202 protein-coding genes, 6 tRNA genes and 1 pseudogene (2 of these 209 running past the window's edge) are annotated in these 230686 nt (G+C 55.4%); 55 read left to right on the forward strand and 154 right to left on the reverse strand.

Annotation, left to right across the window (positions count from 1 at the left end; all coding sequences use genetic code 11):
- The 8 genes in view from QLQ17_RS10880 to QLQ17_RS10915 are tightly spaced (at most 42 nt apart) and all read right to left on the reverse strand, a layout consistent with a single transcriptional unit that may run on beyond the window.
- On the reverse strand, window positions 1-1039 hold the 5' portion of the coding sequence (locus QLQ17_RS10880) for a tetratricopeptide repeat protein (protein ID WP_283209603.1). Its footprint begins 1004 nt before the window's first position; the window shows 1039 of its 2043 coding nt (coding positions 1-1039); its start codon is at window positions 1037-1039; the stop codon falls past the left edge of the window.
- A gap of 8 nt (window positions 1040-1047) precedes the next feature.
- Window positions 1048-1584 (reverse strand): AraC family transcriptional regulator, encoded by a 537-nt coding sequence (locus QLQ17_RS10885; protein ID WP_283209604.1) that lies wholly within the window; start codon window positions 1582-1584, stop codon window positions 1048-1050.
- Window positions 1585-1603: 19 nt separating this feature from the next.
- Window positions 1604-2770 (reverse strand): DUF3570 domain-containing protein, encoded by a 1167-nt coding sequence (locus tag QLQ17_RS10890; protein ID WP_283209605.1) that lies wholly within the window; start codon window positions 2768-2770, stop codon window positions 1604-1606.
- On the reverse strand, window positions 2757-2999 hold the full coding sequence (locus QLQ17_RS10895) for a DUF4266 domain-containing protein (protein ID WP_283209606.1): 243 nt from the start codon (window positions 2997-2999) through the stop codon (window positions 2757-2759). The genes QLQ17_RS10890 and QLQ17_RS10895 overlap by 14 nt, the downstream gene beginning before the upstream one ends.
- Window positions 3000-3026: 27 nt before the next feature.
- Window positions 3027-3512 carry a TlpA family protein disulfide reductase gene (locus tag QLQ17_RS10900; RefSeq protein ID WP_283210155.1) on the reverse strand — a complete coding sequence of 162 codons (486 nt, stop codon included), beginning with the start codon at window positions 3510-3512 and terminating at the stop codon, window positions 3027-3029.
- A gap of 42 nt (window positions 3513-3554) precedes the next feature.
- Entirely contained in the window at window positions 3555-4202 is a 648-nt protein-coding gene (locus QLQ17_RS10905) for an outer membrane beta-barrel domain-containing protein (RefSeq protein WP_283209607.1), read from the reverse strand.
- A complete protein-coding gene (locus QLQ17_RS10910; RefSeq protein ID WP_283209608.1) occupies window positions 4172-4927 on the reverse strand; it encodes an SH3 domain-containing protein in 756 nt (251 codons plus the stop codon). Before QLQ17_RS10910 ends, QLQ17_RS10905 begins: the two co-directional genes overlap by 31 nt.
- 21 nt (window positions 4928-4948) lie before the next feature.
- Window positions 4949-7681: an HzsA-related protein gene (locus QLQ17_RS10915; RefSeq protein ID WP_283209609.1), complete on the reverse strand. Its 2733-nt coding sequence runs from the start codon at window positions 7679-7681 to the stop codon at window positions 4949-4951.
- A 161-nt stretch (window positions 7682-7842) separates the two neighbouring features.
- Here QLQ17_RS10915 and QLQ17_RS10920 point away from each other — a divergent pair, with 161 nt between their 5' ends.
- The 3 genes from QLQ17_RS10920 to QLQ17_RS10930 are packed head-to-tail and all read left to right on the forward strand — an operon-like array spanning window position 7843 to window position 13207.
- The gene (locus QLQ17_RS10920) at window positions 7843-9096 is read left to right on the forward strand and encodes a hypothetical protein (protein WP_283209610.1); all 1254 of its coding nucleotides are present in this window, start codon (window positions 7843-7845) and stop codon (window positions 9094-9096) included.
- A gap of 7 nt (window positions 9097-9103) precedes the next feature.
- Window positions 9104-11635 (forward strand): LamG domain-containing protein, encoded by a 2532-nt coding sequence (locus tag QLQ17_RS10925; RefSeq protein WP_283209611.1) that lies wholly within the window; start codon window positions 9104-9106, stop codon window positions 11633-11635.
- A 12-nt stretch (window positions 11636-11647) separates the two neighbouring features.
- Window positions 11648-13207 carry a general secretion pathway protein GspF gene (locus tag QLQ17_RS10930; RefSeq protein WP_283209612.1) on the forward strand — a complete coding sequence of 520 codons (1560 nt, stop codon included), beginning with the start codon at window positions 11648-11650 and terminating at the stop codon, window positions 13205-13207.
- 16 nt (window positions 13208-13223) lie between these two features.
- On the opposite strand, the gene QLQ17_RS10935 is transcribed toward QLQ17_RS10930, so the two are convergent.
- The 8 genes from QLQ17_RS10935 to QLQ17_RS10970 all read right to left on the reverse strand — a co-directional run bounded on the left by QLQ17_RS10935 (window position 13224) and on the right by QLQ17_RS10970 (window position 22596).
- On the reverse strand, window positions 13224-14204 hold the full coding sequence (locus QLQ17_RS10935; RefSeq protein ID WP_283209613.1) for an FAD:protein FMN transferase: 981 nt from the start codon (window positions 14202-14204) through the stop codon (window positions 13224-13226).
- 75 nt (window positions 14205-14279) lie between these two features.
- Complete coding sequence (locus QLQ17_RS10940) at window positions 14280-16286, reverse strand: methyl-accepting chemotaxis protein (protein WP_283209614.1); 2007 nt, start codon at window positions 16284-16286, stop codon at window positions 14280-14282.
- Between the two features lie 172 nt (window positions 16287-16458).
- Entirely contained in the window at window positions 16459-18207 is a 1749-nt protein-coding gene (locus QLQ17_RS10945) for an ABC transporter substrate-binding protein (RefSeq protein WP_283209615.1), read from the reverse strand.
- 224 nt (window positions 18208-18431) lie between these two features.
- Window positions 18432-18707 (reverse strand): DUF2160 domain-containing protein, encoded by a 276-nt coding sequence (locus QLQ17_RS10950; protein WP_283209616.1) that lies wholly within the window; start codon window positions 18705-18707, stop codon window positions 18432-18434.
- Between the two features lie 11 nt (window positions 18708-18718).
- Entirely contained in the window at window positions 18719-19525 is an 807-nt protein-coding gene (locus tag QLQ17_RS10955; protein WP_283209617.1) for a carbohydrate ABC transporter permease, read from the reverse strand.
- 10 nt (window positions 19526-19535) lie between these two features.
- The gene (locus QLQ17_RS10960; protein ID WP_283209618.1) at window positions 19536-20402 is read right to left on the reverse strand and encodes a carbohydrate ABC transporter permease; all 867 of its coding nucleotides are present in this window, start codon (window positions 20400-20402) and stop codon (window positions 19536-19538) included.
- Window positions 20399-21502, reverse strand: coding sequence for an ABC transporter ATP-binding protein (locus QLQ17_RS10965; RefSeq protein ID WP_283209619.1), 1104 nt, complete (start codon window positions 21500-21502; stop codon window positions 20399-20401). The genes QLQ17_RS10960 and QLQ17_RS10965 overlap by 4 nt, the downstream gene beginning before the upstream one ends.
- Window positions 21502-22596 (reverse strand): ABC transporter ATP-binding protein, encoded by a 1095-nt coding sequence (locus QLQ17_RS10970; protein WP_283209620.1) that lies wholly within the window; start codon window positions 22594-22596, stop codon window positions 21502-21504. Before QLQ17_RS10970 ends, QLQ17_RS10965 begins: the two co-directional genes overlap by 1 nt.
- Before the next feature lie 308 nt (window positions 22597-22904).
- Between QLQ17_RS10970 and QLQ17_RS10975 the strand changes: the two genes are divergently transcribed.
- The gene (locus tag QLQ17_RS10975; RefSeq protein WP_283209621.1) at window positions 22905-24803 is read left to right on the forward strand and encodes a sigma-54-dependent Fis family transcriptional regulator; all 1899 of its coding nucleotides are present in this window, start codon (window positions 22905-22907) and stop codon (window positions 24801-24803) included.
- Here QLQ17_RS10975 and glpK read toward each other — a convergent pair.
- The gene (gene glpK / locus QLQ17_RS10980; RefSeq protein WP_283209622.1) at window positions 24800-26272 is read right to left on the reverse strand and encodes a glycerol kinase GlpK; all 1473 of its coding nucleotides are present in this window, start codon (window positions 26270-26272) and stop codon (window positions 24800-24802) included. The genes QLQ17_RS10975 and glpK overlap by 4 nt on opposite strands.
- Before the next feature lie 205 nt (window positions 26273-26477).
- Between glpK and QLQ17_RS10985 the strand changes: the two genes are divergently transcribed.
- A complete protein-coding gene (locus QLQ17_RS10985) occupies window positions 26478-27236 on the forward strand; it encodes a DeoR/GlpR family transcriptional regulator (RefSeq protein ID WP_283209623.1) in 759 nt (252 codons plus the stop codon).
- Between the two features lie 195 nt (window positions 27237-27431).
- Window positions 27432-28961 (forward strand): glycerol-3-phosphate dehydrogenase, encoded by a 1530-nt coding sequence (gene glpD / locus QLQ17_RS10990; RefSeq protein WP_283209624.1) that lies wholly within the window; start codon window positions 27432-27434, stop codon window positions 28959-28961.
- On the opposite strand, the gene QLQ17_RS10995 is transcribed toward glpD, so the two are convergent.
- Window positions 28946-29539 (reverse strand): uracil-DNA glycosylase family protein, encoded by a 594-nt coding sequence (locus QLQ17_RS10995; protein WP_283209625.1) that lies wholly within the window; start codon window positions 29537-29539, stop codon window positions 28946-28948. The genes glpD and QLQ17_RS10995 overlap by 16 nt on opposite strands.
- A 121-nt stretch (window positions 29540-29660) precedes the next feature.
- Here QLQ17_RS10995 and QLQ17_RS11000 point away from each other — a divergent pair, with 121 nt between their 5' ends.
- Complete coding sequence (locus QLQ17_RS11000; protein WP_283209626.1) at window positions 29661-30395, forward strand: nitroreductase family protein; 735 nt, start codon at window positions 29661-29663, stop codon at window positions 30393-30395.
- Window positions 30396-30422: 27 nt separating this feature from the next.
- Here the strand turns inward: QLQ17_RS11000 and edd are convergent, their stop codons facing one another.
- Window positions 30423-32243, reverse strand: coding sequence for a phosphogluconate dehydratase (edd, locus tag QLQ17_RS11005; protein WP_283209627.1), 1821 nt, complete (start codon window positions 32241-32243; stop codon window positions 30423-30425).
- A gap of 179 nt (window positions 32244-32422) precedes the next feature.
- On the opposite strand from edd, the gene pyk reads away from it, so the two are divergent.
- Complete coding sequence (pyk, locus tag QLQ17_RS11010; RefSeq protein ID WP_283209628.1) at window positions 32423-33871, forward strand: pyruvate kinase; 1449 nt, start codon at window positions 32423-32425, stop codon at window positions 33869-33871.
- A 21-nt stretch (window positions 33872-33892) separates the two neighbouring features.
- On the opposite strand, the gene QLQ17_RS11015 is transcribed toward pyk, so the two are convergent.
- From QLQ17_RS11015 to zwf, 3 genes are read right to left on the reverse strand one after another with little or no spacing between them, the layout of a single operon-like run.
- Window positions 33893-34546, reverse strand: coding sequence for a bifunctional 4-hydroxy-2-oxoglutarate aldolase/2-dehydro-3-deoxy-phosphogluconate aldolase (locus tag QLQ17_RS11015; RefSeq protein ID WP_283209629.1), 654 nt, complete (start codon window positions 34544-34546; stop codon window positions 33893-33895).
- Window positions 34547-34556: 10 nt separating this feature from the next.
- On the reverse strand, window positions 34557-35276 hold the full coding sequence (gene pgl / locus QLQ17_RS11020) for a 6-phosphogluconolactonase (protein ID WP_283209630.1): 720 nt from the start codon (window positions 35274-35276) through the stop codon (window positions 34557-34559).
- The gene (gene zwf / locus QLQ17_RS11025; RefSeq protein ID WP_283209631.1) at window positions 35263-36738 is read right to left on the reverse strand and encodes a glucose-6-phosphate dehydrogenase; all 1476 of its coding nucleotides are present in this window, start codon (window positions 36736-36738) and stop codon (window positions 35263-35265) included. Before zwf ends, pgl begins: the two co-directional genes overlap by 14 nt.
- A 214-nt stretch (window positions 36739-36952) precedes the next feature.
- On the opposite strand from zwf, the gene QLQ17_RS11030 reads away from it, so the two are divergent.
- Window positions 36953-37822, forward strand: coding sequence for a MurR/RpiR family transcriptional regulator (locus QLQ17_RS11030; RefSeq protein WP_283209632.1), 870 nt, complete (start codon window positions 36953-36955; stop codon window positions 37820-37822).
- 60 nt (window positions 37823-37882) lie between these two features.
- On the opposite strand, the gene QLQ17_RS11035 is transcribed toward QLQ17_RS11030, so the two are convergent.
- The 10 genes from QLQ17_RS11035 to QLQ17_RS11080 all read right to left on the reverse strand — a co-directional run bounded on the left by QLQ17_RS11035 (window position 37883) and on the right by QLQ17_RS11080 (window position 47229).
- Complete coding sequence (locus QLQ17_RS11035; protein ID WP_283209633.1) at window positions 37883-39733, reverse strand: SurA N-terminal domain-containing protein; 1851 nt, start codon at window positions 39731-39733, stop codon at window positions 37883-37885.
- 170 nt (window positions 39734-39903) lie between these two features.
- On the reverse strand, window positions 39904-40176 hold the full coding sequence (gene hbs / locus QLQ17_RS11040; RefSeq protein ID WP_283209634.1) for a non-specific DNA-binding protein Hbs: 273 nt from the start codon (window positions 40174-40176) through the stop codon (window positions 39904-39906).
- Window positions 40177-40413: 237 nt separating this feature from the next.
- Window positions 40414-42831, reverse strand: coding sequence for an endopeptidase La (gene lon / locus QLQ17_RS11045; RefSeq protein WP_283209635.1), 2418 nt, complete (start codon window positions 42829-42831; stop codon window positions 40414-40416).
- A 153-nt stretch (window positions 42832-42984) separates the two neighbouring features.
- Window positions 42985-44268, reverse strand: a complete 1284-nt coding sequence (gene clpX / locus QLQ17_RS11050; RefSeq protein ID WP_283209636.1) for an ATP-dependent Clp protease ATP-binding subunit ClpX — start codon at window positions 44266-44268, stop codon at window positions 42985-42987.
- A gap of 78 nt (window positions 44269-44346) precedes the next feature.
- Complete coding sequence (gene clpP, locus QLQ17_RS11055) at window positions 44347-44982, reverse strand: ATP-dependent Clp endopeptidase proteolytic subunit ClpP (RefSeq protein ID WP_283209637.1); 636 nt, start codon at window positions 44980-44982, stop codon at window positions 44347-44349.
- A 168-nt stretch (window positions 44983-45150) separates the two neighbouring features.
- Window positions 45151-46458, reverse strand: coding sequence for a trigger factor (tig, locus tag QLQ17_RS11060; RefSeq protein ID WP_283209638.1), 1308 nt, complete (start codon window positions 46456-46458; stop codon window positions 45151-45153).
- 209 nt (window positions 46459-46667) lie between these two features.
- A tRNA-Leu gene (locus QLQ17_RS11065) sits at window positions 46668-46752 on the reverse strand.
- Between the two features lie 87 nt (window positions 46753-46839).
- Window positions 46840-46915 (reverse strand) — tRNA-His (locus tag QLQ17_RS11070).
- Window positions 46916-47025: 110 nt separating this feature from the next.
- A tRNA-Arg gene (locus QLQ17_RS11075) sits at window positions 47026-47102 on the reverse strand.
- A gap of 50 nt (window positions 47103-47152) precedes the next feature.
- Window positions 47153-47229, reverse strand: a tRNA-Pro gene (locus QLQ17_RS11080).
- Window positions 47230-47417: 188 nt separating this feature from the next.
- Here QLQ17_RS11080 and folD point away from each other — a divergent pair.
- Window positions 47418-48275: a bifunctional methylenetetrahydrofolate dehydrogenase/methenyltetrahydrofolate cyclohydrolase FolD gene (gene folD, locus QLQ17_RS11085; RefSeq protein WP_283209639.1), complete on the forward strand. Its 858-nt coding sequence runs from the start codon at window positions 47418-47420 to the stop codon at window positions 48273-48275.
- Between the two features lie 33 nt (window positions 48276-48308).
- On the opposite strand, the gene QLQ17_RS11090 is transcribed toward folD, so the two are convergent.
- From QLQ17_RS11090 to QLQ17_RS11105, 4 genes are all read right to left on the reverse strand, one after another.
- Complete coding sequence (locus tag QLQ17_RS11090; protein ID WP_283209640.1) at window positions 48309-48710, reverse strand: hypothetical protein; 402 nt, start codon at window positions 48708-48710, stop codon at window positions 48309-48311.
- Between the two features lie 179 nt (window positions 48711-48889).
- Window positions 48890-51070 carry a malate synthase G gene (locus QLQ17_RS11095; protein WP_283209641.1) on the reverse strand — a complete coding sequence of 727 codons (2181 nt, stop codon included), beginning with the start codon at window positions 51068-51070 and terminating at the stop codon, window positions 48890-48892.
- Window positions 51071-51221: 151 nt separating this feature from the next.
- Complete coding sequence (gene cysS / locus QLQ17_RS11100; protein WP_283209642.1) at window positions 51222-52604, reverse strand: cysteine--tRNA ligase; 1383 nt, start codon at window positions 52602-52604, stop codon at window positions 51222-51224.
- Entirely contained in the window at window positions 52601-54283 is a 1683-nt protein-coding gene (locus tag QLQ17_RS11105) for a glutamine--tRNA ligase/YqeY domain fusion protein (RefSeq protein ID WP_283209643.1), read from the reverse strand. The genes cysS and QLQ17_RS11105 overlap by 4 nt, the downstream gene beginning before the upstream one ends.
- Window positions 54284-54418: 135 nt before the next feature.
- On the opposite strand from QLQ17_RS11105, the gene QLQ17_RS11110 reads away from it, so the two are divergent.
- Together QLQ17_RS11110 and QLQ17_RS11115 are read left to right on the forward strand one after the other, a co-directional pair.
- Window positions 54419-54928: a peptidylprolyl isomerase gene (locus QLQ17_RS11110; RefSeq protein WP_283209644.1), complete on the forward strand. Its 510-nt coding sequence runs from the start codon at window positions 54419-54421 to the stop codon at window positions 54926-54928.
- Entirely contained in the window at window positions 54925-55650 is a 726-nt protein-coding gene (locus QLQ17_RS11115; RefSeq protein WP_283209645.1) for a UDP-2,3-diacylglucosamine diphosphatase, read from the forward strand. Before QLQ17_RS11110 ends, QLQ17_RS11115 begins: the two co-directional genes overlap by 4 nt.
- 161 nt (window positions 55651-55811) lie before the next feature.
- On the opposite strand, the gene QLQ17_RS11120 is transcribed toward QLQ17_RS11115, so the two are convergent.
- The 9 genes and pseudogenes from QLQ17_RS11120 to QLQ17_RS17170 all read right to left on the reverse strand — a co-directional run.
- A complete protein-coding gene (locus tag QLQ17_RS11120; RefSeq protein ID WP_283210156.1) occupies window positions 55812-56522 on the reverse strand; it encodes an amino acid ABC transporter ATP-binding protein in 711 nt (236 codons plus the stop codon).
- A gap of 98 nt (window positions 56523-56620) precedes the next feature.
- Window positions 56621-57706 (reverse strand): amino acid ABC transporter permease, encoded by a 1086-nt coding sequence (locus tag QLQ17_RS11125; protein ID WP_283209646.1) that lies wholly within the window; start codon window positions 57704-57706, stop codon window positions 56621-56623.
- The gene (locus QLQ17_RS11130; RefSeq protein ID WP_283209647.1) at window positions 57706-58893 is read right to left on the reverse strand and encodes an amino acid ABC transporter permease; all 1188 of its coding nucleotides are present in this window, start codon (window positions 58891-58893) and stop codon (window positions 57706-57708) included. Before QLQ17_RS11130 ends, QLQ17_RS11125 begins: the two co-directional genes overlap by 1 nt.
- Before the next feature lie 91 nt (window positions 58894-58984).
- Window positions 58985-59974, reverse strand: a complete 990-nt coding sequence (locus QLQ17_RS11135; RefSeq protein ID WP_502867384.1) for an amino acid ABC transporter substrate-binding protein — start codon at window positions 59972-59974, stop codon at window positions 58985-58987.
- A 292-nt stretch (window positions 59975-60266) separates the two neighbouring features.
- A complete protein-coding gene (locus tag QLQ17_RS11140) occupies window positions 60267-61091 on the reverse strand; it encodes a hypothetical protein (RefSeq protein ID WP_283209649.1) in 825 nt (274 codons plus the stop codon).
- The gene (locus tag QLQ17_RS11145) at window positions 61078-62181 is read right to left on the reverse strand and encodes a hypothetical protein (RefSeq protein WP_283209650.1); all 1104 of its coding nucleotides are present in this window, start codon (window positions 62179-62181) and stop codon (window positions 61078-61080) included. The genes QLQ17_RS11140 and QLQ17_RS11145 overlap by 14 nt, the downstream gene beginning before the upstream one ends.
- Window positions 62182-62276: 95 nt before the next feature.
- The gene (locus QLQ17_RS11150; RefSeq protein WP_283209651.1) at window positions 62277-62603 is read right to left on the reverse strand and encodes a DMT family transporter; all 327 of its coding nucleotides are present in this window, start codon (window positions 62601-62603) and stop codon (window positions 62277-62279) included.
- A gap of 84 nt (window positions 62604-62687) precedes the next feature.
- Window positions 62688-63458, reverse strand: a complete 771-nt coding sequence (locus tag QLQ17_RS11155; RefSeq protein WP_283209652.1) for a ferredoxin--NADP reductase — start codon at window positions 63456-63458, stop codon at window positions 62688-62690.
- Between the two features lie 208 nt (window positions 63459-63666).
- A pseudogene (locus QLQ17_RS17170) lies at window positions 63667-63750 on the reverse strand (PEP-CTERM sorting domain-containing protein); the annotation flags it as partial.
- An 814-nt stretch (window positions 63751-64564) separates the two neighbouring features.
- Between QLQ17_RS17170 and QLQ17_RS11165 the strand changes: the two are divergent.
- Window positions 64565-65494: a LysR family transcriptional regulator gene (locus tag QLQ17_RS11165; protein WP_283209654.1), complete on the forward strand. Its 930-nt coding sequence runs from the start codon at window positions 64565-64567 to the stop codon at window positions 65492-65494.
- Here the strand turns inward: QLQ17_RS11165 and QLQ17_RS11170 are convergent.
- Entirely contained in the window at window positions 65470-66078 is a 609-nt protein-coding gene (locus QLQ17_RS11170; protein WP_283209655.1) for a MiaE family protein, read from the reverse strand. The genes QLQ17_RS11165 and QLQ17_RS11170 overlap by 25 nt on opposite strands.
- A 195-nt stretch (window positions 66079-66273) precedes the next feature.
- On the opposite strand from QLQ17_RS11170, the gene QLQ17_RS11175 reads away from it, so the two are divergent.
- Window positions 66274-68868: a bifunctional aconitate hydratase 2/2-methylisocitrate dehydratase gene (locus QLQ17_RS11175; protein ID WP_283210157.1), complete on the forward strand. Its 2595-nt coding sequence runs from the start codon at window positions 66274-66276 to the stop codon at window positions 68866-68868.
- A gap of 460 nt (window positions 68869-69328) precedes the next feature.
- On the opposite strand, the gene putP is transcribed toward QLQ17_RS11175, so the two are convergent.
- From putP to QLQ17_RS11240, 13 genes are all read right to left on the reverse strand, one after another.
- Window positions 69329-70819 carry a sodium/proline symporter PutP gene (gene putP / locus QLQ17_RS11180; RefSeq protein WP_283209656.1) on the reverse strand — a complete coding sequence of 497 codons (1491 nt, stop codon included), beginning with the start codon at window positions 70817-70819 and terminating at the stop codon, window positions 69329-69331.
- Between the two features lie 183 nt (window positions 70820-71002).
- Window positions 71003-73837, reverse strand: coding sequence for a bifunctional proline dehydrogenase/L-glutamate gamma-semialdehyde dehydrogenase PutA (gene putA, locus QLQ17_RS11185; RefSeq protein ID WP_283209657.1), 2835 nt, complete (start codon window positions 73835-73837; stop codon window positions 71003-71005).
- A gap of 132 nt (window positions 73838-73969) precedes the next feature.
- The gene (locus QLQ17_RS11190) at window positions 73970-74740 is read right to left on the reverse strand and encodes a helix-turn-helix transcriptional regulator (RefSeq protein ID WP_283209658.1); all 771 of its coding nucleotides are present in this window, start codon (window positions 74738-74740) and stop codon (window positions 73970-73972) included.
- A 91-nt stretch (window positions 74741-74831) separates the two neighbouring features.
- Window positions 74832-75461, reverse strand: coding sequence for a dTMP kinase (tmk, locus tag QLQ17_RS11195; RefSeq protein WP_283209659.1), 630 nt, complete (start codon window positions 75459-75461; stop codon window positions 74832-74834).
- Window positions 75458-76528: an endolytic transglycosylase MltG gene (gene mltG, locus QLQ17_RS11200; RefSeq protein WP_283209660.1), complete on the reverse strand. Its 1071-nt coding sequence runs from the start codon at window positions 76526-76528 to the stop codon at window positions 75458-75460. Before mltG ends, tmk begins: the two co-directional genes overlap by 4 nt.
- A gap of 5 nt (window positions 76529-76533) precedes the next feature.
- Complete coding sequence (locus QLQ17_RS11205; protein ID WP_349306798.1) at window positions 76534-77382, reverse strand: aminotransferase class IV; 849 nt, start codon at window positions 77380-77382, stop codon at window positions 76534-76536.
- Window positions 77370-78617 carry a beta-ketoacyl-ACP synthase II gene (fabF, locus tag QLQ17_RS11210; RefSeq protein WP_283209661.1) on the reverse strand — a complete coding sequence of 416 codons (1248 nt, stop codon included), beginning with the start codon at window positions 78615-78617 and terminating at the stop codon, window positions 77370-77372. The genes QLQ17_RS11205 and fabF overlap by 13 nt, the downstream gene beginning before the upstream one ends.
- A gap of 110 nt (window positions 78618-78727) precedes the next feature.
- Window positions 78728-78961 carry an acyl carrier protein gene (acpP, locus tag QLQ17_RS11215; protein WP_004581833.1) on the reverse strand — a complete coding sequence of 78 codons (234 nt, stop codon included), beginning with the start codon at window positions 78959-78961 and terminating at the stop codon, window positions 78728-78730.
- 134 nt (window positions 78962-79095) lie between these two features.
- Window positions 79096-79833 carry a 3-oxoacyl-ACP reductase FabG gene (gene fabG, locus QLQ17_RS11220; protein WP_283209662.1) on the reverse strand — a complete coding sequence of 246 codons (738 nt, stop codon included), beginning with the start codon at window positions 79831-79833 and terminating at the stop codon, window positions 79096-79098.
- Between the two features lie 17 nt (window positions 79834-79850).
- On the reverse strand, window positions 79851-80783 hold the full coding sequence (fabD, locus tag QLQ17_RS11225) for an ACP S-malonyltransferase (protein ID WP_283209663.1): 933 nt from the start codon (window positions 80781-80783) through the stop codon (window positions 79851-79853).
- A 154-nt stretch (window positions 80784-80937) separates the two neighbouring features.
- Window positions 80938-81975 (reverse strand): phosphate acyltransferase PlsX, encoded by a 1038-nt coding sequence (plsX, locus tag QLQ17_RS11230; protein WP_283209664.1) that lies wholly within the window; start codon window positions 81973-81975, stop codon window positions 80938-80940.
- A gap of 24 nt (window positions 81976-81999) precedes the next feature.
- Window positions 82000-82179, reverse strand: a complete 180-nt coding sequence (rpmF, locus tag QLQ17_RS11235; protein WP_283209665.1) for a 50S ribosomal protein L32 — start codon at window positions 82177-82179, stop codon at window positions 82000-82002.
- 66 nt (window positions 82180-82245) lie between these two features.
- On the reverse strand, window positions 82246-82797 hold the full coding sequence (locus QLQ17_RS11240; protein ID WP_283209666.1) for a YceD family protein: 552 nt from the start codon (window positions 82795-82797) through the stop codon (window positions 82246-82248).
- 178 nt (window positions 82798-82975) lie between these two features.
- On the opposite strand from QLQ17_RS11240, the gene QLQ17_RS11245 reads away from it, so the two are divergent.
- On the forward strand, window positions 82976-83596 hold the full coding sequence (locus QLQ17_RS11245; protein WP_283209667.1) for a Maf family protein: 621 nt from the start codon (window positions 82976-82978) through the stop codon (window positions 83594-83596).
- Here QLQ17_RS11245 and QLQ17_RS11250 read toward each other — a convergent pair.
- The 3 genes from QLQ17_RS11250 to rluC are packed head-to-tail and all read right to left on the reverse strand — an operon-like array spanning window position 83593 to window position 86384.
- Window positions 83593-84630 (reverse strand): S49 family peptidase, encoded by a 1038-nt coding sequence (locus QLQ17_RS11250; protein WP_283209668.1) that lies wholly within the window; start codon window positions 84628-84630, stop codon window positions 83593-83595. The genes QLQ17_RS11245 and QLQ17_RS11250 overlap by 4 nt on opposite strands.
- Before the next feature lie 23 nt (window positions 84631-84653).
- The gene (locus QLQ17_RS11255; RefSeq protein ID WP_283209669.1) at window positions 84654-85301 is read right to left on the reverse strand and encodes an HAD family hydrolase; all 648 of its coding nucleotides are present in this window, start codon (window positions 85299-85301) and stop codon (window positions 84654-84656) included.
- Window positions 85302-85343: 42 nt separating this feature from the next.
- On the reverse strand, window positions 85344-86384 hold the full coding sequence (gene rluC, locus QLQ17_RS11260; protein WP_283209670.1) for a 23S rRNA pseudouridine(955/2504/2580) synthase RluC: 1041 nt from the start codon (window positions 86382-86384) through the stop codon (window positions 85344-85346).
- Window positions 86385-87028: 644 nt separating this feature from the next.
- Between rluC and rne the strand changes: the two genes are divergently transcribed.
- Both rne and QLQ17_RS11270 read left to right on the forward strand, forming a co-directional pair.
- Window positions 87029-90214, forward strand: a complete 3186-nt coding sequence (rne, locus tag QLQ17_RS11265; protein ID WP_283209671.1) for a ribonuclease E — start codon at window positions 87029-87031, stop codon at window positions 90212-90214.
- A gap of 3 nt (window positions 90215-90217) precedes the next feature.
- Complete coding sequence (locus tag QLQ17_RS11270) at window positions 90218-90757, forward strand: YecA/YgfB family protein (protein ID WP_283209672.1); 540 nt, start codon at window positions 90218-90220, stop codon at window positions 90755-90757.
- Here QLQ17_RS11270 and QLQ17_RS11275 read toward each other — a convergent pair.
- On the reverse strand, window positions 90754-91632 hold the full coding sequence (locus tag QLQ17_RS11275) for a PHP domain-containing protein (protein WP_283209673.1): 879 nt from the start codon (window positions 91630-91632) through the stop codon (window positions 90754-90756). The genes QLQ17_RS11270 and QLQ17_RS11275 overlap by 4 nt on opposite strands.
- An 82-nt stretch (window positions 91633-91714) precedes the next feature.
- Here QLQ17_RS11275 and QLQ17_RS11280 point away from each other — a divergent pair, with 82 nt between their 5' ends.
- The 3 genes from QLQ17_RS11280 to QLQ17_RS11290 all read left to right on the forward strand — a co-directional run bounded on the left by QLQ17_RS11280 (window position 91715) and on the right by QLQ17_RS11290 (window position 93309).
- Complete coding sequence (locus tag QLQ17_RS11280) at window positions 91715-92014, forward strand: YciI family protein (protein WP_283209674.1); 300 nt, start codon at window positions 91715-91717, stop codon at window positions 92012-92014.
- Window positions 92015-92085: 71 nt separating this feature from the next.
- Window positions 92086-92802 carry a TIGR04211 family SH3 domain-containing protein gene (locus tag QLQ17_RS11285; protein ID WP_283209675.1) on the forward strand — a complete coding sequence of 239 codons (717 nt, stop codon included), beginning with the start codon at window positions 92086-92088 and terminating at the stop codon, window positions 92800-92802.
- Between the two features lie 204 nt (window positions 92803-93006).
- On the forward strand, window positions 93007-93309 hold the full coding sequence (locus tag QLQ17_RS11290) for a PilZ domain-containing protein (RefSeq protein ID WP_283209676.1): 303 nt from the start codon (window positions 93007-93009) through the stop codon (window positions 93307-93309).
- 16 nt (window positions 93310-93325) lie between these two features.
- On the opposite strand, the gene rraA is transcribed toward QLQ17_RS11290, so the two are convergent.
- Together rraA and ppsA are read right to left on the reverse strand one after the other, a co-directional pair.
- Window positions 93326-93808, reverse strand: coding sequence for a ribonuclease E activity regulator RraA (gene rraA / locus QLQ17_RS11295; protein ID WP_283209677.1), 483 nt, complete (start codon window positions 93806-93808; stop codon window positions 93326-93328).
- A 36-nt stretch (window positions 93809-93844) separates the two neighbouring features.
- Entirely contained in the window at window positions 93845-96217 is a 2373-nt protein-coding gene (ppsA, locus tag QLQ17_RS11300; RefSeq protein WP_283209678.1) for a phosphoenolpyruvate synthase, read from the reverse strand.
- A 114-nt stretch (window positions 96218-96331) separates the two neighbouring features.
- Between ppsA and ppsR the strand changes: the two genes are divergently transcribed.
- Window positions 96332-97147, forward strand: a complete 816-nt coding sequence (ppsR, locus tag QLQ17_RS11305; RefSeq protein WP_283209679.1) for a posphoenolpyruvate synthetase regulatory kinase/phosphorylase PpsR — start codon at window positions 96332-96334, stop codon at window positions 97145-97147.
- Between the two features lie 28 nt (window positions 97148-97175).
- On the opposite strand, the gene QLQ17_RS11310 is transcribed toward ppsR, so the two are convergent.
- Window positions 97176-100118: an insulinase family protein gene (locus tag QLQ17_RS11310; RefSeq protein ID WP_283209680.1), complete on the reverse strand. Its 2943-nt coding sequence runs from the start codon at window positions 100116-100118 to the stop codon at window positions 97176-97178.
- 99 nt (window positions 100119-100217) lie between these two features.
- On the opposite strand from QLQ17_RS11310, the gene QLQ17_RS11315 reads away from it, so the two are divergent.
- From QLQ17_RS11315 to QLQ17_RS11330, 4 genes are all read left to right on the forward strand, one after another.
- The gene (locus QLQ17_RS11315) at window positions 100218-100700 is read left to right on the forward strand and encodes a hypothetical protein (RefSeq protein ID WP_283209681.1); all 483 of its coding nucleotides are present in this window, start codon (window positions 100218-100220) and stop codon (window positions 100698-100700) included.
- 142 nt (window positions 100701-100842) lie between these two features.
- Window positions 100843-102240, forward strand: a complete 1398-nt coding sequence (locus QLQ17_RS11320) for an MORN repeat-containing protein (RefSeq protein ID WP_283209682.1) — start codon at window positions 100843-100845, stop codon at window positions 102238-102240.
- A gap of 56 nt (window positions 102241-102296) precedes the next feature.
- Window positions 102297-103397 carry a response regulator gene (locus QLQ17_RS11325; protein ID WP_283209683.1) on the forward strand — a complete coding sequence of 367 codons (1101 nt, stop codon included), beginning with the start codon at window positions 102297-102299 and terminating at the stop codon, window positions 103395-103397.
- 224 nt (window positions 103398-103621) lie between these two features.
- Window positions 103622-106231: an EAL domain-containing protein gene (locus QLQ17_RS11330; protein ID WP_283209684.1), complete on the forward strand. Its 2610-nt coding sequence runs from the start codon at window positions 103622-103624 to the stop codon at window positions 106229-106231.
- On the opposite strand, the gene QLQ17_RS11335 is transcribed toward QLQ17_RS11330, so the two are convergent.
- Entirely contained in the window at window positions 106186-106821 is a 636-nt protein-coding gene (locus tag QLQ17_RS11335) for a nucleotidyltransferase family protein (protein ID WP_283209685.1), read from the reverse strand. The genes QLQ17_RS11330 and QLQ17_RS11335 overlap by 46 nt on opposite strands.
- A gap of 121 nt (window positions 106822-106942) precedes the next feature.
- Between QLQ17_RS11335 and QLQ17_RS11340 the strand changes: the two genes are divergently transcribed.
- Window positions 106943-107794 carry a 6-pyruvoyl trahydropterin synthase family protein gene (locus QLQ17_RS11340; RefSeq protein ID WP_283209686.1) on the forward strand — a complete coding sequence of 284 codons (852 nt, stop codon included), beginning with the start codon at window positions 106943-106945 and terminating at the stop codon, window positions 107792-107794.
- 88 nt (window positions 107795-107882) lie between these two features.
- Here QLQ17_RS11340 and QLQ17_RS11345 read toward each other — a convergent pair.
- From QLQ17_RS11345 to gltX, 3 genes are all read right to left on the reverse strand, one after another.
- A tRNA-Glu gene (locus tag QLQ17_RS11345) sits at window positions 107883-107958 on the reverse strand.
- A 7-nt stretch (window positions 107959-107965) separates the two neighbouring features.
- Window positions 107966-108041: transfer RNA gene (locus tag QLQ17_RS11350), tRNA-Ala, on the reverse strand.
- 65 nt (window positions 108042-108106) lie between these two features.
- Window positions 108107-109591, reverse strand: a complete 1485-nt coding sequence (gltX, locus tag QLQ17_RS11355; RefSeq protein ID WP_283209687.1) for a glutamate--tRNA ligase — start codon at window positions 109589-109591, stop codon at window positions 108107-108109.
- A 165-nt stretch (window positions 109592-109756) separates the two neighbouring features.
- Between gltX and QLQ17_RS11360 the strand changes: the two genes are divergently transcribed.
- The gene (locus QLQ17_RS11360; protein ID WP_283209688.1) at window positions 109757-110662 is read left to right on the forward strand and encodes a zinc ABC transporter substrate-binding protein; all 906 of its coding nucleotides are present in this window, start codon (window positions 109757-109759) and stop codon (window positions 110660-110662) included.
- Between the two features lie 4 nt (window positions 110663-110666).
- Here the strand turns inward: QLQ17_RS11360 and QLQ17_RS11365 are convergent, their stop codons facing one another.
- The 4 genes from QLQ17_RS11365 to QLQ17_RS11380 all read right to left on the reverse strand — a co-directional run bounded on the left by QLQ17_RS11365 (window position 110667) and on the right by QLQ17_RS11380 (window position 116096).
- On the reverse strand, window positions 110667-111584 hold the full coding sequence (locus QLQ17_RS11365; RefSeq protein ID WP_283209689.1) for an AEC family transporter: 918 nt from the start codon (window positions 111582-111584) through the stop codon (window positions 110667-110669).
- Between the two features lie 4 nt (window positions 111585-111588).
- Window positions 111589-112356 (reverse strand): SDR family oxidoreductase, encoded by a 768-nt coding sequence (locus tag QLQ17_RS11370; RefSeq protein ID WP_283209690.1) that lies wholly within the window; start codon window positions 112354-112356, stop codon window positions 111589-111591.
- 12 nt (window positions 112357-112368) lie between these two features.
- Window positions 112369-114999 (reverse strand): EAL domain-containing protein, encoded by a 2631-nt coding sequence (locus QLQ17_RS11375; protein ID WP_283209691.1) that lies wholly within the window; start codon window positions 114997-114999, stop codon window positions 112369-112371.
- 176 nt (window positions 115000-115175) lie between these two features.
- Window positions 115176-116096 (reverse strand): ROK family protein, encoded by a 921-nt coding sequence (locus tag QLQ17_RS11380; protein WP_283209692.1) that lies wholly within the window; start codon window positions 116094-116096, stop codon window positions 115176-115178.
- A 107-nt stretch (window positions 116097-116203) separates the two neighbouring features.
- Between QLQ17_RS11380 and dusA the strand changes: the two genes are divergently transcribed.
- The 5 genes from dusA to QLQ17_RS11405 all read left to right on the forward strand — a co-directional run bounded on the left by dusA (window position 116204) and on the right by QLQ17_RS11405 (window position 120728).
- Complete coding sequence (gene dusA, locus QLQ17_RS11385) at window positions 116204-117238, forward strand: tRNA dihydrouridine(20/20a) synthase DusA (protein ID WP_283209693.1); 1035 nt, start codon at window positions 116204-116206, stop codon at window positions 117236-117238.
- A 127-nt stretch (window positions 117239-117365) separates the two neighbouring features.
- Window positions 117366-118331 (forward strand): transaldolase, encoded by a 966-nt coding sequence (gene tal, locus QLQ17_RS11390; protein ID WP_283209694.1) that lies wholly within the window; start codon window positions 117366-117368, stop codon window positions 118329-118331.
- A gap of 33 nt (window positions 118332-118364) precedes the next feature.
- Window positions 118365-118811 carry a tellurite resistance TerB family protein gene (locus tag QLQ17_RS11395; protein WP_283209695.1) on the forward strand — a complete coding sequence of 149 codons (447 nt, stop codon included), beginning with the start codon at window positions 118365-118367 and terminating at the stop codon, window positions 118809-118811.
- A 16-nt stretch (window positions 118812-118827) separates the two neighbouring features.
- The gene (locus QLQ17_RS11400; protein WP_283209696.1) at window positions 118828-119955 is read left to right on the forward strand and encodes a 3-deoxy-7-phosphoheptulonate synthase; all 1128 of its coding nucleotides are present in this window, start codon (window positions 118828-118830) and stop codon (window positions 119953-119955) included.
- Window positions 119952-120728, forward strand: coding sequence for a glycerophosphodiester phosphodiesterase (locus QLQ17_RS11405; protein ID WP_283209697.1), 777 nt, complete (start codon window positions 119952-119954; stop codon window positions 120726-120728). The genes QLQ17_RS11400 and QLQ17_RS11405 overlap by 4 nt, the downstream gene beginning before the upstream one ends.
- Here the strand turns inward: QLQ17_RS11405 and sthA are convergent, their stop codons facing one another.
- The 10 genes from sthA to QLQ17_RS11455 form a co-directional block, all read right to left on the reverse strand.
- Window positions 120729-122120 (reverse strand): Si-specific NAD(P)(+) transhydrogenase, encoded by a 1392-nt coding sequence (gene sthA / locus QLQ17_RS11410; protein ID WP_283209698.1) that lies wholly within the window; start codon window positions 122118-122120, stop codon window positions 120729-120731. It lies immediately after the preceding gene.
- 41 nt (window positions 122121-122161) lie between these two features.
- Window positions 122162-122410, reverse strand: a complete 249-nt coding sequence (gene nqrM, locus QLQ17_RS11415; protein WP_283209699.1) for a (Na+)-NQR maturation NqrM — start codon at window positions 122408-122410, stop codon at window positions 122162-122164.
- A 45-nt stretch (window positions 122411-122455) separates the two neighbouring features.
- On the reverse strand, window positions 122456-123493 hold the full coding sequence (locus QLQ17_RS11420) for an FAD:protein FMN transferase (protein WP_502867372.1): 1038 nt from the start codon (window positions 123491-123493) through the stop codon (window positions 122456-122458).
- Between the two features lie 21 nt (window positions 123494-123514).
- Complete coding sequence (nqrF, locus tag QLQ17_RS11425; protein WP_283209701.1) at window positions 123515-124741, reverse strand: NADH:ubiquinone reductase (Na(+)-transporting) subunit F; 1227 nt, start codon at window positions 124739-124741, stop codon at window positions 123515-123517.
- Between the two features lie 38 nt (window positions 124742-124779).
- Window positions 124780-125388, reverse strand: coding sequence for an NADH:ubiquinone reductase (Na(+)-transporting) subunit E (nqrE, locus tag QLQ17_RS11430; protein WP_283209702.1), 609 nt, complete (start codon window positions 125386-125388; stop codon window positions 124780-124782).
- The gene (locus QLQ17_RS11435; RefSeq protein ID WP_283209703.1) at window positions 125388-126053 is read right to left on the reverse strand and encodes an NADH:ubiquinone reductase (Na(+)-transporting) subunit D; all 666 of its coding nucleotides are present in this window, start codon (window positions 126051-126053) and stop codon (window positions 125388-125390) included. The genes nqrE and QLQ17_RS11435 overlap by 1 nt, the downstream gene beginning before the upstream one ends.
- A gap of 2 nt (window positions 126054-126055) precedes the next feature.
- The gene (locus QLQ17_RS11440) at window positions 126056-126859 is read right to left on the reverse strand and encodes a Na(+)-translocating NADH-quinone reductase subunit C (RefSeq protein WP_283209704.1); all 804 of its coding nucleotides are present in this window, start codon (window positions 126857-126859) and stop codon (window positions 126056-126058) included.
- Window positions 126852-128057, reverse strand: a complete 1206-nt coding sequence (locus QLQ17_RS11445; protein WP_283209705.1) for an NADH:ubiquinone reductase (Na(+)-transporting) subunit B — start codon at window positions 128055-128057, stop codon at window positions 126852-126854. The genes QLQ17_RS11440 and QLQ17_RS11445 overlap by 8 nt, the downstream gene beginning before the upstream one ends.
- 3 nt (window positions 128058-128060) lie before the next feature.
- A complete protein-coding gene (locus tag QLQ17_RS11450; RefSeq protein WP_283209706.1) occupies window positions 128061-129407 on the reverse strand; it encodes a Na(+)-translocating NADH-quinone reductase subunit A in 1347 nt (448 codons plus the stop codon).
- 329 nt (window positions 129408-129736) lie between these two features.
- Window positions 129737-131206 (reverse strand): glyceraldehyde-3-phosphate dehydrogenase, encoded by a 1470-nt coding sequence (locus tag QLQ17_RS11455; RefSeq protein WP_283209707.1) that lies wholly within the window; start codon window positions 131204-131206, stop codon window positions 129737-129739.
- A 201-nt stretch (window positions 131207-131407) separates the two neighbouring features.
- Here QLQ17_RS11455 and mfd point away from each other — a divergent pair, with 201 nt between their 5' ends.
- Both mfd and QLQ17_RS11465 read left to right on the forward strand, forming a co-directional pair.
- A complete protein-coding gene (mfd, locus tag QLQ17_RS11460; protein WP_283209708.1) occupies window positions 131408-134917 on the forward strand; it encodes a transcription-repair coupling factor in 3510 nt (1169 codons plus the stop codon).
- A gap of 121 nt (window positions 134918-135038) precedes the next feature.
- Complete coding sequence (locus tag QLQ17_RS11465) at window positions 135039-136013, forward strand: CsiV family protein (RefSeq protein WP_283209709.1); 975 nt, start codon at window positions 135039-135041, stop codon at window positions 136011-136013.
- Here QLQ17_RS11465 and QLQ17_RS11470 read toward each other — a convergent pair.
- The 5 genes from QLQ17_RS11470 to QLQ17_RS11490 are packed head-to-tail and all read right to left on the reverse strand — an operon-like array spanning window position 135979 to window position 140181.
- Complete coding sequence (locus tag QLQ17_RS11470) at window positions 135979-136752, reverse strand: S-methyl-5'-thioinosine phosphorylase (protein ID WP_283209710.1); 774 nt, start codon at window positions 136750-136752, stop codon at window positions 135979-135981. The two genes, QLQ17_RS11465 and QLQ17_RS11470, sit on opposite strands and share 35 nt — an antisense overlap.
- On the reverse strand, window positions 136742-137983 hold the full coding sequence (locus QLQ17_RS11475; protein ID WP_283209711.1) for a mechanosensitive ion channel family protein: 1242 nt from the start codon (window positions 137981-137983) through the stop codon (window positions 136742-136744). Before QLQ17_RS11475 ends, QLQ17_RS11470 begins: the two co-directional genes overlap by 11 nt.
- Window positions 137984-138003: 20 nt before the next feature.
- Window positions 138004-138510 carry a L,D-transpeptidase gene (locus QLQ17_RS11480; RefSeq protein ID WP_283209712.1) on the reverse strand — a complete coding sequence of 169 codons (507 nt, stop codon included), beginning with the start codon at window positions 138508-138510 and terminating at the stop codon, window positions 138004-138006.
- Window positions 138511-138568: 58 nt separating this feature from the next.
- Window positions 138569-139246 carry a TetR/AcrR family transcriptional regulator gene (locus QLQ17_RS11485; RefSeq protein WP_283209713.1) on the reverse strand — a complete coding sequence of 226 codons (678 nt, stop codon included), beginning with the start codon at window positions 139244-139246 and terminating at the stop codon, window positions 138569-138571.
- Window positions 139247-139305: 59 nt separating this feature from the next.
- Window positions 139306-140181 carry an MFS transporter gene (locus QLQ17_RS11490; RefSeq protein ID WP_283209714.1) on the reverse strand — a complete coding sequence of 292 codons (876 nt, stop codon included), beginning with the start codon at window positions 140179-140181 and terminating at the stop codon, window positions 139306-139308.
- Window positions 140182-140352: 171 nt separating this feature from the next.
- Here QLQ17_RS11490 and QLQ17_RS11495 point away from each other — a divergent pair, with 171 nt between their 5' ends.
- Window positions 140353-140967, forward strand: a complete 615-nt coding sequence (locus QLQ17_RS11495) for a riboflavin synthase subunit alpha (protein WP_283209715.1) — start codon at window positions 140353-140355, stop codon at window positions 140965-140967.
- Here the strand turns inward: QLQ17_RS11495 and QLQ17_RS11500 are convergent.
- Window positions 140946-142088: a class I SAM-dependent methyltransferase gene (locus QLQ17_RS11500; protein WP_283209716.1), complete on the reverse strand. Its 1143-nt coding sequence runs from the start codon at window positions 142086-142088 to the stop codon at window positions 140946-140948. The genes QLQ17_RS11495 and QLQ17_RS11500 overlap by 22 nt on opposite strands.
- Before the next feature lie 123 nt (window positions 142089-142211).
- Here QLQ17_RS11500 and QLQ17_RS11505 point away from each other — a divergent pair, with 123 nt between their 5' ends.
- On the forward strand, window positions 142212-142622 hold the full coding sequence (locus QLQ17_RS11505; protein ID WP_283209717.1) for a hypothetical protein: 411 nt from the start codon (window positions 142212-142214) through the stop codon (window positions 142620-142622).
- 82 nt (window positions 142623-142704) lie between these two features.
- On the opposite strand, the gene QLQ17_RS11510 is transcribed toward QLQ17_RS11505, so the two are convergent.
- The 4 genes from QLQ17_RS11510 to QLQ17_RS11525 all read right to left on the reverse strand — a co-directional run bounded on the left by QLQ17_RS11510 (window position 142705) and on the right by QLQ17_RS11525 (window position 149818).
- On the reverse strand, window positions 142705-143751 hold the full coding sequence (locus QLQ17_RS11510) for a class I SAM-dependent methyltransferase (RefSeq protein ID WP_283209718.1): 1047 nt from the start codon (window positions 143749-143751) through the stop codon (window positions 142705-142707).
- Window positions 143752-143890: 139 nt separating this feature from the next.
- Complete coding sequence (locus tag QLQ17_RS11515) at window positions 143891-144064, reverse strand: hypothetical protein (protein ID WP_283209719.1); 174 nt, start codon at window positions 144062-144064, stop codon at window positions 143891-143893.
- A 127-nt stretch (window positions 144065-144191) separates the two neighbouring features.
- Entirely contained in the window at window positions 144192-144866 is a 675-nt protein-coding gene (gene can / locus QLQ17_RS11520; protein ID WP_283209720.1) for a carbonate dehydratase, read from the reverse strand.
- A 65-nt stretch (window positions 144867-144931) separates the two neighbouring features.
- The gene (locus tag QLQ17_RS11525) at window positions 144932-149818 is read right to left on the reverse strand and encodes an NAD-glutamate dehydrogenase (protein WP_283209721.1); all 4887 of its coding nucleotides are present in this window, start codon (window positions 149816-149818) and stop codon (window positions 144932-144934) included.
- A gap of 144 nt (window positions 149819-149962) precedes the next feature.
- Here QLQ17_RS11525 and QLQ17_RS11530 point away from each other — a divergent pair, with 144 nt between their 5' ends.
- The 6 genes from QLQ17_RS11530 to QLQ17_RS11555 are packed head-to-tail and all read left to right on the forward strand — an operon-like array spanning window position 149963 to window position 156950.
- The gene (locus QLQ17_RS11530) at window positions 149963-150925 is read left to right on the forward strand and encodes an AAA family ATPase (protein WP_283209722.1); all 963 of its coding nucleotides are present in this window, start codon (window positions 149963-149965) and stop codon (window positions 150923-150925) included.
- Between the two features lie 11 nt (window positions 150926-150936).
- Complete coding sequence (locus QLQ17_RS11535) at window positions 150937-151881, forward strand: DUF58 domain-containing protein (RefSeq protein WP_283209723.1); 945 nt, start codon at window positions 150937-150939, stop codon at window positions 151879-151881.
- Between the two features lie 21 nt (window positions 151882-151902).
- Complete coding sequence (locus QLQ17_RS11540) at window positions 151903-152370, forward strand: DUF4381 domain-containing protein (RefSeq protein WP_283209724.1); 468 nt, start codon at window positions 151903-151905, stop codon at window positions 152368-152370.
- Window positions 152364-153401, forward strand: coding sequence for a vWA domain-containing protein (locus QLQ17_RS11545; protein ID WP_283209725.1), 1038 nt, complete (start codon window positions 152364-152366; stop codon window positions 153399-153401). The genes QLQ17_RS11540 and QLQ17_RS11545 overlap by 7 nt, the downstream gene beginning before the upstream one ends.
- Window positions 153394-155199 (forward strand): VWA domain-containing protein, encoded by a 1806-nt coding sequence (locus QLQ17_RS11550; protein ID WP_283209726.1) that lies wholly within the window; start codon window positions 153394-153396, stop codon window positions 155197-155199. Before QLQ17_RS11545 ends, QLQ17_RS11550 begins: the two co-directional genes overlap by 8 nt.
- The gene (locus tag QLQ17_RS11555; RefSeq protein WP_283209727.1) at window positions 155193-156950 is read left to right on the forward strand and encodes a BatD family protein; all 1758 of its coding nucleotides are present in this window, start codon (window positions 155193-155195) and stop codon (window positions 156948-156950) included. Before QLQ17_RS11550 ends, QLQ17_RS11555 begins: the two co-directional genes overlap by 7 nt.
- Window positions 156951-156956: 6 nt before the next feature.
- On the opposite strand, the gene ccmI is transcribed toward QLQ17_RS11555, so the two are convergent.
- Genes ccmI through ccmA form a run of 9 tightly spaced genes read right to left on the reverse strand, consistent with a single transcriptional unit; the run spans window position 156957 to window position 164163 of the window.
- Window positions 156957-158246: a c-type cytochrome biogenesis protein CcmI gene (gene ccmI, locus QLQ17_RS11560; protein WP_283209728.1), complete on the reverse strand. Its 1290-nt coding sequence runs from the start codon at window positions 158244-158246 to the stop codon at window positions 156957-156959.
- Window positions 158247-158279: 33 nt separating this feature from the next.
- The gene (locus QLQ17_RS11565) at window positions 158280-158765 is read right to left on the reverse strand and encodes a cytochrome c-type biogenesis protein (RefSeq protein ID WP_283209729.1); all 486 of its coding nucleotides are present in this window, start codon (window positions 158763-158765) and stop codon (window positions 158280-158282) included.
- Window positions 158762-159301: a DsbE family thiol:disulfide interchange protein gene (locus QLQ17_RS11570; protein WP_283209730.1), complete on the reverse strand. Its 540-nt coding sequence runs from the start codon at window positions 159299-159301 to the stop codon at window positions 158762-158764. Before QLQ17_RS11570 ends, QLQ17_RS11565 begins: the two co-directional genes overlap by 4 nt.
- A complete protein-coding gene (locus tag QLQ17_RS11575) occupies window positions 159298-161301 on the reverse strand; it encodes a heme lyase CcmF/NrfE family subunit (RefSeq protein WP_283209731.1) in 2004 nt (667 codons plus the stop codon). Before QLQ17_RS11575 ends, QLQ17_RS11570 begins: the two co-directional genes overlap by 4 nt.
- A gap of 32 nt (window positions 161302-161333) precedes the next feature.
- Window positions 161334-161810, reverse strand: coding sequence for a cytochrome c maturation protein CcmE (gene ccmE / locus QLQ17_RS11580; RefSeq protein WP_283209732.1), 477 nt, complete (start codon window positions 161808-161810; stop codon window positions 161334-161336).
- Between the two features lie 43 nt (window positions 161811-161853).
- A complete protein-coding gene (ccmD, locus tag QLQ17_RS11585) occupies window positions 161854-162081 on the reverse strand; it encodes a heme exporter protein CcmD (protein ID WP_283209733.1) in 228 nt (75 codons plus the stop codon).
- Complete coding sequence (locus tag QLQ17_RS11590) at window positions 162081-162827, reverse strand: heme ABC transporter permease (protein WP_283209734.1); 747 nt, start codon at window positions 162825-162827, stop codon at window positions 162081-162083. The genes ccmD and QLQ17_RS11590 overlap by 1 nt, the downstream gene beginning before the upstream one ends.
- A 30-nt stretch (window positions 162828-162857) precedes the next feature.
- Window positions 162858-163541: a heme exporter protein CcmB gene (gene ccmB, locus QLQ17_RS11595; protein WP_283209735.1), complete on the reverse strand. Its 684-nt coding sequence runs from the start codon at window positions 163539-163541 to the stop codon at window positions 162858-162860.
- On the reverse strand, window positions 163531-164163 hold the full coding sequence (ccmA, locus tag QLQ17_RS11600; protein ID WP_283209736.1) for a cytochrome c biogenesis heme-transporting ATPase CcmA: 633 nt from the start codon (window positions 164161-164163) through the stop codon (window positions 163531-163533). Before ccmA ends, ccmB begins: the two co-directional genes overlap by 11 nt.
- A gap of 109 nt (window positions 164164-164272) precedes the next feature.
- Here ccmA and fliK point away from each other — a divergent pair, with 109 nt between their 5' ends.
- Together fliK and QLQ17_RS11610 are read left to right on the forward strand one after the other, a co-directional pair.
- Window positions 164273-165733, forward strand: coding sequence for a flagellar hook-length control protein FliK (gene fliK, locus QLQ17_RS11605; protein ID WP_283209737.1), 1461 nt, complete (start codon window positions 164273-164275; stop codon window positions 165731-165733).
- Window positions 165730-166047: an EscU/YscU/HrcU family type III secretion system export apparatus switch protein gene (locus tag QLQ17_RS11610; RefSeq protein WP_283209738.1), complete on the forward strand. Its 318-nt coding sequence runs from the start codon at window positions 165730-165732 to the stop codon at window positions 166045-166047. Before fliK ends, QLQ17_RS11610 begins: the two co-directional genes overlap by 4 nt.
- Here the strand turns inward: QLQ17_RS11610 and QLQ17_RS11615 are convergent.
- The 16 genes from QLQ17_RS11615 to flhA form a co-directional block, all read right to left on the reverse strand.
- Window positions 166033-167145 (reverse strand): ATP-binding protein, encoded by a 1113-nt coding sequence (locus QLQ17_RS11615; RefSeq protein ID WP_283209739.1) that lies wholly within the window; start codon window positions 167143-167145, stop codon window positions 166033-166035. The genes QLQ17_RS11610 and QLQ17_RS11615 overlap by 15 nt on opposite strands.
- Window positions 167142-169427 (reverse strand): ATPase, T2SS/T4P/T4SS family, encoded by a 2286-nt coding sequence (locus tag QLQ17_RS11620; RefSeq protein ID WP_283209740.1) that lies wholly within the window; start codon window positions 169425-169427, stop codon window positions 167142-167144. The genes QLQ17_RS11615 and QLQ17_RS11620 overlap by 4 nt, the downstream gene beginning before the upstream one ends.
- Before the next feature lie 25 nt (window positions 169428-169452).
- Window positions 169453-169845, reverse strand: coding sequence for a DUF2802 domain-containing protein (locus QLQ17_RS11625; RefSeq protein WP_283209741.1), 393 nt, complete (start codon window positions 169843-169845; stop codon window positions 169453-169455).
- Window positions 169846-169924: 79 nt separating this feature from the next.
- Complete coding sequence (locus tag QLQ17_RS11630; protein ID WP_283209742.1) at window positions 169925-170413, reverse strand: chemotaxis protein CheW; 489 nt, start codon at window positions 170411-170413, stop codon at window positions 169925-169927.
- Window positions 170414-170541: 128 nt separating this feature from the next.
- A complete protein-coding gene (locus QLQ17_RS11635; protein ID WP_283209743.1) occupies window positions 170542-171327 on the reverse strand; it encodes a chemotaxis protein CheW in 786 nt (261 codons plus the stop codon).
- A complete protein-coding gene (locus QLQ17_RS11640; RefSeq protein ID WP_283209744.1) occupies window positions 171320-172117 on the reverse strand; it encodes a ParA family protein in 798 nt (265 codons plus the stop codon). Before QLQ17_RS11640 ends, QLQ17_RS11635 begins: the two co-directional genes overlap by 8 nt.
- A gap of 177 nt (window positions 172118-172294) precedes the next feature.
- On the reverse strand, window positions 172295-173077 hold the full coding sequence (motD, locus tag QLQ17_RS11645; RefSeq protein ID WP_283210159.1) for a flagellar motor protein MotD: 783 nt from the start codon (window positions 173075-173077) through the stop codon (window positions 172295-172297).
- Window positions 173077-173817 carry a flagellar motor protein gene (locus QLQ17_RS11650; protein WP_283209745.1) on the reverse strand — a complete coding sequence of 247 codons (741 nt, stop codon included), beginning with the start codon at window positions 173815-173817 and terminating at the stop codon, window positions 173077-173079. Before QLQ17_RS11650 ends, motD begins: the two co-directional genes overlap by 1 nt.
- Window positions 173817-174959, reverse strand: coding sequence for a protein-glutamate methylesterase/protein-glutamine glutaminase (locus QLQ17_RS11655; protein ID WP_283209746.1), 1143 nt, complete (start codon window positions 174957-174959; stop codon window positions 173817-173819). Before QLQ17_RS11655 ends, QLQ17_RS11650 begins: the two co-directional genes overlap by 1 nt.
- Window positions 174960-174997: 38 nt before the next feature.
- Window positions 174998-177271, reverse strand: a complete 2274-nt coding sequence (locus QLQ17_RS11660; protein ID WP_283209747.1) for a chemotaxis protein CheA — start codon at window positions 177269-177271, stop codon at window positions 174998-175000.
- A gap of 16 nt (window positions 177272-177287) precedes the next feature.
- On the reverse strand, window positions 177288-178076 hold the full coding sequence (locus QLQ17_RS11665) for a protein phosphatase CheZ (RefSeq protein ID WP_283209748.1): 789 nt from the start codon (window positions 178074-178076) through the stop codon (window positions 177288-177290).
- 20 nt (window positions 178077-178096) lie between these two features.
- Window positions 178097-178480: a chemotaxis response regulator CheY gene (cheY, locus tag QLQ17_RS11670; protein WP_283209749.1), complete on the reverse strand. Its 384-nt coding sequence runs from the start codon at window positions 178478-178480 to the stop codon at window positions 178097-178099.
- Between the two features lie 86 nt (window positions 178481-178566).
- Entirely contained in the window at window positions 178567-179298 is a 732-nt protein-coding gene (locus QLQ17_RS11675) for an RNA polymerase sigma factor FliA (protein WP_283209750.1), read from the reverse strand.
- 30 nt (window positions 179299-179328) lie between these two features.
- Complete coding sequence (locus tag QLQ17_RS11680; protein WP_283209751.1) at window positions 179329-180141, reverse strand: MinD/ParA family protein; 813 nt, start codon at window positions 180139-180141, stop codon at window positions 179329-179331.
- Window positions 180142-180202: 61 nt separating this feature from the next.
- Window positions 180203-181492 carry a flagellar biosynthesis GTPase FlhF gene (gene flhF / locus QLQ17_RS11685; RefSeq protein ID WP_283209752.1) on the reverse strand — a complete coding sequence of 430 codons (1290 nt, stop codon included), beginning with the start codon at window positions 181490-181492 and terminating at the stop codon, window positions 180203-180205.
- Window positions 181493-181551: 59 nt separating this feature from the next.
- Window positions 181552-183720: a flagellar biosynthesis protein FlhA gene (gene flhA / locus QLQ17_RS11690; RefSeq protein ID WP_283209753.1), complete on the reverse strand. Its 2169-nt coding sequence runs from the start codon at window positions 183718-183720 to the stop codon at window positions 181552-181554.
- A 206-nt stretch (window positions 183721-183926) separates the two neighbouring features.
- Between flhA and upp the strand changes: the two genes are divergently transcribed.
- From upp to QLQ17_RS11705, 3 genes are read left to right on the forward strand one after another with little or no spacing between them, the layout of a single operon-like run.
- Complete coding sequence (upp, locus tag QLQ17_RS11695; RefSeq protein ID WP_283209754.1) at window positions 183927-184565, forward strand: uracil phosphoribosyltransferase; 639 nt, start codon at window positions 183927-183929, stop codon at window positions 184563-184565.
- A gap of 2 nt (window positions 184566-184567) precedes the next feature.
- Window positions 184568-185821 (forward strand): uracil-xanthine permease family protein, encoded by a 1254-nt coding sequence (locus QLQ17_RS11700; RefSeq protein WP_283209755.1) that lies wholly within the window; start codon window positions 184568-184570, stop codon window positions 185819-185821.
- Window positions 185802-186656, forward strand: a complete 855-nt coding sequence (locus QLQ17_RS11705; protein ID WP_283209756.1) for a class I SAM-dependent methyltransferase — start codon at window positions 185802-185804, stop codon at window positions 186654-186656. Before QLQ17_RS11700 ends, QLQ17_RS11705 begins: the two co-directional genes overlap by 20 nt.
- A 121-nt stretch (window positions 186657-186777) precedes the next feature.
- Here QLQ17_RS11705 and flhB read toward each other — a convergent pair whose 3' ends face one another.
- The 23 genes from flhB to QLQ17_RS11820 form a co-directional block, all read right to left on the reverse strand.
- A complete protein-coding gene (gene flhB, locus QLQ17_RS11710; RefSeq protein ID WP_283209757.1) occupies window positions 186778-187914 on the reverse strand; it encodes a flagellar biosynthesis protein FlhB in 1137 nt (378 codons plus the stop codon).
- A gap of 9 nt (window positions 187915-187923) precedes the next feature.
- Window positions 187924-188706 carry a flagellar biosynthetic protein FliR gene (gene fliR, locus QLQ17_RS11715; protein WP_283209758.1) on the reverse strand — a complete coding sequence of 261 codons (783 nt, stop codon included), beginning with the start codon at window positions 188704-188706 and terminating at the stop codon, window positions 187924-187926.
- Between the two features lie 6 nt (window positions 188707-188712).
- On the reverse strand, window positions 188713-188982 hold the full coding sequence (fliQ, locus tag QLQ17_RS11720; protein ID WP_283209759.1) for a flagellar biosynthesis protein FliQ: 270 nt from the start codon (window positions 188980-188982) through the stop codon (window positions 188713-188715).
- Between the two features lie 12 nt (window positions 188983-188994).
- The gene (gene fliP / locus QLQ17_RS11725; protein WP_283209760.1) at window positions 188995-189759 is read right to left on the reverse strand and encodes a flagellar type III secretion system pore protein FliP; all 765 of its coding nucleotides are present in this window, start codon (window positions 189757-189759) and stop codon (window positions 188995-188997) included.
- Between the two features lies 1 nt (window position 189760).
- Complete coding sequence (fliO, locus tag QLQ17_RS11730) at window positions 189761-190171, reverse strand: flagellar biosynthetic protein FliO (RefSeq protein WP_283209761.1); 411 nt, start codon at window positions 190169-190171, stop codon at window positions 189761-189763.
- Window position 190172: 1 nt separating this feature from the next.
- Entirely contained in the window at window positions 190173-190703 is a 531-nt protein-coding gene (fliN, locus tag QLQ17_RS11735) for a flagellar motor switch protein FliN (protein ID WP_283209762.1), read from the reverse strand.
- Window positions 190696-191694 carry a flagellar motor switch protein FliM gene (fliM, locus tag QLQ17_RS11740; protein ID WP_283209763.1) on the reverse strand — a complete coding sequence of 333 codons (999 nt, stop codon included), beginning with the start codon at window positions 191692-191694 and terminating at the stop codon, window positions 190696-190698. Before fliM ends, fliN begins: the two co-directional genes overlap by 8 nt.
- Window positions 191695-191706: 12 nt before the next feature.
- Complete coding sequence (locus tag QLQ17_RS11745) at window positions 191707-192216, reverse strand: flagellar basal body-associated FliL family protein (RefSeq protein WP_283209764.1); 510 nt, start codon at window positions 192214-192216, stop codon at window positions 191707-191709.
- A gap of 169 nt (window positions 192217-192385) precedes the next feature.
- Window positions 192386-193714, reverse strand: a complete 1329-nt coding sequence (locus tag QLQ17_RS11750) for a flagellar hook-length control protein FliK (RefSeq protein ID WP_283209765.1) — start codon at window positions 193712-193714, stop codon at window positions 192386-192388.
- A 104-nt stretch (window positions 193715-193818) separates the two neighbouring features.
- A complete protein-coding gene (locus QLQ17_RS11755) occupies window positions 193819-194163 on the reverse strand; it encodes an Hpt domain-containing protein (RefSeq protein ID WP_283209766.1) in 345 nt (114 codons plus the stop codon).
- Window positions 194164-194193: 30 nt separating this feature from the next.
- On the reverse strand, window positions 194194-195930 hold the full coding sequence (locus tag QLQ17_RS11760; protein WP_283209767.1) for a SpoIIE family protein phosphatase: 1737 nt from the start codon (window positions 195928-195930) through the stop codon (window positions 194194-194196).
- The gene (locus tag QLQ17_RS11765) at window positions 195927-196232 is read right to left on the reverse strand and encodes an STAS domain-containing protein (RefSeq protein ID WP_283209768.1); all 306 of its coding nucleotides are present in this window, start codon (window positions 196230-196232) and stop codon (window positions 195927-195929) included. The genes QLQ17_RS11760 and QLQ17_RS11765 overlap by 4 nt, the downstream gene beginning before the upstream one ends.
- A gap of 109 nt (window positions 196233-196341) precedes the next feature.
- The gene (gene fliJ / locus QLQ17_RS11770; RefSeq protein WP_283209769.1) at window positions 196342-196785 is read right to left on the reverse strand and encodes a flagellar export protein FliJ; all 444 of its coding nucleotides are present in this window, start codon (window positions 196783-196785) and stop codon (window positions 196342-196344) included.
- Window positions 196785-198164: a flagellar protein export ATPase FliI gene (fliI, locus tag QLQ17_RS11775; RefSeq protein ID WP_283209770.1), complete on the reverse strand. Its 1380-nt coding sequence runs from the start codon at window positions 198162-198164 to the stop codon at window positions 196785-196787. The genes fliJ and fliI overlap by 1 nt, the downstream gene beginning before the upstream one ends.
- Entirely contained in the window at window positions 198148-199053 is a 906-nt protein-coding gene (locus QLQ17_RS11780) for a flagellar assembly protein FliH (RefSeq protein WP_283209771.1), read from the reverse strand. The genes fliI and QLQ17_RS11780 overlap by 17 nt, the downstream gene beginning before the upstream one ends.
- A 10-nt stretch (window positions 199054-199063) precedes the next feature.
- A complete protein-coding gene (gene fliG, locus QLQ17_RS11785; RefSeq protein WP_283209772.1) occupies window positions 199064-200101 on the reverse strand; it encodes a flagellar motor switch protein FliG in 1038 nt (345 codons plus the stop codon).
- The gene (fliF, locus tag QLQ17_RS11790; protein WP_283209773.1) at window positions 200094-201800 is read right to left on the reverse strand and encodes a flagellar basal-body MS-ring/collar protein FliF; all 1707 of its coding nucleotides are present in this window, start codon (window positions 201798-201800) and stop codon (window positions 200094-200096) included. The genes fliG and fliF overlap by 8 nt, the downstream gene beginning before the upstream one ends.
- Window positions 201801-201815: 15 nt before the next feature.
- Window positions 201816-202184, reverse strand: coding sequence for a flagellar hook-basal body complex protein FliE (gene fliE / locus QLQ17_RS11795; RefSeq protein ID WP_283209774.1), 369 nt, complete (start codon window positions 202182-202184; stop codon window positions 201816-201818).
- A gap of 209 nt (window positions 202185-202393) precedes the next feature.
- Entirely contained in the window at window positions 202394-203851 is a 1458-nt protein-coding gene (locus tag QLQ17_RS11800; protein ID WP_283209775.1) for a sigma-54-dependent transcriptional regulator, read from the reverse strand.
- Between the two features lie 26 nt (window positions 203852-203877).
- A complete protein-coding gene (locus QLQ17_RS11805) occupies window positions 203878-205161 on the reverse strand; it encodes a sensor histidine kinase (protein ID WP_283209776.1) in 1284 nt (427 codons plus the stop codon).
- A gap of 218 nt (window positions 205162-205379) precedes the next feature.
- On the reverse strand, window positions 205380-206825 hold the full coding sequence (locus QLQ17_RS11810) for a sigma-54 dependent transcriptional regulator (RefSeq protein ID WP_283209777.1): 1446 nt from the start codon (window positions 206823-206825) through the stop codon (window positions 205380-205382).
- Between the two features lie 125 nt (window positions 206826-206950).
- The gene (locus QLQ17_RS11815) at window positions 206951-207274 is read right to left on the reverse strand and encodes an SOS cell division inhibitor (RefSeq protein WP_283209778.1); all 324 of its coding nucleotides are present in this window, start codon (window positions 207272-207274) and stop codon (window positions 206951-206953) included.
- Between the two features lie 56 nt (window positions 207275-207330).
- On the reverse strand, window positions 207331-208689 hold the full coding sequence (locus tag QLQ17_RS11820; protein WP_283209779.1) for a DUF1329 domain-containing protein: 1359 nt from the start codon (window positions 208687-208689) through the stop codon (window positions 207331-207333).
- Between the two features lie 289 nt (window positions 208690-208978).
- On the opposite strand from QLQ17_RS11820, the gene QLQ17_RS11825 reads away from it, so the two are divergent.
- Both QLQ17_RS11825 and QLQ17_RS11830 read left to right on the forward strand, forming a co-directional pair.
- Window positions 208979-209413: a DUF6586 family protein gene (locus QLQ17_RS11825; protein WP_283209780.1), complete on the forward strand. Its 435-nt coding sequence runs from the start codon at window positions 208979-208981 to the stop codon at window positions 209411-209413.
- A 44-nt stretch (window positions 209414-209457) separates the two neighbouring features.
- Complete coding sequence (locus QLQ17_RS11830; protein ID WP_349306799.1) at window positions 209458-209718, forward strand: hypothetical protein; 261 nt, start codon at window positions 209458-209460, stop codon at window positions 209716-209718.
- Between the two features lie 19 nt (window positions 209719-209737).
- Here QLQ17_RS11830 and QLQ17_RS11835 read toward each other — a convergent pair whose 3' ends face one another.
- Together QLQ17_RS11835 and lexA are read right to left on the reverse strand one after the other, a co-directional pair.
- A complete protein-coding gene (locus tag QLQ17_RS11835; RefSeq protein ID WP_502867385.1) occupies window positions 209738-210151 on the reverse strand; it encodes a cell division inhibitor SulA in 414 nt (137 codons plus the stop codon).
- 123 nt (window positions 210152-210274) lie between these two features.
- Window positions 210275-210886 carry a transcriptional repressor LexA gene (lexA, locus tag QLQ17_RS11840; protein WP_283209783.1) on the reverse strand — a complete coding sequence of 204 codons (612 nt, stop codon included), beginning with the start codon at window positions 210884-210886 and terminating at the stop codon, window positions 210275-210277.
- A gap of 147 nt (window positions 210887-211033) precedes the next feature.
- Between lexA and QLQ17_RS11845 the strand changes: the two genes are divergently transcribed.
- Complete coding sequence (locus tag QLQ17_RS11845) at window positions 211034-212035, forward strand: amidoligase family protein (RefSeq protein ID WP_502867374.1); 1002 nt, start codon at window positions 211034-211036, stop codon at window positions 212033-212035.
- Window positions 212028-212777 (forward strand): gamma-glutamyl-gamma-aminobutyrate hydrolase family protein, encoded by a 750-nt coding sequence (locus QLQ17_RS11850; RefSeq protein WP_283209785.1) that lies wholly within the window; start codon window positions 212028-212030, stop codon window positions 212775-212777. Before QLQ17_RS11845 ends, QLQ17_RS11850 begins: the two co-directional genes overlap by 8 nt.
- 10 nt (window positions 212778-212787) lie before the next feature.
- Here the strand turns inward: QLQ17_RS11850 and QLQ17_RS11855 are convergent, their stop codons facing one another.
- The gene (locus QLQ17_RS11855; protein ID WP_283209786.1) at window positions 212788-216504 is read right to left on the reverse strand and encodes a translocation/assembly module TamB domain-containing protein; all 3717 of its coding nucleotides are present in this window, start codon (window positions 216502-216504) and stop codon (window positions 212788-212790) included.
- 38 nt (window positions 216505-216542) lie between these two features.
- Entirely contained in the window at window positions 216543-218195 is a 1653-nt protein-coding gene (locus tag QLQ17_RS11860) for an autotransporter assembly complex protein TamA (RefSeq protein ID WP_502867375.1), read from the reverse strand.
- Between the two features lie 245 nt (window positions 218196-218440).
- On the opposite strand from QLQ17_RS11860, the gene QLQ17_RS11865 reads away from it, so the two are divergent.
- Complete coding sequence (locus QLQ17_RS11865; RefSeq protein WP_283209788.1) at window positions 218441-219448, forward strand: hypothetical protein; 1008 nt, start codon at window positions 218441-218443, stop codon at window positions 219446-219448.
- A 32-nt stretch (window positions 219449-219480) separates the two neighbouring features.
- Window positions 219481-220959 (forward strand): amidase, encoded by a 1479-nt coding sequence (locus QLQ17_RS11870; RefSeq protein WP_283209789.1) that lies wholly within the window; start codon window positions 219481-219483, stop codon window positions 220957-220959.
- Here the strand turns inward: QLQ17_RS11870 and QLQ17_RS11875 are convergent.
- The 6 genes from QLQ17_RS11875 to QLQ17_RS11900 are packed head-to-tail and all read right to left on the reverse strand — an operon-like array spanning window position 220953 to window position 227982.
- Window positions 220953-221342: a RidA family protein gene (locus QLQ17_RS11875; protein WP_283209790.1), complete on the reverse strand. Its 390-nt coding sequence runs from the start codon at window positions 221340-221342 to the stop codon at window positions 220953-220955. The two genes, QLQ17_RS11870 and QLQ17_RS11875, sit on opposite strands and share 7 nt — an antisense overlap.
- Before the next feature lie 13 nt (window positions 221343-221355).
- Window positions 221356-222123, reverse strand: a complete 768-nt coding sequence (locus QLQ17_RS11880; protein WP_283209791.1) for a DUF3726 domain-containing protein — start codon at window positions 222121-222123, stop codon at window positions 221356-221358.
- The gene (locus QLQ17_RS11885) at window positions 222120-223850 is read right to left on the reverse strand and encodes a hypothetical protein (RefSeq protein ID WP_283209792.1); all 1731 of its coding nucleotides are present in this window, start codon (window positions 223848-223850) and stop codon (window positions 222120-222122) included. Before QLQ17_RS11885 ends, QLQ17_RS11880 begins: the two co-directional genes overlap by 4 nt.
- Window positions 223851-223853: 3 nt before the next feature.
- On the reverse strand, window positions 223854-225476 hold the full coding sequence (locus QLQ17_RS11890; RefSeq protein WP_283209793.1) for a BCCT family transporter: 1623 nt from the start codon (window positions 225474-225476) through the stop codon (window positions 223854-223856).
- Between the two features lie 51 nt (window positions 225477-225527).
- Window positions 225528-226529, reverse strand: a complete 1002-nt coding sequence (locus QLQ17_RS11895; RefSeq protein ID WP_283209794.1) for a membrane dipeptidase — start codon at window positions 226527-226529, stop codon at window positions 225528-225530.
- Between the two features lie 10 nt (window positions 226530-226539).
- The gene (locus QLQ17_RS11900) at window positions 226540-227982 is read right to left on the reverse strand and encodes an aldehyde dehydrogenase family protein (RefSeq protein ID WP_283209795.1); all 1443 of its coding nucleotides are present in this window, start codon (window positions 227980-227982) and stop codon (window positions 226540-226542) included.
- A 120-nt stretch (window positions 227983-228102) separates the two neighbouring features.
- On the opposite strand from QLQ17_RS11900, the gene QLQ17_RS11905 reads away from it, so the two are divergent.
- Window positions 228103-228993 (forward strand): LysR family transcriptional regulator, encoded by an 891-nt coding sequence (locus QLQ17_RS11905; protein ID WP_283209796.1) that lies wholly within the window; start codon window positions 228103-228105, stop codon window positions 228991-228993.
- 144 nt (window positions 228994-229137) lie between these two features.
- Window positions 229138-229395 carry a hypothetical protein gene (locus QLQ17_RS11910; protein ID WP_283209797.1) on the forward strand — a complete coding sequence of 86 codons (258 nt, stop codon included), beginning with the start codon at window positions 229138-229140 and terminating at the stop codon, window positions 229393-229395.
- A gap of 3 nt (window positions 229396-229398) precedes the next feature.
- Here QLQ17_RS11910 and QLQ17_RS11915 read toward each other — a convergent pair whose 3' ends face one another.
- Window positions 229399-230271, reverse strand: a complete 873-nt coding sequence (locus QLQ17_RS11915; RefSeq protein ID WP_283209798.1) for a hypothetical protein — start codon at window positions 230269-230271, stop codon at window positions 229399-229401.
- Between the two features lie 67 nt (window positions 230272-230338).
- Window positions 230339-230686, reverse strand: partial view of a hypothetical protein gene (locus QLQ17_RS11920; RefSeq protein ID WP_283209799.1) — the final stretch only. 549 nt of this gene lie beyond the right edge of the window; the window shows 348 of its 897 coding nt (coding positions 550-897); the start codon falls outside the window, past its right edge; its stop codon occupies window positions 230339-230341.

Raw genomic sequence — 230686 nt, forward strand, 5'->3', positions numbered from 1 at the left:
GATCCAGCTGCACGTAATGTTCGGCAGCCCGCCGGTACGCAGCCAGGGCCTGTTTGTTGCGCCCCATCTGTTCGATGGTAAACGCCCGTGCATAAGGCACCTGTTGGAGCCAGGGTGTAAACAACGGGCGTTTCTGCAAGGCATCCAAAGCCTGCAAGGCAAGGCCATGTTGCTCCTGTCGGGACGCGGAGACGGCATAATTGAACAGGGCCTGGTCAGACAACATGCCATCCAGCGGAATCTCGTCCAGAACCCTCATGGCGCGCTCGAAATCCCCTTTCCCCATGTGCAACCGGCCAAGAGACAAACGGGCCTGTTGCTCCAGTGCAAGCATTTCGGCCTGGACATCTGAGGGCTGATCTTGATCCGGAGACGTGTCGGCAATCAGGGCCTCCAGTTCATCCATGGCAGCCGGTTGGTCACCGGCGGTAAGACTCTGGACGGATCGGTTATATCGCAGATAGAAACGCCATGGGCTGGAAACGGGTAACTCGTCCAATAAGTCATCCAGTTGCTGCCGGGATTCAGGGCTCTGCGATTGACCCAGCAACCACTGACCTTTCAGGTATAGCCACTCGTGGTATAGCTCGGGGTCAGACTCTTCGAGCAATTCGCCGTCTACCCGGGACAGTGCGTCGGTGGACGCATCGCGGTCTTTTTCCAGCCAGAATACCTTACCGAGGTAGAACCATGCCTGATTACGGGCCTCGTCTGACACATCCGACGTATCCAGCAACGCCTGGAACTGCCGCTGTGCTTCGCGGGTCATGCCGTAGGCGAGCATCAAGCCGCCCTCAACGAGTAGAGGATGATCGCCATGGCCAGCGATACCGCCCTCACGGTTGACCACATTCAAACGCGTCAGTGCCTGAAAAAAGTTGCCCTGATGATACTCGTAAAGCGCCATACCATAGCCGGTATCACTGGCACGCGGCGTTGCCTCGTCGGCCTGAGCAGCGCTCATCGCACAGGCCATCGCAACAATCGCTGTCTGGCGAAAGAGAAGGCGCATTTGATGAATCAGGAACAGTTCAGCCACAGCTCGCGCTACTCCCACTCAACAATGGCGACTTCCGGCTGGTAATCCGAGGAACGATCGCGAATCCGGATTTCCAACGCTGCGGTACCGGTGCCTTTTTCGAATTCCAGCGTGGCCGCCTGCTTGTAGGCTCGATTGTCGGGGCCAATACCCTCTACAAACACGGTGACCTGGTGGCTGCCGGTCTTCAGATTGCCCATATAGAGCCTCTGCATACCGCCACGCTGCAGCGCTTTCACCTGGCGTTCGGTATAAAGATGGGACGCCACAGTGTCGTCATCCAGCTTCAGCTTTACCGCATCGAGCTTCAGAAATTCACCCGTGTCCAGGCTCAGGAACACGGCAAACTGTGTACTGGCCGGAAAGAGTAGATCCTCCTCCAGGATGAACAGGTCCCGGTTCAGTCGTATCACCTGTTTTTTCAACTCTTCCACGCTCAGTGCAACGGAGCCTTCATCACCATCGTTGGAATCTTGCGCAAACACGGTTGAAGAGCCCAGTAACAAAAGGGCGCTCAATATCAGGGAAAATCGATGGGTCATCATAGTCCGTTGTCCCAACCAGTCAGTATTCAAGGATCAGCGATGCCCGGGTCACAAAAGCATCGAAGGCGTAAAGTGGTTCTTCACCAGGAGCGAAATTGCCCGGCGCGGTGACATCCCGAAAGTTGTCGTATTCGAAATCCAGCCAGTCCACCAACAGGCTTGCCTGCAGGCGATCGATGCCCGGCAGTGAGGTCTGCTTCCACTCGTAAACCACACCACCGCCCAGCGTAATGCCGGAGAAAGAACTCATTTCCTTATCGCGGGCGAGATGGGTCTGGGAGTTTTCAAAGGCGTACAGATCGCTGTAAAAATCCGCCTGATCCTGATCGTAGAAACGGGCCTTACCTTCCAGACTCCAGCGGGGATTCAGCGCGTGAACGTAGGCCAGCTCGTAGGTGTGCGAATCGATGCCCCAGGTGTCACTGAAAAAACGGTATTCAGCACGAACCGATGCCCGATACGGTAAATAATAGAGTGCGCGAACGGCCAGGGAGTAGCTGGTGCGGGTTTCCGGATACCGCTCTGGCTGGTACAGAAAATTGTTGGAATTGTTCGGGTCAATGTATCGGTTTTGCCGATAAGGATTCTGCAAAAACCCCTCGTCTGTGACCACCTCCAGATCGAAACCGACCAGGCTGTTAGTGGTCAGTACCTGGCTCAGCCCCAGTTGATAGTTCCGACGATCAGCCTCTGCCTCAAAGGTTTCGTTTCCCCGCTCTCTGACTTCATCCCAGCCATTGGCATAGCCTAAAGTGAGCGTGGACATACCACCGAAGAACTCCTGGCTGACGGAAAAATACACGGTATTGGCTTCGTAATCGTTTTCGGTGCTCTGGGTAAAACCCAGGCTGAGAATGGATTTCTCATAGAGATAGTCGATACCGGCGGTGTACTCGGTGCGTTCTTCTTCGTATTCACTGGCCGTTGCCAATACATCGACCGACGCGGCAGATACCTGATCCACATAGTACTGGCCGGATACCGATACCTGCGGGCCGACACTTTTGCGGACCAGCACGGAAGGGCCATCAATGACCATGCCCCCGCCTTCATATCGGTGGTACAGCATGTCCACCTTATCGACGGGCAAAGTCGCCGCCAGCAGACTGGTGCTCAGCAACCAGCCGGAAAGGACCGCGATCCCGAAACGAATCAGGCCGGAGGCCAGTCGCTCAGTTACAACCACACCCACCTCCGGAACCGCCTTCCGACCCGCGGGACGATTCCCGCGCCTGATAGACGTGATGCATATAAGAATCCGCCTTGCCATGACGGCTCAGGCTCATCACCGGGTCTGCCAGCTTGTCCCGCTCATAGGGTTTCACCCAGGGTTTGATGTCACTGCAGCCGGAAGTAACCGATAGCACAAGCGCAATACCCAATGCCGGCAGCAGCTTTTTCAGAGCGTTCATCATCGCCGTTCTCCTGAACCGTTGCCGGGATTATTCGCGCACCAGCTGACGGATCTGTTTTTCATATTCGTCTTCATAGCCGGGCTTATAACCGTGATGAAGGAAGCGAGCATTACCGTTGCGATCAATCATCACCGTGGTAGGCATGGCCTGAACGTTGTACTGCTCGCTGACCTGGCTCTCAGGGTCGTACAGAATCGGGTAAGACACGGGCACCTTGTCCAGAAAGCGGTGGGCTTCCTCGCGGTTTTCATCCACGTTGACGGCCAGCACGGTAAAGCCGAGGTCTTTGTATTGCTCGTAGATGTCGTCCATCAGCGGCATTTCCTGACGACAGGGGCCACACCAGGAGGCCCAGAAGTTCAGCATGACCACCTGGCCGCGAAAATCTTCCAGCCGCAGGTTCTCTCCCTGCCTGCTCTTGAGGGTGAAATCCGGCGCCGGTTCATTCATTTCCTTGGCGTGAATCCACGCCGTGCCGAACACCAGGCTGAGGGACAGTACCAATCGAAGCATCACGTTATTCATGGAAAACTCCTGTTGCTCACTCACAAACGATCAGAAAAAGACAGATAGGCCGGTGCTCACTTCCGTGTTCATGGAGGTTTTTTCCTCCCCCAGCACATCGATACGATAAAGGTGCTCACGCACCACAAACTGGACAGCAAGGCTGTCGGTCAACAGCACCTGGTAGCCAACGCCTGCGTTGGCCGTAAAACGGGTGTCGCCTCCAAACTCAGTGGCGCCCGCACCGCCCACCAGATAAAAGTTCGTGTTGAATGCATAGTCTTCCGTCAGGAAGGCTTCGCCGGGCAGCAGATTGAAACCAATGTTGACGTTGTAATAACGGTAATCGCGGTCGTCGTCGGACAACACCTGAACATTGCCCGCCAGCTTCTCGAAGCTGGTTTCGCCGCCTTCGGCAAAACCCACGTTGGCCTCGAAAAACACTCTCTCACTCAGGTGATAGGTCAGCTTTCCACCCCACAAAAACGAAGACTCGAAATCTTCGATATTCAATATGCCGACAAACGCCCCGATTTCGAAATTTTCGGTGTCGATCAGGGCCTCGTCCACTTTCTGCGGCTGTACATCAGGCTCGATCAGCGGGCGCTCGTCCTCCTGAGCGGCTGTAAGGCCACTGAACATGACAAGGCTTGCCAGCGACAGGCGCGTCAAAAAAATATGCTTAGTCCGATTTTCCATTCCAATGCTTCTTCGTTGGTGGCCCGGCTGGTGAAGATCTTGTAGTCCTTCACCTCAGCCCGAATAAAGTAGTTATCCGTCACGTAAGCGCGCACGCCCAGCCCGGCATGCCCAATGCTGTTATCCCGATCCTCCGGCACAGCCAGGGTAGATTTAGGTTCAATAAAAATATGCCCTGCGCCAAGTGTCATGAAAGGCGATAGTTGCCAATCCGGAAAAGGCTGGTGAACGATATTGACGTTGTACATCTGAATCTCGGAGGCGCTGCCCAGAATTTGCGTGGCCCAGAGTTCCGCAGAGAGGTTCTCAGTCATCTGGTAACCGCCATAGATGGCGGTCGATGCCGCCTCCTCAAATTGGCCCATCAGCAACCCCATTTCCCAGCGACGGCTGCCAAAATCATCAAACCGGGGTTCATTCAGAACCACCTTCTCACCGGTGGCATCCACCGTTTCAAGCACATCCTCTACATGAACCCAACCTTCACGGCCTTTTTCATCATTGACTTTCAGCCAGGCGGTTTTGCGTTTCAACAGAGTCAACCACTCCCCTTTTTCACTGGCGTGGAAGACCGGGTATCCGGACGCCGGCCCGGTGCGCCACTCGATGAACGGCTTGACCACTTTCACTCTGGGCTGAGGCTGCTCGTCCGAGCCCCACAGCCAGTCAGCTGAGGCGCCAAGAGAGAAACAGAGAATCATCAGACAGAGAGCGAATCGAAGCATGGGTCGTTTCAAAAGGTCCAATCAGTCCGCCGGAGCATCAAAGGGATTGTTGTAATACTGACCGCCGATGTCGAGCCATTCAGACAACAACCTCAGTTCTGCCGAGCTCAGGTAACCGGCATGGGCGCCACCATCACGAAAGACATCGAAAAAGTCACTGCTGGCGCGGGCGCCGTTGGTCGACACATAGGGGCTACCAGGGAATGGAACCGGCACCTCCGTGGTTAACGGATCGCCGGTATTGGGATCCAGTTCCGGATCGCCATTCTCATCGAGCACGATTTCCGTGACGGTCCGGTCAACCACCATGCCGCCCTCAAGAACTTGCTCGTTGTCCTGGAAAAACAGCTCTCGGTAAGCTTTGAAGTGTTCCGGCTCATCACTTGAAGGTCCGTCCGAGAGATCCAGCTGGGCCGCCGGCACCTGCGGCATATCAACGGCGTCGACCTCATTGTGGCAGTCAGTGCAGGTGTCTGCCCCCCGATCCACGCCCCAGAGCGGATGAATGTGCTGCTCGTAGTTGATCACGATGCGACAGTCGTTCGTCCACTCAGCTCCGGGAGTCACATCCTCATCACACGACGGCAAAATGGGCTTTGATGTTGCCAAATCGGCGTATGAAAGAGTAATTGGCTGGCCCTGCTCAGCATCAGAAGCCGGATCGGTCCACTGGTCTTCGTAGATGAGATCAGGTGTGGGTCGCCGAGTCGTTCTCTCTGGCGCAGGATTGAAGGCCCAGGTTCGCGCCATGGTATCGCCCATCTCCTGGGATTCGAGGCCCGGCTGAGTGTTCGGAAAAAGGAACTGGGGTGATGGCGCGCCGCTGTAGACAGGATCCGGTGACGCATCCGGCCTGCCGTGCGAAATGTCACTGCTGGGATTGTGACACCCATTACAGGCGATCTTTTCTCCTGGACGGACCGTCAGCCAATTCTGATGACGGGGCCCTACGCGCTGCCCCTCGGCATCGAGAACGCTGATGGCAAAGGCCACGTTCGCCGGCACCGCTACTCTGACCGATCCATCCGGTTCGATGGGAACATACCCAAGGATTTCCCGCATGGACTGGGCGGCACTGCGACCGAAGGCGGTGTTGTCGAAGTCACGAACCGTCTCGTCAGGGATGGATACAGGCTTTTCAAGGCGCAAAAAACGGTACGGGAGGTTGTCAGGCGAGACCACTTCCGGGTCTGCCATTTGTGAAATGCCCTCAGACGACGTATCAACACCGTCAACGTCATAAACACTGTTGATTTCAAGGACGCCGTATCCGTCGTCCGCCAGAAGATCGTTACCAGCCTCTTGCAACCCTGGCTGGAATGCCTGGATAAAATCGGGCAGCGGGCGTTCACGAATCAACACCGCCTCATCAAACTGCTGCCCTTCCGACGCTCGCTCAATCGGTCGCTGAGTCTGGTTTCCTGCGTCCAGAAGCCACAGACCATAGACCGGTTCGGCCGCTTCATAGTTGCCGGAAGCAATCCGCTCACTCGTGCAGTTGACGATTGTACCGTCGCCACCCATCAACCGCAGCCGACAGGGGCTCCAGCTCACCAGATAGCGGTTGCTATCATCAAGCAAGGGCGAGATCGCACCGTAGTTACCGCTGAGGGAAATGCCATCCCCAATGCTGAGACCACTCACGAGTGGCGACTGCCCCGAACCGGCCGAACCGTCGACGGCAAGATTGGCTTCCACAAACCCGGCGATGTCAACGGTGGTTGGAATGGCGCCAAAGTTGTCGCTTTCGAGAGCCCGCAGGGCCGTCAGAATTCGTCCGCTATCGGTGAGCCGGGGGCGCAGATACTCCACGTCCGTATTGCCGCTCACGGAATCATGGGAATGCCGACCATAGATGTAGGTCAATTCAGTGCCGTCCGGGTTAACCCTGTAAAGGTTGAAACCGTTGTTACTTGTCTGCCCGGCATTATCCCAACGGCTGAAAAGAATGGTGCCGTCGTCCTGAACGAGCGGATCCAGATCGTGACTCTGATTGAAGGTAATCTGGTCGATATTCTGTGTCTCCGGATCCAGAACATGCAGAACAAAGGCTGGCACCTCGCGCTCTTCATCCAACCCGGAGAACTGGGGTTTGCCCAGATTTTCATCCAGCAGAATACCTTTTGACAGCGTTTGTCGGGTAGACGCAAAAACGATGCGGCCGTCTGGAAGGTAGGCAGGGGCAATATCCTGACCTGCCTCGGCCGTCACGTCGGAATCAATCAACCGGGTCAGGCGGCTTTCAGTCAGGTCGTATTCCCACAGGTTCCATTTTGGCTGATCTTCCTCGTCTGCGCCGTCAATCTCGGGCGCCCGCATCGCGAAGAGCACGCGGGTACCGTCAAAGGAAACGTTCAGATCCTTGACGTCATAAAGAGCAGTTGCGCCAAACGCGCTGGAAGAAATATCAATGGCTGTCGCGTTGGGAGAAGCGCGGTCTTTCAGAAACAGGCGGGCGCCGGGTCGGAAGGCTGCCGGTTCGGCCAGATTGTCGCCAATCAGCATGCCGTTGTCTTCATCAAACAGTAGCGGCCTTTTGACAAACACCACAGGATTCTCAACGGCCACCGGATCAGTAGCGTCACTGCCACTGGTGGCCAGGCAACCGGCAAGCAAGCCGAAGATACCCAATACTGACACGAGTCGAATCATCGCAAATCGATTCTGTAAATAAACGCGACAGGAAAGCCTGATGTTTTCGTTATCTGAAGCCACCGACAGCAACCCCTTCAATTGGTCGTGAAATCCTTTCATTAACCTAATGCCAGTGATCACCTGCGCTCCAAAGCTTTTAGGTAACGCAATGTAATAACGTGGTGTGTTGCTCAAAAGCGATGCGCACGGCTCGCTTAATGTATAGACAACTGTAAAATCGAGTTAATGCGCGAAAGCCTACTACATCGAGGAAATCGATCATGACAGCCTTCCACACGACCAGGCAACTGGTTTTAAGGACTTTAGCCGCTTCGTTTTTAATCGCGACGCTGTGTGTTCAGGCCTTGGACGTGCACGCGGGTGCGAGAGAGCAGGCAAAACGGATTCATGATCGGATTGCCGGCGTGCCGCCCAGTGCGGAGGTTTTGAATGATATGGAAAGCCTGATTGTCGGCGGCGATGCTGTGGGCGCAGCGCAACTTGCGCTTGACGATCCTGCTTTTTATGACGTAACCCTGAAAAACTTCGTCGCTCCCTGGACCAACGAGGCCATGTCGCCGTTCGTGCCGCTGAACGACTACACTGCCACAGTGATTGGTATTGTCAGGGACGGTCGTGACTTTCGCGAGATTTTAACCGGCGACATTGTGTACGTTGGCGACTCGTCGCTCGGGTTGTCACCCTACAATGTCAGCAACAACGATCATTACGAAGAACTCGAAGCCAGGGTCAACGGGTCTGATGTGAGCCTGAGCAACCCGGACCATCTCGTCGAAACCCAGCAGTCACTGGTTAATGGCGGAGAGCTGCCCTCGACTGCCACCGCCGGCGTCATGACAACCCGCGCTGCGGCACAGGCGTTTTTCAGCGCCGGCACCAACCGCGCCATGTTCCGCTTCACCCTGCTTAATCACATGTGTAACGACCTGGAGCAAGTGGCCGATGTGTCCCTGCCACCAGACCGTATTCGCCAGGACGTCTCTCGCAGCCCCGGCGGCGACAGCCGGGTGTTCCTGAATAACTGCGTGGGTTGCCACACCGGCATGGACCCCATGGCACAGGCCTTCGCCTACTACGACTATGAATACGACGGCAATATCGAAACCGGTCGCCTGATCTACAACGCCGCTGGCGAGACCAACGACACCAGTCAGGTTTCCAACACCCGGGTCATGCCGAAATACCACATCAATGGCACCACCTTCGAGCAAGGCTACCTGACACCGGACGACAGCTGGGATAACTACTGGCGCTCGGGCGCCAATCGCCGCCTGGGCTGGGACAGTGGTCTGCCGGGCTCTGGTAACGGTGCCAAAAGTCTGGGGCGGGAATTCGCTAATTCAGACGCATTTGCACAGTGCCAGGTCAAAAAGGTATTTCGGAACGTCTGCCTTCGTGAACCCGGAGACAGCGACGACAGAGCCGCCGTTAGCAATATTGTCACTGTCTTCAAGAATGGCTACGACCTGAAAGACGTGTTCGCCGAAACCGCTGCGTACTGCAAAGGAGCGTAAGAGGGCTATGAAAATGACACATTTTTTCGGATTCCGAACCTCGCACGCGTTCCTGGCCCTGATGGCCTCTGTCCTGCTACTGGCAGGCTGCGGTGGCGAATCGACAGAACAGCTGCCCAATACCTCCGGTAACGACACCACCGTGAGTTACAGCGGCCCTGCGCCGGAAACCAACGACGTGCTGAACTTCAAGCGCAGCGTCTGGGACAACCTCGCAACGCAAGACAAATGTGGTGCCTGCCATAACGACGGCGGTCAATCACCGCAGTTCGTCCACGAAAACAACATCAATACCGCCTATAGCGAGGCCAATACCATTGTAAATCTGGCCGACCCGTCCCAATCCGAGATGGTGACCAAGGTGGCCGGTGGACATAACTGCTGGCTGTCGAGCACCACCGCCTGCGCGGACATTCTGACCACCTACCTTGTTAACTGGGCCGGTGGTTCCGAAGGCTCTGCAAAAACCGTGGAATTGCGCGCTCCCGACATCAGGGATGTTGGTGATACTCTGGCTTTCCCTGAGGACTCAAGCGACTTCGCTGCCACCATCTACCCGACCCTGACAACCTATTGCAGCGAGTGTCACAGCAGCAACGGGCAGACGCCCTACATCGCCAGTGCGGATGTCGACCTGGCGTACGAGCAGGCCAAGAGCCGGATAGACCTGAACGATCTACCCGGAGATGGGGAACCACTGATAATGCCGGACGACGCTTCCTCGCGACTGGTCCAGCGCCTGTGGGACGACAACCACAACTGCTGGGGCGACAGCTGCCCTGACTCCGCGACGACCATGCTCGAAAACATTCAGGAGTTTATCGCCAGACTCGGCCAACCAGAACCCGTCTCCGGCGAACTGGTAACCAGCAAAGCGCTGAATCTCGAGAATGACGGACTGCTTGCCAACTCAGGGGGCCGCTTCGAAGACAACGTTATTGCACTTTACGAATTCAAGACGGGCGAAGGTCAGACCGCTTTCGATACCAGCGGTGTCTCCCCCGCCCTCGACATGACCCTGACTGGCAACGTGGCCTGGGTCGGCGGCTGGGGCGTGGAATTCGGCCCGGAGACCGATGACGGCGAAGGCGGCATGGTTCGGGCTGGCAAAGCCCAGGGCTCCACTGACGATAGCCGGAAGCTGCATACCCTGCTGACCGCATCCGGCGAGTACAGCCTGGAAGCTTGGGTGGTACCCGGCAATGTGGTGCAGGAAGACGCGCGAATTGTCACCTACTCCGGTAGCTCAACCGCCAGGAATCTCACCCTCGGCCAGAACCAGCAGCTTTACGAAGTCCTTCACCGTAGTACCACCAGCGACGAGAACACTGCGTTTGCCACCGAGAATAACCCGATGTTACTGCAGGCTACTTTGCAGCACGTTGTGGTCAATTACTCACCCGACACCGGCCGCCAGATATTCGTCAACGGTCAGCCCACCGGGGACGTTGACCCGGACGCGCCCGGCCTGCTGACCGACTGGGAAGATAACTTCGCTCTCGTATTCGGCAATGAAACTGACGGCAATTCTCCCTGGGAGGGTACCCTGCGCATGGTGGCGATCCACAACCGGGCCCTGACGCCTGAGCAGGTACAGGCCAACTACGATGTCGGCGTCGGCCAGAAGTTCTTCCTGCTGTTCAGCGTGTCACATCTGATCGACGGCATGGATCAGAGCTTCATCGTGTTCGAGGTGAGCCAGTTCGACAGTTTTGGCTACCTGTTCTCCAATCCGTTCTACATTGATCTGGACGAAGAGGCTTCGCCTTCCAATGTGCCACTTAAGGGCATGAGAATCGGCATCAACGGCCGGGAGCCGGTAGTCGGCCAGGCGTTTGCCAATCTGGACGTCAGCCTCGGCTCGGATTACGAAGCGGGCAGCGGCCAGCAACTCTCGGAACTGGGCACCGTGATCGGCCTGGAGCAAGGGCCGGGCATTGACGAGTTCTTCCTGACCTTTGAGCAGTTGGGCGGTAATGAGGACGTGCGCACCGAAGGCAACCTGCCCGCACAGCCGGCGCCGGAAGACCTCGACCCCGTGTCGGTGATTGGCCTTAAGACCTTCGAAGAAATCAACGCGTCCATGTCAAAAATGACTGGCATCCCGGTGACCGACCAGGGTGTGTCTGAGACCTACAACACCGTCAGGCAGCAGTTGCCAACCGTTCCCGATATCAATGGCTTCCTGGCCTCCCACCAAATGGGCATCACTCAACTGGCGTTTCAGTATTGCGATGCGCTGGTGGAAAACCCGACGGCCAGAACGGCATTCTTCTCACCGGCTGTCGACTTTGACGCCGAGGTTGCGACTGCATTCAACGACACCAATCGACCGAATGTGATCACGCCTCTCATTGAGAAGCTGGTGGGCGACAATATTGACGATCAGCCAACGACTGCTTCGGTCGAGGGCGAACTTGATCAATTGATCGATACGCTAACCCTCTGTCCGGACGGATGCGACTCGAGCAGAACAAAGACCGTCATCAAGGCCAGCTGCGCCGCCGTGTTGGGCAGCGCCGTGACACTGATTCAGTAAAGGAAGATAACCATGTTGATCAAACTCCCACGCAAACGCGCTGTGTCACTTGAACAACCGCTTCTGCACCTGGATCACGGCAAACCCAAAACACGGCGTGAATTCATCTCCCAGGGTTTTATGGCGGGTACGGCTGCCGTGTCTGGCGCCTCCTTATTCAGCCTGCTGGCAGCGCCAAGGCGGGCAAATGCTTTTAGCCAGCAGCTGAAAGACGATTGCGGTATCCGCACCACCAGTTCTGGCAAAGTGCCGTTTATCTGCTTTGACCTCGCGGGCGGAGCCAACATTGCGGGCTCGAACGTGTTGATGGGCAAGTCGGGCGGCCAGGAGGATTTCCTGAGCACGGCTGGCTACAACAAGCTCGGCTTGCCCGGCGATATGCTGCCGGGTCAGGGCTTTATCAACGAAGAGTTCGGCCTGAAGTTCCACTCCGACAGCGGCTTTCTGCGCGGCCTGCTGGACACGGTGTCAGTTGGGGCGCGCGCCAACATTGACGGCTCCATAATTGCGGCGCGATCCGAAAACGACACCGGCAACAACCCGCATAACCCGATGTACGGCATTCTGAAAGCGGGCGCCGACGGCGAGCTGTTATCGCTGGTGGGGTCCCAGAGTTCAGAAAGCGGTGGCAACTCCATGGCGCCAATGAGCCTGATTAATCCCCAGGCTCGCCCCACCAAGGTAGACCGGCCCTCAGACGTAACGGGCCTGGTCGACGTGGGCGATCTTACCGCTATCCTGAGCCAGGCCGACGCAGTAGAAGTCATGAAATCCATGCGGGAAATCAGTGTCAGCAAAATGGCCAACGCCAGCCCCGGTTTTGGTGCGGAGGCAAACGATGACATCCGTCAGCGCGTCGATTGTGGCTACGTGAAAAGCGCTGACCTGGCGGAACGTTTTGGCAATCCCGAGGACCTGGACCCGTCCAGAGATGACCACATTGTGGGCGATAGCGGAATCTTCTCGACCGCAGAATTCACCGCCGGCAGCCGCGAGGGGCGGGAATTCCGCAAGACTGCGTCTGTCATGAAACTGGTTCAGAACGGCTACGCCGGCGCCGGGACGGTAACGCTGGGCGGCTACGACTACCACACCGGCGAACGAGCCACTGGCGAAAGCCGGGATTACCTTGCCGGACGGTGCATGGGCGCTTGCCTCGAGTACGCTCATCGTCTGTCGATTAGCGGAACGCCTACGCCGCTGATGCTATATGTCTTCAGCGACGGTTCCGTGTCCAGTAACGGACGGATTGATGACACCGAGGGCGGTCGTGGCAAAGGCGAATGGACCGGTGACAATCAGCAAACTGCGGCCTCGTTTTACTTGGTGTACAACCCCAGTGGCAGACCGGTTGTTCGTAACCGTCAGATTGGCTGGATGCGGGCCGACGCCTCGGTTGAAACCGCTTCCAGCCCGGCAGCCAACAACGTCAACCAGTTGGTGCAGACGGTGGTTCTCAACTACATGGCACTCAATAACGAGATTGGGGAATTCGGCAACCTGTTCCCGGGTCACGGGCTCGGCAATGCCGACAGCCTTGATCGGCTGATCGGCATAGAACCGCTCGCTTGACGAGGGTTTCGCAAGCTCAGGGCTGCTCCGGCGGCATCAACCCGTCGGAATAATGCACTTGACGCTGTTCATCAATGATGACGGCGTCGATACCGTCCAGCTGATTGATCAGCGCCAGGCCTTTGATCGATCCCAATACGAAAACGGCGGTCGAGAGGCCATCGGTCGTAAGTGCATCGTTGCCAAGGATCGTCACGCTCTGCACGCCCTTGACGGGTTTACCCGTTGCCGGTGACAGAATGTGATGTACCCGTTCTCCAGCCTCATCGAAGAAAAACCGTTCATAGTCACCAGACGTTGATACGGCCACGTCAGACAACGGCATTACCAGTGCGTTCCGGTTTTCAGACCGGGGATCGCGAATGCCTACGATCCAGGGCTTGCCTCGCTTATCCCCCAGCAAGCGCAGGTCACCGCCAGCACTAAGCCGGGCATGGCGAATGCCAAAGGATTCCAATATCTCGATGCCCTGGTCCACCGCATAGCCCTTGGCAATACCACCCAGGTCCAGACGCACACCTTGCTGCAGAAACCGAACGGTCCTTGCCTCTGGATCCAGCACGATGGAACGGTAATTCACGGATGGCAGACCGGCCTCAAGCTGCTCGTCACTGGGCTGCTGCTTCTCGCGAAAATCATAGAAGTAGCCCACCGAACCAAAACTGATATCGAACGCCCCATCACTGAGTTCAGACACTCTTACTGCCTGTTCGAGAACTTTGAACAGGCCTGAACTGACTTCCACTGGGCCCTCAGCCGCCTGCCGGTTTACCCTGGACAGTTCGGAGTCCTCCCGGTAGCGACTCATCTGATGGTCAATGCGATTAAACATGGCCAGCACGGCGTCGCCAGCCCTGTCCCCAACGTCTGGGCTATCGGACCAGTATTCCATCTGAATATCGGTCGTCATTGCAGTGCCACTGACCCTCACCCACTCCGCCGAAAGGTGGCAGGCAAATGCCAGCAAAAAAGACATTAATCCCAGACGAGCGAGCATCAGCAAACCCTTTCAAAGTGTCTCGACAGGGGCTGATACTACAGGAACCCATCAGTGTTCAGGAATGCTGATTGATCAAACTCTGAACCTACCGATCAAGGATTCTATATCAGCCATGGAGCGTTTGAGCTGATCACTGGTGTCGACCAGCTGCTCGATCTCTTTGAGGTTGGCTGACGAGGATCCGCTGATTTCGGTCACGTTTTTGGAAACTGACTGACTGACATCTTCCTGTTCGTCCATGCCCGTGCGCACATGCTCGGCGCTGTCACGAATCTGGTCGACTGCTTCGCGGATGGTTTCGACGCCTTTGGAAGCATCCGTGATCAGCGATTTCACCGATTCCAGGCGATGGAAACTGTCCTCCATGGAACTTACGGCATCTGATGCCTCGCCCTGCAGCCCTGTTACCAATCCCCGTATGGTGTCGGTGCTTTTGGTGGTTTTTTGCGCCAGCTCTCGAACTTCATCAGCTACAACCGCAAACCCGCGTCCAGCCTCGCCTGCCCTTGCTGATTCGATAGCGGCATTCAGTGCCAACAGATTGGTTTGATTGGCAATCTCATCAATGGATTCCGTAATCCTGCCAATATCATGGGAGGCACTTTCAAGCTGTTTCAGCTTGTCCGCAGTTTGTTGTATCTGCGCTTCCAGCTCTGTGACGCAATCCATGTTGGCATTGGCGGTCGATTTGCTCTCGTCCACGTGGTTGTTTACCGACTCCACCAAACGGTGCGTGTCCCTCACGGCATCAGCCACTTGATGACAGGAGGATTCCATCTGATTCATCGCGGTGGCAATGGAGTTCAGGTCGTCCGTCTGACCACGAATTCGCTGGCTCAGGTCCTGTGACAGGTCAGCGTTGGACCTTGCCACACCGGTAATTTCGCCTCCAGTCTTTTGCAGGCTGCCCAGAACTTCTCGCATGGCACCTGCGAGCTTGCTGGCCGACTCTTTGAGTTCGATAAACTCGCCATTGGCGCGGAATGTCATTTTCTGACTGTAATCGCCGCTGGCCATCGCAGACAGGTGACTGACGGTCGCCCGCAATGGCACGCTGATCTGCCTGCCCAGCAATACCGAAATAACGATGGCAATGAACAGAATGGACGGCACCAGATAATACACAAGTTCCTCAGACAGGCGCGCTGTCGAATCCAGATTGTCGACGGTCTGGACGGCTGCATCTCCAGCCGCAGCTGCCATTGCCTTGATATGTCCGTTCAGCGCCTCCAGCCCGCTTTCGACTTCTCTTACCGTGTTATTCACAGCCAGCAGATTACTGCGATAATCGTAATACTGGCTGACAATACCTGTTTCACTGTTCACCGACTCGAAAAAATCCGCCGCCAATGGCTTGAGATCTTCCAGCGACGCAATTTCCGCAATGATGGCTTCTATATCCTGCTCAACCGTCACCGTATTGAAACGCAGATTCTCGACCACCTGTTTCAGCTTGTCGGCATCCTCCGTACTCACCAGTTGCATGATCAATAACTCGATATTGGACAGATTGCCCATGACGGTCATCAGAAGATCTTTGAGGTAAATGTCAGAGCCCGCCGGAGCAGCGCCCTCACGCAACAGCAGCTGTTTCATTTCAGACGCTTTGGCCAGAAAATCAGACAGATCCTTGTTGACCGAATCCGAGACCCGGATCACTTCTGCCTGATGACCGTTCAGCTTACTGGCCTGTTGCTGCAATACAGTCAAACGATCGAGATACTGTTGGGCGGGTTCGTTAAAGCCTTCCAGACGATTGATCCCGCCAGCATTGCTGTTGAGTTCAGACACCTGCGTCTGCAGACCGGCAAGCATGGCTTCAAGCGCCTGATAACGGCCTTCAAGTTCGTCGTTGCTTTTGACTCGTGCCAGCGAAACCACGGCGGTGCCGCTGGTTCCAGTGGTAGCCTCAACAGACTGAACTGTACGCTGGAAAGGAAATATTCTGTCTTTCACTTCGGAGGTGCCGTCAGAAATCGACGTCATCATATTGCCATTGAATAGTCCCCACGCCGCGATAATCAGGCACAGCAACCCGAACCCGAAATACAGACGATAGATCACCGAAATTCTGTTCATGCGCCAAACACTCCACGCTTTATTGATTTTGTTACTCGGAGTCTTCAAAGCATAGTTGAGGTTGGCGGTTTACGTGAGATAGGACAAAGAAGAGAAACTGCCGCCGCCCGGGAACACTGGGAGCGACGGCAGTTTAGGTCAAAGAAACCGCTGGAAGTGGGTTACTTCAAAATCAGCTCTCTCGAGCTTTTTCCCACGTTTTCAGCAATTCTTCGTAGCGAACGGTTTTGCCTTTCGGCTTTTCGTTCTCAAGTTTAGGCTTCGGTGAGCCCGGCTGGTCGAGCCAGTACTGAGGATCGCGTGGCTCGTTCAGTTTCGGGCCGCAGGTTTCCTGTACGTTGGCACGCTCGAGACGCTCCATAACGCGATCCTGGGCCTTTGCGAGACCATCCAGGGCCTTCTGAGGTGTTGCCTCACCGCTGGCAGCCTGTGCAATGTACTGCCACCACAGCTGCGCCAGCTTCGGATAGTCCGGAACGTTGGTACCGGTCGGTGACCACTGTACCCGCGCAGGGCTGCGGTAGAATTCAACCAAACCACCCAGCTTGGGCGCCATTTCAGTCATGGCCTGGGACTCGATATCCGACTCACGGATCGGTGTCAGACCTGCGATGGTCTTTTCCAGAGAGACGGTCTTGGAAACCGTGAACTGTGCGTACAACCAGGCCGCCAGACGACGCTTCTCAGGCGTGGATTTCATGAAAGTCCAGGAACCCACGTCCTGATAACCCAGTTTCATGCCCTCTTCCCAGTAGGGTCCACGGGGTGAAGGCGCCATACGCCATTTTGGCGTGCCATCCTCGTTTACAACGGGCAGCCCATCTTCGATCATGCTGGCAGTAAAGGCGGTATACCAGAAAATCTGCTGGGCTATGTTGCCTTGCGCAGGTACTGGGCCGGCTTCCGAGAAGGTCATGCCCTGAGCTTCTGGCGGCGCATACTTTTCAAGCCAGTTCACGTATTTGGTAGTGGCATAAACCGCAGCCGGACCGTTGGTTGCACCACCGCGGGATACGCTGGCTCCAACCGGATGGCACTCGTCCACACGGATGCCCCACTCATCCACCGGCAAACCATTCGGCAACCCTTTGTCACCCGCACCTGCCATGGAGAACCAGGCATCGGTGAAGCGCCAACCCAGGGACGGGTCTTTTTTGCCGTAGTCCATGTGGCCATAGACACGCTCGCCGTCGATTTCCTTCACGTGCTCAGAGAAAAACTCGGCAATGTCTTCATAGGCGGACCAGTTAATGGGTACACCCAATTCGTAGCCGTAAATGTCCTTAAATTGCTTCTTCAGATCGTCACGCTCGAACCAGTCGGCGCGGAACCAGTAAAGGTTGGCAAACTGCTGGTCCGGCAACTGATAAAGCTTGCCGTCAGGGCCGGTGGTGAAATCCAGGCCGATGAAATCATCAAGGTCCAGCGTCGGCAAGGTCAGATCTTTACCTTCGCCATTCATGATGTCTTCGACCGGCATGACCTTACCGTAACGGAAGTGAGTACCAATCAGGTCAGAGTCGTTTACCCAGCCATCATAGATGTTGCGACCGGACTGCATCTGAGTCTGCAACTTCTCGATCACGTCGCCTTCCTGAATCAGCGTGTGAGTCAGGTTGATACCGGTAATCTCACTGAACGCTTCTGCCAGTACTTTGGACTCGTATTCGTGGGTGGCAATGGTTTCAGAGACAACGTTAATGTCCATCCCGCGGAACTGCTCGGCCGCCTTGATGAACCACTCCATCTCTTTCATCTGTTCTTCTTTCGAAAGCGTCGACCGCTTGAAAGAATCGTTCACCCATTTCTCGGCAGCGTCAGAATACTGATCTGCGCTGGCCTGAAAACTGAGCCCCAAACCCACCGAGCCGATTGCGGCGCTCAGAAGGAGGGTTTTCGGATATTTATTATTGTTGAACATATCCAACCTCGTTCGTCTTGTTGTGGTTTATTCAGAACGCAAACTCACGACTGCATTACGTCCCGGTTTTCCCTTTATAGCGTTTTGGCCGCTATTCTTTCGATCGGCCCGACCATCAATGTTCGTTTCCGATCATTTATCTGAAATTAGTTCGCATGTGAAAACTTTACAACCATTTCGGGCGAAAATTAAGAATCTTCGTCCCGGCCCGGCAATGGCCTGATTCACCCCCACCGCAACAGCACCAGAGCCCAGACCACAGAGATACCCAGGGCAACCCAGAGCGTGATATCACTGACGGCCAAGAAGGCCAAGTGTATGTAGGCCGCTGATAGCAACCCGATGAACAACCGATCTCCACGGGTGGTAGAAATAGGCAAAAAACCTTTCCGTTCCGTACAGGGAGACACCACTTCGTAAACGGTCATCACCGCCAGAATCGCCGCAATCACCGCAAAAAAGATCGCGACAGACGGAGTCCAGTTCATCCATTCAACCATAACCGTTCTCCTTATACCCGACCCAGTGCGAAACCTTTGGCAATATGATTTCTCACAAACCACACCACCAGCACACCAGGAATAATAGTGAGTACACCGGCCGCCGCCAGCACGCCCCAGTCGATACCACTTGCCCCTACCGTTCGGGTCATGATGGCGCCAATGGGTTGTGCGTCAACGGAGGTCAGTGTTCGGGCCAACAACAGCTCCACCCAGGAAAACATGAAGGCAAAGAAGGCTGCGACACCAATGCCAGACCGGATCATCGGCAGGAAGATCTTCACGAAGAACCTCGGAAAGCTGTAGCCATCAATATAGGCCATTTCGTCGTATTCGCGCGGCACCCCCGACATGAAACCTTCGAGGATCCAGACCGCCAACGGCACATTGAACAGACAGTGGGCCAGTGCAACAGCGATGTGAGTATCGAACAGGCCAACCGATGAATACAGCTGGAAGAACGGCAGAAGAAATACCGCCGGTGGCGCCATACGGTTACTGAGCAGCCAGAAAAACAAATGCTTGTCGCCCACGAACTTGTAACGACTGAATGCGTAGGCCGCTGGCAAGGCCACCAACAAAGTGATGGTCATGTTCATGGACACATAGATCATCGAGTTGATGTAACCGGAATACCAGCTGGAGTCTGAAAAAATCACCGCATAGTTGGCCAACGTGAAATTTTGGGGCCAAAGCGTCAGCCCGCTGAGGATCTCCTGGTTGGTCTTGAACGACATGTTTAGCAGCCAGTAGATCGGGGTCAGCAGGAGCAGAATGAACACCGTCATTCCGATGCCTTTCGAACGTGAATAAGTCATCCCTCTCTCCTTATTTTTCTTTATCGAGGTGAGTGATGGCGGTGAAGAACACCCATGACACCAGAAGCACGATCAGGAAATAGATCAACGAGAAGGCGGCCGCGCGACCGATATCAAATTGGCCGATGGCCATGGTGGTCAGCGTCTGGCTCAGAAAAGTGGTCGAGCTGCCTGGCCCTCCGCCGGTCAGGACAAAGGGCTCGGTATAGATCATGAAACTATCCATAAAGCGAAGCAGCACAGCGATAACCAGTACGCTCTTCAGTCGCGGCAGCTGAATGTACCGAAACACCGCCCACTTTGACGCCCGGTCAATCTCGGCGGCCTGATAGAAGGCCTCCGGAATGGCCCGCAAACCGGAGTAGCACAGCAACGCCACCAATGGCGTCCAGTGCCACACGTCCATCAGCAGGACGGTAAGCCAAGCGTCCACCGTATCGCCGGTATAGTTATATTCCAGGCCCAGCGAATTCAGCCCCCAACCAAACAGCCCGATATCGCCACGGCCAAAAATCTGCCAGATGGTACCCACCACGTTCCAGGGAATCAGAAGTGGAATCGCCAGCAGGATCAGACACAAAGAGGCCTTGATACCGGATTTCGGCATCATCAGCGCGACGCCGATCCCCAGGGGAATCTGGATAGCCAATACGGCACCGGAGAACGCAAACTGCCTCAGCAGTGAGTCCTGGAGTCGCTCGTCGTTGAGTACTTCCTTGAACCACTCGGTGCCCACGTAGTAAGCGTTACCTGGCCCGAAAATATCCTGAACCGAATAGTTAACCACCGTCATCAGTGGTATCAGCGCCGAGAAGGCGACCAGGATAAAGACCGGCAGTACCAGCCACCAGGCCCGGTTATTTGGAACCTTGTTCATTGTTCCGTCTCCTCTACCAGAAACTCATCCACGTAGAGCTTCAGCCATTTTTCAGGAAAACTGAGCTGCACGGTGCCGCCCGCCTCAAAGTGCTGATCCTCTGTCAGACGGACTTTCATCGTCTCGTCGCCCAGACGCACTGTCATGATTTTGTAGGTGCCCAGATCCTCGACATCCTTAACTTCGGCAGCAAAGGTATCGTCGGCAGCAACGTCCGAAGCCTGAACAAATTCCGGGCGGATACCGATCTTCACGTTGCTGGAAGTCAGATTTTCCAATGCTTCGGTCTGCTGCGTGCCCATAGGTACAACGGTGTCGCCAAAGCACACACCGCCCTCGCATCGGCGAACCTCAATCAGGTTCATGCCAGGACTACCGATGAAATAGCCCACAAAGGTATGGTTGGGCTGTTCAAACAATTCCGTGGGCGTTCCGAACTGGACGATCTGGCCGCCGTACATCACGGCGATTTTGTCGGCAAATGTTGAAGCCTCAAGCTGATCATGGGTGACGTATACCATGGTGATATCGAACTGCTCGTGAATCTGTTTGAGCTTGCGGCGCAACTTCCACTTCAGTTGCGGATCGATGACGGTCAGAGGTTCATCAAACAGGATGGCCGACACATCACCTCGCACCAGTCCGCGCCCCATGGACACCTTCTGCTTCTGATCTGCGGTCAGGTTCTTGGCCTTCTTGTGCAGTTCGTCCTCGATTTCCAGGATTTCTGCAATTTCGTTGACCTTTGTTTTGATCTGCGCCGCCGGCACACCCGTGTTTTTTAACGGGAAGGCCAGATTCTGAAACACCGTCATCGAATCGTAGATCACCGGGAACTGAAACACCTGAGCGATGTTTCGGTCACGAGGCGACAATTCATTCACTCGCTTGCCATCAAACAGCACGTCGCCTTCGGAAGGCGCCAGCAACCCTGAGATAATATTGAGCATGGTGCTTTTGCCGCAGCCAGATGGCCCCAAAAGCGCATAGGCGCCGCCCTTCTCCCAGACATGGTCCAGTTGCCGGATGGCGTAATCCTCAGGACCGGCCGGATTCTGGCTATAGCTGTGGGCCAGGGATTTCAGGTGAATTTCTGCCATCAGACAGCCCCTCCTGTGACCTGAGCCGGGGTAAACACCAGCTTCTCGTTGTCGTCGAATACAAACAGTTTGTTGATCGGCAGATAGATCTTGATGGGAGACCCGGTGTGATACTGATGCACGCCCATCAACTGCATGACCATTTCAAAATGGCGGTTCTGAACGTGCATGAAGGTTTCCGAGCCGCTGATCTCGCTGAGCTCCACCTCCATCGACATCTCCAGGTCGTCTTCGTTGCTAGGCACGAGCCCGATGTGACTGGGCCGTATCCCGAACCAGTAATCGCCCGGCTCAAGCTTCGCCAGTTCGTGGGTCAGAGCATGGTTGGAATATTCGTCGAACGTCACTTCGGTTTCCGTGACCCTGCCCTTGATCATGTTCATGGGTGGCTCACTGAACAGTTGCGCTGCCAGGGTATTCACAGGGTTTCGGTACACTTCCATCACCGGGCCGGATTGAACGATTCGGCCCTTGTCCAACAGAGTCGTAACACCACCCAGAGCCAATGCCTCGTTCGCTTCAGTAGTGGCATAAACGGCGATGCACTGGCGCTCTCGGAACAGCTCTCTGAGCTCCGTGCGGAGCTCTTCGCGCAGTTTGTAGTCCAGGTTTACAAGAGGTTCGTCAAACAGGATCAGGGTAGCGTCTTTTACCAATGCGCGGGCCATAGCAGTTCGCTGCTGCTGGCCGCCGGAAAGCTCCAGGGGATGGCGCTTTAATAAGGGATCAATCTGCAGCATATGTGCAGTTTCTTTCACCCTCCGGTCAATTTCGGAGTCTTTCATTTTGGCAAGACGCAGGGGCGAGGCGATGTTCTCATACACGGTCAGATTCGGATAATTGATGAACTGTTGATAGATCATCGACACATTGCGTTTCTGAACGCTCTGCCCGGTCACATCGTTGCCGTTATAGATAAGCCGACCTTCGTCAGGCTTGTCCAACCCGGCCATCAACCGCATGAGTGAGGTTTTACCAGCCAGCGTGCGCCCGAGAAGAACGTTGAACGAACCTGCCTCGAACGTGATGTTCGCGTCCCGGATGTAATCTACTCCATCCACGACACGGGAGAGATTCTCCAGCGTTAAGGACATGGGTTTTCCTTTTTGTTCTTGTAGGTCTTGACGAAATTCGATTTCGAATCTGTGGACGCAATGGCTATACCAATGTCACTCAAATTTCCGGGTAAATCTTTAACCCACTGTTTTAAATGCTTTTTTATGTGCGCCGAAGTTCTTTTGTGAAAACCAAAATGTTCGTTATCAAACTTTATGTTCAGTTTGAACATTGACCTGAACACCAATTGCGCACACTATTGAACACTCCGCGACACCATTTGGTGATGGCCTGGCGCCGCCCGCGGCCAAGACAAAAACAAAATGAAAAGGCTCGGAGGATTCGCGTGAAAAGACAGCATGTGAAAGCAAAGCACCAGTCGCTGATTGCCGATTCCTGGAACCGCTGTGTCGGCTATGGCCTTCATCATGACCTTGATCCCGAACCCGTGAGTCTGGATCCAAAGTCTGTCCGGCAGCTGCAAAAAGACTATCAGGCCTTGCTGGACACAACCGAAACCGAAGTGCTGCCCTACTACGACAACATTATGTCGAACAGCCGCTGCCTGATTATTCTGGCCGACTCTGACGCCCGAGTTCTTAAAGGATGGGGCGACCAACGCATTACCGACAGCCATTTGCGACCCTGGTTTGAACCGGGCGCTCACTGGCATGAGCGCAACGCCGGAACCAACGCCATTGGGACATCGATTGCCACCGGCTCGCCGATACAGGTTCAGCGAAACGAACATTTTCTGAAACTGAATCGCAGCATCATTACCTCAGCGGCGCCCATCTTTGATACAGACAGAAGCCTGATTGGTGTATTAAGCGCATTCAGCGACGCTTACCTGCCCCAGGCCCACACCCTGGGAATGGTGAGACTGCTGTCCCAATCGGTTGAGAATCGGCTGATCGTCCGGCAGCTAGGAGGCGATCACTTTATTCTCACGCTGAATACAACGGCGGACAATATCGACAGCCCCTGGTCCGGACTGATTGCGTTCGATCACAACGGCCGAGTGGTGGCGTCCAACCAGCGAGCGGATCAGCTACTCGGGCAGTCTCTTCCCGGACAGAACCTGAGCGCCCTTTTTATAGAAAGCCGGCATCAGGTACTGAACCACTCTCACAATGCGCCCATCCGCCTGACAACCACTCAGAGAGTCAGGCTGTCCGGCCTTCTGAAACGACCGGTTTCTGCCGTGTCGAACAGCGCAAGCATTGCCAGACCGCCCAAGCGACCTGAAACCAGCAAGCGAAACACCGAGGTTCTGTCGCTGAGTGACATCGAGCATGGCGACCCATCCGTCCGTCGCAGCGCGGATCAGGCAATGAAAGTGCTGGACAGAGATGTTCCGATACTCATTGGAGGCGAAACCGGCGTCGGCAAGGAAGTCATGGTCAAGGCACTTCATGCCGCAAGCAGCCGATGCAACCAGCCCCTGGTATCAGTGAACTGCGCCGCGATACCACCCGAACTGGTGGAGTCGGAACTTTTCGGCTATCAGGCCGGTGCCTTTACCGGTGCCCGATCGCAGGGATCGCTGGGGCTGATCCGAAAAGCCGACAAGGGCATTCTGTTTCTGGACGAGATCGGCGAAATGCCTTTGGCGGCTCAATCAAGGTTACTGAGAGTTCTGCAGGAGCGCGAGGTCACTCCGGTAGGCTCAACAGATCATATTCCGGTGGACATACTGCTGGTGTCGGCAACCAATCAACCCCTATCGCAACGTATTGATCGCGGCGAGTTCCGGGCCGACCTCTATTACCGTCTGAACGGATTGTGTATTGAGTTGCCGGCACTTCGTCATCGTGAAGACCGGCGGGAGCTGATCAGCCAGATATACCGGGCCCACAAAGATGATTCCCAACCGGACTCGCTGAACTCAGAAGTAATGGCAGCCCTTGAACATCACCCGTGGCCCGGCAACATTCGGCAGTTGCTGAACCTGATTCGTGTCGCAGTGGCGATTGCCGACGGTGAGGAAGTACAGCTCTGGCATTTACCCGAAGATTTTCTGGCGCTCTGCAAGGGAAGGAGCGATAACACAGACACGCCGGTTTTCGATGCCTCAAACTATAACGAGGCCCAACAGGCCAACGACAGCGAACGAGGCGACACCGCCGACCCAACGCTTGTGGTTTACCGCAAGTGCATGGGGAATGTGTCGAGAGCAGCACGTGAACTGGATGTCAGTCGGAACACCCTTTACAAGCGTTTACGCGAGCTGGGTGTACGCTAAAGCCTGCTGACGGCCTTGATCCAGCCATCGTAAAGCCTGTCCCTTTCCTCTTTCGTCATAACCGGGGAGAAACTCCGGTCGCAACGCCACATATTGCTCAGCTCCTCCAGCGATTTGAAAACACCCGCCTGGAGACCAGCCAGATACGCAGCACCGAGAGCTGTCGTTTCAACCAATTCGGGCCGGTCTACCTGAGCCCCCATCACATCTGCAAGAAACTGCAATACCCAGTTATTGGCAACCATGCCACCATCCACCCGCAGAGTGATGGGGCGCAAGCCATCTTTTTCCATCGCCTTCTGCAAGTCTTTGGTCTGATAGCACACCGATTGCAAACCCGCCGTCACAATTTCCTTGATCCCCGTGTCCCGGGTCAGGCCAAAGATTGCACCGCGGGCGTTGGGGTCCCAGTAAGGGGCGCCAAGGCCCGTAAAGGCAGGCACCAGATAGACACCGTGGTCCACCGGCGTACCTTCTGCCAGCGGCTCTGTCTCGCAGGCGTCGCGGATAAGCTGAAGCCCATCCCTCAGCCACTGGATCGCAGCGCCAGCGATAAAGATACTGCCCTCCAGTGCATAGACCGGCTTACCATTGAGCCTGTACGCCACCGTCGTCAAAAGCCGGTGCTCTGAGGTAAGCGCCTGATCCCCGGTGTTCAGCATCAAGAAACAACCCGTGCCATAGGTGCTTTTGGCCATGCCTGTTTCAAAGCATGTCTGGCCAAACAACGCAGCCTGCTGGTCTCCGGCAATACCCATCACAGAGATGCCATCAAGGCGCCCGTTTCCTTCAATGCGGCCAAAATCCGCCGCAGAATCCATCACCTCTGGCAACAGAGATTCCGGGATGCCGAAGAGTTCCAGCAGTTCGGGATCCCACGCCTGGTCGTGGATATTGAACAACATGGTACGGCTGGCGTTGGTGGCATCTGTGCGATGAACTTCGCCGCCGGTCAGACGCCAGAGCAAAAAGGTATCAATCGTTCCGAAGGCCAGCTCACCTCGCTCGGCACGCTCGCGTGCATCGGGAACATTGTCCAGAATCCAGCGTATTTTCGTCGCGGAAAAGTAAGGATCGATTAACAGCCCGGTCTTGTTATTGACGGACGGCTCGAAGCTTTTCTTTTTCAGCGTCTCGCACCAGGAGGCGGTCCGGCGGTCCTGCCACACGATTGCCGGGTACACCGCCTCACCAGTGACGCGATCCCATACCACCGTCGTCTCTCTCTGGTTGGTGATGCCAACAGCGATGACGTCATCTTCATCATTGCAACCGTTATTCAACACGTCGTCACAGGTTTCCCGCACCGTCCGCCAGATGTCTTCGGGATCGTGTTCAACCCACCCGCTGGCCGGAAAATGCTGTGGAAACTCCTGCTGACTGGTCGCGTGTATGCGGCCATCCAGGGTGAACAGGATGGCTCGTGAACTGGTGGTGCCCTGGTCAATCGACAGAATATACTGGGTCATAATGCTGCGGCCTATGATGTTCTTATTTTTTCGCATTTTTACCTTTCTGAAACACAAAAGCCAGCTTTGATTCCTTCCCGCGATCTCCCTGAATCCTTCAACCCCCTAAAAATGCTGCACAAAGCAGAAAAACCCACTAAACTGCGTCCAACCGCCTGTCTGATTTTGGTTCGTTATAGAACAGGCGTTATCCGGAGGGCACTGAATGGCACAGCGACGGCGGCAGGACCTGATCATGGAGCTGATTCAGCAGAACGGCTTTGTGACCACCGAACAGCTGGTGGATCAGTTCAAGGTAACGCCACAAACCATTCGCCGGGATCTCAACGAGCTGGCCAGCCAGAACAAGCTGAGGCGCCACCATGGTGGCGCGGGCATAGATTCAAGCACCGTGAACACCGCTTACCAGGCCCGCAAAATAATGGACCTGGAAGCCAAGGAACGAATCGCTGATGCTCTCGTGGAGATGATTCCCGATAATTCCTCGATCTTCATCAACATCGGTACCACCACGGAAACCATCGCCAAGGCCCTGTTAAAGAAGAACAACCTTCAGGTCGTAACGAACAACCTTCACGTCGCCTCTATCCTCTCGGCCAAAGAGGACTTTCACATCATCATTGCCGGTGGCGAAGTCAGAAACCGCGACGGTGGCATTGTTGGTGAGGCCACCCGGGATTTCATCAACCAGTTCAAAATGGACTTTGGAATCATTGGCATCAGTGGTATTCACAGCGATGGCTCGCTGCTGGATTTCGATTATCGTGAAGTGAGAGTCGCCCAGGCGATTATCCAGAATTCAGACAGCGTGTTACTGGCTGCCGACCATTCGAAGTTTGGACGCAATGCCATGGTCCGCCTTGGCAGTATTGCCCAGGCTAACCATGTTTTTACCGATGCCCCTCCCCCGGCTGAAATTCGCCAGCTGCTGAGCGAACACGACGTCAAACTGCATCTAGTTTAATTCAACCGAACACGCCAGTTTTCGATTCGAACCCATTTGTTCATAACTTGAGCTTCAGGCCGCCCCATATTTTCGTTTTTTTTCTGTATTTTCCTTTACGAATATAAATTGGTTTCGCATAATATCGCTATGATTCTTTAGGTACCGGCAAAGGCGAAGGAAACGTCTTTCCTCTGGCGTCAGGAGATGACATAGATGAGCTCGGAAAACACAACATACGACGTGGTGATTGTGGGCGGTGGCGTTAACGGCACCGGCATTGCCATGGATGCTGCAGGTCGCGGCCTGAAGGTATTATTGTGCGAGATGAACGACTTGGCCTCGGCAACCTCCTCCAGCAGCAGCAAACTGATTCATGGCGGGCTTCGCTACCTGGAGCACTACGAATTTCGACTGGTTCGTGAGGCACTGGCAGAACGGGAGTCGCTGTTGCGCAATTCACCACACATTATGTGGCCCATGCGATTCCGGTTGCCCCACCGCCCTCACCTGCGTCCCGCGTGGATGATCCGTACCGGGCTCTTCCTGTATGACCACCTGGCGAAGCGGGAGATTCTGCCCGGCTCGCGCTCAATCAAATTTGACGAGAAAGACCCCCTCAAGGCAGACATCACCAAAGGTTTCGAATACTCCGATGGCTGGGTAGACGATGCCCGGCTTGTCGTACTGACCGCAAAGAAAGCGCAGGAACGGGGCGCTACCATCCTGACGCGAACCAAATGCATCGACGCGAAACGCGGAGAACATAACTGGGATGTGGCTCTTCAGGACATGAACGACGACAGCGTTCATCAGGTATCCGCCAAGGTGATTGTCAATGCGTCCGGCCCCTGGGTCAGTCGCCTGTTCAGCGAAAGTCTCGCCATGAAGGCGCCCAAAACCATCCGAATGGTTAAAGGCAGCCATATAGTGGTTCCCAGACTGAACCGCGAGACCGAAGCCTACATTCTTCAGAACGAAGACGAGCGCATTGTTTTTGTGATTCCTTACGAGGATGAGTTCTCTCTGGTGGGCACGACCGATGTGGACTACGAGGGAGACCCGAAAAAAGCGAAAATATCCCCAGAGGAAACCGAATACCTGCTGAATATTGTGAATTCGCATTTCAAGCGCCAACTCACAGAAAGTGACGTGGTCTGGTCGTATTCCGGTGTTCGCCCACTGATGGACGATGAACAGGGCGACGCGAAGAAGGCATCCCGGGATTATTCATTCGAAGTTGACAAGGCCGATGGTAAAGCACCGGTTATTTCCGTTTTCGGCGGCAAGATCACCACCTATCGGAAACTGGCTGAGGCCGCCACAGACAAACTCTGCCAGTTCTTCCCGAATGCCGGCGGCCGCTGGACCAAGACGGCCATCCTGCCCGGCGGTGAGTTCGAAAACCATCAGAAGCTGGAAGCCCGCATGTCAGCCGATTATCCCTGGCTACCAGAGGCCGTCTACAGCCGCTATGTTCGCACCTATGGCACGAACGCCTATTACATTCTTGGAGACGCCACTTCCGTCGCGGATCTGGGGTACCGGTTTGCCGGAACTCTGTACGAACGGGAAGTGGAATACCTGGTCAAGCACGAATGGGCCATGACGTCCGAGGACATTCTCTGGCGCAGGACCAAACAGGGGCTTTACGCCACGGACGAGAATGTTCGCGAACTTGATCGCTATCTGGCTTCCCGGGCAACGCCGCAACCCCAAACGGTCGCGCTTCATAACAGCGCCTGAACACGCTGTCTCAGCTGGGGCACAACCTCTTGCTCAAACCAGGGGTTACGGCGTAACCACAAATTATTCCTCGGGCTTGGGTGGGGCAACGGCATTAACTCAGGCCAGTACTCCTGCCAACGCCTTACCTGGTCCGTCACAGACCGTTTCGGGCCTGGCAAATGCCAGGCATGGGCATACTGGCCAATAACCAGCGTGAGTTGAATCTGATCCAGCTTTTGAAGGAGCAACTCCCGCCATGCCGGCGCGCACTCCCGTCGGGGTGGCAGATCACCGGATGAACCGGTGCCGGGATAGCAGAATCCCATGGGCAGAATGGCCAGTGCCTGCTCATCGTAAAAAACCTCACGCTCTATCCCCATCCATTCTCGAAGGCGGTCGCCGCTGGGGTCATTAAAGGGAAGACCCGTCTCGTGCACCCGCCGCCCTGGCGCCTGCCCTACCACTAACACCCGCGCGGCCCGCGATACTTGAATCACCGGCCTAGGTTCATGCGGTAAATGGGCCTCACAGAGCCTGCACTGGCGAACCTGAGCCACCAGTTCTTCGAACGGCCTGTTTTTCTCAGAAGTGGTCATTCGGGTCAATCTCTCCAGACGAAACAGCCATTGCAAGAAGGCCTTCAAGCGGTAAACATAACGCCTGACACTGGCACTCACAATCCAGCCGCCAAAGAACCGCTATAAGGAATGATCGCCCATGAACGCCAAATCAGACATCACACCGAGCCCGGCACTGGATGCGTTTCGCGACGTCGTTCGCAGCCGGAGGTCTGTGCGACGTTTTACCGACGAGCCGGTTCCCGAAGCGGTTCTGGACGATTGTCTGGAACTGGCAACTCTGGCACCAAATTCCAGCAATCTGCAGCCCTGGGAGTTCTTCGTGGTGAAAACTCCCGAGCTGAAAGCCAAACTGGCCGATGCCTGCCTGGGGCAGAACGCCGCCAAAACGGCCCCCGTGCTCATTGTCATTGTGGCGCGCCCGGATACCTGGCGACAGAATTCCCGGCTTGCTCTCAAATACTGGCCTGAAGACAAGCTGCCGGGCATTGTCGAGAAGTACTATTCGAAAATCGCCCCCATCCATTACAACCAGGGGCCACTGGGCCTATTCGGTGCTGCAAAGAAAACTGCTGGTCTGTTCGTAGGTCTGACTCGGCCGGTTCCCCGTGGGCCCTACTCGGTGAACGAAATGAAAATCTGGGCCACGAAATCCACTGCTCTCGCCGCCGAGAATCTGATGCTTGCACTACGCGCCCATGGATACGACTCCTGCCCTATGGAAGGCTTTGACGAGTGTCGGGTTAGACGCTTGCTGAAACTGCCACGCAAAGGACTGGTGACTATGGTGCTAGCGGCCGGCACACGCTCTGATAAAGGTGTCTACAATCGCCAGTATCGGTTCGACCGGGACACCATGGTTCATTACCTGTAATTTCCGTTACCTGTCATTCCCGTGGCGTCAGGCATCGTGGTTCCAGAAAAAACTGGCGCCGTTTTCGGGGGTGCTCACGGCCTTTCGCATCCATCCAAACAGTTCCCGCCCCAGACCGTGACGGTGTGCATCCAGATTCGCGGTTTGCGCCTCGCGGCTGGCCAGGGACTCGTCAGACAAATCAATCTTCAACGTTCCGGAGACGGCATCCACCCGAATCGTGTCCCCGTTCTTAACCCGACACAGCGGCCCTCCGGCGACGGCTTCCGGGTAAACATGAATCGCAGCGGGCACTTTGCCTGACGCGCCCGACATGCGCCCGTCGGTCACCAGTGCCACACGGAATCCACGATCTTGCAGAACACCCAGATAGGGCGTGAGTTTATGGAGTTCTGGCATGCCATTGGCCTGCGGCCCCTGAAAACGCACCACAACGACGCAATCCCGATCCAGATCGCCGGCCTCGAACGCCGCCTTCAGGTCGTTCTGATCATCAAATACCACGGCGGGCGCCTCAACAATGCGGTGCTCCTTTGCCACCGCAGAAACCTTGATCACTCCCCGGCCCAGATTGCCGTCCAGAACACGAAGCCCGCCATCCGGCGCAAACGGTTCACTCGCCGTGCTGAGCACATCCGGTTTAGAACTCTGTTCCAGTGCCGGTTTCCAGACCAGTTTGCCCGCTTCCAGTTCCGGCATTTGCGCATACTGTGCCAGCCCATGACCCATGACCGTCTCAACATCGTTGTGCAGCAAACCGGCGTTAAGCAGTTCGCGAATGAGGAACGGCGTCCCGCCCGCTTCATGGAACGCATTCACATCCTCTTCGCCATTGGGATAGATGCGAGTCATTGATGGAACCACGGAAGAAAGGTCCGAATAGTCGTTCCAGTCGATGATGATCCCCGCCGCCCTGGCAATCGCGATCCAGTGAATGGTGTGGTTGGTTGAACCGCCGGTCACCAACAGTGCGACAAGGGCGTTGACGATGGATTTCTCGTTTACCATCTCCGCCAGGCCTATCTGACCTCCGTGGGGCTTGGATAATTTGATCACCTGCTCTGTGGCGGCTCGGGTGAGAGCCTCCCGAAGCGGGGTACCAGGATTCACGAAGGCGGCGCCCGGAAGATGAAGTCCCATGACTTCCACCAGAAGCTGGTTGCTGTTGGCGGTACCATAAAATGTGCAGGTGCCGGGGCTGTGATAAGACTTGGACTCCGCCTCGAGAAGCTCGTCGCGACCTACTTTGCCCTCGGCATACAACTGCCGAATCCTCTGTTTTTCCTTATTTGGAAGACCGGACGGCATAGGCCCTGCTGGAACCAGCGCAGTGGGAAGGTAGCCATAGCTCAGCGCACCAATAAGAAGCCCAGGTACGATCTTGTCGCAGATTCCAAGCAACAAAGTGGCATCAAACATGTTGTGGCTCAACGCCACCGCGGTGCTCATGGCAATGGTATCGCGGGAGAAAAGGCTAAGCTCCATACCGGGCTGTCCCTGGGTCACTCCGTCACACATGGCCGGGGTACCACCGGCGAACTGGGCAACCGAACCCATTCCATGAGCAGCTTCCTTGATGACGTCGGGAAAGCCCTGGTACGGCTGGTGCGCCGAAAGCATATCGTTGTAGGCGGAAACAATGGCCACATTGGCCTTGTTCATGAATTTGAGCGTGTCTTTGTCAGACTGGTTGCAGGCCGCAAACCCATGGGCAAGATTGCCGCATGACAGCGTACTCCTCTGGGGCGACTCGTCCCTCAGTTGGCCCATTCGCTTTAGATAATCTCCCCGCGTGTCGCGACTGCGTTCGATGATTCGCTGAGTGACCTCTTCCACTGTCCTGTTCATATAGCCGCTCCTGCTTCTGTCATCGGGCCGTTAAATCCTTGGGTTAGATTGTTACCATAATGCATGATTCAGGCCGCTTGCACGCCGTAGTATCCTTAAACATCGTGCAATAGTTGCTGGAAAAGCGCATTGCTTGCATCATCAGACCATACCTCTATACACCAAGAAGGATCTGCCCCATGCTCAGGCGCACCAAGATTGTTGCGACCCTCGGCCCCGCGACTGATTCCAAGGAATCACTGGCCGCCATCATCAAAGCCGGCGTCGACGTTACCCGACTGAATTTTTCCCACGGCAGCGCCGAAGAGCATATTGAACGCGCCCGCAGAGTTCGTGAAACCGCGACAGAACAGGGTCGGTTCGTTGCGCTTCTTGGAGACCTTCAGGGGCCGAAGCTGCGAGTCGCTCGCTTCCGCGACAACAAGGTTTACCTGAAAGTCGGCCAGACCTTTGTCCTGGATGCTCGTATGGACAAGGATGGCGGCGACGAACATGCCGTGGGTATCGATTACGAGCAGTTGATCGACGACGTGAAGCCCGGGGACATCCTCGTTCTGGACGACGGGCGCATCGAGATGGAAGTGCAGTCTGTTGATGGCACCAGTATCCGCTCTACCGTGCTGATCGGCGGTCCGCTTTCCAACAACAAGGGCCTGAACAAGCGCGGAGGCGGCCTGTCCGCCGATGCTCTGACAGAAAAAGACAAGAAAGACATCGTGACCGCTGCTGAACTGGGCGCCGATTATGTCGCCGTTTCTTTCGTACGCACGGCAGAAGACATGCATACGGCCCGCGCCCTGCTTCGAGAGGCAGGGTCGCAGGCATATCTGGTTGCGAAAATTGAGCGCGCAGAATTGGCTGATGATACCGATGCATTGGATGCCGTCATTGCTGCTTCCGATGCGGTCATGGTTGCCCGAGGCGATCTGGCGGTGGAAATTGGAGACGCGCAGTTGGTGGGCGTGCAAAAACACATCATCAGCCGGGCACGCGCATTGAACAAAGTGGTGATCACGGCCACCCAGATGATGGAATCCATGATCGACAACCCCATGCCGACCCGGGCCGAGGTATCGGATGTGGCCAACGCAGTGATGGACTACACCGATGCCGTGATGCTCTCTGCCGAAACGGCGGTTGGTGATTATCCGAAAGAGGCGGTTGAGGCAATGGTTCGAATCTGCATGGGGGCAGAAAAGCACCCATCCATGCATCAGTCCAAACACCGCATTCACGAAAACATGGAGTACATAGACGAAGCCATTGCGTTGTCCGCCATGTACGCCGCCAACCATCTTGATGGGGTGAAATCCATCATCTGCATGACCGAGACCGGGGCCACACCTCTGCTGATGTCACGGATCAAATCCAGCCTGCCGATCTTCGCCTTTTCAAGACACCACAGTACCCAGCATCGAGTAACTCTGTTTCGCGGCGTTCAAACGGTACCGTTTGATTCCGCTAAATTGCCGAACGAGGAAACCAACGCCCTGGCGGTGGCCGAACTTCGCAAGATGGGTATCGTCGCCGACGGCGATCTGGTGGTGATCACCAAAGGCGACTACATGAACGCACAGGGCGGCACCAACACCATGAAAATCGTGAGAGTAGGCACAGACATTCACTGAGTATTGATTGGGGGGGCAGCCTCAGGCTTTAAGATCGGCCAGGCTGCCCTTAACGATACGGGTAATCCCCCGCCAATCTTCCGCAGCGACCAGGTCGGCAGGCGTCAGCCATGAACCACCCACTGCCGCCACTTGTTTGAGGGCGAGGTAATCTTTTGCCGTGTTCCGCTTGATGCCACCGGTCGGGCAAAAGGTCACATCGGGAAAAGGCCCGGCAAACGCATTCAGTGCCGGTATCCCTCCGGCAACTTCTGCCGGGAAAAACTTGAACTCCCGGTAGCCCATGGCGTAGCCCATCATCAGCTCCGACACGGTGGAGATGCCGGGTAATAACGGCGACTCCGAAGTCAGGCCGAAATCCAGGATGGCTTCGGTAACCCCGGGAGTGATCACGAACTGGGCACCGGCAGACTCCACAGCGCGATACTGATCAATACTGGTCACGGTACCGGCGCCCACCCAGACGTCGGGCAACGCCTCTCTGACAGCTTCAATGGCTTTGACCCCGTGCGGTGTTCGCAAGGTGATTTCAAGCACTCGAATGCCCCCCTCCACCAGCGCACGACACAGTGGGAGAGCCTGACGCGGATCCTGTATGGCGATCACCGGCACCAGAGGTGACGCGCCCAGTACGGCTCTTACCCGTTCGTGATGGAAATCTGAAAGCTGATTCATGGCGGTGTCCTCAGTCACTGAAATAGATTCGCAGGCCGGGCCTGATGAAGAGTCTTACGGGCATGCCGTGCGCGTCATCCAGATCTTCACAAGCACGTTTCAGGGTATCCAGCTTATCGGAACCCTTTAGATGCAAGGCGGTAAACCCGGCCTTTTGCAGAATCTTCGGCGTCAGCGTGATGCGGGGGTGAGCCTGAGATGGCGGATTCATTGCGGCGACCCAGTCTTCAGTATCGCCATCCAGCACCTGAGCCAGCTCGGGCGCATCAGGGAACAGTGAGGCCGTGTGGCCGTCCGTTCCCATACCCAGCACCAGCGCGTCCACCGGGAGACTACAATCCGCCAACGCCTCGTGAATGGCATCCAACGCTTGCTCAGGCGAGCCTCCTGGCTGCTTCAGAGAGAAAAACCGACTTTCGGACGCAGGGCCCTGCAACAGCTTTTCTTTCACCAGCCGGGTATTGCTGGCGTCGTCCTGTTCTGACACCCAGCGTTCATCGGCCAGAAGAACATCAATGCGTGACCAGTCGAGAGGCTTCTCTCTCAGGCTCTCGAAGAATGGCACCGGAGTGGATCCGCCAGAGACCACCAGGCTGGCCCTGGGGGCTTTCAATAGTCGCTCGGCCAGATGCTGGCTGACGTCGTCCGCCAGGGCCTGAGCAGCCTGTTCCGGGCTGCTGTGCAACTCGGTCTGAATAGATTCTGGTAAACCCAGATCATGCATCTTCATACCAGCTCCTGCCGTCACGGGTGATCATGGCAATGGAGGCCACCGGTCCCCAGGTTCCAGCGGCATAGCGCTTGGGGGGCTGGCCGCTTTCGTCCCAGTTGCGCATGATCTGATCCACCCATAGCCAGGCGTGTTCCACTTCATCCCGGCGCACAAACAGGTACTGATTGCCTTTCATGATTTCCCACAAAAGGCGCTCGTAGGCATCCGGGATCCGATCTGTCTCAAAGGTTTCCGAGAACGTCAGCTCAAGGGGCCCTTCCCGCAGCCGCATGCCTTTATCGAGCCCCTGGTCCTTGGTCAGAATCTGCAAGGCCATGCCTTCGTCCGGCTGCAGACGAATAATCAATTTATTGTTGGCAAGATGCTTCTGATCCGAATCAAAGATGTAGTGCGGTGCAGGCTTGAAATGAATAATGATCTGCGACAGTTTCTCTGGCAGCCGTTTACCCGTGCGAATATAGAAAGGCACTCCGGACCAGCGCCAGTTGTCGATCACCGCCTTCAGCGCAACAAAGGTTTCGGTCTTGCTGCCTCTGGCAGCGCCTTCTTCCTCCAGATAACCGGGCACAGGCTTGCCGGCGCTCGTTCCGGCTGTGTACTGACCACGCACCACATGGGCGTCCATCATGTCTGGCGTAATCTTGCGCAGGGCTTTGAGCACCTTGACCTTTTCATTGCGAATACTGTCCGCGGAAAGGTCTGAAGGCGGATCCATGGCGATCAGGCACAAAAGCTGAAGCAAATGATTCTGAACCATATCCCGAACCTGGCCGGCTTTGTCAAAGTACCCCCAGCGCCCCTCGATCCCCACGCTTTCAGCCACCGATATTTCGACGTGGGAGATATGATTCTGGTCCCATTGAGAAGCAAACAGATTGTTGGCAAAACGCAGGGCAATCAGGTTTTGCACCGTCTCCTTGCCAAGATAGTGGTCAATGCGGAACAACTGATCCTCGTTGTAAACCTCGCCCAGCTCGTCGTTGATGACTTTTGAGGACTCCAGGTCATGACCAATCGGCTTCTCAACCACGACACGCGTGTTTCGGTCACAACAGTCGTTACTGCGGAGGTTACGGGCGATCTCACCATACATGGCTGGCAGCGTGGCCATATAAACAATCAGATTACTGGGCTCGGCACTGCGCCAGTCTTTCAGAACGCTAAACCCACCCGGATCGGTAAAATCCAGACACTGGTAATCAACGCGTTCCAGGAAGCAATCAACCACGGCCTGCTCAAACTCTCCAGATTTAACGTGCTTCTGCAGACACTCCCTCAACAGCCCACGCACTTCGTCCCGACTGAGAGATTTTCGAGCGATCGCCAGGATTCTGGATTTCGGGTGCAGTAGCTTGGCACGCTCAAGCTGGTAAAGCGCCGGGAACAATTTGCGCTGGGCCAGATCGCCCAGGGCACCAAACATCATCAGATCGCAGCGGGTTTCATTCTGTTCAGCCATGAGTCTTACGTCTCCGTGATTCCCGACCGTCTAGATGCAATGGGACGGCGCCTAGATAAGTAGTAGTTTTATGAAAATAATGACAGTAAAAAACCCGTTTTCCAAGCGCTATGGCGCCTCAATGATATTTTTACTACCCTTAAGAACGATAAATAAAGGTATAATGCCGCCATCTTTGTTCGCACCACGCTCACTCGACTCAGGAGTAACCTCAATGCCTGCCAACACGGCGCAACGCGATGACAACCTGCTTGAGGACATTCAGAATCGCCTGGAGAATCTGAACAAATCCGAGCGCAAAGTGGCTGAAGCCATTCTTCGAGATCCCTCGGCAGCTACTCGTTACAGCATCGCAGCCCTGGCAAGAGCCGCCGACGTCAGTGAACCTACGGTCAACCGGTTTTGTCGCGGCTTTTCGGCCACGGGGTTTCCTGACTTCAAAATCCGACTGGCTCAAAGCATAGCGACTGGAACGCCCTATGTCGGCCAAAACATCGAACCCGACGACACCGTTGGCGAGTTCACTGACAAGATCATGCTTAGCACCATAGCGAACCTTGAGAAGGCACGGCAATCCCTTGAACCGGCAGCTCTGAGCCTTGCCATTGACCATCTAATCCAGGCAAGACAGATTCATTTTTTCGGGATGGGAGGCTCTGCCCCTGTCGCCATGGACGCCCAGCACAAGTTTTTCAGGTTCAACATTCCCGTCATGTTCTACGATGATCCGCTCATGCAGCGCATGGTGGCCGCAGGCGCCTCGACCGGTGACGTGATCGTGCTGATCTCCAATACCGGCCGCACCGTCGAGTCCATAGAGATTGCCCAAAATGCACGTGCCAGCGGCGCTACTGTTATTGGAATCACCACGCCTGACTCTCCCCTGGCGGAAGCATGCACCGTGGTGGTGGGTGTGCCAGAGCCGGAAGACACCGAAATCTATATGCCCATGTCATCCAGGATCATTCACCTTACCGTGGTCGACGTGCTCGCGACAGGCGTTACATTGAAACGTGGCATTGATTTCCAAGGACACCTGAAGAAAATCAAAGAGAGCCTCAAGGCAACGCGCCTGCCACGATAATCCTTCGTCGACACGCTGCTTTAACCATAAAAAAAGGCACCCTATGGGTGCCTTTTCTGGTCAGGGCCGCTCGACCTCAGCGCGATTCCTCAGATACTCCTGATAAGCCGCGTATTCCCGTTGCCCGCTAATCGTCGACAGGAATCTGGTCAACTGCTGGTATTCCTGACTGTCGGCATCGACCTCACCTTCATTGACCTCATCCAGCGCAATGATAGTGGCGCTGTCACCGGCCAGGTGGGAACCATAGACCGTTTCGCCCTGCGGACGCTGAAGCGAAAAGACTTCCGCCATCAAAACCGGATTCAGAGAGGAACCGGTCCGCGCCTGATCTGCATGGTTCGTCCATTCGCCAAGCCCCAGTGCGGACGCATCCTCGCCACTGCGCAAGCTTGCCACAGCCTCTTCAGCGCGCTGAGCCAGCGCTTCCCGGGTTTTCTGACGAGTAAGAATATCGCGGATGTCGGAAGCAACATTTTCGAGCGGCTGCTGACGGGCTTCCTGATAGCTGGACACTCTCGCCACGACTGACATGTTGTCGCCAACATCGATCAGCTCAGTGTTATATCCATCCTCGAGCACGTCCTCAGAGAACAACTGACGCACCAGGCCCGCATGATCAAAGGGTGGCTCGCCACCGTCGCGGGTGACCCCTTCTTTCGTGCGAACCTCCAACGACAATTCTTCGGCCGGAACAGTCAGATTGTCTTCAGCGTAAGCAAGATCCGCCAACTCGGTGCGAACTTCAGCAAAGCGCTCATTTGCACGGCTGCGGGCCAACTCTCGGGTGAGCTTCTCTTCCAGCTCTGCCAGCGGCGGGACTTCAGATTTGCGAACATCCGTCAGCTTGATCAGATGAAGACCAAAGCTGGTAGCCACCGGCTCAGATACTTCTCCCTCTTTGAGGGCAAACAGGGCGTCTTCAAACGCCGGGTCATACACGCCGCGGCCTGCGTACCCAAGGTCACCGCCCTGCTCTGCAGAGATAGTATCGACTGAATACTCCTCGGCAAGCTCGCTGAAGGATTCGCCTTCCGCCAGACGTTGCTGGATCGTCTTCATGACCTCTTCCGCATCGCCACCATCCTCGATGAGAATGTGGGACGCCTGGCGCTCCTCACGGGCCAGATCGGCAGCACGCTCCTGATAATAGCTCTGCAGATCCTCCTGACTCACGTCAATGGTCTCTGCCAATGCCTCAAGTGACAGTACGATGTAACTGGCTTCCACCTGCTCAGGGAGCTTGAACGCATCGGAGTTCTCTTCGTAGTAACTCGCCACCTCTTCTTCAGATACCTCAACCTCATCGCTGACCATTGAAGCTGGCAGCGTCAGCGTGCGGAAATCGCGTGTCTGGTTCTGAATAGACAACAGATGGGAAGCGTTCTGGTCGACCACCAGGCCACTCTGAACCACGCCGGTACGAATCTGATTGATGACGTACTGCTTACGCATGGTCTCGCGGAACTCGGCCACACCCATGCCCATGTTACGAACCGACGATACGAATCGGTCGCGGTTAAAAACACCGTCTACCTGAAACTGCGGCATCTGGGTAATCAGGGCATCAATGTCAGCGTCTGACAATGCCAGGCCCTGCTCACTTGCGTTCTGAGTCAGAACTTTCTGACGAATGAGAGACTCCAGAACGTCCTTACGGATCTGGTCTTCATTCAGCAAAGACTGGTCCGGCGTTTCCATGCGAGAAAGCTGACGCTGGCTTTCTATCTGAACCACCCGCATGAATTCCCGTTCGGTTATGTCTTCTCCGTTCACTGTGGCTACTTCCGGTTCTCCGGAGAATCCACCAATAATGGCATCCATCCCCCAGATCGACAGTGAGACAATCAGCAGACCAATGATGATTTTGGCAATCGTGCCCTGGGAATTCTCCCGAATATCTTGAAGCATGTTTCTCCCGGATCCCTGATCGGTGTCTTGAAGGGTCACTTAACGTAAAAAGGCGCATCCGGTCAGGAATGCGCCTTGGAATTCTTTCGGAGCCAGCAACCTGCGAATCGGACTCGTTGGCTGCTCGCTCCGGCAACAACCCGAAGGCCGCCGCCAGAGGAAAGAGTCCGTTACTTAACGGCGTCTTTCAGGGCCTTGCCTGCTTTGAAACCAGGCACTTTAGAGGCCGGAATCTTGATTTCTGCGCCAGTCTGCGGGTTGCGGCCGGTACGCGCGGCACGCTCTTTCACAGAGAAGGTGCCGAAACCGATCAGAGTAACCTGATCGCCTTTTTTCAGAGCACTGGTGATGGAGGAAGTCATTGAATCCAGAGCACGACCTGCTGCTGCTTTGGAAATGTCTGCGGATTCTGCAATTGCGTCGATTAGTTCGGACTTGTTCACACTAAACCCCTTCGATTTTAGGTTGAAGATGTTATAGGTTGGATTGTTTTTTTGGACGTTCCCGACTATCGCATAAGCGGTCAGAGAATTCCATTCTTCACTTTTATTATTCCTTTACGGCTTGACACCGGCGTTCGGAATACACACTAACTGCGCGGGAGCCCTTGGTATTGGCTGCGTCACGGCGAAACAGTTATACCAATGGGCTCTCTGGCCTGTCAACAAAACTCAACGTGTTTAATGTGTATTTATTCGCTCGGAGCTATCACTTTCGTCATCACGAGGGCTCTTTCCTCCGGCCTCCGATACCGACTCCTCAGACATGGGTTCGGGGGGATAAGCCAGGGCAATGTCCAGCACTTCGTCAATCCATTTGGCCGGACGAATCTCCAGTGACTCCTTGATGTTATCCGGTATCTCTTTGAGATCACGAACGTTTTCATCAGGAATGATGACGGTCTTGATGCCACCTCTGTGGGCCGCCAACAGCTTTTCCTTGAGCCCGCCAATCGGCAGGACGCGCCCTCTCAGCGTGATCTCACCGGTCATTGCAACGTCTGCCCGAACCGGAATCTGGGTCAGCGAAGAAACCAGCGCGGTGCACATCCCGATACCGGCACTGGGACCATCTTTTGGCGTGGCACCCTCCGGAACGTGAACGTGCAGGTCGTACTTTTCATGGAAATCGTCTTTGATCCCGAGACCAAGTGCACGACTTCTGACTACTGTCAGCGCCGCCTGAATGGATTCCTGCATCACGTCACCGAGCGAGCCAGTCTTCACGACACGGCCCTTACCCTTGGTCAGAGCACATTCGAGAGTGAGCAATTCGCCGCCCACCTGGGTCCATGCAAGGCCTGTCACCTGACCGACCTGATTCTTTTCTTCCGCCAATCCGAATTTGAACTTTTTGACACCGGAATAATCTTCCAGCATCTCCGGCGTCAGCGTCAGGGACGCCTTGTCGTCGCTCTCAACGTGGTTGCGCACCACCTTGCGGCAGATCTTTGCAATCTCACGTTCGAGACCACGAACGCCTGCCTCGCGAGTGTAGTATCGAATCAGATCCCTGAGCGTATCCTCCGGTAGCTCCAGCTCATCCTTGCGCAGTCCGTTGGCCTTGATTTGCTTTGGCAGCAGATATTTCAGCGCAATATTCACCTTCTCATCTTCCGTGTAGCCTGGAATCCGAATGATTTCCATACGGTCCAGCAGGGCCGGAGGGATGTCCATGGAGTTGGACGTGCACACGAACATCACGTCTGAGAGGTCGTAGTCCACTTCAAGGTAGTGGTCATTGAAGGTGTGATTCTGCTCGGGGTCCAGCACTTCAAGCAGCGCCGAGGCCGGGTCGCCACGATGGTCCATACCCATCTTGTCGATTTCATCGAACAGGAACAGCGGGTTCTTCACGCCGACCTTGGACAACTTCTGAAGCAGCTTGCCCGGCAGAGCACCAATATAGGTCTTGCGGTGACCGCGGATTTCCGCCTCGTCTCTCACACCGCCCAGCGCCATGCGGGTGTACTTGCGGTTGGTGGCACGAGCCACAGACTGCCCCAGAGAGGTCTTACCCACACCCGGAGGTCCCACGAGGCACAGCACAGGGCCTTTCACCTTCTTCACCCGGCTTTGGACCGCCAGATACTCGAGGATGCGTTTTTTGACCTCGTCCAGACCGTAATGGTCTTCATCCAGAATTTCACGAGCCTTCTCGATGTTGTGGCGCACGCGGCTGCGCTTTTTCCAGGGGATGGACAACATCCAGTCAATGTAACCCCTCACCACCGTTGCTTCGGCAGACATGGGCGACATCATTTTCAGTTTGTTCAGCTCGGTTTCGGTTTTCTTCTTGGCTTCTTCGGGCAGGCCGGCTTCTTCCAGCTTCTGCTCCAACTCTTCAAAGTCGTTATTACCCTCGCCCAGGCTGCCCATCTCTTTCTGGATGGCCTTCATCTGCTCGTTCAGGTAATACTCTCGCTGGCTACGCTCCATCTGCTTTTTGACGCGGCCACGAATACGCTTCTCAACTTCTATGAGGTCGATCTCGCCGTCGAGTTTGCCCAAAAGCAAATCAACACGCTTGCGAATGTCCAGCGCTTCCAACAGTTCCTGCTTTTCCGGAATCTTCAGCTCCAGGTGAGCCGCCATGGTGTCTGCCAGCCGCTCGAGCTCGGTGATACCAGTCAGGGAATTGGAGACTTCGGAAGGCACCTTGCGAGACAGCTTGACGTACTTTTCAAACTCGTCCATCAGAGTCTTGACCAGCACATCCTGCTCTCGCTCTGGCAGCGCATCTTCATCAATGAGCATGGCATGGCCAGCGAGAAACTCGTTTTCGGTAATATCACTGATGGTTGCGCGCGCATTACCCTCAACCAGCACTTTTACTGTGCCATCAGGCAACCGCAACATTTGCAGCACAGTGGCCAGCGTCCCCATCTCAAAGACATCCTTAGCGCCTGGCTCATCCGTAGACGCGTCTTTCTGGGCCACCAGCAGGATTTCCTTGCTGCCCTCCATCGCCGCTTCCAGGGCCTGGATGGACTTCTCGCGGCCCACGAACAGGGGCACTACCATGTGCGGGAACACCACCACGTCACGAAGCGGCAGCAGCGGGTATTCTTGCACAGTTTCTTCAGGTATCAGGGTCATAGAAAATCCTCTGACGGTGTTTCTTTCAGCATATCACCCTTCATTGGGGCGACAGGAAAAAATGCAATCTTTTAGGGGACAGAACTGGAATCCTGGCCTTCGGGCGGACACAAAAAAAGGGCGTCACCGCCCTTTTTTTTGTCTGCCGGACACTCAGTCTTCCGGCACCGCCTTGGCATGGTCGCTATTGGCGTAGATTTTAAAGGGCTCGGATTGGCCCTTAATAACGCTCTCATCGATCACCACTTTGGAAACGTCATGTTCAGACGGAATCTGGTACATAGTATCCAGAAGCGTCGCTTCCATGATTGATCTCAAGCCGCGAGCACCGGTTTTGCGCTCCATAGCCTTGTTCGCAACCGCGCGCAGAGCATCTTCCCGGAAATCCAGCTCGACACCTTCCATATCAAACAGCTTCTGATACTGCTTGGTCAGTGCGTTCTTGGGTTCGGTAAGAATCTGCACCAGCGCAGCCTGATCAAGCTCGGTCAGAGTTGCGACGACCGGCAGACGACCCACGAATTCCGGAATAAGACCATACTTAACCAGATCTTCGGTTTCGACGTCCTTGATGATGTCGCCCATGTTCTTGGTGTCGTCCGGGCTCTTGACCGTTGCCGAGAAGCCAATGCTACTGCGTTCCGAGCGTTCCTGAATCACTTTATCCAGTCCAGCAAACGCACCACCGCAGATGAATAGCATATTTCCGGTATCTACCTGCAGAAATTCCTGCTGAGGATGCTTCCGGCCGCCCTGAGGCGGAACCGACGCGACAGTACCTTCAATAAGCTTGAGCAGAGCTTGCTGCACGCCTTCGCCCGATACATCACGGGTGATGGACGGGTTGTCAGACTTGCGGGAAATCTTGTCGATCTCATCGATGTAAACAATGCCACGCTGGGCCTTTTCCACATCGTAATCACATTTCTGCAGCAATTTCTGGATAATGTTTTCGACGTCTTCACCCACGTAACCGGCTTCGGTCAGTGTGGTTGCATCAGCAATCGTGAACGGCACGTTCAGCATGCGGGCCAAAGTTTCTGCCAGAAGCGTCTTACCACTACCGGTAGGACCAATCAGCAGAATGTTGCTTTTGCCCAGTTCCACCTCTGCCTTGCCTTCGCCGTAGCGCAATCGCTTGTAGTGGTTGTACACAGCAACCGATAGCACCACCTTTGCACGATCCTGGCCGATAACGTATTCGTTCAGCGTGTCGCGGATTTCAGCAGGCGTCGGGAGGCGATCACTGGCCTCTTCCTGCGCGTTCTCCTGAATTTCCTCGCGGATAATGTCATTGCACAGGTCAACGCACTCGTCGCAGATGAACACCGAGGGCCCTGCAATGAGCTTACGGACTTCATGCTGGCTCTTTCCGCAAAACGAGCAGTAAAGCAACTTGCCGTTATCGTCGCCTCTGCCGTTTCTATCATCTGCCATTGAAATACCTCTGAGCTTGATTTGCCGGCGAACTCACCCATGTACGCCGACAGGGAATGTTGCGATTACCGTTCAGTATTATTTATTCGGCGTACGCTTATCAAGTATAGAATCGATCAGGCCATACTCCTTAGCCTGCTCGGGATCCATAAAGTTGTCGCGTTCTGTGTCTCTCGCGATGGTCTCCATATCCTGCCCGGTGTGCTTGGCAAGGATACTATTCAGCGTATGCCGGATCTTCAGGATCTCACGGGTATGGATTTCGATATCCGTGGCCTGGCCCTGATATCCACCCAGTGGCTGATGGATCATCATTCTGGAATGAGGCAAACACGCACGCTTACCTTCCGCACCGCCTGACAGCAGAAACGCCCCCATACTAGCCGCCTGCCCGACACAGAGAGTGGCAACATCCGGCTTGATGAACTGCATGGTGTCGTAGATCGACATGCCAGCCGTCACTGAGCCACCTGGGCTATTGATGTAGAGATGAATATCCTTGTCCGGGTTCTCAGACTCCAGAAACAACAGCTGGGCCACGATCAGGTTGGCCATGTGGTCTTCCACCTGGCCAACCATGAAAATCACCCGCTCTTTCAACAGACGGGAATAGATGTCGAACGACCGCTCACCACGAGCCGTCTGTTCAATAACCATGGGAACCAGGCCGGAATTAGTGACCATTGCGGGGCCATCGATTGGTTTCTGCGTCATGATGCGCGTGAACTCCTTATGGACAATTGGGAGTGACAGATATCCGCCACAGTTTTCTTGTTCAGTGTAGCCCTTACTCTGCCAGCAAGGGCCCAAGATGAAAACAGCCGGACATGCCGGCTGTTGTCTGTCGCGAACTTACCGGGCTTTCAAACCGGCTTGTTTGGCTCAGCCTTGCTGTTGCTGACCGGCCTGAATCGCTTCCTCGTATTTCATCTTCTTCTCTTTCACCTTGGCCTGCTCAAGGATCAGATCAACAACCGCATCTTCCAGAACCGCAGATTCAATCTGCTGCTTCTGCTCAGGGCTGTTTTGGAAGTGTGCAACCACTTCTTCTGGTTGTTCATACGTTGATGCGATTTCCTGGATCTTCGCGTCTACTTTCGCATCGTCTGCTTTCAGGTCGTTCTTCTTGACCACTTCCTGGAACAGCAAGCCCGTCTTGACGCGACGTTTCGCCTGCTCTTCAAAGATTTCCTTCGGCAATTGCTGGAAATCTACCTGGCCGCCGAAACGCTGAACAGCGTCCTGACGCAGACGATCAATTTCCTGATCAGCCAGTGCTGCTGGAACATCAACTTCAGTGCTCTCAAGCAGTCCTTCAACCACATCGTTTTTGACTTTGTTAGAGATGGCCTGCTTCAGCTCACGCTCCATATTTTTCTTAACTTCTGCACGGAAGGTTTCTTCATCTTCCGCTTCGATACCAAACTTCTTGAAGAATTCGGTATCCAGCTCAGGCAACTGAGGCTCTTGAACATCGTTAATCTTGATTTCGAACTTGGCCGGCTTGCCTGCAAGCTCTTCGTTCTGGTAGTCCTCAGGAAAAGTCACTTCGATTTCAAACTCTTCGCCTGCTTTCCCACCTACGATGCCCTTTTCGAAACCAGGGATCATCTGACCAGAACCCAGAGTCAGCTTATGATTCTCGGCGGCGCCGCCTTCGAACTCCTCACCATCGATGAAGCCTTTAAAATCAATCAGCACCACGTCCTTGTTTTTGGACTTGCGCTTGACCGACTTCATGGTGGCCTGCTGACGACGCAGGTTATCAATCATGTTATCAACGTCTTTCTCGCCGATTTCAGTGTTCGGCTTCTCAACAGAGATCTTGCTGAAGTCGCCCAGTTCGATTTCTGGAAGAACTTCAAAGATGGCAACAAATTCGAGGTCTTTGCCTTCTTCCATGGTCTTGGGCTCAAAGCGTGGCCAACCAGCAGGGTTTACATCCTGCTCCTGGATTGCTTTCACGTAGTTGTCACGCATGGCTTCGCCAACGATTTCCTGGCGAACGCTGGCCCCGAAACGACGCTTGACTTCTCTCATGGGAACCTTGCCTGGGCGGAAACCGTTCATCTTTACGGTACGGGCCGTTTCTTGCAGCTTGGCCTGCACTGCCTGGTCAATTTCCTGCGCGGGCACACTGACCGTCAGCCGACGCTCAATGTTGGAAGTCGTTTCAAGAGACGCTTGCATGGAAGATCCTCAAATTACAGATTCTGTATGTGAATGAAATTGTTGCAAAAAGGCCAATCAAGTCCGGGTTTGTCGGAAAGAGGCCAAAATTAAAGTGCGACAGTTTATCACGGTTTGCGGTGTCGAGAGAATCACCCGCGAGGCTTGTGTTTCAAAGATCGAAGAGGAAATTGCCCTGATTGCCGGGCCATCGTTCAGGAGAGGGAAAATGGTGCGAGCGGAGAGACTCGAACTCTCACGGGTTGCCCCACTGGAACCTAAATCCAGCGCGTCTACCAGTTCCGCCACGCTCGCACAGCCAAGCAAGACTCTGAAATGCAATTTCAATCAGGAAAGTCCAACTTTTGCGGAAAACAGCCTTGAAGCATATGAGGGAGAAATTGGGGTGGGCGAAGGGGATCGAACCCTCGACCGCAGGAATCACAATCCTGAGCTCTACCAACTGAGCTACGCCCACCACAGTCAGACGTATTATCGGGATGACTCCCAACAAATACTTACTTCCAGATACAACAGGCTAACTTTGCTGACTCGGTGTCTCCGGGACGGATCAAACCGTCTGCGGTATGGCGCGCCCGGCAGGACTCGAACCTGCGACCACCGGCTTAGAAGGCCGATGCTCTATCCAGCTGAGCTACGAGCGCATAAACCGTTCGCTCACCTGACGTTCACCACCAATCGATCGTAAGAAAAGTGGTCGGGGTAGAGAGATTCGAACTCCCGACATCCTGCTCCCAAAGCAGGCGCGCTACCAGACTGCGCTATACCCCGTCTGAACTGAACAACAGATACCTCAGCAAAGTTGGCGCGCATATTACCGGCGCCGATCCGGTCCGTCAACACGCATTTCATCTTTTCCCTTTTGACCGATAACCAGCGGCCGGGAAGATTGGCTGAAAACGGTAACCGTGAGACAATGCTGCGCCTTTTGATTCTCGCATAACCGACAAGACAAAGACATGACCGCTGAACTTATTAACGGAAAAGAAATCGCTGCCAGCGTGCGCCAGGAAGTCGCCGCAGGCACTGAAGCCCGTCGCGCCCAGGGCTTGCGTGCGCCTGGCCTGGCCGTCGTTCTTGTAGGCAATGACCCGGCATCCCAGGTTTACGTGGGCAACAAGCGCAAAGCCTGTGATCAGGCCGGTATTGTGTCGCTTTCCTACGATTTGCCAGCCGATACGTCCCAGGAAGCACTGGAAGCCTTGATTGACGAGCTGAATGAAAATCCTGACGTGGACGGCATCCTGGTTCAGCTTCCATTGCCCGACCACCTGGATGCAGATCCGATCCTGCTGCAAATTCGGCCCGACAAGGATGTGGACGGTTTTCACCCGTTCAATATCGGCCGCTTGATGCAGCGCAAGCCTGCCCTGCGCCCCTGTACGCCGGCCGGAGTGATCACCCTACTGGACAGTATCGGCACTTCCTACAAAGGTCAGCACGCGGTAATTGTCGGTGCCTCGAATATTGTGGGGCGCCCGATGACTATGGAACTGCTGATGAAAGGCGCAACCGTCACCATCTGCCATCGATTCACGAGAGATCTCCCCAAGTTTGTCGGTGAGGCGGATATCCTGATTGCGGCTGCTGGCAAACCGGGGCTGGTTAAAGGCGAATGGATCAAACCCGGTGCGACCGTTATCGATGTGGGCATCAACCGGATGGAGGACGGAAAACTTCACGGTGATGTTGAATTCGAGGCTGCCTCCGAACGAGCAGCTTACATCACCCCGGTCCCCGGAGGCGTTGGCCCAATGACCATCGCCACTTTGCTACAGAACACCCTTTACGCGGCGAACGAGCTGCACGCCGACTAACCTCCACCAGCCCGGCTACAGGCACCAGCGTTATCACTCGCTTCCGGCAGAGATGCGCTCAGACAGCTGCTGGTGCCTGCTCATAATGCTCTCGATGCGCTCAAGTGACTCCTTGACTGCCGTTTTTACACCTTTTTCAAACTCGATACCGACGAAAGTGGATCCATCTTTCTCATCAACGTGCCTGACTTTAGCAGCGACGCCATCAGCGCTGATTTCTCCAACCTCGGTTTCGAGGCTGAGGCTGATCTGGATCGACTCCTGACTCTGCAGGCTCTCGGCCAGCCCCTGATCAGGACGAATGCCCATGCCAAGGCTGTTATAGTCTGCCACTTCAACAGTCACCCAATCGCTGGAAAACAGGTTCTTCTTCACCCGCACCCAGGCCTGCATGGATATCCATGGCAACCTTTTCCGTCGACGTCTTTCGACCATGACTGTCATTCTCCCCTTCATCAGCAGTGTTTGTAGATACTTCTTCTTGATATCAATACTTACGAAGAACTAAAACATGGAGACCACCGAAGAGTGACCTGTCTCTCACTATGGCGATTTTTATTAACCAGGCACAAAAAACCCGCCAATAAGGCGGGCTTTTGCGAGATTGACCCTGATTACTGGCCAAACTTCTCTTTCGCTTTCAAGCGGTAAGCGTGCAGAAGCGGCTCTGTGTAGCCGTTCGGCTGCTCACGACCTTTCAGAACCAGATCCATCGCCGCCTGGAATGCGATACTGTCATCGTAATTCGGCGCCATGTTGCGATAAGACGGGTCGTTGGCGTTCTGACGATCAACTACCTCTGCCATGCGCTTCATGGTTTCATGAATTTGCTCTTCAGTGCAGATACCATGGTAGAGCCAGTTGGTCAGCAGCTGTGATGCGATACGCAGAGTCGCGCGGTCTTCCATCAGGCCAACATCATTGATGTCTGGCACTTTGGAACAACCGACACCGCTGTCGATCCAGCGGACCACGTACCCAAGGATGCCCTGGGCGTTATTATCCAGCTCTTGCTGCACGTCTTCCGCAGACAGCGAGCTTGGGTCGTCCATAACAGGAACGGTCAGGATGTCATCCAGGTTCGCGCGAGTGCGACTTTCCAGTTCTTTCTGGATGTCGGCCACACTAACCTGATGATAGTGAGTCGCGTGCAGGGTTGCCGCTGTCGGAGACGGAACCCAAGCTGTGTTGGCACCCGCTTTCGGGTGACCGATCTTGGCTTCAAGCATGCCCGCCATCAGATCCGGCATAGCCCACATGCCTTTACCGATCTGGGCAACGCCGCGGAAACCGGTTTCAAGACCAATGTCTACGTTCCACTGCTCATACGCCTGAATCCAGGTTGCCTGCTTCATCGGACCTTTACGGATGAATGGCCCCAGCTCCATGGAGGTATGGATTTCGTCACCGGTGCGGTCAAGGAAGCCAGTGTTAATGAACACGGCACGCTCTTTTGCAGCGTTGATGCAGGATTTCAGGTTCACCGTGGTGCGGCGCTCCTCGTCCATAATACCGACCTTCAAAGTATTGGCCGGCAGCCCAAGTGCATTTTCAACGCGACCAAAGAACTCGTTCGTAAAGGCGACTTCTTCCGGGCCGTGCATCTTCGGCTTAACAATATAAACAGAACCCGTTGTGCTGTTCTGCAACTGGCCAGTGCCCTTCAGATCATGGATTGCGATCAGGGAGGTGACCAGGCCGTCCATCAGTCCTTCCGGTACTTCACTACCGTCTTTCAACAGGATCGCCGGGTTGGTCATCAGATGTCCGACGTTACGAACAAACATCAGACTGCGACCTTTCAGGACCAGCTCACCGCCTTCCGGCTTGCTGTAAGTGCGGTCACTGTGCATCTTGCGGGTCATTTGCTGACCGCCCTTCTCGAAGGTTTCTTCCAGATTCCCCTTCATCAGGCCCAGCCAGTTGCGATAGGCCAGCGCCTTGTCGTCAGCATCAACGGCAGCAACAGAATCTTCGCAGTCCATGATGGTGGTCAACGCGGATTCCATCAGCACGTCTTTTACGTGTGCGCCATCGTCCTTGCCGATCGGATGACTGGCATCGATCTGGATTTCGAAATGCATGCCGTTCTTCACCAGAAGAATGCCAGTCGGGGCATCGGCAGCGCCGGTGTAGCCTACGAAGCCGGCTTCGTCTTTCAAGCCAGTGGTTTCACCGTTCTGAAGTTTGACGACCAGCTTTCCACTTTCAACGGTGTACAGCGCCGCATCTTTGTGGCTGCCAGAAGCCAGTGGTGCAGAGCTGTCCAGCAGGTTGCGGGCGAATTCAATCACCTTGGCGCCGCGAACCGGATTGTATCCACGGCCCTTTTCGGCACCGTCTTCTTCGGAAATTACATCAGTGCCGTACAACGCATCGTAGAGGCTGCCCCAACGAGCGTTTGCCGCGTTGAGCGCGAAGCGGGCATTCATTACAGGCACAACCAGCTGCGGGCCTGCCATTGTGGCCACTTCCGGATCCACATTGGTGGTGGAAATTTTAAAGTCTTCCGGCTCGTCAACCAGGTAGCCGATCTCTTTCAGAAAACCTTTGTACTCAGCCATGTCCAGCTTCTGACCTTTGTGGTCACGGTTCCAGCTGTCCATTTTTTCCTGGATGGCGTCACGCTTGGCGAGCAGCTCTTTATTACGCGGAGCCAGCTCGTGGACGATGGCGTCAAAGTCCGCCCAGAATTTATCAGCATCAACACCGGTACCGGGAATCGCTTCGTTGTTCACAAAATCGAGCAGATTCTTCGCGACCTGAAGGCCGCCGATTTGAACGCGTTCTGTCATCGTTGTTTGCCTCAGTGGGTTACTGTATTCGGTGCCCTGCGCCAAGGTATCCGGCAGGGCCATTCTAATTTGAGGGCAGCATTGTACGAGAAATTGCCTATAAGGTCATTCCTCAAAAAGCCTCAGACGTCTATCGGCCACTATTCAGCGGCTAGCCACGTCGCCAGCTTGTGCCTTCACGACTGTCATCCAGGATGACGCCTTTACTGGCTAATTCGTCACGAATTCGGTCTGCCTCAGCGAAGTCCTTGTTCTTTCGCGCGTCTGTGCGCGCCTGAATCATGGTTTCAATCTCATCTGCACTCAGCTCGCCGTCGACGCCTGCCTGAAAGTAGGCCTCCGGGTCCTGCTGCAATAATCCAAGAATACCACCAAGCCTGACCAGAACCGCTGCACTACGTGACGCCTCATCGTCATTCCCATCGCGACGGTACTGGTTGATTTCATTGGCAACGCTGTGAAGCACGGCCATGGCGCCTGCAGTGTTGAAGTCGTCATTCATTGCGTCGCAGAAACGCTGATCATGTTCGCCCTCCGGCACATTCTTGGCGGGCACAATGCCTCGCAATGCCTGGTAAAGACGATTCAGCACCCGCCCCGCTTTGGCCAGGTTTTCTTCCGAGTAGTCCACCTGGCTGCGATAGTGACTGGAGACCAGAAAATACCGCACAACCTCCGGCAGATAACTCTCAAAAATCTCACGGATGGTGAAAAAGTTGCCCAGAGACTTGGACATCTTTTCCTTGTTTACGCGAATAGCACCCGCGTGCATCCAGGTATTCACAAACGTTTGACCGCTTGCGCACTCAGATTGCGCAATTTCGTTCTCATGGTGGGGAAACAGCAAATCCGGCCCACCGCCATGAATATCGAACGTATCGCCCAGGCAACAACTGGACATGGCGGAACATTCGATGTGCCAACCGGGACGCCCATCCCCCCAGGGTGACGGCCAACTGACCTCACCCGTTTTAGCCGCTTTCCAGAGTACGAAATCCGCAGGGCTTCGCTTGGCTTCCTGAACGTCCACCCGCGCGCCGGCTACCAGGTCCTCCAGCTTTTTCTTGCTGAGCTTGCCGTATTCCGGATAGGACTCAACGGCAAAATAGACATCGCCATTATCGGCGGCATAGGCATGGCCGCTGGCCACAAGCTTGTGGATCATCGCAATGATCTCATCGATGTAGGCAGTGGCTCTGGGTTCCTCAGTTGGCGAAAGTACGCCCAGCTTCGCCTCATCCTCATGCATTGCCTTGATCATCCGCTCGGTCAGGTCCGAAAAGACCTCACCATTTTCATCGGCGCGGCGCAGGATTTTGTCGTCGATGTCGGTAATGTTGCGCACATAGTGCACGTCGAAACCGCAGTGACGCAGGTACCGGGTAATGACATCGAATGCCACCAATACCCGGGCATGACCGAGATGGCAGTAGTCATACACCGTCATTCCGCAGACATACATGCGGACTTTGCCCGGCTCGATCGGTTTGAATGGCTCTTTTTTCTGGCTAAGTGTGTTGTAAATGCTAATCACTTGGCTTTGCCCTTTCCCCATGAATCTCGCAGGGTCACTGTACGGTTGAACACCGGACGCCCGGCTTTCGCGGTCAGCTCCTGATCGCAGAAGAAATAACCTTCACGTTCGAACTGATACGGCAGATCAGTGCCCGGAGAGGCCAGGTTCTTCTCGGCGCGGGCGCCTTTGAGAACCACCAGCGATTCCGGGTTAATGGATTCCACAAAATCAGTGTCTTTGTCGCTGTCCGGTGATTCCTCGATAAACAGCCGGTCGTACTGATTAATGTCAACCTCCACACTGTCAGCCGCGGATACCCAATGAATCACGCCGTTGGGCTTGTAACCCTCCGGGTTGACTCCGAGTGTGTCAGGATCTAATTCGCACTTCAGCTCGACAATTTCGCCTTTGTCATCGCGAATGACCTCACGGCAAGTCATCACATATCCGCCACGTAGACGAACGGCCTGGTCTGGCGCCAGCCGCTTCCACTTACGGGGCGGCTCTTCGGCAAAATCCTCACGATCAATGAACAGAGTCTGGCTCCAGGTCACTTGCCGCTCACCCAAATCAGGATTCTGGGGATGCACGGGCAGCACCAGAGTTTCCGTTTTGTCCGCCGGGTAATTGGTCAACGTGACTTTCAATGGACGCATCACGCACATGGCGCGGGGAGCACGGGCATTCAGATCCTCGCGGATGGCATGCTCCAACATCCCGACATCCACTGTACCGCCAGCTTTGTTCACACCGATCATGTCGCAGAAGGTGCGAATACTCTCTGGCGTAAAACCACGACGACGCATACCGGAAATGGTCGGCATACGCGGGTCGTCCCAACCGTCGACGAAGCCTTCATCCACCAGTCGCTTCAGCTTCCGCTTGCTGGTGACGGTGTAGTTCAGGTTCAGTCGGGCAAATTCGATCTGCCGTGGCTGGCAGGGACCGGAAATGTTGTCCAGCACCCAGTCATATAGCGGGCGGTGGTCTTCAAATTCCAGCGTGCACAATGAATGGGTAATCCCCTCCATGGCATCTGAAATGGGATGGGTAAAATCGTACATCGGGTAGATGCACCATTTATCACCGGTCTGGTGATGATCTGCGTATCGAATGCGGTACAGGATCGGGTCCCGCATGTTGATGTTGGGGGAAGCCATATCGATCTTGGCCCGAAGCACCAGCTCCCCGTTGTCGTATTTGCCCTCCCGCATTTCGCGGAACAGCTTCAGGTTTTCTTCCACCGGGCGATCCCGATAAGGGCTGTTCTTGCCGGGCTCTTTCAACGTTCCGCGATATTCCGCCATCTGATCGGCGGACAGAGCACACACATAGGCTTTGCCCTTCTCGATCAATTCAACCGCAAAGTCATAAATGGCATCGAAGTAGTCGGAAGCAAAACGCACATCGCCCGCCCACTCGAAGCCTAGCCAGTGCACGTCCTGTTTGATGGCATCGATATACTCCTGGGATTCTTTTTCAGGATTGGTGTCATCAAATCGCAGGGTGCAGTCGCCATCGAAGGTTTCGGCGATACCAAAATTCAGGCAAATGGACTTGGCGTGACCAATGTGCAGGTAGCCATTTGGCTCCGGCGGAAACCGGGTCACCACTTTGCCCGTGTGTTCGCCTTTGGCTATGGCGTCTTCAATCAGGCTCTGAATAAAATTATGGGCTTTCTTTGACTCGGCGCTCATACATTCCCAATCGTCGGAGTTAATTCTGAAACCGCGTATTATACGCATAAATGGGCGCCCAACTCATGCACATACGCAAACTCTTGAGTACAATGAGGGCAACTTTTACTGCCTACTTCTGAACAGGAACCACTGATGATTCTGCTGAAAACCTCCCACGGTGACATCACACTTGAACTGGATTACGACAATGCGCCAGAAACCGCCAGGAATTTTGAACAATACGTGCGCGACGGTTTTTATGACGGCCTGATTTTTCATCGTGTGATCAGCAACTTCATGGTTCAGGGCGGCGGATTTGAGCCGGGAATGACGCCAAGAAAGACCCGCAAACCCATCAAAAATGAGGCAAACAACGGCCTCAGCAACATGAAAGGTGCCATCGCCATGGCCCGCACCATGGACCCGCACTCAGCCACGGCCCAGTTCTTTATCAATGTCGAGAACAATGGCTTTCTGGACCACACGGCAGAAAACGCGGAAGGCTGGGGATATTGTGTGTTTGGCAAGGTCGTTGATGGCATGGAAACGGTCAACAACATCCGCTCGGTACCCACCACCATGCGCGCAGGCCATCAGGACGTGCCGGCCGAAGATGTGGTGATCATCTCCGCAGAAGTCACCGGCGACGGGGACCCGGCGTGACCATACGGTTTATTTCCGACCTGCACCTGGAAGAATCCCGGCCGGATATCACAGACGCTTTTCTGGCCTTTTTGAAAGACAAGGCCATGAACATCGACGCGCTCTACATCCTCGGAGACTTTTTCGAGGCCTGGATTGGCGACGATGAAAAAACGCCCCTTCAGGAAACCGTTGCTGCAGCACTCAGGGACGTCAACGCCAGTGGCACCGACATCTACCTTATGCACGGAAACCGCGACTTCCTGATCGGTCAGGACTACTGCGACCGCTGCCGCGCCACCCTGCTCGACGACCCGACTGTGGTGGATCTCTACGGCACGCCCTATCTGTTAATGCATGGCGACAGCCTGTGCACCGCCGACGTGGAATACCAGAAATTCCGCGCCAACATGCGAAACCCTCAATGGCAACAGATGATCCTTCAACGTCCCCTGGAAGACCGCAAACAGATGGCGCGCCAACTGCGGGAGATCAGCATGGCGAAAAACCAGGGCAAAGAAGAGTTCATCATGGACGTCACCCTGGAAGAAGTGGTTCGCGAACTGGAATCCCACGGCGTGCAACAGATGATCCACGGCCACACCCATCGCCCCGCCGAGCATGACCTGACCGCTAACGGAGCACCCGCCAAGAGAATTGTTCTGGGTGACTGGCACGAAAACGTCTGGTGGCTGGATGTTGAACCAGAACAGGCTCCAACGCTGCATAAACACCCGCTTTAAAGGTCGAATCGGCTGCGGTGCGGGGTTCCTTTTCTGTAGGTAATAAAGATGTCTGAGCGCAGCGAGTTCTTTTTGCCGTAAGAAAAGGAACCCCGCGCCGCAGCCAGCCCCAACACAAAAAAGCCGGGCAATGCCCGGCTTTTCCAGTTCCCAACACCAAGTCAGTGCTGAAGGATCTGCTTCAGGAACGACTGAGTGCGCGGCTCCTGAGGATTCGTAAAGAACTCGTGAGGCGGAGCCTCTTCCACGATTTCCCCACCGTCCATAAAGATCACCCGGTCTGCCACTGTCTTGGCAAAGCCCATCTCGTGGGTCACACACAGCATCGTCATGCCGCTGCCTGCCAGCTCGATCATGACGTCCAGAACTTCCTTGATCATTTCCGGATCGAGAGCCGACGTGGGCTCGTCGAACAGCATGATCTTCGGCTTCATGCACAGGGCCCGCGCAATGGCGACCCGCTGCTGCTGACCACCGGACAACTGACCCGGATATTTGTTGGCCTGGTCCGGAATCTTGACCCGCTTCAGGTATTCCATTGCGTCAGCCTCCGCCTCCTTTCGCGGAGTCTTACGCACCCAGATAGGCGACAGACAGCAGTTTTCCAGCACCGTCAGATGCGGGAACAGATTGAAATGCTGAAACACCATGCCGACTTCACGCCGAACGGTGTCGATGTGTCGCACATCATCGGTCAGCTCAATGTTGTCGACAATAATCTTGCCCTGCTGATGCTCTTCAAGCCGGTTAATACAGCGGATGAACGTGGACTTACCCGAGCCCGAAGGGCCACAGATAACGATCCGTTCTCCCTGCTTAACCGTCAGGTTCAAATCCTGTAGCACATGGAAGTCGCCATACCATTTGTGCATACCTTCCACGCGTATGATGTCTGACTTACCCTCGGCCTGACTCGGAACCGGGGTGCGTTGCTCGGTTGCTTGGGATTCTTCACTCATGTTGTTACCCATCAGGTCTTGTGACCGGTATCTAGTTTACGCTCAAGGTTCTGGCTGTAACGGGAGATGCCGAAGCAGAACACCCAGAAACAGAAGGCCACGAACACATACCCCTCGATGGCCACATTTTGCCAGGCCGGGTCTGTCACGGTGGACTGCACCGTTCCAAGTATGTCGAACAGGCCGATGATCAACACCAGCGTGGTGTCCTTGAACAGGGAAATGAAGGTGTTAACAATGCCGGGAATAACCATTTTCAGGGCCTGGGGCAGAATGATCAGGCCGGTTTTCTTCCAGTACCCGAGTCCCAGAGCGTCGGCAGCTTCGTATTGCCCACGCGGGATGGCCTGCAAACCGCCCCGGATAACCTCGGCCATATAGGCCGACTGCCAGAGGGTAATACCAATCAGAGCCCGCATCAGTTTTTCAAAGTTTACGCCTTCGGGCAGGAACAGCGGCAGCATTACCGACGCCATGAACAGCACCGTAATCAACGGCACCGCTCGCCAGACCTCGATAAAAACCACACAGAGCCCACGGATGATCGGCATTTCAGAGCGCCGGCCCAACGCCAGCAAAATGCCAATCGGCAATGACGCAATGATCCCTATGTAGGCCAGGATCAGGGTCAGCATCAGACCACCCCATTTAGTGCTCTCCACAACTTCCAGGCCAAACCAGCCGCCCGGAATCATGAAGTAGCCCACAACAGGCAGCCCCGTCAGGCCAAAGAGACCAAACCATTTGCGCCCCGGAAATCGCTCGATGAACTGAGGGACAAACGACAGGGCCATCAGGCCAAACATAAAGTCAACCCGCCACTGGTGCTCTTGCGGGAAGAACCCATAGATGAAAAAGTTCAGCCGCTCACTGATGAACAGCCAGCAGGCGCCGGTGCCCGAACAGTCGCTCGGCTTGTCTCCCAGAAAGGTCGCTTCAAAGAACAGCCAGGTGAACAGTGGTCCTGCACTGGTTATAACCAGATAGCCCACAAAAACGGTCAGCAGGCTGTTGTACCAGCTGGAAAACAGGTTCTGGCGCATCCACGCCACTGGATCGATAGCAATCTTGGGGGGTTTCATCGTTGACTCAGCCATCATCGCTCCTTAATTGCCACGGCCCGGTTGTAGATGTTCATAACCAGGGAGATGGACAGACTGATGGTGAGATACACCGCCATGGTAATGGCAACGACCTCTACCGCTTGCCCCGTCTGGTTAAGAGTGGTGCCCATGAACACGGCAACCAGGTCGGGATAGCCGATAGCAGTTGCCAGCGACGAGTTCTTTGCGAGATTGAGATACTGACTGGTCAGCGGTGGAATGATCACCCGCATGGCCTGCGGGATAACGACCAGCCGCAATGTCAGACCACTGGGTAACCCAAGCGCTTTAGCAGCTTCAGTCTGCCCTTTGCTAACAGACAGAATGCCCGACCGGACAATTTCCGCAATAAAGCTTGCCGTATAAAGCGACAACGCAAACCACAGTGCCGCCAACTCCGGGATAATGGTAATACCACCGCCGAAGTTAAAGCCTTTCAGCTCTGGCATATCCCAGGTCAAAGGCGAGCCTGCGGCCAAATATCCAAGCGCCGGCACAATGATCAGGATGGCAAGCCCGACACGAAATGTCGGAAAAATATCCCCGGTCGCCAGCTGGCGTTTTTTGGCCCAGATACGAAGACCAGTCACCGCCGCAATGGCAACCGCAATGGCGGCCCAGACCAGGCCGAACCCGTCCTGGGTTAAAGGCTCTGGCACGTACAGTCCACGGTTATTCAGGAACACTGCACCAGCAACGTCCACACTCTGACGCGGCGAAGGCAGGCTGCTCAGAACCGCAAAATACCAGAAGAAGATCTGCAGGAGCAGAGGAATGTTCCGGATGACTTCGATGTACACAAGAGCCAGCTTTGCAACCAGCCAGTTGCTGGACAAACGGGCTACACCAATGATGAAACCGATGATGGTCGCCGCCACAATACCCATTGCGGACACCAGCAACGTGTTCGTCAGACCCACCCAGAAGGTGCGACCGTAGCTCATAGTGGCATCGTAGGGGACCATCGACATAATAATGCCGAAGCCGGCGGTTTCATCCAGAAACCCAAAACCGGTGCTGATGCCCCGGCTTTCCATATTCGAAAGAGTATTGTCGATCAGTGTCCAACCACCCCAGAACACCAGGGCAATGGCCACAACCTGAAAGAAGACAGAGCGTACCCGCGGGTCGTACCAGGGTTTTGGTGACGCAGGTTTCGAATCAATCGCTTGTTTATTCATGTGTGTTCCCGAAAAGCTGAAACGCGATGAGGAGAATCACGAACACAAGGGGCGGGCTACCACGGGCCCGCCCCTTGCACGCTTTCAGGTATTACCGGACGGGCGGAGCGTACAGAACGCCGCCGTCAGTCCACAGGGCGTTAACGCCACGATCCAGTCCAACCGGGGTATTCGGACCTACGTTGCGCTCGTACATCTCGCCGTAGTTACCGACGTGCTTGAGGATCTCGTAGCCGAAATCGTGCTGCAGACCCAGTTTAGCCCCCATATCGCCGTCTTCACCGAGCAGGCGCTTGATGGATGGGTTGTCGGATTTCAGCATTTCGTCAACGTTTTTACTGGTCACACCCAGCTCTTCTGCGTTGATCTGAACCGACAGAACCCACTTCACGATGTTGAACCACTGATCGTCGCCCTGACGAACCACCGGGCCCAGAGGCTCTTTCGAAATGGTGTTCGGCAGGATTTTAGCGGAGCTCGGATCAGCCAGCTTGGAACGTAGAGCCGCCAGCTGAGAACGGTCTGAAGTCAGCACGTCGCAACGTCCGGAAACAAATCCCTGCAGGGATTGTTCAGAGGTGTCGAAAACGACCGGCTTGTATTCCATGCCCTTGGCGCGGAAGTAGTCGTTCAGGTTCAGTTCGGTGGTGGTACCGGCCTGGATACAGATGGTTGCACCACTGAGCTCCGTGGCGTCGTTGACACCCAGGTTCTTATTGATCAGGAAGCCCTGGCCATCGTAGTAGTTTACACCCGCGAAGTTCAGACCCAGTGACGCATCACGAGTAAGAGTCCAGGTGGTGTTCCGGGACAGCATGTCGATCTCACCGGACTGCAGCGCCGTGAAGCGCTCTTTTGCGGTAAGCGGAGTAAATTCAACTGCCTGCCCATCACCAAAGATGGCCGCCGCCACTGCACGGCAGGTATCTACATCGATACCGGTCCAGTTGCCCTCATCATCCGGCTGGGAAAAGCCAGGCAGACCACTGGTCACGCCACACTGCAGGTGTCCTTTATCCTTTACCGCTTCCAGGGTAGTTGCCGCGCTCGCAAACGGGGCTGCAAGTACGCCACACAGCATCGCTGTGCCAATGGCAATTGACTTGGTGTTGTTCATTATCGTTTCTCCGTAATACATGAGTTTGAGGAGCATCAACCGGCCAGCAATTTGCGAGCCAAAATGCATCTCATTGTTTTTATTTATTTTCTTAATTTCGAGGCGCGTTGATTTGTGATACAAGCCACAAAATCGGGCACAACGCGCCTCAATTCAGAGCAGGCCCGATTCTGTTTTAACACCTTTCAAAACGCCTCCATACAGAGTAGAAGCGCTCAGACTAAACGACCAGTTTTGGGGCAATTTTCTTTACAGCTTAAGGCCAGTCGGGCTCCCGATACGTTTCTAGTCGCTTGAGCCAGCCCGGTAACCATTGCTGCTTTTCAATCTCGTTCTTCGCGTGGTTTGCACGCCGGGTCAAAACCAGTGCCGCTGCTTTTCGAAAGGACTCCAAAGCGGTGACATCCTTCGACTGGTCCATCTCCTCAAAAACCTGACGCAGGCCCCAGCCACGGCCGCTATATCGTTCGGATTCAGCCAGCCCTTCGCCTTTGAAATTAACATAGTCAATCAGGGCATAAACGCCACCCGGTGTGCGAACCAAGTCTTCAATCCTGGCAGCAGTCGACGCTCGCGCATTCTCCGGCATCGCCTCAATAATCGCCGTCAAAGCACGACTTGCGCGATTAATCAGAAATTCTGCCTGCAGCCCGCGGGTTGCGAACAGAAAGTCTCGCAACTCCCGGACACGGTCAGTATTAGACTTTTGAATGAGAGAAGCACGAGACTCCCAGGGAGCGTCAAATGGCTCAACGGTTTCGAGAGATTCTGGTAACGTTATTCCTTTCGTTACGAGAAATTCGATCATTGCAGGGAAGCTTTCAACGAAAGGACCGTTGACCTTCTCTGGATACCAGATGAAATGGCCGATACCCAGGGAAGGAAATGCCTCACCTCGATTCCAGTGCACCAGGCAGTCCCTGCGGCCAGCGCACTCGTTTTCAAAAACGCGCTTGCCGATCCATTCAATTTCACCGGGTTGAAGGCGAATATCAAACTCATAATCAGGCTCGACTTTTGAACAGGCCATCAACACCGAGAGCAGACATAAAATGAACACCGCCCGATCAGAGTATTTCACGGTGACGCTGCCCCCTGAAGGCCATTAACAGGTTGCCTGTTCCGCGTAGCAGACTGGCAAAGGGTATCGCCAACCAACTCAATAAATAGAGCACCGGCAATAATATAAGCGCCCAACCAACGAACTGACCCGCTAGTGGCGGGATCCCAAAAACGTCTGCCGCTGCAGCGAAAAAGTCGGATATCAGTCCGGGATGAGAAATCACCAGATAACCGACACCGATGACCGCAGGCCATTTAGCGTATCGTGCGCCTCGCAGCACCAATCTTGCGCCACCGGTCAGTCGCGCTGCCAGCGCTGCCGAGCGGGTGGATACGCGCGCTGTCTGAGTAGTCTTCGCCACGGCACGCCCAGCCCGAAGAAATTTCACCGCGCTGGCAAACACCAACACATCCACCGACGCCCAGCCAATGTCACTGGCCGTTACTTCGCCATCAGTTCGATAGCTCGACTCAAGCTGTCGAATACCACCGGTAAAAAACTGGGTCACACCTTCAGTGATTCTTTCGGTCTGTACCCAATGAGTTTTGCCATCCACATCCGTTTTAAACTGACCCAGGAAGTCCTCACCTTCACGGTCAATAAAGTTCACTGCGTACCAACCTCTTTCAGCGGCGGTAAGAGGTCCCATTGAGGGCGGCGAGTCCGTTGGACTGGCCGGGCGACCGCGCAATTCGTTGAAATAATCTCGGGCACGCTGAAATTGCACGGATGCTTGATTCATCCACTCGACAGTGCTCACGGAATTGCGCAGAAAATATTCAATGGGCGGAAGGGCATGCTCTCCGTAGCGACGAAGAATGCGCTGGAACTCTGGCTCGGCGGCATACATGGGAAAAATCTCGCTGGCCATTGATGGGTAAACCATCATGGCCGCCTGAGCCTTGAGTAACAGCAAAGGGTCATTACCAAGATCAATGACCGCGGCCTGGAGCTCGACCGGCTGATCCATCAGCGCCGGGTAGCCCGGCAATCTCTCACTGGCTTCAATGGAAATCAGTCTGTGCTCAATCGGCACGGGTGACGATTGGAAGCTCACAGCCGCAGCGATCACAACAGCAAGCAGGAAGATCCAGAGTGCTTTTCTCAAACAATCACCTTCAGGGCACGCGAATCAGAACAGATCTGCTCTAAGTTGTATCACAGATTCTGGAAAACACAGCCTGAACGCGAGTGATTACCCTGTTAGATAACCGATGAGAAAAGATTGATAACCACCACGCCACTGACGATCAGCGCAATGCCCACCAGAGCCGGCCAATCAAGAACCTGACCAAAAAAGATAAGCCCGACCAGCGCGATCAGGGCCACCCCGGCGCCCGCCCAGACCGCATAGGCGAGGCCCACTGGCAGGGTTTTCAGGGTGAGAGAGAGAAAGTAAAAGGCAATAACGTAAGAGGCAACAACGGTGACCGATGGCCAAAACCTGGTAAAGCCATCCGCCTGCTTCAGAAAGGATGTGCCAACGACTTCGGCAATGATGGCGACTGCCAGAAACAACCAATGCGTCATCTTCAAACCTCAAAGCCCGGAAACAGAAAACCCCGGAGCGCTAACCCCGGGGTTTCGTGTGCTGCGATCACAGGACCGCAAAGTCTACTGCTCTACGAAGGCCCGCTCAATTACGTAATGGCCCTGATGGCCCTGACGCGCTTCTTTAAAGCCCATGCGTTCGAGAATTTCGCAGGTATCCTTCAGCATGCTAGGACTACCGCACACCATGAAGCGATCATTCTCGAGGTCGAAATCCGGAAGCCCCAGATCCTGGGTGAGCTTGCCGTTTTCCATGGCGTCTGTCAGGCGACCAGTGTTGCGAAAGTCTTCCCGGGTCACTGTCGGGTAGTACTTCAACTTACCCTGCACCATTTCGCCGAAGAACTCATTGTTCGGAAGATCTTCAATTTCCTTTTGATAAGCCAGCTCCGAGATGTAACGGACACCATGGGTGACGATGACATTATCAAACGCCTCGTATACTTCCGGATCCTTGATGATGCTGATAAACGGTGCCAACCCCGTACCGGTGCTGATCATCCAAAGGTTCTTCCCCGGCAACAGATTATCCATGATCAACGTGCCCGTGGGCTTGCGGCTGACCATGATTTCGTCGCCAACTTCAATCTTCTGCAGGCGTGAAGTCAGCGGGCCGTCCTGAACCTTGATCGAGAAGAACTCCAACTCTTCCTCATAATTTGCACTGGCAATACTGTAAGCGCGCATCAAAGGCTTGCCCTCAGTCTCCAGGCCAATCATGGTGAAATGACCATTCTTGAAACGGAACCCCGGGTCACGAGTGGTCGTGAAACTGAAAAGGGTGTCGTTCCAATGACGGACACTTGTTACACGCTCTTTATTCAAGTTGCTCATGTTGCTACCCGTTTGTTTCCTGCAAAGGATGTTTGAATCTCAATTTTTAAATGCTAACCCAAGATCACCTATCGACAAAATGGGATATTTTCATAACCTTGTTCCAATTATTCGATAAAGAGTTTTTCCGTGCCCTCGCAAGAGAACTGCCCACAAAAAAACCCGGGCCAAAGCCCGGGTTTTTTACGTCAACCTTAATCTGAATGGATCAGGCTTTGCGCTTACGTGAAGCGCCAAGACCCAGCAGACCAAGCCCCAACAGAGCCAGAGTTGAAGGCTCTGGAACTGGGACGGTTGTCCGCCCAACAACCGTAAATGCTGCCGCGTCCCTGTTTCCGGCTACCGCCTGCAATTCACCAAGAAGGCGAACGCCGGAGGAGAAATCGACAATAGCGGAAGCGCCAATCATCTCGTCTCCGAAAACTGTCGCAGTACTCAGGTAGCTATCAACATCAATATCCCAGGAGAAGGTTTCACCGGCATCGAAATCGCTGAACAGGATATCGAGAAAATCCCAGGCCGCAATACCGCCGGGAGCGTCAGTCACATTCCCCGAAACCAGTCCAGTCGTTGCACCTGTGCTGCCGACGGCCCCAAAGGACACCCCAATCGAACCATTACAATTGCTATCGCTGGCCGGGTCATAGCAGATCGAGTTGGTGGGCCTAAGGTCCAGTTGGAATCGGGTTACTTTTTCGCCTGCATCAGACGAGTTGGTGATGGAGAACGGCTGGCTAAAAGTGTCTCCGTCAATAATAAAGTCCAGCGCCGGGACGGCCGAAGCTGCGGCGCTCACGGACATGGTCAGAACAAACGCAATTGCAGATTTCATGAATCTCATCCTTGATGGTTGTTTAAGACATTTGCACCCTTTAAGTGCAGCGCGCAATAAAGCAAAAAACAAACCGAAAACCATTTATCTATTTATAAACATTAAGTTAAGCGATATTTATCAAAGTGAGCATGAGGCATGTGTAAAAGAACCTGACGAGCCGGCCACTGATATGAGCGTAGAATAACCAGCCCTTCATTGCGCGCCCGCAGTGAGAGAGTTAATCTATCGAATTACCGGATAACCATCCGCCTACAAAGGAATAAAATCGATAATGCGATATTCCTTCCGTCAGCTTGAGGTCTTTCTGGCTGCTGCCCACTATCAGAACATTACGAAAGCTGCCGACTCACTCGCCATGTCGCAGTCAGCGGCAAGCAGTGCTCTGAAAGAACTGGAAAACCAGTTCAATATCCAGCTGTTCGATCGCGTCGGTAAACGGCTCCAGCTCAACGAGCTTGGTCGCCTGTATCGCCCCAAGGTGGAAGCGTTGCTGGCGCAATCCACGGAACTTGAACAAGCTTTCAGCAAGCACACTGAGGTTGGCGCTCTGAAAGTGGGAGCTACCCTCACCATCGGTAATTATCTCGCCGTGGGAGTCATGGCTGAGTATATGAACACGCCAAGCCACCCCAGAGTTTCGCTTGAAGTCGCCAACACCCGCACTATCGCCAAACGGGTCAGCGATTTTGAACTCGATGTGGGACTGATTGAGGGCGAACTGCAGTCAACAGAATTGGAAGTTGCTCCGTGGCGGGGTGACGAGCTCGTGGTCTTCTGCTCGCCAAAGCATCCATTGGCGGCCAAGAAAGAACTGACAGACGCTGATCTTCTCTCAGCAACCTGGGTGATGCGCGAGCCTGGCTCAGGTACTCGCCAGACGTTCGAGCGCGGCATGCACGGCCTGCTGCCGGATCTGAATATCCTGCTTGAACTGGAGCATACCGAGGCCATCAAACGGGCTGTGGAAGCCAACCTCGGCATTGGCTGCCTATCGAGGGTTTGCCTGGCCGATGCATTTCGCCGCAAAAGCTTGGTGCCACTGCGCGTACCTGAATACCGGAAATTCGATCGAAACTTCTACTTCATACTGCACAAACAGAAATACCGCAGCGCGGGCATTGATCGCTGGATTGACCTTTGTAAACAGCTAGAGGATCCACCCTTACCTGAGCATATTCAGGCCGGAACTGGGCCACTGTGAAAACGAAAGACCTCATCTGGCGACTCGATAAGACGTTTCTCAATTGCCAGGAAGGCGGCCACTCGATGGTCTATCGACTCGCCTGCGGCCTGCTCGGCCAGGCCCAGATAGTCGCGGTAGTGCCTCGCCTCTGACTTCAGCAGCCCGGTATAAAAGTCCGCGAGGGTATCATCCAGATGCGGCGCCAGCGCCGCAAATCGTTCACAGGAACGGGCTTCAATAATGGCGCCGACAATTAACACATCAACCAGGCGGCCGGGATCATCCGACCTCACTTCTTGTCTCAAGCCGGCGGCGTAACGGGCAGGCGTCAAATGGTCGTAGGTAACGCCCCGCTTTTTCATGATCGCCAGCACCTGTTCAAAGTGCCGCAGTTCTTCCCTGGCCAGACGCGACATCTTGTTCAGCAGAGTGACGTTATCCACGTAACGGTACATCAGGCTTAACGCCGTTGACGCCGCCTTTTTTTCGCAGTGGGCGTGATCAATCAGCATCAGATCCTGATTCGCCAGCGCATTTTCGATCCAGCGGTCCGGGGTTCGGCAGGGCAGGAAACGATGGATGTCCTGAAGTGCTTCATTCATAGGTAATGACGACCAGATGGTTCAACTGGAGCCGCATTATACATAACCGTTAGCGACGGTCAGATGATTGTCCAACTTAACTTTGTAAGGGCTTTCCTATAAAATGCGCGCCAACCAAATTCTTACCGCCGTAAAACTCCCGCCGGGCAACGACGCCCACGGCGCGGGACATTCCAACTGATGAGGGTCCATATCGTGTTAGAAGCCTATCGTGAACACGTTGCCGAACGAGAAGCTCTGGGCATCCCCCCCAAGCCTCTCAACGCTGAGCAGACAGCCGCGCTGGTCGAGCTACTGAAGAATCCGCCTGCAGGCGAAGAAGACACACTGGTTTACCTTCTTGAAAACCGCGTGCCACCCGGCGTAGACGAAGCTGCTTATGTAAAGGCAGCCTTCCTGACCGCCATTGTTAAAGGTGAAGCGACCTCACCCCTGCTGAACAAGCCAAAGGCCGTTGACCTTCTTGGCATGATGCAGGGTGGTTACAACATCGCCACTCTGGTTGACCTGCTGGACGATGCCGAGCTGGCCGAGCAGGCGGGCGAAAAACTCAAGCGCACGCTGCTGATGTTTGATGCCTTCAACGACGTGAAGGAAAAAATGGACGCAGGCAATGCGGTTGCCAAAGCTGTCATCGAATCCTGGGCCAACGCCGAGTGGTTCACCAACAAGAAGAAGGTTCCCGAGAGCACCAAAATGGTGGTGTTCAAGGTCACCGGCGAAACCAACACCGACGATCTGTCGCCTGCACCGGATGCCTGGTCCCGCCCGGACATTCCACTGCACGCCCGCGCCGCCTACAAGATGGAGCGTGACGGTCTGAAGCCGGAAGAGCCCGGCGTTACTGGCCCGATGAGCCAGATCGACGAAATCAAATCCAAAGGCTACCCCGTTGCATTTGTTGGCGACGTGGTTGGTACCGGTTCGTCGCGTAAGTCTGCCACCAACTCTGTTCTGTGGTTCTTTGGCGAAGACATCCCGGGCGTTCCGAACAAGCGCGCCGGCGGCGTGTGCATCGGTAGCAAAGTTGCCCCTATCTTCTTCAACACCATGGAAGACGCAGGCGCGCTGGTATTCGAAGCGCCGGTGGACAACATGAACATGGGCGATGTGATCGACATCCGTCCTTACGAGGGGAAGATCCTGAATGAAGCGGGCGAGACCATCTCCGAATTCAGCTTCAAATCCGAAGTAATTCTGGACGAAGTTCAGGCCGGCGGCCGCATTCCACTGATCATTGGCCGTGGTTTGACCGCCAAAGCCCGTACCGCGCTTGGCCTGGGCGCCACTGACATCTTCCGTCTGCCAAACGACCCTGAAGCCGGCACCAAAGGCTTCACCCTTGGCCAGAAGATGGTGGGTAAAGCCTGCGGTCTTGAAGAAGGCAAAGGCGTTCGTCCTGGAACCTATTGCGAGCCACATATGACCACTGTGGGCTCACAGGACACCACTGGCCCAATGACTCGTGACGAACTCAAAGATCTGGCCTGCCTCGGCTTCCAGTCAGACCTGGTTATGCAGTCTTTCTGTCACACCGCGGCCTACCCGAAGCCGGTCGACGTTGAAATGCAGCACACCATGCCGGACTTTATCCAGACTCGCGGCGGTGTAGCCCTGCGTCCGGGCGACGGCATCATCCACAGCTGGCTGAACCGCATGCTGCTGCCAGATACCGTGGGTACCGGTGGTGACTCCCACACCCGTTTCCCGATGGGTATCTCCTTCCCTGCGGGTTCTGGTCTGGTGGCTTTCGCGGCTGCGACCGGCGTTATGCCGCTGGACATGCCGGAATCCGTGCTGGTGCGCTTCAAAGGCGAAATGCAGCCGGGCATCACTCTGCGTGACCTGGTTCACGCCATTCCGCTATACGGCATCAAGCAGGGCCTGCTGACCGTTGAGAAGAAAGGCAAAATCAACGAGTTCTCTGGCCGCATCCTTGAAATCGAAGGCCTTGAGCACCTGACCGTTGAGCAGGCGTTCGAGCTGTCCGACGCATCTGCAGAGCGCTCTGCCGCCGGTTGTACCATCAACCTGTCCGAGGACTCGGTAGCGGAATACCTGCGCTCCAACATCACCATGTTGCGCTGGATGATCGCTGAAGGTTACGGCGACCCACGTACTCTGGAGCGTCGCGCCCAGCAGATGGAAGAATGGCTGGCCGATCCGAAGCTTATGCGTGCGGATAAAGACGCCGAGTACGCCCACGTGGTGGAAATCGACCTGGCCGATATCAAAGAGCCGATCGTATGCTGCCCGAACGACCCGGACGACGCCAGGTTCCTGTCCGAAGTCGCTGGCGACAAGGTGGACGAAGTGTTCATCGGTTCCTGCATGACCAACATCGGCCACTTCCGCGCCGCTGGCAAGCTGCTGGAGCAGAACAAAGAGCCCCTGAAAACCCGTCTGTGGATGTCACCACCCACCAAGATGGACCAGGCGCAGCTGATGGAGGAAGGTTACTTCAACACCTACGGCACTGCGGGCGTGCGCACTGAAATGCCAGGCTGCTCACTGTGCATGGGTAACCAGGCGCGTGTCGCTGCCAAGAGCACGGTGCTGTCTACTTCCACTCGTAACTTCCCGAACCGTCTGGGCGATGGTGCCAACGTGTACCTGACCTCTGCGGAACTGGCTGCGGTTGGCGCGGTTCTGGGCAAACTCCCGTCTCCGGCGGAGTACATGGAGTACGCCAAGGATCTGAACAGCATGTCGAAAGAGATCTACAAGTATCTCAACTTCGACCAGATGGAGCTGTACACCAGCAAGGCGTCTGAGGCCACCGTGGCCTAAACGGAGCCTGAGACTGACCTTCTGGTCCGTTCCATGAAAGCGCCAGCCTTCGGGCTGGCGCTTTTTTTGTTTCTAGCCTGTCGGTTTTGGGGCTTGCCCCCTAGCCTGATGATGTCGGTGTTTGGCCCACGGTCGGTAAGTCTTTTCTTTCGGGAAAAGAACTCGCTTCGCTCAGACACCTTTATCCCTGCAGAAAAGACTTCCCCACCGCGAGCCAGATCCAACTCATGGGATATCGCTTCTACCTTTCATTCAGTAAAAGGAGTAGTGCACTTGGTCAGATCGGCGCGGGGGTGGGATACCCTTTCTGGCGGGAACAAAGGTGTCTGAGCGAAGCGAGTTCTTTTTCCCATAAGAAAGGGTATCCCACCCTCGTGCCAGCCCCCTAAGCAGCAAGCTACAAAAAAAGAGGGCCCCGAAGGAGCCCTCTTTCCACTCAGAAAGTGATCAACACGCGGAGTTACCGCTCGATGTGCTGATACTCGCCGGCATCCGCAGTGACCGAGCTCACCACCATGATGGCAACCCAGGCCAGGATGAAGCCAGGAATGATCTCGTACACACCAGGACCACCCATGAACTCACCGTTCCAGCCCATCGAGATCCAGATCATCACCGTGGCGGCACCCACAACCATGCCTGCGATCGCGCCAGCACCGTTAGTCCGTGGCCACATCAGGGACAGGATAATCAGCGGACCAAAGGCGGCACCAAAGCCGGCCCAAGCGTTACTGACCAGTGCCAGAACCTGAGAGTCGGGATCCGATGCAATCACCGAAGCCACCAGACCAACCAGTACGACGCACACGCGACCAACGTTGACACACTCCCTGTCAGAAGCTTCTTTACGCAGGAACAAACGATAGAAGTCTTCCGTCAGCGAGGATGACGACACCAGCAACTGACTGGAAATGGTACTCATCACTGCAGCAAGCAGAGCGGCGTACAGGAAGCCAGTGATCAGCGGGTGGAACAGAAGCTCTGAAAGGATGATGAAGATCGTTTCGGGGTCATCAACAGTCATACCATTACGCACAGCGTAGGCACGGCCGAACACACCCAGGGACACGGCGCCGATCAGGGAGATCAGCATCCAGCCCATGCCGATATTACGGGCAGTGGGTACGTCTTTCAGTGTACGGATCGCCATGAAACGCACGATAATGTGTGGCTGGCCGAAATAGCCAAGCCCCCAGGTCACCGCGGACAGCCAACCTATGATGGTCAGGCCTTCCGTCCAGGAGAGCAAGGAGGGATCGACTTCATTCAGGGTTTGCTGCGCCTGGGCGAAACCGCCACCTCCTTCGCCAAAGAGAACAACGGCCGGCATAATCACCAGTGCCAGCATCATGATGCAGCCCTGGACGAAGTCCGTCATGCTAACGGCAAGGAAACCACCAACCACGGTATAGACCAGCACCACACCAAGTGTGATGACGATACCCACCGCATAGTCGCTCAAACCACCGAAGTTAAAGATGCCAGAGAACGCACTTTCAAACAGTTTGCCACCAGCAACCAGGCCAGACGCGGTGTACACCGCGAAGAAAATAACGATAACGATGGCCGATACAGTACGCAGAGAGAGCGCCTGGGTCGGAAAACGATTCGCCAGAAAGGACGGGATGGTAATAGCGTTGCCATAGTGAACGGTTTGCTCACGAAGGCGAGGCGCAACCAGCGTCCAATTGAAAAAGGCACCGACCAACAGGCCAATGCCGATCCAGGCAGAACCCAGACCGGAAGCGAACAGCGCCCCGGGCAAACCCAGAAGCAACCAACCACTCATGTCCGAGGCGCCTGCCGACAGTGCGGCCACCTTCGGGCTGAGGGACCGTCCACCCAACATATAGTCTTCGGATGACGACGTAGATGTGCGCATTGCGTACAGGCCGATAACAATCATCAGCGCAAAATACCCAATGAGACTAATCCATACACCAATAGCCATGAAATTCCTCCAGTTTTCTGTGCCGACAGCTGTGTCGGCCAGTTGGTGCGATTGCCGTGTCACGCCTGACATTCGCACTCATTTTTTCTCTCGTATTACTCACTCTGATTCACGACACGTTTGCCGCTAGCTCCTACCCGGCTCTTCCAATAAATGCCCCCTTTTCTGTGAATGTCAGACTTTCTAAATGCCAAGAGACAACAGTGACGCGTTGCCTCCCATTGCTGTGGTATTGATTGTTCGTGTTCGCTCTGCAGCAAAGCGTAGCAGGTAATTCGGACCACCTGCCTTGGGATCAGCGCCCGACAGGCCCTCCCCCCCGCACGGCTGAACGCCTGCAACAGCGGCCGCCTGATCGCGATTGATGTATGTATTGCCTGCCCTCACACGTTTTTCTATGTAGGCAGCTGTGGACTCGCTTCGACTCTGAATACCCAGTGTCAGCCCGTTTCCAAGGCTATTGATCTGGTTGATCACCCCATCCAGATCGTCGGAGCGGTAACGGATTACATGAAGGATAGGACCAAAACATTCATTTTTCAGGTATTTAAGCGATTTTATTTCCCAGGCAGACGGTGCGACGAAGTGACCAGCCGCATCAACGACGGGCATCGGAGACTTTCCGATCAGACGAGCATCCCTTTCAAGAACTTCAAGGTATCGCTCAAACCTGGACTTTGCATCGGCATCCACCATTGGCCCAACATCGGTGGACAGCCGCGTGGAGTTACCCACGCAAACGTCGTTCAGTGCTCCTGCTATTAGCCTTTCGGTCTGATCGGCAATGTCTTCCGGAAGAAACAGCACCCGCAGAGCAGAACAGCCCTGCCCGGCAGACGAAAACGCCGATTCCAATGCATCCCGGACAACCTGTTCCGGCACTGCACTGCTATCAGCAATCATCGCGTTCTGACCGCCGATCTCCGCAACCAGCGGCGCGCACGCGCCCTCACGTTCAGCCAGAAGTCGATTAATCCGACGGGCGACCTGCGCAGAGCCGGTAAAGGTGACGCCCGCTATCCTGGGGTCCGGTACCAGCGTACTCCCGACGAAATCGCGATGCCCCGGTAACAGATGAATGGCGTTTTCCGGAATGCCCGCTGCAAGCATGAGCTCCACCAGCCTGTGAGCCAGCAAGCTGCTCTGCCCGGAGGATTCGGCGAGAACCGTATTGCCGGCAAGCAAAGCAGCGACAATCTGGCCACAGAAGACCGACATTGGAGAGCCGGCGGGACTGACACAAAGAAAGACGCCCCGTCCCTCCATATATAGCTCATTGGTTTCTCCTGTCGGGCCCGGTAGGGCCACCGAATGACCAAATCGTGACCTGGACTGACTAGCGTAATACCTGCAGAGATCGACGGTATTACGCAAATCCTCGATGACACTGCGAATGGGCAGACCGGTTTCCTGACTGCATAACGCGACCAGCTCACAGCGATGGGCCTCAATGGCATCTGCAAACCCTTGTACCGCATCTGCCCGCTCGGCGGCAGGACAGTCACACCAACCGACAAACCCGCAGAGCGCTTGTTCCAGTGCCGACTCCAGGTTTTCCAGTTCGAGCCCAAAACGTTCACCAATCGGCTCACCGTTGTTAGGCGACAAAACGGCTTCAGAACACCCTCCAAGAAAGGTTTTGCCGCCGATGATGGGGCCCGCTTGCCACTCATGGCCCCACCATTGACGTAATCCGGCAACGAATTTCTCACGGTCTGCTGTAATCGCCAGGTTCCAGCCTTTTGCATTCGTCCGCTCACTTCCATACAACAAGGGCGGTAACGGGATAAGGTCGTTTCCCAGGGACGGATACGTTCCCAGCTCCTGCACAGGATCCTTAGTCAGGACTTCAACCGGTGTTTCTGAACCCGCAAGGCGATGAACGAAAGACGTGCTGGCGCCGTTTTCCAACAGCCTGCGCACCAGGTAAGGAGGGAGCTCCTCATGGCCGCCTACCGGTGCATAAATGCGCACCGGATAGTCGAATCGTTTGAGAATCGAGTCGTAAAGTGCATCGCCCATTCCATGAAGACGCTGCAATTCGAGACGGCGGTCTTTACTGCTCGACATTACCAATACCGACGCAACCGTGTGGGCATTGTGGGTGGCCAATTGGGGAAAAAGGCCCCCTTTGGTGTAATCACTTAATAGAAAGCGAAGGCAAGCCAGATAGGACGTATCGGTACCCTCTTTACGCGTAAACACGGGATAGCTGGAAATCCCCAGCTGTTGAGCGTGCTTTATCTCAGCATCCCAGTAGGCACCTTTTACCAGCCGAACGGGAATCTCATCGCCTTGCTCTTTTGCCAGCTTGTTGAGCCAGCACAACGCTGGAAGTGCTCGCTTGGAATAGGCCTGGATGGCCACTCCAAGCCCGTTCCAACCTTCAGCAACAGGCGAGTAATACACCTTTTCAAACAGCTGAAGCGTGAGTTCGAACCGGTCCATGTCCTCAGCGTCCAGCGTAATGGCCACGCCCTGCCCTCTGGCGCAGGCCACCAGATCGCAAAGTATGGGGTACAGGTCGGCAAAGACGCGCTCTTGCTGTGACACGTCGAACCGTGGATGAAGTGCTGACAGTTTTAGGGACACCGATAGCGGACGTGTCTTTTTACCCCAGCGTGACTGCGGCCCGGCTGTCAGAATGGCTTCCTCATAACGGGCGAAATGGCGGGCTGCATCAGAGGCGGTTACGGCAGACTCAGCAAGCATGTCGAAAGAGTAGGAGCAACCTTTACGCAGGCACTCCCCGGCATTTTCAAGCGCTTTGCCAATGTCCTGCCCCAGGACAAATTGCTGGCTGAGAAGCTCAGGTGACTGGTCTGGAGCAAGACGAATCAGATCGGCGGCCGTCTCGGCAGTCGCTTTTTGCTCGGCAGCGTTGCTTTCGGCAAGCACCATGAGTTCGCGAAGATAGGCCTCTTCATCGACAGCATAATTTTCGAGCATGCCGTGCCAGAAAAAGGTTTTTGATTGTTCCTGAAACACAGGCTCCAGGGCCCTGGCGGCCTCGAACATCTGAACTCCCCTGCATCCCTAGATAACCAAACTGACCTAACGTTAGTCGTCACACAGGGATCAGGCTTACAAAATCCTACGATTATTTTGCAAAATCATACTGAGATGGAATTCGTGTGTGCGATAACGGCGTCAGGCCGCCGCGCGAAGGCGAGAAGGCGTGGTGCCCTTATGCTTTTTCAGTGCATTGGTGAGGGCGCTTTGTGAAGAAAACCCCGTGCGATATCCCACTTCTGAGATGGATAGATTCGTACTTGAAAGCAGTTGAACCGCCTGGTCCAGCCGTGTCTGCAACAGAAACTGGTGGGGCGTTATGCCGGTGAGATCCCGGAACATCTCATGGAATCGGCTGGTGCTCAGGCAGGCAACACCCGCCAGGTCCTCCACTGAGATCTTGCGCTGAAGGTTCTCCATGATATAACGGCGAATGGTATCGGGGCTGAGGCTCTGACGCCCGGGGCGGACGTTGCGTTCGCCGTTCAACCGCTCTGCCATGCAATGCAGAATGCTGGCGCCGAGATGGCGTTTCATCGTTTGATTCTCAGGGGAGCGGTCGAACTCTCCGGCGACAAACTGCACCAGATTCTGCATCTGATTGTCGAGAGCCAGTGTTCTGGGCCGCTCGAACAGAGGCGCCAGCTTTTCATAGTCGCAGTGATCGGAAGTATCCAGAGCAGAGACGCCTGGGTCCAGGTCAATGACCAGGACATGATTCTGCAGATCGCCGCAGTAATCGTGCCGGGCCTGGGTGGGCACCAGACAGGCGCTCCATGTGTCCAGATGGGCCCCGGTGCCATCGACGGTCAGATCGGCTTCGCCCTGAACACCTATCACAATCTGATGATGCTCATGGCGGTGCTGATGAGACGCGGTAGGAAGCTTTAGCAGACGCGCATCCAACATACTTAAAGCCTGTTTGCCATCGCCAGGTGATCACTCATTAAAACAAAACCGCGAATGCTTTGCACGGAACCCACCGGGGGTTGATTCAGGATCAACCTCGGGCCAGTTCCTGAAAAAGTGCTGCAATATCACGGCTCACCTCGCCCAGCTCTCTGGCGGCATCAACCACGTGATAACGCTCTGGCGCAATGGCTGCGCGCTCAAGATAGGTTTGCCGAATTCGTTCAAAAAACGCCACGGCTTCCTGTTCAAACCGATCAAGGTCTCCGCGGTGTTTTGCGCGAGCCATGCCGGTTTCCACAGGCGCATCGAGAAGTACGACATGATCCGGTCGCACGTCGCCCTGAACCAGGGTCTCCAGCGTTGCAATACTCTGGAAGGGTACGCCGCGCCCGCCGCCCTGATAGGCAAAGGTTGCGTCCGTGAAACGGTCGCACAACACCCAGCGACCCTGCTCCAGCTCCGGAAGAATTTTCGAATGGAGATGCTGGGCTCTGGCGGCAAACATCAGTAAAAGTTCTGTCAGATCGTTGACTGGCTCTTCCCTGGGCGCCAGCAGAAGTTCACGAATGGATTCTGCCATCGGCGTTCCACCGGGTTCGCGAGTCACCGTTACTTGCAATCCAAGGCTGCGAAGCTGGTTGGCAGCATTCTCTAACTGCGTAGACTTGCCAACACCTTCGGTGCCTTCAAACGTAATGAACTTGCCTTTGGCCGTCATGGGCTTTGCTGGCCCTCTGAATCGTCCGAAGTGCTCGGAGCGGGCGACGAGCGATAATCAGAGCGACGGTTCAGCTGAAACTGGCGCACCGCCTTCTGATGCTCGGCCAGGGTGCGGGAAAACTTGTGCGTGCCGTCGCCGCGAGCAACGAAATACAGGGAATCGCCGTCTGCAGGGTGCAAGGAAGCGTGAATGGCCTCGCGGCCTGGCAAAGCAATGGGCGTCGGTGGCAACCCATCTATTCGGTAGGTGTTGTAGTCGGTGTAGGTGCGCAGATCCTTGCGGGAAATGCGTCCCTGATACTGATCACCCATTCCGTAGATCACGGTGGGATCCGTCTGAAGTCGCATACCCTTCAGCAATCGCCTGACAAACACGCCGGCTACCTGGTCTCGTTCGTGGGCAGCGCCCGTCTCGCGCTCGACGATTGATGCCATAATCAACGCTTCGTAGGGCGAATCGTATGGCAGCCCCTCGGCCCGGTTTTCCCATTCTTCCGCAAGCACGGATTCCATTCGGTTGAAGGCCCGCTTGTAGAGGTCAAGATCTGTTTCAAAACTGGTGTACAGATAGGTGTCAGGAAAGAACCGACCCTCCGGGTGGGCGCCTTCGGCTCCCATCGCAGCCATGATCCTGTCATCGGCCCATTCTGATGTGACCTTATCAAGGCGCTCATTAGTGGCAATCGCCTGCCTCATATCCTTGAACGTCCAGCCCTCGATGAACTGAATCTGCCAGTGCTTTGTCTCGCCAGAGACCATTTTTTCGATCAAGGCCAGTCGGGACATGCCGTCAGAAAACTCATACTCGCCTGCTTTCAGTCGAGCCTGTTCCGGGTGCAACCGGCCATATATCCGCATCCACAGACTGTCATTGACGTAGCCCGCGGACTCCAGGGTGCGGGCCACCTGATCAAAGCCGGCGCCCATAGGGACGGTGAACAATACTGGTTCTTCCAGAGAGACTGGCTGCTCCAGGGTTTTGAGCCCCTGCCAGACCCAGATGCCAAGGCCGGACGCCAAAAGAACCGCAAGCGAAATGGTCGTTACCAATAACTTCTTGAACAAACGAATTATTCCAAGGTTTCAAGAGGATTTGCGATTGTCGCAAGTGTGCCATCAACTGGCAAATTAACCCGCTCCAGAATGCGTACTGGCACAACACCAAACACACTGTTCAGCAGATACAGCCCGCGGAACTCCGGCATCGATGCCAGATCCGCAGGCAAGGGCCGCTCAGCGACCTGCTCCCCTGCCTTTTTAAGACATTCCATTGCGTACTGCCGCATCACGCCCGATACCGCAATGGACCCAACCGGTGGCGTCACCCATTCCTCACCAAGACGGGCCATCAGGTTTGTACGGGTACCCTCTACCAGATCACCGGACCGATCTTTCATAATCAGCTCCCAGTCATCCTCGGTAAATTCCTGGCTCGCCATTACCTGCTCCAGGCGATTCAATGATTTGATGCCAGCAAGGTGAGGGTTAACCATCAGTGGAATACTCGCAAAGCCTGCCACTACGCCGTCAGGATCTGGCAAGGGTGGGAACGTAGAAGCAGACACAATCAACTTGGGCTCCACTGAAACCGGGGGGCGATACCCGCGACCACCACTACCACGGGTCAGAATCATCTTCAGAATCCAATTGCCGGAAGTGTCGCTGGAGCGTTGGCCAGAGAATCGCTGAGCGGCCTGAGACAGCGCCGTATCAAGCTCAGCATGACTTATCGGTATGCCGAGGCGAAGGGCGTCGGTCACCATTCGGTTCAGGTGCAGCTGCCGCAGCACAGCTTTCTGCCCCACCATACGAACCGTTTCAAAAAGCCCGTCACCATAGGCAAAGCCGCGATCCGTTGCCTGAATAGGATCTTTATCAGCAAACAGAACTTTCAGCTTAATGACAGTCAGTCCTCGAATCGCTTGAAGATCAGGGTTCCGTTGGTGCCGCCAAACCCGAAGGAATTAGACAGTGCCGTGCGCACATCGGCTTTGCGGGCGCCGTCCGTCACGAAATCCAGGTCACAGCCCTCTTCCGGATCTTCAAGATTGATGGTGGGCGGCAGCACGCCATCGCGGATGGCCAGTACCGAAAAGATCGCCTCAACCGCCCCGGCAGCACCCAACAGGTGACCCGTCATGGACTTGGTACTGCTTACCGCCAGCTTATGGGCATGCTGATCAAATACGGACTTCACAGCGGCCACTTCAGCAACATCACCGACCTGAGTCGATGTCCCATGAGCGTTGATGTAATCAATCTCGTCGGCAGACATGCCGGCATCCCGAAGCGCATTACTCATGGAGCGAGCCGCACCCGCACCACCTTCCGGAGGCGAGGTAATATGGAAGGCATCGTCGCTCATTCCAAATCCGACCACCTCACCGTGAATAGTGGCTCCACGACGCTGAGCATGCTCCAGTTCTTCCAGTACCAGAACGCCGGAGCCATCGCTGAGCACAAACCCGTCACGCCCTTTATCCCAGGGCCGACTGGCCTTCTCTGGCTCGTCGTTGCGAGTGGAAAGGGCCCGCGCGGCGGAAAATGCCGCAATTGAACTACGGGTAGTCGCCATTTCCGAACCGCCCGCCAGCATAACGTCGGCGTCACCATAAGCGATGGTACGAGCCGCATAACCTATGTTGTGAGTACCCGTGGTACAGGCCGTCACAATGGCGATGTTCGGTCCCTGGTAGCCAAAACGGATAGCCACATTGCCGGAAATCATATTGATCACAGACGCAGGCACAAAGAAGGGCGACACTTTTCTGGGCCCAGAGTTCTCCATGTTGATGATGTTCTTTTCGATGAACTCCAGGCCACCAATACCTGAACCAATGGCAACACCGACGCGTTCTTTGTCCAGCTCATCGAACCGATCCAGACCACTGGCTTCAACGGCCTGCTGGGCAGCAATCAACCCGTAGTGAATAAACGCATCAAGCTTTCTTGCATCCTTGGTGGACAGATAGGGCTCGATATCGAGATTCCTGACAGCGCCACCAATGCGGGTGTTGTAACCGGTCGTGTCAAAGCGATCAATTTCTGATATTCCGCTCACACCTTCCTGGATCGCTTTCCAGGAGCTATCCACGTCATTGCCCAATGGCGAGAGCATTCCCATGCCAGTGACCACAACACGTCGTTTAGACATAATCCTTCACCTGAAGCTGCGTTACCTTTCCGAAACATCCAATAAAAAAGCCGTCCAATGACTTCTCACATGGACGGCTTTCCTGCCTGGCTTACAGACTGATCAGAGTATCAGGTATGCGCGACGATATAGTCGATCGCGTCCTGAACGCTCGTCAGCTTCTCTGCTTCTTCGTCCGGAATCTCGGTTTCGAACTCTTCTTCCAGAGCCATGACGAGCTCGACGGTGTCCAGTGAGTCAGCGCCAAGATCTTCTACAAAAGAAGATGTGCTCTGAACTTCGGACTCTTTAACGCCCAATTGCTCACAAACAATCTTCTTAACGCGCTCTTCAACTGTACTCATAATGTCCTCACTTTTGTGTCAACCAAGCAACTTAGATGCTGCCAGTTTAGTTTAAACCCAACCTGCGAACAAGCAGGGATTCCTTTCAAACATGTTGTGCAACAAGGGGTTGCACGGGGAGCCCGCATAGGGGCCTAGCCCATGTACATGCCACCGTTCACGTTGATCGTTTCACCCGTCACGTAGGCTGCGGCGTCAGACGCCAGGAACGCAACAACCGCGGCAACTTCCTCCGGGTCACCCAGGCGACCGGCAGGTATGACTTCCATCATAGCTTCGCGCTGCTTGTCGTCCAGTTTTCGGGTCATATCCGTGTCGATAAATCCGGGGGCCACACAATTGGCGGTGATACCACGATTCGACATTTCCTTGGCCAGGCTACGGGTGAACCCCTCTATACCAGCCTTTGCTGCGCAGTAATTGGCTTGACCCGGGTTGCCCATACCAGCGACGACAGAACTGACGTTGATGATTCTGCCCCACTTGGCTTTTGCCATACCTCGGAGCACGGCTTTGCTCGTGCGATAGACACTGGACAGGTTGGTCTCAATGACCGAGCTCCAGTCATCCTCTTTCAGCCGCATCAGAAGATTATCCCGGGTGATGCCCGCATTATTGACCAGAATGGCGGGAGCGCCTGCGCGCTCGGTGACTTCTTTCAATCCTTTCTCAATACTGGCCGGATCAGAAACGTCCATCACCAATCCGAATCCGCCCGATGGCTCCAGATCTGCAGAAATGGACTCAGCGCCCGACTCACTGGTCGCGGTACCCACTACCGTTGCGCCCTGATCAACCAATGCTTTGGCAATTGCCTTACCTATGCCCCGTGTGGCACCGGTAACCAGCGCTGTTTTGCCTGCAAGCGACATGATCTACTCCCTGACAGTTAATTGAATCCTTCGAGAGCTTTTTTCAGCCCTTGGGAATCCTCGATACTAAAGACCTTGAGATCGCGATCAATCCGCTTCGCCAGTCCCGCCAGGACCTTACCTGCCCCACACTCCACGGCAGTTCCGACGCCCAATTCTGACATTGCTCGCACGGAATCGGTCCACAAGACAGGCGAATACAGTTGCTTGACCAGATTACTCTTAAGGACGGTGCTGTCGGTTTCAGGCTTAGCGGTGACATTCTGAACAACCGGGATGACAGCGTCGTTAAATACAACCTCGTCAAGCGCCTCTTCCAGCTCCTCCGCGGCCCTCTTCATTAACGAACAATGAGACGGCACGCTGACCGGCAACGGCATCGCCTTACGAGCCCCTCTTGACTTACAGGCTTCAATCGCCCGATCAACCGCTGCAGTGGACCCGGCAATCACAACCTGGCCTGGTGCGTTGAAGTTAACGGCAGAAACCACGTCTCCGTTGGCCGCTTCTTCACAGGCCGCCACCACCTCGGCATCCTCAAGCCCGATGATAGCAGCCATCTTGCCAGTGCCGGCTGGCACAGCAGTCTGCATCAGTTCACCGCGTAACCGGACCAGTTTCAGTGCGTCGATAAAATTGAGGCTTTCAGCCGCAACCAACGCACTGTATTCACCCAGACTATGCCCTGCAACGAAATCGGGCGTGGAACCGTCGGCGAAAAACCATTGCCGCCATAGAGCAACACTGGCCGTCAAAAGCGCCGGCTGCGTGACGGTTGTCTGGTTGAGCTCTTCGGCGGGCCCTTGCTGACAAAGGTGCCACAGGTCATAGCCGAGCACTGACGATGCCTCGGAAAAGGTCTTTTCGACGATCGGCCAGTTGTCAGCGGCTGTTGAAAGCATGCCAACCGACTGCGATCCCTGTCCTGGAAAAATAAAGGATGATTTCATGGTTGAAATTTTACCGGTTAAGTCGATCACTGAAGATTAGCCAATAGTACAAGCTGCCCTGAAAGGCAGCCCATCTGGCAAAGGTGTTACAGACTCTAGTCGGGATTGGAATCAGACTCCACCCTTGCAGGCAGAATCTTGGGGTGAACGTTCTTTAATACATCAGATCGTCGAGGCGTTCATTAATGCGGCCCGGCACTTCCAGCTGCACTTCCCGCACCGCCTGCCGGATAGCCGCCAGCATGGCCCGCTCGTTGGCATTGCCATGGCTTTTTATCACCACCCCCTGCAGGCCCAACAGACTGGCGCCATTGTGGCGTGAGGGGTCCATCAGCTTTAGAAGTCGCCCCATTATTGGCCTGGCGAGAAAGCCAATTATCTTGCCATACAGCGTTCGGGTGAACGCCTGTTCCAGCAATTCAATCAGCAAACCGGCCACGCCTTCACCGGTCTTGAGGGCGATGTTGCCAACAAACCCATCGCACACAACCACATCGGCCACATCCCGGAACAGATCACCGCCTTCAATGTAGCCGATGTAATTGATGTGTTCACACTGAGCGAGCATATGGGAAGCCAGTCGCACCTGTTCGTTGCCCTTGATCTCTTCCTCGCCCACATTCAGCAGAGCCACTCGCGGCTCCGCCTGATCACAGATGGCAGACGCCATCAGCGACCCCATCAAGGCATACTGATAGAGATTCTCTGCGGAGGAGTCGACGTTGGCACCCAGATCGAGTACATGACACCGCCCCCTAAGGGACGGGATCAGTTTGGCGATTGCGGGACGCTCGATGCCCGGATACATGCGAATGACAGATCGACCGAACGCCATCAGCGCGCCAGTGTTGCCGGCACTCACACAGCCTTGAGCTACATTGTCGCGGACGAGCCCGAGCGCCACCGCCATCGAGGAGCTGCGCTTATGGCGCAGCACATAGGATGGACGCTCATGCATGCGGACCACGTCAGCGGCTTCGACAATGCGAATCCGCTCATGGCCTTTATCCTTGCCCTGATGCAACAAAGCCTCGAGCTCACTCCGGATTCCCACCAGAACAAGGCTCAAGGCTTCATTTTCTTCGACGGCTGCCAATGCTGCCTGAACCACAACCGAGGGACCGCGATCCCCGCTCATGGCATCAATCGCGATGGTGACCGGTTTGACCGCTCCTCCATCCAGATCAGGCATTACTGGGCTCTCATTTGCCGCAATTTACTCGTCGCTGGCTTCGATGACCTGCTTGCCCCGGTAAAAACCGTCTGGCGAAACATGGTGACGACGATGAACTTCACCTGTCGTGGTGTCGGTGGACAGTGCCGCCGTGTTCAAAGCGTCATGTGAACGACGCATACCGCGCTTTGAGCGGGTCTTTCGATTTTTCTGTACAGCCATGATTATGCTCCTGACCTGATCAACGTATGTTCGTGTAAAACCGTGGCTTTCAAACCACCACGCCATTCAATGCTTTTTCGTCTTGAGATCCGCCAACACGCTGAACGGGTTATCGCCGGATTTCTGTTCGGGCTCTTCATCGCCCTCTGGCTCTAACGCTTCCAACGTCTCTGAAGCCGGACATTCGTCACGCTCATGAAGCGGAAATGGCGGCAGAACCAGCAGTAATTCGTCTTCCGTCATTGACCAGAGATCTGCGCTGAAATCATCGGTCAGAAACGGCTCAAGCTCTTTAGGCAGATTTTGCGCCTGAGCGTCTGTTGTTACCAAACCGAGCGAAAACTCAGAAATCAGCGTGTGCGGCAAATCTCCCATACAACGCTGGCACTCAAGAACAACAGGCGCTTCCAGCTTGCCGATCACCATTCGCCGTCTTTCGCTGTCCAGCGAAAACTCGAGAGTGACCTGACACTTACTGTCCTCGTCAACACTTCGAACCGCGTCCCGAAAACGAGACAATGCCTTCAGAGGAATCACTCCCTCCAGAACGGCGTTTTGCTCCGCCAACCGAAACGGGTCGACAGATTTGGGCAATTCGGCGGTTGACGCTTTTGGCATAGGCGCGCAATTTTAGGGGCCCGGCCTGCAGGTGTCAAAGACTTCCTCGGCTTTTTGACCCGTCGTGGGTGTGCTTGTAAGTGTATTCTACGATACTGTCCGTAGAGGCTTGTTTGCGGGAGCTGCAATTGCGACTGACGACACGACCCTGAAATCCGGAACCTGGACATTAACTCCCATGGAACATCCACCGCTGCTGCTCGCATCCTCATCACCTTACCGAAAGGCGCTTCTGAGCAGGCTGGCCCTGCCCTTCGAGACCGCATCCCCGGACATTGACGAAACGCCTTACGAGTCGGAACCCCCTGAAGAACTTGCCACCCGTCTGGCCGAGCAAAAAGCCGAAGCCCTGGCACAATCCTATCCGGCACACTGGATTATCGGATCTGACCAGGTGGCGAGCCTTTCATCAGGAGAAACTCTGTCCAAGCCCGGAGACCACGAGCATGCGGTGGCACAACTCATGCGCAGCAGTGGCCGGACGGTCACTTTTTACACTGGCCTGTGCCTGTTGAACGCCGCAAATGGCGACCGTCAGATTCACTGTGAGACCTTCCACGCTCATTTCAGGCACCTATCGACCGCCGAAATCGAACACTATGTGACCATCGAGCAGCCTTTCGACTGCGCCGGCAGTTTCAAAATGGAAGGCCTTGGCATCGTACTCTTTGAATCCCTGGAAGGCAGAGATCCAAACAGCCTCATCGGCCTGCCTTTGATAGCACTGACCAACATGCTCACCCGATGGGGACTGAATCCGCTACTGGCAGCCTCCCCCTCAGCACAAATCACGCTCTAGCGGAGCTGAAGCCGGGACTCCATCAGGTAATCGGCAATACCGCTGCCAATGGAAACACCAAACTGGTCCACGATGTCCTGCAGCGGCGACTTGCGGTGGCTGTAATCAACCAGCTCTTCCTGACCTATTACTTGGCGAGCCACATGAGAGGTGCTGCCCAGCCCATCCACCAGGCCTAGATCCAGCGCCTGCTCACCGCTCCATATCAGACCAGAAAACAATTTTTCGTCATCGGCCAACCGGTCGCCCCGACCTTCGCGGACACTTTCTATAAATTGCTGATGTGTGGTTTCCAGCACGTCCTGCCAGAAATCCACTTCCTGTTCGTCTTCCGGTGAAAATGGATCTAGGAACGCCTTGTTTTCTCCAGCCGTGTAGAGACGACGGTCGATGCCCAATTTTTCCATGGTGCCCGTAAAACCAAACCCGCCAGCCACGACACCGATGGAACCCACCAGGCTGGCCTTGTCGGCATAAATTTCATCGGCAGCCGCAGCCATGTAGTAAGCACCGGAAGCCCCCACGTCAGAGATAACGGCGTAGAGTTTTTTGTCCGGGTATTCTGCTCTCAGGCGTACCATTTCGTCGTAAACGTAGCCGGCCTGAACCGGGCTGCCACCGGGGCTGTTGATGCGCATGATGACGGCAACCGAGTTTTCTTCCTCGAAGGCTCGCCGCAATCCGCCGACGATGTTGTCTGCACTGGCCAACTCATCAGCCGCAATGGTTCCGCTGACGTCAACCACGGCGGTGTGCTTGCCGGAAGCAGACTCCAGACTGCCTGCACCCGGAAATTGGATAACAAAGAACAGGCCGAACAGATAGGCGAACGTCAGCAGCTTGAAAAAGATACCCCAACGGCGGCTTTTCCTCTGCTCAGACTGCAGCGACATCACCAGCTTCTCGATCAGCTTCCAGTCGCGAGAAGACTCCGGCGGCATGGCTGGCGTTTTGCGACTGCCTCTGGGTGACTCCTCCTGCGATACCGGCTGGTCACCCCAACCCGGCTTCTGATCTGAATCCCATTCGCTCATATGCCTTTCCTGCCCCTGATTGACTAGATTCCGAGAACATCCCGCAGATCCGCGACCGTATCCACAACGGCGCGTGGCTCATAATGTGACAGCACATCACGCTGATGCACACCCCACTCCACCCCAATGGAGGGCATACCGATGCGCTGGGCCATCTCAAGGTCGTAACGAGTGTCACCAATCATCACGGCCTGATCCGGGCGAATGCCGTAATACTCGATGATTTCGGACAACATTCGTGGGTCGGGTTTGGAGCGCGTTTCGTCTGCACAGCGGGTGATATCGAAATGAGCCCCTAGACCACTGGAAACCAATGCACCTTCCAGGCCTCGACGACTCTTACCAGTCGCCACAGAACAACCACGTCCTGCGGAACGCAGATCCGTCACCACATCCGCCATGCCGTCAAAAACGTTCTGGGGCGTCGTTACCTTGGAAAAAAAGTAGTTCGAGTACCCTTCACGGATTTTCAGCATCTCGTCGTGGCTAATACCCGGATACAGCTTGTAAAGCGCTTCCACCATGCCCAGGCCGATAATATCTCGATAAGCCTCGCGCTCCAGATCCGGATAACCAAGGTCTGTGGCGGCCTGATGAAGGCTCTGTGCAATGTGCTCAACGGAATCGATTAATGTTCCGTCCCAATCAAATATTACGACTTTTATGTCCATCAAGGTTGTCCTGCCGGAATCGCTTCCGCCGAAAATGGCGGACTATCCGCTCTGATCAATTCTCGATTCCAATATCGAAATCACTTTCGCAAACGCATCGTCATAGGGCGCCTCAAGCGACATTGACTCGCCCGTCGACGGCAATGAAAACTCCAGCGCCCGCGCATGCAGCATTAGCCGCTCACCTCCGGTGGCCCGAAACGCTTTTAAACTTGCATCGTCCATATACTTGTCATCGCCCGCAATTGGATGACCTGCCCAAGCACTGTGAACGCGAATCTGATGGGTACGCCCGGTCACTGGAGACGCTTGAACCAGACTGTACCCCTCGAAGGATTTCAGCACCTTGAACAGGGTCAGGGACTCCTTGCCAGCGTCATCAACACGGACGCGCCGCTCACCGGATTTCAGCTCGAAGCGCAGCAGTGGCTCCTTTACCCGGCCAACCTTGCTGTCCCACTGGCCTGAAACCAGCGCGTGATAATGCTTACGAATACGCTTGTGGCGCAATTCGTCCTGCAGGAACCGCAACGCCGAACGTTTTTTAGCCACCATGATCAGCCCGGACGTATCCCGATCCAGCCTGTGCACCAGCTCCAGGAACCGGGTGTCAGGCCGGGCCGCCCTCAACACCTCGATCAGCCCGAAATCCACGCCACTCCCGCCATGCACTGCGATGCCTGACGGTTTGTTAACGACCAGCATCTGGTCATTCTCGAACACAACCGCATTTTCCATCACGTTTTGTACCCGGGAACCGGGAACCACCTGGGCCGGCTTCTCTTTGCGGGTAACCGGGGGAATACGCACTTCATCACCGGCTTTCAGCCGGGTATCCGGCTTCACCCTGCCTTTGTTCACTCTGACTTCACCCTTGCGGATGATGCGATAGACAATGCTTCTTGGCAGGTCCCGAATCTGGGCCATCAGATAATTGTCGACCCGCTGACCCGCATTATCTTCGTCGACAACAACTTTTTGCACCCCCTGGCGCAGCTGCCCGGGAGCGGGATGGTGGGCACCACCGCCCGACTGGGATGAGCGCTTGGCCGAAGATTGTTTTTGCCGGGGTGGCCGTGACATAAAGTCCTTAAGTGTCTTCCAGGATGCGGGATTGAAGGGCTGAAGCAATACTGTTATATTCCGACGTGCTTTGCCGTTTGTCTACGGCCTGGCCTACATGCCAGAAGCCGGAGCGGCGAAAGTATACCGATACTATTAAGCAGTTTGAACGCTGACATAGACAGTTTGAACGCCGGAGGCCCAATCATTACCGGGCACGGCGCAAAGAATATGCCCGCCGACTGACGGAGCAGCGCCTGAATGGCAGCCGCACCACAGAGGAAACTCAAAGTCTGGCGGGAATGAAAAACCGTACGGAAAACCGACGGGCGACATCGCGAAAAATCATTACCAGCACGCAGGGCCGGGCCGTCCAGCATACGAATACGACGTGAGACCCAAGGCACCAGCGTGAACCTGAAAACGGATAACATGCGTCTACAGACATCGACCTCAAGCGACTCTCTACTGCGTTCTCGCAGTGGAATCGCCGACGGTAGACTCGGATCAACGGGGCTCTTCCCCGCCACTATCTGACTCGTCTGGCCGTCGGCCTGTTTCGGTACATTGTTTACTGAAACCCCACGGCACGCACGTTCTGCTTCGCTGATGAAATCCCCCCGTGTTTTCTGTCATCACAAAACGACAGGAACCATTTCTTTCCCATGAAAAGAATGCTTATAAATGCAACTCATCCCGAAGAGTTGCGCGTAGCACTAGTCGACGGACAACGACTGTTTGATCTGGACATCGAATCCAGCTCTCGCGAACAGAAAAAAGCCAACATCTACAAAGGCAAAATCACCCGCGTAGAGCCCAGCCTGGAAGCCGCGTTTGTGGACTTCGGCGCCGAACGTCACGGCTTCCTGCCGCTAAAAGAAATCTCCAAGGAATACTTCAAGAAATCCCCGGGTCAGATTGAAGGCAAGATCAACATCAAGGATGTGGTCTCGGAAGGCCAGGAAGTGATCATTCAGGTGGACAAGGAAGAACGCGGTAACAAAGGCGCAGCACTGACCACCTTCATTTCGTTGGCGGGCCGTTATCTGGTGCTGATGCCGAACAACCCACGCGCCGGCGGCATTTCGCGACGCATCGAAGGCGACGAGCGAGCACAGCTCAAAGAAGCCATGAGTGACGTGCAGGTGCCAAAATCCATGGGCATCATCGTCCGCACCGCTGGCATCGGCCGCTCAACCGAAGAACTGCAGTGGGACCTGGACTATCTGGTTCAGTTCTGGGAAGCCATTTCCCAGGCAGCCAGCGAGCGCAAGGCACCCTTCCTGATTCATCAGGAAAGCAACGTCATCATTCGCGCAGTGCGTGACTACCTTCGCCAGGACATCGGTGAAGTTCTGATTGACGCCGACACCGTTTACGAAGACGTGCTGAGCTTTGTCCGGGCCGTGATGCCCACCTTCGAAAACAAGATCAAGCTGTACAAGGATGAGATCCCGCTGTTCAGCCGCTATCAGATCGAAGGCCAGATTGAAACTGCGTTCCAGCGCGAAGTGAAACTGCCATCAGGCGGCTCGATCGTGATCGACCCGACCGAAGCGCTGGTGTCCATTGACATCAACTCTTCCCGGGCCACCAAAGGTCAGGATATCGAAGAAACGGCTCGCCAGACCAACCTGGAAGCGGCAGAAGAAATTGCCCGTCAGCTTCGACTGCGCGACATGGGCGGCCTGATTGTTATCGACTTTATCGATATGACGCCGGCCAAGCACCAGCGTGAAGTGGAACAGAAAGTGCGTGAGGCGCTGGAAATTGACCGCGCCCGGGTCCAGGTGGGCAAAATCTCCCGCTTTGGCCTGCTGGAAATGTCACGCCAGCGCCTGCGCCCGTCTCTGGGCGAGACGCGAAGCGAGGTCTGCCCTCGCTGTGAGGGACAGGGCACGATTCGCGGCATCGAGTCCCTTGCGCTCAGTATCATGCGATTGATCTACGAAGAATCTTCCAAGGAAAAAACCGGCGAGGTTCGGGCAATCGTTCCGGTCGCTGTTGCCACTTTCCTGCTCAACGAAAAGCGCAAGCAGCTTGCGGATATCGAGTCAGGCCAGGAAGTGCAGATCATTGTGGTGCCGGCGCCGCACATGGAAACGCCTCACTTCGAAATCGTGCGTATGCGCGACGACGAATCCACTGCCGAGCATGTTTCCAGCTATCAGGTAGCAGAAGAATACAGTGCCCGTGAAGAAGAAGTTCTTGAGGCGCCGGCTACTCCGCCGCCGGTTCGCGAACAGGCTGCGGTGAAGGCCATTCGCCCGGTTGCCCCAGCGCCGGCGCCCGCCGCTCAGGCTGCCAAGACAGAAGAATCCGAGAAAGAACAGACCGAAGGCCTGTTCAGCCGTCTTGGCCGCAAGATTGCAGATTTCTTCAGCGGCGAGGAAATCATCGGTGACATTGAGCCTGATACCTCATCACCGAAACGGCCGAGCCGCGAGGATCGACGCGGACAGGGTCGTCAGGACCGTCGCAAGTCTCGCGTCGCCCGTGAAGATGATGGAGGCGAAAATACGAACAATCGCAGCGGTAATGAGCGTCGTCAGGGCGGGCAATCTACCCAGGGCAAATCCGCAAACGACGAAAACCGCAGTCGCAATCGTGGTGGAAATCGAAATCGCAGTAACGACGCAGCTGATGGCAATCAGAAGCAGGCGACCGGTTCCGAAAAATCTGCCGAGAGCCGTAAAAACGATACCCGCAAAGACGGTCAATCGCCGAATCGTGGTCGCGGCAAGGCACAGAACCGCGACCAGAAGGCTGGCCCGGATAATCAAGAGGCTTCACAGAGCAAGCCTGCTGAGAAAAACGGCTCTGATGAAAAGCGTCGCAAGCCGCGCCGAAACCGCAACCGCGATGGTTCACCGGCGGAAACTCCGTCAACCACGCCAGCTGACAGAAAAACGGCCCGAAGCGAACGTCATCAGAAGGATACCCAACCTGAAAATGGACAGGATGTCGCTGAAAAGCCAGAGCTGAAGGCCGATCAAAAACCGGAGCAGAAAGCTCCAGAGCAGAAAGTGCCTGAGCCGATCGCTGAAGACGCTCAGAAGGCATCAGAGGCGTCCACCGAGACCAGCGCCGAAACAACGACGGAGCGTCGTCCTTCACGGCCTCGCCGGACGTCTGCCCGCAAAGCGGCAGAAAAGAAGGCAGAGCAGAACGCAGAAGCCGATGAGCAGTCCGCAAATGCGACCAACGAACCTGCTCAGCCAAAGCAGCAAGAGGCCGCTGCCTCTGCCGAGGGCGTTTCGGGAGCTCCGGAGGAACCATCTGTGAAATCCGAGAAGCCGGAAGTTGAGGCTTCAAAATCGGACACTGATACACCAACACCGGAGCAAACGCCGGCAGCCGAGCCGGCAGCCGAGATGAGTCCCGCGAAAACCGAAGAAATGTCAGCCAACGCGGATGAAAAATCTGAGGCCGAGGCGGGCAAGACCGAGGTTCAGGCCGACAAACCCGACGTTGAGGCAGATGAAACAATAGCAGAGCAGCCTTCAGCGGCAGCTGCCGAGGCGACTGACCAGGCCAAGCCAGAACCACAGGAGTTGCCAACAGAGCAACAACCCAAGGCCGAGACCTCGACACCGGAGCCATCCGCCACTTCGCAGATGGGCTCTGCGCCAGAAGAGCCATCCGCTTCTTCCGAGGCAACGTCTGCGCCGGAAGAGCCATCCGCCGCTTCCGAGCCGTCGTCTGTAGAGAAGCCATCGGCTACTCCGGAGACAGCGTCGACAGAAGCGGAGGTACCGGTCACTCCGGGCCGCGCTTACAACGACCCGCGGGAAGTACGCAAGCGTCGTCGTGCGGCTGAAGAAGCCAGCAAAACGGCCGGGAGCAACTGATTGATGCTATCCAATTCGGAGATAGAAGCTCTCGAAGACATCCTGTTCGCAGAGCCGTGGGGCGACGAAGCGGTCGACTTTTTCGGTTTGCACGGGATTGTTTGCGCCAGCGTGGTAGGCCCGGTAGCCATGAGCGCTGACGACATCTTTGCGATGGCCACGGGTGCTGAAGCGTCTGCGAACACTGACGTTCCCAAAGCGTTCAGTCAGGCGGTGGAGAAATTGGCTCGGGATATGGCTCAGGCTCTGGACATGGGACAATCGCTTGAGCTTCCAGAGCCGGAAGACGGCGATCCAATGAATGCCCTGGAGAACTGGTGCGCCGGCTTTGTTGACACCTTTCTGGAGCATGAGGATTCCTGGCTCGAAGAGGATGAGAAAGAGACAGCAGATCTATTGGTGCCAATGCTGACTCTGTCCGGCCTTTTCGAGGACGAGGATTTCCAGAAAGTCCGAAAAGACGAGAAGCTGTCGCGTCAAATGTCCGATGCTATCCCGGATTCACTGACCGATCTCTACCTCTTGTTCCACGCGCCGGACTAGGCGCGCTCGGGCAAACCAACCGGTTGTTTGAAATGATGCCAGACGGGTTCAACGCCGTCTGGCATTTTCATAATGCGGCCCAACTCACACCAGGGGGAACCGGGGAAATGAAAGTCGCTACCCTGAGAAGCAAGCAGCTCCTCACGACGACACAGTTCAGCTAAAAACCCCAGGTCACCACTCGACTGGCCTGACGTAGACACTTCCATTGCCCTCCCACCTGCGCGCTTGAAATCTGACACCAGAGCCCTTAGCTTCGTCGCCGTTAATTTGTACTTCCGGGGGTGCGCTAGCACGGCAATCCCACCCGCATCGACAATCCACTGAACAATATCCTCCAGCTCTGGCCAAAATGCCTTAACGTCGCCAGGCTTTCCCTGCCCCAGGTACCGCTTGAACGCCTGATTGATGTCCTTCACCACACCTTCATTGACCAGAACTCTGGCGAAATGAGGGCGACCGGGGACGTCGCCATTGGCTGCCGTCGTTGCCTTGTCCAGCAGATCGTCCACACCGACTTTGCTCAGTTTGTCGGCAATGGCCCGAGCCCTGCCCCACCGATTGGCGTGTTGTGTTTCCATGGCCTTCAGAAAAGTCTCAGAGCGAGGATCAAAATCCAGCCCGACGATGTGGATGGTATGGCTGCGCCAAACGCACGAAAGCTCGGTTCCCGGAATCAGGGACATCCCAGAGCGTTCTGCCGCTGCTCGGGCCTCTGACAGACCGACAATGGTGTCATGATCCGTCAGGGCGAGGTGGGTTACGCCCTGCTCGGCCGCACGACTAATCAGATCCTCCGGCGACAGAGCGCCGTCTGATGCCGTACTGTGGCAATGCAAGTCGATGCAGAATGAAGCGTCTTGGGTTATAGTCACAAAAATTCCGGACAGTCAGTCAATGGGTGCTCAGTGTAACAGCCGCAACTGACCCACACGAACGCCATACACGGAGAACTGAATGTATTACGCAATCATCAGTCAGGACGTTGAAGAAAGCCTGCCACTGCGGGCCAAGGCGCGACCTGCCCACATCGACAGACTGAACGTCCTCAAAGACGAAGGACGCCTTCTGGTTGCCGGCCCCCACCCCGCGCTGGACACGCCGGAACCCGGTGATGCCGGTTTCACTGGCAGCCTTGTGATTGCCGAATTCGATTCTCTGGAAGCCGCCAAAACCTGGGCCGATTCAGACCCCTACGTTGAGGCCGGCGTTTACAGCAATGTGGTGGTAAAGCCATTCAAGGCGGTACTACCCTGAGCAGCAACTGGCAAAAACTCGCCATGGATGAGGGTTTTTTAATGAACCCGGCCTTGTATGAAAAGGCAACTATGACAAAATTGCGCGTCGAAACACTGTTACAGGGATCTCTACCAGTGCCATCACTTCGATCACTATTGTGCTGCCTACTTCTTACTCTGAATGCCTCTGTCGCCTGGGCTGAGACCGTCTACGTGGACGATAATCTTTACGCTCCGATTCGAAGCGGCCAGGGAACCCAGTACCGAATTCTTCATTCCGGCGTTCGCAGCGGCACCCCGCTGGAGTTGATTGAGCGCTCTGAATCCGGTTACTCCAGGGTAAGAACACCCGATGGCATTGAAGGCTGGATGGTTTCCCGTTATCTGACAGAGACGCCGATCGCCCGGCAGCGGCTCGAAAGTGCCAACCGACAGCTCGAGCAGATGAAGGAAACAGTATCGTCTTTGCAATCTCAATTGGCGGAAGTCACTGAAGAGCGCGATACCCTGAGCAGTTCCGAGGAAAGACTGGAAGCGAGGGCCGGGCGACTGAGTCAGGAACTCCAGGAAATCAAAACCGTGGCGGCCGATTCACTGAACCTGAACCGACGCAATGAAGAACTCAGGAACGAAAACCAGAAGCTGAAAAATGATCTGGAAGTCCTGACCGCCGAAAAAGAGCGCCTCGAAGCAAACAAAGACTCCGATTTCATGTTGATTGGCGCAGGCCTCGTGTTCAGCGGCGTTATTCTGGCGCTCATCGTTCCAGCGCTTAAGCCAACGCGGAAAACAGATAACTGGGTCTGACAAGCCGGCCCTGACAAGAAAACCTGACCGCCGCCCCCTCGGGCGGCCGCACCTCCCTCTCCCCCTGAAAACCCCACATATTGTGTTATTTTTGAGACTCAATACTAAATATAAGGGTTTTCTGCGTTTTTATTCCGATGAATTCTTTGACGGTTTTATCCAGACACTTTATAAATAGTGAAACAACAAGCAGGAGAAAAAGTGATGTCTGTGACCATGAAAGACTATTCAGAGAAACGCGATTTTCACCGTATGAGAATGAACTCTGAAATCGAGCTGACAGACAGTCAGGGGGTTGCGCTGGCGGGTGTATGTAGGGATTTAAGCGGAACCGGCATGCAGCTCTTTGTTGAGCGTGAATTTGCGGAAGGTGACGAGATCCATACGCTTCTACCGTCCAGCAACGACCAGTTTCCACCCTTTGAAACCGTCTGCCGGGTTCTGAGGTGCGAACCTGAGTCAGACGGCTTCCTGGTGGGTGCCGAGATAGTCAAAGTAAAACGCTAGGCTCTCGAGCCCCTGATCAGTCAGTCTTCAGGGGCTTTTCAGACACCACGATGCCATTGTTATCGGCGTACACGAAGTGCCCCGGATGGAAAGTCACGCCACCGAAAGTGACAGGAACGTTCAGTTGTCCAACGCCGTGCTTTTCGGTTTTTCTGGGGTGTGTGCCCAGAGCCTGAACCCCGAGTTCAGTCTTGCCAATCACGTCCACATCGCGGATGCAGCCATAAATAATCAGTCCCGCCCAGCCGTTGCTTACGGCTTTTTCGGCTAACATATCGCCCAGCAAGGCTGCGCGCTTTGAACCACCGCCATCGACGACCATGACTTTGCCGTTTCCCGGCAGAGCAACCTGTTCCTTGACAACCGAGTTATCCTCGAAGCATTTAACGGTGACAATTTCTCCACCGAAATTATCCACGCCGCCAAAATTGCGGAACCCCGGCTCTACGGCCTGGATTTCCGGATAGTCGTCACACAGATCGGGAGTTACGATAGGCACGTTAGCGCTCTCCTCTTAAGCTAAATGGTCAGAATGTCAGTCGATTTTCTCGTCGGCCAGGAAGAACCAGGTATCAAGCACCGAGTCGGGGTTCAAAGACACTGAATCGATGCCCTGATCCATCAGCCATTTCGCCAGGTCCGGATGATCTGACGGTCCCTGACCACAGATACCAATGTACTTGTTCGCTTTACGGCACGCCTGAATAGCGCTTGCCAGCAACAATTTAACGGCTTCGTTACGCTCATCAAACAGGTGCGCAATAATACCGGAATCCCGATCCAGGCCCAGTGTAAGCTGAGTCAGATCGTTTGATCCGATGGAGAAACCGTCAAAGTGCTCAAGGAACTGATCGGCCAGAAGCGCGTTGGCTGGCAGTTCGCACATCATGATAACCCTTAGCCCGTTGTCACCACGCTTCAGGCCGTTTTCTGCCAACAGATTGACCACCTGCTCCGCTTCGCCCACCGTGCGAACAAAAGGCACCATCACCTCGACGTTAGTGAGGCCCATCTCGTTTCGTACCTTCTTGAGCGCGCGACACTCCAGCTCAAAACAATCGCGGAAGGTGTCAGAGATGTAGCGGGATGCGCCACGGAAGCCGAGCATCGGGTTTTCTTCGTCCGGCTCGTACAGGGTGCCGCCAATCAAGTTGGCGTATTCGTTAGATTTAAAGTCAGACAAACGCACGATGACTTTTTTCGGCGCGAACGCCGCCGCCAGAGTGGAAATACCCTCCACCAGTTTGTCGACGTAGAAATCCACTGGAGAGCTGTAGCCCGAGATGCGTTTTTCAACCGTCTGGCGGATGTCCCTGGGCAGGCCATCGAAATTCAACAGGGCTTTAGGATGTACCCCGATCATCCGGTTAATGATGAATTCCAGTCTGGCCAAACCAACACCCTCGTTGGGCAATGCCTGGAAATCAAAGGCGCGGTCCGGGTTGCCGACGTTCATCATAATCTTGAACGGGATGTTCGGCATGGAATCCACGGTGTTCTCTTTCAGCTCGAAATCGAGACTGCCCTCGTAGATCATGCCAGTATCGCCCTCGGCACAGGATACAGTGACTTCCTGACCATCTTTCAGCTGTTCGGTGGCATCGCCACAACCGACAACCGCCGGGATACCCAGTTCACGGGCAATGATAGCGGCATGGCAAGTGCGACCGCCACGATCCGTCACGATGGCGGAAGCGCGTTTCATCACCGGCTCCCAATCCGGATCGGTCATATCGGTAACCAGCACATCGCCCGCCTGCACGCGATCCATCTCTTTGATGCTGTTAATAATCTTCACCGGGCCACTGCCAATTTTGTGGCCGATACTGCGGCCTTCCACCAGCACCTTGCCCGTCTCGTTCAGCAGATAGCGCTCCATGACGTTGGCACTGGCGCGACTTTTTACCGTTTCAGGACGCGCCTGAACGATGTAGATGCGGCCGTCATCACCATCTTTCGCCCACTCGATGTCCATCGGGCGCTGGTAGTGCTCTTCGATGATCATGGCCTGCTTGGCCAGTTCTTCCACTTCGGCATCGGTGATACAGAACTTGTTCCGTTCGTCCTGATCCACTTTCACGGTTTCCACATACTGACCGGCCGACGGATCCGTGTGGTAAACCATTTTGATCGCCTTGCTACCCAGATTGCGACGCAGTACGGCCGGGCGTCCTTCTGCCAGGGTCGGTTTGTGAACGTAGAATTCGTCGGGGTTGACCGCCCCTTGCACCACAGTTTCGCCCAGACCATAAGAGCCGGTCACAAAGACCACGTCCCGAAAACCGGACTCCGTATCCAGAGTAAACATGACGCCGGAAGCCGCCGTCTCACTGCGCACCATTTTCTGAATGCCAGCAGACAGGGCCACCTGCTTGTGATCAAAGCCGTGATGGACGCGATAAGAAATGGCTCGATCGTTAAACAGGGAGGCAAACACTTCCTTGATGGAAGTACGCACCTGCTCCAGGCCAACCACGTTCAGGAAGGTTTCCTGTTGCCCTGCGAAGGAAGCATCCGGAAGATCCTCGGCCGTAGCTGAAGAGCGTACCGCAACCGCCATGTTGTCATTGCCGCCCTGCAGTTTGGCGTAGGCCTCCTTCAACGGCTCTTCAAGAGCTTCCGGGAACGGCATGTCAATGATCCACTGGCGGATCTGTGACCCAACACGGGCCAACTCGTTGACGTCGTTGACATCCAGAACGTCCAGCGCGTTGTCAATCTTTTCCCGCAGCCCATCTTTCGCGAGGAATTCCCGATAGGCATTGGCAGTGGTGGCAAACCCACCAGGGACGGTAACACCAGCGTTGGCAAGATTACTGATCATTTCGCCGAGTGAGGCGTTTTTACCGCCTACCCGGTCCACGTCAGACATTCCGAGGTGGTCAAACCAGATGATGTTATCTTCCAAAGCGAGTCTCCCTTGATTGATTCCTGTACGGGCTATCGAACTTGGCGTGTATGATACTGTAACCTGTGGCAATTACCTAGGGAACCCGCCAAAAACGGAGCCTGACCGACCATCATGAGACGCACTGCCTTTTTCATTTCTGACGGTACTGGCCTGACCGCTGAAGCGCTCGGCCACAGCCTTCTTGCACAGTTTGAGAAAATTGATTTCGAGCGGGTCACCGTTCCCTATATTGACGACACCGAAAAGGCCCATGAGATGGTCAAGCGGATCAACGAAGCCGCCGAGACCGACGGGGCCAGACCACTGGTGTTCGACACCATCGTAAACAGCGACATTCGCGACGTGATTGCCGGTGGCGATGGCTTTATGGTGGACATCTTCGGCACCTTCCTGAATCCGCTGGAGCAGGAACTGCAGTCGTCTTCGTCCTACTCAGTTGGCAAATCCCACGCCATCAACAACGCAGGTCGGTATGAACGGCGCATCGACGCGGTGAATTTCGCGCTCGACAACGACGACGGAGCCCGCACACGACACTATGATGAAGCGGATTTGATTCTGGTAGGTGCGTCTCGCAGCGGCAAGACACCAACCTGCCTGTATCTGGCCTTGCAGTACGGGGTGAAGGCAGCCAACTATCCGATTACGGAAGAAGACCTGGACGATCAGAGCGTGCCAGCAGCGTTGCGTCCTCATAAGCAGAAGTTATTTGGCCTGACCATTGACCCGGAAAGGCTGGCGACCATCCGCAATGAGCGCAGACCGAACTCGCGCTATTCCTCAATCAAGCAATGCATGCTGGAAATCGAAGAAATCGAACTGATGTATCGGCGTGAACGCATTCCCTACCTGAACACGACGGCTTATTCGATTGAAGAGATATCCACTCGCATCATGGTGACCACGGGGCTCAAGCGAAACCGCTGAGCCCCGCAGGCCGCGCGATGACTTGAACCTAGAGTTCCTGGATATCCAGGCCCAGATTCTGGACCAGCTCACGGTTGTCGTGACTGGTGATCACCGCGATGCTCGCTTTGTCTGGCGCCAGCCAGGTACTCGCAACACGCCTCATATCGTCCAGAGTAACCGCCAGAACTCGCTCACGGAACCGCGAACGCTGCTCAGGCGTACGGCCGAACAGATAGTTATGGAACGCATGCCTGGCGGCACCCGCAGGTGACCGTGGCCGGTCCAGCTGGCTAATCACTCCCAGGATGGATTCCTCCAGTTCCTGGGCGTCATGCTCTTCGTCCATCAACCAGCTCAGAGACTGGTCAAAATCGTCCAGCGTTTCACTCAGTCGTGGATCCCGGTAGGAGAAAAAGCGGAAGGTGCCATTGACGCTGTCCTGCCCCGCGCCGCCGCCGTAGGCGCCTCCCTTCTCGCGAATGGCCCTGTGCAGGTAGCCATTTCTCAGGAAACCACCGAGGACCGTCAGCGCGGCGGCATCAGGGTGGTCCACCGCAACGGTCGGAAACGCTTTTGCACAGAAATTGACCTGGGTGGACGTGAGCCACGCCTGCTGCACCTGGAACGGACTTTGATGCAGCCTCCATGCCTCGGCGTTCTGCTGAGACGACTCTTTCCAGAAAGCCTTCACATCCGCCAGCATGGGTTCCAGATGCTCCTCTTCAGCAATCAGAAGGAACTGGTTATTCTGGTGCTGAATCTTATGGTGAAGGCTGGCCAGGCGATCGCAGAAGTCAGTCAATTTGGCCGAGTCATCCAACTCTTTGTCCAGTACTTTGGATCCCCGAATGGCTTCAAGCCCACCCAGACGAAAAGACAACCAGGCCCCGGGGCTGATACCTTGCGATGCAGCCCCCATCGCCAGTCCATGGCCACTGCCGGTCACCGCCTGCTCTCGGCGCGCGCGAATCTGTGCGACCAGCTCGCGAATGCGCTCATGCTCGTCAAATCGCGCACCCTTGAAGACATCGCCCAAAAGCCGAGTCAGCGCCGCGCGGTTCCGCGAAAGCGCCTTACCGTTGAAGATGAGGTAACCACTCAGTTCATGAACGTCATCAATCTTCCCTTTAGCGGAGAAGGATACGCTGATGCCGCCAGATTCGGCGGAGATCCGATCCTGCATGCTGAGGTAATCAAGATCCCCACAGCCCACTTCCGGAATCAGAGTGGTGTAGTAAGGCAGCAGCACCAGCTCGTCGGCACTCAGGTTCGGAACCGGCACCACAATCTGCTCATACACCAGACCGTTGGTTCCCCGGGCATACAGGAATGCGCCGGATTCACCATCGTAACGGCCTTCAGGTTCTGGCAATTGCAACGGCACGTCACTGAGGTCGACCTTGGGCAGAATGGAATCATCGTCTTTGCGGGTCTGACGCTCTTCCAGCGCCTGAGCACGTTCAATGATTTCCTGAACTTCCTGATCCGTCAGCGTGGCCCTTCGCTCCGCCAGTGCCTGTCGAATGGCCTCCTGGCGGCGATGCTCCAATTGGTCATCCGGACGCAGGGTCAAGGTGACCCGATGCGGGTTCTCCAGAAGCTTGCGGCGGATCAGGTCCGGCACGTACTGCGGGTCGCGGATCCGTTCACGCATGGTTTTCAATACGGGTTCCAGATCCAGCAGTTCGACCGGATCGCCACCATGAATCATCGGTGAAATTGCACTCATTATGAGCTGCAGGCCATAAGGGAACTGGTCTCCGGCGATTTCGCGCTGATGCAGTTCCAGCTGATGCAGTATGGCTTCCAGGCGCTCCTCACTCACGCCATCCTGAACAACCTTGGCCAGAGTCTCTTCAATCAAAGCCTCAAGCGCAGCCTGTTGCTCGGGTTCGGAGCCCTCAATGCCGCAAACGAAGGTCATTTCACGGTTGGAATCTTCAATGCCGCACATCGGTGACGGGGCATGACCGATATCTGTCGTCTCCAGCGCCCGCATTAGTGGTGAGGCGCTGTTTTCCAGCAGGACACTGGCAAGCAATTGACCTTCCAGGTTCTCCTGGAGATCAAAACTGTGGCCCAGCAGCCATCCCACCACAATGTGCGTCTTGTTGGCGGTTTCTTCGCTGTCGCTGACCGCATACCCCTGTTCCACCCGAACCGGAGAGAACAGGCGCTTTTCATCGTGCACCGGCAGATCAATGTCCAGCCGGTCAAAACGTTTCAACGCCAGCTCTTCAAAACGCTCATGGTGTTCATGGGCGGGAATATTGCCATAAGTGGCAAAGGTCGCATTGCTGGGGTGATAGTGACGCTTATAGAAGTCCAGTAGATCTTCGTAGCTTAGATCCACTATATGGTCCGGCTCGCCACCACTGTTGTAGTGATAAGTGGTTGTCGGGAAAAGATGGCTCGACAGGTTCTGCCACAACTGAGAGGTCGGCGAGCTCATTGCGCCTTTCATTTCGTTGTAAACCACGCCGCGATACACCAGATCGGTCGACGGATCGTTCGGTGTATCAAATTCCAGGCGATGACCTTCCTGGGCAAAGTCCAGCGGATCCAGTGATGAGAAAAACACGGAATCCAGATACACCGTCAGCAGGTTGTCAAAGTCCTTGCGATTCATGCTGGCAAACGGATAAGCCGTCCAATCACTGCTGGTGAACGCATTCATAAAGGTGTTGAGCGAACGGCGAATCATCATGAAGAACGGATCACGAACCGGAAAACGCTCACTACCACAGAGCGCCGTATGCTCCAGGATGTGAGCCACGCCTGTCGAGTCCATGGGAAACGTTCGCAGCGCCACGAAAAACACGTTCTCGTCGTTATCAGCCGCGAGATGTAAGTGACGGGCACCGGTTTTTTTGTGGCGGTATTCTTCTACCGTCACATTCAGAGTGTCGATCCGATGGCTTCGGAGTTGCTCAAAGGCCGGATGGACTGTGCTATCAATACTACCCATACTCTCGCTAACTACAGCCATTTAAAACTATCCTGTCTTTCATCAAAAAGGATTTGTAGGGTAACACGTAGTTTCCATTATCATGCACGAACGTGAAGCGACAAGGTAGCGCGAGAATCAATGACCAATTCCAACGTGTCAGCCCCTCCAAATCCCGGTGACCACAGCAAGATGCAAGCACCCGAAGTGGCAGCGTATTGGGCAGAGAGACGCCGCTACCTTGAGAAAATCCGTAAAGTACCGGAAGTTCGCCAGCGCTTCTGGCGTGCCGTTGGTATCTATCTATTAAGACGTATTCTCTGGTCTTTTGGATTTTTCCCCGTCTTCATCGCGTTTTGGCTGCCACTGGTGCTTTCAAGCTTCAACCCCGTGGTGATGGCAACCGACCTGATTCCTATTCTGCAAGATTTCGTCCAATCCAATCCGGAAGAACAAGCCACAGCAATGAGCACCATGGCAATTGCCTGGGCATCGATTGGCTTCTTCTTCCTGGTGTTTGATTTCGTTCTTACACCATTCAAGTCCCCTTATGAATACGAAGCAGACGTTTACATGCGATCCTGGGAGCAGCTCAACCATGATCAGCTTCCGGACAAAGTGTGATTTGTCCTGCATTCTCGTTAAGTTCAGTGACTTTCTGTTACATAAGCGCCCCCCGACTCGGTAAGATAAAGAACATTCTGTAGTCATGCGCCCTGCTTTGACGGGTGCATTGTGGAAAGCGGAAAGCACTGAGAGGTTGCCCATGGTCGATATCAGACCGCTCCTGTTTATCAACGCCCTTGCCCTGATGCTGTTGGTTACGGCCGGGTTTGCGTCGGTCCGGGAAGACATCAGCAAAGCTCCCGATGTGGCCCAACAGCAGGAACCAGACCTGAGCGATGCTGTGGCGCAGGCCAATGAAGACACTCACCAGACAAACGACAGCGTGTTCCTCGACGAAGAACCGCCCTCTGCTGGCAAGCCGACCGATTCGGTCTCAGACACGCCAGTGGCAACAGGCAGCGCGTCGGCGGGCTCCGAGAAGTCAACCAGGGTTGAAGCCAAACCCTTCGCCATTGACAGCATGCCTGACGATTCCCAACTGCTGGCCAAAGCCGAGCCCGTGGCCGCCATGGCACCAACTCTGTCTGACGCAACACCAGAACCATCGCTCCCCAAACCAGCGGCCAAGCCGCCTGAGCCGGTGAAACCGGAGCCGGCACCGCCCAAAACGGGGCTGCTGGTACTACGCTCCAACGTTGTGGGTGACCAGGTGTCTATCAATGGCAAGAACTATGGCGCGACCCGGCTGGATCTGGAGTTGGACCCTGGCAAGTATGACGTTGTCATTCGCAAGAATGGCTATCAGCCCTGGCAAAAAACGATAACGCTGAGCGCTGGCGACGAAACAACGCTGGTAGGCCGGCTTGAGGCCTACACCCGGGTTAATTACCGCGACGGCACCTGGATTGGAGGCGTAAAAACCGGTGATGGAACCTTGGAAAACAGCAAAGGCCTGCGCTACGAAGGCCACTTCGTGGACGGCAAATTCCACGGTGAAGGTACCGCCTGGTACCCCGATGGAAGCAAGTATGAAGGTGACTGGCAGTCTGGGCAGCGTCACGGGGAAGGTACCTGGCGCAGCGCCGACAGCACCCGCTACACCGGCCAGTTCCGCAATGATCAATTCTCTGGTCAAGGCACGCTAACCATGGCCAATGGCGATATCCTGACAGGGCAGTGGGCAGAAGGTAAACTGAATGGGCATGGCTCACTAACAACATCAGACGGCATGCTCTATGTTGGCGGATTCCGCAATGACGAATTCCATGGCGAAGGCACCCTGACCTACCCTGACGGCAGACTTTATGAGGGTGAATTCTCGAATGGCGAATTCCACGGCAAAGGCAAGGAAGTGTTTGCTGATGGCAAACAGTACGAGGGGCAGTACATAGAAGGTTCGTTCCATGGCAAAGGCCTGCTGAGTAATCCGAATGGCAGCTCGATCCAGGCAACCTTCCGTTACGGCGAACCCTATGGAAAGGTACGCCTGACGACTGCGGCGGGCGAAGTATTCACAGCCCGTACCACGGAACCCGGTGTCTGTTATCGGGACAAGAGCTATCGGGCTACCCAATGCCCGAAATTGGAAGGCTGGTAAGCCTGCGGACTGTGTCCGATAACGAACACGCAAGCTGTTTAGGTTGAGGTTGTAACATGACGATTAAAAACGCGCTTCTGGTGGATGATTCTAAAGTCGCCCGGTTTGCATTAAGCAAGCTGCTCGAAAGCCGTGACATGGAAGTGAATATGGCGGGTTCAGCAGAAGAGGCGCTGGATTTCCTCAGCTCCAATGACCGGCCCGACGTCATTTTCATGGACCACCTGATGCCTGGCATGAATGGCGTTGAAGCCACCAAGGCCATTAAAGGAAATCCGGAAACTGCGGGTATTCCCATCATCATGTGCACCTCTAAAAAGTCCCAGTCCTTCACCGAGGAGGCCAGGAATTTCGGCGTATACAACATCCTCACCAAACCACCTCAGGTCGATGGGCTGAGCTCTGTTCTGGAACAGCTCGATTCCGACGTTTCCGGTGGTACGCTGCCAGAACCGCCCGCACTCGACTTTGCTGAGGAGGCAAGCGACGAGGAGCCCCTCGATATTCCGGAGGACGCATCCCTGGAGCTTTCTCCCAAAACCGAAGGCGATTCGAAGACCTCATCGCAGGAAAACCAACCTCAGGTTGTTCCTCTGACCAGTGACCTGATTGAACAGATCGCCAGATCTGCGGTGAAAACACACATCAACAACCGTTTGCACGAACTGCTGAGTTCGCTGTTTGACGAGCAGTTTGACCACCTCAAGCGGGTGCTGGATGAATCCAGTCGCAAACAGGAAGCGGTAATAGAAGAGCGCCTGAACGCGGTTACCGAGATGGTTGAAAGCCGAACCGCCAACCTTCGGGATGATGTGGCCGCGGAAGTCAATCTTAACCTGGTACAGGAGCTCACCCAGGTTCGCAAGGAACTCTCAAAAAACAACGGCTTTACCGCTGAAAACATGTCTGAACTGAAAGACCACATCACCAGCGTTCAAACCATCGACACAGAGTTCTGGCAGACCCTTCAGTCTGAAGCGATTCAGCAAGCACATGAGATTTCGCGGGAAACGGCTGAAGATATTGCTCAGCGCACCATCGACCTTTTCATCTCCCAGCAGCGTTCGGCAACGTCACGCATCTACACTATCGGCCTTGCGGCCAGTCTTGGGGTATTCGCTGTAGGCATCGCTTTCATTTCTGGCCTGTTTGGCTGATCGCAGCCGAGGTAAAAAAACCATCCTCGCAACGCCCCGTCAGGCAATGTTCTGCCTTTCGGGGCGTTTTGCGTCATCCCTGTCACAATTAACTACACTAACAACACACGATCTAATTAACCTTTGCCTTCAACCGGAATATTGTAGAGTCATCAAAAGAATAATAAGTGCGGTTGATCTGCAACAGTACCAACCTGAAACCAACCACAAATGGTCAGCAAACAGTGAGAACAGCATTGTTTCTGCAAATTGTCGGAGCTGTCCTACTGCTTGGCCTGTCTTTTGGGGCACACAGTAGTGGCGTCGAGCCCATTGTTATCGAGCCGAACAGCCCGATTCAGCCGCATTTCGAGTACCTTGAGGACCCGGACGCCAATTTAGACATTGAGGATATTCGGAGCAGGCCTGACAACCAGTGGCAGCTGGCTACGGACGGAAACGCCACTCTGGGAATTACAAAATCAGCCTACTGGCTCAGATTCACCATCAATAACCAAAGCGACGACCGCCTGAATCTGATTGCTGAATTGGCCTACTCCCAGCTTGATGATGTCACGTATCACATGTTCTCTGGCGGTGAAAAGGAAAAGACGGTCCGGACGGGCGATGCTTTTCCCTTCTACCCCAGAGAGGTCGATCACCCTCACATGCTCCTTCGTTTTCATCTGTCGCCGGAGCAGAACAAGACGGTTTATGTGCGGGTTAAAACCGCAGGATCGATGATTATTCCGCTTCGGATCTGGCGGGAGAACAAGTTCTTCGGTGCGGCGTCTAACGAACAGAAACTGCATTTTTTCTACTACGGCAGCCTGACCGTGATCATCCTGATCAATCTGGCTGTCTTTTTGACACTGCGGGAACGTCTTTATCTCTATTACGCACTGGCGATCAGTGGCTATCTTCTCTTTTTTGCCTCGGCAAAAGGCTACAGCTTTCAGCTGATTTATCCGGAATCGCCCTGGCTGCATGCCCGCGCACTGCTGGTTTCCATGCCATTGCTGGCCCTGTTCTCGGTTCTGTTCTGTCGACGATTTTTGAGAATACCCAGCCACAGTCCGAAGCTCGACATTGCCATTCGTGCCATGATCGTCTTCGAAGTATTCAACTTCGCCTGTGCCCTGACGTTGAGCTACAACGCCGCGGTATTGCTGTCTTCCGTATCAGCCTTATTCTTCTTTTCACTGCTCTTCGTGGCGGGCCCGATTACCTGGGCTGCAGGCGTCCGCGCTGGCGCCTTTTTCACGCTTGCCTGGACACCACTGACTGTCGGCGTACTGGCAACGGCTGGCCGTGCTCTGGGCTTCTTTCCGGAAAACTTCGTGACGGAACATGCGATGCAGATTGGCTCGGGTCTGGAAGCTTTCATCCTGACACTGGCGCTGGCAGACCGGCTCTACCGGGAGCGTGAAGAGAAGATCGCTGCCCAGGCAGACAGCCTCAGAATTGAGAAGGCCCGTAATGAAGCGCAGAACCGGCTGACAGAAGCCATGACCCACGACCCAGTCACTGGCCTGCCGAACCGTAACCGATTCGAGAGGATGGTTAACCGGCAACTGAGCGTGGATCCTGAAGGCAGCTATTTCGTCGGTGTGGCCAGGATTACTCGCCTGGGAGAAATCAACCGCACTCTTGGCTTGAACCGCAGCGAAAAACTGATCCAGAGAATTGCACAGCACATGACCGAGCTGGCATCGCGCCTACCAAGCGTCCACGTGTCACGGGATGATCAGGGCCGCGAGGAACGCGTCTATCAGATTTCAGGAGACTGCTTCGGGTTGTTGCTGAACTCACGTTTCGTAAACGACGATTACGAGGGACTCAACCAATCCCTACGTTCTCTGGCAGAACCGGTGATGATGGGGAATCTGGCCATCGAACTTCACCCCAGATTCGGGGCCGCCTTTTACCCCACGCATGGTGACAACGCCGCCCTGCTGATTCGCAATGCCCATGTCGGGATGGAGATCGCGCCCCACAGCAGATACGAAACAGGGGTTTACTCCTCACAGTACGACATCTACAACGAAAGTCGGCTGACCTTGATGTCAGACCTTCGTGAGGCCCTGAACCAGAACCTGACCGAATTGTACTACCAGCCAAAAATCTGTCTGAGGAGCGGCAAAGTGCTTGGTGTCGAGGGGTTGATTCGCTGGTACCACCCGGTTCGGGGCTGGGTGCCCCCCGGAGACTTTGTGCCGCTGGCGGAAGAAACGGGTGTTATCATGCACTTGACACGCTGGGCCGTTGAACGCGGTTTGAAGGACCTGTCGTCGCTGAGCAGTCGCCACCCAAGCCTGAACCTGTCGATCAACATTTCAGCCCGGGATCTCTCATCCGTAAACCTCAAGCACGAGATCAACGAGACTCTGCAACGCCATGGGATTCCTGCGAGCCGCTTTACATTGGAATTGACTGAAACCGCAGCCATGGAAGACCCAGCCAGAGGCCTAATTGCACTCAAGCATCTGTCTGACAACGGATTAAATATATCCATTGACGATTTTGGCAGCGGATATTCATCGTTGTCTTATCTGAAAAAACTTCCGGCCAAGGAACTGAAACTGGATCGCTCCCTGGTTATGGATATCTGCACCAGTGACAGCTCCCGTGTGATCGTTGAAACCGCCATTAATATGGCCCACGGGCTGGACTATACGGTTGTCGCAGAAGGGGTGGAAAACGCAGAAACAACCGAGTTATTGAAAACGCTTGGCTGTGACAAACTGCAGGGGTTTTGGCTTTGTCACCCGCTCCCCCTCCACGAATTGCAGAATTGGCTCGACAATTATCAGTTTCCCGAACCTCCAGCGACGGCAAATCGCTCGCGAAACTGACGGGACACCCGCAGCCAATCGGCATGGGTATCCACGTCATCAAAGGCGCCGACAATTGGCAGCCTGATGGCCTCGTGCCTTGCCAGCACGGAAGATGCCCCTCGATCCCCGCTCAACATCATCACCTCCGGCCAAAGCGCGCGCGGCAGGTAGGCCGGCGCAGCTGGTTTACCATGAATATCCGCTGCCAGTGGCACTGACGGTGTCTGGCGGGCCGCAATGGCCAGGTGATGCAGATCGTCGCTTTCAATCAAGGGTTGATCCAACAGCAACACGAACGCGCCCAAAGCCCTTGGCCCCAGGGACATCAGCCCAGCCTGCAGAGACGCCGACATACCCTCGTACCAGTTTTCCGCATGGCACCAGGACGACGCCATCCTGCGGCAACGATAGCGGATCAGCGGGTAGCCACTACCGGTCACGACGGTGACGTTGGAACCGAGTCTTTTGCCCTGCGCAATGGCGCGGTCCAGCAGGGTTTCCCCATCGAATGACAGCAAGGCCTTGTGCCGCCCCATTCTGCGAGACGCGCCGGCAGCCAGTATCAGTACGGGAAACGCCTCATGGTTGTGTCGGTCAAACTGTTGCATGCTGTTTCCTGAATGATTGGCAGATTAGAGCTGGAAGCACGAGGCTGCTAGCGACTCCGGATTTTTGCTAGAATCCTGCCAACATACAACCCACTCCCAATACACCCCGTGGACTCGCTTGATGAACCATCTCTTCGTAGACAATCTCACGGTGATTGATTTCGCCTACCTGGACCCTGCCCGGGGGCTGGTTGGTGAAAGCTGGATCGTGGACGTCGTCCTGGGCGGCGAGTTGGACGAACAAGGGATGGTGTTTGATTTCAGCAACGTAAAACGCACCATCAAACGCGTGATTGACGAGCGGGTTGACCACCGCCTGGTCATTCCTCGTGGCTATTCCGGCCTGAAATGGGACGAGAGTAACCCACAGGTGTTTCACTGGACGCTGACTGACGGTACCGAGATCGTACATCGTTCGCCGGACGAGGCGGTCGTGTGGCTGTCTTCAGAACGCGTTCTCCCCTCTGCAGTCTCGGCTCTGCTTCAGCAGGAATTGCGGGCCGTCCTTCCAGGAAACGTCACGGACATCGACATTCGCCTTCGTGAAGATGTCATCGAAGGCGCCTATTACCATTACGTACACGGCCTTAAAAAGCATCTCGGCAACTGTCAGCGAATAGCTCACGGCCACCGCTCCCCCATCCGGATCGACCGCGCCGGCCACAGGGACCGTGACCTCGAGCACAAGTGGGCAAAGCTCTGGGAAGACATCTACGTGGGTTCCGAAGACGATGTCGCCCGTCGCTGGGTATCCGATGATGGTACCGCCTATGTCCACTTCGAATACGAAGCCAATCAGGGCGAGTTTTCTCTGACCCTGCCAGAAAAACGCGTCTACATGCTCAATTCCGACACAACCGTCGAGTTGATCGCGGCCCACATTGCCGATCGTCTTAAGGACGAGTTCCCGGGTGATGACATTCTCGTCAAAGCCTACGAGGGCGTTGGCAAGGGGTCGATTGCCCAGCGTTAATCCCCGATGCTTTTATGCAGGCACAAAAAAACCGCCCGAAGGCGGTTTTTTTGATCGTTAACCGGTGGACTAAACCAGCTAACTGTATTGGCGTCCCCTAGGGGGTTCGAACCCCTGTTGCCGCCGTGAAAGGGCGGAGTCCTAGGCCACTAGACGAAGGGGACTAAAACTTGGTGGAGCCAGGCGGGATCGAACCGCCGACCTCAACACTGCCAGTGTTGCGCTCTCCCAGCTGAGCTATGGCCCCTCAACGGCTGCGTATATTAAGGATCGCCCTATGGGAGGTCAACCTTTTTCCCGTGATTTTTTTCATTATTCCTGCAACAACGCAACAAATTCTTTCTCGACCCGCTTGGTTTCCTTTTTCGAGAAACCTCCCAGTACTTCAAGAGCATGGCGGAGACGGGAACGCGTCATGTCTGGCCCCAGGATCGCCATGGAGTCCATGACGGACCAGGAATTTGGTGTGCCTGCGATGGCCACAAATACCGAAAACATGAAATCACCCATTTTCAGCTCCATGGCCTTCGCCAGCGTTTTAATATCGGCAAAGATATTTTCCTTGCTCCAGTGGCGCTGGGCTTCCAGTTTCCAAAGGGTGAACTGCAATACCCGCTTCACCTGTCCCTCATCCAGTTTATTATGTGCAAAGTCTTCTGGTTTTAGAGGCAACATGCCGGAAAACATGAAAGAAGCCATAGGCGCTACATCGCTGAACACTTCAGCCCTGCCCTTGATGTGAGGCACTAGGTCTTTCAAAGCCTGCTCGTTGAACCACCAATGGCGCATACGCTCGATAAACTGATCGTCAGTGAGCTCTTCCCGAATCCACTGCCCATTCAGCCAACGCAGCTTTTCAACATCGAAAACCGGTCCGCCAAGAGACACCCGCTGAATATCGAAATGCTCGACCATTTCGTCGAGAGTGAACTTTTCCCGCTCATCCGGCATGGACCAGCCCATGCGCCCAAGATAGTTGGTGACGGCTTCCGGCAGAAAGCCCATGCGCTCATAGAAATTGATACTGGTGGGATTCTTGCGCTTCGACAACTTGCTTTTGTCGGGGTTACGCAGCAGCGGCAGATGGCAAAGCACTGGCATATCCCAGCCAAAATATTTGTACAGCAGCTGGTGCTTGGGCGCGGAATTGATCCACTCCTCGCCACGCAAAACGTGGGTAATCTTCATTTCATGATCATCAACCACGTTCGCCAGATGATAGGTGGGCATGCCATCGGACTTCAGCAGAATCTGGCAATCCACCTGCGCCCAATCGATTTCAATGGTGCCCCTCAGCATGTCGTCTATTTCGCAGGTGCCATGTTCGGGCACCTTCATCCGGATCACGTAAGGTTCACCCGCTTCCAGGCGACGGTTTACTTCTTCCGGCGGCAGCTCTAGATCACCTTTGATGCCTGGATTCAGGCCTTGCGCCTTACGCTCCTCACGGATTGCATCCAGCTCTTCCGGTGTTCGGAAACAGTAAAAAGCATGCCCGTTGGTAACCAGGTCTTCGGCATACTGTCGATAAGAGTCTTTCCGCTCGGACTGTCGGTAGGGACCGTAGGGCCCACCCACATCGGGCCCTTCATCCCATTCGAGGCCCAACCAGCGCAGGGCATTCAGGATGTCCTTTTCGGATTCCTCAGTACTGCGGGCCTGATCCGTGTCTTCGATTCGCAGAATAAACTGGCCACCGTGCTGACGGGCAAAGCATAGATTGAACAGGGCCACAAACGCCGTGCCGACATGGGGATCACCGGTAGGTGACGGTGCGATTCGAGTGCGTACTGTCATGAAAACGTCCTGATAAATAGAAACGGTCGCCTGAAAAGGCCTTGGTTTGCAAGCGATGCATTATAACGATCACGAGCACGATTCGCATGGTTCGGAAATCACCGCGGCTTGGCCTCGCATCGTGGTTGTTATATTATAACGTTTCACAAATTACAGGACCCTACCATGTCTTTTAGCCGACACGGCCACTTTTATCTCGCGACACTCTTGCTCTGGCTTGCATTACTCCCTGCGTCTTCTCTGGCAGCGTCTAAAGTTGTTGTGTCAATCAAACCTCTGGAACTGCTGGTTCGAGCCGTTGCGACCGATGACACCTCGGTTACAACGCTGGTCCCGCCCGGTGCCAACCCACATAAATACGCCATGAAACCCTCCGGACGACAGGCACTGGCAGAGGCAGACGCGGTTTTCTGGGTCGGACCGGAACTGGAAAGCTTTTTGAGCAGGTTGCTGACCGGAAGTGAATTCGCAGATCGCTCACATGCGCTTGGTAACAATGATTCGACAGATGACAGTCATGCTGAGCACAGCCACGATCATGATCATCATGGCCATGAGTCAGATACGGACCCCCATGTCTGGCTGGATCCCGAACTGGCAAGACAGATGGCACGGCAGATCCACAGCGAACTTAGCAAGCTTCCCGGCGCAGACACGACAACTCTGAACGGCAATCTGGCAAGGTTCGAGCAGGCTCTTACCGAGACCGAGAGGACGATACAAAAGCAACTGGCGCCAGCGCGCGAATTGTCGCTGTTCACCTACCACAACGCGTTCAACCATTTTGCCGAACACTACAACCTGACCTTGTCTGGCGTGTTAACTCTGAATCCGGATCTGTCACCCGGAGCCAGGCATGTGGCTGAGATTCAGGAGCGACTTGGCGAAGTTCCCCGCCCCTGCCTGATGACGGAACAGCCATACAACCCGGACAGCTGGCACGCCATTGTCGGCGACATCAACGTTGCCTTCAGTGCCTGGGACCCACTGGGATCAGCCATTGAGCCCTCACCTGACGCCTATATCCAGTTTCAGAAATCTGTGGCACAGGCGGTATTGAACTGCCTTTGATGGCTCATAAAAGGTAGGCGAGCATGATCGGGATGGTAACGATGGCCAGTAACGTCTGGCCACTGATGATGCCTGCCATCAACGCAGCATCCCCGCCAAGCTGGCGAGCCAGTATGTAGGAGGACGTGGCCGTCGGAAGTGTGGCCAGCAGAATGGCTGTGGGTGCCAGATTACTTGTAATTCCCAAGACAACCGTCAACCCGGCCGTCATCAGTGGAAAGGCCATCAGTTTGAGACCGGAGGACAATAGAAAAGGCGCGGACATTCCCCGCAACCCTTTCAGCTGCAACCCTGCTCCTACCGTCATTAACCCCAGTGGTAATGCCAGGTCACTCAAGGGCTCCAGGACACCTGCCACCAGCGGATGGAACCCAAGCTGCCAATACCCCCACAGAGCACCAGTAACGGAGCCCAGAATCAGGGGATTCGTAGCTATTGCTTTCAGCACACCCTGCCACTGCACACCAATGCCCTGGCTGACCGCCATTGAGAACATCAGGATGCACAGAAGATTGATCAGCGGAATCTTGATGGCAATGACGATCGCCATTGCCGAAAGGCCGCCATCCCCCAGAAGCATACCGGCGGCAGCGATGGCGACAAAGGCGTTGAAGCGAATACTACCCTGGTACACCGACGAAAATACCGGCCCAGTCCAGCGAAACCACCATTGAAGTACCAGGACCGCCAGTGTCATGGCCACCAGCATTGAGACCGTCAGGGCAATCACATCTCCGTATACCGTGACTGGAACCGACGCTTGACCCAGTTTGTAAATCAGCATGGCCGGAAACAGCAGGTAATAGGAAAAGCGTTCTGCCTGCATCCAAAAGCTGTCTCCTGGAAATTGCATTCGCCTGAACAGGTAACCCAGAAGTATCAGCACGAAAACCGGAACGAGGGTCTGGGCCATCACCATCATGGGTCTATCGCCACAGGCGTTTGATCACGGCCCGAGTCAGGGCCGATGGCGCTGACTTGGCCAGCGGCCACATCGCTCTGAACTGGGCAGAAAGCGGACGGTGCAAGCGAGGATGATGCGCCTGTTCCCAAACCGCGGCGGCAACGTCCCTGGCATCAAGGTTCACGCCCATGCTGCTGAACAACGCAGACTGCCCTTCGTTGGACTTGACCATGCCAGTGCTAACGAACGGCGGCATCAGGTCACCCACCTGAATATCATGCTCTTCCCACTCAATGCTCAACGCTTCGGTCATTGCCCTCACCGCGTGCTTGCTGGCCGAATAGGAGGCGAAGTCCGGAATGCCAAAAGCGGCGGAGGCAGAGCTCATGTTAATCACCTGAGCACCGGGCGTAGCCTTCAGATAGGGAAAGGCGGCGTGAAGCACAGTAATCAAACCCGTGACATTGATATCCACGATCTGACGATGGGTGGCCATGGGAATGTCTTCAAATCGGCCCACCTTCAGGATTCCAGCGTTGTTGTGAAGCAGGCGGAGCTGGCCATCGGTCTTCCTGGCAAAATCATCCAGGCCCTGCTGTACCGAAACTTCGTCAACCACATCCATCACGTGCGTCGTACAGCGTTCTTCACCAAGTTCCGCGGCCAGTGCCTTCAGCGCTGCCTCGTCACGGTCCGCTGCACCCACAAACCACCCGTTAGCCGCAAACAAAAGCGCCGTTTCACGACCAATACCGGCTCCCGCGCCGGTAATAAATACAGTGTCATGCATGGGTTACTGTCCTCAAGTATCCACCGGATTGGGGCGAGCCTCGGAGAAAGGCCGTTTGTTGTCGCTATCGTAATAAGCTCGAATCCAGTCCATTACACCCTGCTGAGGGATGGGCCGGGCAAGATGATAGCCCTGCGCTGTGTCACAACCCATGGCCGACAGCAGGTCGCAGATTGGTTGGGACTCTATACCTTCAGCCACCACTTCGTAACCCAGGTCGTGGCACATGTTGATGGTGGTGCGCACAATGGTTTCGTCACCCCGATTCGTGTCCATCTCCATCACAAAAGATCGGTCAATCTTGATCTCATGCACAGGAAGCTTGCGGATGTATGACAGAGACGAGTAGCCCGTTCCAAAGTCGTCAATGGACAGACGAATGCCTGATTCGTTGAGCAACCTCAGGCAATGCAGAGCCGCTTTGGGGTCGACCATGGTGGCGGTTTCTGTCACCTCCAGAATCAGCCTTCGGGCTTCAACCTGATTGCGCCCAAGCACCGAGAGCACCTGCTCCACAAAGCCAGCTTCACGCAAGTTCACTGCTGAAATATTGACCGACACACCAACCGGATACCCCGCTTGCTCCAGTTCGCGACAAAAGGCCAGAGATTTATCCAGCACCCATGCGGTAACCGGCCCAATCAAGCCGGTTTGTTCAGCCATGGGAATGAATTCATCGGGTGGTACGAAACCATGTTCGGGATGCTGCCAGCGCAACAACGCCTCGAAACCCGAGACTTCCCCCGTGCTCACCTTCAGCTGGGGCTGGAAGTTCAGCGTCAACTCATCGTTCTCAAGCGCTTTGCGCAAGTTGGTCATCAAAGTCAATCGACGCTCACTGTAGGGATTCAGGTCGGGCGTATAGACGGCCATCTGATCGGCCTCGGAAGCGGCCCTGTCGAACGCAATGAATGCGTGCCGCAGAAGCGTTGCCACATCCGGGCTGTCGTCAGGGTAGAAAGAGCAGCCGCCCACAACTCTCAAATCAACGCTAAGCCCGCGAAAGTCGACAGGCTTGCGGATACCTGCACCCAACTCACTCATGACCTGCGACATCGAATCACTGTCGGTGGTACTGAAAACGCAGGCGAAGGTGACTCCCTCAACGTGGGCAGCCGCGAAGGCCCTGGAAGAATGACTTTCGATCAAAACATGCGTCGCCTGCTCCCTGACCAGAGCATCCAGGCGGTTGGCGACTTCCGTCAGAATGGCGTCGGCATTTTCATGGCCAAGCGTCTTGTTGATGTCATCGAAACCCCTAAGGTGAAGGAGCACCAGGGCAAAGGAACGAACAGAAGAGCCTTTTCCCTGCATCAAAGTGTGAAGGCATTCTTCCAACGCCACCCGATTTGGCAGTCCCGTGAGCCCATGATGACGGGCGGCGTCGACCACTTTGCCTTCTGCTGCTTCTCTCGCTCGCATCGCCTCAATGCGAGCGTACTGCTCGCGGATTCTCGCGCTTCTTTCTGTGTGCAGACGATCCGCCAAAGCAAAAAACAACAGCAGCGATGCCAGCACGCTGCCCGTCTCCATGGCGTACGGAATCACCCATTCTTCCGCCAATACGGCGCTGAGCCCAAGTACGTGAAAAACCACACCCAGCAGCAGGGCCACCCAGGCCATAACAAACTGTTTTGCCGCCCGGTCGCCACGCTTTGCCAGAGCCAGACCAATCGTCAGAATGACCACACACATCAGTGCAGAGAGTGCCACCGAGATGCGTGTGGAAACGCCATAGGTCAGGACGAACCCAGATACGAAAGCCAGAAACGCGAGGGCAGACATCACCTGAAGCACACGATACGCCCCGTGCATAAGGCGTTTCAGGTCCAGAAAAGCCATACTGAACATCGCAAAGAACATGGCCCCCAACGGCACCGACGCCAATATCAGCAATTCATGCACCCTGGGGCGATCCGGAAAAAGGTATTGGAAAGCCACACCATGCAATCCGGTCATGATGACCAGTAAACACAGCTGCACGGCAAAGAAATAACCGAAACTCCACTCGCGGATGGTAAACGCCAGATAAAACGTCGACGCCGCCAGGATCAGCAGCATGCCGTAGAACATGGCTCGCCACATCATGTCCTTTTCGTTGGCTCTGTAAAAAGCGTCTGGCTCCCAGAGCATTGCCGGCAATTGATGCGATCCTGAGGTCTGGACTCTCAGGTAGAGAACATGTTGACGTTGGTCATCAAGCAATAATGGAAATACGAAGGTTCGGACGTCGATGGGCCGATTTTCATGGGGCAGTCGGTCCCCGGCAAATGATTCAAATACCTTTTGATTACCCGCAAAATGGTATAACTCAAGATGATCCAGTAGAGGATAAGTCACTTCGAAAAAGCGCTGTATTTGACCTGAACGATTCAGATCGATCTCCAGCCGGTACCAGATGGCATCGCTTCGGTAGCCGAAATTTGGCGGACCTTCCAGGTCCTGCCAGCGCCCTGAGCCAGAAAGGTTTCGAACCTGATCAATGGACCAAGACGGGTTCCCTTCCACCAGATACTGGTACCCCCTTACAATTTCTATTTCTGACTTTAGCGGATCGATTTCCAGCGCGGATTCTGCGTTGGCAACAGCGGTGGAACCGGACCAAAGCAGGACCAACACCGCCAGCAACCTGCTGAACGCCATGTTGAATAGGCCCGCTGATTGTTGTCGTACAGAAGATCCGTTCATCCACCACCGAATGGAATAGTTTGTTATTTTTATTGGCCAATTTCTGCAGCTTCAAGGACAAAGGCTGCGCATTCGTACCCGCTACGACGCAATTATAGTCAAGGGATTCCTTAGCGAAGCCGCTCGTAACATTAACCCAACAAATTGCCCGCCAACCAGGCCGCTCCGCGAACGCCACTCGAATCACCGTGGACGGCTTGCCTGATCGGGGTACTGCATTCCCCGCCAAACACGTAGTCAGCCAGCCGGTTTGGCAGCTCCTCGTAGAGCTGTCTGGCATTACTCATGCCTCCGCCCAGCACGATAATGTCAGGATCCAGCACGTTGATCACTGACGCCAGGCCGCGAGTCAGATGTTCCAGGTAGACCTTCATCGTCTCGCAGGCATCTTGGTCGCCGACGCTGGCCTGCGCGACTACATGTTGGGCACTCTGATTCACGCCAGTCATCAAGTGATGGGTGAGCGACAAGCCTGTCCCAGAAAGAAACGTTTCGTTGCAGCCAAATCGGCCACAGAAGCATGGGCGCTGCTCCAGCTCCGCCTGCGGCGTCCAGGCCAGAGGATTGTGGCCCCACTCCCCCGCGACACCGTTAGGGCCCTCGATCACCTGGCCGTTGATACTGACGCCAGCGCCGCAGCCAGTCCCCAGCACGGCGGCAAACACAGACATGTGGTTCTCTCCTGCGCCGTCTGTCGCTTCCGACAGTGCCAGGCAATTGGCATCGTTCGTGAGGGTAACCGGCCGCTGTAGCAACGCCCGAAGGTGCTCCTGCATTGGCTGGCCGTTCAACCAGGTGGAGTTGCCGTTCTTGACGCAGCCCGTTGTGCCGGACACGCTACCGGGAATCCCGATACCTACCGGCACGCCGGACGCGCCTGCCTGGGCTTCGGCCTGAAGCACAAGGGTACGAATGGTTTCCAGCGTGGCCTGGTAGTCGCCGGCCGGTGTTGGCCGACGTGCCCGGAAATGCTCCGTGCTCTGTCGATCCAAAAGGATGACTTCGATCTTGGTACCGCCGAGATCAACGCCGATAAACCAGTTACTTTTCATTTCGCCAAAGCCCTACGGAAATCATGTGCCAATGAATGATAAACTATCGCATCTGTTTTACCGTACCAGTCCGCACAATCGGTTTGTCGAAAGCAACGGGTCTTTTAATGTCTGTAATGCCAGCCCAAAACAACGCCCGGCCCAATTCCGGCCTATCGCGCCGCTTCTGCGTGGCGCCCATGATGGACTGGACCACGAGTCACTACCGCTATCTCGCCCGCATGCTCAGTAGGCACACCCTGCTCTATACGGAGATGGTAACGACAGGCGCACTGATTCACGGTGACACGGCCCGATTTCTGAGACATAACTCTGAAGAGTATCCGCTTGCACTCCAGTTGGGAGGCAGTAATCCTTCAGAACTGGCCCATTGCGCGCATCTGGCCGAGCAGTATGGGTTTGATGAAGTAAACCTGAACGTGGGGTGCCCCAGCGACCGGGTGCAGAACAACATGATTGGCGCCTGCCTGATGGCTCATCCAGACAAGGTGGCCGAAGGTGTCGCCGCCATGATCGAGGCCACCACGCTGCCTGTCACCGTAAAGCATCGCATCGGCATCGACGGCCACGAGTCCTGGGACGATCTGTGCGAATTCATTGAGAAGGTCTCGGCGGCAGGCTGTCGAACCTTCATTGTCCACGCCAGAATCGCCGTTCTGGAGGGGCTCAGCCCGAAAGAAAACCGCGACATCCCACCGCTCAAATACCCATGGGTTTACGACCTGAAGGCCAAATACCCGCACCTGGAAATTATCATCAACGGCGGAATCAAAACCTTTGACCAATGCCATGAACACCTGCAATACACAGATGGTGTGATGCTGGGCCGCGAGGCTTACCATAATCCCTGGCTACTCGCTGGTGTAGACACCGAGTTCTTTAATGCTCCGGCACCGGTTTCCAGCCGACATGAAGCACTCCGCCGGGTGTTACCATTTGTTCAGGAAGAACTGGATCGTGGTGTCTATCTCAGCCACATTACCCGCCATCTGATGGGACTTTTCCACGGCCAACCAGGAGGTCGTCAATTCCGTCGCTACATCAGCGAGAACGCCCACAAGCCGGGATCGGGCATTGAGGTGCTGGAAGCGGCGATGGCGAAAGTTCCTGAACCGGAAACATCGGAAGCAATGCCCGCCTGAATCCTTTTACATCCCTATTCCCCTTTTGGCTGTCTTGTTCCCGTAGTAGCAGCCCGTTATTGTAGGCATAACGCTTAAGCGCCTGCAGGACGGGCCACTATAACAACCTATCGGGATGAAAGGACGAATGACCAGCAAGCTTGAACAACTCAAATCCATGACCACCGTGGTGGCCGATACCGGCGATCTGGACGCCATTGCCCAATGGCAGCCTCAGGATGCCACCACCAATCCATCGCTTCTGCTGAAAGCTGCGGCGTCCGAGGCCTACCGCCCTATGCTGGACGACGCAGTCGCGGCCGCGCGCAAACAGGGCGGCTCTGATGCGGAACAGCTGACTTACGCCACAGATATGCTGGCCGTGTTGGCGGGGCGAGAAATTTTGGGTCGGGTACCAGGCGTGGTCTCAACCGAAGTAGATGCCCGTCTCTCGTTTGATACCGACGCTACTCTGGCCAGAGCGCGGCGGCTGATTGAGTTGTATGACCAGTTGGGCATGGATACCAGCAGGGTATTGATCAAGATTGCGTCTACCTGGGAAGGCATCCGGGCTGCGGAACAACTTCAGCGCGAAGGTATAAACTGTAACCTGACACTGTTGTTCTCTTTTATTCAGGCTGCGGCCTGCGCCGATGCCGGAGCCTTCCTGATTTCACCTTTTGTTGGCCGCATTCTGGACTGGCACCTGGCCGCGTCCGGCCGTGATAGCTTCCCAGCCGCAGAGGATCCGGGCGTCCAATCCGTCACCCGAATTTACAATTACTACAAAGCCAATGGCTACAAAACAGTGGTTATGGGCGCCAGTTTCCGCAACACCGGCGAAATCGAAATGTTGGCCGGCTGTGATCGGCTCACCATCAGCCCTGCTCTGCTGGAAGAGCTGGACCAGGATTCAGGCAGCCTGGAACGTCAGCTTGTACCAGGCTCTGCATCAAGCATTGATCAGCCTGGCCAGATTGATGAGAAACTCTTCCGCTGGGAGTCCAACGAGGACGCCATGGCCACGGAAAAGCTGGCAGACGGTATTCGCCGTTTCACCAATGATCAGATTGAACTGGAGAATCGGGTCAGGCGGCTGTCCAACGCCGCCTGACCTCAATGCAACGAACGAAGTGAGCTGCCCATCATGATCGAGCGACTGAAGCAGTTTTTCGCACCGGATAACAAAGAGCCCGCCAAGCCTGACGATCATCAGCTGACCGTGGCCGCCACAGCCCTTATGGTTCAGTTATCGAGAGTGGACAACAATGAAGATGAAGCCGAACTCAAGGCCATCGTAGACTGCGCTGTGCGCAGTCAGGAAGTCACTCGCGAAGAGGCAGAGGAAATTCTGGCGGATGCCCTAAGCCACGCTGACGATGCCACGTCAATGTATGAATTCACAGGCATGATCAACGAAAACCTGGATCAGGAGCAAAAGCAGGCGCTACTGGAAAGCATCTGGCGTGTGGCGTTTGCCGATGGGCGTATCGACAAGTACGAAGAACACCTGATTCGCCGTATGGCCGATCTGTTGCATCTTAATCATCGGGAATACATCCAGGCCCGACACCGCGCTGAAGGCGCAGACTGAATTCCAAGGAGACATCATGCTAGCGATATTGCACCCGGATACGGATATGCAAGGCGAAGCCTATCGGCAAACCATGCATTTTCTGGAGAACCTGCCCGGGGTGTCGGTTCGGGTTCACGAGGTGCAGGGTGCTAACCAGCGACTGACCGAAGTATATCTTCTGGGCGATACCAAGGGTCTCAACAAGGAAGAGATCGAGGCTCTGCCAGCCGTTGAGAGAGCCATCCGTATCTCCGATGACTATCGCATCCTGGGCCGCCACAAGGATGACCGCCGTCAGAGTGGCTTTACCTACAACGGCGTGACGTTTGACCAGAACAACCTGAACATTTTCGCCGGTCTTTGCGCGGTGGACGTGCCAGAACATGTTGAGCAGATGATGCAGGCACTGGAGCAGCAGGGCGAAGTCTGCACCCGGATGGGCGCCTATAAACCACGGACCAATCCCTATTCGTTTCAGGGCCACGGCAAGGGTTGCCTGCCCTGGGTGTTCGAAAAGGCCGGCAAACACGGTATCAAAGTGATCGCCATGGAAATCACCCATGAAAGTCACATTGAAGAAATCGACGAATGCCTGGAAAAACTTGGGCGGCCAACCGGCGTCATGCTGCAAGTGGGCACCCGAAATACCCAGAATTTTGAATTGCTCAAGGCCATCGGACGCCAGACCACCTATCCGGTGCTTCTGAAACGAGGCTTTGGTATTACTCTGAACGAATCCCTGAACGCAGCGGAGTATCTGGCCAGCGAGGGTAACGCCAATGTAATTTTCTGCCTGCGAGGTATGAAAACCGAAGCCGGCCAGCCGCATCGAAACATGGTGGATTTCGCCCATGTTCCGGCGGTCAAACGCCTGACCCGCATGCCAGTGTGCGTGGACCCGTCCCACTCCGTGGGTAGTCGAGAACAATCCCCCGACGGCGTTCTCGATGTCATGCACGCTACCGCACAGGGCGTGATTGCCGGAGCAAATATGGTGCTGGTGGACTTCCACCCCAGGCCCGAAAAGGCCCTTGTTGATGGCCCACAGGCGCTGTTGATGGACGAGTTGCCGGCCTACCTCGAGGACATCCGTCTTTGCCATGAAACCTGGAAAAAGCGCCAGGAGATCTACCGTCGAATGAAGGAAACCGCCGCAGAATGATTGTATATGGGCACAGAGGGGCAAAAGGCGAAGCACCAGAGAACTCACTGGCAGGTTTTCGGCATGCCTACCGTCATGGGGTGAGGCATTTCGAACTGGACCTTGTGCTATCCAAGGATGGTATACCAGTGATCATTCACGACCTGACCGTGGATCGAACCACCGGGAAAACCGGCGAAGTGAATTCCTACACGGCAGCAGAACTCGAGAATATGGATGCACGCCGCAACGCGGTTGCCTGGCCAAACAAGGTGGGTGTACCGAGACTGGAAACCTTACTGGATGAACTTCCGGAGTTAGAGAATCTCCAGCTGGAAGTAAAAAAGGACGCCCGACAACGTCTGAACATTCTGTGCAACCGCATCGTGGAAATCATCCAGCGCCGCGGCCTCCAACATCGCACTGTGGTGACCTCTTCAGATGCATGGTTTCTAAGGCAGGTAAAACGCCGGGACAGGCACATCAAAATTGGCCTGGTAACCGACAGGAAATTTCCGCGACCAGTAAACGTTGCAGCAAGGCTGCACTGTGACTACCTTTGCCTGGGCTGGAAGATCTGTACTCAAGGCCTCGTAGAAGAGGCCCATCGACGGGAGATACTGGTATCCACCTGGACGGTCAACCGAATCCACGACATGCTGACCCTCGAAAAAATGGGGGTAGACAGCATCATTACGGACTACCCGACCAGCACCCGGATGTACTTCGACAACCGGGCGCACGGTCTACGGCAGCTGGCATCGAACACCGGCTGCGACTTGACACCGGCCTGATCAGAAAATCCGATTCAGGCCGTTGAGCGCAGCCACGCGATAGGCTTCCGCCATGGTGGGATAGTTGAAGGTGGTATTGATGAAGTAGTTCAGGGAATTGGCCTCGCCTTCCTGATTCATGATGGCCTGGCCGATGTGAACAATCTCCGCCGCCTGATCCCCAAAACAGTGAATGCCCAGAATCTGGCGGGTTTCCCGGTGGAACAAGATCTTCAGCATGCCCACGGGATCACCGGTAATCTGCGCCCTGGCAAGATCCTTGAAAAACGCCTGGCCTACTTCGTAGGGCACCTTGGCTTCGGTCAGTTCTCGTTCGGTTCCGCCCACAGAACTGATTTCCGGCAGCGTGTAGATGCCCGTAGGCACGTCCGTTACATGGCGGAAATACTCATCTTTAACAATATCCGATGACGCCGAGCGGCCCTGATCATAGGCAGCGCTGGCAAGGCTCGGCCAGCCGATCACATCACCGGCGGCATAAATGTTTTCGACGTCTGTGCGGTAATGCTCGTCAACGGCCAGCTGACCGCGACCGTTTGGTGTAAGGCCGATATTCTCCAGACCCAGTTTTTCGGTGTTGCCACTGCGGCCGTTGCACCAGAGAAATGCGTCCGCGCGAATCTTCTTACCGGATTGCAGCGACAGCACAACGCCATGGTCATCACCATCCACAGACTCGTATGTCTCATTGTGGCGGACCAACACACCGTTGTTGCGCAGGTGATAACTGAGCGCGTCCGAAATCTCGTCGTCCAGGAAGGTCAACAGACGGCTTCCGGGGTTGATCAGGTCCACCTTGACACCAAGCCCGGCGAATATGGACGCGTATTCGGAACCGATAACGCCGGCGCCGTAGATGATCAGCGTACGTGGCGTATGTGACAGGTTGAGTATCGTGTCCGAGTTGTAAATCCGGTGGTGCCGGAAATCCACATCTGGCGGCAAATAGGGACGCGACCCCGTTGCAATGATTGCCTGCTTGAAATGAATAATTTCGTGAGACTTGTTGCCACGAATTTCCAGGCGGTTGGCGTCAAGAAAGCTGGCACGGCCATTGATCAGGTCCACCCTGTTACGGGCGTAGAACTGGGTGCGCAACTTAACCTGCTTGCCAATCACCTTCTGGGCGTTCTGCAACACACGGGGAAAGGAAAACCAGCGCGGCTCACCAATGTCCCGGAACATCTGGTTAGTGTTAAAGGTGATGATCTGCTTGACGGAATGACGCAATGCTTTTGAGGGAATCGTGCCCCAGTGGGTACAGTTACCGCCAACGGTTTGCTTGTCTTCAATGATCGCGACACGTTTGCCGTGTTTCGTCGCATTCATTGCAGCACCTTCTCCCGAAGGCCCCGCGCCAATAACGACCACGTCGTAATGGTGCTCTGCCATTGCGTTCTAGCTCCTTATCGTCGTCCGGTCAGCCTGTTGATTCAGTGCTTGCCGGTTTTGGATGCATCGTAAGTTAAATCATCAGCGGAATCGCCACCGTTGGCGCCCTGTTCATTCTCTTCTTCACATTTCTGTGGGTTGCCGCCGCATATGTCACAGGTTTTGCTGATCCCCATGGCTCCAAGGCCACCGCAGGAACCGCTGATAGGCTTGCGGCCAAGAATAACGCCTACGGACATGGCCGCCACCAGCAACAGAACAATAAACAGTACAAGTACAAAGGTACCCATAGGGGCTCTCCTTAACTTTTAGGGGCAACTTACCGTCGCGCCCTGTCAATCTGTCAGGAACGAAGAAAAGGCTGGGGAGTACATGCTCTTGAAGCCACTCTCGCCCCGAACAATAAAATAGGCTGCGATGTTCTCTCGCGTCGATAAAGCCATGGCCTGTTCTGGCCCCATGACATTAAACGCGGTTGCGAGCGCATCTGCAGTCATACAATCGTCGGCTATCACGGTGACTGACGCAAGGTTATGCTCAATCGGCCGACCGGTTTCAGGGTCTATGGTATGCGAAAAACGCTGCCCTTCCGATTCGTAATAGTTACGATAGTCGCCTGAAGTTGCCATGGCTCGGTTGCCAATCGCAACAACGCGGTTGACCTGCCGCTGCTCTGACACGGGCTCTTCTATGGCCAGCCGCCACACTTCGCCGTCCGGCTTCCGTCCCTGTACGCTGACTTCACCGCCGATTTCCACCAGAAAAGCGCTAACACCTTCCTCTTCAAGGAACCGGGCAACCGCATCCACGCCGTATCCTTTGGCAATGGCAGACAGATCAACATACTGATTGGGTTCTGCACGCAAGGCAGGCGGTGAATCACGAAGCTCAAGCTTTCGGAAACCCGTGGCCGACAGGGTGGACTGCAACTGTGCGTCAGACGGCACCTCTTCAGGCCTTGCCTGTGGCCCGAACCCCCACAGATTCACCACCGGCCCGATGGTCACGTCAAAGGCGCCATCGGTCAGCATGGATAACCGGTTGGCAGTAGAGAGCACTTCGTGCAAAGCCGGAGAAATGCTTCTCCACTCACTCTGGTCTTCCAGGTTGTTGAAAATGGAAAGCTCTGAGTCCTCGCGCCAGGTAGACATAGACGCGTCTACGCCCTCGAGCACCTCTTCAATACCCGATGCCAGTGCCTTAAGCCGTGGCTGATCATCGGCCATCACCACGTTGATGTGGTAACGGGTTCCGAACACCGGGCCGGATATCTCCCAGACTTTCTCTTCTGCCTCAAACGAACAACCCGCCAGCGCGACGAAAGCCAGCGCAAGAAAAGCGCTGGCCAAGGCCACCCTGACGGGTCGAGTCACACCGGATGTCATGAAAGTCGATTAACCCCCGAAATCATCCAGCATGATGTTTTCGTCCTCAACACCCAGATCTTTCAGCATCTTGATGCAGGACGCGTTCATAATGGGGGGCCCACACATATAGTACTCACAGTCTTCCGGAGCCGGGTGGTCCTTCAGATACTTCTCATACAGTACGTTGTGGATAAAGCCTGTCGGGCCTTCCCAGTTGTCTTCAGGCAGAGCGTCAGAGAGGGCGACGTGCCACTCGAAATTCTCGTTCTCTTCCTGAAGCATGTCGAAATCTTCGACATAGAACATCTCACGGACACTTCTCGCCCCGTACCAGAAGCTGATCTTCCGATTGCTGTTCAAGCGCTTGAGCTGGTCGAAGATGTGCGAGCGCATCGGCGCCATACCGGCACCGCCGCCGATAAATACCATCTCTGCGTCGGTCTTCTTGGCGAAGAACTCGCCGAACGGCCCCATCACTGTCACCTTGTCACCCGGCTTCAGAGCAAACACGTAGCTCGACATGATGCCAGGCGGATGATCGGTGCCCGGAGGCGGTGTCGCAATCCGGATGTTGAATTTTAGAACACCCTTCTCTTCCGGATAGTTCGCCATGGAGTAAGCGCGGATGGTCTCTTCCTTGTTCACCGCCTTGTAGCGCCAGATATCCAGTTTGTCCCAGTCTTCGTGGAATTCTTCCTCAATGTCGAAATCCTTGAAGTCGATTTCGTAGGGCGGGCACTCAAGCTGAACATAACCGCCGGCACGGAAGTCGACTTCCTCGCCTTCAGGCAGTTTCAGTACCAGCTCTTTGATGAAAGTAGCCACGTTGTGGTTGGACACCACTTCGCATTCCCACTTTTTCACGCCGAAGAACTCTTCCGGCACTTCGACTTTCATGTCCTGTTTCACAGGAACCTGACAGCTCAGGCGCCAGCCTTCTTTTTCTTCACGATTGGTGAAGTGGGTTTTCTCGGTCGGCAGCATCGCGCCACCACCTTCAAACACCTTGCACTTACACTGCGCGCAGGTACCGCCGCCGCCACAGGCAGACGACAGAAAAATGCCGCTATTAGCCAGCGTACCCAGAAGCTTGCCACCCGCTTCTGTTTTCAGAGTGTGCTCCGGGTCGTCGTTAATTTCGATGGTCACATCACCGGTGCTTACCAGCCTGGAACGGGCCGCAAGAATCACTGCGACCAGGGCCAGTACGATAACGGTGAACATGACCACGCCAAGCAGAATTTCAGTATTCATGGTCTCGCCTTTTCGTTAAATCGAATCACCGGGGTTTATTACAGCGAAATGCCGGAAAACGACATAAATCCAAGCGACATCAGGCCAACGGTGATGAAGGTGATGCCCAGGCCACGCAGGCCTTCAGGAACGTCGCTGTATTTCAGCTTTTCTCGGATACCGGCCAGCGCAATAATCGCTAGCGCCCAACCGAGACCTGCACCAAAGCCGTAAACCACGCTTTCACCAAACGTGTAATCACGCTCTACCATGAACAGCGAAGCACCCAGAATGGCACAGTTCACAGTAATCAGCGGCAAGAATACGCCGAGCGCCGCATAAAGCGCCGGTATGTATTTATCCAGAACCATTTCCATGATCTGGACAATTGCCGCAATTACACCGATATACGACAACAGGCCAAGAAAGCTCAGGTCCACATTGGGCAGACCTGCCCAGCTGAGGGCGCCTTCACGTAATATGCCGTTATACAGCAGATTATTCACCGGAACGGTGACGGTCAGAACGACCACAACGGCAATGCCAAGACCTGTGGCTGCTTCAATCTTCTTGGAGATCGCCAGGAAGGTACACATCCCCAGGAAGAAGGCCAGAGCCATGTTTTCAACGAAAACGGCTTTCAGAATCAGGCTGATATAATGTTCCATCAGAAGGCCTCCTTGGCGGTATGGCGAGACATTTTAAAGTCAGCCTCTTCTACCTGCTCCGGCTTCCAGGTGCGCAGGCCCCAGATTGCCAGACCAATGATGAAGAATGCGCTTGGCGGCAGTAGCAACAAACCATTTGGAATGTACCAACCACCTTCATTGACCACCGGCATAATGGAAATGCCAAACAGCGATCCAGCACCCAGGAGCTCACGGAAGAACGCCACGAAGATCAGCAGTACTGAATAGCCCAGGCCATTGCCCACACCATCCAGGAAGCTGAGCCACGGACCATTCTGCATGGCGAAACCTTCTGCACGCCCCATCACGATACAGTTGGTGATGATCAGCCCAACAAAGACTGACAGCTGCTTGCTGATTTCGTAGGCGTAAGCTTTAAGTACCTGATCCACCACGATAACCAGCGATGCAATGATGGTCATCTGCACGATGATCCGGATGCTGCCGGGTATCTGTGACCGCACCAGTGATACGGCCAGGTTGGAAAAAGCGGTAACGGCGATAACGGCCGCACACATAACCAGCGTTACATTCATGCTGGTCGTTACCGCCAACGCGGAACAGATACCCAGTATCTGCAACGCGATGGGGTTGTTACTGAAGATCGGTTCGAAGAGAACCTGTTTGGCGGATGCGTCTGCCATGATCAGACCTCCCCTTGGCGAAGTTTTTTCAGATAGGTTTCGTAGCCACGGTCACCCATCCAGTAGTTGACCAGTTGCTGAACCCCGCGGCTTGTCAGCGTCGCACCGGACAGAGCGTCGATCTTGTGCTCTTTGTCCGCAGCGTCGGCACTCACACCACCTTTGACGAGTTTGATCTGCGGTTCATCCAGATTGTCGCCGTAGACCTCCTTGCCAACCCACTGCTTTTTCCAGCGTGGATTATCGACTTCGCCGCCCAGGCCCGGAGTTTCCGCGTGAGAATAGAAGCCCAGGCCTTCAATGGTATTCGCGTCACCTTCCAGCGACATAAAGCCGTAGAGGGTCGACCAGAGGCCGTAACCGTGAACCGGCAGAACGACGCGCTTGAGCTTGCCGTTTTCACTCAGGGTGAAAATCTTGGCAACATTCGGACGACGCTTGATGCCTGCCTTGTCTTCCGACGACGGAATGTTTGTCGACATGGCCGGGTCAGACGCTGCCTTGTACATGTCGTACTTCATCGGGTCTGTAACGCCCACGGCACTGGGTTCAACGTATTCGCCGGTATCCAGGTCAAGAAGACGCACTTCGAAGCGAGAGAAAGTCTCTTCGATTTCTTCCGCGCTGGCGCCCGGCTCGAGCATGCCGGCGGCAGAAAGAATATTCGAACGGATATCCAGATTCTGGTTTTTAACCTGCGCAGGACGCAGCAAAACCGCAGCGGTGGACACGACTACTGAGAACACAATACTCAGTACCAGTGCCACCATTAACGTTCTGGAGACGGTTTCTTTTGGTTTAGCCACGTGCAAGCCTCCGTTTGATATTGGCCTGAACCACGTAATGGTCCATCAGCGGAGCGAACAGGTTGGCGAACAGGATGGCCAGCATAATGCCTTCCGGGAACGCCGGGTTAACCACTCGGATCAGGACGGTCATAACGCCAACCAGGATACCGAAGCACCAGCGACCGGTGTTGGTCATGGCGGCAGATACCGGATCGGTCGCCATGAACATCATGCCGAACGCAAAACCGCCCATCACAAGATGCCAGTGAGCAGGTACCGCAAACATCGGATTGGTGTCCGAGCCAACGGCATTCAGCAACATCGACATCCCGATCATACCGATCAGAACACCGCCTACAATGCGGTAAGAGGCGATCTTCATCAGCAACAATATCGCCCCCCCGATAAGCACCGCCAGAGTCGACGTTTCACCCATGGAACCCTGGATGGTGCCCATGAATGCGGACATCCAGCCAATCTGGCTTTCCAGTGCCTCAACGCCGCCGCTTGCAGCCCAGCTGAGTGAGGTTGCGCCGCTGAAGCCATCAACCGCGGTCCATACCGTGTCACCGGAAATCTGCGCCGGATAGGCGAAATACAGGAACGCACGACCAGTCAGCGCCGGGTTCAGGAAGTTCTTGCCAGTACCGCCGAAAACTTCCTTACCGATCACCACGCCGAAGGTGATGCCCAGAGCCACCTGCCAGAGCGGGATGGTCGGCGGGCAAATCAGCGCGAAGAGTACCGAAGTCACGAAGAAGCCCTCGTTCACTTCGTGGCGGCGAACCGTAGCGAACAGCACTTCCCAGAAGCCACCCACGATGAACGTCACCGCGTATACCGGCACAAAATACGCCATGCCATAAACGAAGTTATCCCAGATGCTGGACGGATCGTTACCCGCCAGGGCTGCGATAAAGGCCGTACGGAGGCCACCGTCGCCCATCAGGGCATCCGGATTTTCCGCCAGGAAGCTGTTGGCCTGGAAACCGATGTTCCACATGCCAAAGAACATGGCCGGGAAGGTACACATCCACACCGTGATCATGATGCGTTTCAGGTCGACGCCATCACGCACATGAGAAGTAGTGGAAGTTACCTTACCGGGGGTATAGAAAATGGTATCGATTGCTTCATAGAGCGCATACCAGCGCTCATACTTGCCACCCTTTTCAAAGTGGTGCTCGATGCCATCGAGAAACTGTCGAATTGCCATCAGTTAACCCTCGATCTCGATTCGGGTCAGATTCTGGCGCAGAATCGGACCGTATTCGTATTTGCCCGGGCACACGAAAGTGCAGAGCGCCAGATCCTCTTCGTCCAGCTCCAATGCACCCAACTGTTGCGCCGTTTCTGTGTCGCCAACGATCAGTGACCGCAGTAGCTGAGTCGGCAGAATATCCAGAGGCATCACTTGCTCGTAAGCACCTACCGGAACCATGGCACGCTCACTGCCATTGGTCGTGGTGGTGAAGTTAAACAATTTGCCCTTCGTGAGTTTGGACAGATAGATATTCAGAACCGAGAACTTGTTCGGCCCGGGCGACAGCCACCCCATGAACTCGCGCTTGTAGCCTTCTTCCAGAACAGAAATCTGGTTCGCAAAGCGTCCAAGGTAGGCACATGGGCCATCACCGCGGCGACCACCGAAGACAGAGCCGGAAATCGTACGAACTTCGCAGTCTGTGGCAATTTCACCGTCCAGAAGTTCCGTCAGGCTCGCACCGATACGGGTACGCAGCAGGCGTGGCTTGGTGGCCTTGGGGCCACCAACCGCAACAATGCGGTCAACCGGCAGCTCACCGGTCTGGAACAGTTTCGCAATGTCGATGACATCCTGGTAACCAATACTCCAAACCACCTTGTCACCTACAATCGGGTCAAGATAGTGGATATGGGTGCCAACGTTGCCGGCCGGATGCCTGCCGTCGAATTGCTGGACTTCTACGGAGTCGGACTCCGGCACCGGCACGTCTGAACCCGGCTTGCCGGATACAAACACCTTACCGTTGGTCAGTTTGGTCAGGATACGCAAGCCACGTTCGAAGGCCGCTTTGTTCTCACCGATAATGACGGTTGGATCGGCGGCCAGTGGATTGGTATCCATTACTGACACAAAAATTGAGTTGGGCGCTGAATCGATCTCCGGCACTTTGCTGTACGGCCGGGTCTTGAAAGTGGTCCACAAGCCGGATTCCACCAGGTTATCAACAACCTGCTGGCGCTCGAGAGACGCAATATCAGATTCATCATAGCGGGCAAAAGATTCCGCGTCGTCGCCATCGATCTCAATCACAATGGACTGGAAAACACGGCGTTCACCGCGATTGATTTCCTTGACGACACCGGCTGCCGGTGATGTGTAACGAACGCCTTCGGTCTTCTTATCCGTAAACAGCAGCGTACCGCGCTTAACGCGATCTCCCTCTGATACAGCCATAGTGGGCTTCATGCCGTTGTAGTCAAAACCGATCAACGCCACGTGGCGAACGGTATTGCCTTCATCTATGGTCTGCTCAGGAGCGCCGCTGATGGGAAGATCCAGGCCTTTTTTGATCTTGATCATTAGCCTCATCCAATCATCAGAAACTGTTCGATGGATTTTAACGCCCGACCCCTGCGGCCCGCCCCCTGTCCGGAGAATCCGGTGGGCAGAACCACAGTGAAGGATGCCCAGGCTAAAACAAGCCAGACATTCGACTGCAGGAGGTCATGGGAAGCGGGTGCCAGACGTACCCAAAATCGCGCCAATTATAGAGTTTACGGAACACTATTTCCACCAGAAACCCCGCCTAGTTTGTCGCCAAACGTAATTCGCCCAGTGGCATTTCAGGCATAAAAAAACCCCGGACGTAAAGGCCCGGGGTTCTATTTAGACCGATTATCAGGCTGAAATCAGCCGCGTACCCGCTTCGGGAAAATCGGATAGTCCACGCCAGCCATCTGGTTGACCACGCGAATCACCTGCGCGCTGTAACCGGCTTCGTTGTCATACCATACATAGAGGATCAGACGCTTGCCGTTGGCAATAGTGGCCTGAGCGTCGACAACACCGGCATGCCGGGAACCAACGAAATCCGTCGAAACCACTTCTGGCGAGTTCACGAAATCAATCTGCTTCTGCAGCTCGGAGTGAAGCGCCATATCCCGCAAGTAGTCGTTTGCACTTTCGACGGTCACGTCTTTCTGCAGGTTCAGGTTCAGAATGGCCATGGACACGTTCGGAGTCGGAACCCGGATCGCGTTGCCAGACAGCTTGCCCTTCAATTCCGGCAGCGCCTTGGCGACCGCTTTCGCCGCGCCTGTCTCGGTAATTACCATGTTCAGAGGCGCACTACGGCCGCGACGGCTACCTTTGTGGTAATTGTCGATCAGGTTCTGGTCATTGGTGTAAGAGTGCACGGTTTCAACGTGGCCATCTTCGATCCCGTACTCATCCTGAATCGCCTTGAGAACCGGCGTGATAGCGTTGGTTGTGCAGGAGGCTGCAGACAGAATGCGATCGTCCTCGGTAATCCAGTCGTTGTTGATTCCATGAACGATGTTCTTGATATCGCCCTTGCCTGGCGCGGTTAGAATCACGCGGCTGACGCCTTTGGATTTCAGGTGCAGACCAAGGCCGGCCTCGTCGCGCCAGATACCGGTATTATCGATAACAATGGCGTTATTGATGCCGTATTGGGTGTAATCCACCTGATCGGGGCCCGGCGAATAAATCACCTTGATAAAGTTGCCGTTGGCAACAAGTGCGGAGTTCTCTTCATCAACGGTGATGGTGCCGTTAAACGGCCCATGTACGGAGTCCCTGCGCAGCAGACTGGCACGCTTTTCGAGATCGTTGTCTGCACCACCCTGGCGAACCACAATCGCACGCAGCCGGAGATTGTTACCGCCACCCGCTTTTTCAATCATGATGCGAGCCAACAGACGACCAATCCGACCGAAGCCATAAAGCACGACGTCTTTGGTATCTTTCTCCGCGTCCTCTGCCGACTGGGACTGATACTGACCAACGATCGGCCCGATTTCCTCTTTCAGGAAGTCCTCAAGAGATCCACCGACTTCTTTGAACTTGACCGCCAGTTTGCCGATATCAACGTGGCCACGACCCAGGTCCATTTTATCCATGGCTTGCAGGATGGGCAGAGTGTCGTGAACAGACAGCTCGCTGTCTTCAACCTGACGCACAAAACGATGCGCGCGGATGATGTCGATCACCCCCTGATTGATCACGGCACGGCCATAGACGGACGTCACCACATTATTCTTTCGGTAGAGTCGACCGATAATCGGAATCATCGCTTCCGCAGTGGATTCTCTTTCCGTCCAGTTAGACAGGTGCTGATTGATCTGTTCGTGACTCACGCTTGAACCTCTACTATTGGAACGTCTGCAAAATTGGGCGCACATTATCCAACGGAATTGCCTCCACAGCAAATACGAACTGTCCCGGAGTTCGTAGGCTCGGCTTAACTGTCATGACAGCACCACGGTCGCCCGTTAGAATACGCCGCTCGCTGCTTACTATTCAGGCGCCAGATATCTTTCAGGAGTTCTGCACCAATTATGATTCATGGTGATTCGAAACCCAGCTTAAACCCCCGACTGGTTGCCCCGCCCGCACCGGAAAAACCGGCAGACCACCGGCAGTGGGGCCAGTTGCATGGCAGCAGCGACGCACTTGCGATTTGTGAAAGTGCCCGCGAACACCAGGGACTGACGCTGGTAATCACCCGAAACACAGACGAAGCGATCCGCCTCGAGCAGGCCATGCGCTTCTATCTGGGTTTGCCAACAGAAGAAGACGAAGCAGCCATTACCACCGACGGGCTGGAATTATTGTCGCTGCCGGATTGGGAAACCCTGCCCTACGATCTGTTTTCGCCGCACCAGGATATTACGTCCCGGCGCATCCGCGCACTGCACCGGTTACCGTCGACTCAACACGGCGTACTGGTGGTTCCCGCCCGAACGCTGATGCATCGGCTGCCTCCCGTCAGCTATCTGCAAGGCAACACCCTCTTGCTGGAGGTCGGCCAATCGCTGCACATCGATTCCTGGCGCCTGCAGCTTGAAGCTGCCGGTTACCGTCACTCTGATAACGTTTACGAGCATGGGGAATACGCCGTAAGGGGCGCGATCCTCGATATTTTCCCGATGGGCGCCACAAAGCCATACCGAATCGATCTTTTCGATGACGAAATTGAAACCCTGCGTACGTTTGACCCGGAAACCCAACGCTCCATAGATCGCATCGAGAAAGTTGAGCTTCTGCCCGCCAATGAGTTTCCATGGCATAAAGAGGCTCGTTCCGGCTTTCGAAACCGCTGGTTTGAGGCATTTCCACACGCCGACAAAGAAGCGCCCATCTATCAGGACGTTACCCAGGCCATCACCCCTCCAGGCATTGAGTACTATCTGCCGCTGTTTTTTGACCAGACAGCAACCCTGTTCGATTACCTGCCGGAAGAGACGCTGGTATTCACCGCCGAGGGCCTTCATGCGGCGGCTGAACAGTTTACTGCTGACACCCGAGCCCGCTACGAGGATCGCCGACACGACCGTTTGCGCCCGATCCTGCCACCTTCGGAACTGTTCCTGAAAGACGACGAACTGTTTGGACTGCTCAAGCGCTATCCACGAGTCACCATGAGCAGCGAGCCAGCAGACGGCGCCGGGGCCGTTAACTGCCAGACCGAGTCTCTGCCCGATATCGCGATGGATGGCAGAGCGGCTGACCCCTCCGGCCGCCTGAAACGTTTTCTCCAGGAGTTTGAAGGCCGGGTACTGATCTGTGCAGAATCCTCCGGCCGTCGTGAAGCACTGATCGACACTCTGGCCGACCAGAATCTGAACCTGCAGACCCTGGACAGCTGGCAGGAATTCCTGACTGACGATGCCTGCCATCTGGGTATCACCATCGCACCCATGGAACTGGGGCTGGTGCTGCCACAACAAAAACTGACACTGATCACCGAAACCGCCCTGTTTGGCGAACGAGTGCTGCAACGACGTCGGCGCCAAAAGCCAACCGAACAGGACGACGCGGGTTACAGAGACCTCTCCGAACTGCGCATTGGCGCACCAGTGGTGCATATTGATCACGGCGTAGGCCGCTACCAGGGCCTTGAAACCATCACCGTGGAAGGTGAAGCCAGCGAGTTTCTGATGCTGGAATACGCAGGCGGCTCAAAACTCTATGTGCCGGTGTCCAGCCTGCACCTGATCTCCCGCTACACAGGCTCTGACGTCGACCACGCGCCGCTTCACAAACTGGGCACCGAGCGTTGGAGTAACGCCAAACAGAAAGCTCTGGAGAAAATCCGGGATACCGCTGCCGAATTGCTGGATGTTTACGCCCGTCGGGAGGCGCGCAAAGGGTTCTCGTTTGATGACCCAAAAGAAGCGTATCGCGCGTTCGCAGCAGGCTTTCCGTTCGAGGAAACGCCCGATCAGCAGTTGGCTATCGAGTCGGTGTTCGAGGATATGGTCAGCGAAAAACCCATGGACCGGCTGGTGTGCGGCGATGTGGGCTTCGGCAAAACCGAAGTGGCCATGCGAGCAGCTTTTATGGCCACCTATTCCGGCAAACAGGTGGCGGTGCTGGTGCCTACGACACTTCTGGCCCAACAGCATTACGAATCCTTCCGGGACCGCTTCTCGGATACCGCCGTCAGCATTGAACTGCTCAGCCGATTCCGCAGTGGCGGTCAAACCACCAAAGCCATGAAGGCCATTGAGGAAGGCAAAGCCGACATCGTCATCGGCACCCACAAGCTGCTTCAGGGCGACATCAAGTTCAAGAACCTGGGCCTGGTCATCATCGACGAAGAGCACCGATTCGGCGTTCAGCAGAAGGAGAAACTAAAAGCCCTCCGGGCCGAAGTGGACATGCTGAACCTGACGGCAACCCCTATTCCCAGAACCTTAAACATGGCCATGGGCCATTTGCGCGACCTGTCGATCATCGCCACGCCACCGGCCCGGCGTTTGTCGGTGAAAACGTTTGTGCGTCAGCGCGACGAGGCCATGGTCAAAGAAGCTATTTTGCGGGAAGTTCTGCGGGGCGGTCAGGTGTACTTCCTGCATAACGACGTCTCAACGATCCAGAAAACCGCGGAAGATCTGCGTCGACTGATTCCTGAGGCGCGCGTCGGTGTAGCCCACGGTCAGATGCGGGAGCGGGAACTGGAACAGATCATGTCGGACTTTTACCACAAACGGTTTAACGTTCTGGTGTGCACCACCATCATCGAGACCGGCATCGACATTCCCAGCGCAAACACGATTATTATCGAGCGGGCAGACAAATTTGGCCTGGCCCAGCTTCACCAGCTTCGCGGGCGTGTTGGGCGCTCACACCACCAGGCCTACGCTTATTTGCTGACACCGCCACCAAAATCCATTTCGTCGGATGCAAAGAAGCGTCTGGAAGCCATCTCAGAGGCGCAGGATCTGGGAGCTGGCTTTATGCTGGCCACCCATGACCTGGAAATACGCGGCGCGGGCGAGCTACTTGGCGAAGAGCAAAGCGGCCAAATCGAAAGCATTGGCTTTACCTTGTACATGCAGTTGCTGGACGAGGCTGTCCAGGCTATCCGGGAAGGCAGAACCCCAAATGCCGAACTGCCGCTGAGTCACGGTACTGAAATGAACCTCCGAATACCTGCCTTGATTCCGGACGACTATCTGCCTGACGTTCACAATCGCCTGATGCTGTACAAGCGAATTGCCAGCGTGGATAGCAAAGACGCATTAAAAGAACTACAGGTAGAGATGATCGATCGGTTCGGTCTATTACCGGAACCGGCAAAAAACCTGATGCGTCAGTCGGAACTCAGAATTCAGGCAGAGGCCCTGGGGATCACGAAAATAGACGCCGGCAAGGAATGGGCAGGCTTCGAGTTTGGTAATTCAACACCGGTAGACCCGCTGGTTTTGGTTAAAAAAGTGCAATCCGCACCCAACGACTATCGGCTGGACGGCGCGAACACTTTCCGTTTCCGGCTGAAGGATGCATCAACCAGTGGTAAACTCGACGGCGTTTCCGACATGCTCGGGCAACTGGCGGGCTGAACCCTCAGCCAGCTTGCCTGTGGCGGTGACTTTCTTGAGCCGCAAACACGATGATCAGCTAATGAGTGGAGCCAGTATCTTGCAAACGCCCGGTCGACGAACACGTGGATTCCAGTTTCTGATGATAACTGCTTGTCTGGCCTTTGCAGGCGCTGCCTATGGGCAGGAGGGCTCTGAAAGCACAGAAAACCCAGCAAGCCCGGACAGCGCGCGAACCCCCGAGGCAGACAATCCGCCAGCCCTGACGCCTGAACAGGAAACCCTCGCCAAAGACTTCTACCGCGCCGAGTTTGTGATTATCGAACGCAAGATCGAACCTGATCAGGTTGAAGAAAAAATGTCTGACCGCCTGCCCGCCCCACCCGATCTGAAGGCGGGAGAGGTGCTCAGGCATACCGGCGAAAACGGAGAATCGACCACCACGCTGAAACTTGTCCCCAAAAAAGAACTGCATTTACAGGATGCGGTGCGTCGCCTGACCCAAAGTGGACGATATCGCGTCCTGCTGGCAGAGGGTTGGTATCAAGCGTTCCCTCCTGATTTCAAAGGCGAGACCATGTGGGTCACGATTGGCGATTGGCTGCCCGGTGCCGAGCACACCGATGTTCAGGGCCACATCACCATCGACCGCCAGCGATACCTGCATGTGGATGTTCAGCTCAACCATTGGTTACCGAAACCCGAGACCCCTAACTCCCTGGGTATCGACCTGAATGCTGAAACACCGTCGCGCCCCCCTCTTCCGCGTATTGCCATCAAACCGCCGGAACCTGAGGAAGCCTCTGAATCCGAAGAAGCCAGCGATGCTGCGACCGAGACAGAGGCACCATCAGATTCGGATGGTGCATCAGAGCCGGAAGTCAGGGAACGGGAGTTAATCGCAGGGCTGAATTGGCCGCGCGCCGAATTGCTGACCTGGATCAAGGAAACCCGCCGGATGCGAAGCGAGGAAGTGCATTTTCTGGATTCGCCAACACTGGGTGTGCTGATTTTCTTCAAGAAAATCGAGCCGGAAGATGCCGCCCCACTGATCCGGGCGCTGGGTTTGACCGGCGAAACGACTACGGGTGAGTCAGAGCCCCAAGCGGCGCCATAGACACTTCCAGAATACGCCTGACTCCAGACATTCCCTCGTCGATGGCAGCCTCAATATCTGCCATGGTGATGATCTGATCGGTTTTACCGGCCGCCCAGTTCACCACCAGTGCCAGGCAAACGTAATTCATGCCCAGTTCCGCAGCTAAAACGGCCTCGGGCATGCCGGTCATGCCCACAAGGTCACAACCATCCCTTTCCAGCCTTACGATTTCTGCGGCAGTTTCCAGACGCGGACCCTGGGTGGCGGCATAGACGCCAAAATCCGACACCGACAATCCTGCCGAGCGGGCGCCTTCCACCAGGATAGCCCTGGCCTCTGCAGAATACGGATGGGTGAAATCAATGTGAGTCGTGTGGGTCAGATCTTCTTCAAAGAACGTGCTGGCCCTGCCCCAGGTGTAATCAATCAGCTGGTCGGGGATCACAATTCTGGCGGGCCCCATCTCCTGATGGATACCACCCACAGCGTTGACGCCAACCACGGTTCTTACACCGGCATCGTAAAGGGCCTGCACATTGGCCCGATAGTTCACTTTGTGTGGAGGAATACGGTGCGGATCACCATGTCGGGCCAGAAAAACCACCTTCTGACCGCCAATTACGCCCTCTGACAGGCAGGAGGAAGGTGTCCCCCAGATGGTAGAAACCTCGCGCTGCCCGGTAATCTGAAGGCCAGAAAGCGTGGTGAGGCCGGTACCACCAATGATACCGACGGGAGCGGCAGTTTCACGCTTCATCACTTTCTCCGTGCTCCTGATGGAGTGTTTCGCCAGCGGAAGGCCGTTGCGACGATGCCCCCTTTTCTGGCCCAGATCCGGACTGCCCGGTGGAGGTCGGACTGCCTTCGGTCTGATGACCGCCGTCTCGCTCCGCCAGGCGATCCGCAATGTGCAATGTACGAGTCGGGAAGGCAACTTCTGCCCCCTGCTCTTCAATCAGGCCACTGATTTTAAGGAGCACGTCCTGCTTCACCTTATGGTACGTAACCCAATCTACGGTTTTGGTGAAGGTATAAACCATGATGTCCAGTGACGAAGGACCGAACGCCTGGAAGTTCACGATCAAGGTCTGTCCGGCGTCGATGTCATCGTGGTTCTCAAGCATGCGCCGGATGCTCGCCACGATAGTGGGCATCTGGCTCACATCGGCATACCGGATACCGACGGTCTCGTAGATTCGCCGATTGAACATTCGCGACGGGTTTTCCACAGCAATGGTGGTGAATACCGCGTTCGGAACATACAGCGGGCGCTTATCAAAGGTTCGGATGGTGGTCAGGCGCCAACCGATATGCTCGACGGTGCCTTCAATGTTGCGGTCTGGCGATCTTACCCAGTCGCCCACTTTGAACGGGCGATCCAGATGGATGATGAATCCGCCAAAGAAATTCGCCAGCAGGTCTTTGGCCGCAAAACCCACGGCAATACCACCGACACCACCGAAAGCAAGCACACCGGAAATACTGTAGCCCAGCGACTGCATGGCAGTCAGGACAGCAGTAATGATCAAAGCGGCGCGCGAAAGCTTGCTGATTGCGTTCACCGTGGTGTAGTCCATCGGCGTCTGCATCTTCACCGGAGAAATGAGGATCTCTTCTACCTGTTTGATCAGGCGCAGCAGGGTCCAGACAAAAATCCAGATAAAGCCAAGCTCCAAAATGGAGTCGTTGACCTTGAAAACTTCCGCTTCGGAATAATTGTATGCAACCTCTGCCGCCCAATAGACGCCCTGAAGCCAAACGAACCCGACCACAGGCTTGCGCAAGGCGTGCAGAAAAGCGTCATCCCAGAGGTTGCTGGATCGGCTGAATTTCTTTTCAAGCACACCCACAAGCAGGCTGGCAAGATAGGCAACAACAGCGGTGCCAAAGACCAGGCCAAAAATAACGAGCGCTACCCGCCAACTTTCAGACAACAAACTCCAGTCCTGAATCATGGTGTCAACAATGGCAGGTGTTTCTTCTAGCATTAGCGTTCTCGTTCAAGGGCTCAGGTAATGGTTACGGATGTGCCTGCACGAACCTGTTCAAACAGTGCGATAACATCGTGGTTTCTCATTCGGATACACCCATGGGATCTTGGAATACCCATCGGCTCCGATTCGGGCGTGCCATGAATGTAGATGAAACGCCGAAAACTATCGACTTGACCAAGGCGGTTTCTGCCGGGCTCACAACCACAGAGCCAGAGAATACGGGTCAGAATCCAGTCCCGCTGCGGGTACTGTTCAGACAATTCCGGGGTCAGAATCTCGCCGGTGGGACGGCGGCCGACAAACACGGAATTCAGTGGTTGTCCGTCACCGATCATCGCCCGGATGTAGTGTTTTCCTCTGGGGGTGCAGCCGCTGCCATTCAGCTCTCCGGCGCCATTCAATGCAGACGAAATCGGATAAGTGACAGGTTCAGCCTGGTTTTCGAGCCAAAGGGTCAGAGTCTGCTGATCCAGGCTGATTTCCAGTCGCGGGAAAGATTCCCTGGCAGGATCATTCGGCATGCGTAGTCAGCCTCCCGGAAATTTGAGCAGAGGGGAAGACTAACCGAGTAGAAGGTAATCAGGCAACCGAGGTCTTTCCGAATGTCGGCATCATCAAAAGCGGGTCTTCGGCCTGCATGCCTGCAGCAAGGAAAGGAACGAGTCGTGCAGCAATTTCCTGAACCGTGGTTTCCACGCCAAGCTTGTTCTGCAAAATATCTCGAAGAGCATCACTGCTGGACATGGTGAATGCAGTGGCGCCAAGCATGAACTGGATACGCCAGTAACGATCAACGGCGGACAACTGCGGTGTAGACTCTTTCAGCAAACGCATGAAACGGCTGAACGGCTGGCTGTATTCCTGCTCCAGAAATTTGCGCAGATGCCCCTGGGATTGGGTATAGGCAAGGCCCAGCAGACGCATAAAGATCGAAATCCCCTTTTCGTTGCGTTGGGGCATGCGCACCGCACTTTCTGTCAGTGCCCACAGCGTTTGATTCAGGGTTGGCGGCTGACCATCACAGCGTTCTTCAAGGTTGTTGAAAGCCGTTTCGAGTGTCGAGGAGAATGGCGTAAGAAAGCGGGCAAAAACTGCATGAATCAGCGCGTTTTTTGAACCAAAGTGATAATTGACAGCAGCCAGATTTACCTTAGCCTTACTGGTAATCATCCGCAAAGATGTTTCAGAGAAACCTCGCTCTGCGAAAAGCTCTTCAGCAGCATCCAGTATGCGGTCAACCGTATCAGACTGAGCCATAGTTTTTCAGCGCCTCTACCAAACGTCTGTTTCAAACATACGTTTGATAGTTGATTCTGTCAAGCACTGCCCTCGGAACGTGCGGCCACCGATTCCCAGCCCTGATCCAGGGCTTGCTGATGTCCCTCGAAAAATGCCTTTTCAGCCCGCCCGTAGGCCTTTTCAGCCTCGAGCAGATACATCAGATAAAGCCTGACGTGCTCCCGGCGGGTTATGTGTTTCGGCACCGCTCGGCGCTCTGACAATGCCCGCAGCTCGCTATAGCGGGTTGCTCTCAATGACGCATTGAATTCGGCCAGGCGGGCACATTGCCAGACAAGCCCCTCTGCGCCCTCAAGATGGGCTATATGTTTGCGGGCATCCTGTAGCATTCGACGTCGCTTGATGATCAGGTCGAGGTAGGAGGGACGCCGGGTTATCAAGCCGCGAATGGCGGGCAAGCCAAAGAGCAGCAAAATAACAAAGGCACCAAACCCGCCACCGGCAATCCAGGCAGGAACAAACCCGGTCATGCCGCTAAGAAAAGTAATGGCTGCAACCAGCGTGCAAAATAACCAGATGTCCCGGCTGCGCCTGGCCACGGCAACGGTATAATTATCGGGCCAACCTGGCATCGCAAGTATGTCGAAATCCATCAGCATGACCCGATCACACTGCCGAAGCATCAACCGGAGCTTCCTCTGACGGGACTCGGCAATCGTTTTCTCTACCGCCGTCACCCGTTCGTCGTTCGAATCCGTGGGGGCCTCACCGGTCGCATCAGCAGGCACGCTGGCTTCATCACCCTCACCCTTCGCGGGAATTCTGGCCGTTGCGTCAGGAGCCTCTTGCCTGTCTTCTTCAGGCACAGGATCGGCCGACCGCCCTTGACGCAACAATGGTTGGTCGGGGGAAGCTTTTGCCTGTCTGTTTGAAGAGCTTCTGTTTTCTGCCATACACGATCCATCGGCCAAAAGGGCCAATTCTTGAGAGCTCAGTCGCTGATCCTGATTGAACGGTTCTGCACAAAACCCGCTTGGCAGAGTTCTGGTCGGCCGGTATCCTTCCCCGATTCAAACCCAAAGCTTAAAAGGCGCCGGTGCCATATCCTCTTAATGGGAGTTTGCATGTTCACAGGCATAGTTCAGGGTGTTGCGGTGGTCGATGATATCAAAACCGCTACAGGCCTTAGCAGTTTCGCCATACGTTTCCCTCCCCATCAGCTCGAAGGCGTCACCATTGGCGCCTCTGTGTCGATAAACGGCACCTGTCTGACAGTCACTCGCCAGGAGAAAGACCTGCTGTTCTTTGATGCCATGCAGGAAACCCTTGGATTGACGACACTCGGCAACCTGTCGGTTGGCGATCGTATCAATTTCGAACGCGCCGCCCGAATTGGTGATGAAATTGGTGGTCACTTGCTGTCAGGCCACGTGCATACCACGGCCAGAATTACCGCCATCGATCGCCCGGAAAACAATTGCACCCTGACTTTTGAAGTTCCAGAGACCTGGTCGAAGTACATTTTCCCCAAGGGCTATATCGCCATCAATGGCGCCAGCCTGACGATTGGTGAGGTTACCGGCAATCAGTTCAACATCCATTTGATTCCGGAAACCCTTCGTGCAACAACCTTTGCCGACGCCGCCGTCGGAGAACAGGTGAATATTGAAATCGACAGCCAGACCCAGACCATCGTCGACACACTGGCTCGTATGGGCTATGACCGCCCCGCCTCTTGACGGCTGGCTTCAAACACAACGAATTTGGGGGACGCCGCCAGTTGCCGAACCCGTTTGAACGACCGCTTAAGGCTCTGGTGATAACCCAGATGGCGATTACCGACCATCAGTAAACGCCCGCCCGGAGCCAACCTTCGAGCCGACATTTCGAACAGCCTCAGAGCAATGTGATCTCCAACGACTCCGCCTTCATGGAAGGGCGGATTCAGCAGGATCAAATCAAACTCCCCCAACGACTCCGGTGCGCCATCACAATGAATGAATTCAGCCTCTGACTCGGGCAGAGCCCGCTCGAGATTGTGCCGCGCACTGAGCAATGCCTGGCTCGATACGTCCGAGAACGTCACATGAAGATCCGGCCGCTGTATCAGTGCCGACAACCCCAACACACCGTTACCGCACGCCAGATCAAGAACGCGGCCACCCGGCTCAAGAGTTCTCGACGCCTGTTGCACAAGAGGCAGAAGTTCACGCGTGCCAATATCGAGTTTACGACGAGAGAAAACCGCTGGCAGAGCTTCTATCTCGGGCCCCGTATCCGACAGCGGATAGCCTCGCCAGAGATCCGACCAGTCGTCGAGCGTTGCAGTACCGGGCTCTGCAAGAATGACTCGGGCCTTCTTTCTGGCGGGGCACACGGTTCGGGTATAAACCAGCTCTCGAAAAACATCGGCACTTCGGTCCGGTAGATGTTTGATCATTCCACCAGCAATGATGACCCCCTGTGAAGTGAGGCGCTGATTGACCCATCTCAGCAACCAGGCCAGATAATCGGCCTGCCGGGGAATTCGCATCACCACCAGGTCAAATTTGCCATCCGGCGGCGTCAACCAGCTATCAACAGGGGATGGTGGGCCTTCCGCGTTCAGCTGCATGGCGGATGAAAGGGTAGCGCTGTCTGCAACGCAAACTGACGCGTAGTTCTTCAGTGCGAGCGAGATGGCACCGAACTGGTCGTCGAGGATCAGCAATTTTTGAGGTGCTTTGCCAGACAAATGCGCCAGCGCCTGCTCGATCAGCAGTTCATCTGCCGCATCCCAGCCTCTCAGCCCCCGGGAGCCGCCATGAGGGCGGCGGATCGACAGCTCCCTGCCACCGATCCTTAATCTGTCATCGGACATATCGATCTTATTGGCTCTCTTTTTAGTCCCCGATATCAAGGACCGTCATTCTAGGCTGATTATTCTAGAAATTAACCCTAACCTTGGCCCCAATGATATTTAACCGCAACACAGAGGCTGTTTATGATTTCCGATTCCCTCAAAAAACGCTACGACGCTCAGCTTCGCCCACAGGTAGACCGCGCGTCTGGCGAACTTCGCAAGGTACTTAACGGACTGGGCGTATCCCTGGAAGAAGAGCGTTCGTTGAAGGACGTGATCGCCCAGATCCGCAGCAAGAACCCAACGTTCCGGGACCTGACCCTGAATCTGGATTTCGCCACTTACGATCTGCGCAAGAAGCTGTGGTGGAATGCGAACATGTTGACGGCCTATGCCTATGACCAGGCCGGCAAAACCTTTGAAACCGAGGTCATGCCCAAGGTCAGTAGCGCCCGCGAGCGCGCCGAAGCCGAAGCCCGCCGCTTTTTCGTGCAAATTCGTGAATTGACAGGTCGCAAAGCGGCCGATGCAGAGACTGCGAACGACCAGTAACTGCCTCGACTCTACCCCTTTCGTTTGGTCCTTTGTTCAGGACACAAACTTTTGCCCCTCACCCCAGGGGCTTTTTTTTGTCCTATCGTTTTATCGCAGACCAGACAATGAATCTTGTGTTCTCTGCAAGCACTTTCGCTGGCCCGATGTAACGCCGGATCAACGGCTCGTAGGGCAGAAACCGATTGGCAACGACACGTAGCTCACCACCAGACTGCAGGACGCTTCTAACCTCTTTAAAAAAAGCCTCAGCGACTGACGTATCGGTACGAATCCCCGAGTGGAATGGCGGATTGGTCACCACTGCACCGTATTTTGCATCAACCTCGGCCAGCCCATCGGACGCGGTAATGGTTCCGTTCGCGCCCGCTCGGTCAAAGGTTTTACGGGCGCACGCCACCGCCTGAAATTGCACATCCATACCGTCGACGGGCGTCACAGGGAGTGAATGAAGGGACTGATAACCTTGAAGCCAGGCACCAATCACTCCGGCGCCGCAGGCAAAATCCAGTATACGTCCGGCAACTGGCGGAATTTCAGCAAGGGTGTCCAGTAACAGTTCAGTGCCTGCGTCCAACTCACCATCGCTGAATATGCCTGGCAAGCCCGCAACATCCAGGCGAACACCATGACTCTGGACGTGATGCCACGTCACCCAGTTCGCCACCTGGAATTCAGCGCCGGGCGCCACACCATCCGCCAGCCAGACCTGGCAATGCCTGGCGCTGTCAATTTTCTCAGCTTGAGGGAGGCGCTCACGCAATTGCTTTACGGCTCCGGCGATCCCTTCCTTTTTCTCGCCAACCAACAGCAATCGACCGCCACTTTTTACCAATCCAAGCGCCAGAGAAAGACGCATGGACAATTCGGCTCGCGACTTCGGCACAAAAATAACGATGGTATCGGCAACCTCACGGATCAGCGAGGAGTCGCCGTAGCCAAACGCCGCCGTCCAGGATGCATTCGACGCCAGGCGCTCGTAAAGGCCCGCATGTTCGGACATGACCAACCCACCTTGCGGCAGCTCAGTCAGCAGGCCCGGATCACTGATCCCGAGAATAGCGAGGCGACCGAGCAGGCAGTGGCGATTTCGTAGCAGGGCTTCGTGGGAATTGGGTAAAGCGGACATTATGCAGAGCACCCCGGCGCAGAGGGCCTATCGAGGCCACACAAAATTCGGGATACTCTAAACCGAATACGGAGTTAACGAAATACGCCGCCAGATCTCGTCAGGAGAACGGCGGCGCCAAAGGGGGATTTCTCTGGAGCTATTTGTAGCCGGAGACCATGCCTGCTTTCAGGGCTTCTTCCGGTGACATACCCCAGTCTTCCGAGGCAGTAGCCGGTGCCGATGTATTCGCAGGGCGACGATACTTAGCAGACACTTTTTCGGCTTTGCGTGCGTTCATCGCGCTCAGCGCTTTCTGCATCATCTCTCGCATGGTGCTTCTCCTCAATTGCTACACCGACAGTGTAACAACGGAGCAAACCCACTTCTGTGATGCCGCCGAGGGTCACCAAGTGACGCTCGTCACGAATTATTGACAGAATTTGACACCATTTGTGTCGCTATTTTTGACGCCCCGAGCGGACTGGTCGCGAAACCAGGGCTTCAACACTGCTTTGTCTGATTTCATCTTTATCGCCATCCGAGCCTATATGCAGACCCATATCGCGCAACAGACCATCTTTGAGGTCGTATACAAAACCGTGAACCGTCAGCTTCTGCCCACGCTTCCAGGCTTCCTGAACGATGTTATTCTGGCAAACGTGATTGACCTGCTCCACCACGTTCAGCTCACAAAGCCGGTCTACCCTGTCCTGCTCCGCAGAAACGTCTTCAAGCACATCAAGGTATTTGTCTCTCACGTCCTGGACATGTCGCAACCAGTTGGCGATCAGGCCAAAGCCCTCGTTGTTCAGGGCCGCCTTCACACCGCCGCAACCATAGTGGCCAACCACCAGCACATGTTTCACCTTGAGCACGTCGATGGCGAACTGCAACACCGACAAACAATTGAAGTCAGTGTGCACCACCACATTGGCGACGTTACGGTGAACGAATAGCTCACCAGGCATCAAATTGACGATCTGATTGGCCGGAACCCGGCTGTCGGCGCAGCCAATCCATAAGTACTCCGGCGCCTGTTGTTCAGACAATTTCTGAAAGAACGTCGGGTCTTCTTCCTTGATAGCGTCAGCCCATTCCCTGTTTTTTTCCAGCAACGAATCCAGCTGGCCCATTCACTCACCCTCTATCGGTCCATCAGAACCGCCATTGTACGCGCACAACCGAGGTAACGCAGCGTTCACTCGGCTTCGCCGACAACTTCATCGTGCTGTGTATGCATCGTGGTTTGGGCCAGATCCAGAAGTTCCCTCAAAGCCACTGAGAACATGGCGTATTCTGGCTCACGTACGCTTTTGAGCTCTGACAACATGGTTTTCCAGCGATCAATCAAAGCGCGATGACGCGCCATCCAGCCGTCAACACAGGCAACCACATCGTCAGGCTTGCCGGCGATTTTCAGCACACCGGTGGTCAAAGCACGCTGTTGCCAGTCCAGATCCTCGCGGAAGCTTTCCCGTGCCAATGCCTGCCAGTGAGAGGCCGGAACCAGATCGGCAATGGCTTTGGCAAACCAGTTGAGATCGAGTTTGTCACCCAGGTCATAATACAGATTCGCCACAGTTTTCAGAGGCATACCGGTGGCCTCGTGAGCTTCAATAATGCCCAGAGAGGAGTACAGGTAGTTGGTGCCGGATACCACCGACGCCAGCTCCTCTGGCAGCCCTGCCTCAACCAGTTCGTCATAACGACGCTTCCAGTCGGCTCTGGCTTGCTCACCCAGATATTCAGGCAAATCGGCAGTAATCATCCAGACGTTATCCGCGAACCGCTCCATATGGCTCTGGATGCTGAGCTCGGCGCGGCGATTGCGCAGCAGCCAGCGTACGGCCCGGCGGATCAGACGCATGAGGTCGTTCATCAACTCAATCTGGAGCGAGGCCGGGATGAAATAATCCAGGTATTCGATCTTGTCCCACCAGGTATCCAGGCGGAAAACATCCCTTGCAATGATCCAGGCTAGCGCGACAGACGCCGAATCAGCGCCCGTGGATTGCTTCAGCCGCTCCACAAAGGTGATCCCCATGTGGTTGACCATGTCATTGGCAATCTGGGTCGCAATGATTTCACGGCGCAATTGGTGCTCGCCCAGCTCTTTCGAGAACTTGCGGGTAAGATCCTTCGGAAACACCTTGTACATTTCGCCAGCAAGAAGGGGCTCATCGGGCAATGAGCTGTCGATCAACGTCTGCTTCAGGTCGCCCTTCACATAGGAAATCAATACTGACAGCTCCGGCCGTGTCAGCCCCTTCTTGTCAAACTTGCGCTCTGAGAGCACCTCATCCTCTGGCAGGAATTCCAGACTACGGTTCAGCTTGCCCTCTGACTCCAGGGTGTTCATCAGCCGACGGTATTCTTCCAGACGGTTAGCCGCACCGACACTGGCAATGCTGATCGCCTGAGCCTGGCGGTAATTGTTTTTCAGCACCAGACGGGCGACATCGTCAGTCATTTCCTCCAGCATCTGGTTGCGCTGTTTGGCCGTCAGGTCACCCATCTGGACGGCCTGATTGAGCAGGATCTTCATGTTCACTTCATGGTCCGAGCAATCCACGCCACCGGAGTTATCGATAAAGTCCGTATTCAACCGGCCGCCGCGGAGGGCAAACTCGATCCGCCCATTCTGAGTCATACCCAGGTTACCGCCTTCACCCACGATCTTGCAGCGAAGCTCGGAACCATTGACGCGCAACGCGTCGTTCGCCTTGTCGCCAACGTCACCATGGCTTTCAGCCTTGCTTTTGACGTAGGTGCCAATGCCGCCAAACCACAACAGATCCACCTGGGACTTGAGGATATGGGTAATCAGCATATTCGGCGGCACACGGTCGGACTTGATGCCCAGCAGTTTTTTCATCTCCGGGCTCACCGGAATGGACTTGGCGCTGCGGTTGAAGACGCCGCCGCCTTTCGAAATCAACTTGGTGTCGTAATCGGTCCAGGACGAGCGGGGAAGCTCGAACAGACGTTTGCGTTCTTTATAACTCTTGGCCGCATCCGGGGATGGATCAATAAAGATGTGCATGTGGTTAAAGGCGGCCACCAGTTTGGTTTTCTCTGAAGACAACATGCCGTTGCCGAACACATCACCGGCCATGTCGCCAATGCCGATGGCGGTAAATTCATCCAGCGCCGGATTGATACCCAACTCCCGGAAATGGCGCTCCACCGATACCCAGGCACCACGGGCCGTGATCCCCATCTTCTTATGGTCATACCCGTTACTGCCACCTGATGCAAAGGCATCACCCATCCAGAAGCCATAATCGGCTGACAAGCCGTTGGCGATGTCCGAGAAGGTGGCTGTGCCTTTATCGGCGGCCACCACCAGGTAGTGATCATCGTCGTCGTGACGAACTACCGACTCCGGCGGTTTGATACCTGTTTCAATCAGATTGTCGGTGATATCCAGCAGACCACGGATAAACGTCTTGTAGGCCTCGATACCTTCTGCCTGAAAGGCTTCGCGATCGGAATGGTCAGGAAGCCGCTTGGCAACAAACCCACCCTTGGCCCCAACAGGCACGATAACCGCGTTTTTCACCTGCTGTGCCTTTACCAGGCCGAGGATTTCGGTGCGATAGTCCTCAAAGCGATCAGACCACCGGAGACCACCCCTGGCAACCTTGCCGCCACGAAGATGAACACCTTCCACTCGGGGTGAATAGACGAATATCTCGAACATGGGCTTTGGCAGCGGCATGTCCGGAATTTTATGGGGATCAAATTTCACGCTGATGTAGGGCTTGGTATTGCCCTCGCCATCGGGCTGATAGTAATTGGTGCGCAATGTCGCCTGCATCAGTTCGATGTACAGCCGAAGCACCCGATCCTCACTGAGGTTTTCAACCGCATCCAGGCCCGCGTTGAATTCAATTTCCAGTTTCTGCTGCGCGGCTTTGCTCTTACCTGCACTCTGGTAACGTTCGGGGTTGAAGCGTACCTCGAAAAAATCCAGCAACAAGCGCGTCAGATCGACATGGTTAACCAGCGTGTTGGAGATAAAGGTCTGACTGTTGGATACCCGTATCTGCCGCATGTAGCGGGCATAGGTTCGCAACAGGGCGATTTCCCGCCAACTCATGTAGGACGAGAGAAGCAACCGGTTAAAGGCATCGTTCTCCGCATCGCCGTACCAGACCCGGCTGAACAGATCTTCAAAGATCGGACGAATCCGATGAATGTCCACAACTCTCCCGCTGTAGGCCTGCAGGGTAAAGTCATGAATCCACACCACATTGCCCGAACGATCCCTGACCTCAAACGGATGCTCACCGATAACCCGGAAACCCAGGTTATCGAAGATGGGCATCACATCTGACAACGGCAGGGTTTCGTCAGGGAAAAACAGTTTGAAATGCAGCGTGCTCTCGTCTTCCTCCAGCGCCCGATAAAAACTCATGGTGAGTTTCTTCTCACGAGCGCATTCATCAATGTGCTCAAGATCAATCGCTGCGCGGCGAGGCGAGAACATTTCCTTGTAGCTACCGGGGAATGCCGACGCATATAGACGGTACATTTCGTTGCCGGGCTCTTCGCCATAGGCTTCGTTCAGAGACTCCAGCAGACCATCTCGCCAGGACTGGGCCAGTCCAATCACCTTCTCGCGGATTTCCTGATGGGGAATCTGGCGATTTTCCATCTGGGGGACGCGGATGGTGAATTGAACGCGGGCCAGAACCGATTCGGAGAAATGAGTTACGAATTCGATGTCTTCTGCGTCCAGCGCTTCTACCAACACCTGCTCGACTTTCAAGCGCAACTCGGTGTTGTAGATATCCCGCGGAAAAAAGGCCAGACAGGTCACAAATTGCCCGTACACGTCTTCCCGCATGAACAGCTCAATGCGCCGACGCTCCTGGATATAAAGAATGTTCTTGGCCACAGACAGCAAATCAGAAGGTTCAATCTCGAACAGCTCATCCCGTGGGTAAACAGTCAGAATCTGATCCAGTTCTTTACCGGCGTAGTCGTCCCTCATGAATCCCGAACGCCGCATCACCGTCTGGAACTTTTGCCGGAGCAGGGGAATTTCATCCGGGCGTTCGTTATAGACGCGCGAGGTATAGAGTCCAAGGAAGCGGCGCTCCCCCACCACTTCGCCCTTCTCGTTGAATTTCTTGACGGCGATGTAATCGGGATAGGCGGGCCGGTGCACTCGCGAACGCTGGGCGGACTTGGCAAAAATGAAAATATCATCCGTGCGCGTCATTTCATGGCGGGTTCTTTGTGGTAGCTCGTTCAACCGCACCATATCCGGTCGTTCGTTGTTGACCCGCAGAATGCCCAGCTCGGAATTTTCAACACGGCGCACCACAATGCCTTTTTTGTCTTTGACAAAGTCGTACTCGTCATACCCCAGAAAGGTAAAGTGATCTTTTACCAGCCAGTCGAGAAATGCCTTGGCCTCCTGTTTGTCTTCGTCTTCGATGAATGCCGCATTTTCTTCCAGTTCTTTGCTGATCTGATTGACCTTTTCCGTCACGATCGGGAAATCGTTTACCGCAATCCGAACTTCGTGAAGGATGGTCTGGATAACTTCTTCCAGATTTCTCAGATCATCAGGGTTACTGTGGCGATCAATTTCGAGCACGATGAACGCTTCGTATTCCGTATCGCTAACTTTCTTCTTGGGCGGATACAGCTTCTTCAACTTGCCGTCGGCATCGCGCTGAACCTGAAGAATCGAATGCTGAATGGAATGAGTTCCGATTTCCCGCTGGTTAATGGCAATCCGCAAGGAATCGATCAGGAACGGCATGTTCGGATGCAGGATAAAAATCACGGTGTGCGTCGACTGCCATCCGTCGCTTTCGAGGTCAGGGTTGAATACGGCTACCGGAGATTCCTCTGGCGGGCGTTTTTGCAAAAACTGCCAGCCCGCCAAAATACCACCATAGGTATCTGAAAACCGGCGATTTGCCAGCTCTTCAAGAGGAATGTGTGCAAAATGCTGCTTTGCGAAATCGGTGATTTTCTTCGCCTCAGTCTTCGCAATTTTCTCTGCGAAAGCATCAGCCAGCTGCTTGAAAAAATCATCCTTGCTGGCGATTGTCATCGCATTCATAGTCAACCTCTGAATGTGTGAAAGAAACGTAATCGTTTGACCGTCACATAAGGATAGTCAAACCCTTGATTTTTGCCGCTCAGATGCGAAAACTGCGGCAACTACCTACGACAACTACCTTTCGAACCGGAGTGAGCATCATCCATGTCGTTACAGGATACGTTTGGCGATCTGAGAACTCAGTTAGCGAAAAGGATAATCGGCCAGGGAAAATTGGTTGATCGTTTGCTGATTGCATTGCTGGCCGATGGCCACCTGTTGGTTGAAGGCGCCCCGGGCCTGGCAAAAACGACAGCGATAAAAGCCCTGGCAGACCACCTGGAGGGCGACTTTCACCGTATTCAGTTCACACCGGATCTTTTGCCCTCCGATGTGACGGGCAGCGAAATCTATCGCGCTGAAACCGGTCAATTCGAATTCCAGCGCGGCCCCATTTTTCACAACCTGGTTCTGGCCGACGAGATCAACCGCGCCCCGGCCAAGGTTCAGTCGGCGCTGCTGGAAGCCATGGGCGAACGGCAAGTCAGCGTTGGCATGCGTACTTTCCCGCTGGATAAGCTGTTTATGGTGATGGCCACGCAGAACCCCATTGAGCAGGAGGGCACCTACCCACTTCCGGAAGCCCAGCTGGACCGGTTTCTGATGCACGTCGTTATCGACTATCCGTCAGCCGAAGCAGAAAAAGCGATTCTTCATCTGGCCAGAAACGATCATCGCAGGGGCCAGGTAGCCGCCGAGACAAAGGTGTCGGCGGATCAGGTGTTCCAGGCTCGCAACGAAGTGTCTGACATCTACATGTCGGACGCCGTTGAGCAGTACCTCCTGGCTCTGGTACTTGCCACTCGCTCACCCGAATCGGTAGACCCGGAACTGGCCCGCTGGACGGCATTTGGCGCCAGCCCCCGCGGCACCATTGCTCTGGATCGCTGTGCCCGGGCCTATGCCTGGCTGGATGGGCGCGACTACGTCAGCCCGGATGATGTTCGAACCATCGCTTTCGACGTTTTGCGTCATCGTATTCTGCTGACCTTTGAGGCGGAAGCCGAAGGCATGACCGCCGACGCCATTATCCAGCGGCTGATCGAACAAGTTCCGGTAACCGCCTGAGGGCTGTGACCATGACGCCTTCTGAACCGGCAACCCACATTGCCCTGCCCCAGCTGATTCGGCTGCAGGCCGACGCCAGGGCGCTCAAACTGCCTGCAGCAAAACAGGTTCGTTCAAGGCAGGCCGGCCTGCAACGCTCGCCTCGCCGTGGCCGCGGCATGGCCTTTGCGGAAGTACGCCAGTATCAGCCAGGTGATGACATACGCAGTATCGACTGGCGGGTCACAGCCCGTCGGCAGTCTCCCCATACCAAACTTTACGAGGAAGAGCGCGAGCGCCCCGTATTGTTGTTGTGTGACTTGGGGCCAAGCCTGTTTTTTGCCAGCACCGGTGCTTACAAACAGGTTCGCTGCGCCCAGTTGGCTGGCATCCTGGCCTGGCTGGCTCTCTGGTCTGGCGATCAGGTGGGCGGCATTGTGTTCGATGGCCAATCACTGACGGTACAGCGGCCGGCACGCCGGAAAAAGTCGGTGCTGCAATTTCTCGACACGCTGGCCAGCCTGCAACGAATCCGCGGCCAGAAAGTGGCAGTCGCGGAACACGGTTCGACCAATGCCACACTGGATACCGCATTGAGCGAAGCAAGGCGAGTGGCCCACACCGGCAGCAGAATCTTCGTGATCAGCGATTTCATGAACATCACCGACGACACCTCCAGACTGTTGGGGGCTCTGGCGAAGCACAATACGGTCAGCGCCCTGCGCATTGTTGATCCTCTGGAACAGAAACTGCCGGACAGCGGGCGTTTCGCCATTGCCGGTGACGATGGCCCAGTCTGGTTCGATGGTAGCAATCCCCGCTTTCAGCGCGCCTATGCTGACAAAGTTGCTCAGCATCGTGCCGTTCTGGATGATTGTTTCCGCACCTCCGGGGTCCGGCCAGCCACGGTTATGACAGGTGACGATCCGGCTGCCTCACTTCAGGCGCTGCTCGGCCCCAGGGGGCACATTGGTTAAAAACAGGGTTTCGAACAAATAATGGAACAGGATCCACTGAGCCAACTCAGAGACATCCATATTCCGCCACCCGACGGATTCTGGCCGCCTGCACCGGGCTGGTGGATTTTGTTGCTTGTGATTTTGTGCCTGATAGCGGGGATGGTCGTGCTGCTGAGGCGCCGTAAGCAGAAGAACGCCTGGCATCGTGCAGCCAACCGCGACCTTGGCCGCCTTGTCAATCGCGCGGCGGTTACGTCCCAATGGTTCAATGAATTGAATGCGTTGCTCAAGCGATCGGCCATGGCTCGCTACCCGGAAAGACGTCCGGAATCCCTGTCCGGTAACGCGTGGATCGATTTTTTGCTGGAGACCAGCCCCAAAGACCGGATAGCGTCAAGGCCAGTAGTCACATCGCTGGTTGAAAGCTGCTATCAGCCCGTGCCCAGCTGTTCCACAGACGATGCCGTGCGGTTTGCACAGCTTTGGCTGGGAGGGCAATCATGCTGAGCCTGGCCTATCCGTGGGTACTTGTGCTTATCGCACTGCCGTTCGTGCTGAGCGCCCGGAAGCGGCGCAGTCAGGCGGTGGAAGCGCCCTATTTACCAACAGGCCATTGGCTCGCCGACCTACCCGGTGTTAGCCGGAGTGGCCATCGCAAATCACTTGTTCAACAACTGATTCTATTGCTCATCTGGTCGCTTCTGGTGCTGGCCCTGGCTCGACCGCAACACGTAGGAGAACAGGTGCAGCTACCGGTCAGTGGCCGCGATCTACTGCTGGCCGTCGATATTTCCCCAAGTATGGACGAGCAGGACATGGTCATTCAGGGCCGCAGCATAAACCGACTGCAGGCTGTTAAGCGGGTACTGCATGACTTCATCGAGCGCCGGCAAGGCGATCGCCTGGGCCTGCTGCTGTTCGGCACCGAACCCTACATTCAGGCCCCCCTGACGTTTGACCTGGGAACTGTGAGAACCCTTCTGGATGAATCCGGCATCGGAATGGCCGGGCGTGCGACGGCGATTGGCGATGCCATTGGTCTGGCGGTCAAGCGATTGCGCAATCGGCCTCAGGAACAGCGAGTGGTCATACTTCTGACAGACGGAGCCAACACCGCCGGTGAAATTCCTCCGGACAAGGCCGCGGAAATTGCCAAGGCCGCGGGAGTGCGCATCTACACCATTGGTATCGGTGCGGAATCCATGGTGCAGCGGGGCTTGCTCGGATCCAGACGAATCAATCCTTCGCGGGATCTGGACGAGGGCCTGCTTACCCGCATGGCACAACAGACAGGCGGCCAGTATTTTCGCGCCCGAAGCCTGCCGGAACTGGAACTGATCTACGAGAGCATCAACCAGCTTGAGCCGATTGAACTTGAGGGCAAACGTTACCGCCCTGTCACCGAGCTCTTCGTGTGGCCAGCCGGGTTGGCCGCCACCCTCTGGTTACTGCTGCAAATCGTTCGCTCTCTGATGCTGGCCCGTGGCGCCATCAAGGATCGCAGAGGAACAGAAAACCGGGAGGGTGACCATGGCTGACTTCCATTTCATCCGACCACTCTGGTTACTGCTGTTGATCGCTGCACTCCTGATGCCGCTGGTTCTCAAACAATTCCGCAGCAGTGATAGCGGCTGGACCCGTATCATTCCAGCGCGATTATTGACGCCACTGATTCAATCCTCCAGCACTGACGGTGTTGGCACCCGTTCGCCGGCTTTGCCCATGATGCTGGCAATCGCTCTGCTGTCGATTGCACTGGCAGGGCCTTCCTGGCGAGAGTCTCCTACCCCTCTGCAACAACAGGATGACAGCCTGGTTGTCGTTCTGGATTTATCCCTGTCAATGCTGGCCACGGATGTGGAGCCCGATCGCCTGACCGTTGCCAAACGCAAAATCCGGGACATCCTGGAGGCACGGGAAGGTAGCCTGACGGCTCTGGTTGTTTACTCGGCGGATGCTCATGTCGTGACACCGTTAACGGACGACCGCCAGACCATCGAAGGCATGCTTGGCGTGCTGGACCCGGTGATTATGCCAGCAGCCGGCAACCGTGCAGACCTTGGCATTGAACGCGGCCTCAACCTGCTGGAACAGGGCGCACCGGGCAAGGGAAGACTACTGCTGATATCAGACGATGTTGCTGATCGTTATCAGAACAGCATTCGTTCAACCCTCACCGACAGCCCCTATTCCTTAAGCACACTGGTAGTGGGCACACCCAAGGGAGGCCCCATACCACTTGAGCGGCAGGGTTTTATCCGCGACCAGGGTGAGATCGTGATTACACGTGCGGATCCCGATGCCATGGCATCGGTCGCGAGATCCAGCGGTGGCCAGAGCCATCCGTTGACCATCACCAGCGAAGACATCCGCGCACTGGAACTGCGCTCCGAAGACGCCGAAGAATGGCAGGACAGCAAACTGGATGTGACCGTCAAACGCTGGCAGGACGACGGTTACTGGCTGCTCTGGCTGGCCATTCCGTTTGCGCTCCTGGGCTGGCGCCGCGGCGCGGTGATCGTCCTGGCGTTTATAATTCTGCCCATGACGCCTCGGTCGGCAATGGCGCAATCCTGGGACGGCTTGTGGCAGCGAGAGGACCAGAGAGCACCGGAAATGATCCGGCAGAATCCGGAACAGGCGGCGCAGACCCTGAGCGACCCTGACCTTCGTGGAAGCGCACTGTACCGCTCTGGAGACTATGAGAGCGCCATTGAGTCATTTTCGAAAGGCGATGCACCATCAGCTGAGTACAATCGTGCCAATGCACTGGCCAAAGCGGGAAAACTGGAAGAAGCGGTGGAAGCGTACGATCAGTTTCTCGAAAAGCATCCGGACCATGAGGATGCCCGCTTCAACCGGGATCTGGTGAAAGACCTTCTGGAGCAACAGCAGCAGCAACAAAATCAGTCTGATCAACAGAATGACCAGTCCGGCGATTCCTCGAACCAACAGCAGCAAAACGGCCAACAAGGTTCCGAGAATCAGAACAGCGATCAGAACCCGTCCAGTAATCCACAGAACCAGAGTGAGTCTCAGGGCGAGCAGCAACAGCAAAATGGTGAGAACAGCCAGCAAAGTCAGCAGGAGCAGAACGGTCAGCAAGATCAGCAGCAGGAGCAAAGCGAGGGACAAAGCCAATCCGATACCGAGGCAGATAATGACCAGACAGAAGCGCAGGCGCCGGCCGAACTGGACACCTCACCGCTGACTCAGGGGCAAGAGCAATGGCTACGCCGTGTGCCTGACGACCCTGGCGGTCTGCTCCGGCGAAAATTCCTTCAGCAATACCAACAGCGCAATACACAAACTGACGAGGGCGACACACCATGGTAAGACGGCTGGTTTTCCCGCTCATTCTGATCCCTTTTCTGTGGTCAATGGTTGCCAGCGCCGTTGCGTCCGAATCGCTGTCGGTTGAGCCTGACCGTACACGCCTTTACCAGGGCGAAGTGCTGACCCTGACGATCAAGGGCACGACCAAGATCGACATCAACCTGAGCAACCTGTTTGACTTCGACACCTCGAAATTGCCCAGCCCCGACATCGAGAAACTGGAGAAAGATTTCGAGATCCTGGGTCAGAACCAGAGGTATTCGATTCGCACCGTCAACAGCGAAATGATTGGAGAGATTACCTGGACCTATCAACTGGCGCCCCGGAATCCGGGCAAGGTCACTATCCCCTCACTGACCTTCCGGGACGCCGTATCCGAGCCTGTGACCATCGACGTGGTGGATGACAACCCGCCTGACCAGAACAACAGCCCGCGGGACAGCTTCATTGAGCTGAACGCCGACAAAGACAGTGTCTACGTTCAGGAGCAACTCGTTCTGACGGTGAAACTGTTTTTCAATGGCAACATGGTCAGAGGCGAGTTGTCTGAGCCCTCTCACCCCAATGCCATTATTGAAAGCCTGGGCAAGCAGACCGAATACACACGATATCGTGATGGCCTGCGTTATCGAGTGGTGGAACGCCGCTACGCCATCTTCCCACAGCAAGCCGGCGAGCTTTCATTACCGCCAATCCGTTTCGAAGGCCAAACTCGCGATCCATCGGGCCGGTTAAAATTCCTGCGAGACAGCAAACAACTGTTCAGCATCCCGGTCAAAGACGTACCCGCTGAGTTTTCCGGTGACACCTGGCTTCCCGCTTCAGAATTGAATCTGTCAGAGTCTGGCCTGCCCACGGTTTCTTCCATTGATACCGGCCAGAACCTGTCGCGCACGCTGTCTCTGGTGGCAGAGGGCCTACCGGCTGAAGCCCTGCCACCGTTTGCCAATAACGCACCCGACGGCCTGAGGGCTTACCCGGAAAAACCGGAACGTACAACCGTACCCACCGAGAACGGACTAACAGCAAAGTTGGCTCAGACCACGGCCCTGGTGCCAACACGAGGCGGCACATTGACCTTGCCCGAGATCCGAATTCCCTGGTGGGATACGAAAACCGACAGCCAAAAGCTGGCGGTCATTCCAGAACGCACCTTTGAGGTAACGGGCGCCCAGAGTCAGGCCAACGTGAACACCTCGCCAGCTACCGGTTCTGAGGCGCCTGAAACCGAGCCTGGGGATTCCTCTTCCGAAAGCACAGACGGCCGCATGGAGTCAGGTGTAAATACCTGGCTCATCGTTGCCTTGATCATGCTGGCAGGATGGGTGGCTACTGCCCTGGCCTGGTGGGCTTCCCGCCGTGGAAAAAACACAACTGAGGCTAGGCCGGTAAAGGCAGACGAATCTGAAAAAGCGCTGTTCGAGACTCTGTGTCAATCGGCTCGCGCCGGGGCGCCTGAGACGCCGGATCATCTGATCCGCTGGGTCAAACATCTGCACCCTGACCGCCGGGTAGTGAGCCTGACGGACGCCTTTGAGTTGATAACGGAACCAGACGTTGAACAGGAAATCGGTCGACTGCAGGCTCTTACCTACGGTCACGCAGCCACCTCTGCAGAAGATTGGCAAGGAAAGACATTGACTGATGCCCTCAGTCGCTATCGTGAAGACAAACTTCAGAAAAAAGCAGGCAGCGGGTCTGAGAAAAGCCCGCTGCCACCGCTATACCCGGAAGAACTGAACGTGCGGTAAAGGTGCCTACTGGGTCAATTGCGTATCAATCGTAAGGATGACGGGATCGGTTTCGCCCGCCCGCACCTGAATAGGCTCTGCGACAGCACCCTGCCAGTCTCCAGCCTGTGGCAGAGCGTTTCCCGATCGTGACAGCCGCGCCTGGACCCGAACCGAGTCGGCATCGGATATTTTGGCTTGTGGCGACATGGCATTTCGGTCATCCAGACGAATAACGGCCGGCAGCTGCCCCGCCGTCAGACGGGCGACCGCCAGAGGCGTTCCACCGGTCGCGCCAGCCGGCCGGGCAAACACAAAAAGCGGGGTCGCATCCGCGATATCTGCTTCAAATGCAGGATCGATTTCCACCCGAACTGTCACCCCGGGCGATCCCCCTGCGAGACTCTGTTCACTGGCTTGAGGCGCTGGGGGCTCCTGACCGAGTCGCTGGTATGCCTGTTCAATACCCTGGCGGATAGACCCGATCTGAGGGTGGTCAGGCGCCACCTGTACGATTCGTTCCCAATACTTCAATGCGTCCTCAAAGTTCTGCTGCCGGAATGAGGCAATGCCCAGCAGCCCCAGCGAATTCACTTCATCGGGATTAATCGCCCTGGCTTTTTCGATGGCCTTTCCAGCGCCAGCAAACATGTCGCCATCATGCTCGAAGAACAGGGCCTGGGCTGCCAAGCCCCAGGCGGTTGCCTTGCGTTGAGGATTGTCCTCGATGGTCGCCGCCAGCTTTTCGAACGCCCAGGCTGCTTCCGAGTACTGCTGCAAGTTCATGTAAGTACGGCCAAGCAATCCCCATCCTTCGGCGTTACCCGGCTTTTGCTCAAGCTTTTCCCTCAACTGCTGGGCCAGATCTTCCATCTTGCCCATTCTGCCACCCTCAGTGGCCACCATTTCCTGCATGGCGATGAACTGCTCCATCTCATCCATCGCGCCCCACTGGTCATAGAAATAGACGGCGGCAGCCGGGATTGTAATCAGGCACGCCAGAACAATTGCCAACGCGCTTCGCCCGCCTTTCACCTTGGCCGGCGAATCCAGGATGCCCTTTTCAGCATCCGGAACGTCGTCCATCAGGCTACCGGCCAGTTCGTCTCGCAACTGCTGATAGCTTTCCTGATCCAGGGCGCCCGAATCCAGCTCTCGATCCAGCTCCTCAAGACGGCTGCGGTACGCCAACAGGTTCTGATTGCGCACGTCCAGAGCGGCGCGACGGCCTGAGCGATGAAAAATCAAAGGTGCAACAACGAATGCAAGAGCCAGCAGAATCAGCACACTGGCGATAAGCCAAAAGGTTTGTGTCATATAAGGGTCTGTCGGTCGTGTTGAATCTAAAAGTTAGTGGTCGTTCTTGTCGTGGCGGTTCAATAGCTCGTCAGCACGCGCGCGCTCCTGGTCGCTCAGCGGTGTTTCGGTTGCCGCTTTTTTGCTAGAGCGCCGGACCGTCAGGGCAATGACCAGAACGCCAATAAAAACGACCAGGGCCGGCGTCGCCCATAGCATGATCGTGCGCTCGTCCACCTTTGGCTTGTAACGCACGAATTCACCAAACCGGGAAACCAGTTCGCTGGTTATTTTTTCATCGCTGGCACCATCGGACATCATCCGATACACCGCTTCTCTCATGTCTTTCGAGATCGGTGCGTTGGAATCGGCAATATTCTGATTCTGGCATTTCGGGCAGCGCAATTCGGCAATCAGTGACTGGAAGCGCTGTTCCTGTTCGGGAGAATCGAATTCGTAAACGTCGCGGGCCTGGCCGACGGCAACACCGGCAGACAGACTCAACAACATCAGGAGTGCAAAGCGAAACAAGGGTTTCATGAACTCACATCCCCGTATTCTTCCATTAAAGGAAGGAACTTCTCGTTCCACACTGTTTCGTTAACCACCCCAACATGGCGGTAACGAACAATACCCTGCGAATCAATGAAATAGGTTTCTGGTGCGCCGTAAACACCCAGGTCAAATCCCAGAGTACCTCTGGGATCATAGACACTGACCGCATAGGGATCGCCCAGGGTCTTCAGCCACTTGAGTGCCTCCTGGCGATCATCCTTATAGTTCAGACCAACGATCCGAACGCCTTTTTCGCGTGCCAGCCAGATCAGGTCATCGTGTTCATCTCTGCACGCGGGGCACCAGGTACCCCAGACGTTCAACAGAGACACCTGCCCCTTGAATAACGACTGGTCGTGCTGACTGTCTGGTGCCTGCAAGTCCGCAAGATTGAATTCAGGTACCGGCTTACCGATCAACGCCGATTCGAGCCGATTGGGATCCTTTCCGATGCCCGCAAACAGAATTGCGCCCAGAGCCACGACCAGTACAACGGGTAAAAACATCAAAGCCCGCTTCATGAAGCAGCCTCCGCAGGTTTACCGGCCTTCGACCCGCTGGGAACAGGTACATCTGTATCCCGGACCTTGTCCCGTATCCGGTATCGACGATCAGAGATGGCCAGGAAACCGCCAGCAGCCATAAAGATCGCGCCGAGCCATAGCCAGCGAACCAAGGGCTTGTACTGCAACCGAATGGCCCAGGCGTCCTCGGCAACCCGCTCACCCACAGCAATGAAAATATCGCGGAACAGCCCGGCGTCTATGCCAGCCTCTGTCATGACATTGCGCTGAACCAGATACTGACGTTTTTCCGGCATCTGCACAGACACAAGGTCACCTTCGCTGTCCAAAATTTCAAAGCGCCCATACTCGGCCGTGAAATTGGCACCTCTGCGATTACCGGTTTCAACGAACACAGCTTTGTAATCGCCCACCTGTGCCGTGTCACCCGGGGACATCCGGACATCTCGTTCAATGCCATAATTGGACGCAATGGTGGCACCGGCCATGACAATGGCCATGCCCAGATGACCCAGCACCATGCCGTAATAGCTACGGGACTGGCGCTTCAGACCATAAAGCCGCCCTTTGCGAGAGCCTGATTTCTCCCACAGATCCCAGAAAGTGGCGATGACGACCCAGGATGCTGAAAAAGTACCGACGAAGGCCCAGGGTTTAAACTCTCCATAGCCAACCATCACCAACGCAGTGACAAGGGTGCTCGCGGCCAGGGGCCACAGCAGTTTGCGTCCCAGCCAACCACCGTCGGTTTTCTTCCAGCGAGAGAAGATGCCGGCGCCCAGAAGAAGGCCGGCGGCCACTGCCAATGGGCTGAAGGTCAGGTTGAAGAAGGGCTCACCGATGGACAGGCGCCCCATATCCAGATAATCCAGCACCAGCGGATAAATGGTGCCCAGCAGAACCAACAGGGTGGACGCCACCAGCAGCACGTTGTTCAGCAGCAAAAAGACTTCTCTGGACAGGCCTGCGTATCGCGCCCGCACGTGAACTACCGGCGCCCGGAACGCATAGAGGGTCAGGCTGGAAACGATGGTAATAGCCAGCAGTATCAGCAAAAACGTGCCCCGCTCCGGATCCGACGCGAACGCATGTACCGAGGTCAGCACGCCCGAGCGAACCAGGAAGGTACCGAGCAAGCTCAGGGAGAAAGTGACGATGGCCAGCAATACCGTCCAGCTTTTGAAGACCCCGCGTTTCTCAGTGACCGCAAGGCTGTGCATCAACGCGGTGCCAGAAAGCCAGGGCAACAGGGACGCATTTTCGACCGGGTCCCAGAACCACCAGCCGCCCCAGCCAAGCTCGTAGTACGCCCACCAGCTACCAAGAGCAATCCCGAGCGACAGGAAGGACCAGGCAACCGTCGTCCAAGGACGGGACCAACGTGCCCAGGCGGCATCCAGTCGACCGTTAATCAAAGCGGCAATGGCGAAAGCGAAGGCAACCGAGAAACCAACGTAGCCCATGTACAGCATGGGTGGATGAATAATCAGGCCGAAATCCTGCAGCAACGGGTTCAGATCCGCACCATCGGCTGGAACATTTGGAAGAATACGGTCAAAGGGGTTGGAGGTCAGAATGGTGAACAGCAAGAAACCCACCGTCACCATGCCCATCACGGACAGCACCTGCGACACCATCACCGTGGGCAGGCGACGGCTGAAAACCGCGACGGCCAGAGTCCAGCCCACCAGCATCAGTATCCATAAAAGCAGCGATCCCTCGTGGCCACCCCAGACCGCACTGAACTTGTAATACCACGGCAGCATGCTGTTGCTGTTATTGGCCACATAAGCCACCGAAAAATCATCCGTCAGGAAGGCATGTGTCAGCAAGGCGAAGGCCAGGGCCACAAAGACAAAGAGCCCGGCGGACAAAGGCCTGGAAAATGCCTGAAGCTGCTCCCGACCTGTAACAGAGCCCACCAGCGGTACCACCGCCAGCAGAGAGGCAAGCAACAGAGCCAATATAAGAGCCATTTGTCCGAGTTCGGGATACATCGATTCACTCCAGCATTTTTGCGTTGGCAGTGTTAATAGCCAGTTGAGGATTCCGCTGCGCCAGTGCTTTCAGCAGCCCGTAGGCTGGCCGCTTTCTCAAGCGCATCGTTTACCTCGGGCGGCATGTAGTTCTCATCGTGTTTGGCCAGCACCTGATCGGCCATAAAGCGACCTTCACCATCCAGGCGGCCCATCGCCACCACGCCCTGACCTTCTGCAAACAGATCCGGCAATATACCGGTGTACTCCACCAGTACCGACGACGTGAAATCAGTGACCTTGAATTCCACTTTCAGGCTTTCTGGATCTCGAATAACCGAATCCTCCTGCACCATACCACCTGCGCGGATACGAACGTCTACCGGAGCCTCACCGGCCGCGATCTGGCTGGGGTCGTAGAACAGGTTGATATTCTGGCGCAGCGCGTAAGTGGTCAATGCCACTGCAATCGAAAGGCCGATCAGAAGGAATAGAACAATGGTCAGGCGTTTTTTCCGAACAGGATGCATCTAGGCTACTCGTGGTTATGTGCGACTACGCATGTCAGTCTGATTAACGTTTGGTGGACTCAACCCGCGCGAAATCCGCGGTTGCGGGTTCGCTGACAGGACTGCCAGCCCCGCTTTCTCGACGGGCAATTCCGCGCATCGCGGACCTGCGCTGATAACGCGACCAGATGACCAATACGATGAAAAGCGCAAAAAAGACGAAATAACAGGCCCACACGTAAGGCCCGTGGCCGCCCATCGCCAAAAAGGCATCGAATGAATCAAAGGCCATCACGCATTCCCTCCCGTCTGGACCAGCGCTTTCACCCAGCGGGTTCTGCCCTCGCGAATCAGGATTTCCGTCTGCATTCTCAGGCATGCCAGCCAGCCAAACAACAGATACAATCCCAGCACCGCCATCAGCAATGGAACCCACATCTCTGCCGGCATGCTGGGCTTTTCGGTAAGTTTGAACGTGGCTGGCTGATGCAGCGTGTTCCACCACTCAACCGAATATTTAATGATCGGGATATTCACCACGCCGACCAGTACCAAAACGGCAACGGCTCTGGCTGAAGACTTTTCATCAGAGATGGCATTGCCCAAAGCAATCGCCCCGAAATAGAGAAAAAGCAGAATCAGCATGGAGGTCAGGCGAGCATCCCAGATCCACCAGGTGCCCCAGGTCGGCTTACCCCAGACCGCCCCGGTGAACAGTGCCAGGAAAGTCAGAACTGCCCCAACCGGCGCCGCAGATTTGATGAAAACATCCGCCAACTTCATGCGCCATACCAATGTGACAACGGCTGCCACGGCCATCATGATGTAAACAGACTGGGCCAGAAACGCCGAAGGTACATGGATAAAAATAATGCGGTAGCTGTTGCCCTGAAGGTAATCCGGCGGGGCAAACGCCAGCCCCCAAACCACACCCGCCATGAACAGCGAAACGCCGATCCAGAACAGCCATGGCATCAACCGGGTCGCGATGTCATAGAACCATTTAGGCGATCCCAGCTTGTGAAAAAATTGCCACATCCAGTGTTTACCTTTCTCGTCTTTTCCAGATTACCCGTTCGACAGGCTGATTCGAAGAGCGGCCGCCGAAGCAAAAGGGGCCAGCGTCAACGCCAGCACCAGACAGGCGCCCATCAGCGCTAATTGCCCCGCCACAGGCGTTCCATCTGCCGCTGCCATCACTGTACCGGTACCGAAAATCAGAACAGGAATGTACAGCGGAATGATCATCAGGGACAAGAGCACCCCTGCCGACCTCAGCCCCAGGGTTAATGCCGCCCCAATGGAGCCTATCAGGCTGAGCACAGGCGTTCCGATCAGCAGCGTTAGACACAAAACCCGAATGGAGTTCCCGTCAAGATGAACCATAACCGCCAATAACGGCGTCAATACAACCAATGGCAACCCGGTCAGTAACCAGTGTGCAAGGGTTTTGGCCAGCACCAGCAGAAAAAGCGGCTGGGGCTGGAGCACAAGTTGCTCCAGGGTGCCGTCGTCAAAATCATGTCTGAACAGATGATCCAGCGACAACAACACCGAAAGTAACGCCGCCACCCACAGGATGCCGCCACCGGCCTGGCGCAAAAATTCCACTTCCGGGCTGACACCCAACGGAAACAGCATGACCACCAGCACAAAGAACAACAATGGGTTCAGAAGATCACTGGGCTGACGAACGGCGGATTTCAGATCCCTCAATATGACCGCTTTCATCGCGCCGAGCTCAGACGTCATCGCCAACTCCAAGCTGTATACGCTGCATGTTCGGAACCTGAAGATCGTGATGGGTGGTTACAATGACACTGCCACCCTCAGCGACACGGGTCATCAGCAGTCGTTCCAGCGCTTCAACACCCTGAGCATCAATGGCGGTGAAAATTTCATCAAGAATCCACAGTGGCTCGTCTGACACCAACAACCTGGCCAGCGCAACCCTGCGCTGTTGCCCAGCAGATAACCGGCGACAGGGTACGCCTTCGAACCCGGCCAGCCCTGTTCCTTTGAGCGCCTGTATCAGAACCTGATCGGAAAGCTGCCCTCGGCCGGCCGTAAGCGCCTGAAGATTCTCGAGAGGGGTCAGCATCGCCTTGATACCCGGCCGATGGCCAATGTACAGGGTGTTCTGCAGGAAAGCTTCGCGTTGGTGCCGGCGATGCTGACCGCGCCAGAGTACATCGCCCTCAACGTTGTCATTCAAACCGGCCAGAACACGAAGCAAAGTGGTCTTGCCCGAGCCATTGGGGCCCTCGACACGGATCAGGGTACCGGGCAGTATGGAGAAGGACAGATCCCGAAACAGGGTACGATCGTCGCGCTCACAATGCAGATTAACAGCCTGTAGTAATGGCTCGGACATTAGGGCCCCGGCGCTGATTCATGGGTTTGGAAAGACTAGGCTCACCGGCGAGCGCTATAATACCAAATGCGGTTCACGAATACTCTGGTCAGGCATTAAATGAAAAACGATGAAGTTACCAAACGGTAATCCGCCACCTCCCCAGTCGACAGACAGAAGCTCACAGGCGAAACCGACATCGGGTCCGGTCAAAGGTGTTGCTCAGTCTCTCGAAACCGGCTCCGCCAATCCCGCAACCTCAGCGAAGGCACAGCTTGCGCAGCTGAAACTGGCAAATCGCGAAACGACCCTTGCCAGGGTGGCTGAAATCATCAACCAGCAATCATCAGGTACCAGTCGCCTTCTTCTTGATGTTCGCGGGCAAACCCTGCCCGTCAATGCCGCTATTGGTGACACTTCGCTCGAAACCGGCGACTGGGTCAAGGTGATGAGAGCAGGCAACGAACTGCGTTTACTGGGCAAACTCGCGGCCACGGCTGAATCCACGGTGTCACGGGCCCTGGCCCAGCGCCTGCCATGGCAGCAATCCATAGATTCGGGTCTGGCAAAAGTACTCAGCGCGCTGACAACGGGAGTGAGTCCAGAACAGGCAGCTTCTACCAACAAGGCCGAGGCGTCCTCACTTCCACTGGCACGGCTCACACAACAACCACTGCCAGCGCCTGTCCGGCAAGCGATCGAACAGCTCGTCCAATTGCTGCCGAACCGCCAGGCACTCTCAGGTCTGGCCGGTGCAGAAATGGGCAGCAAACCACAGAACCCTCTGGGCACAGGAAGCTATACATCACTCGCAAGCGGTTCAAAGCAAGCCGCAACGCAACAGATCCAGCAATGGATTGAGCGAAGCGGACTGTTTGCCGAATCGCGAACCGCAAGAGCACCCGAGGCGCCTCCTTCGGATCTGAAGCTGGCTATTGGCCGCATTATTCATCAGCTGTTGGAGCACCAGGGGCAACCAGCCAACAGCTTTAATCGCATTACCCCTATTCCGACGCCAGATCTTGTGCAGTCGCCCCTGCAATTCCCGGCACCATCGGCCAGTCAATCGCCGCAAACGTCATCCGAACCAGCCAGCGTCGGGCAGATGTTACGGTTGCTTGCAGGTGTTCTTAACCGGATCACGGTCAATCAGCTCCACAGTCAGGTTCTCTCAACACGGACCACGGCCGATGCCCCCGCTCCCAACAACACGCTGGTGATGGATCTGCCCTGGCTGAACCAGAATAACGAACCCCGGGTGATGCAATTGCGCATTGAAGAACAGGCGAGCCAGGACGAATCCACTGACAAAGCCAGGTCCAGAAACACGGAATGGAAACTTTCTCTGGCCATGAATCTCGACGAGTCCGGGCCCATGCACTTTGATGTATCGCTTGGCCAAGGACAGGTGTCTGCCCAGGTCTGGGCCGAAAGACAATCGACGCTACAACAGGCCCGTGAGCAGTTGCCGGAACTTCGCAAGAGCTTCGCGAATCTCGGGCTGGAGGTGGTGGATCTGGAATGCCGGAGAGGCATCCCCCAGGGCGCCACCACTCACCTTGAACATCGACTGGTGGATACACGGGCATGAAGAATCAGCAGGAATCAGCGTCTTCATCTCCCGCCGCTGTGGCGCTGAAATACGACGGCGAACGAGCCCCCACCATTGCGGCCACAGGCACCTGGGAGCTGGCAGAGGAGATCATTCGGATCGCAAGGGAACATGGTGTGCCACTTTACGAAAATCCGGAACTGGCCGGCATTCTGGCCCGACTGGATTTAAACGACGAAATACCCGAAACCCTCTACCGGGTCATTGCCGAGATACTGGCATTTGCTTTCAATCTGGAGGGACGCACGCCTGAAGACGCGAGCAACCTTCGCCGGCCATCAGTTGATCAATGAGCGCAATGCCCAGGCACGCTGCCAGTTCTGCCCGGATCGGCTCGACACGATCGTTTCGAAATAGTGTTTCAGCCGTCGACGATCTTGGGGCTCATCTTTGAGGGCGGTTCCCACCAGATGATTCATCAAAACGTCGACAGTCAGCCCGCCGTGCCCACCTCCGTAATACCAGGCGTTCAAACTGGCGGCATGTGCAACTGCGACCGCCTCAGCGGTTGAAAGCACGGCTCCTGCGAGACGATCAGTGCTTCGTCCATCCAGGGTCTGGCCATTTCTGAGCTCGTGAAACATGGTGACAAGTACTTCGAGCACTCCAGGGTCCAACTCGATGGAAATGCCAGAGGCCAGATTCGCCCGTCGGGTTTCGCGGACCACAACCTCCATTTCATCCTCAAGGTTTCGGATGGGGCGAATCTCCTCAAAACCCAGTCGACGCTTGAGGGCAGCGCTCATTCGAAATATGCCTTCGTCGAGACTGTTGGAAGTGCCAATCAGATTGAAACCCTCTCGGGAAAAAATCACGCCGTCTTCACCGGAAAGCTCCGGAATGACTACAACACGGTCCGACAAAACGGAAAGGAGGGCATCCTGCAAAGACTGCGGGCATCGAGCGATCTCTTCGAAACGCACCAGACGCCCTTCCATCATGCCTCTCAAGAGCGGGCTGGGAACCAGAGCGGATAGACATGGGCCCTTGGCACTCAGGATGGACTCATTCCAACTGTATAGAAGCTGACCAACATTCGTGACTGCGCCACCTTGCAGAGTCAGCGTTGAATCGCTGGAAATGGCAGCCGTCAACAACTCTGAAAGCCAGGACTTGGCGGTGCCCGGCTCACCGACCAGCAAACACCCCCTGTTCGTACAGAGCGACACGATAATGCGCGAGACCATTGATCGCTCAGCAACGAATTTACGTTCAATGCCTTTCGACTCGTCACCCAGAATGAACGCTTCAACGGACCTTGGTGACAAACGCCAACCGGGAGGAACCGGACCGGTGTCCGATGCGGCCAGACGTTCCAGTTCTTCCCTGAAGGCAATTTCAGCGGGCTCTCGCTGGAGTTTTCGCTTGTTTTCTGGACCCGTATTGGTCATGCCTTGTTCCTTCTGCCACCACGAACTTCCGGAGCCATTCTTTCCATCGGCAGTATCCTGGGCAATTCGGTCAACGGAATGATCCCCTCAATGACATGGTCCAGAGCGCTATCGCGCATGGTGACCAAGCCGGCATCCAGAGCCCGCCAGCGCAGCTCTCCAACGGGTGGTTGAGATGAAATCGCATCGCGGATATCACTATTGACCTCCAGGTATTCAACAATGGCAACCCGGCCACTGGTTCCTCGCCCCTTACAGTTCGCACAGCCGGCGCCAACGTAACACCGGAAGTCTGATGGCGCACCGTCCGGGAATAGCTCATCCAGAATCGCCTGATCCGGCTCTGAAGGCTTACGGCAGTGGTGGCAAACGCGCTTTGCCAGGCGTTGAGCAATAACCGCCAGAAGCTCGCCCGCAATAGAGTTTGGGTGGATTCCAAGGTCGTACAGTCTTTGAAGAGAGTCGACAGCGTCATTGCAATGCAAGGTTGAGAGCACAACGTGCCCAGTCTGCGAGGCACGGATAGCCTCAAGCGCTGTTTTCTGATCCCGGATTTCTCCCACCATAATCACGTCAGGATCCTCTCTGACAAACGAATGCATGGCATCAGAAAAGCCAAACCCTATATCTGGCCTGACCCGTGTTTGCTGAACATTATCAATGGAGTACTCGATCGGGTCTTCTACAGTAATGACCTTGCGCCTGCCATCGTCTGCCAAAGTCTGAAGCCCTGCGTAGAGGGTCGTGGATTTCCCGGAGCCCGTTGGGCCGACGACCAGAACCAGTCCAGCGGGATTATCCAGCAAACGTTGATAGCGTGAACCCACTGATTCGGACATGCCGAGCTCTGCGATCGTCATTGCTCGACCGGTCTGAGGCAGCAATCGGATAATGATGTGTTCGCCATGAAGCGAAGGCTGGGTTTGAACACGCAGGTCGTAAGAGGTGTTCCCCACCTTCAATACGGACCTACCACCCTGAGGTAGCCGATGCTCAGCAATATTCAGCTCAGCCCGAAGCTTGATGACATTAACAATGCCTTTCAGCTCCCTGGGCGAAAGCTGATATTGGGTCAGTTCGTGCAACTCACCATCAACCCGAATCCTTAGCCGAACTCGTTTATGATAAATTTCAATGTGGATATCACTTGCTTTCTCGCTGACCGCATCAAGCAGAATGGCCTCGTAAACAGACACGAGATAGGGACTCAGTTGGTTTCGTCCATTCTCGCCGGCCAACAGATCGTCAGACTCAGCATGGAGATGACTTCCCTGGCCCGAAGCTACTTCGCCATGGTCGGCAACAAACTCCTGACCTTTTACCGTGAGATCCAGAGACGACCACAGCCTCTTGAAATCCGTTGCTGACACGAGCGCACACTCGATATCAGCGGTCTTGGTCAGTCTTTCCAACTGATCGGTTCTGGCATCAGGGTCATCGGTGACAACCAGGAGCTTGCCATCCTGCTCGCGCACTGGAATCAACCGCGAAAGATCCAGAAAAGCACGTGAAAAGCGGCGAAACAGATCCGGCTTCAGAGTAGGAAGCAGGTCGTCCGCTGCAAAGAGCTCCATTTGCCTCTGCTTCGCCAGGGTACGGTAGAGATCCGCCTCCTCAAGATGCAGACGCTCACGAATCACATCAAGAAGTCTTTTCCCTGAGCGCTCTGCCTCCAAACGGGCGGCGTCCAGAGACGTTTGATCGACAACACCCAGGTCGATAAGTATCTGCTCAGAGTTGCGTTTGAAATCAACCCAACCAAGCGTTCGTTCTCTGCCAAGAACCCCGGCTTTTTTGGTATACAGAGCGAGACTGGGAACCGGACCTGCACGCCCCTCAAGACACACAAGCAATCCATTCTCTCGAAGATAGGGGCTTAACGGGGCGTAAGAAGCAATAAACGTCGTACACAAAAGGACATCGCACAGACCATCGACAGCGAGGTCTTGCTCCGCATCACCGACGATCACATCAATGTTGGTAGCGCCCAGACGCGAGAACCTTTCTTTAGCTGCCTCGGCGACTGCCGGGTTGCGATCGACGTAAACCACTTTTCCTGCAAGCTTGGCCAGAACAGCAGCCACATAGCCAGCACCACCCCCAATGTGCATCAGCGTCTGATCGGGGGCGATTTCAGGCATCAACGTGAGAAGGTGTCGTAACGCGTGTTTCTGGGGGATCGAATGGCCGGAAACGAAAGACGACAGGTCGGAACTCGCGACAAATTCACTTCGACGTACAGCAATGAGAGCGTCCTCCGCTCTCGGATCTAAATGCTTCATCCAATAGCGCCCTGAAGTTCGGGTTTCAGGCTGCCTGACGCTTCCTCAATGCAGACACCAGCTCAGCCTCTGGACGGGATATACCGCAGGTGTTCATAAGATCGTCGATGTCTGCTCCTAAATCAACCAGGCGAGAGGCCTCGTCGTAGGATACTCGCAGCGGGTCATTCTGGCGCATCTCGTCCAGGGTACCATGAAGCTCATGAAGCTGACGCTCGCACGCAACGACTCTTTGCCCGACCCCCATACTGCCGCTGGCAGTTGCGTGAAGCTCGCGGCCCAGATCTTCATATCTCTGTTTGAGTTCACTTCTGAGTTGGCGGATTTGCCGGTGAAATACCAGGCCCTGAACGCACATCAGGCCCAGGATGGCCACGGTCAGGATCCAGGGAGCCTGGGAAAGAATCAGATCAATCATGACGGACGTCCTCGTTATGTTCTCGTTTTGAGAGCCACGAAGGCGTCCATCTTCGATCTGTCTCCGGTCAAAACCGGCTTTACAGTGCGGAGATCTCAGCCCACTCGTGGTCTGACAGCATCTTGTCGAACTCGACCAGAATGATCAGTTCGCCGTTTTTGTTACACACCCCCTGGATGAACTTGGCGCTTTCCTCGTTCCCCACATTGGGTGCTGTCTCAATTTCACTGGCTTTCAGGTACACCACCTCGGCCACCGAATCCACCAGAACACCCATCACCTGGTTGGAAGATTCCATCACCACAATCCGGGTCGCATCGGTGACTTCCGCATCGGCAAGCCCGAACCGGCGCCGGGTGTCAATCACCGTGACCACATTACCCCGAAGATTGATGATGCCAAGCACGTAATCGGGTGCGCCGGGCACGGGGGCAATTTCTGTGTAGCGAAGTACTTCCTGAATCCGCATTACATCAAGGCCGTACGTTTCGTCATCCAGCCGGAAGGTCACGTACTGCAATACCTGATCATCATGAGCCTGATTCTGTTGTCCGCTCGGGGATGCCATAACCTTCTATCTCCTGTTCGGCTGCCCGACGGGCAACCTGATCGTCAAAAAATCATCATCAGTGCCCATTACTATAGTTCAGGGCACAAACCGTGCCAGTGAAGTCTGGCAGATCACCTATTTGCTGTTTAGCTAAGATCCAGATGATGCTCGCGCTCGGCGCGCACCAGCAGGTCAGCCATAGATTTCACATCAATCAGCGCGCACATGTGTTCAATCACCGTACCTGCCAGCCATGGACGCTTGCTACGGGCCGTCCGCCATCGCACCTGATCTGGCTTCAGCGTGAATGACTGGGCCACGTCATCGCAGGCCAGGCCCCATTCACTGCTGTCCAGCCTGATCACAAACCGATAATGTTCGCGGGCATCTGCAGGCGCACGGCCTGCCATAATCCACTCTGCGGAATCCACCACCCGCAGATTATGCCCCCGATCCGGACGCATGCCCATATACCATTTTGGGCTTCCTGGAATAGGTTTTACAGGTTCATCGATACGATGGATCGCTCCCAATAGAATCAATGGCACCGCCAGTTTCAACCCCGCCACGGTGAAAATCAGGCATTCAAACGGCTTGTGGGACCAGTCCGGTCTACCCGGAGGCTCCTCGGAAGGCGGCGAAGGGGCAAACCCTTCCACAGTTTCAGCTTTGGCTTCAGGGGCATTGTCTTCCGCTTCTTCAACGTCTGTTTCTGTTTCTGTTTCTGTTTCTGTTTCTGTTTCTGTTTCTGGCTCTGGCTCTGGCTCTGGTTCTGGTTCTGGTTCTGGCGCGGATACTGTTTCAACGGACAACTCTTCTACCACCGCGGTTTCATCCTTGGCAGAGTCGGTCGCTGTGTGCAGCAGTTCATCCAGATAGCTTGCGATCGCATTGGCGGGATCGGCTACCTGTGTCAATTTTTTGTCAGCCATCCCGGCGCTCCGTGCGGGCGCTGATGAGTTCTGGAAGATCTTTCAGTAAACGAGCGTAGGCCCGGACGCCATGGGTATCAGGGTCGTACGCGGAGGGCGTTAGCCCGGCCTGGCTGGCATCCCGAAAACGTGTATCGACGGGTATCGCGAATCGCCAGAGAGTGTCTTGATGGGATTTACGAAGCTGATTGAGACTCTTGACCGATGCCTGTGTGCGGCGATCAAACAGCGTCGGCACAATGGTGTAGGACAGGTTGTTCTTTTGGGAACGCATAATCATCTGAAGGGTGTGCAGCATCCGCTCCAACCCCTTGATCGCAAGAAATTCTGTCTGCACCGGAATAATAAGGTGCTGGGCGGCCGCCAATGCATTGACCATCAGCACCCCAAGCGAGGGCGTGTTGTCCAGCAACACGTAGTCAAAATCGTCCCAAAGCTGAGCGAGTGAGCGTGAGATGATGAGCCCCATGCCCTCAACGCCAACCATTTTGCGTTCCAGGGTCGCCAATGCGGTACTGGCCGGCAGCAGCGACAAATTGTCGCTGCTGGTGTCAGTGATCAGTTGCGCAGGCAAGCCATCAGGTACTTTGCCCTGGTGCTGAAAAAGATCAAACACACTGTGAGAAAGCGAGTCCGGGTCATATCCGAACCAGCTGGTCAGGGACCCGTGGGGATCCAGGTCAACCATCAGCACCCGCTTACCCTGCTCGGCCAACAGACCACCCAGCGCAACTACGGTAGTTGTCTTGCCCACACCACCTTTTTGATTCGCTACCGCCCAGATTCGCACGTTCAACTCCCCAGTATGACCGGCTCCGGTACCGCCGGAATCCTAAATGAATTATCGGCTGGTATCGGCCCAACTTGAAGAAATTTCGGCAAGCAATTGCCGCTACAGGATTTTCAGGAGAAGAAATACAGATATTGTGCCAACTTGCCAGAAGTGCCTGTTAAATCAGGCGCAGCCTTATCTCATGGCACCGCGAATGCTGGCATCCCGGGAAATCAGCAGCACCACCCGGCGATTCCGGCGGCGGCCTTCTTCGGTATCGTTGCGGGCTACCGGCTGGTACTGGCCATAACCGACCGCGGCCAGGCGCTGTGCGTCAACGCCTTCCATGGTCAGCATACGGACAACGGCCGCAGCTCTGGCAGCGGAAAGCTCCCAATTGGAAGGAAAGGCGTTGGTACGGATAGGCTGGTTGTCAGTGAACCCTTCAACCCGAACCGCGTTGTCTTTATCAACCAGCACCGAAGCAATGGTCTCGATCACCTCAAAGGCGTCGTAGTGGGGTTCAGCATCACCACTGCCAAACAGCAGACTGTTGCGCAGACTGAGTTCTAACCATTCCTCGTTGCTCTCTACCGTCACCACGCCCTGGTTGATCAGCTCATCAAATTCCAGCGCAAGTTGATCAGCCATTGCCCGCAACGCCTCGGTTCGGCCTGCTTCATCCATCGTGGGGTTTCGGGGCGCTTCCGTGACCGGAGGCTGGATCACGTCTTCGGCAGCTTGTTCGGGCGACCCCTGTGGCCGTTCGCCAATTTCGATTGGCTGGAAAGATCGTTGAGGCGCGTTGAATACGCCGGTCAGTGTTTCAGACAGAACCTTATATTTGCCCTCGTTAACGGACGATACCGAATACATCACCACAAAGAATGCAAACAGCAGCGTGATAAAGTCGGCGTAGGAGATCAGCCAGCGCTCCGTGTTGTGCAGATCGTCTTCCTCTGTCCTGCGACGTCGGATCACTGCAAGAAGCCTCTTAACCTTAGTTCGATGGATTTCGGGTTCTCACCTTCGGCAATCGCGATGATCCCATCAATCATCATGTCTTCGTACCGCGTACGCTCGCGCAGAATACCCCTGAGCTTGTTGGCGACCGGGAAAAACAGCAGGTTGGCCAGAGCAACGCCGTAGATGGTGGCAACAAAAGCGGTGGCAATACCGCTGCCAAGGGATTGTGGGTCTTCAAGATTGGTCATGACCTGGATCAGACCCATGACCGCACCGATAATACCGATGGTTGGAGAGTAGCCACCCATGGCTTCAAACACCCGGGCGGATTCAGTATCCCGCTGCTCCCGGGATTCCAGATCCACTTCCATGATACTGCGAATGGTTTCGGCTTCGGATCCGTCTACGAGTAACTGAAGTCCTTTACGCGCAAAACGTTCCGGCTCCTTTTCAGCCAGACCCTCCAGCCCCAGAAGCCCCTGCTTCCGAGCTTTCACGCTCCAATCAATGACTTTTCCAATGCCGTCTTCCAGACTGATATAAGGCGGGAAAAACACCCAGCGAACCTGGCTAACCGCCCGTTTCAGCAGCGGCCAGGACGTTTGCAGAATCGTCGCCGCCAGGGTGCCGCCGATGACGATCAAGGCTGCGGGACCATTAAACAACGATCCCAGCGCCCCACCCTCAAGAAGATTACCTCCAAGAATCGCCGCAAAAGCAAGAATGATACCGAGGAGGCTAAGGATGTCCATTAGCTGACTCCTTCTACCAACCGCGCGCCAATCTCATCAAGAGCCAGAACTTCGTCACTCAGACCGGCCTTGGCTACCGCCATCGGCATGCCATAGATGACCGAGGATTTCTCATCCTGGGACCAGACGTCTGATCCACTTTGCTTCATCAGGCGGCAGCCTTCTTTTCCGTCTGCGCCCATGCCGGTCAGGATCAGGCCCAACGTTTTGCCGGGGAAGGCTCTGGCCACCGAACCAAAAGTAACGTCCACACAAGGCTTGTAGTGCAGACGATCATCCCCTGGCAGTATGCGAACTCGCGCCTGGCCGCCGCGGTTATCAACAATCATCTGTTTACCACCCGGGGCCAATAACGCCACGCCGGGCTTCAACGGATCGCCGTCCTCGGCCTGGCGGACCTCAATTTTGCACAGTTTGTTGAGACGCTCTGCAAACGCCGGCGTAAAACTCGCGGGCATATGTTGAATCAACAGAATGGGCGCAGGGAAAGACGCCGGGAGTCCCACAAGAACTCGCTGCAGAGCCACTGGGCCACCGGTCGACGTGCCAATCGCAACCACGCTGTAATGCTTCGCAGCGCCTCGGCGGGCGCTTCTTCTGGGTGCTTCCGGCTGCTCAGGCGCCTTTTCTGCTACGCGCTCCGGCGTCTTGGTGGCGGACCGCTCACGACCCGCTGATGGGCTCGATGAGGGTTTCGCCGCGGAGGACGGCGCCTTTGCAGGAGTTGGTGCCTTGTTGCCAGGCTGGCTGCGGGCAACATCCAGAATCCGTTCAATCAGTATCTTTTGGAGCTGACTGGAATCCCTGGCAATCTCTTCAAAGTTTTTGGGCAGAAAATCGACAGCCCCGGCTTCAAGAGCATCCAGTGTGACCCGGGCGCCCTCGTAAGTGAGCGACGAAAACATCAGCACGGGCACCGCCCGTTTGCTCATAATTTCCCGAACCGCAGAAATGCCATCCATGACCGGCATTTCGTAGTCCATGGTGATGACGTCTGGTTTCAGCTTCTCGGCCAGCTCAACGCCCTCACGGCCGTTCGTCGCAACACCAACCACCTTGATTTGGCCAGAAGCCGTCAGTATCTCCGTCAGTCGTTTGCGGAAAAACCCTGAATCGTCAACGACCAGGACAGAAACCGTCATCCATTTCTCCTAAACCTGGCCATGCTGCATTACTTCCCTTAGCCGTAGTGCTGCAGCAGGCTCGGAACATCGATAATAAGTGCGATACGGCCGTCACCGGTGATGGTGGCACCCGCCATACCGGGGGTACCCTGGAGCGCACGGCCAAGGGGCTTGATGACAACCTCCTCCTGGCCAATCAGCTGGTCCACTACAAACCCGACGCGGCGCGTTCCCATCGCAACGATGACCACGTGCCCGCTTTCAGGTTCTGGGCCACCGTCTCTAACCAGCCAGCGTTTGATGTGGAAAATCGGGAAAACCTTGTCCCGCACCACAATGCATTCGCGACCGTCCACAACATTTTTCTTGGTCAGATCCAGATGGAATATTTCCACCACATTGACCAGCGGCAAGGCGAACGACTGTTCGCCCAGCATAATCATCAGAGTAGGCATGATCGCCAGAGTCAACGGCACTTTGATAACAATCCGCGACCCTTTGCCGAGCTCAGACTCGACATTGATCTGGCCATTCAGTTGACTGATTTTGGTTTTGACCACATCCATACCCACACCGCGACCAGAGACATCAGAGATCTGGTCCTTGGTGGAGAAGCCGGCCGAGAAAATCAGGTTGTAGCATTCGTTATTGGTCAGACGATCTGCAGCGTCCTGTTCGTATACGCCTTTCTCGACAGCCTTGCGTCTGAGCACGTCCGGGTCCATACCCGCACCATCATCACTGATGGAAAGCAGAATGTGGTCACCCTCCTGCTCTGCAGACAACACCACATTGCCCTGCCGGGGTTTGCCGGCCTTCTCGCGAACCTCAGGCGACTCTATGCCGTGATCAACGGAGTTGCGAACCAGGTGGACCAAAGGATCAGACAACGCCTCTACCAGGTTTTTGTCCAGGTCGGTATCTTCCCCGTGCATCTCAAGATTGATCTCTTTCTTGAGGCTTCGGGCCAGATCACGAACCACCCGGGGGAAACGACCAAACACTTTCTTGATGGGCTGCATCCGTGTGGCCATCACCGCAGACTGCAGATCCGTCGTGACAACATCCAGATTCGACACCGCTTTGTGCAAGTGCTCATCTTCACTGTCGGTACCCAGACGCTGAAGACGATTTCGAACCAGCACCAGCTCCCCCACCATGTTCATGATGTCGTCCAACCGCTTGGTGTCGACGCGGACGGACGTTTCGGCCACCGGAGCATTAGCATCGCGGCCAGGCATGGCAGGCGCTGCGGCATTGCCAGCTTCTTTTCCGGATTCGGGCTTGGCTGCGGAGTCTTTATTCCCTGACGGCTCTTTTTTGGCTGGGGGCTCTTTCTTGGCTGAGGACTCTTTCTTCGCTGAAGGCTCTTTATTGGCTGAAGACTCTTTTTTCGCAGATGACTCTTTCTTCTCTGAAGAGTCTTTCTTCGCAGCCGGCTGTTTCTTGGCAGGGGCAGATTTCTCGTCGGCCTTACCTTCGGTGGGGCTGCCGCCTTTGCCGTGAAGATCGTCCAGGAGCTTTTCGAATTCATCATCACTGATCAGATCCGGATCACCGCCCTGATCTGAACTATCCCCTGAAGACTTGTCCTTCGCCGTGTCTTGTTTCTTGTCGTCTTTCTTCTCGTCTACCGGTGGTGGGCCGGAAAACTGGCCTTTTCCGTGCAAATCATCCAGCAGGCTCTCGAATTCATCATCAGTGATTTCGTCATCATCATTGTCTGAATCTGATGACTCTGCTTTCGCCGCCGGCTTGGCACTACCGCTGGCTTTCTTTTCGTCTTCCAGGGCGTCCAGAAGCTGCTCGAACTCGTCGTCAGTGATGTCGCCACCGTCATCTTCGCTGTCGTTGGACGAGTCGTCTGAGTCAGAGCCCTCCTCGTCCTCATCATCACTGCCTGCTTCAGGTTCTTCAGCGTCCTCGGGGTCTTCATCGCCTTCGGGGACTGCTAGCTTGTCCAGTGCCTGAATCAGTTGTTCTGGCGCTGGCGTGGGTTCCTCGCGATGACGCACCTCCTCGAACATGGAGTTAACGTTATCGAGCGCCTCCAGCACAACATCCATCAAATCGGAATTAACTTTCCGCTTGTGATTGCGAAGGGTGTCGAAGACGTTTTCCGCGGAGTGGCAACAATTCACCAGTGCTTCCAACTGCAAGAAACCTGCACCGCCCTTTACTGTGTGGAACCCACGGAAAATGGCGTTCAGCAAATCACTGTCGTCGGGACGCTGTTCAAGCTCCACCAATTCTTCAGACAGCTTTTCGAGTATTTCACCGGCCTCTACGAGAAAGTCCTGTAAAATCTCTTCATCAGCATCTAACGCCATGCGTTACCCTCTCAACTCAGAAACCAAGGCTCGATAACAGATCATCTACGTCGTCCTGTCCGGAAACCACATCTTCCCGCTCTTCAGAATTGATCTGCGGGCCAACGCCTTTCTCGGAAGATTCCTTTTCCTTTTCTTCCAGTTCGTGCACTGTGCCAGTCATCTGATCCACATGGCTCGCCATAACCACAAGGTTCAAAAGGTGTTCTTCCACTTCCTTGACCAGTGTTGTGACCTTCTGGATAACCTGCCCTGTCAGATCCTGAAAATCCTGAGCCAGCAAAATCTCGGACAGGTTGTCGTAGGTCGCGCCTGCATCGGCATTCAAATTAATGAAGAAGGTATCGATTCGAGCGTACAGGGCTCTGAATTCTGACGGCTTCATTTCTCTGCGGCGCAACCTTTGCCATTCATCGCGCAGTTCGGCGGCTTCATCCCTCATAGAGCTGGCACGAGGCATCGCCTCTTCAACAAGATCCATCGTGCGATTGGCAGCCTTGCTGGTCATCTGCACCACGTATTCAAGCCGATCTGACGCATCAGACATCATCGACAGCGCTTCAGATTGCTCGGCGTTGCGAGGATCAATCTGAAAATTCCGGATCGCCTCGTGCAGGCTGCGTGTCAGCCGCCCCACTTCCCTATATAAGCTCTGATCCCTGACTTCGCTCAGGTCGTTGATCAGCGTCATCGCTCGGGCATAATCACCGGCATTGACCTGCTCAACCAGCTCAGCAGCCTGATTGCGGAGCTTCTCGGTGACCTCGGGATCGAGGCTTTGATGGTCTTTCTCGCGCTTGCTCATGGAGCCCATCCAACCTCTGGTTACTGGATTCGTTCGAAGATCTTCTCAATCTTTTCCTTGAGAACCGCTGCCGTGAACGGCTTAACCACATACCCGTTTACCCCGGCCTGCGCAGCCGAAACGATCTGGTCACGCTTTGCCTCTGCCGTCACCATCAGCACAGGCAGTGTTTTCAGATCGTCGTCAGCACGAACTTCCTTGAGCAGATCCAGGCCGGACATACCCGGCATATTCCAATCCGTTACCAGAAAATCGTACTTGCCGCTCTTGAGCATAGGCAGAGCGGTGTTGCCGTCATCTGCTTCATCGGTGTTGGTGAAACCGAGGTCTCGCAGCAGGTTTTTAATGATCCGTCTCATGGTTGAGAAATCATCCACGATCAGGATTTTCATGTTTTTGTCCAATGGGACCTCCAGTTAGAAATGCCCAGAATTCATTCTTTGTCGTTGGCCTACAGTTTAGCAGGCCATTGATTAATCCGCTGTTTCGGTTACTGATGCCATTCTGACAGCCGACCCCTTAAACGAAGTGCTGCCTGGCTGTGTATCTGGCTGACCCGGCTCTCGCTCACTCCCAGGACAGCGCCGATTTCTTTCAGGTTGAGCTCTTCCTGATAGTAGAGACTCAAAACCAATTTTTCTCGCTCTGGCAGCTCCTCGATGGCACCGACCAGGCTGCTTCGGAAGCTGTCTGATGCCAGATCTTCCAGAGGGTTATCATCCGCGTCTGTTTGGTCTATCGGCAGCTCACCCGAATCATTAAGCTCATCCAGACTAAAAAGCCGCCCACTGTTGGCATCACTGAGTCCGGCGTAGTATTCGTTAATGTCCAGACCCAGCTCTTCCGCCACTTCCCAATCCTGGGCTTCTCGTCCCAGACGGTCTTCCACTGTTTTGATCGCTCGGGCAATACGACGAGCATTTCGGTGAACTGACCTGGGAACCCAGTCGCCCTTGCGAATCTCATCCACCATGGCGCCACGAATTCGAATGCCAGCGTAGGTTTCGAAAGTAGCGCCTTTGTCCGAACTGTAGCGTTGCGCCGCTTCCAGGAGCCCCATCATGCCAGCTTGCGTGAGGTCTTCCAGCTGAACGGATGGAGGGAGTCTCGCCATCAGGTGAAGTGCAATTTTCTTGACCAGAGGGGCATGCTCCTCAACCAGTGCTGAAGCGCCGCCTGATCCGGTTCTCTTATAAATTCCGAGTTCTTTCGCCAATGTCATGTATCCGGTTACTCAATGACAGGATCAAAATCAGACTTCGACGAGCCGCTCCACAAAGAATTCCAGATGTCCTCTGGGAGATGATGGTAATGGCCAGTTGTCGACTTTTTCAGCCAGCGCCTTGATTGCGAGAGACGCCTTAGCCCGTGGGTATGCATCCAGAACCGCTTTTTGTCTTTGCACTGCTTTTTTAACCGCTTCGTCATACGGCACTATTCCTACATATTGTAGCGCCACATCCAGGAACCGCTCGGTTACTCGCGTTAATTTATCAAACAGATGACGACCTTCCTGCTCATTTCGGACCTGATTGGCAAGGATACGGAATCGGTTGGTGCCGTAATCCCGATTCATTAATTTGATCAGGGCGTAGGCATCAGTAATCGAGGTAGGTTCGTCGCACACCACCAGAAGCAGCTCCTGGGACGCGCGAAGAAAACTGACAACGGATTCTGAAATACCGGCAGCAGTGTCCACAATCAATACGTCAATCTGGTCACCCAGCTCGCTGAACGCATTGATCAAACCCGCATGTTCCATATTGGAAAGCTGGGTCATTCGCTGGGTTCCGGATGATGCGGGCACAATCTTGATGCCGCCGGGGCCGTTCACCAACACGTCTCTCAGGTCGCACTCACCGGAAATAACATCCTGAATATTGCGATTGGCTGTTATACCAAGCAGTACGTCAATGTTGGCCAGGCCGAGGTCTGCATCCAGCAGAACCACACGACGCCCCATCTGGGACAGCGCAATGCCAAGATTGACTGACACGTTGCTCTTACCAACGCCCCCTTTTCCGCCTGAAACCGCAATTACCTGAACCGGGTGTGGTCTGCTCATACTGACTCTGTTCTCTTGCCCCGCCTGAGCGAGTGCTCTGCATTGTTTTTAGAGTGTATTCCTACACTGCAACGGCATTCTGTTGCTGGAGCTGCTTCAGCCTTTCTACAGCCATTCTCACCAGCGTGACAGACTCAGCTCGGTGCAGATCCTCAGGGATTTTCTGTCCATTAGTGTAGTAAGCCACCGGCAAACCTGTCTCCATGACGAACCCCAGAGCCTCTCCCAGGGTCAACGCCTCGTCCGTTTTGGTGACCACACAACCAGAGAGATTTGCCATCTTATAGCAATGCCAGACGGATTTCATGATCCGAGGCTGACTGGTCGCAGATGCAACCAGATGCGTCTGTATACGATGATGACTCTTGGCCAGCTCATCGAGCTGTTCTTCATAGCCTTTATCGGAGCTGGTCAGCCCCGCCGTGTCAATCAACACCAGATGACGATCAGACAGGTCATCCAGAATATCGTCCAGAGAGTGGCGTTCATCAACCACCCGGACAGGCACGTTCAGAATCCGTCCGAATACAAACAACTGTTCGTGTGCCGCAACGCGGTAACGATCGGTAGTCACAAGCGCCAGGGATTCGGGGCCGTGCTGAAGCACGTAATGCGCCGCCAGCTTGCCGATCGTTGTTGTCTTGCCTGAACCTGTCGGGCCAACCAGGGCATAAACACCACCTGCTTCGCCCCACTCTGCACGATTGGTTTTTAGACCCGCTGACAGCATTTTAAGGGACTGTTTCCAACCTTCCTCCAGCCGACCTTCCCGGTGCCGCCGCGCCAGGCTTCCCGCCAGTTCCAGACCCAGCCCAAATTCCTGAAGCCGCTCGGTCAGTCGCTGCTGAACCGCATTATTCGCCGGCTTTTCCGCAGCCTCATGGCGCTGTGCGCTCATCATATCGCGAAGTGAACTGATCTCCGCCCGCATCTGCGCCAACTCGCCCGAATAGGCCTTTTCGGAAAATGGATCGGAGGCGTCCGTCTCCGCCTCCGAAAAACGGTTCTGCGCACTCTGGGGATGCCTCACTGCCGGTTGCTCCACCCGCTCTTTTTCTGACTGGGTCTCGCGAACTTCACGAATCCGGTCCCTGGAGCGATTCAATTCATCTTCCAGCTGACGATGCTGTTCGGCCTGCAATTCCGCCAACCGGGATCCATTGGTCGCTTCTTTAGCAGCGTCACCCAGACGCTGACGCGCCATGTTTTCGTCGTAATCCAAAGCCGTCACAATTTCGACACCACCATCGACCCGACGGTTGGAAAGAATCACCGCGTCGTCGCCCATCTGCTCGCGGACCTGGCGCAGCGCCTCAGACATGCTTTGTGCGAAAAACCGTTTTACTTTCATGATGAACTTTCCTCCGGGGCCCGCGATATCCTTCGCCTGCCGCTATGTGAGCCGTGACCTTACTGGCCGACGGAAGCCACAATGGTTATCTGTTTGTTATCAGGCACCTCCTGGTAGGACAGAACGTGCAGGCGCTCTACGCCATAACTTGCAAACCTTGCCAGCACCGGCCTGAGAGGTCCGGACACCAGCAAAATGGCCGGTTTGCCCAGCATTTCCTGTCGCTGGACGCTGTCCCTCAGGGACCGCTGAAGCTTCTCAACCATGTTGGGCTCCAGCACCAGGCCAATATCGTCCTGTCCGCCAGATTGTTGACTCTGTTGTACCGACTTCAGCAATAACTGTTCCAGATCCGGATCTAGCGTGATCACCGGTATTTCACTGTCGTTGCCACAGATGCTCTGGATGATCATCCGCCGCAGCGCCTGACGGGCCATGGTGGTCAGAACTTTCGGGTCCTGACTCTTCGGATGCACGTTCACGATCGCCTCGGCAATCGATCGCATATCCCGGATCGGCACTTCCTCTTTCAGCAGGTTCTGCAGCACTTTCAACAGCAGGCTGATGGAAACGGTGGTGGGCACCAGCTCTTCGGCCAGCTTGGGAGACATTTTTTCGAGCTGATCCAGCCATTTCTGGACTTCCTCGTGCCCAAGCAATTCATGGGCGTGTTTCTGCAGAATCTGGTTCAGGTGGGTCGCAACGACCGTGCTGGCATCCACCACGGTGTAGCCCAGAGTCTGAGCCTGGTCTTTTTTGTCGGGCTCGATCCAGCTGGCGTCCAGACCAAACGCGGGGTCCTTACCTTCGATTCCTTCAATTTTCCCGAATACCTGACCCGGATCGATGGCCAGCTCCCGATCAGGATGAATCTCGGCCTCTGCAATCGTGACGCCCATTAAAGTGATGCGATAGACATTCGGCATCAGGTCCAGGTTGTCGCGAATATGAACCGACGGCATCAAAAAGCCCAGATCCTGGGAGAGCTTTTTACGAACACCTTTTATGCGGCTGAGCAACTGCCCACCCTGGGATTTGTCCACCAGGGGAATCAACCGGTACCCCACTTCCAGCCCGACGATGTCCACAGTGGCAACGTCGTCCCAACCCAATTCCCGAGTTTCGCCAGGGGGTGGAAGCTGGGCGCCCTGCTCCGTGGTTTCACCACCTGCTGGAATTTCCCGTCCGCCGCCACGAGGTGCGCCGCCACGGGCCGGGAAAACGCTATCCTCTTCCACGGTCTGTCGTTCATGATTCCAGATGTACCAGGCAATACCGCCCGCGATGGACCCCAGCCCCAAGAACGCCACGTGCGGCATCCCGGGGATCAAACCCAGAATAATCAGAATGGCGGCTGCAATGCCCAGCGCCTTTGGCGCATTGAACATCTGTTCCAGAATCTGGCCGCCCATGTCCTGGCTGGAAGTCACACGGGTCACCATGATGGCCGCAGAGGTAGACAGCAGCAGCGAAGGAATCTGAGCAACCAGACCATCACCAATGGTCAGCAGGGCGTAGTTCTGCATCGCGGTCCCAAAATCCAGGCCATGCTGGATCATGCCGATGGCCACACCACCGATGATGTTAATCGCCAGAATCAACAGGCCGGCAATCGCATCACCTTTCACAAACTTACTGGCACCGTCCATGGAGCCGTAGAAATCCGCTTCCTGGGCAATTTCGGAACGACGGGCCTTGGCTTCCTCCTGATTGATCAGGCCAGCATTCAGGTCCGCGTCAATGGCCATCTGTTTGCCTGGCATCGCATCCAGGGTAAAACGCGCACTGACCTCTGATACCCGGCCTGCGCCTTTGGTGACGACGAGAAAGTTGATAATCATCAGAATGGCAAAGACCACCAGGCCAACGGCGTAATTGCCGCCGATCAGCACGGCACCGAAAGACTCAATAACCTTACCAGCGGCATCGCCACCTTCATGGCCATTCAAAAGCACAATCCGTGTAGATGCCACGTTCAAGGCCAATCTGAGCAGTGTCGCCACAAGCAGCACCGTGGGGAAAGAAGCAAATTCCATAGGCCGCAGTGCGTAGACACACACCAGAAGAATCACAATGGACAGGGTGATATTGAACGTGAAAAACACGTCCAACAGGAAAGTCGGCATGGGAAGAATCATCATGCCCAGCAAGCCCATCAGCATTACAGGAACGCCGACGTTACCCCGCGTCAGGGATTTGACATTATCGAGGACAAGCGCTCGGTCCATGCCGTCTTATTCTCCGAGAAACAGTCAGTTGCAATTGGATGTGGTCGTTTTTTTGACGCCACACCTACACATAACCCTGTCTTCGCAATATCCGTACCAGTACTGAACCGATTTCTTTCGGCCTCGCCTGACGCCTCCTGTCAGATACGGTATCCTTGCGGTTTTGCGACAGATAACGCTTTGCGACAGACAGAAGGGATCCCGCCATGCCAATTCACGAGGTAGAACATCCGCTGATCCGCCATAAACTCGGCCTGATGAGACGCGCAGGCATCAGCACCAAGAATTTCCGGGAGCTGGCGCAGGAAGTAGGCGCACTGCTCACCTACGAGGCCACCAAGGATTTTTCACTGCAGGAAAAAACCATTGACGGTTGGGCCGGCCCCGTGACCATCGAGCAGATTCAAGGAAAGAAAATCACGATTGTTCCCATCCTGCGCGCAGGCCTGGGCATGCTGGATGGCGTCCTGAGCCTGATTCCTGGGGCCAGAGTCAGTGTTGTTGGTCAGGTTCGTAATGAAGAAACCCTGGAAGCCAGCACCTACTTTGAAAAACTCGTGGGCGAACTGGACCAGCGTATGTCCATGATCGTCGATCCCATGTTGGCGACAGGCGGCTCACTGATTTCGACCATCGATCTATTGAAGAAAGCAGGCAGTACCGAAATCCGAGCGCTGATTCTGGTGGCCGCTCCGGAAGGCGTGGAGAAGGTTCTGGCGAAACATCCCGACGTGTCTATCTACACCGCATCCATCGACGACGGCCTGAACGACAAAGGCTACATTCTTCCGGGCCTGGGCGACGCAGGCGACAAAATATTCGGCACTAAACAAAAGGACGTATAACCATGCAAGACCACACCAACGACCCGATCTGGAAACAGGCGATCGCTGGCTCACAAATGTTGCTGGTGGCGTTTGGCGCCCTGGTATTGATGCCTCTGATCACCGGCCTGGATCCGAACGTGGCCTTGTTTACTGCGGGCATTGGCACTCTGATTTTTCATATAGTGACGGGTGGCCAGATTCCGATCTTCCTCGCGTCCTCGTTCGCGTTTATCGCACCCATCATTGCCGCGAAAGGCCGTTTCGGACTGGAAGAAACCCTGGGTGGCCTGCTGGCGGCAGGCGTTCTGTACGTGGCTTTAAGTGCCGCCGTTCGCGCCAAGGGCACCGGTTTCATTACCCGGCTTCTGCCGCCAGTGGTGATTGGCCCGGTCATCATGGTTATCGGGCTTAGCCTGGCGCCGGTTGCAGTACACATGGCTTCTGGCCGCACAGGCGACGGCGCCAATCAGCTCATTCCCTACGACACGGCAATCTGGATCGCGATGATTTCACTGGTGGTAACGGTCGTGATGTCAGTCTGGGCGAAGGGCATCTTCCGGCTGATCCCGATCATGTTCGGCATCGTGGTGGGTTACGTTATATCGGCGGTTATGGGCATCGTGGATCTGACCCCGATCACGGAAGCCGCCTGGTTTGCCATTCCCAACTTTGTCGCGCCGGCCTTCAGTATGAGCGCCATCCTGTTCATGGTGCCGGTGGCTATCGCGCCCGCCATTGAACACATCGGCGACATCCTGGCCATTGGCAACGTCACCCACAAAGACTATCTCAAGAAGCCGGGCCTGCACCGCACATTGCTGGGTGACGGCCTGGCCACCAGCGCCGCAGCTGCTTTCGGCGGGCCGCCAAATACCACCTATTCGGAGGTGACTGGCGCTGTGGTGCTGACACGTAACTTCAACCCACGAGTCATGATCTGGGCCGCGGGCATCGCCATCGTGCTGGCCTTCGTCGGCAAGTTCGGCGCGGCATTGCAAACCATTCCGGTGCCGGTCATGGGCGGCATTCTGTGCCTGCTGTTTGGCTCTATTGCGGTGGTCGGCCTGAATACCCTGATCCGTCATCAGGTGGACCTGTCGCAGGCTCGAAACCTGGTAATTGTGGCCATCACGCTGGTATTCGGCATTGGCGGCATGGCGTTGGGACAGATGGAAGGCATCGCGCTGTGCGCAGTAGCGGCCATCGTCCTGAACCTGATCCTGCCGGGCAAAGGCGAAGCCTGGGGAAACACCGATGAAGCAACCAACGGTTAAAGACAGCACCGGCATCAGCTTCACCGCGCTGTATACCGGTGCCGTCTGGCACCGGTATGGCCTGTCGGACGATATCCTGGCCACCGATCAGGGTAGATGGCTGTATCATTTGATGACGCCGTTTGAAGCCGCCAGCAAAGCCATTGTCGGCGGCAACATCCGCACTTTTCTTCTGCAGCGGCACCTGATCATCGATCACCTGATCGAACAGGCCATCGAGCGCGGCGTCACCCAGGTGCTGGAAATCGCCTGCGGCATGTCGCCACGAGGCCTGCGGCTGCGGCAACAGCACCCGCAAATCCACATGGCCGAAGCCGATCTGCCGGATATGGCGTCACGGAAAGCGGCTCGCCTGATGATCTCCGGCCATCTGGGCCCAAACCATCAGGTGATGCCCATCGATATCCTCGCCGAAGACGGTGATCGGAGCCTGGAAACGGTGATTGATCGAACCTTCGATAATCGGGAACCGGTCATTGTGATCACGGAAGGGCTGACCAGCTATTTCTCTCTGGAGACGATGACGGTCTTTTGGCAGCGCCTGGCCAGCAAACTCTCCGAACGACCAGGGGCGGTCTATCTGGCCGAAAGCTACTTTATGCCCAAGCAGGCCCTGCTGAGCGGCACCCTCAAATCCCTCGGCGGCCTACTCGGTTCGGTCACCCGCAGCGACGTCAGCTTTCACTTTCAGAACGACACTCAGGCTCACGATCACATGGTCCAGTGCGGTTTCCCGTCGGTGACCGTCCACAACCCCCGGGATTTCTACGGCACCTTGCCGATTCCTGAGAGTCGCCGTGACCCAATGATTCGGATTATTGAGTCTCGGAGTTAGCTCTCTGGGTAGCCTTCCGGCTTGAGCGTTTGAGCCGAAGGAGCGTGTTTTGGAAGCGCCTCCCCAAAACCGCACACCCGCCATACCAGCAGGCTAGGCATTCAAGAGCGCAACTCCCAAATCAAGAATCGCGCCGCAGCTCAGAGGGAATGGGGAAATCCGGAACGTGAGGCTTGTCGCCCCGCCCTTTGCGGAACTGTCGCAGCTGGAACACATAGGCCAGAACCTGGGCGATGGCCATATACAGTCCATCGGGGATTTCGCCGCCCAGCTCCGTATTGTGGTACACAGCCCGAGTCAGCGGCGGCGTACGCATCAACTCAACCTTATGCTCCCGGGCAATTTCCATGATCTTGAAGGCCGTTTCGTCAGTGCCCTTGGCCACCACAATCGGCGCCGCCATTTTCTTCTGATCGTATTTCAATGCCACCGCATAGTGGGTCGGGTTGGTGATCACCACATCCGCGCCGGGTACTTCCTGCATCATGCGACGCTGGGCCATTTCACGTTGAAGCTGGCGAATCTTGCCTTTGACCTCGGGCTTGCCTTCCGTGTCCTTGAATTCGTCTTTGACCTCCTGCTTCGTCATCCGCAGCTTTTTCTGATGGTCAAAGATCTGGAAAGGCACATCGATGGCAGCGATCACGATCGTGGCGCAGGCCAGAACCAGGAAACTCCACCCCAGCGTCCACACCACATGTTCCATAGCCGATTGAGCGGGTTCCTCAGAGATACTCAGCAGGTCATCGGTTCTCAGATTGAGGATCAGGATGGCAACGGCCAAAACCAGCCCCACCTTAAGGATGGCTTTGACCAGCTCGATCAACGACCGCATGGAGAACATCCGGCCCAGCCCCTTGATCGGATCCATACGGTTGAGCTTGGGTGCAACGGCCTTGCCACTGATCAACAAGCCGCCAATACCAATGGAACCTGCAATAGCGGCCACCAGCATCAGAATGAGTAGCGGCGCAGTGGCCCAGGTGGCCTCTTTGGCAGACGCAAGAAGTTGAACCGTCATGTGACGTGTATCGAAGATGGCAGAGCGTTCCAGCACGAAGCTGTCCCGCATGATATCCGCCAGGGACGCGCCCATGGCCGAGCCGAACATCAGCAAGCCACCCGCGCCGGCAAGCAGAACCGCCATGGTCGCCAGCTCTTTGGATCGCGCTGTCTGGCCATCCTCCCGTGCTTTCTCGAGTCGTCGGGGGGTGGCCTCTTCGGTTTTTTCCTGACTGTTGTCGTTCTCTTCAGCCATGTAAAAATCCTAGGGCTGGCCCTGTAGCTGGCGCATGAATTCAAAGGTTGCCCGGGAATACTGCTCGAAATGTGGCAGAAAATTGGCGTGCAACACCCATATGGCAAACAATCCAAAAATCAGGCCAATTGGAAAGCCCAGGGCAAAAATGTTCATTTGTGGCGCGGCGCGGGTCATCACGCCGAATGAGATGTTGACGATGAACACTGCGGTTACAGCCGGCAGCGCCAGCAGCATGGCGGCGGCAAACATCCAGGAAATTCGATGGGCCAGTGACCAGACACCCGCCTGCCCCAAACCCTCCAGACCAATCGGCAGGGTATGAAAACTTTCGATGAACACATCGAATGCCACCAGATGGCCGTTCATGGCCAGGTACAGCAGGGTGATTGTAATGCTGTAGATCTGCGCCAGGACTGGCACATTAACGCCGTTTGCAGGGTCGACCATCGAAGCAAAGCCCAACCCCATCTGCATCGCGATCATCTGTCCGGCAATAACAAATAGCTGGAACAGGGCCGTCAGGGCAAAGCCCATGCCGACGCCGATCAGAATCTGCTGCAAGGTAATCACCACGGCATCGGCGCTCAAGGCGTCTACCTGCGGTACCGGTGGGATCATGGGTACTACCAGAACGGTGATCAGTAACGCCAACCCAAGACGAATCCGGGCCGGTACCAGGTTGGTGCCGATAAAAGGAATCACCATCATGAAACTGGCCAGCCGGAACAGCGGCCAGAGGTGCTGACCAATCCATTGGCTGATCAGGTCAACGCTGATTTCCGTTGGCATCGCCGATCAGCCGATCAGGTAGGGAACGCTGGAAATTAATCGCTCCGCGTGATCGGTGAGCTGGGTCAGCATCCAGGGGCCGGCCACAATGATAGTGATCAGGGTAATCAGCAGTCTGGGAAGAAAGCTCAGTGTTTGCTCGTTGATCTGGGTGGCGGCCTGAAAGGTGCTGACCACCAAACCAATGACCAGACCAGGACCAATGATCAGGCTGGCCAGCAGAACAATCATCCACAGAGCCTCACGCAGAATATCGATAACGGTTTCCGGAGTCATGTTGTCACGCCTCTATATCCCGTAACTGGCAGCCAGCGTTCCCATGATCAGGGACCAGCCATCCACCAGAACAAACAGCATGATTTTAAACGGCAGCGAAATAATAATGGGTGACAGCATCATCATACCCATCGCCATCAGTACACTCGCCACCACCATATCGATGATCAAGAATGGTATGAAAAGAATAAAACCGATTTGAAAGGCGGTTTTCAGCTCACTGGTCACAAACGCGGGCATCAAGACCCAGAAGGACACATCCTCTGGCGTCGCATACTGCTCGTCTGCAATGCGCATAAACAGTGCCAGGTCACTCTCACGGGTCTGGGCCATCATGAATTTACGAAATGGCTGGCTGGCCTGTTCCAGCGCTTCCATTGAGGTGATTTCCTCCTGAATGTAAGGCTGCAGGGCCGCCGTGTTTACCTCCTCCAGCACCGGTTTCATGATGAAAATGGTCAGGAACAACGCCAGGCCCAAAAGAATCTGGTTGGACGGCGTGGACTGCAGGCCTATAGCCTGCCGGAGTATGGCGAACACGACGATGATGCGAGTAAAGGAGGTCATCATCATCAACATCGCCGGCAGGAACGTCAGCGCCGTCATGAACGCCAGGATCTGCAGGGACACCGAGTAATCCTGCACGCCTTCTTCCTCTCCCGGCGTTACCGTAAACGCGGGAATTCCCGGAATGTCTGCCATCGCGGAAGGCGCAAATAAAACAAGGAGAATCAAAGACAGCAGGGACACACTTTTCCCTGATAGTCGGAACGTCATATCAGGAACCATCCCTGCCGGAGCCCCAATTGCGACCAATCATGCCCTGGAGTTTCCGGGCGAAATCGCCAGACACAGGCTCACTGGCCGACACAACAGGTTCATCGAATACATGGAGAGTGCGAATCGCCTGAGGGGTTACGCCGACCAGAATCTGTTTGTCGCCTACCTCGATCAGCGCGATACGCTCGCGAGTACCCATTGGCATTACAGACACGACTTTCATGGCGCGGGTGTTGCCACCTGTCATGCCGCTCATGCGGCGTACAATCCAGGCGCAGCCAAAAATAATAGCGATCACCGCAAGCAGACCAACACCCAGTGACAGCATGGTCATCAGCGTATCAGGTGCGCTACCTGAACTCGCTGCGGTATTTGCGGCTGCGGCTGCCGTTTCCTGTTCAGCTGCCATGTTATTTCTGCAACCGTTTGATGCGCTCGCCCGGGCTGATAACGTCGGTCAGACGAATGCCGAACTTCTCGTTCACCATCACCACTTCGCCATGCGCAATGAGCGTGCCATTAACCAGCACATCCAGTGGTTCGCCTGCCAGCCTGTCCAGCTCGATCACCGAACCCTGATTCAACTGAAGCAAATTACGGATCGGAATCTGGGTGTTGCCCACTTCCATCGAAATGGTGACCGGGATATCCATAATAACGTCAAGGTCCGGAGCCGGGCCGTCCCCCTGAGCGATCTTGCTACCCTCTGGAAACTCTTCCATCGGGGCAGCCCGCACGTCGTCCTCTTCGCCCTGATCGTCTTCGTCTTTGTCTTCGGTGTCGCCCGACTCTTCCATGGCGGCGGCCCACTCGTCGTCCCGGTCACCACTGTCGGAATCATCCTCGCCATCACCAGACTCTTCCATGGCGGATTCCCACTCGGCGGCAAGCTTTTCGTCTTCGCTGAGCTCCTGCTCGTCTTTCTTGTCGTCGTCAGCCATTGCGTCCCACCTTCAGTTGTTTTTTGACCTTGGGCCTTGATGCCCGATCCTTGATTCTCATAGCCAGTTTCCCGTCGCGGGTGCCAAGCGAGGCGTTATAGACCGGAATACCGTTGGCCGTCAGAGTCAAAGTCTCCGGAATTTCGACAGGAATAATGTCGCCGTCCTTCAGGTTGGCCACATCCCGCAGGGAAATGCGGCGACGGCAAACCGTTGCATTGATCGGCACATAGACATCTTTGATGTCTTCCTGAAGCGCGTTTACCCAGCGCTCGTCCACGTCATCAATGTCACTCTGTACCCCCGCATCCAGGACATCCCGCACCGGCTCAATCATCGAATAGGGCATGGCCATATGCAGTTCACCACCGCCACCATCGAGTTCAATGTGGAAGGTGCTGACCACGACCACCTCACTGGGGCTGACAATGTTGGCCATCGACGGGTTGACCTCCGAGCTGAGGTACTCGAAGTCCACTTTGAGAACCGCCTGCCACGCCTCTTTCATGTCGTGAAATACCTGGTCCAGTACCATCTGCACAATGCGGGTCTCTGTGGGTGTAAACTCACGACCTTCAATCTTGGCGTGACGACCTTCACCGCCAAAGAAGTTATCCACCAGCTTGAACACCAGCTTTGCATCCAGCACAAACAGCGACGTACCGCGCAGCGGCCGGACTTTGGTCAAGTTGAGGCTGGTCGGTACATACAGGGTGTGAATGTACTCACCAAATTTCATGATCTGAATGCCGCCCGTAGAGACGTCAGCATTTCGGCGCAAGAGGTTGAACAGGCTGATACGGGTATAGCGGGCAAAGCGCTCGTTGATCATCTCGAGCGTCGGCATCCGGCCACGGACGATCCGGTCCTGACTGGCGAGGTCGTATGATTTTATACCTTCGCTGTCAGTTTCCTCCTCGGTATCAATATCACCATCATCCACCCCATGGAGCAGCGCATCGATCTCGTCCTGTGACAGTAAGTCCTGCATACTTATACCAGCCTATTGAACGACAAAGTTCCTGAACAATACTTTCTGCAGCGGGGGTTCCCCTTCCTGCTCCAGCACCGAATTCGCAGCCACCAGCATATCTTCCGCCAGCTTTTTACGGCCCTCGGGAGTCTGCAATTCCATAAAGTCCTTCCCCGCCAGAACGCCAATTAACTGGCTGCGCAACAACGGCATGTGCAATTGGGCAGCGGCAAGCGCATTCTGGTCTTTTGCCTCCAGCGCGAGATATATCTGGGCGTATCGCTGACGCCCTTCGGCCTGCACCGTGGTAACCAGGGCTTTTTCGATCACGGTGTAACCGCTCGGCACGAAGACATCTTCCACTTCCTCCGGCGATGATTCCTCGCTGCTAAAACCTGGAATATCAGCGCCAATAAACCAGAGCGTGCCCACAACGGACAGGCCAATAGCCAGCATGACCAGGAAAGTCAGTATCAGAATTAACTTGAGCTTGCCCTTTTTCTTGGGCGGTGCTTCTGCGGTTGCGTTGTCTTCAGCCATAACCTTTGTCTGCCAGAATTCCGTCGAAACGGTCAGGTTTAGAGGATTAGAAGCAAAGGGCGGGCCAGAATGGCAAATCCCCCTTACCAGAACAGCAGTTTAGCGTTGGTAAGGGGGATCGGCAAAGACTCTTGAACATCCATCGAAAGGCAGGCAGAAGAAAAGCAGATCAGGCAAAGGTATCCACTTGCCCGTTCCAGGTAAGATCCAGAGACTGTGGCTCTGCGCCGGCTTCATCAGTATCGGAATCTGCCATCAATCCCTCGCCGGTATCACCGCCACCACCAGACTCGCCCTGGCCCGCCTGTTGGCTTCCGGAGTCAGACACATCGAACTTCTCTAGCGAAAATCCTTGCTCGTTGAGCATATCCCGCAGCCTGTGGCTGTGCAGTTCCAGTTGATCTCTTACCACCGGGTTGGCGGAATGCACCGTAATATTGGCCTGATCCTGCTGCACCTGCACACGAACCTCCATCGGTCCCATATCAGGTGGCGTCAGGTGAATTTCCGCCACTGACATGTTTCTGGCGGTCAGGAAGGTAAGTTTGCCGGCCATCTTGTCGCCCCACTCCGCGTGGCTGACGGGCACATCAATAGACGTCGCATAGCCGCGCATCACAGCCGCTTCGGGTGACATCCTAGGGGCATTGACCGAATTTGGCTGGTTGGTCAGAGATTCCAGTGCGCCCTGGAAACGAATCGCGTTCTGCAGAATGGAGTTTTCAGAAGCCTTGCTGGCAGTGTCGCCTCCCACCCCAGCCAACAGTGATTCAGCCAGCGCCACTCCGGTCGTTGACGTCTTCTGGCCTGGCGACTGGCCCGGCAAAGCGCCTGATTTGCCGTTTCCGTTCATGGTCATATTCGCCATCATCGCGCCCTGCAGTGTCGACCCTTGCATCACAGAAGCATTTTGGCCCGCGCCAGGCAGGGCTGTCCCCGAAGAGGAAGCCCCAGATCCCTGATTCAGGCTAACCAGGGATTGAAGACCGGCAAACGTGACGGGAACCGACTCCACATCGACAGTTTCGGAAGCGGTTTTTTCAGTCGTTTCGCCGAGTTTGAACAGTACGCTCTCAGAATCCAACGCTTGTGATTGCCGAGCACCATCTTCAGATACGGCAACCGATTGCCCTTCGTCTTTCGAGGTCGACTCTTTTGCCGCTGGTGCGTTTTTTTCTGTTCTTGACTCGGAATCAACTTCTTTGTCTTTGTCCCGGGGTTTACTGGTTTCCTCACGGCTGCCTGTTTCCGCCTTGGCCGACCGCTCTTTGCCGCCATCCACTTTTTTATCGCGGGCCGCCTCCGCGCGTTCGGCTTTCTCGGCGCGTTCGGTCTTCTCGGCACGTTTTGCCTCCAGGCGCTGCTGCTCAGAGCGGGATACCTGATCGAACCGGCTGTCACCAGACTTCTCTGTCGCTGTCGAAGCTGATGCGGGAGAGTTCTTGGCCTCTGGGGCCTGATTGTTTGATAAATTCTGGGGGAGAACCATCTGTGACATGGCAACCTCTTGCCGCTTTTGCTGGAAAACAAGCGCCGATTCGCAAAATCAATCAGCTTTACTGTTACTCAGCAAAACCAGTGCCATAGTCTCAGCGGCTATGATCAGGAGAGAAATTCTTTGAGGGTCTTTTGAATTCGCAGGAATTCCGTTTCAATCTGGTCAACCACTTTAGCCGCGTCGCCGAGGCGATTGGCTTTACCCGCATTCTCCGCTTCAAGGCAAAGATCACCCAGCTTCGGTGCACCAATGTTAATAGAGCTGCCTTTGAAGCTGTGTGCTGTTTTGGCAAAAGCATCAGCGTCGGCCGAGCCAATGGCATTTCTAAGGTAGGTGATCCTGTCTGAAGAATCTTTCAGATAGGTGTTGATAAGAACAGCGAATTCTTCTTCCATGACGTCTTGAAGCTCGGTCAAAGCTTCTTCATCTAGGTGCGGTTTGTCGTTCATGACTAACCCCTGGTTATGGACTAGCGCTCCCTATTCGGGAACGGGCTCGGCTAACTCCCAATCATAAACAATTTCAGCGCAGCTGCCATACTCGGAATATCGCAATGAATTTCCGAGCTTTTGCATCAGCATCAACCCTCTCCCACTATAGTGGGCTTCCGTTGCCTGAGACTCAAGCTCTGTGGTGTGATCAAACCCATCGCCACTGTCTTCGCAAATAATTCTGAGCTGCCCACCGGCATCGGTTTTTCGATGAGCAAGCGAGAAGCGGATAAAATGGCCGTCCACGTTTCCCAGGCGGCGCTCCCTCTCGGAATAATAGTAGCTGAATCCGTCGGATGAGGTTTTCAGGTCCGACGATAATTTCAGCACTCCGTGTTCCAACGCATTGTTATACAGCTCGGACAAAAGCGTGTAGATATCAGCGCTTTTCCTGCGCAGCCCTGGCACTTCCATACAAATGTGCAGAAGCAGCGGCAGAGGGCTGAATTTGCCCAGGGTTTCGTCCCGGACCTCGTACACGCAATGCCAATCCGTCGGCCCCTTGAGAACCGACTGAGGCAACTGCTCGGCGGGCTGACGAAACTCAGCATCCACCACCATCTTCAAAGAGACCAGAGTCAGATCATCCCGCCCTTTCCGATGCCCGCAAAACGCAACCACATCCGTTAAAACCGCGTCGATCAGCTGTTCCGATGCAGACGCATTGTCCAGAGCCTGTTTCAACCGGGCTCCGCCATACTGTTCAGAATTCTGGTTTTCGGCCTCCAACACACCGTCTGTCATCATCAACAGCATGTCTCCAGCACTGGTATGAAACACCTCCATACTGGCATCAAACCGTCCCGAACTCAGAACCCCAAGCGGGAGGTACTTCGATTCCAGAAACTCTTTCGTACCGTCTCTCCTTATTAAGACGCCATCCGGAAGCCCACCGTTCCATATTCGCAACTGGTTCAAGTGGAAATCCGCCTGAATCAGGGCTGCGCAGCAAAACATACCGGTGGGCAGAATACGAACGAGCTTGTCGTTGATTTCTCTTAGCAAATCACTGCCGCTGAACCCCATGGTCGTCATGCCATAGAAAATTTCTGCTATCGGCAAAGCGCCAATCGCGGCAGGCAGACCATGCCCGGTAAAATCACCAACCAGAATATGCATACCGCCGGCAGGACGGGGACAGGCAAACAATATGTCGCCGTTAAATATCGACAAAGGCGAAATGTGGTAGCGGATATTGTCGGCATCAAGGCAACCGGTATGCGCAATATTATCGAATACCCGCTTGGCCAACTGTTGCTCCTCAAGCAACTGTCGGTTGCGATCCTGGATCAGATCCCGCTGACGGCTCAGAGTGCGATGCATCTGGCGCATTCTGTTGAAAGCACCCAGCTTCGCCTGGATAATTACTTTGTTGTAGGGCTTGGTAAGGAAGTCGTCACCGCCAGCATCCAGGCAATGGGCGAGAGCGTCAGCGTCCGTCAAAGAGGTCAGAAAGATGACGGGCACCAACTCCTCACCCGCCATTTCCTTGATGCGGCGGGCTGCATCAATGCCGTCCATCACCGGCATCAACACATCCAGAAGCACAATATCCGGTTGGTAATCTGGGAAAACGGTGACCGCCTCTCTTCCGTCACTCGCCGCCCTAACCTCATGACCAAGGCGCTTGAGAAGGGTCTTTAGTATCAAGCGGTCACTGTCGCTGTCATCAGCAATCAGAATCCGTAATGCCGAGGCGTCCACGTGATCGGCGGAGACCTTCATTGAATCGAGAATAACTGCTCAAAGTTGGAAATGGTCAGTATTCGGCGAACGTCATTGTTGCAGTGTTTCAGCTGAATACGTGCTCTGTCGCCACCGGCGAAATCCCGCAGTAAAAGAAGCATGCCCAACGCAGAGCTATCGAGGTACGTTGTCTGCGAAAGGTCGACAACGAAGTTGCTGACCTCGCGATCCTCGTGCTCATAGGCATTGCGGAATGCCTGATGCGTACTGAAATCAAATCGCCCTTCGATCTGAATGGTCAGGGTCTGACCATCATCGCTGCGATGTGTCCGAATTGGCATCCAGAAGCCTCCGTAAAAAACAAGCAGGGTGAGCGAAAAGCGCGACAAACTTCTGGATTAAAGCATAGACGAAAGGTGTAATTTTGCATCTGGATACGAAAGCGACTCGCTAGTAACGCCGGCGCTGAAAAATTCGGTTGGCAGCTTCGTCCGCCAGTTTCTGTTCCCGGGCATCCATTTCCTGTTGCTCCTGTCGGCGACAGGTTTCAATGTATTTCTCCATGCCCCGTCGGCGCTCCCAGGCTTTTTGCCATTCCTGCCGACACGCATCCAATCGGGCCTGAGCCTTTTCCAGTACCGTCTGCTGTTGTGCAATCACCTGATCCAGCTGCCCAATAAACGCCTGCCAGGCCTGCAGGCGCGAAACGGCAACAACGCCGTGCTGGCTGGCGCGTATCTGTTCTCGGTATTCCTGTTGATAACGCTCCAGGTTCTCAATCTGCTGCCGCTGGGATTCATGGGCCTGCTGGGCCTCAGCCATTTTCTCCAGAGCCCGATGTTCCCTCTGCTCCTCCAGCTGAAGCACCACTTTCAAGCGCTCTGAGCGAAGCATCAGCTTGCCTCACTGGCGGAGCTGGGAGGCGATTTGGGGCGGTCTGCCGAACGCCGCTCAGGCACTACTGACATCAATTGCTGAACGCTCTCGTCCAGCGTGGCACTGTCGTTAAGGCCCTGTTGCAGGAACTGGCGCATATTGGCGATATGGGCGATAGCGAAGTCGGTCTCGGGATCAGACCCTTTTACATAAGCGCCCACACTGATCAGATCTCGGGCTTGCTGGTAACGGGAATAAACCTGTTTGAAGCGCTGAGCGCGAGCAAAATGATCGGGTTTTGTCACCTGAGGCATTACCCGGCTGATCGAAGCCTCCACGTCGATCGCAGGGTAGTGACCTTCCTCTGCAAGACGACGGGACAAGACAATATGACCATCCAGTATGGCCCGCGTGGCATCGGCAATGGGATCCTGCTGGTCGTCGCCTTCCGTCAGTACGGTATAAAACGCAGTAATGGAACCACCGCCTGGCCGCCCGTTGCCGGTTCGTTCCACCAGTTGCGGTAATTTTGCAAACACCGAGGGCGGATAACCCTTGGTAGCGGGGGGCTCGCCCACTGCCAGGGCAATTTCTCGCTGAGCCTGGGCGTAACGAGTCAGAGAGTCCATCAGTAACAGCACTCGTTTGCCCTGATCGCGGTAGTATTCAGCAATTCGGGTTGTCAGCATCGCCGCCCGGAGCCTCATCAAAGGCGAATCGTCTGCCGGGGAGGCTACGACCACCGAACGCGCCAGGCCTTCATCGCCCAGAATGTCTTCGATAAATTCTTTGACTTCACGGCCCCGTTCGCCGATCAGACCAACCACGGTGATGTCTGCGTCGGTAAATCGGGTCATCATGCCGAGCAGCACACTCTTACCAACACCGCTGCCAGCAAAAAGACCCAGGCGCTGCCCCTGACCCACCGTCATCAGTGAGTTAATGGCACGGATGCCAACATCCATGGACTGACGGACCGGCGCCCGATCCAGTGGATTGATAATGTCTCCGGTGAGGGCGACCCTTTTTTCGGTCTGCAGAGGCCCTTTGCCATCCAGTGGCTCGCCGTTGCCATTGACCACACGCCCCAGCAATTCCGGACCCACGGGCACACGACTCGCAGCCGATAGAGGCACCACGCGGGCACCGGGACGAAGGCCTTCAATAGCTGTCAGAGGCATCAGATAGACGCGTTCGTCTTCGAAACCGACAACTTCTGCTTCCACCGTACCGGCGCCCTGGCCAGTAATCACGCAGCGGTCGCCGACCACCATAGGGCAGCCAACGCACTCAAGCGTCAGCCCCACCATCCGGGTCAATCGGCCAGACAGCTCCGGCTCCGGCTCGGACGCCAGACCGTTCTGAAGCTTGTTGAGGCGCTCAGCCAGGGATGTCATCGCCCTCACCTCTTGCCTGATCAGAGCCATCCTGAGCCGGGTCTTCTTCATGCGGTTCGTCGTCAGGCTTGTCGGTGTCAAGGACGTCCCGATGGAAATCCGTCAGGTCGTCCATCATGGCGTCCAGCTGTTCGCCTTCGCCCGCGGCCTCCTGATCCAGCTCTTCACTGAGCATGTCCTGAACGGCTTTCTGAAAGCGTTTTTCGATGGTGTAATCCACCAGGCTGTGGCGCGTCTCAAGCTTGCAGCCACCGCGCATGATGGCAGCGTCTTCCACCACGGACGCCTTGGCCTCGAATCGTTCAGCCACTTCGCTGACGTAATCGTAGTCGTCGGGATGAATATGGATGCGGACGTTTTCGCTGGTGGAGGGCAGCGACGCCATGGCCTTTCTGACCACGGCTGTAATCTGTGAGGAATCCAGTGATAGTTCTCGGTAAAGCACCGCACGGGACAATACCGTGGTCAGGTTAACCAGCGCGGTTTCCAGCTCATCTTCGTGTCGCTGGATCGGTACCAGCAGCTCGCCCATGACCTGTTCAAGCCGTTCCAGCCGAGCTTCTACGTCTTTACGGGTCTCTTCCAGGCCTTGTTGCTCACCCTGGTCCCGACCTTCTTTTTCACCGGCGGCAAAGCCTTCCTGATGCCCCTTCTCCAGGCCCTCTTTGTGGCCTGCTTCGTAACCTTCCTTGTGACCCTCTTCCTGGCCATCCTTGTAGGCTTCCTGACGAATCTTTTCGATATCCGCCGCCGTCAGGGGTTTGACGTTGCGCTCTTCTTCCCGAGCGACCTCATTGCCTTTGGCATCCAGCAGCGGCAATTCCCAGCGCTCATAGGCTGTCATATTTTCTTTGGGAATGCGGTCGAGGTTGCGGCGCGGGTCTTTCATCAGGTCAGCATCACATCATTTCTTCGCCAGCACCACCGAGGGTGATCTCACCGGCTTCGGCCATACGGCGGGCAATGGTGATGATGTCCTTCTGAGCAGCCTCCACCTCACTGACCTTGACCGGGCCCTTGGCCTCGAGGTCATCCTGTAGCAGTTCCGACGCACGCTTGGACATGTTCTTGAAGATCTTCTCCTGAACGTTGTCGTCCGCGCCTTTGAGTGCCACCACGAGAACCTCCGAGGATACCTCGCGCAACAGCGCCTGAATGCCACGGTCGTCGATGTCGGCCAGATTGTCGAAAACAAACATCAGGTCTTCGATGGTGGACGCCAGATCCGGATCCATATCCTTGATGGAGTCCATCAGACTGCCCTCGGCGCTACGCTCCATAAAGTTCATGATGTCCGCAGCCCGTTTCACGCCGCCAATACGGCTTGCCTGGCCGGCAGAACCACCGGAGAACTGTTTCTCCAGAATATCGTTGAGTTCCTGCAAAGCCTGGGGCTGAACGCTCTCCAGAGAGGCAACCCGCATCATCACATCCAAACGCACCTTGTCGTCCAGCGTGCTGATGATTTCAGCGGCCTGATCCGGGTCCAGATAAGATATGACGATCGCCTGAATCTGTGGGTGTTCGTAACGGATGATGTCGCCGACGGCTCTTGGCTCCATCCATTTGAGGGTGTCGAGGCCAGTGGTGTTGCCGCCGATAAGAATACGGTCGATCAGACTGGATGCTTTGTCGTCACCCAATGCCTGGGTGAGCATGGTACGAATATAATCATCATTGCCAACGCCCAGGCCTGTCTGCCCGCCGACGGCTTCAACAAAATTGTTCAGCACATAGGAGACGTCGTCCTTACTGACTTCCTTCATCTGCGCCATGGCCACACCCACACGCTGAACCTCTTTCGGGCCCATGTGTTTGAGTATCTGGGCGGCATCATTTTCGCCCAGGGACATCAGCAGGATGGCCGCCTGTTCGACACGCGGAATTTTGCGCTGTGGCTTCTGCGCCTCACCCTCGCGCGCATTTTCATCAGTCATCGACATTCACCCATTGACGCATCACCTGAGATACCCTGGCCGGGTCTTCGGCAACCAGGCCTTTCAGGGCGTTCAATTGCCTATCATAACTGTCTGTCGCACCCGGCAAAAGCAGATCATCCTGGTCTTTCATGGCCTCTCTGAGCTCATCACCGCCTTCAATGCCGTCGAGCCCCTCATAGTCGTCACCCGTGCCTCCACCACGCTGAGACCGACCACCCCCGGACAGGGACTTGAGAGTCGGGCGCAGCAGGCCAAGGATCAGTACCAGAATGACCAGCCCGGCCAGAACTTGTTTCATCAGGTCCCAGAACCAGGGCTGCTCCCAGAAGCCAGGTTCGGTAAATTCAATTTCTTCCTCGGAGGCAAAGGCTGTGTTCATCACGGTAACACTATCGCCTCGAGCTGCCGAGTAGCCGACGGCATCCCGAACAAGCATGGTCAGGCGCTGCAGTTCCTCTTCCGGCCAGGGTTCATAGGTGACTTCGCCGGTATCCGGGTTGACCACACGCATGTCGTCCACTGCCAGAGCCACACTCAGACGGTTGACCCGCCCCATTTCCTGCCGGATGTAACTGACCGTGCGGTCCATTTCGTAGTTGCGAGTGGATTCTTCACGCACGTTGACCGGGGTCGGTTGGGCGTTACCTTCGCCATCCTCGTTGTTGCCCTGATTGACCTGTTCGGGCACCGTCGCGTCTGCCGGAGGCTGGTTGGACAAGGCACCGGGAATACCTCGAGCCCCTGCGGAGGTGCGCTGTTCGGTCATGGATCGCTCGCTTCGCACCGCCTGCTGCTCGGGATTGAACAATTCTTCCGCCTGCTCGACGGATGAAAAGTCCAGATCTGCCGTGACTTCGGCGCGGAATCGACCCTCACCGACAACCGGACGGACAAGCGACGCCACTCTGCGAGTCAGGCGCTCTTCAATGCGGGAAGTGTATTCATACTGGTCTTCAATCTGCGCGCTCTGGTTGTTCTCATCCTGACCTGTCAGCAGGTTGCCGCTCTGATCGACGACCGTCACACTATCCTTGCTCATCTCCGGGATACTGCCTGCCACCAGATTCATGATGGACGCGATCTGCTCCTGCTCCAGTCGACGACCGGCAAACACTTCCAGAAATACCGAGGCAGTTGGCTCGCGTCTGTCTCGCACAAACACCGACCGCTCCGGCATTGCCAGATGAACCCTCGCCGAACGGACAGAGCGCATGCTGCTGATCGTGCGAGCCAGCTCACCCTCGAGACCCCGACGATAGCTGATGGTTTCCATGAACTGTGACGTGCCCAGGCCACGATCCTGATCCAGCAATTCGTAACCAATGGTCTGCTGATCCGTTACGCCCTCGGCGGCCAGTTTCAGACGAGCGTCGTAAACCTGATCTGCAGGCACAAGAAGCGCCCCTGAACGCGGGTCCATCCGGTACTGAATATTGTTGCTCTCCAGAATGCTGGTGACGTCCTGAGGATTGTATCCGGACATGTCACCCACCACAGGCTGATAATTAGGCTCCTGCGCCCAGAGAACCACCGACACACCCAGCGCAACACTGGCCGCAAGCCCAACCATCAGACCGATCTGGCGAAGCAGATTCAGTCGATTGAACCCAAACAGCATATCGCTTTGACTATCCATACCTCCGGAAACGGTGGAGGGCGTGTTTTCGTTAGTGGTTTCGGCGGGTACGCTGGACATGGACTTGCTCCGCTATTAAATCGGCATATTCATAATGTCTTCGTAAGACTGCACGACTCGATTTCTCACCTGAGTCAGTGCTTCGAAGGCAATGGAAGACTTTTCGGACGCAATCATTACGCGGGTAATGTCGACATTGGGATCGCCCATTTCATAAGCGGTCTTGAGGTCGCTGGACTCCTTCTGCACCTCATTCACCGAGTTCACCGCCTGGCTGAGCATGTCACTGAACTTTGGCGTTTCCTGGGTTTCCTGGACGCCAGCGGGGCGATCAATCTGACCACGAACCGCGTTGTCCTGCTGAATCCGCTGGTTGTCCATCATCTGAGACCGCATATTGCGGATCTCTGAAAGCACGCTGTTGATGTCGGCACGTTGAACCATGAGTCTCTCTCCCGGGCGGCCAAACGTCGGCCACTCCTGAACTGTTCATCTACAGCCATAGAGCAGCAAATTACAGGCCAACCATATTTTCTACATGCATTTCAATCGGTTAATAAACGAAAGTTAACGCTATAGGCCACTAGCGACAATCTTTTGACAAACAAAAAAAGGCACCCGAAGGTGCCAATCGAAGGAGACGCATCAATGCATCAGGCGGTCGCAAGCTCTGAATCCAGGTCAATACCTGCATCCCGCATCTGGGCAAGTTTGTATCGCAAGGTTCGGGGGCTGATTCCAAGCTGCTCGGCAGCGCGGTTTCGACGCCCACGCTCTTTGCGAAGCGCATCAATGATGATCCTGAATTCCCGCTGACGAACCTCGTCGCCCAGGGAGGTTACGCTGCCAGTCTGATCGGCAGGCGGAGACGCCAGGACATCATCTGGTTCTTCAGAAAGGATGCCATGCTCAGGCTGAATCGCCGCCGACGAGGACTCTACTGCCGCTGCGGCCGGAGATTCCGCGTCCATCCGACCGTTGATACCCAGCTCCAAACAGAGATCACTGGCCTGAATGACGTTTCCCTGATGCAGCACCAGTGCACGCTGCAAAGCATTGTCCAGTTCCCGGACGTTGCCCGGCCAGCGATGGTTTGTAAGGGCTTCCCGGGCATCCGGCGCAAAGGTAATACCGGTCAGCTTCATCTTGCGACAATGGGCCTTAAGAAGAGACGTTGCCAACGGCATGATGTCCATGGGTCGCTCCCGCAGAGGCTGCCAGTGCATCGGGAATACGGTCAGGCGGTAATACAGGTCTTCCCTGAACTGCCCCTCACGCACGTAATGACCAAGATCGCGGTTGGTCGTCGCAATGACACGAACATCCAGGTTGATGGTTTTGCGCCCACCCACACGTTCCACTTCACGTTCCTGAAGCACACGAAGTAGTTTGGACTGCAGGCCCAAGTCCATCTCTGAAATCTCGTCGAGCAAAATGGTGCCGCCATTGGCCTGCTCAAACTTGCCCGGCGAAGAAGCAACAGCGCCGGTGAATGCGCCCTTCTCATGACCAAACAAAATGGCCTCCAGCATGTTCTCTGGAATAGCCGCACAGTTGATCGCGATGAACGGCTGCTCTGAGCGGGGCGATTGATTGTGGATGTAGCGCGCCAGCACCTCTTTGCCTGTGCCGCTCTCCCCGGAAATCATGACGGTCGAATCGCTGGCAGCTACTTTGGCCGCCAATTGGAACATGCGCTTACTGATTGGATCCTCAGCCACTGGCTGATCGCTGTCTTTTTGCCGACTGCCACCCACAACGCGACTTACCGCTTCCACCAGAATCGAGGGCTCGAAAGGCTTCACCAGGTAATCGATGGCACCGGCCTGCATCGCCGAGACCGCGTGGCTGATCTGCCCATAGGCAGTAATCAGCATTATCGGCAGCCCGGGATACAGTTTCTGGACTTCGTAAAGCAATTCATGACCGGACATGCCCGGCATGTTGACGTCGCTGACCACCATATCCAGCGGGCCTTCTGCCAGGCACTTCAGCGCCTGTTCAGCATTGCTGGCTTCCCTCACCCGGAACTTCGCGAGTTCCAAAGTGGTTACCAGCGCCTCGCGAAGATCCTGGTCGTCCTCAACAATCAGAATTTGAGCCTTGGCCATAATTGCCTCCGATACCTTCTGTTGTACTAGCTATTCTTCTGCTTGTTTTTCGGCTGCCGGTCACCGGATGACGAACGCAGCAATGGCAGAGCGAGAGTGGCCACCGCGCCACCGGCGGCCTTCGATTCAATATCAAAATGTCCCTGGTGGGCTTTAACCACCGCCTGCACTACCGCCAACCCCAAGCCAGTCCCATGGGATTTAGTGGTGTAGAAAGCCTCCAGCATCTGGCTGGTTTGCTCGGCAGAAAACCCCGGGCCGTCATCGGCCACCTGAATACTCAGTTCCTGCCCTATCTGATTCAGGGACACGCTGATGTGCTTGGCCCCCGCCTCGATGCTGTTATTCACAAGATTGGTACAGGCGCCCACCAGCGCATCGCGATTGCACAGCATTGGCTGATCGGCAACCTGGCTGTCCAGATCGATGTGGACATCGGATGGATGGCGAAGCCCCTCGATGGCAGCTTTCAAAGCCTGAGCGACGCTTTCAGTGGAAAGCTCTTCCGCCAGACGGGTTTCTCCGCGGGCGAAGATCAACATGTCTCTGACCTGCTGCTCCAGATGGGTCAGACGGGACATCAGACGCGAAGCGCACCTCTGTCGAAGCTCTTCTTCCAGATCTGGCTGACTCAGATGGCCGCCGTAGAGAATGGCCGCTGACAGCGGAGTACGAATCTGGTGGGCCAGAGAAGCAACCATTCTCCCCATGGCCGACAGGCGCTGTGCATGGGCCAGCTGACTTTGGAGCTGACGGGTTTCCGTGAGATCGGTAAGCAGAATCAACTGGCCCGGCTGATTTTCCATCGTTCGAATTTCGATACTGACTCGGCGACCATCTTTCAGAGACACTTCATGACCGTCGTCACGACGAGGCGCAAAACAGCGGCGGATCACATCCAGCCAGCGCTCACCGTCGAGTGGTTCACCAAGAAGCGTAATAGCTGCTGGGTTGGTTTGAGTCACCACCCCCTGACTGTCCAGAACAACCACGCCTGCAGGCAGTGCATGCAACAATGTGGACAACCGGTCAGCCAGCTCTTCCTTCTGTTCCAGTTCAGCCTGACGCTGTCGGGATTCCGCAGACAATTCACCCGAGAGCTGGTTAACCCGGGATTCAAGCGTTCGGTACGAGTCGGTAATTTGCCGGGACATCTGATTAAACAGGTCCAACGCAGTACCTACCGTTTCGTCGTCGTGCTCCGGAAACAATGCGGTCACTTTGTCATTTACATCGGCCGCGGCGTTGATGGAAGACTCTTCCGTGGACGCTCCGCCTGCTGACTGAACCACAAACTGTAACTGACTCATAAACTCGCCCTCTGACCGGGCCTTTGATTTGGCCCGAACCAATCGGATGGATCGTTACGGGTTCGAAAGCGAGGAGCGTGCCAGAATTATTTTTTCGTTTTATTTCAATAGGTAGGAAAATCTAATAAGCGGTAAACGACGGTTTTCTGTCGCCCAGAAAGCAGTGCGACGCCGAAGGTTACGAACCTTTGACGCCGCAAACAAGTGCCAAAAGGCAGTCAGGTTTCTTCTGATTCTTCGTCTCTAAGGCCGTATTTACGAACCTTCTCGACGAGCGTGGTACGACGAATACGAAGTTTTTCGGCAGCCCGTGCGACCACGCCCGCAGACTCATCCAACGCCTGCTGAATCAGCTGCTTCTCTAGATTGGAGAGATAATCCTTGAGATCAATACCATTCACCGGCAGCAAAGCCGGCGCATCCAGACCCACCAGCCCGGGCACTCCCATGGGCATGCCGGAATCTTCCACAGGCCGGTTTTCGTCATAATCGTCGACGTAACGGAATTTCTTTGGCAGTTCCTGTACGCCGATGACGCCATAGGGGTGCATGATCGCCAACCGCTCCACAAGATTGGCCAGCTCCCGCACGTTGCCCGGCCAATCGTGGCGACACAGACTCATAATGGCAGCGGAGTTCATCCGCAGCGATCCCCGCTTTTCTTTTTCCATACGGGAAATCAGCTCGTTGATCAGCAGAGGGATATCCTCCACCCGATCTCGCAAAGCCGGCATTTCTATCGGGAAGACGTTCAGACGGTAGTATAGATCTTCACGGAAATCGCCGGTCTCGATCATATCCTCAAGCTGTTTGTGAGTGGCCGCGATCACACGCACGTCAGCAGACTGAGTACGGTTACTGCCGACTTTTTCAAACGTGCGTTCCTGGAGAACACGCAGAATCTTCACCTGCATGTTCAAGGGCATGTCACCAATTTCATCGAGGAAGAGCGTGCCGCCTTCCGCCATTTCAAACCGCCCGATGCGGGCCGTGATAGCACCGGTAAATGCGCCTTTTTCGTGGCCGAAGAGTTCGCTTTCAAGCAGTTCGGCTGGAATGGCGCCGCAATTGACAGGCACAAAGGGTTTGTCACGTCGGGTGGAATGATAGTGCAGGTTCCGGGCGACCACTTCCTTGCCAGTGCCAGACTCGCCGGTAATCAAAACGCTGACTTCCTTATCGGCCACCTGCTCCATCAACTGGCGAACCGACTGTACTTTTCGGCTGGTGCCTACAAGGCTACGAAACAATTGCAGACCGCGCTGCTGACCGCGCTCTTGATGACGGGCGAACTGGTCGCGGAAGATCTGTGCCCGATAAAGAGAGTCCACGAATTTCGTGTAGTTCAAAGGCCATTCCATACGGACAATGATGCGCCCGGCGTCTTCTTCAGACAGGCCTTTCAGATCAGGGTCACCCACCATCAGAATTGGAAGCCCCTGAGTGGACTGGCTGATCGCGGCTACCGTGTTCTTTGCGGAATCGTCACTGCCGTCCAGGATAACGACCGAGGCGGCGTCCAGAGCTTCCGGTTCTTCCAGCATTGCCGCCGCTTCGTCACCCGAAACAATCTCTTCTTCCCCTATGAATTCGAGGATAGTGGCAATGTCGCGTCTTCTGGTTTCGTCCTCACTGAGTACCAGCACATTATTATTCTTGGACATTCAAACGAATCTCTTGCGGGGAATGTTTCTGCCGTATTTAAGACTGAACGACTCCAAGAGTCAATTTTATGACGCGCCTTTCTGAAAAATCCCTGGCAGCCATCCAACCAGGGCGAGCGCTTGCGTCACTTCGAGGGGTTCAGCGATACATTCTGATAGGCTTTGGCCGCGCTGCGATTCTGGTTCACGCCTTCCAGAGCTCGCTTGGCCTCGGCCTTGGCATCGTTCGCCGAAATATTGGCACGATCGCAGAACGTCTGAAGTTGCGCCAACCGCTCTCGAACCGGCTCTGCGCCCAACTCGCCGATCTCAAGCGCTTGCATCAGCGGCTCAAGGGTCGGTTTGACCAACTGATTCAATCGTGACAGCTCTTCCCAATTCTGCTCGGAAAGAGCCGTTTTCAGGTGTTCTATCAGCGTATCAATCGCTTCCAGCCGTTCGTCTGCCATCACAGGGGACCTTCTGATCGAAAAATGTCAGGTATCACCTCTCTGGCATCCCCGTGTCAGCGACGGGCATCACGCCGGGCTGCAGAAGCAGAGAACTGATCACCGCGGAAGCCCGGGTCAAAATCATAAGCCGGGTAGCCGTTGTCCAGGCCATCAATGTAATACCGTTCCGCCTTCAGATCATAAGTCATTTCCATGGTCGTCCAGAAGACCGGCTCGCTGTAGAAGCTGATGTTATGAGCTTCAGACACACGCCAGAGATTGCCCTCTTCATCGTACTCTTCTGTTGCCAATACCTGCCAGCTGTCTTCATCCACATAGAAAACCCGGCGCGCGTATATGTGGCTGATACCCGTGCGCAGCTTGGCTTCAACGACCCAGACTCTGTGCAGTTCATAGCGAGCCAGTTCCTGATTGATATGCTGAGGGCGAATAATGTCGTCCGGACGAACGTCGCTGTCATGCAGCTGGTAGGCGTTATAAGGCACGTAGATTTCGCGTTTGCCTTTCAGCTCCCAATCGTACTGATTGGGGGCGCCGTTATACATATCCTTCTGATCCACTGCTCGCAGGGAGGAAGAGTTCGGAAGATCGGTTTCATACGCCAGGTTCGGCGAGCGGCGAAGGCGACGAGAGCCCGCGTCATATCGCCATGCCAGACGGGGTGAACGAATCTGATCCAGGGTCTCGTGGACCAACGTTATCGTACCGGCCAGGTTCGATGGGGCGATGGTGTCTGTTTTCAGATAGAAAATCTTGTTGTCGATGTCAGCAAGGTTGGCACCACGCCGGCTGTAGGCAATGAAATAGTCGTACTGGTTTACCACCTCGTTATAAGAACCACTTACCTGGGGAGTAGCCGAAGCGCTGCGGAACGAAACTTCCTCACCGCGGTAGCGCAGAATGTGGTTCCAGATAACCTCCAGTCCGTTTTGAGGAATCGGAAACGGGCTGGTCATGATGGTATCGCGAACACCGTTGCCGTTCCTGAGCAGCTCGGCCGTCAAAGCATTCTCTTTGTATTTTTCGTACACATGATCCGGAAATGCCGCACTGCGACGAGTCTGATAAATCGGCATCACGAAATCGGGGCCGTATTCTTCAAGCATTTTGATATGGCCATCCGTAAGCTTGTCTCGGTAGAGGTCCATATTCGCTTGAGAAATCACAAACAAGGGCTCATCTTCCGGGAAAGGGCTTACCTCAACATCTCCGGGTGACCAGTTTGCAGGCGGTTCAGAAACGCCACCATTCCATGCGGGAATGACGCCGGAGGCATTGCCGCTCTTGACGGCTCCGACTGGCGTCAGATCTTTACCCAACCGTTCGGCCTCAGCCGCCGGGACCTTGGCTTGCGCCAGACCAGCCAGCCCGACCAATCCCGCCGCTACCGCTGCAAATATCCGATTCCGCATTTCTCGTCCCCTTCACTGAAACATAAAACACTGTGCATTCGCTTCAACGGCCGGATGGCCAATAAAGCTGGTTCAGATCTCCGGGCCATTCTGTCTAAATTCAAACGCCCGTTTCAAGTGACCGTTTGTTTTTTATTGTCACCAGGATCCGTGATCGCAATGGGAGAATTTTTATACGATAAATGGTAGGATAGACGTTAATCCACAGGTTTGGCTCTTCCCGAAAACTCGTTCTGACAGGTCTTTAATGGCATCGCAGTGGCATTCGTTGATATCGCAGAAGGTCTTTTTGGCTAAAAGCCTGTTGAACCAGCGTGACCGAACAGACTCGATTCCGGAACAGGAAGCCTGCTGGCAAGGTGCCGTGGAACTGGCTCTAAGGTCGCGCCAATTACTGATGGTCATGATTGCGCGTCTCTATCAGGATAAACAGGGTGAGCCACACAACCTTGAATCCCTGAAAACGTTACTTGGGGACGACATTCCAGAAGTCAGTGAGCTGGAATCGATGGCATTGGGCGCCGGCAACTGGTGGGCCTACTTTGACCAACTACAGCGTTATCAAACACGACCACCGTCGCCCAAGAAAACAGTCAGCGATGAAAACATCATCGCGGTGGCTGCTGACTACGGACCTGAACGCTCATCGGAGGCACTGAACCGCGCCTTGGCCGATATGAAAAACTTTACCGACGTCCTGGAAGAACGTCACAGCGAGTGGTAAGCCGCGGCTGAAAGATCCAGGACAATGAAATGAAAGGCTTTGAAATGTCACCTTCTTTTTTTGAAATCGTACAACTCAGTAACGGCGACTATGCCCTGCGCCGCGTGGATGATGACAGCGCGCCGCTGGTCAAAATCTCGTTTTCATCAGAAGCGAAAGAAATGATGGAAGACCGGGATATGGCCGTTGCCAAGGCCATGATCGCAGCTGGAATTGAAGCCGCAGGCAACATCAGCCACGACATAGAACTTGAGGATGAAGAGCCAGAGGCTCTGGATGTCCAGCCCTCTTACACTCTTCACTGACGGCGTTTGGCCATAGGAACTATCTTTGGCGCAGCACAACGCCGTGACTATTACCCTTCGCTGAAGCCTGCTCCAGGGAAGCAAGTGACTGACGGCTCAGCTTTTTAGTCCACATAACCACAGCGTGGCAGGTGCCGGCGCTCAGTGCCCGCTCAGCGAGCTCTCCCGCCGGATGTTCAGACGTAGACCGCAGTACCAGCAACTCACCCGCGACAATGCCTCGCATTTTCTGCCATTTGCTAACAAGGCTCTGGGGCGGATCAATCCATGCCAGCCAGCGCTTTTCCTGATTCAGTTGCGTCAACATTGGAAGTAGTAACTGAAAGTTTTCAACCTGTCCTTCCGGAAGGATAATTTCCGTCACATTACCGGTTGAAGGCGCGGACTTCGGGACACTGGATTTAACGGTGCTTCGAACCGCCGGCTCCGACATAACTACCTGCTCTGGCAGATACTGGGTATGGCCGTTTGCGTATGCCAGATTCTGGTTAAAGCTGAGCTGTTCCATATTGTGCCTCACTTGTCTTTCAAGCTTTCTACCTTGCCGAGCGCGGATCTAGTGAAGGTCAGAGCGGCGAATAACACCAACCCCAAGCCCTTCAATAAATAATTCCTGCTCCGTGAGGTCCACTTCGATCGGATCGAACTCTTCATTTTCTGCAATCAACAGAACCTTGGAGCCTTCTTTTCTGAACCGCTTCACCGTGACTTCGTCTTCGCCCACACGGGCCACAACGACCTGGCCGTTATGGACGTCCTGGGTGCGATGGACTGCCAGCAAATCGCCATCCAGGATACCGATATCCTTCATACTCATTCCCCGAACGCGAAGAAGGTAATCGGCAGATGGCGAAAAGAATTCCGGACGAACAGTGCAGTGATCTTCGATGTGCTCCTGCGCGAGAATCGGACTACCGGCAGCAACCTGACCAATCACAGGAAGTCCCAGATCCTCTTCCGCCTCAGGCAGACGAATACCCCGACTGGCACCCGGAACCATCTCAATCGCCCCTTTACGGGCCAGTGCTCGGAGATGCTCCTCTGCGGCGTTGGCTGAACGAAAACCCAGCTCTGCAGCGATTTCCGCACGAGTGGGTGGGTACCCGGTTTCATCAACGCAGCGGCGGATAATATCCAGTACCTGTGATTGTCTTGCTGTCAGCTTCATCGGTTCGCCCTGTTTTTATATACAGTAAAATGACTATATACAGTGTTTCATCCAGTGTAAAGCCAGCGGTCTGCTTTTTTTCGAACGGCAAATGGCACCGCACGGTCAAACGGGTGTGTTAAGGTCAGAAAGTCACTCGTTAAGGACTTGATCATGAGCAGCAGATGCAGAATGCCAGACATTCTGAACACGAAGGATGGCTCGGAACGCAAAGTCGGGGTTGAAATTGAACTGTCAGGTTTGGGTTATGAACAGCTGGTAAAGCTGACCAGCAAGCTGCTCGGAGGAGAGGGAAAACAGGTAGCCCGATACGTTTCAGAAATCCAGACAGATATTGGTGTATTTACCATTGAACTGGATTCCGACCCGATCAAGGATCTGGATCTTCAGGATCCCCGCTTACCAGAATCTGTTCGGGAGCTTGGCGGCCATGCCATGAGCGTGATTGACGCCGCTGCCGAGAAACTCGTGCCACTGGAGATCGTCAGTCCCCCACTTCCGTTTTCACTGCTCGAACAAGTCGAGATGTTGTGCGACCGGCTACGGGATGCCGGCGCCCTGGGCAGCCGCGAATCCATCTACTACGCGTTTGGTCTTCAGCTGAATCCGGAACTACCCGACCTTGAACCAGGCACACTTGTGAGATATCTCAGGGGCTTTGCGGCGCTCTACGATTGGCTCAAGGGTCGACATCAATTGGACATCAGCCGCAAACTGACCACCTATATCGAACCCTGGAGCAGTACCTATATTGATCTGCTGCTTGATAAAGACTACGCGCCAGACAGAGAACAACTGATGCGGGATTATCTGCATTACAATCCAACCCGCAACAAGGCACTGGATCTGCTTCCTCTGTTTGCCCACATGGATTCTGGCCTGCTAGCGGAATTTGTGGATGACCCCCGCATCAAGAGTCGGCCGACCCTTCACTATCGTCTGCCGGACTGCGACATCGACAACCCGGCCTGGCATTTTTCAACCGTCTGGAACGACTGGGTATTGCTTGAGCAGCTCGTCGCCAACGCCGGCGACCTGTCGGATCTGGTCGAGGCTTTCAGGCAAAGCCGTAAAATCAGCTTGCATAATCTGACCCACAGCTGGATAGAAACCTGCGAACAATGGCTACGTGAACGAGGCTATGTCTGATCTAAAAGGTCCAAAAATCTCCGTCGAGAAGCCCGAACATCCCGGACTGACCATTGGCATCAGTGGTCCTGCGAGGCGAAGCCTGGCTCATCGACTTATCAGCTTTGCCCTGCGCATCCAGGGCGCCCGAACACACACCATTCGGCCCGGCTCAAAAGTCGACGTGGCTCTACTGGACGGCCTGGTGCTTTCCGGCGGCACTCATGTTCATCCTTCCCGTTACGGCCAACAGCCGGAGGTCACGGCCAACTACGATACCAGACGTGACGAAACGGATTACCGCCTGCTTTCCCACGCGGAAAAACTGGGGCTGCCGGTGCTGGGCATCTGTCGCGGTGCGCAGTTTATCAATATTTTCCGCGGTGGTTCGCTTTGCCAGAACGTTACCCCGCTGAGGCGCCACACACGTCATCGCCCGCTGCTGCTGCCCCTTCAAACCGTTCGCCTGGTTGCCGGCAGCCGTTTGATCAATGTGATGGAAGAGCCGGTGATTGGCGCCAACCGCATTCATAGCCAGAGCATCAAAAAGCTGGGGCGGCATTTGCAAGTCGTAGGGTTGGACAAGGACTGGTTCGTTCAGGCGATCGAAAACACCACTGGCCAGTGGTTAATGGGGATCCAGTGGCACCCGGAATACCTCCTTTATCACCGCGGCCACCGGCGTATTTTCAGGCACTTTGTTCAGGCAGCCGAAGAGCGCAAGCTTGTCCGGCTGGGCGAGGCTTCCCCGAGCACACGCTAGCCTCAAGCCATTAAAAATCCCGGGTATAGAAAATATCGAGGGACGACGCCAGCCCACTGGCGGCTTCAAGATAGAAATACTGGCCAAGATCATAGCGCACGGCAACCGTGTTGATGGGTTCGAAGATACCAACGCCATAGCGGATACTAAGATCTTCCGTCAGATAACCGCTGGCCACCACCGCGGCTTCGTTACCCGAGCCTTCGGTTTCAAGAATAAAATCTTCAATCCCCAGTTCCTCGCCAATTTCGCGGGTAATGCCGCTGGCCTGAGTCAAACCCAGCGATATGGCAGCGTTTTCCATTTGCCCTTCATCACCCCGGCCCTGGGGCGCCCGCCCCAAAAGCAGGTAAGAAAGCGCGTCAGTCTGTGGCATGCTGGGCTCAGAAAAAACCTGGGTTTGTGGTTGGGATATTGGCCCACTCAGCCGAATGCCAGCGATGATCGTATCAACCCGGCGGATGGCCTCTACATCCAGGTAGGGCTGGCTCAGAGGGCCTGTAAACAGCAAGCGAGCACGCCTGAGTTCCAGTTCCTGCCCATAGGCCTCGTACTGTCCATCGATCAGGCGGAGCGAACCTCGAGTGTCCATATTATTGCCAATGCGTAGGATACCCTCCAGATTGCCAACGACTTCAAACCCGTTGAACGACACCCTGTCTTCACCGACCACCACGGTGATATCCATATTCAATTGACGAACGGCTGGCTCGTCTTCCTCGACCCCGACAATCACTTCATCGTCCGACACGGAAACGGCCTGAGCGGGCAGTCGGGTAATTTCAATGGCGCCGCGAGGCACCTCAAGCTTTCCGGTAATACTCAGGGCGCCGCCGCCATACTCGATATTCAGGTCCGGCTCGAGCTCTATCCGGGCATAGGGGTCGTAGATCACTGGCAAGCGGCTTCCAGTCAGACTGGCGCTGAATTCAGGATCAGAGGCCCAATTCGCACGGCCGTCAATCGCACCGTTGCTGCGATCATTGCTTTTCCACCGACTCGTCAACTCCGCTTCATAGCCTTTCAGGGTTAGGTTAGCCACCAGATCTTCCAGCGGCAGCGGAAGCGAAGGGTCGGAGATTTCGCCGCCTGTCAGGGCGATATCACCGTTCACTGCTGGCTTCATCAGTGGTCCGGAAATCTTGCCCTGACCATTGAGCTTACCTTTGACTTCCTCCAGACCAGCGAAGACGGCTCCCATTGCCATGTCCAGATTGGCGATCCTAAACTGGCCATCCAGATTTCGATCTTCCGACCGAGGATCGACGCTCATGTTGGCAGACAGCTCTCCAAGGCGAGGGCCATTCACTGTGACGCCAAGATTTGCCCGATCAGGCAGCAGTTCAACCTGTGCGGAAAGCGCAGTGTATTTGAACGTCTCCCACTCACCGGCGTTGCTCACCGCAAATTCACCATCACCCGCATCCACGGTCAGGCTCCCTTCCCGGCCCGCATCGGTGGTCGTCAAGGCCAGATCAGCATCCAGCAAAGTGTCCCATCTGAGCGCTTCTGGCATCAGGGGAGCCAAGGCAGTTGTCGGGAAGTTTCGAACGCGATAATCCAGCGTCGTATCCGGAAAAAGCACCTGCTGGCCTGCACACACCGATGCCTGCTGCCACAGCCAGCAATGCTTGCCAAAGGTCACCCGACCATTCTTCCCATACGCAAGATCCGCTGGCTGATCCAGCTGCCAAAACTGATCCTGACTGACCACGTCAATTTCACCTTCGGCCAGCTTGCCGGTCCAGGATGACCAATCTGACCCTGCCCCACCAACAAACGAGAAAAGAAGGGTGGCTTCTTCGTGCAGGCCATTGATCGTCAGACGATGATCGTCGCGGGTGCCTGACAAGGCCAACGTGAGCTTTTCCAATGACTGTCCGCCACCCGACAACTCGGTTGCCACAAAATCGGCCTTTACACTTTCACCGCTGGAAAGACTTGCCGACAAATCCAGCTGACTCACGTCCAGCTGGTCTGCCCAGCCAAGTTCCTGCCAGCTCAACGACACTTTGCCTTCTGGCCGCTCGGGTGAACCCGCGATCGACACCGATCCATTAAGAACGCCTTCAAGTTCCGGCAGGAACAATTGCGGTGATGGCACATTGATTTTGAAATCGCCGGACAGTTCTGGACCCCATTGCCCCTGCCCTGAGACCCGGTTTTCATCAATACTCAGCACCAGATCCGACAATGTCAGCGCCTTTCCAGATTGACTCAGGTTGCCTCGAATGGCCGCCTCGCTGGTCCGCCAGGTGCCCTGCAGATCCCATATGGCATTGACCCTGGGAGAACCTTCAACGGGCAAAGCACCGTCGCTACTGACAGCGCCATTCAGGCTGGCCTCCAGAGATGGCAGCCAATAGCCGGGATTAAACCGACTCAATGTCAGGCTTGTTTGCCAGGTAATAGGACCGGCGAAACCGATCTTTGCCTCACCGCTGAGGAATCCTCCACCGGTGTTGGCCCGCAATTCGGTCAAGGAAAGCGATTCCAGATCCCCTGCGACCCTGGAGGCAAGGTTGGCGGTGCCCTGGGGGCCATCCACCACCGCTTCCAGCGACGCCGTGTAACGCCCTGCCTGATACTGGACATCACCATTCAGTCGATTAAGCATCACGGGTGGCGGGGCTACTCCGGGCAGCAGGTTAAACCACGGAAATGCCTCCAGGGCGACGGTCGCGTCTGCCGAAAAGGCCTCCGCCCAACTGAGGGAGCCGTTCACCGTGACGGTGCCTTTTTCCGCGGCGCCAACGCCGTCATCTGTCAGCATCAGGTTTAAATTCTGAACGTCTGTCGTGCTCACCAGTCCTTCAAGGGCCAGGTCAATATTGCCCTTGTTGCCCGGTAGGCTTCCGGTACCGTTGACCTTGAAACCTTTCTCAAGACTGCCTTTCGCAGCAACCTTTGCCTTCTCAAGGGTCAACGTATCCGGAAGGCCTCGCGTGGCCTTGAAACGCGGCGTTTCCACGCTCAACTGAGCCGGCAATGCCGCTTTCAACGGTTCAGTCTGACCTGACAGGGTGGCGTTCAGGTATCCTTCACTGGTACCACGAACGAGTAGCTGCTCGACGCTACCGGTCAGGTTCAGATCCAACAGCCATCTGTCGCCTTCAGGCGGCGGCAAAAGCGCCTTGGCCCTGAGATCCAGCGGCCAGGCTCCGCGTGTTGTCAAACGGCCGGAGACATCCAGTGACAGGGTTTCCCGCGCAAAGCTCAAAGAAGCAATGGACCAATCCGACCCTGACCCTTCTAACGCAAACTGAAAGCGATCCCAGACAACCTGCTGCCCAAGAGTGAACGGTCCAATGTCCACTGAACCGATGGTCACCGCCAGCGGCAGGTCTATCTCTGGCAACTTAATGGGGCCGCCTGTTCCCGGGTCATCGCCGGCCGGCGGTAGTGACAGATTCACAGATTGTGCTTCCAGTTCCTCCAGACACAGCTCTAACTCAAAAAGGCAGGTTGGCGACCAGTCGATAAACGGGGCCTCAACCGTGACGGAAGTTCCAAAGCCCTGCCAGCTCAGAGACTGGGCATGCCAGCGGCCCAGCAAGGTTCCCTGCCCTTGTGCCACTTCCAGCCCTGGCACCCGATCCAGCACCCAGGCCGTTCCCGCGTCAGATCGCAGAGCCAGCACAATCGCGCCCACCAGCAGAACCGGTATCAGCACCAAGGCGGCCAGCACCGTTAAGATCCAGAACGTCGGGCCGCGTCGGCGAGGCATGGTAGTTTCATGCTCTTGAGTATCTTTAGGGGAATCGGTCATAGTTCCGGCCCCATGGAAAAATGCACTCGCCAGCCACCACCAAATTCAGGATCAAGTCCATTGGCGATATCCAGCCTCAGCGGGCCAACGGGACTGATCCAGCGGATGCCGGCACCGACGCCGGTCGCCAGTGTTTCTGTCAGGTCATCAATGGCGTTGCCCTCGTCCACAAAAGCAGCCACTCGCCACCTGTCGATAAACTCATACTGATACTCAATACTGCCCACCATCAGATAGCGGCCACCGATTCCAATGCCGTCACTGTCCTTCGGCGACAGGGTCTCATAGCCATAGCCGCGAACACTCTGGTCACCACCGGCGAAAAAACGCAGTGAGGGTGGAACGTCTGAGAAGCGATTGGTGGCAACCCCGCCCAAGCGGAACCGGCTCAGAAACCGGTGGTTGTCGCCCAGTGTGTACAGCCCCTTGGCGATACCCAGTACGTGAAGAATATCCGCATCGGACAGCGCGGCCCGGTGCGCCCCGACCACTTCGATGGAAAGTCGGTAGCCCCGGGAGGGATCAAACGCAGAGTTGGCGTGAATCCGAGAGTAGCCCAGGCCGGGAAGGAGCAGACGTGTTTGTTCCCGGGAACCATCGCCAAACTTGAATCGCTCATCTTCCCAATTGATGGACAGGTTCTGTAGCCAGCCACTACCAAGTTGATGGGTCCATGTCTGCCCGAGAGTAATCAATTCAGACTCCACGTCTTCAATGTCCTCCCGTTGATAGCCGGTGGACAGACGAATGGAATCCGTCATTGGCGGATCAAGCGGCAGCTCGTACCATGCCGAAATATTCTGACGAGGCTTGGATAGCTCAGTTTCTGCTCCCCGCCGATGGCCCATCGGATTAATCCAGTGTTCTCGCCAGGTACCCCGGAAGCGAGGACCCACGTCGGTTGAAAAGCCCAAGCCTGCCGCAATCGAACGCGGCGGCCGGGTGCGCAGTTCTACCTTCACCGGAATCAAGCCATTCGTGGCCTTTGAGGGATCTGCATCGACGTCCACGCTGGAAAAGTAGCCACTGTTCGAAAGATCACTGCTGAGCTCTGCGACTTTGTCAGAGTGATAAACTTCGCCCGACTCAAAGGTCACGAACTGGTTCAGGAGAGTCGAATCGAATCCGTGCCCCTCCTCGAAAGTCACCTCCCCTAGGCGATAACGCCGACCGCTGTTGAAAATCAGCGTAATGTCTGCGGTTCTCGATTTCGGATTCACTTCGAGCCTGCGCGTTTCGAAGGTGCCATCAAAGTAGCCCAGGCGGCTGGCAGCGTTGCGGATGGTTTCCCTGAGTGCGTTATAGTGACCGTGATTGAGCACGTCTCCCTCAGCCGGGCTGCTCGACAGACCAAGGGAAAATTCCGAATCGTCATTGGCAGGCCCGTTGATGGTCACGGTTCTCGAACGCACACGCACGGGCTTTCCGGGTTCCACCGACAACACCAGCCGGGGTGGGCTTTCATCGCCATCCGCCTGCAGAATCTCCCATTCAATCTCTGGCTGATAATACCCAAGCGCTTTCAATGCCTGGCTTACCTGATCTTTCGCGGTGCTGACGTAGCGGCGCAATCCGTCCGCCGATCGGCCCTCCACTTTCCGCAAAAACGCCTCCGCGTTGTCCTGAAGTTCGGGGAAATCACCTTTCACCTCCACCGTCACCTGCTGCGCCTCACTCAGAGGAGCGAACGCAATCAGCGCCAAACAGAGGCAGAACGCACTCCATCGAAAACGAGGCAACAAAGGGTGATACATCCGGATATCTGGCGTCTCAAAAGGTGAACATCGAACTTTCCCAACACTGGGAGTTTCACAGGGTCAGGTCAAGTTAATCAGGCGCAAGGTAATCCATGCTAGGCTAATTCCAATTTTGTGCATCTTTGCCGGACTTACGAATGCTTTCCATCAATACAGAGAATCTGAAAAAGAGCCACCAGCTGATCTGGTTCACGATCGATTTCGTGATGCTGGGCCTGTTGATCATCAACCTGGCTTTTATCATCTTTGACTCGGTATACAGCTTTGACGCCATTCAGGATGGGCTTGAGTCTCTGGCGCCCGCCATAAATGAAGTATACCGGCCAATACACCGGAACTTCATTTTCTACGACCTGGTGTTCGTGGGCATCTTCCTGACCGAATTTATGTTGCGCTGGGGCTACGCGGTCAAGGCCAAAGTGTACGACCGCTGGTACTTTTATCCTTTCATTCACTGGTACGACATTATTGGCTGTATTCCGGTTGGCAGCTTCCGCTTCCTGAGGATCCTGCGGGTGATCTCGATCATCTACCGGCTGCATCAGTACAAGATCATTGATGTCACCCAGACCAAGGCCTTCAAGTTCGTCAATTTCTACTACGAAGCGTTTCTGGAGGAGTTGTCAGATCGAATCGTTATCAAGGTGCTCTCAGGCGCACAAGACGAGATACGTCGTGGATCGCCTCTTTTCGATCGCATACAGAACGACATTCTGTATCCACGACGGGGCATGATCAGCGACTGGCTTTCCCAACGCGTGGCCGAAGCGGCTCAAGAAGGATACGTACCCAACCGGGGTGCCTTACGCACATACCTGGAAGATCGGGTGGATACCGCGCTCAAACAAAACCTGGAGTTGTCACGCCTGAAGTATCTTCCAGTCGTTGGCCCAACAATTCAGGAAACGCTGGAAGAATGCGTGGGCGACATCGTCGCTCATGTGATTCATCAGATTCTGGAAGACCTGGCGTCGGCATCCAACCACGCCTTTATAGAAGACATCGTAAACGTGTTCCTGCCATCACCGGACGATAACGGGCAGGACGAAGTGCAGAACGAAGCTCTGATCAACCTGCTGACAGAAATTCTGGAAGCCATCAAAACCCAGGTCAGCGTAAAGCACTGGCGTGAAGAGTTGCCCTGATCCAAATTCAACACCCGGATAACGAGATGCCCATGACGTCACCCCTGCATTACCGTTCCGCGACCGAACTACTGAAGGCCCTGAGCGATGGCAGCGTAACCAGCACCGACCTCACCAAGGCGCTGTTGCAACGTATCAGCGAGCACAACCCGCAGGTGAATGCGATCGTGGCGATGGATGAAGCAAAGGCACTCACCAAAGCAGCGGAAGCCGATGCGGCCCGCGCCCAAGGTAAAACGCTCGGCCCTCTGCATGGATTGCCGCTGACGCTTAAGGACACCTGGGAAGTAGTCGGCATGACTTGCACCGCCGGGGCACCGGCTCTGAAAGACCATCGGCCGGAAAAACACGCCGACGTTGTAAAACGGCTCGAGGACGCCGGCGCCATCGTACTGGGCAAAACCAACGTGCCGCTCTATGCCACCGACATTCAAAGCTATAACAAGCTGTTTGGCATGACCCGCAACCCATTCAACCCGGCGCACACGCCCGGTGGTTCATCTGGCGGAGCCGCAGCCGCCCTGGCATCCGGGATGACGCCGCTGGAAGTCGGCAGTGACCTTGCCGGCTCCATTCGGATACCGGCCCATTTCTGCGGTATTTTTGGTCATAAACCGTCCCGCAAACTGGTGTCGTTGCGCGGCCACATTCCAGGCCCTCCCGGAACGGAATCCCAGCCTGACCTGGCCGAAGGCGGCCCCATGGCAAGAACGGCTGAGGACCTGACGTTGCTACTGGAAGTGATTGGGGGGCCGGCAGAACGGGAGGCCAACAGCTGGAAACTGGCGATGGCACCCGCCCGGATCGATTCGCTTGAACAGGCCAGGGTTGGGCTCTGGCTTTCAGATCCACTCTGCCCCGTGGATCAAGAGCTAACCGACGGCTACCGGAATCTCGCCCAGGAAATTGAAAACCGGGGGGCGCTGGTTTCAGATGCGCGGCACGACCTGCTGAACCTTGCGCATATACTGCCCGCCTACTTCAACCTTCTTGGCAGCCTGTTGAGCACGTCGCTAACCCCCTCACAGCGACGACAGATGAAATGGATCGCCCGCCTGGAAAAATGGCTGCATCTGTTCGGCCCGGTAACCGCCTACGTCGGTGAGTATGGCCGAGGTGTCAATCAGCCGATTTATCAATGGATGTCCTGGAGCGAAACCCGCGAAAAAATGCGGGCCCAGATCACCGAACTCTTTGAAGAATTCGACGTGCTGCTGACGCCGATTACACCAACCGCAGCAATTCCGCACGACCACAGCAATCCGGTTTTCAAGCGCACCATCACAGTGGCCGACAAACCCCGGGCCTACATGGATCAGTTCTGCTGGATCGCCATGGCAACCCTGCTGGGGCTTCCCGCCACGTCCGTTCCCATCGGCCGTACCAAAAACGGCCTTCCCTACAACATTCAGGTAATTGGTGCGCCTGGCATGGATCTGACAACCATCAAATTCGGGGAGTTGTTGGAAAAGCTGGGCCTGGCGGGATTCCAGGCGCCCGAGGGTTACTGACACGCGGCATAAGCGACAATTTCAACCAGCATTTCCGGCCGGGCAAACCCGGACACAATGATCGCCGCCCGATTCGGGAAAGGTTCGGCCACATATTCGGCGTACACCCGGTTCACCGCCGCGAGATGTTCGCGGTCGGTGACGTAGATCAACGCCTGGGCCAGCCCGGCCATGCCAACGCCAGCCGACTCCAGCGTATGTTTCAGGTTGGCCATGGTCTGCCTGGCCTGGGCGTCGATACCGCCATCAACCACCTGGCCGCTGGCGTCAATGGGAATCTGTGCAGTAAACAGCACACCGTTGGCGGTCACCGCCCACTCCAGTGGCGCTTTGGAACGGGGCAGATCTGTTTCAACCGGGGTAATGGTTGGTGAGGGCGTCATTGGATGGCTCCGATCAGTCATTGTCACTGGTCCCTGCTCCGGCGCCGCTACGGGAGGCAGCAGAGGCCTCCACCAATAGCCTATCGGCCAGGGATTTGAGGGTTTTCCACAGCTGGTCATCGACTTCCAGACCTTCCACCAGTGCCCTATCCCGTTGCTGTTCCAGTTCCTCTTCGGTCTGCCGCATCAGGTTGGTCAATGCATAGTCCGAGCGCAGGCTGGGCAGCATATCCACATGGTTGGCCATGATCAGGGTGATACCGTCATTTTTTTCAGTATCATCCGGGACATCTTCCAGGCTGTAGACACAAATCTCCGGCACCGGATGACCGGCTTTGAAACCCACCACCTGTTCGATGAGGGGTTCGTGGGAATTTCGCCAGAAGGCGGTCACATTCATGCCACGGCGGGCAAGCCGGTAAAGGTAACCGATCACCAGCACCCGATTGTGGCAATGCCGAACCTTGGTAATCGATAGCCCACGAGCCCTGGCTCGCGCATAACCAAGCTCCACGGCCAGACTGGCATTGCCAAGAATGCTGTGATTATGAGCATCCAGAACGCTGAAATCGGCGTCCTGATAGACCAGGGTCGGGGTATCTGTGGGATCTTCGTTCAGCAGGTAGTCCAGGCCTTTTTTGAGCGCTGCAACACCGCCAAGACCGTGCGCCTCCATCCAGGCAACCATTTCCGCCGCGTCGATGGCGTCGCCCTCGGCAAAACCGATTCCCATGAATGCCTTTCGGCCCATGCCCTGCAGTTCATTAAACGAGACTTTCATAGAGCGCTCGAATCCGGTTCTGTTGGAAAGCTCCAGTCGTCCAGCAGCGCAAGACGTGCCTTGTCAGTCCCGTGTTCACTGAACAGTTCGCTGAACAGCGGTGCCCCCTGAAACAGGGTGACTCTGACCCATCGGTCGGACTTGGGATCAAACCGGCTGGCCCCGAAAAATGACAGCTTGGTGCGTAGCAGGTGCATGGGCTTCATATCCCGGTGCCAGAGATTGGCCTGTATCTCGCCATACGGCGTGGCGCCCATGGTCTGAATGCGACGCACGCATTCCTTCTGGCCAGGGTGAGCCATCAAAAACTCCACCACCGATCCGCGAGGACTCCTGTCAAGAAACGCATCCAACAACTGGTACGTGCGGTGTATTCGCGGGCCGATTGCCAGTTGAAGCTCTTTTTCCGCACCAGGCTCCTCCAAACGGACGCCCAGCCTTGGCTCTTCTTTTTCCACCGAGCGGTACCAGAACCAGTATTTGTGGTCCGGGTTTTTGGGGTCGAAATCCAGCGCCCAGGCGAATTTTGATTCAATCATCTGCTTGAGGGCGGTTGCGCGCATCTCTGGTTGCAGCTCCAGAATTTCCTCGCAGCCCAGCTCGTCCTCGACGGCATCGATCAGATCCGGATAGAGTTCAATCAGCAGGGTATTTATAAGCTCCTGGGCTTCCAGCGAACAATTGTCGTCGGCCCAATCCAGCAGCTCGTCCCAGAGATTCGGCGTCGCCTGCATTTGATCCAGCCACTGAATCACCGAAGCAATCGAGGCCACCGTAGCCGCATTGCGCTGCGTCTGCTCATTATCCTCGGTCACCGTTTCCATGAAATGCCGGTGGGCCCTTTGCAGAAGAGTCATCAATTCCCTTCGTGTTCCTTCCGTGGGCGGCTGTTCTCTGGCCCAGGCAAGCGCCCGTTCGCGGCAATACACCCACTGCTGAATCAACTGCGGATGGTTGATCAGAAACGGCGCCATTCCCAGGCCGGTAGAGTTACCGATTCCCAAATAACGCTGCAACGCTGGCGCAAGCCCAACGGCGCGGTCAGGGTCCCGGGACCGGGCCAGATGCTCTATCTGTTGAATGGAAAAATGCCTCAGCAGATACACCGCAAACATCTGCGCGGAAAACGGCCGATTGAAATCCGGATTTTTCTGCAGGCGGGCATAGTCAGCAATGCCAAACTTGCCATTGCCATAAACCGCCGTGGTGCGATAAAGGTAGCCGACCCGAGTAAGCCAGGCAGGATTCGGCTGATGGCCGGACGCCAGAGCATCCACAAAGTGGTCGAAGTTGCGCAGGCTCTTGTTGGCCCGCGACAGCACCAGCAACCGGGGGTGCTGACGCCCGGCTTCCTGTAACGGTACATTGGCCGCCATCTGCGCCAGCAGCGTGTCTTCAACCGCGCCTTCCACCAGCGCAAACGTGACGTCCCAGGCTTCTGCAATCACCCGGTCCGAACGTTTTTCCGGCGCCAGGTGCTGGGAAAAAACGACGCCATGGTAAGTATGGTGCGGCGTTTCCAGACGATAAATCACCACGCCATGACCGTGCTCGTCCAGATCATTTCGGACAGTCGTCACCGTCCAGTCTTCCCGAGCCATCTGCCTTACCAGGCTGCGGGAGAAACTCAGGCGGCTGGCGTGCAGGCTACCCAGCCGGACCAGGTTCATTACCCGGTCGGCAGGTCGCAGTTTCAGCTGTGGTTGCACATCCAACTGGGTAGCCATCGCTTATTTCCCCGCTGAGGATTCAATCGAACCCGTGGTTTTTCCCACCAACGCCACCTCACCTTTGGGCGGCACGATTCCCTGTTCCCTCGCCATGGCATAGGCGGATTTTGGCCCGATGTAAAGCGATGGCAACAGAATCAGTGACACCGGTATAGCCGTAATTACGATAAATTGCTGCAACGCACTGATCTGTCCGGCCCCCATGTAGAGCAACACCGCCGCCATCAGAGCCATAGCCACACCCCAGAAGGCACGCACGAGTGGCTCAGGAGCATCATGGCCCGCGCTTACCATCGCGATGGCATAGCTCATGGAATCACCCGTCGTGGCCACAAAGATCGTGGTCAGCAACAAAATGGCCACGGCCATGAGCGGGCCACCAGGCAACGCCTGCGCGACCGTCAGCGTCGCCACATCGAATTGGAAATTGTTCAAAGCCTCGGTCAGATCGATGACACCAGTGAGCTGGTAGAAGATCCCCGAGCCACCGAGAAGTGTGAACCATATGGTGGTCGCTATGGGCGCCATCACGCCTACTGCGAGAATCATCTGGCGAATAGTTCGACCCCGCGAGATACGGGCAACAAACAGCGCCATCAGAGGGCCGTAGCCGAGGAACCAGGCGAAGAAGAACACCGTCCACCATTGCATCCACCAGCCTTCAGAGGTCACAGACGTCACCGTCGCCATGGCGAAGAAGGAATTGATGTATTCGCCGAAGCCCTGAGTGTAGGCGTTGGTGAGGAACAGCGTCGGCCCGAAAACAAAGATGATTGCGGCAATGGCCAGGGCCAGGAACACGTTGAACCGGCTGAGTATTTGTATGCCTTTGTGCAAGCCTGTCATGGCGGACGTCACGTAGACCGAAGCCAGAACCAGAAGGATAATCAACTGGGTACCATAGCCCTCGGCCACACCAAACAATTCGTGCAGGCCAAAGCTCACCTGAGTTGCAAGAAACCCGATCGGTCCAACGGTACCGGCGACCACTGCGATCACGCAGAGGGCATCCACCACCCCGCCAAACCAGCCTTTCATGACGCGGTCGCCAAATACCGGATAAAGCAACGTTCTGGGCTGCAATGGCTGGCCTTTTACATAATGGGCATGAGCCAGAACGATGGCCGACAACGTGCCCAGAATGGCCCAGGCGAGGAATCCCCAATGCATGAACGACTGCGCCAGCGCTGGCGCGACCGCCTCAGCTGTGCCCGCCTGGGTATCAAATACGGGCGGAGTGACCACAAAATGGTACACCGGCTCACCGGCGGCAAAGAACACACCTCCACCGGCCAGAAGCGTACACATGATAATCGACAACCACTTGAAGGTGCTCAGCTCCGGCGTGTCCAGATTGCCCACCTTGGCACTGCCGGCGGGCGAAATGGCGACGCCCATGCCAATTAAAAAGGTCAGCAACAATAGCATCTGGAAAAACGATCCCAGCGTCTGTGCTGTCCATGCGAAACCGGTGGAAATCAGGCCGGCGGTCCATTCGATGTCGTACAACGACAGGCCGAGGAACAGCAGGATAAACCCGATGCTCAGGCCCAGAACGACCGGGTCACCGAATTGCTTTATACCGGATTGCGGTACTGCGGTAGAACTGACTGAAGTTGTCATAGCATTTACCCGTTTTTGTTGTTGGAACTGGTTTGTTCAGACAGTAGATGCTCAGACCACGGCCCCTGCCTGCGGACGCGTACCCTCGGTTAATTGAGTCAGCCAGTTTCGGCCCATGATTTTCTCGACCTCATCGTGATGGAACCCCTTCTGGCGCAGGCCCTCGGCAATGTTCGAGAAATGACGGTTATCGCTAAACCAGGACAATGGCGCAGGCCAGCCGGCATTCGACTGACTGCCCTCCCCGTAGTCCATCGCCTTGGTCCAGCGACCATTTCGCATCCAGGTCAATACCGATTCCGGCTGCCCCTGGCAAAGATCCGTGCCCATGCCGATATGGTCTATGCCCATCAGCTCGGCGGTATCTGCCACCATGGCGCAGAATTCATCCAGCGTGCAGTCCGGGCCGTTCTTCAAATGAAAGGGATACACAGAAAACCCGAGAATCCCGCCGCTCTGCGACACCGCCTTCAGCACCTCATCGGATTTGTTGCGCTTGGCTGCGTGGAAACTCGCCGGGTTGGCATGAGAGATAATCACCGGCCGCTCAGAAAGCTCAATCGCATCGAGCGTCGAGCGTTCCGAGCTATGAGACATATCAATCAGCATGCCAACCCGATTCATCTCGCGAATCACCTGCTTGCCAAACCGGGTGACGCCACTGTCTTCAGATTCGTAACAACCACAGGCCAACAGGCTCTGGTTGTTGTAGGTAAGTTGCATGATCAGCAGCCCCAGCCGGCGCATGATCGCCACCAGATCAATATCGTCTTCAATCGGCGAACAGTTCTGGGCGCCGAAAAAGATGCCCACGCGGTTCGTCTCCCTCGCCCGCTCGATATCACTGGCCTCGTAAACGGGCATGATCAGATCGTTGTGTGCTTCAAAGCGGCGCTGCCATTCCCCGAAACGCAGCAGGGTTTCACGGCAGTTCTCGTGATATACCAGGGTGGCGTGCACCGCATCCACTCCGCCTTCGCGCATTTCCTCGAAAATAGTCCGTGACCAGTTCGAGTACTGCAGCCCGTCAATCGTCAGAACCGCTTGTGACATGGCAGTGTCCTCAGGCCTTGATGTAACAGGTTTTGACCACGGTGTAGAACTCCCGGGCATAGCGACCCTGTTCCCGAGGTCCGAAGCTGGAATCCTTACGCCCACCGAACGGCACGTGGTAATCGGTGCCCGCGGTTGCCAGATTTACCATCACGCAACCGGTTTCTGCCCTGGCCTTGAAATCCGACGCTCGGCTCAGGGAGCGGGTGATCAAACCGGCAGTCAGGCCGTAATTGGTATCGTTCAGAGTAGTCAGAGCGGTTTCGTAATCCGGCACGCGGATCACACAGGCGACGGGGCCAAATACCTCGTCCTGGTTGATGGCCATGTCGTTGGTCGTATCGGTGAACAACACAGGTTGCATGTAGTGGCCATCGACACCCACGTCGACGTCTTCGCCGCCGAACGCCAGCGTGGCGCCTTCGCCCAGTGCAACGTCAACCCAACGGAGGTTGGCGGCCAACTGACTCTCGCTGGCGATGGGGCCAATGACCGTGCCATCTGCCAGCGCCGGACCGACTTTCGCGGCGGCCAATTTCGCCTTGAGCCTCTCGACGAACTCATCGTGGACGGCGTCGGTAACGATCAACCGGGAAGATGCCGTGCATTTCTGACCAGAGCCCGAATAGGCGCCGGCGAATGCGGCATCAACCGCCAGATCCAGATCTGCATCATCCAGCACGATCAGCGCATTCTTGGAGCCCATCTCAAGCTGACATTTCACCAGGTTGGCAGCGGTAGCAGCCGCCACACGACGACCAACATCCAGCGATCCGGTAAAAGTGATGGCCTGAACATGGGGGCTGGTGATCAATGCTTCCCCGGCTTCCCGGCCATTTCCGGTTACCAGATTGAAGGTACCGGCTGGCAGTTCCTGGCGGCTGATGATCTCCGCCAAGGCCCAGGCACTGGCGGGCACCAGATTGGCGGGTTTGAAGACTACCGCGTTGCCGAACGCCAGAGCCGGAGCGATCTTCCAGACTGCCGTGGCCATGGGGAAATTCCATGGACTGATGACCCCAACGACGCCGAGAGGCTCACGGCGGGTTTCAATCTCCACACCAGGACGAACCGATGCGACCCGGTCATCAATCTGGCGTAAAACTTCAGCAGCGTAGTAATGGAAAAACTGGCCGGACCGGTACACCTCACCTTTGCCCTCGGCCAGAGGTTTGCCTTCCTCACGGGACAGCAATTCGCCCAACTCGTCCTTGCGGGATATCAACTCATCGCCAATGGCCATCAGCGCGTTGTAGCGGGCCTCAAGTCCAGTTTCCGCCCAGGCTTTCTGACCCACCTTTGCCGCTTCAATAGCCCGTACCACCTGACCGGCACTGGCCTGATCGTATAGACCGATGGTATCGCCAAGATCGGATGGGTTGATGTTGGCCTGGGCCGGGTGCTCACCTGGCACCCACTCGCCGCCGATAAAAAGTGCGTGTGAATCTGACATGGGGTCCTCCTCAATGGTTACCCCAAGCCTAGACTTCATGCATCAATAAGGATAATCAAAAATATCGTATTTTTTATAAGCTATACTTATCGTTTTAGCCGGGAGCGGAAGGATCCAAAAATGGCACTTGAACTCAAGATTCAACCACTGAGGTATGTTCTGGCGGTGTGCGAAGAAGGCAGCTTTCATGGCGCCGCCCGTCAGCTTCATCGCAGCCAGCCTGCGCTATCAATGGCTATTCGTGATCTTGAAGACCGACTTGGCCAGCCACTGTTCGAGAAAAATCATAAAGGACAACTCACCCCTTACGGCGACTACTGCCTGCCCAGATTCAAAGAACTGGTCAAGCAGCACGATCAAGTCGCCAAGGACTTGCAATACGTAGCACAGGGCGAACAAGGTCGGGTCACTATGGCAACCGTACCGTCCGTTGCGAGCCGCCTGATGCCTGAGTTTCTGGCAGGCTTCATCACCGAGTACCCAAACATCAACATCAATCTTCATGACGAAAACGCGGATTTCGTTTGCCGCATGGTCTCAAACGGCGAAGTCGATCTCGGTATCAGCAGCATCTGGGCCCAGGATGAACACTTGAGTTACACCCATCTTTTTGAAGACAACATCGGCGTGGTACTGCATCGCGACCACCGGCTGGCCAACCGGAAAAGCCTGCAATGGCAGGAGTTAGAGGAAGAACGTTTTATCGCCAACGGGACCTCCAGGCTATTACACAAGACGGAGGCCGCAAGCCTGGTGGATAACAACGACTTTTATATATCGAATATGATTTCATTGGTGGCCATGCTCGAAGCCGGCAGCGGCATAACGACACTTCCAAGGCTGGCCTTTCCAGTGGATAACCAGAAGCTGCGTTTTATTCCATTGAGTGACCCCAAGCTGGTCCGGCGAATCGGCATCATCAAACTGACCAACCGAACGCTGTCACCCATGGCCCAGGCTCTGGAGCGAAGTATCCTGAAAGGTTTGGCGGGCGCGGGTACTAGGCTCTGAAATACAGGAAAATGACAATCTCCCGACAAATTCCACATGCTCCATTTTTGAATTTGTCACGTAACGGACATATCCAAGCGCTAAATTGATCAGGCAGTAACGTGAAAAAGTTACTGCCAAGACGAAACAACACGAGGTATGTAGATGAGCATTCGACAGTTTTCAGGTCGCTTTTTTCTTCGCGACACCACCATTCAACTAAAAATGGGTGGGCCGGTGAGTGACGACGGCCAACAGACGATCATCGCTATTAATGAAACAAACCACGATATGCGCATCATTCGCTGCGACCTGGAGGCCTTTAACTTTGCCGGGCTTGCGGAGATGCTTCAGGATCAATTTGCCCAGCAAGTTGCGTTACCGGAGCAGAACATTCGCCAGCCGTCGCCATCTCACCACTAGTGATCAGCGGCGAACGTCGCTGGCAATGAGACCTGCCAACGCACAAACACGACGATCAGCAGCTTCTGTCCCGTCGAGTTGACTGGCTCGGTCGGTCAGGTTCTCTGCGTACGACGTGTCGATGGTGTCGAGTCTGGTCCGCAAAGACTTCCAGACATGCTCCGCCGCGACGAAATAATCGGCGGTTTGACCAGAGCACTGAACATAGGTGATAGCTGCCCATTGCCCTACGGCACTCAAGGTCGCGCGCTGATCATCCCTCAGGGCATCAGTGCCAGGCTGTTCCGACTCATTGGCGAGCAGTTTCATACTGGATGCATCAATCGCCAGACGATCGAGGCCCGTTTTAAAGCCCTGACTTACGACAAAGCGCTCTGGTTCAGGTTCATCCCAGAAATTGCCGAGTGACCGGGTAGGCAATTGCAATTGCCCGGATGCCGATACGCCATATTCCTGATAGAGCCCCTCAACTCCAGATGGCTGTGACGCCTGAAAGAACAGCATGAACACCGCCAGCCCTGCCAATGCGGTGCCTGGAACGAGCGTATAGAGGTTAAACAGGTTTTTCAGCTTGCCAGCGAAGGAAGCGCCGTGATCCTCTCTAGCCGTTTCACCAGCCGTCACAGACGCTGCTTCCGGAATCGGATCTTCACCGAGGATTCCGAGCTCCTCGGCATACTCAAAGGACATCAACCATTGGGCATACACAGCATCATCACCGGCAAGATGACTCAGAACCTCCGCGCGCCGCGTCTCTGACAGGGCACCTTCGTAGAGCGCTGCGAGCTCTTCCGGGTCGGGGCGATCACCGATGGGCTCTCCTTTATAGAGCGAGAGCGCGACCGACACCATCGTTGTAGGAGACTGATCATTCATTCATCGCATACCTTTTTGCCATTAGACGGCCAGCGCCCGGAATCTGTGCAATGCGCGCCCTTGCCCTTCAACGTATTGCACTGCGCAGCGACTCAAGGTCCAGATCACAGGCTCGGAAGGCTTCAAGAAGGCGATCAAGCGCCGCATTGATACGTCGCCCTCCGTAATGGCCTGGCTTACCAAGAGCTCGGGCGGCCTTGCTTTTCGTCAGCCCATCAACAAACACCATCTTCAGCAACACGGTTTCTTCGTCGTCCAGCTGCAACTGCTCGTGCAACGCTCTCAGCTTTTCTGTTACTTCAGTATCCATAGGCTCCGGAATAGCCTCATCCTCCAGAGGAGCCAATTCATCGGCATCGGATTCAAGGGAGGAAATCAAACGTCGGAACAGCACAGTGGCCTGTTGCTCTACCCT

Origin of the sequence: Marinobacter sp. CHS3-4 (assembly GCF_030053415.1) — a bacterium.
Classification (GTDB): domain Bacteria; phylum Pseudomonadota; class Gammaproteobacteria; order Pseudomonadales; family Oleiphilaceae; genus Marinobacter.

Excerpts from the sequence above, each read along its gene's own strand:
- QLQ17_RS10885 (WP_283209604.1), bottom strand. The coding sequence starts at position 1,584 with ATGATGACCCATCGATTTTCCCTGATATTGAGCGCCCTTTTGTTACTG.
- QLQ17_RS10895 (WP_283209606.1), bottom strand. The coding sequence starts at position 2,999 with ATGATGAACGCTCTGAAAAAGCTGCTGCCGGCATTGGGTATTGCGCTT.
- QLQ17_RS10900 (WP_283210155.1), bottom strand. The coding sequence starts at position 3,512 with ATGCTTCGATTGGTACTGTCCCTCAGCCTGGTGTTCGGCACGGCGTGG.
- QLQ17_RS10905 (WP_283209607.1), bottom strand. The coding sequence starts at position 4,202 with ATGGAAAATCGGACTAAGCATATTTTTTTGACGCGCCTGTCGCTGGCA.
- QLQ17_RS10910 (WP_283209608.1), bottom strand. The coding sequence starts at position 4,927 with ATGCTTCGATTCGCTCTCTGTCTGATGATTCTCTGTTTCTCTCTTGGC.
- QLQ17_RS10915 (WP_283209609.1), bottom strand. The coding sequence starts at position 7,681 with ATGAAAGGATTTCACGACCAATTGAAGGGGTTGCTGTCGGTGGCTTCA.
- QLQ17_RS10920 (WP_283209610.1), top strand. The coding sequence starts at position 7,843 with ATGACAGCCTTCCACACGACCAGGCAACTGGTTTTAAGGACTTTAGCC.
- QLQ17_RS10925 (WP_283209611.1), top strand. The coding sequence starts at position 9,104 with ATGAAAATGACACATTTTTTCGGATTCCGAACCTCGCACGCGTTCCTG.
- QLQ17_RS10930 (WP_283209612.1), top strand. The coding sequence starts at position 11,648 with ATGTTGATCAAACTCCCACGCAAACGCGCTGTGTCACTTGAACAACCG.
- QLQ17_RS10935 (WP_283209613.1), bottom strand. The coding sequence starts at position 14,204 with ATGCTCGCTCGTCTGGGATTAATGTCTTTTTTGCTGGCATTTGCCTGC.
- QLQ17_RS10940 (WP_283209614.1), bottom strand. The coding sequence starts at position 16,286 with ATGAACAGAATTTCGGTGATCTATCGTCTGTATTTCGGGTTCGGGTTG.
- QLQ17_RS10945 (WP_283209615.1), bottom strand. The coding sequence starts at position 18,207 with ATGTTCAACAATAATAAATATCCGAAAACCCTCCTTCTGAGCGCCGCA.
- QLQ17_RS10950 (WP_283209616.1), bottom strand. The coding sequence starts at position 18,707 with ATGGTTGAATGGATGAACTGGACTCCGTCTGTCGCGATCTTTTTTGCG.
- QLQ17_RS10955 (WP_283209617.1), bottom strand. The coding sequence starts at position 19,525 with ATGACTTATTCACGTTCGAAAGGCATCGGAATGACGGTGTTCATTCTG.
- QLQ17_RS10960 (WP_283209618.1), bottom strand. The coding sequence starts at position 20,402 with ATGAACAAGGTTCCAAATAACCGGGCCTGGTGGCTGGTACTGCCGGTC.
- QLQ17_RS10965 (WP_283209619.1), bottom strand. The coding sequence starts at position 21,502 with ATGGCAGAAATTCACCTGAAATCCCTGGCCCACAGCTATAGCCAGAAT.
- QLQ17_RS10970 (WP_283209620.1), bottom strand. The coding sequence starts at position 22,596 with ATGTCCTTAACGCTGGAGAATCTCTCCCGTGTCGTGGATGGAGTAGAT.
- glpK (WP_283209622.1), bottom strand. The coding sequence starts at position 26,272 with ATGACCCAGTATATTCTGTCGATTGACCAGGGCACCACCAGTTCACGA.
- QLQ17_RS10985 (WP_283209623.1), top strand. The coding sequence starts at position 26,478 with ATGGCACAGCGACGGCGGCAGGACCTGATCATGGAGCTGATTCAGCAG.
- glpD (WP_283209624.1), top strand. The coding sequence starts at position 27,432 with ATGAGCTCGGAAAACACAACATACGACGTGGTGATTGTGGGCGGTGGC.
- QLQ17_RS10995 (WP_283209625.1), bottom strand. The coding sequence starts at position 29,539 with ATGACCACTTCTGAGAAAAACAGGCCGTTCGAAGAACTGGTGGCTCAG.
- QLQ17_RS11000 (WP_283209626.1), top strand. The coding sequence starts at position 29,661 with ATGAACGCCAAATCAGACATCACACCGAGCCCGGCACTGGATGCGTTT.
- edd (WP_283209627.1), bottom strand. The coding sequence starts at position 32,243 with ATGAACAGGACAGTGGAAGAGGTCACTCAGCGAATCATCGAACGCAGT.
- pyk (WP_283209628.1), top strand. The coding sequence starts at position 32,423 with ATGCTCAGGCGCACCAAGATTGTTGCGACCCTCGGCCCCGCGACTGAT.
- QLQ17_RS11015 (WP_283209629.1), bottom strand. The coding sequence starts at position 34,546 with ATGAATCAGCTTTCAGATTTCCATCACGAACGGGTAAGAGCCGTACTG.
- pgl (WP_283209630.1), bottom strand. The coding sequence starts at position 35,276 with ATGAAGATGCATGATCTGGGTTTACCAGAATCTATTCAGACCGAGTTG.
- zwf (WP_283209631.1), bottom strand. The coding sequence starts at position 36,738 with ATGGCTGAACAGAATGAAACCCGCTGCGATCTGATGATGTTTGGTGCC.
- QLQ17_RS11030 (WP_283209632.1), top strand. The coding sequence starts at position 36,953 with ATGCCTGCCAACACGGCGCAACGCGATGACAACCTGCTTGAGGACATT.
- QLQ17_RS11035 (WP_283209633.1), bottom strand. The coding sequence starts at position 39,733 with ATGCTTCAAGATATTCGGGAGAATTCCCAGGGCACGATTGCCAAAATC.
- lon (WP_283209635.1), bottom strand. The coding sequence starts at position 42,831 with ATGACCCTGATACCTGAAGAAACTGTGCAAGAATACCCGCTGCTGCCG.
- clpX (WP_283209636.1), bottom strand. The coding sequence starts at position 44,268 with ATGGCAGATGATAGAAACGGCAGAGGCGACGATAACGGCAAGTTGCTT.
- clpP (WP_283209637.1), bottom strand. The coding sequence starts at position 44,982 with ATGACGCAGAAACCAATCGATGGCCCCGCAATGGTCACTAATTCCGGC.
- tig (WP_283209638.1), bottom strand. The coding sequence starts at position 46,458 with ATGCAAGCGTCTCTTGAAACGACTTCCAACATTGAGCGTCGGCTGACG.
- folD (WP_283209639.1), top strand. The coding sequence starts at position 47,418 with ATGACCGCTGAACTTATTAACGGAAAAGAAATCGCTGCCAGCGTGCGC.
- QLQ17_RS11090 (WP_283209640.1), bottom strand. The coding sequence starts at position 48,710 with ATGGTCGAAAGACGTCGACGGAAAAGGTTGCCATGGATATCCATGCAG.
- QLQ17_RS11095 (WP_283209641.1), bottom strand. The coding sequence starts at position 51,070 with ATGACAGAACGCGTTCAAATCGGCGGCCTTCAGGTCGCGAAGAATCTG.
- QLQ17_RS11105 (WP_283209643.1), bottom strand. The coding sequence starts at position 54,283 with ATGAGCGCCGAGTCAAAGAAAGCCCATAATTTTATTCAGAGCCTGATT.
- QLQ17_RS11110 (WP_283209644.1), top strand. The coding sequence starts at position 54,419 with ATGATTCTGCTGAAAACCTCCCACGGTGACATCACACTTGAACTGGAT.
- QLQ17_RS11120 (WP_283210156.1), bottom strand. The coding sequence starts at position 56,522 with ATGCACAAATGGTATGGCGACTTCCATGTGCTACAGGATTTGAACCTG.
- QLQ17_RS11125 (WP_283209646.1), bottom strand. The coding sequence starts at position 57,706 with ATGGCTGAGTCAACGATGAAACCCCCCAAGATTGCTATCGATCCAGTG.
- QLQ17_RS11130 (WP_283209647.1), bottom strand. The coding sequence starts at position 58,893 with ATGAATAAACAAGCGATTGATTCGAAACCTGCGTCACCAAAACCCTGG.
- QLQ17_RS11135 (WP_502867384.1), bottom strand. The coding sequence starts at position 59,974 with ATGCTGTGTGGCGTACTTGCAGCCCCGTTTGCGAGCGCGGCAACTACC.
- QLQ17_RS11150 (WP_283209651.1), bottom strand. The coding sequence starts at position 62,603 with ATGACGCATTGGTTGTTTCTGGCAGTCGCCATCATTGCCGAAGTCGTT.
- QLQ17_RS11155 (WP_283209652.1), bottom strand. The coding sequence starts at position 63,458 with ATGAGCAACTTGAATAAAGAGCGTGTAACAAGTGTCCGTCATTGGAAC.
- QLQ17_RS11165 (WP_283209654.1), top strand. The coding sequence starts at position 64,565 with ATGCGATATTCCTTCCGTCAGCTTGAGGTCTTTCTGGCTGCTGCCCAC.
- QLQ17_RS11170 (WP_283209655.1), bottom strand. The coding sequence starts at position 66,078 with ATGAATGAAGCACTTCAGGACATCCATCGTTTCCTGCCCTGCCGAACC.
- putP (WP_283209656.1), bottom strand. The coding sequence starts at position 70,819 with ATGGCTATTGGTGTATGGATTAGTCTCATTGGGTATTTTGCGCTGATG.
- putA (WP_283209657.1), bottom strand. The coding sequence starts at position 73,837 with ATGTTCGAGGCCGCCAGGGCCCTGGAGCCTGTGTTTCAGGAACAATCA.
- QLQ17_RS11190 (WP_283209658.1), bottom strand. The coding sequence starts at position 74,740 with ATGTTGGATGCGCGTCTGCTAAAGCTTCCTACCGCGTCTCATCAGCAC.
- tmk (WP_283209659.1), bottom strand. The coding sequence starts at position 75,461 with ATGACGGCCAAAGGCAAGTTCATTACGTTTGAAGGCACCGAAGGTGTT.
- fabF (WP_283209661.1), bottom strand. The coding sequence starts at position 78,617 with ATGTCTAAACGACGTGTTGTGGTCACTGGCATGGGAATGCTCTCGCCA.
- acpP (WP_004581833.1), bottom strand. The coding sequence starts at position 78,961 with ATGAGTACAGTTGAAGAGCGCGTTAAGAAGATTGTTTGTGAGCAATTG.
- fabG (WP_283209662.1), bottom strand. The coding sequence starts at position 79,833 with ATGTCGCTTGCAGGCAAAACAGCGCTGGTTACCGGTGCCACACGGGGC.
- fabD (WP_283209663.1), bottom strand. The coding sequence starts at position 80,783 with ATGAAATCATCCTTTATTTTTCCAGGACAGGGATCGCAGTCGGTTGGC.
- plsX (WP_283209664.1), bottom strand. The coding sequence starts at position 81,975 with ATGCCTGATCTGGATGGAGGAGCGGTCAAACCGGTCACCATCGCGATT.
- rpmF (WP_283209665.1), bottom strand. The coding sequence starts at position 82,179 with ATGGCTGTACAGAAAAATCGAAAGACCCGCTCAAAGCGCGGTATGCGT.
- QLQ17_RS11240 (WP_283209666.1), bottom strand. The coding sequence starts at position 82,797 with ATGCCAAAAGCGTCAACCGCCGAATTGCCCAAATCTGTCGACCCGTTT.
- QLQ17_RS11245 (WP_283209667.1), top strand. The coding sequence starts at position 82,976 with ATGGAACATCCACCGCTGCTGCTCGCATCCTCATCACCTTACCGAAAG.
- QLQ17_RS11250 (WP_283209668.1), bottom strand. The coding sequence starts at position 84,630 with ATGAGCGAATGGGATTCAGATCAGAAGCCGGGTTGGGGTGACCAGCCG.
- QLQ17_RS11255 (WP_283209669.1), bottom strand. The coding sequence starts at position 85,301 with ATGGACATAAAAGTCGTAATATTTGATTGGGACGGAACATTAATCGAT.
- rluC (WP_283209670.1), bottom strand. The coding sequence starts at position 86,384 with ATGTCACGGCCACCCCGGCAAAAACAATCTTCGGCCAAGCGCTCATCC.
- rne (WP_283209671.1), top strand. The coding sequence starts at position 87,029 with ATGAAAAGAATGCTTATAAATGCAACTCATCCCGAAGAGTTGCGCGTA.
- QLQ17_RS11270 (WP_283209672.1), top strand. The coding sequence starts at position 90,218 with ATGCTATCCAATTCGGAGATAGAAGCTCTCGAAGACATCCTGTTCGCA.
- QLQ17_RS11280 (WP_283209674.1), top strand. The coding sequence starts at position 91,715 with ATGTATTACGCAATCATCAGTCAGGACGTTGAAGAAAGCCTGCCACTG.
- QLQ17_RS11285 (WP_283209675.1), top strand. The coding sequence starts at position 92,086 with ATGACAAAATTGCGCGTCGAAACACTGTTACAGGGATCTCTACCAGTG.
- QLQ17_RS11290 (WP_283209676.1), top strand. The coding sequence starts at position 93,007 with ATGTCTGTGACCATGAAAGACTATTCAGAGAAACGCGATTTTCACCGT.
- ppsR (WP_283209679.1), top strand. The coding sequence starts at position 96,332 with ATGAGACGCACTGCCTTTTTCATTTCTGACGGTACTGGCCTGACCGCT.
- QLQ17_RS11310 (WP_283209680.1), bottom strand. The coding sequence starts at position 100,118 with ATGGCTGTAGTTAGCGAGAGTATGGGTAGTATTGATAGCACAGTCCAT.
- QLQ17_RS11315 (WP_283209681.1), top strand. The coding sequence starts at position 100,218 with ATGACCAATTCCAACGTGTCAGCCCCTCCAAATCCCGGTGACCACAGC.
- QLQ17_RS11320 (WP_283209682.1), top strand. The coding sequence starts at position 100,843 with ATGGTCGATATCAGACCGCTCCTGTTTATCAACGCCCTTGCCCTGATG.
- QLQ17_RS11325 (WP_283209683.1), top strand. The coding sequence starts at position 102,297 with ATGACGATTAAAAACGCGCTTCTGGTGGATGATTCTAAAGTCGCCCGG.
- QLQ17_RS11335 (WP_283209685.1), bottom strand. The coding sequence starts at position 106,821 with ATGCAACAGTTTGACCGACACAACCATGAGGCGTTTCCCGTACTGATA.
- QLQ17_RS11340 (WP_283209686.1), top strand. The coding sequence starts at position 106,943 with ATGAACCATCTCTTCGTAGACAATCTCACGGTGATTGATTTCGCCTAC.
- gltX (WP_283209687.1), bottom strand. The coding sequence starts at position 109,591 with ATGACAGTACGCACTCGAATCGCACCGTCACCTACCGGTGATCCCCAT.
- QLQ17_RS11360 (WP_283209688.1), top strand. The coding sequence starts at position 109,757 with ATGTCTTTTAGCCGACACGGCCACTTTTATCTCGCGACACTCTTGCTC.
- QLQ17_RS11365 (WP_283209689.1), bottom strand. The coding sequence starts at position 111,584 with ATGATGGTGATGGCCCAGACCCTCGTTCCGGTTTTCGTGCTGATACTT.
- QLQ17_RS11370 (WP_283209690.1), bottom strand. The coding sequence starts at position 112,356 with ATGCATGACACTGTATTTATTACCGGCGCGGGAGCCGGTATTGGTCGT.
- QLQ17_RS11375 (WP_283209691.1), bottom strand. The coding sequence starts at position 114,999 with ATGGCGTTCAGCAGGTTGCTGGCGGTGTTGGTCCTGCTTTGGTCCGGT.
- QLQ17_RS11380 (WP_283209692.1), bottom strand. The coding sequence starts at position 116,096 with ATGAAAAGTAACTGGTTTATCGGCGTTGATCTCGGCGGTACCAAGATC.
- dusA (WP_283209693.1), top strand. The coding sequence starts at position 116,204 with ATGTCTGTAATGCCAGCCCAAAACAACGCCCGGCCCAATTCCGGCCTA.
- tal (WP_283209694.1), top strand. The coding sequence starts at position 117,366 with ATGACCAGCAAGCTTGAACAACTCAAATCCATGACCACCGTGGTGGCC.
- QLQ17_RS11395 (WP_283209695.1), top strand. The coding sequence starts at position 118,365 with ATGATCGAGCGACTGAAGCAGTTTTTCGCACCGGATAACAAAGAGCCC.
- QLQ17_RS11400 (WP_283209696.1), top strand. The coding sequence starts at position 118,828 with ATGCTAGCGATATTGCACCCGGATACGGATATGCAAGGCGAAGCCTAT.
- QLQ17_RS11405 (WP_283209697.1), top strand. The coding sequence starts at position 119,952 with ATGATTGTATATGGGCACAGAGGGGCAAAAGGCGAAGCACCAGAGAAC.
- sthA (WP_283209698.1), bottom strand. The coding sequence starts at position 122,120 with ATGGCAGAGCACCATTACGACGTGGTCGTTATTGGCGCGGGGCCTTCG.
- nqrM (WP_283209699.1), bottom strand. The coding sequence starts at position 122,410 with ATGGGTACCTTTGTACTTGTACTGTTTATTGTTCTGTTGCTGGTGGCG.
- nqrF (WP_283209701.1), bottom strand. The coding sequence starts at position 124,741 with ATGAATACTGAAATTCTGCTTGGCGTGGTCATGTTCACCGTTATCGTA.
- nqrE (WP_283209702.1), bottom strand. The coding sequence starts at position 125,388 with ATGGAACATTATATCAGCCTGATTCTGAAAGCCGTTTTCGTTGAAAAC.
- QLQ17_RS11435 (WP_283209703.1), bottom strand. The coding sequence starts at position 126,053 with ATGGCAGACGCATCCGCCAAACAGGTTCTCTTCGAACCGATCTTCAGT.
- QLQ17_RS11445 (WP_283209705.1), bottom strand. The coding sequence starts at position 128,057 with ATGGCAATTCGACAGTTTCTCGATGGCATCGAGCACCACTTTGAAAAG.
- QLQ17_RS11450 (WP_283209706.1), bottom strand. The coding sequence starts at position 129,407 with ATGATCAAGATCAAAAAAGGCCTGGATCTTCCCATCAGCGGCGCTCCT.
- mfd (WP_283209708.1), top strand. The coding sequence starts at position 131,408 with ATGATTCATGGTGATTCGAAACCCAGCTTAAACCCCCGACTGGTTGCC.
- QLQ17_RS11465 (WP_283209709.1), top strand. The coding sequence starts at position 135,039 with ATGATAACTGCTTGTCTGGCCTTTGCAGGCGCTGCCTATGGGCAGGAG.
- QLQ17_RS11470 (WP_283209710.1), bottom strand. The coding sequence starts at position 136,752 with ATGAAGCGTGAAACTGCCGCTCCCGTCGGTATCATTGGTGGTACCGGC.
- QLQ17_RS11475 (WP_283209711.1), bottom strand. The coding sequence starts at position 137,983 with ATGCTAGAAGAAACACCTGCCATTGTTGACACCATGATTCAGGACTGG.
- QLQ17_RS11480 (WP_283209712.1), bottom strand. The coding sequence starts at position 138,510 with ATGCCGAATGATCCTGCCAGGGAATCTTTCCCGCGACTGGAAATCAGC.
- QLQ17_RS11485 (WP_283209713.1), bottom strand. The coding sequence starts at position 139,246 with ATGGCTCAGTCTGATACGGTTGACCGCATACTGGATGCTGCTGAAGAG.
- QLQ17_RS11490 (WP_283209714.1), bottom strand. The coding sequence starts at position 140,181 with ATGGCAGAAAACAGAAGCTCTTCAAACAGACAGGCAAAAGCTTCCCCC.
- QLQ17_RS11495 (WP_283209715.1), top strand. The coding sequence starts at position 140,353 with ATGTTCACAGGCATAGTTCAGGGTGTTGCGGTGGTCGATGATATCAAA.
- QLQ17_RS11500 (WP_283209716.1), bottom strand. The coding sequence starts at position 142,088 with ATGTCCGATGACAGATTAAGGATCGGTGGCAGGGAGCTGTCGATCCGC.
- QLQ17_RS11505 (WP_283209717.1), top strand. The coding sequence starts at position 142,212 with ATGATTTCCGATTCCCTCAAAAAACGCTACGACGCTCAGCTTCGCCCA.
- QLQ17_RS11510 (WP_283209718.1), bottom strand. The coding sequence starts at position 143,751 with ATGTCCGCTTTACCCAATTCCCACGAAGCCCTGCTACGAAATCGCCAC.
- QLQ17_RS11515 (WP_283209719.1), bottom strand. The coding sequence starts at position 144,064 with ATGCGAGAGATGATGCAGAAAGCGCTGAGCGCGATGAACGCACGCAAA.
- can (WP_283209720.1), bottom strand. The coding sequence starts at position 144,866 with ATGGGCCAGCTGGATTCGTTGCTGGAAAAAAACAGGGAATGGGCTGAC.
- QLQ17_RS11525 (WP_283209721.1), bottom strand. The coding sequence starts at position 149,818 with ATGAATGCGATGACAATCGCCAGCAAGGATGATTTTTTCAAGCAGCTG.
- QLQ17_RS11530 (WP_283209722.1), top strand. The coding sequence starts at position 149,963 with ATGTCGTTACAGGATACGTTTGGCGATCTGAGAACTCAGTTAGCGAAA.
- QLQ17_RS11535 (WP_283209723.1), top strand. The coding sequence starts at position 150,937 with ATGACGCCTTCTGAACCGGCAACCCACATTGCCCTGCCCCAGCTGATT.
- QLQ17_RS11540 (WP_283209724.1), top strand. The coding sequence starts at position 151,903 with ATGGAACAGGATCCACTGAGCCAACTCAGAGACATCCATATTCCGCCA.
- QLQ17_RS11545 (WP_283209725.1), top strand. The coding sequence starts at position 152,364 with ATGCTGAGCCTGGCCTATCCGTGGGTACTTGTGCTTATCGCACTGCCG.
- QLQ17_RS11550 (WP_283209726.1), top strand. The coding sequence starts at position 153,394 with ATGGCTGACTTCCATTTCATCCGACCACTCTGGTTACTGCTGTTGATC.
- QLQ17_RS11555 (WP_283209727.1), top strand. The coding sequence starts at position 155,193 with ATGGTAAGACGGCTGGTTTTCCCGCTCATTCTGATCCCTTTTCTGTGG.
- ccmI (WP_283209728.1), bottom strand. The coding sequence starts at position 158,246 with ATGACACAAACCTTTTGGCTTATCGCCAGTGTGCTGATTCTGCTGGCT.
- QLQ17_RS11565 (WP_283209729.1), bottom strand. The coding sequence starts at position 158,765 with ATGAAACCCTTGTTTCGCTTTGCACTCCTGATGTTGTTGAGTCTGTCT.
- QLQ17_RS11570 (WP_283209730.1), bottom strand. The coding sequence starts at position 159,301 with ATGAAGCGGGCTTTGATGTTTTTACCCGTTGTACTGGTCGTGGCTCTG.
- QLQ17_RS11575 (WP_283209731.1), bottom strand. The coding sequence starts at position 161,301 with ATGTATCCCGAACTCGGACAAATGGCTCTTATATTGGCTCTGTTGCTT.
- ccmE (WP_283209732.1), bottom strand. The coding sequence starts at position 161,810 with ATGCATCCTGTTCGGAAAAAACGCCTGACCATTGTTCTATTCCTTCTG.
- ccmD (WP_283209733.1), bottom strand. The coding sequence starts at position 162,081 with ATGGCCTTTGATTCATTCGATGCCTTTTTGGCGATGGGCGGCCACGGG.
- QLQ17_RS11590 (WP_283209734.1), bottom strand. The coding sequence starts at position 162,827 with ATGTGGCAATTTTTTCACAAGCTGGGATCGCCTAAATGGTTCTATGAC.
- ccmB (WP_283209735.1), bottom strand. The coding sequence starts at position 163,541 with ATGACGTCTGAGCTCGGCGCGATGAAAGCGGTCATATTGAGGGATCTG.
- ccmA (WP_283209736.1), bottom strand. The coding sequence starts at position 164,163 with ATGTCCGAGCCATTACTACAGGCTGTTAATCTGCATTGTGAGCGCGAC.
- fliK (WP_283209737.1), top strand. The coding sequence starts at position 164,273 with ATGAAGTTACCAAACGGTAATCCGCCACCTCCCCAGTCGACAGACAGA.
- QLQ17_RS11610 (WP_283209738.1), top strand. The coding sequence starts at position 165,730 with ATGAAGAATCAGCAGGAATCAGCGTCTTCATCTCCCGCCGCTGTGGCG.
- QLQ17_RS11615 (WP_283209739.1), bottom strand. The coding sequence starts at position 167,145 with ATGACCAATACGGGTCCAGAAAACAAGCGAAAACTCCAGCGAGAGCCC.
- QLQ17_RS11620 (WP_283209740.1), bottom strand. The coding sequence starts at position 169,427 with ATGAAGCATTTAGATCCGAGAGCGGAGGACGCTCTCATTGCTGTACGT.
- QLQ17_RS11625 (WP_283209741.1), bottom strand. The coding sequence starts at position 169,845 with ATGATTGATCTGATTCTTTCCCAGGCTCCCTGGATCCTGACCGTGGCC.
- QLQ17_RS11630 (WP_283209742.1), bottom strand. The coding sequence starts at position 170,413 with ATGGCATCCCCGAGCGGACAACAGAATCAGGCTCATGATGATCAGGTA.
- QLQ17_RS11635 (WP_283209743.1), bottom strand. The coding sequence starts at position 171,327 with ATGGCTGACAAAAAATTGACACAGGTAGCCGATCCCGCCAATGCGATC.
- QLQ17_RS11650 (WP_283209745.1), bottom strand. The coding sequence starts at position 173,817 with ATGGACATCCTTAGCCTCCTCGGTATCATTCTTGCTTTTGCGGCGATT.
- QLQ17_RS11655 (WP_283209746.1), bottom strand. The coding sequence starts at position 174,959 with ATGACGGTTTCTGTCCTGGTCGTTGACGATTCAGGGTTTTTCCGCAAA.
- QLQ17_RS11660 (WP_283209747.1), bottom strand. The coding sequence starts at position 177,271 with ATGGCGTTAGATGCTGATGAAGAGATTTTACAGGACTTTCTCGTAGAG.
- QLQ17_RS11665 (WP_283209748.1), bottom strand. The coding sequence starts at position 178,076 with ATGAGCAAGCGCGAGAAAGACCATCAAAGCCTCGATCCCGAGGTCACC.
- QLQ17_RS11675 (WP_283209750.1), bottom strand. The coding sequence starts at position 179,298 with ATGACATTGGCGAAAGAACTCGGAATTTATAAGAGAACCGGATCAGGC.
- QLQ17_RS11680 (WP_283209751.1), bottom strand. The coding sequence starts at position 180,141 with ATGAGCAGACCACACCCGGTTCAGGTAATTGCGGTTTCAGGCGGAAAA.
- flhF (WP_283209752.1), bottom strand. The coding sequence starts at position 181,492 with ATGAAAGTAAAACGGTTTTTCGCACAAAGCATGTCTGAGGCGCTGCGC.
- flhA (WP_283209753.1), bottom strand. The coding sequence starts at position 183,720 with ATGGACCGAGCGCTTGTCCTCGATAATGTCAAATCCCTGACGCGGGGT.
- upp (WP_283209754.1), top strand. The coding sequence starts at position 183,927 with ATGCCAATTCACGAGGTAGAACATCCGCTGATCCGCCATAAACTCGGC.
- QLQ17_RS11700 (WP_283209755.1), top strand. The coding sequence starts at position 184,568 with ATGCAAGACCACACCAACGACCCGATCTGGAAACAGGCGATCGCTGGC.
- QLQ17_RS11705 (WP_283209756.1), top strand. The coding sequence starts at position 185,802 with ATGAAGCAACCAACGGTTAAAGACAGCACCGGCATCAGCTTCACCGCG.
- flhB (WP_283209757.1), bottom strand. The coding sequence starts at position 187,914 with ATGGCTGAAGAGAACGACAACAGTCAGGAAAAAACCGAAGAGGCCACC.
- fliR (WP_283209758.1), bottom strand. The coding sequence starts at position 188,706 with ATGCCAACGGAAATCAGCGTTGACCTGATCAGCCAATGGATTGGTCAG.
- fliQ (WP_283209759.1), bottom strand. The coding sequence starts at position 188,982 with ATGACTCCGGAAACCGTTATCGATATTCTGCGTGAGGCTCTGTGGATG.
- fliP (WP_283209760.1), bottom strand. The coding sequence starts at position 189,759 with ATGACGTTCCGACTATCAGGGAAAAGTGTGTCCCTGCTGTCTTTGATT.
- fliO (WP_283209761.1), bottom strand. The coding sequence starts at position 190,171 with ATGGCAGCTGAACAGGAAACGGCAGCCGCAGCCGCAAATACCGCAGCG.
- fliN (WP_283209762.1), bottom strand. The coding sequence starts at position 190,703 with ATGGCTGACGACGACAAGAAAGACGAGCAGGAGCTCAGCGAAGACGAA.
- fliM (WP_283209763.1), bottom strand. The coding sequence starts at position 191,694 with ATGCAGGACTTACTGTCACAGGACGAGATCGATGCGCTGCTCCATGGG.
- QLQ17_RS11745 (WP_283209764.1), bottom strand. The coding sequence starts at position 192,216 with ATGGCTGAAGACAACGCAACCGCAGAAGCACCGCCCAAGAAAAAGGGC.
- QLQ17_RS11750 (WP_283209765.1), bottom strand. The coding sequence starts at position 193,714 with ATGTCACAGATGGTTCTCCCCCAGAATTTATCAAACAATCAGGCCCCA.
- QLQ17_RS11755 (WP_283209766.1), bottom strand. The coding sequence starts at position 194,163 with ATGAACGACAAACCGCACCTAGATGAAGAAGCTTTGACCGAGCTTCAA.
- QLQ17_RS11760 (WP_283209767.1), bottom strand. The coding sequence starts at position 195,930 with ATGAAGGTCTCCGCCGATCACGTGGACGCCTCGGCATTACGGATTCTG.
- QLQ17_RS11765 (WP_283209768.1), bottom strand. The coding sequence starts at position 196,232 with ATGCCAATTCGGACACATCGCAGCGATGATGGTCAGACCCTGACCATT.
- fliJ (WP_283209769.1), bottom strand. The coding sequence starts at position 196,785 with ATGCTTCGCTCAGAGCGCTTGAAAGTGGTGCTTCAGCTGGAGGAGCAG.
- fliI (WP_283209770.1), bottom strand. The coding sequence starts at position 198,164 with ATGACATCCCTGGCTGAGCGCCTCAACAAGCTTCAGAACGGTCTGGCG.
- QLQ17_RS11780 (WP_283209771.1), bottom strand. The coding sequence starts at position 199,053 with ATGAAAGACCCGCGCCGCAACCTCGACCGCATTCCCAAAGAAAATATG.
- fliG (WP_283209772.1), bottom strand. The coding sequence starts at position 200,101 with ATGACTGATGAAAATGCGCGCGAGGGTGAGGCGCAGAAGCCACAGCGC.
- fliF (WP_283209773.1), bottom strand. The coding sequence starts at position 201,800 with ATGTCCAGCGTACCCGCCGAAACCACTAACGAAAACACGCCCTCCACC.
- fliE (WP_283209774.1), bottom strand. The coding sequence starts at position 202,184 with ATGGTTCAACGTGCCGACATCAACAGCGTGCTTTCAGAGATCCGCAAT.
- QLQ17_RS11800 (WP_283209775.1), bottom strand. The coding sequence starts at position 203,851 with ATGGCCAAGGCTCAAATTCTGATTGTTGAGGACGACCAGGATCTTCGC.
- QLQ17_RS11805 (WP_283209776.1), bottom strand. The coding sequence starts at position 205,161 with ATGAGTCAGTTACAGTTTGTGGTTCAGTCAGCAGGCGGAGCGTCCACG.
- QLQ17_RS11810 (WP_283209777.1), bottom strand. The coding sequence starts at position 206,825 with ATGTCCAAGAATAATAATGTGCTGGTACTCAGTGAGGACGAAACCAGA.
- QLQ17_RS11815 (WP_283209778.1), bottom strand. The coding sequence starts at position 207,274 with ATGGCAGACGAACGGCTGGAAGCGATTGATACGCTGATAGAACACCTG.
- QLQ17_RS11820 (WP_283209779.1), bottom strand. The coding sequence starts at position 208,689 with ATGCGGAATCGGATATTTGCAGCGGTAGCGGCGGGATTGGTCGGGCTG.
- QLQ17_RS11830 (WP_349306799.1), top strand. The coding sequence starts at position 209,458 with ATGTCACCTTCTTTTTTTGAAATCGTACAACTCAGTAACGGCGACTAT.
- QLQ17_RS11835 (WP_502867385.1), bottom strand. The coding sequence starts at position 210,151 with ATGTCGGAGCCGGCGGTTCGAAGCACCGTTAAATCCAGTGTCCCGAAG.
- lexA (WP_283209783.1), bottom strand. The coding sequence starts at position 210,886 with ATGAAGCTGACAGCAAGACAATCACAGGTACTGGATATTATCCGCCGC.
- QLQ17_RS11850 (WP_283209785.1), top strand. The coding sequence starts at position 212,028 with ATGTCTGATCTAAAAGGTCCAAAAATCTCCGTCGAGAAGCCCGAACAT.
- QLQ17_RS11855 (WP_283209786.1), bottom strand. The coding sequence starts at position 216,504 with ATGCCTCGCCGACGCGGCCCGACGTTCTGGATCTTAACGGTGCTGGCC.
- QLQ17_RS11865 (WP_283209788.1), top strand. The coding sequence starts at position 218,441 with ATGCTTTCCATCAATACAGAGAATCTGAAAAAGAGCCACCAGCTGATC.
- QLQ17_RS11870 (WP_283209789.1), top strand. The coding sequence starts at position 219,481 with ATGACGTCACCCCTGCATTACCGTTCCGCGACCGAACTACTGAAGGCC.
- QLQ17_RS11875 (WP_283209790.1), bottom strand. The coding sequence starts at position 221,342 with ATGACGCCCTCACCAACCATTACCCCGGTTGAAACAGATCTGCCCCGT.
- QLQ17_RS11880 (WP_283209791.1), bottom strand. The coding sequence starts at position 222,123 with ATGAAAGTCTCGTTTAATGAACTGCAGGGCATGGGCCGAAAGGCATTC.
- QLQ17_RS11885 (WP_283209792.1), bottom strand. The coding sequence starts at position 223,850 with ATGGCTACCCAGTTGGATGTGCAACCACAGCTGAAACTGCGACCTGCC.
- QLQ17_RS11890 (WP_283209793.1), bottom strand. The coding sequence starts at position 225,476 with ATGACAACTTCAGTCAGTTCTACCGCAGTACCGCAATCCGGTATAAAG.
- QLQ17_RS11895 (WP_283209794.1), bottom strand. The coding sequence starts at position 226,529 with ATGTCACAAGCGGTTCTGACGATTGACGGGCTGCAGTACTCGAACTGG.
- QLQ17_RS11900 (WP_283209795.1), bottom strand. The coding sequence starts at position 227,982 with ATGTCAGATTCACACGCACTTTTTATCGGCGGCGAGTGGGTGCCAGGT.
- QLQ17_RS11905 (WP_283209796.1), top strand. The coding sequence starts at position 228,103 with ATGGCACTTGAACTCAAGATTCAACCACTGAGGTATGTTCTGGCGGTG.
- QLQ17_RS11910 (WP_283209797.1), top strand. The coding sequence starts at position 229,138 with ATGAGCATTCGACAGTTTTCAGGTCGCTTTTTTCTTCGCGACACCACC.
- QLQ17_RS11915 (WP_283209798.1), bottom strand. The coding sequence starts at position 230,271 with ATGAATGATCAGTCTCCTACAACGATGGTGTCGGTCGCGCTCTCGCTC.